Source organism: Leucobacter chromiireducens subsp. solipictus, from assembly GCF_016758195.1.
In the GTDB taxonomy this organism is placed as follows: Bacteria; Actinomycetota; Actinomycetes; order Actinomycetales; family Microbacteriaceae; genus Leucobacter; species Leucobacter solipictus.
This window is the reverse complement of sequence record NZ_QYAC01000005.1, coordinates 230,686-398,858: the sequence shown is the minus strand read 5'-3', so window position 1 is coordinate 398,858 and position 168,173 is coordinate 230,686. Positions and strand designations below refer to the sequence as shown.

129 protein-coding genes and 1 tRNA gene (1 of these 130 running past the window's edge) are annotated in these 168,173 nt (G+C 68.3%); 45 read left to right on the top strand and 85 right to left on the bottom strand.

The window, feature by feature from the left end:
* Positions 1 to 807: 807 nt before the first annotated feature.
* Positions 808 to 1,773 carry a cyclase family protein gene (locus D3230_RS11410; RefSeq protein ID WP_202345153.1) on the bottom strand — a complete coding sequence of 322 codons (966 nt, stop codon included), beginning with the start codon at positions 1,771 to 1,773 and terminating at the stop codon, positions 808 to 810.
* Positions 1,774 to 2,043: 270 nt separating this feature from the next.
* Positions 2,044 to 2,991, bottom strand: a complete 948-nt coding sequence (gene speB / locus D3230_RS11405; protein ID WP_202345152.1) for an agmatinase — start codon at positions 2,989 to 2,991, stop codon at positions 2,044 to 2,046.
* A 146-nt stretch (positions 2,992 to 3,137) separates the two neighbouring features.
* Between speB and D3230_RS11400 the strand changes: the two genes are divergently transcribed.
* Positions 3,138 to 3,719: a helix-turn-helix domain-containing protein gene (locus tag D3230_RS11400; RefSeq protein ID WP_202345151.1), complete on the top strand. Its 582-nt coding sequence runs from the start codon at positions 3,138 to 3,140 to the stop codon at positions 3,717 to 3,719.
* 106 nt (positions 3,720 to 3,825) lie between these two features.
* Here the strand turns inward: D3230_RS11400 and D3230_RS11395 are convergent, their stop codons facing one another.
* From D3230_RS11395 to D3230_RS11385, 3 genes are read right to left on the bottom strand one after another with little or no spacing between them, the layout of a single operon-like run.
* Entirely contained in the window at positions 3,826 to 4,953 is a 1,128-nt protein-coding gene (locus D3230_RS11395; RefSeq protein WP_202345150.1) for an alcohol dehydrogenase catalytic domain-containing protein, read from the bottom strand.
* Positions 4,954 to 4,958: 5 nt separating this feature from the next.
* Positions 4,959 to 6,431 carry a cytosine permease gene (locus tag D3230_RS11390; protein WP_202345149.1) on the bottom strand — a complete coding sequence of 491 codons (1,473 nt, stop codon included), beginning with the start codon at positions 6,429 to 6,431 and terminating at the stop codon, positions 4,959 to 4,961.
* Entirely contained in the window at positions 6,428 to 6,598 is a 171-nt protein-coding gene (locus D3230_RS11385; RefSeq protein WP_202345148.1) for a hypothetical protein, read from the bottom strand. Before D3230_RS11385 ends, D3230_RS11390 begins: the two co-directional genes overlap by 4 nt.
* A gap of 183 nt (positions 6,599 to 6,781) precedes the next feature.
* On the opposite strand from D3230_RS11385, the gene D3230_RS11380 reads away from it, so the two are divergent.
* Complete coding sequence (locus D3230_RS11380; protein ID WP_202345147.1) at positions 6,782 to 7,762, top strand: Lrp/AsnC family transcriptional regulator; 981 nt, start codon at positions 6,782 to 6,784, stop codon at positions 7,760 to 7,762.
* Here D3230_RS11380 and D3230_RS11375 read toward each other — a convergent pair.
* The 4 genes from D3230_RS11375 to tyrS all read right to left on the bottom strand — a co-directional run bounded on the left by D3230_RS11375 (position 7,713) and on the right by tyrS (position 11,781).
* The gene (locus D3230_RS11375; protein WP_202345146.1) at positions 7,713 to 8,027 is read right to left on the bottom strand and encodes a hypothetical protein; all 315 of its coding nucleotides are present in this window, start codon (positions 8,025 to 8,027) and stop codon (positions 7,713 to 7,715) included. The genes D3230_RS11380 and D3230_RS11375 overlap by 50 nt on opposite strands.
* A gap of 35 nt (positions 8,028 to 8,062) precedes the next feature.
* Positions 8,063 to 8,866, bottom strand: coding sequence for a nitrilase-related carbon-nitrogen hydrolase (locus tag D3230_RS11370; protein ID WP_202345145.1), 804 nt, complete (start codon positions 8,864 to 8,866; stop codon positions 8,063 to 8,065).
* Positions 8,867 to 9,086: 220 nt separating this feature from the next.
* Positions 9,087 to 10,280 carry a dipeptidase gene (locus D3230_RS11365; RefSeq protein ID WP_202345144.1) on the bottom strand — a complete coding sequence of 398 codons (1,194 nt, stop codon included), beginning with the start codon at positions 10,278 to 10,280 and terminating at the stop codon, positions 9,087 to 9,089.
* A gap of 178 nt (positions 10,281 to 10,458) precedes the next feature.
* Positions 10,459 to 11,781, bottom strand: coding sequence for a tyrosine--tRNA ligase (gene tyrS, locus D3230_RS11360; RefSeq protein WP_202345177.1), 1,323 nt, complete (start codon positions 11,779 to 11,781; stop codon positions 10,459 to 10,461).
* A 148-nt stretch (positions 11,782 to 11,929) separates the two neighbouring features.
* Between tyrS and D3230_RS11355 the strand changes: the two genes are divergently transcribed.
* Positions 11,930 to 12,640, top strand: a complete 711-nt coding sequence (locus tag D3230_RS11355) for an ABC transporter ATP-binding protein (protein WP_202345143.1) — start codon at positions 11,930 to 11,932, stop codon at positions 12,638 to 12,640.
* Entirely contained in the window at positions 12,637 to 13,992 is a 1,356-nt protein-coding gene (locus tag D3230_RS11350) for an FtsX-like permease family protein (RefSeq protein ID WP_202345142.1), read from the top strand. The genes D3230_RS11355 and D3230_RS11350 overlap by 4 nt, the downstream gene beginning before the upstream one ends.
* A 172-nt stretch (positions 13,993 to 14,164) precedes the next feature.
* Here D3230_RS11350 and argH read toward each other — a convergent pair whose 3' ends face one another.
* The 8 genes from argH to D3230_RS11310 all read right to left on the bottom strand — a co-directional run bounded on the left by argH (position 14,165) and on the right by D3230_RS11310 (position 24,113).
* A complete protein-coding gene (argH, locus tag D3230_RS11345) occupies positions 14,165 to 15,607 on the bottom strand; it encodes an argininosuccinate lyase (RefSeq protein WP_202345141.1) in 1,443 nt (480 codons plus the stop codon).
* Between the two features lie 59 nt (positions 15,608 to 15,666).
* Complete coding sequence (gene argF / locus D3230_RS11340) at positions 15,667 to 16,635, bottom strand: ornithine carbamoyltransferase (RefSeq protein ID WP_202345140.1); 969 nt, start codon at positions 16,633 to 16,635, stop codon at positions 15,667 to 15,669.
* 93 nt (positions 16,636 to 16,728) lie between these two features.
* Complete coding sequence (locus tag D3230_RS11335) at positions 16,729 to 18,048, bottom strand: type I glutamate--ammonia ligase (RefSeq protein WP_337249164.1); 1,320 nt, start codon at positions 18,046 to 18,048, stop codon at positions 16,729 to 16,731.
* Between the two features lie 56 nt (positions 18,049 to 18,104).
* Positions 18,105 to 18,944, bottom strand: a complete 840-nt coding sequence (locus D3230_RS11330; protein WP_202345138.1) for a MurR/RpiR family transcriptional regulator — start codon at positions 18,942 to 18,944, stop codon at positions 18,105 to 18,107.
* A 15-nt stretch (positions 18,945 to 18,959) separates the two neighbouring features.
* A complete protein-coding gene (locus D3230_RS11325) occupies positions 18,960 to 20,261 on the bottom strand; it encodes an aminotransferase class III-fold pyridoxal phosphate-dependent enzyme (RefSeq protein WP_202345137.1) in 1,302 nt (433 codons plus the stop codon).
* On the bottom strand, positions 20,258 to 21,454 hold the full coding sequence (locus D3230_RS11320; protein ID WP_202345136.1) for a M20 metallopeptidase family protein: 1,197 nt from the start codon (positions 21,452 to 21,454) through the stop codon (positions 20,258 to 20,260). The genes D3230_RS11325 and D3230_RS11320 overlap by 4 nt, the downstream gene beginning before the upstream one ends.
* Before the next feature lie 5 nt (positions 21,455 to 21,459).
* A complete protein-coding gene (locus D3230_RS11315) occupies positions 21,460 to 22,629 on the bottom strand; it encodes an amidohydrolase family protein (RefSeq protein ID WP_202345135.1) in 1,170 nt (389 codons plus the stop codon).
* A 38-nt stretch (positions 22,630 to 22,667) separates the two neighbouring features.
* On the bottom strand, positions 22,668 to 24,113 hold the full coding sequence (locus D3230_RS11310; RefSeq protein ID WP_202345134.1) for an APC family permease: 1,446 nt from the start codon (positions 24,111 to 24,113) through the stop codon (positions 22,668 to 22,670).
* A gap of 204 nt (positions 24,114 to 24,317) precedes the next feature.
* Here D3230_RS11310 and D3230_RS11305 point away from each other — a divergent pair, with 204 nt between their 5' ends.
* Positions 24,318 to 25,820, top strand: coding sequence for an aminotransferase class I/II-fold pyridoxal phosphate-dependent enzyme (locus D3230_RS11305; protein ID WP_202345133.1), 1,503 nt, complete (start codon positions 24,318 to 24,320; stop codon positions 25,818 to 25,820).
* 35 nt (positions 25,821 to 25,855) lie between these two features.
* Positions 25,856 to 26,626, top strand: coding sequence for an HAD-IIB family hydrolase (locus D3230_RS11300; RefSeq protein WP_202345132.1), 771 nt, complete (start codon positions 25,856 to 25,858; stop codon positions 26,624 to 26,626).
* A 263-nt stretch (positions 26,627 to 26,889) separates the two neighbouring features.
* On the opposite strand, the gene mqo is transcribed toward D3230_RS11300, so the two are convergent.
* The 3 genes from mqo to D3230_RS11285 form a co-directional block, all read right to left on the bottom strand.
* The gene (gene mqo, locus D3230_RS11295; protein ID WP_202345131.1) at positions 26,890 to 28,419 is read right to left on the bottom strand and encodes a malate dehydrogenase (quinone); all 1,530 of its coding nucleotides are present in this window, start codon (positions 28,417 to 28,419) and stop codon (positions 26,890 to 26,892) included.
* 30 nt (positions 28,420 to 28,449) lie between these two features.
* Positions 28,450 to 29,772 carry a DNA repair protein RadA gene (radA, locus tag D3230_RS11290; RefSeq protein ID WP_202345130.1) on the bottom strand — a complete coding sequence of 441 codons (1,323 nt, stop codon included), beginning with the start codon at positions 29,770 to 29,772 and terminating at the stop codon, positions 28,450 to 28,452.
* A 92-nt stretch (positions 29,773 to 29,864) separates the two neighbouring features.
* Positions 29,865 to 32,906 (bottom strand): cytochrome P450, encoded by a 3,042-nt coding sequence (locus D3230_RS11285; RefSeq protein ID WP_202345129.1) that lies wholly within the window; start codon positions 32,904 to 32,906, stop codon positions 29,865 to 29,867.
* 125 nt (positions 32,907 to 33,031) lie between these two features.
* Between D3230_RS11285 and D3230_RS11280 the strand changes: the two genes are divergently transcribed.
* Both D3230_RS11280 and D3230_RS11275 read left to right on the top strand, forming a co-directional pair.
* Entirely contained in the window at positions 33,032 to 33,601 is a 570-nt protein-coding gene (locus tag D3230_RS11280; protein ID WP_202345128.1) for an HtaA domain-containing protein, read from the top strand.
* Entirely contained in the window at positions 33,598 to 34,533 is a 936-nt protein-coding gene (locus D3230_RS11275) for a LysR substrate-binding domain-containing protein (protein ID WP_202345127.1), read from the top strand. Before D3230_RS11280 ends, D3230_RS11275 begins: the two co-directional genes overlap by 4 nt.
* A gap of 108 nt (positions 34,534 to 34,641) precedes the next feature.
* Here the strand turns inward: D3230_RS11275 and D3230_RS11270 are convergent, their stop codons facing one another.
* Positions 34,642 to 35,991 carry an MFS transporter gene (locus D3230_RS11270; RefSeq protein ID WP_202345126.1) on the bottom strand — a complete coding sequence of 450 codons (1,350 nt, stop codon included), beginning with the start codon at positions 35,989 to 35,991 and terminating at the stop codon, positions 34,642 to 34,644.
* Positions 35,992 to 36,255: 264 nt separating this feature from the next.
* Between D3230_RS11270 and D3230_RS11265 the strand changes: the two genes are divergently transcribed.
* Positions 36,256 to 36,346, top strand: a tRNA-Ser gene (locus D3230_RS11265).
* Positions 36,347 to 36,823: 477 nt separating this feature from the next.
* Here the strand turns inward: D3230_RS11265 and D3230_RS11260 are convergent.
* Entirely contained in the window at positions 36,824 to 37,381 is a 558-nt protein-coding gene (locus D3230_RS11260; RefSeq protein WP_202345125.1) for a phosphorylase family protein, read from the bottom strand.
* 346 nt (positions 37,382 to 37,727) lie between these two features.
* Here D3230_RS11260 and D3230_RS11255 point away from each other — a divergent pair, with 346 nt between their 5' ends.
* From D3230_RS11255 to D3230_RS11245, 3 genes are all read left to right on the top strand, one after another.
* Entirely contained in the window at positions 37,728 to 38,027 is a 300-nt protein-coding gene (locus D3230_RS11255; RefSeq protein ID WP_202345124.1) for a hypothetical protein, read from the top strand.
* 205 nt (positions 38,028 to 38,232) lie between these two features.
* Entirely contained in the window at positions 38,233 to 38,724 is a 492-nt protein-coding gene (locus tag D3230_RS11250) for an S-ribosylhomocysteine lyase (RefSeq protein ID WP_202345123.1), read from the top strand.
* Between the two features lie 24 nt (positions 38,725 to 38,748).
* Positions 38,749 to 39,045: a DUF1905 domain-containing protein gene (locus tag D3230_RS11245; RefSeq protein ID WP_202345122.1), complete on the top strand. Its 297-nt coding sequence runs from the start codon at positions 38,749 to 38,751 to the stop codon at positions 39,043 to 39,045.
* On the opposite strand, the gene D3230_RS11240 is transcribed toward D3230_RS11245, so the two are convergent.
* Together D3230_RS11240 and D3230_RS11235 are read right to left on the bottom strand one after the other, a co-directional pair.
* Entirely contained in the window at positions 39,042 to 40,364 is a 1,323-nt protein-coding gene (locus D3230_RS11240) for an amidohydrolase (protein WP_202345121.1), read from the bottom strand. The two genes, D3230_RS11245 and D3230_RS11240, sit on opposite strands and share 4 nt — an antisense overlap.
* An 89-nt stretch (positions 40,365 to 40,453) precedes the next feature.
* Complete coding sequence (locus D3230_RS11235) at positions 40,454 to 41,239, bottom strand: isoprenyl transferase (protein ID WP_337249163.1); 786 nt, start codon at positions 41,237 to 41,239, stop codon at positions 40,454 to 40,456.
* A gap of 460 nt (positions 41,240 to 41,699) precedes the next feature.
* Here D3230_RS11235 and trhA point away from each other — a divergent pair, with 460 nt between their 5' ends.
* Entirely contained in the window at positions 41,700 to 42,455 is a 756-nt protein-coding gene (gene trhA, locus D3230_RS11230) for a PAQR family membrane homeostasis protein TrhA (protein WP_420029035.1), read from the top strand.
* A 22-nt stretch (positions 42,456 to 42,477) separates the two neighbouring features.
* Here trhA and recQ read toward each other — a convergent pair whose 3' ends face one another.
* The 3 genes from recQ to mca are packed head-to-tail and all read right to left on the bottom strand — an operon-like array spanning position 42,478 to position 45,655.
* A complete protein-coding gene (recQ, locus tag D3230_RS11225) occupies positions 42,478 to 44,547 on the bottom strand; it encodes a DNA helicase RecQ (RefSeq protein ID WP_420029034.1) in 2,070 nt (689 codons plus the stop codon).
* Between the two features lie 5 nt (positions 44,548 to 44,552).
* A complete protein-coding gene (locus D3230_RS11220; protein ID WP_202345118.1) occupies positions 44,553 to 44,789 on the bottom strand; it encodes a hypothetical protein in 237 nt (78 codons plus the stop codon).
* Entirely contained in the window at positions 44,786 to 45,655 is an 870-nt protein-coding gene (gene mca / locus D3230_RS11215; protein WP_202345117.1) for a mycothiol conjugate amidase Mca, read from the bottom strand. Before mca ends, D3230_RS11220 begins: the two co-directional genes overlap by 4 nt.
* Positions 45,656 to 45,740: 85 nt before the next feature.
* Here mca and D3230_RS11210 point away from each other — a divergent pair, with 85 nt between their 5' ends.
* Both D3230_RS11210 and greA read left to right on the top strand, forming a co-directional pair.
* On the top strand, positions 45,741 to 46,178 hold the full coding sequence (locus tag D3230_RS11210) for a DUF4307 domain-containing protein (protein WP_337249162.1): 438 nt from the start codon (positions 45,741 to 45,743) through the stop codon (positions 46,176 to 46,178).
* A 135-nt stretch (positions 46,179 to 46,313) separates the two neighbouring features.
* Positions 46,314 to 46,799: a transcription elongation factor GreA gene (greA, locus tag D3230_RS11205; RefSeq protein ID WP_202345115.1), complete on the top strand. Its 486-nt coding sequence runs from the start codon at positions 46,314 to 46,316 to the stop codon at positions 46,797 to 46,799.
* 77 nt (positions 46,800 to 46,876) lie between these two features.
* On the opposite strand, the gene D3230_RS11200 is transcribed toward greA, so the two are convergent.
* Both D3230_RS11200 and D3230_RS11195 read right to left on the bottom strand, forming a co-directional pair.
* The gene (locus tag D3230_RS11200) at positions 46,877 to 48,328 is read right to left on the bottom strand and encodes an APC family permease (RefSeq protein WP_202345114.1); all 1,452 of its coding nucleotides are present in this window, start codon (positions 48,326 to 48,328) and stop codon (positions 46,877 to 46,879) included.
* A 32-nt stretch (positions 48,329 to 48,360) separates the two neighbouring features.
* Positions 48,361 to 50,073 carry an amidohydrolase gene (locus D3230_RS11195; protein WP_202345113.1) on the bottom strand — a complete coding sequence of 571 codons (1,713 nt, stop codon included), beginning with the start codon at positions 50,071 to 50,073 and terminating at the stop codon, positions 48,361 to 48,363.
* A 132-nt stretch (positions 50,074 to 50,205) separates the two neighbouring features.
* On the opposite strand from D3230_RS11195, the gene D3230_RS11190 reads away from it, so the two are divergent.
* Positions 50,206 to 50,811: a TetR/AcrR family transcriptional regulator gene (locus D3230_RS11190; RefSeq protein WP_202345112.1), complete on the top strand. Its 606-nt coding sequence runs from the start codon at positions 50,206 to 50,208 to the stop codon at positions 50,809 to 50,811.
* Between the two features lie 66 nt (positions 50,812 to 50,877).
* On the opposite strand, the gene D3230_RS11185 is transcribed toward D3230_RS11190, so the two are convergent.
* The 6 genes from D3230_RS11185 to D3230_RS11160 form a co-directional block, all read right to left on the bottom strand.
* Complete coding sequence (locus tag D3230_RS11185; protein ID WP_202345111.1) at positions 50,878 to 51,309, bottom strand: hypothetical protein; 432 nt, start codon at positions 51,307 to 51,309, stop codon at positions 50,878 to 50,880.
* Between the two features lie 39 nt (positions 51,310 to 51,348).
* Entirely contained in the window at positions 51,349 to 52,107 is a 759-nt protein-coding gene (locus D3230_RS11180) for an SDR family NAD(P)-dependent oxidoreductase (RefSeq protein ID WP_202345110.1), read from the bottom strand.
* 10 nt (positions 52,108 to 52,117) lie between these two features.
* Positions 52,118 to 52,909 carry an SDR family NAD(P)-dependent oxidoreductase gene (locus D3230_RS11175; protein ID WP_202345109.1) on the bottom strand — a complete coding sequence of 264 codons (792 nt, stop codon included), beginning with the start codon at positions 52,907 to 52,909 and terminating at the stop codon, positions 52,118 to 52,120.
* Positions 52,906 to 54,249, bottom strand: coding sequence for an MFS transporter (locus tag D3230_RS11170; protein WP_202345108.1), 1,344 nt, complete (start codon positions 54,247 to 54,249; stop codon positions 52,906 to 52,908). The genes D3230_RS11175 and D3230_RS11170 overlap by 4 nt, the downstream gene beginning before the upstream one ends.
* Before the next feature lie 51 nt (positions 54,250 to 54,300).
* Positions 54,301 to 55,182, bottom strand: coding sequence for a polysaccharide deacetylase family protein (locus D3230_RS11165; RefSeq protein ID WP_202345107.1), 882 nt, complete (start codon positions 55,180 to 55,182; stop codon positions 54,301 to 54,303).
* 85 nt (positions 55,183 to 55,267) lie between these two features.
* Positions 55,268 to 56,239 (bottom strand): asparaginase domain-containing protein, encoded by a 972-nt coding sequence (locus D3230_RS11160; RefSeq protein WP_202345106.1) that lies wholly within the window; start codon positions 56,237 to 56,239, stop codon positions 55,268 to 55,270.
* Positions 56,240 to 56,466: 227 nt separating this feature from the next.
* On the opposite strand from D3230_RS11160, the gene D3230_RS11155 reads away from it, so the two are divergent.
* Complete coding sequence (locus tag D3230_RS11155; protein ID WP_202345105.1) at positions 56,467 to 57,471, top strand: LacI family DNA-binding transcriptional regulator; 1,005 nt, start codon at positions 56,467 to 56,469, stop codon at positions 57,469 to 57,471.
* 77 nt (positions 57,472 to 57,548) lie between these two features.
* On the opposite strand, the gene ilvA is transcribed toward D3230_RS11155, so the two are convergent.
* From ilvA to D3230_RS11130, 5 genes are all read right to left on the bottom strand, one after another.
* Positions 57,549 to 58,793 (bottom strand): threonine ammonia-lyase, encoded by a 1,245-nt coding sequence (ilvA, locus tag D3230_RS11150; RefSeq protein ID WP_202345104.1) that lies wholly within the window; start codon positions 58,791 to 58,793, stop codon positions 57,549 to 57,551.
* Positions 58,790 to 59,989, bottom strand: coding sequence for an AI-2E family transporter (locus tag D3230_RS11145; protein ID WP_202345103.1), 1,200 nt, complete (start codon positions 59,987 to 59,989; stop codon positions 58,790 to 58,792). The genes ilvA and D3230_RS11145 overlap by 4 nt, the downstream gene beginning before the upstream one ends.
* A gap of 95 nt (positions 59,990 to 60,084) precedes the next feature.
* The gene (locus D3230_RS11140) at positions 60,085 to 61,488 is read right to left on the bottom strand and encodes an aldehyde dehydrogenase family protein (protein ID WP_202345102.1); all 1,404 of its coding nucleotides are present in this window, start codon (positions 61,486 to 61,488) and stop codon (positions 60,085 to 60,087) included.
* A gap of 117 nt (positions 61,489 to 61,605) precedes the next feature.
* Entirely contained in the window at positions 61,606 to 61,887 is a 282-nt protein-coding gene (locus D3230_RS11135; RefSeq protein WP_420029033.1) for a hypothetical protein, read from the bottom strand.
* Positions 61,888 to 61,895: 8 nt separating this feature from the next.
* Complete coding sequence (locus tag D3230_RS11130; RefSeq protein WP_202345100.1) at positions 61,896 to 63,266, bottom strand: inorganic phosphate transporter; 1,371 nt, start codon at positions 63,264 to 63,266, stop codon at positions 61,896 to 61,898.
* A 339-nt stretch (positions 63,267 to 63,605) separates the two neighbouring features.
* Between D3230_RS11130 and D3230_RS11125 the strand changes: the two genes are divergently transcribed.
* Positions 63,606 to 63,830: a mycoredoxin gene (locus D3230_RS11125; protein WP_202345175.1), complete on the top strand. Its 225-nt coding sequence runs from the start codon at positions 63,606 to 63,608 to the stop codon at positions 63,828 to 63,830.
* Between the two features lie 27 nt (positions 63,831 to 63,857).
* Here D3230_RS11125 and D3230_RS11120 read toward each other — a convergent pair whose 3' ends face one another.
* From D3230_RS11120 to manA, 5 genes are all read right to left on the bottom strand, one after another.
* Positions 63,858 to 64,910 carry a 6-phosphofructokinase gene (locus D3230_RS11120; protein ID WP_202345099.1) on the bottom strand — a complete coding sequence of 351 codons (1,053 nt, stop codon included), beginning with the start codon at positions 64,908 to 64,910 and terminating at the stop codon, positions 63,858 to 63,860.
* A gap of 169 nt (positions 64,911 to 65,079) precedes the next feature.
* Positions 65,080 to 67,242 carry a DEAD/DEAH box helicase gene (locus D3230_RS11115; protein WP_202345098.1) on the bottom strand — a complete coding sequence of 721 codons (2,163 nt, stop codon included), beginning with the start codon at positions 67,240 to 67,242 and terminating at the stop codon, positions 65,080 to 65,082.
* Between the two features lie 187 nt (positions 67,243 to 67,429).
* Positions 67,430 to 68,374: a bifunctional riboflavin kinase/FAD synthetase gene (locus D3230_RS11110; protein WP_202345097.1), complete on the bottom strand. Its 945-nt coding sequence runs from the start codon at positions 68,372 to 68,374 to the stop codon at positions 67,430 to 67,432.
* Positions 68,374 to 68,832, bottom strand: a complete 459-nt coding sequence (locus D3230_RS11105; protein WP_202345174.1) for a hypothetical protein — start codon at positions 68,830 to 68,832, stop codon at positions 68,374 to 68,376. Before D3230_RS11105 ends, D3230_RS11110 begins: the two co-directional genes overlap by 1 nt.
* A gap of 86 nt (positions 68,833 to 68,918) precedes the next feature.
* On the bottom strand, positions 68,919 to 70,184 hold the full coding sequence (gene manA, locus D3230_RS11100; protein ID WP_202345096.1) for a mannose-6-phosphate isomerase, class I: 1,266 nt from the start codon (positions 70,182 to 70,184) through the stop codon (positions 68,919 to 68,921).
* A 125-nt stretch (positions 70,185 to 70,309) separates the two neighbouring features.
* Here manA and D3230_RS11095 point away from each other — a divergent pair, with 125 nt between their 5' ends.
* The 3 genes from D3230_RS11095 (at position 70,310) to D3230_RS11085 (ending at position 74,046) form a co-directional block, all read left to right on the top strand.
* Positions 70,310 to 71,674: an O-antigen ligase family protein gene (locus D3230_RS11095; RefSeq protein ID WP_337249160.1), complete on the top strand. Its 1,365-nt coding sequence runs from the start codon at positions 70,310 to 70,312 to the stop codon at positions 71,672 to 71,674.
* A gap of 5 nt (positions 71,675 to 71,679) precedes the next feature.
* Entirely contained in the window at positions 71,680 to 72,039 is a 360-nt protein-coding gene (locus tag D3230_RS11090; protein ID WP_202345173.1) for a hypothetical protein, read from the top strand.
* A gap of 102 nt (positions 72,040 to 72,141) precedes the next feature.
* Positions 72,142 to 74,046 carry a glycosyltransferase gene (locus D3230_RS11085; protein ID WP_202345094.1) on the top strand — a complete coding sequence of 635 codons (1,905 nt, stop codon included), beginning with the start codon at positions 72,142 to 72,144 and terminating at the stop codon, positions 74,044 to 74,046.
* A 67-nt stretch (positions 74,047 to 74,113) separates the two neighbouring features.
* On the opposite strand, the gene D3230_RS11080 is transcribed toward D3230_RS11085, so the two are convergent.
* Both D3230_RS11080 and D3230_RS11075 read right to left on the bottom strand, forming a co-directional pair.
* Positions 74,114 to 75,715, bottom strand: coding sequence for an amidohydrolase (locus tag D3230_RS11080; RefSeq protein ID WP_202345093.1), 1,602 nt, complete (start codon positions 75,713 to 75,715; stop codon positions 74,114 to 74,116).
* A 4-nt stretch (positions 75,716 to 75,719) separates the two neighbouring features.
* Positions 75,720 to 77,063 (bottom strand): MFS transporter, encoded by a 1,344-nt coding sequence (locus D3230_RS11075; protein ID WP_237467360.1) that lies wholly within the window; start codon positions 77,061 to 77,063, stop codon positions 75,720 to 75,722.
* Between the two features lie 108 nt (positions 77,064 to 77,171).
* Between D3230_RS11075 and D3230_RS11070 the strand changes: the two genes are divergently transcribed.
* On the top strand, positions 77,172 to 78,059 hold the full coding sequence (locus D3230_RS11070) for a LysR family transcriptional regulator (RefSeq protein WP_202345092.1): 888 nt from the start codon (positions 77,172 to 77,174) through the stop codon (positions 78,057 to 78,059).
* Positions 78,060 to 78,142: 83 nt separating this feature from the next.
* Here D3230_RS11070 and D3230_RS16440 read toward each other — a convergent pair whose 3' ends face one another.
* The 3 genes from D3230_RS16440 to glf all read right to left on the bottom strand — a co-directional run bounded on the left by D3230_RS16440 (position 78,143) and on the right by glf (position 84,590).
* Positions 78,143 to 80,581, bottom strand: a complete 2,439-nt coding sequence (locus tag D3230_RS16440; protein WP_202345091.1) for an S-layer homology domain-containing protein — start codon at positions 80,579 to 80,581, stop codon at positions 78,143 to 78,145.
* A 93-nt stretch (positions 80,582 to 80,674) separates the two neighbouring features.
* Positions 80,675 to 83,191: a hypothetical protein gene (locus D3230_RS11060; protein ID WP_202345090.1), complete on the bottom strand. Its 2,517-nt coding sequence runs from the start codon at positions 83,189 to 83,191 to the stop codon at positions 80,675 to 80,677.
* A 259-nt stretch (positions 83,192 to 83,450) separates the two neighbouring features.
* Positions 83,451 to 84,590, bottom strand: coding sequence for a UDP-galactopyranose mutase (gene glf / locus D3230_RS11055; protein ID WP_202345089.1), 1,140 nt, complete (start codon positions 84,588 to 84,590; stop codon positions 83,451 to 83,453).
* 52 nt (positions 84,591 to 84,642) lie between these two features.
* Here glf and D3230_RS11050 point away from each other — a divergent pair, with 52 nt between their 5' ends.
* The 3 genes from D3230_RS11050 to D3230_RS11040 are packed head-to-tail and all read left to right on the top strand — an operon-like array spanning position 84,643 to position 87,442.
* Positions 84,643 to 86,244, top strand: coding sequence for a class I SAM-dependent methyltransferase (locus D3230_RS11050; protein ID WP_202345088.1), 1,602 nt, complete (start codon positions 84,643 to 84,645; stop codon positions 86,242 to 86,244).
* Complete coding sequence (locus D3230_RS11045) at positions 86,241 to 86,447, top strand: DUF6752 domain-containing protein (RefSeq protein WP_202345087.1); 207 nt, start codon at positions 86,241 to 86,243, stop codon at positions 86,445 to 86,447. Before D3230_RS11050 ends, D3230_RS11045 begins: the two co-directional genes overlap by 4 nt.
* Positions 86,448 to 86,500: 53 nt before the next feature.
* Entirely contained in the window at positions 86,501 to 87,442 is a 942-nt protein-coding gene (locus D3230_RS11040) for an META domain-containing protein (RefSeq protein WP_202345086.1), read from the top strand.
* 21 nt (positions 87,443 to 87,463) lie between these two features.
* On the opposite strand, the gene D3230_RS11035 is transcribed toward D3230_RS11040, so the two are convergent.
* Complete coding sequence (locus D3230_RS11035) at positions 87,464 to 88,420, bottom strand: Gfo/Idh/MocA family protein (protein WP_202345085.1); 957 nt, start codon at positions 88,418 to 88,420, stop codon at positions 87,464 to 87,466.
* 110 nt (positions 88,421 to 88,530) lie between these two features.
* Between D3230_RS11035 and D3230_RS11030 the strand changes: the two genes are divergently transcribed.
* Entirely contained in the window at positions 88,531 to 89,433 is a 903-nt protein-coding gene (locus D3230_RS11030) for a transferase (RefSeq protein WP_202345084.1), read from the top strand.
* A 551-nt stretch (positions 89,434 to 89,984) separates the two neighbouring features.
* Here the strand turns inward: D3230_RS11030 and D3230_RS11025 are convergent.
* Positions 89,985 to 90,659 carry a GCN5 family acetyltransferase gene (locus D3230_RS11025; protein ID WP_202345083.1) on the bottom strand — a complete coding sequence of 225 codons (675 nt, stop codon included), beginning with the start codon at positions 90,657 to 90,659 and terminating at the stop codon, positions 89,985 to 89,987.
* Between the two features lie 175 nt (positions 90,660 to 90,834).
* Here D3230_RS11025 and D3230_RS11020 point away from each other — a divergent pair, with 175 nt between their 5' ends.
* From D3230_RS11020 to D3230_RS11005, 4 genes are read left to right on the top strand one after another with little or no spacing between them, the layout of a single operon-like run.
* The gene (locus tag D3230_RS11020; protein ID WP_202345082.1) at positions 90,835 to 92,082 is read left to right on the top strand and encodes a glycosyltransferase; all 1,248 of its coding nucleotides are present in this window, start codon (positions 90,835 to 90,837) and stop codon (positions 92,080 to 92,082) included.
* Positions 92,066 to 93,238 (top strand): glycosyltransferase, encoded by a 1,173-nt coding sequence (locus D3230_RS11015; protein WP_202345081.1) that lies wholly within the window; start codon positions 92,066 to 92,068, stop codon positions 93,236 to 93,238. Before D3230_RS11020 ends, D3230_RS11015 begins: the two co-directional genes overlap by 17 nt.
* A gap of 2 nt (positions 93,239 to 93,240) precedes the next feature.
* A complete protein-coding gene (locus D3230_RS11010; protein ID WP_202345080.1) occupies positions 93,241 to 94,452 on the top strand; it encodes a glycosyltransferase in 1,212 nt (403 codons plus the stop codon).
* Entirely contained in the window at positions 94,449 to 95,675 is a 1,227-nt protein-coding gene (locus tag D3230_RS11005; protein WP_202345079.1) for a glycosyltransferase, read from the top strand. The genes D3230_RS11010 and D3230_RS11005 overlap by 4 nt, the downstream gene beginning before the upstream one ends.
* A gap of 21 nt (positions 95,676 to 95,696) precedes the next feature.
* Here the strand turns inward: D3230_RS11005 and D3230_RS11000 are convergent, their stop codons facing one another.
* A complete protein-coding gene (locus D3230_RS11000; protein WP_202345078.1) occupies positions 95,697 to 96,854 on the bottom strand; it encodes an acyltransferase family protein in 1,158 nt (385 codons plus the stop codon).
* Positions 96,855 to 96,945: 91 nt separating this feature from the next.
* On the opposite strand from D3230_RS11000, the gene D3230_RS10995 reads away from it, so the two are divergent.
* Positions 96,946 to 98,031 carry a glycosyltransferase family A protein gene (locus D3230_RS10995; protein WP_202345077.1) on the top strand — a complete coding sequence of 362 codons (1,086 nt, stop codon included), beginning with the start codon at positions 96,946 to 96,948 and terminating at the stop codon, positions 98,029 to 98,031.
* A gap of 35 nt (positions 98,032 to 98,066) precedes the next feature.
* Here D3230_RS10995 and D3230_RS10990 read toward each other — a convergent pair whose 3' ends face one another.
* Both D3230_RS10990 and D3230_RS10985 read right to left on the bottom strand, forming a co-directional pair.
* Positions 98,067 to 99,905, bottom strand: a complete 1,839-nt coding sequence (locus tag D3230_RS10990) for an ABC transporter ATP-binding protein (protein ID WP_202345076.1) — start codon at positions 99,903 to 99,905, stop codon at positions 98,067 to 98,069.
* Between the two features lie 39 nt (positions 99,906 to 99,944).
* Positions 99,945 to 101,057, bottom strand: coding sequence for a DegT/DnrJ/EryC1/StrS family aminotransferase (locus tag D3230_RS10985; RefSeq protein WP_202345075.1), 1,113 nt, complete (start codon positions 101,055 to 101,057; stop codon positions 99,945 to 99,947).
* A 58-nt stretch (positions 101,058 to 101,115) separates the two neighbouring features.
* On the opposite strand from D3230_RS10985, the gene D3230_RS10980 reads away from it, so the two are divergent.
* The 8 genes from D3230_RS10980 to D3230_RS10945 all read left to right on the top strand — a co-directional run bounded on the left by D3230_RS10980 (position 101,116) and on the right by D3230_RS10945 (position 113,256).
* On the top strand, positions 101,116 to 101,811 hold the full coding sequence (locus tag D3230_RS10980; RefSeq protein ID WP_202345074.1) for a glycosyltransferase family 2 protein: 696 nt from the start codon (positions 101,116 to 101,118) through the stop codon (positions 101,809 to 101,811).
* Between the two features lie 13 nt (positions 101,812 to 101,824).
* Positions 101,825 to 102,208 (top strand): DUF2304 domain-containing protein, encoded by a 384-nt coding sequence (locus D3230_RS10975; protein WP_202345073.1) that lies wholly within the window; start codon positions 101,825 to 101,827, stop codon positions 102,206 to 102,208.
* On the top strand, positions 102,208 to 104,196 hold the full coding sequence (locus D3230_RS10970) for a DUF6541 family protein (protein WP_202345072.1): 1,989 nt from the start codon (positions 102,208 to 102,210) through the stop codon (positions 104,194 to 104,196). The genes D3230_RS10975 and D3230_RS10970 overlap by 1 nt, the downstream gene beginning before the upstream one ends.
* Before the next feature lie 66 nt (positions 104,197 to 104,262).
* Positions 104,263 to 105,000 (top strand): acyl-ACP--UDP-N-acetylglucosamine O-acyltransferase family protein, encoded by a 738-nt coding sequence (locus D3230_RS10965; RefSeq protein WP_202345071.1) that lies wholly within the window; start codon positions 104,263 to 104,265, stop codon positions 104,998 to 105,000.
* Positions 105,001 to 105,139: 139 nt separating this feature from the next.
* Entirely contained in the window at positions 105,140 to 107,314 is a 2,175-nt protein-coding gene (locus tag D3230_RS10960) for a CDP-glycerol glycerophosphotransferase family protein (RefSeq protein WP_202345070.1), read from the top strand.
* Between the two features lie 197 nt (positions 107,315 to 107,511).
* On the top strand, positions 107,512 to 108,378 hold the full coding sequence (locus tag D3230_RS10955) for an ABC transporter permease (RefSeq protein ID WP_202345069.1): 867 nt from the start codon (positions 107,512 to 107,514) through the stop codon (positions 108,376 to 108,378).
* Positions 108,362 to 109,489, top strand: coding sequence for an ATP-binding cassette domain-containing protein (locus D3230_RS16040; protein ID WP_337249159.1), 1,128 nt, complete (start codon positions 108,362 to 108,364; stop codon positions 109,487 to 109,489). The genes D3230_RS10955 and D3230_RS16040 overlap by 17 nt, the downstream gene beginning before the upstream one ends.
* A gap of 47 nt (positions 109,490 to 109,536) precedes the next feature.
* Positions 109,537 to 113,256 (top strand): CDP-glycerol glycerophosphotransferase family protein, encoded by a 3,720-nt coding sequence (locus D3230_RS10945; RefSeq protein ID WP_237467433.1) that lies wholly within the window; start codon positions 109,537 to 109,539, stop codon positions 113,254 to 113,256.
* Between the two features lie 38 nt (positions 113,257 to 113,294).
* Here the strand turns inward: D3230_RS10945 and D3230_RS10940 are convergent, their stop codons facing one another.
* Positions 113,295 to 116,441, bottom strand: a complete 3,147-nt coding sequence (locus D3230_RS10940) for a polysaccharide pyruvyl transferase family protein (RefSeq protein ID WP_202345066.1) — start codon at positions 116,439 to 116,441, stop codon at positions 113,295 to 113,297.
* A gap of 259 nt (positions 116,442 to 116,700) precedes the next feature.
* On the opposite strand from D3230_RS10940, the gene D3230_RS10935 reads away from it, so the two are divergent.
* Positions 116,701 to 119,289, top strand: a complete 2,589-nt coding sequence (locus D3230_RS10935) for a bifunctional glycosyltransferase/CDP-glycerol:glycerophosphate glycerophosphotransferase (RefSeq protein WP_237467359.1) — start codon at positions 116,701 to 116,703, stop codon at positions 119,287 to 119,289.
* A gap of 58 nt (positions 119,290 to 119,347) precedes the next feature.
* On the opposite strand, the gene D3230_RS10930 is transcribed toward D3230_RS10935, so the two are convergent.
* From D3230_RS10930 to galE, 9 genes are all read right to left on the bottom strand, one after another.
* Positions 119,348 to 121,189 (bottom strand): S-layer homology domain-containing protein, encoded by a 1,842-nt coding sequence (locus D3230_RS10930; RefSeq protein WP_202345064.1) that lies wholly within the window; start codon positions 121,187 to 121,189, stop codon positions 119,348 to 119,350.
* Between the two features lie 157 nt (positions 121,190 to 121,346).
* A complete protein-coding gene (locus D3230_RS10925) occupies positions 121,347 to 124,817 on the bottom strand; it encodes an FG-GAP-like repeat-containing protein (protein ID WP_202345063.1) in 3,471 nt (1,156 codons plus the stop codon).
* A 63-nt stretch (positions 124,818 to 124,880) separates the two neighbouring features.
* Positions 124,881 to 125,756, bottom strand: coding sequence for a glycosyltransferase (locus tag D3230_RS10920; RefSeq protein ID WP_202345062.1), 876 nt, complete (start codon positions 125,754 to 125,756; stop codon positions 124,881 to 124,883).
* A 33-nt stretch (positions 125,757 to 125,789) separates the two neighbouring features.
* Entirely contained in the window at positions 125,790 to 127,529 is a 1,740-nt protein-coding gene (locus tag D3230_RS10915; protein WP_202345061.1) for a sunset domain-containing protein, read from the bottom strand.
* Between the two features lie 103 nt (positions 127,530 to 127,632).
* Positions 127,633 to 129,144 carry a hypothetical protein gene (locus D3230_RS10910; protein ID WP_202345060.1) on the bottom strand — a complete coding sequence of 504 codons (1,512 nt, stop codon included), beginning with the start codon at positions 129,142 to 129,144 and terminating at the stop codon, positions 127,633 to 127,635.
* A 32-nt stretch (positions 129,145 to 129,176) separates the two neighbouring features.
* Entirely contained in the window at positions 129,177 to 130,154 is a 978-nt protein-coding gene (locus D3230_RS10905; RefSeq protein ID WP_202345059.1) for a glycosyltransferase, read from the bottom strand.
* Positions 130,155 to 130,225: 71 nt separating this feature from the next.
* A complete protein-coding gene (locus D3230_RS10900) occupies positions 130,226 to 131,800 on the bottom strand; it encodes a sulfatase-like hydrolase/transferase (protein WP_202345058.1) in 1,575 nt (524 codons plus the stop codon).
* 6 nt (positions 131,801 to 131,806) lie between these two features.
* On the bottom strand, positions 131,807 to 133,198 hold the full coding sequence (locus tag D3230_RS10895) for an LCP family protein (RefSeq protein WP_202345057.1): 1,392 nt from the start codon (positions 133,196 to 133,198) through the stop codon (positions 131,807 to 131,809).
* Positions 133,195 to 134,208 carry a UDP-glucose 4-epimerase GalE gene (gene galE / locus D3230_RS10890; RefSeq protein ID WP_202345056.1) on the bottom strand — a complete coding sequence of 338 codons (1,014 nt, stop codon included), beginning with the start codon at positions 134,206 to 134,208 and terminating at the stop codon, positions 133,195 to 133,197. The genes D3230_RS10895 and galE overlap by 4 nt, the downstream gene beginning before the upstream one ends.
* 263 nt (positions 134,209 to 134,471) lie before the next feature.
* On the opposite strand from galE, the gene D3230_RS10885 reads away from it, so the two are divergent.
* A complete protein-coding gene (locus D3230_RS10885; RefSeq protein ID WP_202345055.1) occupies positions 134,472 to 135,590 on the top strand; it encodes a glycosyltransferase family protein in 1,119 nt (372 codons plus the stop codon).
* A 43-nt stretch (positions 135,591 to 135,633) separates the two neighbouring features.
* Here the strand turns inward: D3230_RS10885 and purE are convergent, their stop codons facing one another.
* Both purE and D3230_RS10875 read right to left on the bottom strand, forming a co-directional pair.
* Positions 135,634 to 136,155 (bottom strand): 5-(carboxyamino)imidazole ribonucleotide mutase, encoded by a 522-nt coding sequence (gene purE / locus D3230_RS10880; RefSeq protein ID WP_202345054.1) that lies wholly within the window; start codon positions 136,153 to 136,155, stop codon positions 135,634 to 135,636.
* A gap of 50 nt (positions 136,156 to 136,205) precedes the next feature.
* Positions 136,206 to 137,357 (bottom strand): 5-(carboxyamino)imidazole ribonucleotide synthase, encoded by a 1,152-nt coding sequence (locus tag D3230_RS10875; RefSeq protein ID WP_202345053.1) that lies wholly within the window; start codon positions 137,355 to 137,357, stop codon positions 136,206 to 136,208.
* A gap of 152 nt (positions 137,358 to 137,509) precedes the next feature.
* Between D3230_RS10875 and D3230_RS10870 the strand changes: the two genes are divergently transcribed.
* Complete coding sequence (locus tag D3230_RS10870; RefSeq protein WP_202345052.1) at positions 137,510 to 139,207, top strand: DHA2 family efflux MFS transporter permease subunit; 1,698 nt, start codon at positions 137,510 to 137,512, stop codon at positions 139,205 to 139,207.
* Positions 139,208 to 139,217: 10 nt separating this feature from the next.
* A complete protein-coding gene (locus tag D3230_RS10865) occupies positions 139,218 to 139,781 on the top strand; it encodes a MarR family winged helix-turn-helix transcriptional regulator (protein WP_202345051.1) in 564 nt (187 codons plus the stop codon).
* Between the two features lie 37 nt (positions 139,782 to 139,818).
* Here the strand turns inward: D3230_RS10865 and phnE are convergent, their stop codons facing one another.
* The 4 genes from phnE to D3230_RS10845 all read right to left on the bottom strand — a co-directional run bounded on the left by phnE (position 139,819) and on the right by D3230_RS10845 (position 143,619).
* Entirely contained in the window at positions 139,819 to 140,655 is an 837-nt protein-coding gene (gene phnE / locus D3230_RS10860) for a phosphonate ABC transporter, permease protein PhnE (protein ID WP_202345050.1), read from the bottom strand.
* 40 nt (positions 140,656 to 140,695) lie between these two features.
* Positions 140,696 to 141,499: a phosphonate ABC transporter ATP-binding protein gene (locus tag D3230_RS10855; RefSeq protein WP_202345049.1), complete on the bottom strand. Its 804-nt coding sequence runs from the start codon at positions 141,497 to 141,499 to the stop codon at positions 140,696 to 140,698.
* Complete coding sequence (locus D3230_RS10850) at positions 141,499 to 142,413, bottom strand: phosphate/phosphite/phosphonate ABC transporter substrate-binding protein (RefSeq protein ID WP_202345048.1); 915 nt, start codon at positions 142,411 to 142,413, stop codon at positions 141,499 to 141,501. The genes D3230_RS10855 and D3230_RS10850 overlap by 1 nt, the downstream gene beginning before the upstream one ends.
* Positions 142,414 to 142,485: 72 nt before the next feature.
* Positions 142,486 to 143,619 (bottom strand): TIGR03364 family FAD-dependent oxidoreductase, encoded by a 1,134-nt coding sequence (locus D3230_RS10845; protein WP_202345047.1) that lies wholly within the window; start codon positions 143,617 to 143,619, stop codon positions 142,486 to 142,488.
* Positions 143,620 to 143,783: 164 nt separating this feature from the next.
* Here D3230_RS10845 and D3230_RS10840 point away from each other — a divergent pair, with 164 nt between their 5' ends.
* Positions 143,784 to 144,572 (top strand): GntR family transcriptional regulator, encoded by a 789-nt coding sequence (locus D3230_RS10840; protein ID WP_202345046.1) that lies wholly within the window; start codon positions 143,784 to 143,786, stop codon positions 144,570 to 144,572.
* Position 144,573: 1 nt separating this feature from the next.
* Here the strand turns inward: D3230_RS10840 and D3230_RS10835 are convergent, their stop codons facing one another.
* The 9 genes from D3230_RS10835 to D3230_RS10795 all read right to left on the bottom strand — a co-directional run bounded on the left by D3230_RS10835 (position 144,574) and on the right by D3230_RS10795 (position 157,269).
* Complete coding sequence (locus D3230_RS10835) at positions 144,574 to 145,335, bottom strand: hypothetical protein (protein WP_337249158.1); 762 nt, start codon at positions 145,333 to 145,335, stop codon at positions 144,574 to 144,576.
* Between the two features lie 17 nt (positions 145,336 to 145,352).
* Positions 145,353 to 147,101: an Ig-like domain-containing protein gene (locus D3230_RS16435; protein WP_202345045.1), complete on the bottom strand. Its 1,749-nt coding sequence runs from the start codon at positions 147,099 to 147,101 to the stop codon at positions 145,353 to 145,355.
* Positions 147,098 to 147,796 carry a biliverdin-producing heme oxygenase gene (locus D3230_RS10825; protein ID WP_202345044.1) on the bottom strand — a complete coding sequence of 233 codons (699 nt, stop codon included), beginning with the start codon at positions 147,794 to 147,796 and terminating at the stop codon, positions 147,098 to 147,100. The genes D3230_RS16435 and D3230_RS10825 overlap by 4 nt, the downstream gene beginning before the upstream one ends.
* A gap of 79 nt (positions 147,797 to 147,875) precedes the next feature.
* Complete coding sequence (locus D3230_RS10820) at positions 147,876 to 150,800, bottom strand: Ig-like domain repeat protein (RefSeq protein ID WP_202345043.1); 2,925 nt, start codon at positions 150,798 to 150,800, stop codon at positions 147,876 to 147,878.
* Between the two features lie 88 nt (positions 150,801 to 150,888).
* The gene (locus D3230_RS10815; RefSeq protein ID WP_202345170.1) at positions 150,889 to 152,886 is read right to left on the bottom strand and encodes an HtaA domain-containing protein; all 1,998 of its coding nucleotides are present in this window, start codon (positions 152,884 to 152,886) and stop codon (positions 150,889 to 150,891) included.
* 120 nt (positions 152,887 to 153,006) lie between these two features.
* The gene (locus D3230_RS10810) at positions 153,007 to 154,101 is read right to left on the bottom strand and encodes a hypothetical protein (RefSeq protein ID WP_202345042.1); all 1,095 of its coding nucleotides are present in this window, start codon (positions 154,099 to 154,101) and stop codon (positions 153,007 to 153,009) included.
* Positions 154,098 to 154,991, bottom strand: coding sequence for a heme ABC transporter ATP-binding protein (locus D3230_RS10805; RefSeq protein ID WP_237467358.1), 894 nt, complete (start codon positions 154,989 to 154,991; stop codon positions 154,098 to 154,100). The genes D3230_RS10810 and D3230_RS10805 overlap by 4 nt, the downstream gene beginning before the upstream one ends.
* On the bottom strand, positions 154,991 to 156,151 hold the full coding sequence (locus D3230_RS10800) for a FecCD family ABC transporter permease (RefSeq protein ID WP_202345041.1): 1,161 nt from the start codon (positions 156,149 to 156,151) through the stop codon (positions 154,991 to 154,993). Before D3230_RS10800 ends, D3230_RS10805 begins: the two co-directional genes overlap by 1 nt.
* Positions 156,148 to 157,269 carry an ABC transporter substrate-binding protein gene (locus D3230_RS10795; protein ID WP_202345040.1) on the bottom strand — a complete coding sequence of 374 codons (1,122 nt, stop codon included), beginning with the start codon at positions 157,267 to 157,269 and terminating at the stop codon, positions 156,148 to 156,150. The genes D3230_RS10800 and D3230_RS10795 overlap by 4 nt, the downstream gene beginning before the upstream one ends.
* Positions 157,270 to 157,432: 163 nt before the next feature.
* Here D3230_RS10795 and D3230_RS10790 point away from each other — a divergent pair, with 163 nt between their 5' ends.
* Positions 157,433 to 160,780 carry a S8 family serine peptidase gene (locus D3230_RS10790; protein ID WP_202345039.1) on the top strand — a complete coding sequence of 1,116 codons (3,348 nt, stop codon included), beginning with the start codon at positions 157,433 to 157,435 and terminating at the stop codon, positions 160,778 to 160,780.
* A 1,211-nt stretch (positions 160,781 to 161,991) separates the two neighbouring features.
* Here D3230_RS10790 and D3230_RS10785 read toward each other — a convergent pair.
* The 5 genes from D3230_RS10785 to D3230_RS16430 form a co-directional block, all read right to left on the bottom strand.
* Positions 161,992 to 162,684 carry an endonuclease/exonuclease/phosphatase family protein gene (locus D3230_RS10785; RefSeq protein ID WP_202345038.1) on the bottom strand — a complete coding sequence of 231 codons (693 nt, stop codon included), beginning with the start codon at positions 162,682 to 162,684 and terminating at the stop codon, positions 161,992 to 161,994.
* Between the two features lie 145 nt (positions 162,685 to 162,829).
* The gene (locus tag D3230_RS10780; RefSeq protein ID WP_202345037.1) at positions 162,830 to 164,515 is read right to left on the bottom strand and encodes a DUF5684 domain-containing protein; all 1,686 of its coding nucleotides are present in this window, start codon (positions 164,513 to 164,515) and stop codon (positions 162,830 to 162,832) included.
* A gap of 105 nt (positions 164,516 to 164,620) precedes the next feature.
* Positions 164,621 to 165,049, bottom strand: coding sequence for a hypothetical protein (locus D3230_RS10775; RefSeq protein WP_202345036.1), 429 nt, complete (start codon positions 165,047 to 165,049; stop codon positions 164,621 to 164,623).
* Entirely contained in the window at positions 165,046 to 167,463 is a 2,418-nt protein-coding gene (locus D3230_RS10770; RefSeq protein ID WP_202345035.1) for a transglutaminase domain-containing protein, read from the bottom strand. The genes D3230_RS10775 and D3230_RS10770 overlap by 4 nt, the downstream gene beginning before the upstream one ends.
* Positions 167,460 to 168,173, bottom strand: partial view of a DUF58 domain-containing protein gene (locus D3230_RS16430; protein ID WP_202345034.1) — the 3' portion only. 624 nt of this gene lie beyond the right edge of the window; the window shows 714 of its 1,338 coding nt (coding positions 625-1,338); the start codon falls outside the window, past its right edge; it ends in the stop codon at positions 167,460 to 167,462. The genes D3230_RS10770 and D3230_RS16430 overlap by 4 nt, the downstream gene beginning before the upstream one ends.

Here is a 168,173-nt window from a genome sequence, read left to right as displayed (position 1 = left end):
GGCGACGGGATTAAATAATTGGCATTTGACAATTAAAGTGCACACTATTGAGTTCTCAAAGACCAGACACCACCCGTAGAACCCGAAAAGGCCCTTCCGAACGGCAACCTGTCTAGCTTAGCACAGATCCTGTGCTCGCTGCGCATTCCAACTGGCCGGACCGCTTGGCTTCTGCCTCGCTGCCCGGCTGCGTTGCGCTGACAAGGGAATACATTACGCACAATCCCACCCACCCGCAACACCGGCCCGTATCTCGGGCGCGCCCCCGCATGATTCCGCCAAATCCCCCCACACCCCACCCACACCCCCACACCACCCCACCCACCACAACCCGCCCCAAACCCGGCCCCACACCCCACAACCCGGGCGCGCCACCACCCCAAACACCCACCCCACCAAGCCAAACTCGCGGGCACGACCCAAATACGCCCGAAAACCACTCACTCCAGATAAAAAGCCTCGGGTACGGCGCACACCGTGACGGCGGAGCGGATGCAGGTGGTGCGTGCAAGCCCGTAGGCCACCGACACTGCCTCGGCACTACCCGTCGAGCACACCGCCCCGGGAAGTGCCCCGCACACGCGACGACACACACCAAAACCGAGGACATTTCGCCAACACGAGCCAAATACGTTCGAAAACGACTCGCTCTAGATAAAAAGCCTCGGGTACGAGGAGCGCTCGTCGCCGGCCGCGGCGACAGCGGGCCGGCCGAGTTCGGCAGGGGCGGGCAGCGGGCCGGTAGCGGGAAGGACCGCACACGCGGGGCGCGGGCTCCTGCTCGGCGGCGGCCGCTCGGAGCAGGAGCTACGGGTGGGGATCAGGCTCCGGCGAGGGCAGGAACGCGACAGCACGGATCGGTGCACCGTCGCCTTCGGCAATGGGGAGGGGCAACAAGGAGAGCTCCACTTGATTGGGGACGCGGTCCAGACCCACCAGGTTCTCCACGATCACTCCCCCGCGGCCCAGCCAGAACTGGTGCACCGCGATTGCCGCCTGAGTTTCGGAAGCCGCCAGGACGGCATTGTCACTGCCTGCCTCGACGTCAACAGCCGCGACATCCGCAACAGGCGCATCGACGCCCGCCGGGTCGGCGTTAGCGGCCTCGGCATCGGCGGCACCAGCGGCACCGACGTCGGCGGCGTCGGCCGCATCGGCGGCGGCAGCAGCGGCGGCGGCAGCAGCGGCGGCGGCAGCAGCGGCGGCGGCAGCAGCGGCGGCGGCGTCGGCGGCAGCCACGTCGGCGGCAAACACGGTGTCGGCGGCAGCCGCACCGGCACCCGGCATCGGGGGTACCTCGCCTGGGGGCAGGGTCTGGTCCGGGCTGAGCGTGTCGACGCACAGGACGCGGGCCCCGCGATCCCAGAGTTCGGCGGCGAGCTCACCGGAGAGATAGGGGTGGCGGAACATCCGTTCGTCGCCGGCCAGCGCGTCCCACCCGGTAGCGATGCACACGATCATGGGGAGCGTGGGCGGCAGCCCACCCTCGATGTCCGCCGCTCCCAGGCGCACATCGTCCCGGGGATCGCGAACCCGCAAGACCACGGCGGGGCCGACCAGCCACTCGAGCGGGATCTCGGAGAGCGTCGGTCCGCCCGGGATGAGATGCGCGGGCGCATCGAGGTGGGTCCCGCTGTGCGAGCCCAGGGACAGCGCCGAGACGGCGACCCCTTCCCCCTCGATCGAGAGGGCGGGATCAATGCACACGTTCGGGTCTCCGGGATAGACCGACATGCCGCTCCGCAGCGGCATGCTCAGGTCTACGACGTACATGCCCCCACGCTACGGTACGACCGCAGCCCGCGCAGCAGTCATTCCCGCGAGCGTGCCCCACACATTCACCAGAGCCCGCCTGGCTCAACCCCCACAGGGGCGCACCGCGCGAACACCGCGCGAAAACCGAGCGAAAACCGAGCGAAAACCGCGCGAACGCCGCACGGGTGCACCGCTCATACGCCCACAGCGGGCGCACCGCTCATACGCCGCAGGGGACGCACCCCGGTGTCCCGGAGTGCGCCCCCTGCTCGATGTGTGCAGCGAGGATTAGTCGCGCGCGGCCATCGCACTGACGAGCTCGTACACAACGTGGCTCGCGGCGATCGCGGTGATCTGCGCGTGGTCGTAGGCGGGTGCCACCTCGACCACGTCGGCACCCACGATGTGCAGGTCCGCGAGGCCGCGGATCAGGCGGAGCATCTCGCGGCTCGTGAGGCCACCGGCCTCCGGCGTGCCGGTGCCGGGGGCGTGCGAGGGATCCAGCACGTCGATGTCGATGGAGATGTAGAGGGGCTTGTCGCCCACGCGTGCGCGGATCTTCTCGAGCGCCGCGGGGATCCCGTTCTCCTCGATGAACTCCGAGGTGACGATCTGGAAGCCGAGCTTCTGGTCGTCCTCGAGGTCTTCCTTGCCGTAGAGCGGGCCGCGGGTGCCGCCGTGCATGCTGGCGGTGAGGTCGATCAGTCCTTCCTCGGAGGCGCGGCGGAACGGGGTGCCGTGCGTGGTGGGCGCACCGAAGTAGGTGTCCCAGGTGTCGAGGTGCGCGTCGAAGTGGAGCACGGCGACCGGGCCGTGCTTCTTGTTGATGGCGCGCAGCAGCGGGAGGGCGATCGTGTGGTCGCCACCGACGGTGACGATCTTGTCGACCTTTTCGCCGAGCTCGGTCGCGGCGTCCTCGACCTGCTTGACGGCCTCGTCGAGGTTGAAGGGGTTCGCCACGATGTCACCGGCGTCGACGACCTGCTTCACGTTGAACGGGGAGACGTCCTGCGCCGGGTTGTAGGGGCGCAGCAGGCGCGACGCCTCGCGCACGTGCGACGGGCCGAAGCGCGCGCCGGGGCGGAAGCTCACGCCCGTGTCGAAGGGAACACCGACGACCGCGATGTCCGCGGCCGGGACGTCCTCGATGCGCGGCAGCTTGGCGAACGTCGCGATGCCGGCGTAGCGCGGGGTCAGGCTGGCGTCGACCGGCCCCTGGGGAGTGTGATCCGTCACGTTTCCACGTTCCTTTCGGGTCAATTCTCGGGTAAAGTTTCCTGAGAGTAAACAAGTGAGTTCTAACGGTGAACTTGACTTCACTATAGGCTGATGCCGCCGCGCGGTCAATGTCGCGCAGCGGACACACCCCAGAAAGGCACGCCGTGCGCGCAATCCACCTGAGCTCTGACACCGACACCGTCCGGATCGGCGCGAAGCTGCGCTCCTCGCGCGTGGCCCAGGGGCTGACGCTCGAGCAGCTCGCGCAGGCGTCGGGCCTCACCAAGGGCTTCCTCAGCCGGATCGAGCGCGACGACACGATGCCCAGCGTGCCCACGCTGGTGCAGATCTGCCACGCGCTCTCGCTGCCGGTGGGCGCGCTCTTCGAGGAACCGGACGTGCAGCACGTCACCCTCGACACGGCACCCCGTATCAACATGGGTGGCGTCGGTGCCGACGAGCGCCTGGTCACGCCGCGGGCGGAGGAGCGCGTGCAAGTGCTCCGCTCGACCGTGGAGCCCCACGGCAGCGGCGGCGAGGAGCTCTACACCGTCAGTTGCGCCGTCGAATCCCTGCACGTGATTTCCGGGGAGGTCACCGTCAGCTTCGCGGACCGGCAGGCCCGGCTCGAGGCGGGAGACACGGTGACCTTCCCCGGGATTACCCCGCACACGTGGAGCGCGGGGGCGGCGGGCGCCGAGATGGTGTGGATTCTCGTGCCCGCCGCGTGGAGCGGCTCGAGCTAGTCGGCCTGCCCCGCTGCCGCGGCCGCGCCGACCCGGGCGTGATCGGCGGATGCAGCCGCCGGATCCGCCGCCAGACGCGCTGCCGCGGGGTCTTCGTGGCGGCCGGCTAGGCCGCCGGATCCTCGTCGAACACGATCACGGTGCGGGTGCGTTCCCCGCGACGCATCGCGTCGAACGCCTCGTTCACCTCGGCGAGCGGGACGCGCGAGCTGATCATCTCGTCGAGCGGGAGCTTCCCCGCGAGGTACGCGTCGGCCACGCGCGGGAAATCGCGCGCCGGGACAAGCCCGCCGTAGTTCGAGCCGATGATCGTCTTGCCGTCGTAGGCGAGCTGCAGCCCGTCGATGCGGAGCTCCTGCCCCTCGGGCGGCAGCCCCACGAACACGGCGCGGCCGCCGGGCCGGATCAGGCCGGGCAGCTGCTCCATGGTCGCCACCCGCCCGATCGCTTCGAAGGCGGCGTCCGCCCCGCCGCCGGTGAGCTCCGACACCTGCGCGGCCAGATCCGGCCCACCCAGCAGGCCGTGGGAGGCACCCGCGCGCATCGCCTCCTCAAGTTTCGCCTCGGTGACATCGACCGCGATGATCGGGGAGGCTCCCGCCAGCCGCAGCGCGGCGATGATCGACATCCCCACGCCCCCGGCACCGACGACCACCGCGGACTCGCCGGCCACCACGCGGGCGTTGTTCACCACGGCCCCGTACCCCGTACCGACCGAGCAGCCGATGAGGCTCGCGACGTCGAACGGGACGCGCTCATCCACACGGATCGCCGCGAAGTCGGGCACCACGATGCGCTCGCTCATCGCCCCGACGGCGAGATACGGCCACGCCTCGACGCCGTCCGCCGTGCTCCATCGCGTCGTCCCGTCGGGAAGCAGCGAATCGTTCGACAGGACCCGGGTGCAGGCCCACGGCTTTCCGCCCGTGCACTCCGCGCAGCGCTGGCACGCCTGATGCCAGGCGATGATCACGTGGTCGCCGACCTCGAGCTCACGCACGCCCGCACCGATCGCCTCGACCACGCCGGCCGCCTCGTGCCCCATGACGGCGGGGAGGGGAACCTGCCACTCGCCATCAATCACGTGCCGGTCAGAGCCGCACACGCCGGCGGCGCGGACGCGCACGCGCACCTCGCCGTGCTGCGGTGCCTGCAACTGCAGCTGCTCGACGGCGAGCCGGTCGCCGTTGTCGCCGCGGTAGACGGCCGCCCGCACTTCGATGGGTCCTGTCATGGGTCTTACTTCCTTCCGGCGGCCGCGAACAGATCAGGCTGGCCGTACGCGCCGCGGCCGCGGCGCACGTAGAGCAGGTGGCTGAGGATCACGTGGCACACCATCGCGATCAGCACGGCGGGGACCGTCGCGGTCGCGAAGCTGAAGAGGGTCTGCGTCTCGAGCGTGATCGGGTTGTACACCCAGAGGTAGAACGCGGACGCGATCGCCACCGAGGCGAGGGCCGCGATGTTCACGCCGCCGGTGAAGCGCAGCGGATCCTCCGCCCCGCTCGCGTAGAGCGCGCGCAGCGGAACCACCTGGCGGCGCAGGATGAAGTAGTCCGCGATGATCACGCCGCACAGGGCCGCGATGAACGCGCCGCTGATCACCACGAAGGTCATGAACTGCTCGTACATGAACGCGGGGAAGAAGCTGAGCACCGCCGGCAGCGCGAGGAACGCGGCCGCGAGCACCGGCCAGCGCAGGCGCGACAGCGCCCGACCGCTCGACTGCTTCACGGCCAGCACCGTCGAGTACGCGATCGACGCCATGCTCGTCACGTTCGCAAAGCCGACAAAGAGCAGGGTGAGGACGCCGAGGATCGGTCCGCCCAGAGGGACCATCCAGGACGTCGGATCGGCCTCACCGAACATCAGGCCAGCCGCCATGCCAACCAGCTGGGCGACGACCGTGCCGATGAAGATGCCGCCGTAGGCGGGCCAGAGCGCGGCGCGCGGGCCGCGCGTCAGCCGGGAGAGCGTCCCCATGACGGGCCACCAGGACAGCCCGGCACCGAGGTTGAACTCGACAGCCATCATGAAGTTCAGCTGCTCGTCCGGGAACGGCGCGATCGGCTCGGCGGCGAGCAGGTCCCCCCACGAGTAGTTCGACATCAGGAGCACCATCATCAGCGCGACCACCACGAGGAGGCCGGGTGCCACGAAGCGGTTGAGCTTGCTGATCGTGATCGGGCCGCGGGACAGGATGATCCAGCCGACGAAGATCGCGAGCAGGGCGAACACCGTGACGAGCGGACCGAACTGATCAAACGAGGTGCCGAAGGCCTGGTTCGAGATCTCACTGAACGCGCGCCCGAACATCACACCGAGGAGCGAGGACCAGCCCATCTCGGTGAGCAGCACCACCACGAACACCACGATCCCGACGCCGACGATCCCGAACACCGACTTCAGCGCGCGGTACTGCTCGACGCCAAGGCGCTGGCTCAGCACGACGCTGCCGAGGGCCATGATGGCGAGGCCGATGCTGTTGCCGATCAGCATCGCGGCGATCCCGTCGGTGAAGCCGACGAGCAGCACGGTGGAGCCGCCGGTGAGGAACGCCCAGGTGGCGATCGCGAGGCTCAGGGTGACCCAGCTGAAATCGCCGGCGCTCCACGTGCGCTCGCTCTTGAGCAGCGGGAGGGAGCCGTAGGTCGCCTCCTTCGTGACCTCGGCGTCGACCGCACCGCCCGCGCGCTCCGACCGCGCGCTCACAGTGCGACTCCGATCACGGCTGCGACAACGATGCCCGCCGCGACGGCGAGGAACAGCGCGAGGCTGCGCCCGCTCAGCGCGGCGTGCACGGGATCATCGAGTTCTTCGGCCTCGATGATGGCGAGTCGCCGATCGAGCTCCTGTTCAAGCAAAGTGTCTTCAGACATCTGGGTCCGACCTCCTGTTGTTCCCGCGTCTCTACGGGCAATTCGGAGCAAGCCTAAGCAGACATCTCGCGGGATACAAACGACTGAGCAGCCGCCGTGACCACATTCTGCACATTCGCACACCACATCGCCCATCCGGGACCGTTTTCCACGAAATCACCGATTCTCGTGCACAATTGCACTATGACTCCCGAGCAGTTTGGTGCCGACCGCCCGCATCCGGCAACGCCGGAGGAGCTGCGGGCCCGCGTCCTCGCCGAGCTCCGCGACGATGGGCGCGCGAGCTACGCACGGATCGCCGAGCGGCACGGCACGACCCGGCGTCAGGTGACACAGATCGTGCACACGGCGCTCGAGCAGGGGCTTCTGCGGATCACCGTGTCGATCAGTCCGGACCTGCTCGGCCACGAACGCTTCGCCTACCTCCAGATCGCCGTGGACGGGCCCATCGCCGCCGCGCGCGCGGCGCTCATCGCGCTCCCCGAGACCACCTTCGTCGCGGAGATCAGCGGGAACTACGCCATCGACGCCGAGATCCGGGTCGGCGCGGACCCGCATCTGCAAGCCACCGTCGACGGCATCCGCTCGCTCCCCCACGTCCGGGAGATCCGCATGCACCTGTATGAGAGCATCGAGGTCAACCTCTACTCCCCGATCCGCACCGGCGGGGTCGGGCTCGAGGTCGACGACGCGGATCGCGCGATCGTGCAGCATCTGCAACAGGACGGGCGCGCGTCGTTCCGCGAGCTCGGGGATGCGGCGGGCGTCTCCCCCAGCGGGGCCCGCCTCCGGCTGAAACGGCTGATGGATCGCGGCGCGGTGAAGGTCGTGGGCATCCCGGTGCGCGGCAACCTGCCCGAGGCCCCGACGCTCGGGGTCGGCATCCAGGTCACCGGCCCCGTCGCCGAAGCCCTCGCGCGGGTGCGGGAGCTCGACCCCGAGTTCCTCGCGGTCGCCGTCGGCGGGTACGACCTGATCGCCACGCTCTCCGGGGAACGCAACGACGACGTGCTCGCGCTCGCCGACCGCCTCCGTTCATTTCCGGAGATCGCCCGGATCGAGTCGTGGGCGAATCTCCGGATCCTCAAGGAACAGTACGGCGAGGGCGACCGGATTATCGCGGGTCCACGCGATAGCGCCCGCTCCGCCGCACCTCGATCGTGATGCGATTCGCCGGGAACGGTGGTTCCCCGGGAACCGAGGCCTCCGCGGGCAGCTCCCGCTGCACCTCGCGGATCTCCGCCGCCCGGGCGGCCTCCGGACGAAACGCGTCATCGAAGGCGCCAAGCACCCCGCCCATCGCGGAGCGGGCCCTGGATCGGTGACGACCTGACCGGTGACGGCGGCGACGATCCGCGATCCCCACCGTGCACAGCAGGAGTCCGACCGCGAGCAGCCCCGCGACGGTGATCATCTCGTGTGCACTCATCGGGGCTCCCCTCGGTCGACATGGCCAGCGGCGGCTCAGGCCCAGCTCGCGTAGACGTCCGGACGCCGGTCGCGCAGGTAGTTCGCCTCGCCCGCGGCGACCGGCGTGACGTCCGGAAGCTCAGCAAGCAGCAGCTCTGCGGTGCGGCCCGCAACGGCGAGCACCCGGCCCTCGCGGCCCGCGACCGTGCTCAGCCCGGTGAAATCGGCCGCCGGATCGGCGCTCGGCTCGGCCTGGCCGGCGTGATCCGCGTAGGCCACCACGAGGGCGTTCTCTGCGGCGCGGGCCCGGATCAGCAACTCCGGCACGTACGCGGAGTGTCCGTCGATCGCGGTCGGCACGAGCAGCAGGTCGACGCCGCGGGCCGCGAGCGCGCGGGCGGGCTCCGGGAACTCGATGTCGTAGCAGATCTGGAACCCGACACTGCGCCCATTCCACGCCGCGACAGCGGGCGCCGCGGTGCTCGGCGTGAACGCGAGCGGCTCAAGCTCGCCCCACAGATGCACCTTCTCGTAGCGCAGCACCGACGCACCGCTGGCGTCCCACAGCTCCGCGGCGATGGCGAACGTTCCGTCGGCGCGGGCGAGCGGGAAACTCGCGGCGATCGCGATCCCCGCGTCCCGCGCGATGGCGGCGGTCGCATCGGGGATGCCGGCGACCCGCTCCGGCGTGAGCCACTCGGCGAGCTCGCGCGGCGCGTAGCCGCTGAGGAACAGCTCCGGGGTGAGGATCAGCTCGGCCCCTGCCGCCCGGGCCGTCGCCGCAGCCTCGCGCAGCGCGGCGAGGTTCGCCGCCGGAGCGAGCGGGGTGGCGGCGGCTTGCAGCAGGGCGATCTTCATGACGCGCTCCTCCGGGATGCGTGGCGAACACGGGCGCGAATGCGCCGCGTTGCCCCGATCCTAGCCCGGGATCCCGGGCAGCCCCGGACCCGGGACCCGGGCCTCGGCCCGGCCGCACGCGTTCCGTTCCGCCGCGCTCCGGCTGCGCAGCTTTCGGCGGGTGCCGGCGGCCCGGAACTGCGCGCGCGTCCCGATCCCGGACGTTTATGCAGTTGGGCGTCTAGGCCGCGGGGAGCGTTTCGGCGAGCACCCGGAGGGTGTTTCCGCCCATGATCGCCCGGATCTCGTCCGGCGTGCGGCCGCGATCCAGCAGCTCCTGGGTGAGGATCGCGAGCTCGCTGGTATCCCAGGCGACCTCGGTCGAACCGTCGTAGTCACTGCCGAGCGCGGCGGTCTCGATCCCGCCCACCTCGATGACGTGCTCGATCGCGTCCGCGACCGCGGCCGGGGTCAGCTCGCACACCGCCGCGTCCCAGTAGCCAATGCCCACCACGCCGCCGGTGGCGGCAATGCCGCGGATCTCGGCGTCGGTGAGGTTCCGGTTCACGTCACACGTGGCCTGCACGCCCCCGTGGCTCGACACCACCGGCTTCGTCGCCATGTCCAGGATCTCCGCGACCGTGTCATGGCTCGCGTGCGCCAGGTCGACCACGATGCCGAGATCCTCCATCTTCGCGATGGCGTCGCGCCCCAGCGGGGTCAGCCCGCCCTGCTCGACGCCGTGCATCGATCCGGCAAGATCGTTGTCGAAGAAGTGCGTCAGTCCCGCCATCCGCATGCCGTCGGCGAACAGCACATTCAGGTTGTCGAGATCTCCCTCGAGGTTCTGCAGCCCCTCCGCGGAGAACAGGCCGCCGACGACCGGATCGCCGGCCTGCCGATCCGCGAGCAGCTGCGCGAGATCGTCGCGCGTCTCGACCACCCGCAACGCCCCGTCCGATGCGGCGGCGTCGGCGTGCAGCTTGTGCGCGTGGAAGCGGGACCGTTCGAGCAGCGAGGTCCACGTCTTCGGCGGCTGCAGCTGGGCGAAGGTGAGGAGCGTGATGTTGTCCGTCTCGTCCGTGTTGGATTCGTAGTTCTGTCCCTTCGGGGACTTCGAGACGGAGGAGAACACCTGCAGGGCGACGTTGCCGTCCTGCAATCGCGGCAGATCCACGTGCCCGCGATCCGCCCGCGTGTTCAGCGAGCGATCCCACATCAGCGTGTCGGAGTGCAGATCCGCCACCGCGAGTTCCCCATGCAGCTCCCGCGCCTCCGCGGACACCTCAGGAATGGGATCCCCCGTGACCTCGTTCATGCTGCGTTCCACGATGCCGGGGGCAAAGACGAAGAAGGCCACTGCGGCGAGGACCAGGACAATCACGAGGCCGAGGATGCTGCGTCGCAGCCACCGGCGCTGGGGGCGTGTGCTCATAGCTGCCGAAGCTATCAGGCCGGGCACCGCCGACCGCGGCGATTGTGAACTCCCGCTCAGCACACCGTTCGATCCGGGCGTGGGGCTGGAGGATCTCACCATGCAGGGTGCCGCACACGACGCAGGGCCGGGCCCCGTCTCCGGGATCCGGCCCTGCGTGTGGTGCGTGCGGCGCGAGTTACGCGGTGATGCCCGCGAGCGTCTTCTTGCCGCGGCGAAGCACCGCGAACTTTCCGTGCAGCAGATCGTCGGCGGTGAGCGCCTGATCCTCCGAGGTGACCGCAACGTTGTTCACGTAGACGCCGCCCTGCGCGATGGCCCGGCGGGCCTCGCCGAGGCTCTTCACGAGCTCCGTGTCGACCATGAGCTGCGCGATGGCGGCACCCGCGGCACCCGGGGCCTGCGGCAGCGCCTCGATCGCGCCCGCGAGCGTCAGCTCGTCGAGCGCCGTAAGGTCGCCGCGGCCGAAGAGGGCCTCGGAGGCATCGATCGCGCCCTGCGTCGCCTCGGCACCGTGCACCAGCGTCGTCACCTCGAGCGCGAGCCGCTTCTGCGCCGCGCGCTTGAACGGCTCCTCGGCGACCTGACGTTCGTAGTCCGCGATCTCCTCGCGGGACAGGAACGTGAACACGCGCAGGCGATCCGCCACGTCCGCGTCCGCCTGGTTGAGCCAGAACTGGTAGAAGGTGTACGGGGAGCACATCTCCGGGTTCAGCCAGATCGCGTTGCCCTCGCTCTTGCCGAACTTGGTGCCGTCCGAGTTCGTGATCAGCGGGGTGCCGATCGCGTGGGCGGTGCCGCCCTCGGCCTTGCGGATCAGCTCCGTGCCGCTCGTGAGGTTGCCCCACTGGTCGCTGCCGCCCGACTGCAGCTTGCAGTCGTACTGGCGGTAGAGCTCGAGGAAGTCGAGTCCCTGCAGGATCTGGTAGCTGAACTCCGTGTAGCTGATGCCCTCGTCCGAGTTCAGGCGCTTCGCGACGATGTCCTTCTTGATCATTGTGCCGACGCGGAAGTGCTTGCCGATTTCGCGCAGGAAGTCGATCGCGCTGAGCGGTGCCGTCCAGTCGAGGTTGTTCACGAAGCGGGCCGCGTTGTCGCCCTCGAAGCTGAGGTAGCGGGAGATCTGCTCGCGCAGCGAATCCACCCACTGCGCCACGGTCTCACGGGAGTTCAGGGTGCGCTCCGAGGTGGGGCGCGGATCGCCGATCAGGCCCGTCGACCCCCCGACGAGGCCGAGCGGTTTGTGCCCCTTCAGCTGCAGCCGGCGCATGAGCAGGAGCTGCACCAGGTGGCCGAGGTGCAGGCTGGGGGCCGTCGGATCGAAGCCGCAGTAATACGCAAACGGCTCGCCCTCGATCAGTTCAGACAGCGCCGTAGCGTCCGTCGAGACGTGGATCAGCCCACGCCACTCGAGCTCTTCCCACAGAGTGGAGAAGCTGTCGTCGTTGCGCTGGGTTGCCAGGATCTGGGTGCGAGCATTCGTTTCAGACACGCCTGCCATCGTACTCGGGTTCGGCGGCGCGCGGTGCGCCGCGGCCGGACCGACCTCCCCCTCGTACCCGAGCACCATCCGCGGAGGGGACTCAGGTACCAGCTGCCCAGCACCGCGGGCCGATCCGTCGCGGCCCTGCGCGGCAGACACTTGAAGCATGTCCGAATTACTGCTTCGCGCCACCGCTCTCAGTCAGCACTACGGGCCCACGCGCGCCCTCGACGGGGTCTCCCTCGATCTGTTCACCGGCTCATCGACCGCGATCATGGGTGCGTCGGGATCCGGCAAGACCACGCTGCTGCACACCCTCGCCGGCATCACGGTGCCGCAGGCCGGCACCGTCGGGTACGCCGGTGCCGTGATCTCGCAGCTGTCCGACGCGGAACGCAGTCGCCTCCGCCGCGAACACTTTGGCTTCGTCTTCCAGCAGGGGCTCCTCATCCCGGAGCTCACCGCCGTCGAAAACGTGGCACTCGCGCTGATGCTCACCGGCGTCTCGAAGCGCGACGCCCTCGCGCCCGCCGCGCAGTGGCTCGCGGCGCTCGGCCTGGGCGGCATGGAGGAGCGCCGGATCGGCCAGCTCTCGGGCGGGCAGGCGCAGCGGGTGGCGATCGCGCGCTCCCAGATCACTGGCGCGCGCCTCACCTTCGCCGACGAACCGACCGGCGCGCTCGACTCCACAACCTCCCGTGAGGTCATGGACGCGCTCCTCGGGTCGACGGTCGGCCAGGGGCGCAGCCTCGTGGTCGTGACCCACGACGCCGAGGTTGCCGCGCGCTGCGCCCGCGTCGTCACGATGAGCGACGGCCGGATCGTGGCCGATTCCTGGGCCACCGGCGCCGCGGGGGCCGCGGGGACCGAGCGATGATCGGCCGCGTCCTCCCCCTCCTCTCGCGGCCAAGCCGCCAAGGCTCGGCCGCGCTGCTCCTCCCGATCATCGCCTTCGCGAGCGTGACCCTCCTCCTCGCGACCGTGCTCGGCGGCGCGCAGACGTTCTGGTCGTACACCGACGAGCTCGCGCCCCTCTATTGGGTCTGCGCGGTGATCGCCCTCGTGCTCCTCATCATTCCGCTGCTCTCGCTCGGCCACGCGGCCGCCCGGCTCTCCGCGCGGCGGCGCGACGACCGACTCGCGGTGCTCCGCTTGCTCGGCATGCCGGCACGATCGACGGCGTTGCTCGCCGTGATCGAGGCATCGGCCCTCGCGTTCGGCGGCGCGGTCGTCGGGGCCGCCCTCGCCTACGCTGCCGCGCCGCTCGTCGGGCTGATCCAGTTCCGGGGCGAGGCGCTCGGTGCCGCCGGGGTCGCCCTGCCGCCGCTGCACGCCCTCGTGGTGGTGCTCGGAGTGACGGCGATCGCGGCCGTGAGCGCGGTGCTCAGCCTGCGACGCGTCATCATCTCCCCGCTCGGCGTCGCCCTGAAGCAGCAAGCCCCGAAGCTGCCGTGGGTGCAGGCGATCTTCGCGGTGCTCGCGATCGCGGTGGCGGCCGGGATCGTCAGCGTGCTGAACGGCTTCGGTTCCATCGGCGGGATCGTCGCGATGATCGGGGCCATGGGCTTCGCGTTTGGTATCGCACTGCTGGCGCTCGACCTCATCGGAGCGTGGCTGCTCGGCGTCTTCGGCCGGGCGAAGGCGCGACGCGCTCAGCGGCCCGCCGACCTCCTCGCCGCACGCCAGATCCTTGAGGGCCCGCGGGCCGCCTGGCGGCAGGTGTCTGGCGTCGCGATGTCGAGTTTTGTCGCGGTGTTTGCCGGATCCGGCGTCGCGCTCCTCGCCGCGGTGGACCCGGGCGACACCGGCGGGGCCGAGGCCGGTGAGGCCTTCCCCGTCGCCGATATCGCCACGGGCATCATCATCACCGTGATCGGCTCGTTCATCATGGTGGCCTGCTCGGTGGGCGTGAACCAGGCCGCGCAGATCCTCGACCGCGCCGAGGTCATCCGCTCCATCGACGTGATGGGGGCACCGCTCGCGATGCAGGACGCAGCGCGGCGCAAGGCCACACTGCTGCCCCTCCTCCTTGCGTCTCTCGGCGCCGCGATCCTCGCCGGTGTGCTCGTGTTCCCGCTGCTCGGCATGGCGATCGTGCTCGCCCCGCTCTCGCTGGCCGTGATCCTGGGGTCCGTCGCCGCCGGGATCGGGATCGTGCTCCTCACCCTGCTCGCCACCCGCCCGCTGCTCCACACGGTCGCCGCGAGCGCGCCCCGCGCCGCGGAATAGCGGCGGGCCCGCGCCGCAGACGCACCGAAGGGTGAGTTGTGGGGGCTTCCTCTCGAGGAAGGCCCCACAACTCACCCTTCGGTGTCGGTGCAGGCGTAGCCCTGGGTTACGGGCCCGGGGCAACGGGGCCCCGGCGGCCGGCGGCCGGCGGCCGGAGGCCGGAGGCCGGAGGCTAGGCGCGGAACTCGGCCGTGCGCTCCACGAGGCGTGCGAGCTGCTCGTCGACGCGGACGCGAGCGGTGCCGCCGACGCCCACGCGGGATTTGACGGATCCCTCGATGGTGAGGACCTCGCGCACGCCCGGGGTGAGGTGCTCGGACACGCTCGCGAGTTCGGCATCGCTCGGCTCGTGCAGCTCGATCCCGCGCTCCTCGCAGTACCGCACCAGTTCGCCGGAGATCTCGTGCGCGTCGCGGAAGATCACACCCTGCTTCACCAGCCACTCGGCGACGTCCGTCGCGAGCGAGAAGCCCTGCGGGGCGAGCTCGGCCATGCGCTCCGTGTTCAGCGTCATCGTCGCGATCATGCCGGCGAACGCGGGCAGCAGGACCTCGAGCTGCGCCACCGAGTCGAAGATCGGCTCCTTGTCCTCCTGCAGGTCGCGATTGTACGCGAGCGGCATCGCCTTGAGCGTGGCGAGCAGGCCCGTCAGGTTGCCGATCAGGCGGCCCGACTTGCCGCGCGCAAGCTCCGCGATGTCCGGGTTCTTCTTCTGCGGCATGATCGACGATCCCGTGGAGTAGCCGTCGTGCAGACGCACGAAGCCAAACTCCTTGGTGTTCCAGATGATGATCTCTTCGCTCAGGCGGGACAGGTCGATCCCGATCTGCGCGCAGATGAACGCGAACTCGGCGACCACGTCGCGCGCCGCGGTGCCGTCGATCGAGTTCTCCAGCGGATCGCCGAGGCCCAGCTCGGCGGCGACCAGACGCGGATCGAGCCCGAGCGAGGAACCGGCAAGCGCGCCCCCACCGTAGGGCGAGGCGCTTGCGCGCGCCGACCAGTCACGCAGGCGCTCGAGATCCCGCACGATCGGCCAAGCGTGCGCCGCGAGCTGGTGCGCGAGCAACACCGGCTGCGCGTGCTGCAGGTGCGTGCGGCCCGGGAGGATCGCGTCCGGGTGGCGCAGCGCCTGCTCGGTGATCGCGTCGAGCAGATCCAGCAGCATGCCCCGGATCACGGCGGTGTGGTCGAGCAGGTAGAGACGCACGAGCGTCGCGATCTGGTCGTTGCGGCTGCGGCCCGCGCGGAGCTTGCCACCCAGCTGCACGCCCACGATCTCGATCAGCAGGCGCTCGAGCGCCGAGTGCACGTCCTCGTCCTCCTCGGCGGCCACCGCGCGGCCGTCCGCGACGCGCGCGGCAAGCTCGTCGAGGCCTGCGCGCATGTCCGCGAGTTCCTGCTCAGTGAGGTACCCCGCTGCGGCGAGCGCGGTCGCGTGCGCCTTCGAGCCGAGGATGTCGTAGGGGGCAAGCACCCAGTCGAACTGCGTCGACTTCGAGAGCGCGGCAAGCGCCGGTGACGGGCCACTGGCGAATCGGCCACCCCACAGCGATCCGGCCTCGGCTGCGCGGTTGCCCGCCTCTGCGGCGGGGGTCGTGTTCTCGGTGCTCATGTCGTCCTTACTCGCTCTTCGCTCAGTCGTCGTGTGTGTTCGTGGGTGCGCGGTGCGCGTTACAGCCCCGAGCCGTGCGGGCTCACCTCTGCCGCGCGCCCAATGTCGGTGCGTGCCAGCAGCCAGGCCATCAGCGCCTTCTGCGCGTGCACGCGGTTCTCGGCCTCGTCCCATACGACGCTCTGCGGCCCGTCGATGACCTCGGGAGCCACCTCGAACTCGCGGTACGCGGGGAGGCAGTGCAAAAAGATCGCGTCGCGTGCCGCGTGCGCCATCAGCTCCGGGGTCACCCGGTACGCGCCGAAGGTGGCGACGCGCTCCGCCTTCTCGTCTTCCTGCCCCATCGACACCCAGGTATCGGTGATCACGGCGTCCGCGCCGGTCACGGCGGCGACGGGATCCGTGAGCACGGTGACGCTGCCCCCGGTCTGTGCCGCGATCCGTTCCGCGTCGGCAACAATGTCCGCGCGCGGGTGGAAGCCCTCGGGGCCGGCCACCCGGATGTGCATGCCCGCCGTGGCGAAGCCGAGCAGGTAGGAGTGGCCCATGTTGTTCGCGGCGTCGCCCACATACGTGGCCGTCAGCCCCGCAAGCTCGCCCTTCTGCTCCCGGATCGTCTGCAGGTCCGCGAGGATCTGGCACGGGTGGAAGTCGTCGGAGAGCGAGTTGATGACGGGCACCGTCGCGTGCGCCGCCATCTCCTCGATTCCCGCGTGCGCGAAGGTGCGCCACACGATCAGCGACACCATGCGGGACAGCACCTGCGCGGTGTCGGAGATCGACTCCTTCGCGCCGAGCTGCGCCTCGCCCGGGTTCACGATGATCGGGGTGCCGCCGAGCTCCGAGATTCCCGCGGCGAAGCTGAAGCGGGTGCGCGTCGACGTCTTGTCGAAGAACACGGCGGCCGAGCGCGGGCCCGCGAGCGGTCGCTCCGCGAAGGGCGCTCGCTTCAGTCGATCCGCAAGGTCGAGGACCTCGCGCTGCTCGGCCGGGCTCAGATCGTCATCACGCAGGAAGTGTCGGGTCACTCATTCAGCTTACCTGTGCGGGCGGGTGGCGAGATCGGTCGCGGGCGGGCCGTCCGCCCGCGGCGCGGGTCCGGCCCGCGCCGCGCGGCTCTCCTAGTACGTTTCCGCGTACGCGTCGTACCGCGCCTGCGGTTCCAGTTCCGCGGTCTTCGCGATCTCCGCGCGCTTCACCGCGAGGAAGGTGGCCGCCAGATCCGGGGCGAACCAGTCGCGAGCAACGTCCGAGTCTTCGAAGCGGTCGAGCGCTTCCGCGAGCGTGCTCGGGATCGGACGGATGCCGAGTTCATTCCGCTCCGCGTCCGTCAGGGCGTCCGAGTCGCCGCTCACGATCGTCGGCGTCGGAAGCTGCTCGCGGATCCCGGCGAGGCCCGCGCGGATCAGGCACCCGAGGATCAGCCAGGGGTTGCTCGTTGCATCGGCGGCCCGGTATTCCAGGTTGTACTGCGTCTGGTGATTTGCCCCAGGGGTGTTGAACAACGGACAAATCCGGAGCAGCGCTTCGCGGTTGTTCTCCCCCAGGAAGATCCCGCCGGCGCTCCACCGCTGCGGGGCCAGGCGCTCGTACGACAGCGGGGCCGAGGCCGCGATGGCCTGGAACGCCTCCGCGTACTTCAGAATGCCCGCGGCAAACGATCCAGCCACGTCGGACAGCATGCTGGGGCGTTCGGCGTCGTACGTCACGAACCGCCCGTCGCGGTCTTTCAGGCTGAGGTGCACGTGCACGCCGTTGCCGCCGCCGTTCTCCTCGATGATCGGCGAGAACGTGATCCGTTTCCCCAGGCTGCTCGCCACGTGCCGGGTGATCTCGCGCAGATAGACCGCGCGGTCGGCGGCGACGAGGGCGCTCGCCGGGCTCAGGGTGATCTCGAACTGGTTCCGCCCGAACTCGGGCAGCCACATCTCGGGTTCCAGACCGGCATCGTCGAGCGCGGCGACGAGGCGGCCCCCCAGTTCTTCCTCCTCCAGGAACGACTCCAGCGAGAAGGGGGTGTTGACCGGACTGCCGGCGTCGTCGCGCAACATGAACTCGTGTTCGAACGACGAGACGACGTTGAGCCCCGTCTCCGCGTCGAGATCGGCCACCGCACGCTTCAGGAACGTCCGCGGATCGCACTCCCAGGGCGCACCGTCGGGGGTGTGGACATCGGCGAGCACCAGGGTGGTAAGCTCGCCCGTGTCGTTCAGGGCGACGCTCGCGATGCTCGACGCATCCGGCATGAGCCGGAGATCGCCGACCGCGCCGAACGGATTCGGGGTCACGATCGAGCCGAACGCGTCGATCGCCAGGTTCGCGGGCACCCAGCCGCACCCGCTGTTCAGGTACTTCTGAAACTCCTGCTGCCGGAAGGCGCGTCCGCGAGCCTTCGCGGCGAGGTCGGCCGTCAGGATGATGGCGAGGGGTTCTTTACGCACGGTGTGTCCTTCAGTGTCGCGCGGGGCCGCGGCTATGCGGGCCCGCTGGGGTGGGATCATTCCCAGGCGTCGAACGCCTGGATCCGTCCGAGCGGCTCATCACCGAGCCGCTCGACGACGCCCGCAACGATGGTCTCGATGAGGGCAAGTGAGGGGACGAGGGAGTCGAACGGGCTCGGAGCCTCGACACCGCTCGAGATCAGATAGTCCGCGTGCTTCGCCGCGGGTGACAACCAGGGGTCGGTCAGGAGCACGGTCGTGGCTCGTCGCTCCTTCGCCCGGGCGACGAACGTCACGGTCGCCTCCTGGTATCTCCGGTAGTCCAGCGCGATGAGCACGTCGCGCTGGCCCATGTCCAGCAGCGCCAGTGACTTGTCCGACTCGGCGCGGCCCACGAAGTGCACGTCGGCGCGCAGGAGCCGCAGGTGCTGCGTGAGGTACTCGGCGAGGAGGCCGGAGTACCGCCCGCCGACGGCCCAGATCCGCCGTTTCGGGTCCGCGAGCAGCTCGATAATGCGGTCGAACTCGGACACCGGCATCGCCCCGAAGCTGCTGCTCAACCCCCGGACGAATACCTCCCGCGCGGTCGCGGTCGTGTGCACATCCGTGTGCTCGGAGCGTAGCTCGTACTGATCGATCGGAGAGGTGGTGCGCTCCGAGATCTCCTCGCGCAGCATCTCCTGCATCTGCGGGTACGACTGGATGCCGACCCGGGCCAGCATGCGGAGCACCGTCGGGGCGCTCACGCTGGCGCGGTCCGCAAGCTTTGCGACCGGCTCGAGTCCCGCCACCGGATAGTCCGCGATGAGTGCGCGGGCCACCTTCTTTTCCGACGGGCTCATGACATCGAGCGAGAGCTTCAGGGCCTCGGCCAGGCTACTTTTCTTCGCGTTCATGTGTGCTCTCCCCATTCACCATCCGAGATAGGGGGCGATGTCCGCGTCGCTGACCGCCCCGTGACGTACCTCAACGATGGCAGTCCGCAGGGTATCCACGGCGCGTTCGGCCTCGTGTTCGGTCAGAATCAGCGGCGGCGTCCACTCGATCACGTTGCCGCGCACGAGATAGTTCACGACACCGAGCTGCCACATCCGATAGATCACTCGATGGGTGAAGCGGTCATCAGCCTGTCGGTCGCTGTGCGCCGGGTCCTGCTGCAGCTCGATTCCCAGGCTGAGGCCGAGGCCACGCACGTCCGCGATCTCGCCGGTATCGCGCTGCGCAGTGGCCAGGAGTCCGCGCAGGTGATTTCCCCGGTCCCGAGCCACGGACGCCAGGTCGTCTGACAGGATCGTCTCCAGGACGGCGTGCCCGGCTGCGGTGCTCACCCCGTTGCCGGCAGTCGTGAGGAGCGCACTCGCCGGCGAGCGGTCCAGGAGATCCGCGGAGCCGACAACGGCCGACAACGGGGTCCCCCCGCCGAGCGCTTTCCCGAGTGTCACGAGATCCGGCGCGATCCCGCTCCGTTGGAAGGCGTGGAGCTGCCCGGTCCGGGCGAGGCCCACCTTCACCTCGTCGACGATCAGCACGGCCCCGGCGCGGCGTGTGCGCGTGCTCAGGCCGGCGAGGAACCCGTCCGGGGGCACGATCACTCCGCCGTCGGATTGCACCGGTTCCACGATGACGGCGGCCACGTCAAGCGTGCGGAGCACGTCCTCGAGCGTGCGCCAGAGTTCCGGGAGGTCCGACTCCTGCGCGGGGTAGGGCAGGAGCACGCTCGCCGGATCGCCGGGGACGCCGGCCTCGACGAAGACCCCGCTCACGGCCTGGGCCGCGCCGAAGCCACCGTGATACCCGCCGCGAAAAGCCACCACGGCGTCGCGCCCGGTCGCGGCACGCGCTGCGGCGAGCGCGGCGCTGTTCGCGTCCGTCCCGGAATGGCCGAACAGGACCCGTCGATCACCGCGCCCCGCCCCGGGAAATGTCCCGATCAACAGCTCGGCGAGCTCCACCGCTGCGGGTTGCACGGCGGAGAGCACGCTGGCCCCCGCACCGTTGGCGGCCGCCTGCTGGATCGCGGCGACCACCCGCGGATGCGCGTGCCCGAGGCTGTTGGCCCCCCACGCCGCGGACAGATCCAGGAGCGTCCGGCCGGTCTCGTCTCGGACCTCACTCCCCTGCCCCGAAACGACGCTCAGCGGGAAGAACCGAAGTTTCTGGTTGCCCGCGATCGCTCCCGCGTCGCGCGCCGCCAGCGTGTGTGGAGCGGTCACGATGCCTCCCCCGCCGGTCCGCGATCGAGCTGCTCGCAGGCACCGAGGTACCCGGCGGCGAGGGTGAGGGCGAGCCTGCGCACCGCATCCGTGTCCGGGAGGAACTCGGCGTGGTGCAGGCTCGGCTGCGGTTCGACCCCGGTGGTCTCGACGCCCACGAACGCCATCACCCCGGGGAGGAGCTCGGAATAGAAGGAGAAATCGTCGGCACCGCAGGATCGCATCGGTTCGCTCACGGACAATCCCGCGTGGTGCAGCTCGGCGTCGACGTGCCCCACCAGGTCCGGATCGTTCTCGAGTACCGGCTCACCCTCGATGATCTGGATCTCCCCGGTCATACCGTGTGCTGCGAGCTGGCCGTCCACGAACGTCGTGAGCGCGGCGTGCACGCGCTCACGATCGTCGCGGTACATCGTGCGCAGGGTCCCGGCGAGGTGCCCCTCCGCGGGGATGACGTTCGCGGCGTGACCGGCCTGGATGCTGCCGACCGTCAGGACGGCGGGGTGCATCGGCGACACGGTGCGGCGCACGAGTTCCGGCATGGCGACCGCGATCTGGGCGAGCGCACCGATCGGATTCGCGGCCTCGTGCGGGTACGCGCCGTGCCCCTCCCGACCCCGGACCGTGACCCGGATCTCGTCCGCCGCGGCGTTCGTCGGTCCGGTCCCCGTCGCGACGGAGCCGACTGGAATCCGCGGGTGGACGTGCGCGGCGAGGACCGCTCGGACCTGCTGCGCTGCGAGCGCGCCCGAGCGCACGATGTCGAGGGCACCGGACGGGTACGCCTCCTCCCGCGGCTGGAGGAACGGGACCACGGCGTAGGGCAGCTCGCACTCCGCGGCGGCCCGCGCAAACGCGATCAGCGCGGCCTGGTGCACATCATGTCCACACGCGTGCATGGCACCGTTCGAGGACGCGAAGGATGCTCCGGTCCGTTCACGAATGGGCAGGGCGTCGAGCTCGGCGCGAACCGCGATCGCGGCCCCCGCCGTCGGCCCGATCCGCCCGATCCGGCCCGTCTCGGCGATCACGTCCATGGGGATCGGCATTTGCTCGACGATCCACTCGGCAGCCGCCTGTTCTTCGCCGGACAGGGTCGGGTGTTCGTGCAAGTATTCCCGGAGCGAAATGGCGGCCGCTGCGTGACGGGTCGTCGCCGCGAGGAGCGCCGTTCGCAAGGATTCTCGTGTCATGCCGCTCACCGCCCTGCGCCGAACACTGCGTCGGGTTCGAGCTGGTAGGCCCGCATCGCGTTTTCGCCGCAGATCTTCCGCACGAGGGATTCCCCGGTCGCGGCGTCCCACTCGTCCGCGTCGATCCAACCGTTGATCACCTGGGTGAGGCCGCGCCGGAACAGGTGTGCTCCGAGGAAGTACAGTTCGGGAAGCCCGAACGCGTCGGATGAGAACAGGGCCTTATCGAACGGCGTCAGTTCCAGCGACTCAGCGATCACCTGCGGCGAAGCCGCGCCGACATAGTTGATCGCGAGCCCGACGTCGCAGTAGACGTGCGGGAACACGTGCGCGAGGTATCCCGCATTCCGGTGGAACGGATAGCAGTGGAGCAGCAGGACCCGCGCCCCCGAGGTCCGCGTGAGCCGCAGCCACTCCGTGAGGAGGAGCGGGTCGCAGCGGTGCAGATCCACGTCCGGGTCCCCGAACCCGATGTGAAACTGAATGGCTTGTTGCGCGTCCACCGCGCACCAGATCCCGAACCGGATCAGCACCGCGTCCTCGAGCCGCGGTTCGGCACCGGCGCTGAGCTCGCGCATCCAGGCCTCCGCGGCCGCGGCAACCTCGGCGTCGGTGGGTCGCGCCGGATCAAAGTCCAGGCCGAGCCGGTACGCCGCGATCGTCTTCACCCCGACCGCGGTCGTCACCTCTGCGGCGAGCCGAGCCCGGAAGGCCTCGGCGTACGCCGATCCGTGTTCGAGGGAACCCACGAGCTGTTCTGCGAGCCGTTCGAGTCGCACGACCGTGTCCGCGGACGCATCGGCGCGGGTGGCCATCTCCGATGCGTCGAGGATGTCGTCTCCGCGATACCCGGTCTCGATGAGATAGCGGTCGATCCCTGCTGCCCGCAGGAGACGCTCGTTCACGTCGCGGGCGCCGAGCTCCGCGCGTCGTTCCAGGTAGCGCTCCGCGTCGACGTGCGCGTCGAGATCCAGCAGGGGCGCGCACCAGCGCCGGATCGCGGTCCCGAGCTGAGAATCGAACACGCTCGTCCCCGCGGGGGCGTCCCAGTTTGACTCGGTGATCAGCGTCTCGAACTCGGGTCGCGCGAGCGCGTGTTCAACGACTCCATGGCAGTGGTGATCGACGAGGTCTGTCGCGGCGAACGCTGCGGGGGTGAGGAGTGTCTGAGGCACAGGGCGGTCCTTTCCGGAGGGGGAGCTGAGCAGCGGGGTTAGTCGAGGTCTTCGGTGGCGAGCTTGCCACCGATCCGCTGGGCGAGGCGGGGGCGCGCGATGATGATCACGGCGCCGAGGAGACACCACGCGCCGGCGATCCAGGGGAAGAAGGTGTACGGGGCTTCCTGGCCGATCACCTGGACCGCGTAGACGAAGGCGAGGTAGATGAGGCCGAGTACCGGCAACACCGATTCCCACTTCGGGATGCGTGATGTGCCGCGGAACACGTAGACGATGACGCCGACCGAGGTCATGCCATACGCCACGACCATGCACAGGGTCGCGATGGTGGCGTACCAGTAGTAGGCGTCGAAGGCCGTCCCGCCGAACGCCGCGATCCCGCCCGCGAGCACCACGGCGATGATCACCGTGGTCACCACGGCGGGGACGGGTACCCGGGTCTTCGGGTTCGCAACGCCCAGCCACTTCGGGCCGAAACCGTCACGCGCGAGCGCATAGATCAGCCGCGCGGCGGCGGCGGTCGAGCTCAGGACGGAGGCGAATGCGACGATGAACGCCATGAATGCCACCAGCATCGCGTACTCGCGGCTGATGTAGATCGTGCTCAGGCTCGTGAGCGTGGAGTTGGCCCCCGCGAACGCGGCGACCCCGTCGTCGTCGGTTCCATAGCCGATCGTCTGCGCGAACATCATGATCGTGTACAGCACCCCGGCGACGACGATCGCGCCCAGCAAGGCTCGGGGAATCACGCGTTTCGGGTTCTCGGTTTCTTCGCCGAGGGAGCTCCCCGATTCAAACCCTGCCCACGATAGGAAGGCGAACACCGACGCCGTCATCACGCCGACGGCGGTGGCGTCGCCCGGCAGGAAGGTGCTGAGATCGATCGTGGCCCCGGGCACTGGGCCGTTCCCGCTGCCCACGCGGACAAAGATGACGACCGCGAGCACCAGCATGGCGAGCACCCCTAGCACGCCGATCACGAAGAGCACGCGGGTCACAATCTTCGATTCCCGGACGTTCAGGATCACGACGAGCACCGCGACAACCAGGGCCACGATGATCCACGGAATCTGCGCCCAGAACCCGCCAAATTCCTCGGCCCACGCGGCGAAGAACACCCCCGTCGCACCCAGAATGCACGCGGCGAAGAACAGGTAGGTGCCGAGCAGCGCGAAGCCCCCGAAGAATCCGGCGCGCGGGCCGATGGTGGCACCGGCCAGCGCATACACCGATCCGGCGTGGCTGAAGTAGCCGGTCAGCCGAATGAATCCGTAGCCCACGAGGAGCGTGCCGAGAAAGGCGAGGAGGAAGGTGAACGGCACGGATTTGCCAACGAGGCCGGCCACGCCGATGCCGTTCAGGGCCATGGCCATCACCGGCCCCATGAAGCCTACGGAGAGCGCGGTGACCTCCCACACTCGGAGCTTGCGGCTCGATTTCTGAGCGCCGGCGGTGTCTCGCGCGGTGTGCACATCAGACATGAATTCAGACTCCCTTGTCTTACGAATGTCTTACGAATAGAGCCGGGATCTCCGGCGGCCACGCCCCGACTCCGTGCGGGGGTGACCTGTGGGTCCGAGAGTAACGTGCATTACATTTTTACGCAAACACTAGTTTTCGTTCAATTTGGAACAGCATGTGTCATACTCGGTGCAGCATCGCCGGTCACTTGCAAAGGAGCACCCATGTCCCGATCCTCCGTCCATCCGCAGGGCGCACAGGGCAGCACTCCCTACGCGACGGCACTCACCCAGCACGCGGAACGCGACACCGTGAGCCTCATGGTCCCGGGGCACGGCGCGACCCCGGATGGGCTCGCGCACGAACTCGCCACGTTCATCGGCCCGCAGGCGCTCGCCCTCGACATTCCGCCCCTGATCCCCGGGATCGATGCGGGTGCAGACTCTCCGCTGGTCGAGGCGACGCGGCTCGCGGCCGACGCGTGGGGCGCGCGGCGGACCTGGTTTCTCGCGAACGGCGCCTCACAAGCGAACCGGATGGCGGCGCTCGCCATCGCGGGACTCGGGGCCGGCGACACGATCATCGCGCAGCGCAGCGCCCACTCGAGCTTTACGGACGGAGTCCTCCTCGGCGACCTGCTGCCGCACTTCGTGTTCCCCAGCATCGACACGGATCGCGGGATCAACCACGGGGTCACCCCGGCCGCGCTCGAGTCGGCGCTGCAGGACGCCGTCGCGGTGGGGGCGGAGCTCGGGGCCGTGTACGTGATCAGCCCCAGCTATTTTGGTGCCGTGGCGGATGTGGCCGGCCTCGCCGCGGTCGCCCACGCGCACGGGGTCCCGCTCGTGGTCGACGGCGCGTGGGGCTCGCATTTTGGCTTCCACCCGGCGCTTCCGGAGTCTCCGACGCGGCTCGGCGCGGACCTCACCGTGTCCAGCACGCACAAACTCGGCGGCAGTCTCACCCAGTCCGCGATGCTGCACCTGAGCGACGGCCCGTTTGCCGACGCGCTCGAGCCGATGGTGGAGCGCGCCTACATGATGACGCAGACGACAAGCGCGAGCGCGCTCTTGCTCGGCTCACTCGACGTGGCGCGCCACGCGCTCGTGCACGGTTCCGCCCAGATCGGGGAGACCATCACCACGGTCGAATCGTTCCGTGAGCGGCTCCGCGCGGACGGCCGGCTGCCGATCATCTCGGACGGCTTCGACGCGTACCCCGATATTGTCGACGCCGATCCCCTGCGCGTGTCCATCGACGTGACCGCAACGGGGCTCAGCGGTCACGCGGTGCGTGACCGCCTCAGCGCGGAGCACGGGATCTTCCTCGAGATTTCAACCGCGAGCGCGATCGTCGCCTTTATCGGCCCGGGAAAGCACCCGGATCTGCACCGCTTCGGTGATGCGCTCCTGGAGCTGCTCGACGCGGCGACGCCCGCGGATCCGCCGCTGACGTTCCCCGAGCTTCCGCGCGCCGGCCGGATGGTGACCCGACCGCGGCTCGCCTACTTTGGCCGCCACGAGATTGTGCCGGCCGCGGAGGCCGCGGGTCGCGTCTCCGCGGATTCCCTCGCCGCATACCCGCCGGGAATTCCCAACGTGGTGCCGGGCGAGGAGATTACCGCCGCAACCGTCACGTTTCTGCAGACCGTCGCGGCGTCTCCCATCGGCTACGTTCGAGGCGCGCTCGATCCGGCGGTCGCGTCGTTCCGGGTCCTTGCCGACTGACCGATCTCCCCGACCCCGCATGGGAGAATCGAGGCATGACTGCCCTGCCGCGCCTCGTCGCATTCGACCTCGATGACACCCTTGCCCCGTCGAAGTCCGCGATCGAACCGCGGATGCTCGCCGCGTTCGCCGGGCTCCTGCAGCGCACGAGCGTTGCGGTGATCTCGGGCGGCAACTTCGCGCAGTTTGAGGCGCAGCTCCTGGCTCGACTCGACACGTCTGCGGGAGTCGATGAGACGACGCTCGCGCGGCTGCACCTGCTCCCCACCTGCGGCACGCGCTATGAACGCCGTGAGAACGGCGCCTGGACCACGGTGTACCGGGAGTCGCTGACCGCCGAACAGCGGGACGGCGCACTCGCCGCGCTGCGCGAGGAGGCCGAGCGGCTCAGCCTCTGGGAGGCAGCGCCCTGGGGCGAGATCCTCGAGGATCGCGGCTCGCAGGTGACGTTCTCCGCGCTGGGTCAGCGTGCGCCGATCGACGCGAAGCACGCGTGGGATCCGAGCGGCGCGAAGAAGAATGCGCTGCGGGCCGCCGTCGCGGATCGCCTCCCTGATCTGGAGGTGCGCAGTGGCGGCTCGACCTCGGTCGACATCACGCGGCGCGGGATCGACAAGGCCTACGGGATGCGCAAGCTCGTGGAGCACACCGGGATCCAGCTCGACGAGATGCTCTTCGTCGGCGACCGGCTCGACCCCGACGGCAACGACTACCCGGTGCTCGCGCTCGGCGTCGCCTGCCACGCGGTTACCGGCTGGGAAGACACCGCAGACTACGTCGAGGGCCTGCTCGCGGCCCGCGCATAGCTCTCCCCCACTCGTGCGAGGCCCCTCCGGGGTCCTCCTGAACCATCCGCGGCGCCTCGCGTCCCAGCGTCCGCCTGCCGAACCCGCAATCTCGCACCTTTCTGAGGAGTTTTGGGGGCGAAACTGGCGTCCCGCCGCAGGTTCGCGGGCATGGGCATGGGCTTGGGCATGGGGGCATGGGGCACTCCGGACGCGGGGCGCGGAAACGCCGCTGGGCGGGACCCCGGAGACGGGATCCCGCCCAGCGGCGGTGTGAGGAAGGGTTAGGCGTCGGCCTGCGCGGACTCCGCGGCGACCGCTGCGGGCGCCCCCTCGGGGATGAGTCCCAGCACGCGCCCGGTCTCCGCGAGGGACGCCGCGGCGGCATCGGCGTCGTTGTTCAGGCCGCCCGAGGCGAGCGCGGGGATCTGGGCCGTGAAGACCTGCTCCCACTCGTTCGCGTACTGCTCGGGGAAGCAGGAGCGCAGCACGCCGAGCATCGCGTGGACCGCGGTCGAGGCCCCGGGGGACGCGCCGAGCAACCCAGCGATCGAGCCCTCGCCGCCGGTGATGACCTCGGTGCCGAACTGCAGGATGCCACCCTTTTCGGGGTCCTTCTTCATGACCTGCACGCGCTGACCGGCGGTGATCATCTCCCAGTCCTGGGTGCGCGCGGCGGGCATGTACTCGCGGAGCGTGTCCATCTGCTTCTCGCGGCTCGCCATGAGCTCGCCGAGGAGGTACTTCTCAAGGCCCCACTGGGTCAGGCCGACCTTGATCATGGGGCCCAGGTTGTGCATCCGGATCGAGCCGGGCAGATCCCACCAGGAGCCCTTCTTCAGGAAGTTCGGGCTGAACCCGGCGTAGGGGCCGAAGAGCAGGCTTTCCTTGCCGTCGACGATCCGGGTGTCGAGGTGTGGGACCGACATCGGGGGTGCCCCGACGGCGGCCTTGCCGTAGACCTTGGCGCGGTGGTGCGCCACGATCTCCGGGTTGTCCGTCTTCAGGAACTTGCCGCTGATCGGGAAGCCGCCGAAGCCGCGGATCTCGGGAATCTTGGAGGACTGCAGCAGCTGCAGGGCGCCGCCGCCCGCGCCGACGAACACGAACTTCGCGTTCACGACGCTGGGGCCGTGGCCGGCGCGGTTGCGCACGTGGACGTTCCAGGTGCCGTCCTTGACGCGCTTCACCTTGCGGATGCGGTGTCCGAGGTGCAGCTTGGCACCGTTCGCGACGAGGTGGTCGAAGAGCTGGTGGCTGACCGCGCCGAAGTCCACGTCGGTGCCGCTCTCGGAGCGGGTTGCGGCGAAGACCTCGTCCTTGCCGCGGCGGTCGACGAGGACCGGCGCCCACTCGGCGATCTGCGCGGGATCGTCGCTGAACTCCATGTCGGAGAACAGGGGCTCCTGCTTGAGGATCTCGTAGCGGCGGCGGAGGTAGTCCACGTTCTCCTCGCCGCGCACGAACGTCATGTGCCGGGTCGCGTTGATGAACGACGACGGGGTGCCGAGGATGCCCTGCTGCACGAGGTGAGACCACCACTCGCGCGACAGCTGGAACTGCTCGTTGATGTCGATCGCCTTCGCGGGCGACAGGCTACCGTCGGCCGCCTCGGGCATGTAGTTCAGCTCGCACAGTGCGGCGTGACCGGTACCCGCGTTGTTCCACGCGTTCGTACTCTCCGTGGCCACTTCCGACTGAGATTCGAAGATCTCGATCGACCAGTCCGGCTGCACCTGCTTGATCAGGGTACCGAGCGTGGCGCTCATGATGCCCCCACCAACGAGGACGACGTCTACCGTGTTCTTACTCACGAGGTGCAAGTCTACTCCGGTTCCGCGGGACTAGAGACCGGCCCCCTTTCGGGCCTGGTCCAGGGTCTCCGCGGCCGCGTCGATGATGCGGGTGTAGCCGAGCCGCCGGGCCTCCTGCGCGCGCTGCGGCCCCCCGGTCACGGGGCGCACCTCCCCCGCCAGGCTGATCTCCCCGAATGCCGCGAGGTCGTGCGGCAGCGGGCGGTCCGAGACGGCGGAGATGACCGCGAGCGCGATCGCGAGATCCGCCGCGGGTTCCCCGAGTTTCACCCCGCCCACGGTGGAGACGTACACGTCCTGGTCGTGGAGGCGCACGCCGACCCGGCGTTCGAGCACCGCGAGAATCATCGCGACGCGCGCCGGATCGACCCCGCTCGTGACGCGCCGCGGGTTCGGCGTCGCGCTCTTCGCTACGAGCGCCTGCACCTCGACGGGCAGGGCCCGCCGTCCCTCGAGTGCGACGGTGGCGCAGGTGCCGCTCACCGGAGCGGCCGCGCGGCTGAGAAACAGCCCGCTCGGATCCGGCACCTCCTGGATGCCCTCCCCCGTCATCTCGAAGCACCCCACCTCGTCGGTGGGGCCGAAGCGATTCTTCAGGGTCCGCAGGAAGCGCAGTGAGGTCTGCCGGTCGCCCTCGAAGTGGCAGACGACGTCGACCAGGTGCTCCAGCAGCCGCGGCCCCGCAACCGAGCCGTCCTTGGTGACGTGCCCCACGAGGATCACCGGGGTGCCGCGCCCTTTCGCCACGCGGATCAGCGCGGCCGCGACCTCCCGAACCTGGGCCGGGCCGCCGGGGCTGCCCTCGATCTGGTCGCTCGCCATGGTTTGTACGGAGTCGACGATCACGAGCGCCGGATCGACCGACTCGATGTGCCCGAGCACCGTGGCGAGATCGGTTTCGCTCGCGAGGTACAGCGTGTCGTGCATCGCCCCCGTGCGCTCCGCGCGCATCCGGATCTGGCCGGTCGATTCCTCACCGCTCGCGTAGAGGATGCGGGCCCCGGTCGCGGCGAGGCGCGCGGCGGTGTCCAGCAACAGCGTGGACTTCCCCACTCCGGGTTCGCCGGAAAACAGGATCGCCGCCCCCGGCACCACGCCGCCGCCGAGCACCCGGTCGAGCTCCCCGATTCCGGTCGGCTGGTGGGCCACGGTGTCGCCGGAGTACTCCGTGATGGGGCGCGCTTCGCGCCCGGCACCGGGCTGCACCGCTCGGGTGGTGCGTGCGAGCGTGGCTCCCTCGCGAGCGCGTTCGACGACGGTACCCCACTGCTGGCACTCCCCGCACCGGCCGACCCATTTGGAGGTCTGCCAGCCGCACTCGGTGCAGGTGTACGCGCTCGTCGTTTTCGCCATGTGAGTGAGACTACCGAGGACCGCAGACAATCCGCGGCGGCGATCCACAGGCGGGGGCCGGGCGCGCGGCGCCCCCGCCACAGCGGAACCCGCTACCCCCGATGCGCCGCCACCGCGCCGGCAGTTTCGGCGAGCTCCGCGAGCACCCCCTGCGCCCATGCCTCGGCGACCTCGGAGGCGGGGATCGGCCCGGCCGCGTCGTGCCGCCCGTACTCGCCCACTCGCACCGCTCCGCAGCCCGCGAGCGCCTCGTCCACGAGTTCACTGCCTCGCGAGTACGTGCGGTCGTAGCTGCGGTCGCCCATGCCGAACACCGCGTATCGGAGTCCGTCGAGTCGGGTCCCACCTGCGGCGAGCGCGGCGTGGAACGGGCGCGCGGAGGTCGGCACCTCACCGTCCCCGTAGGTGGCGCAGATCAGGAGCGCGAGCCGATCCGGGTCGAGCTGCTCGGGGCGGGTGTCTGCGAGGTCGCGGACCTCCGCGTTGGGGATGAGCCGGGCGAGTTCTTCCGCCACGAGCTCGGCACCGCCGGATTCGGTGGCGAACAGGATCGTCACGGGAAGATCCGGCGTCCTGGCCTCCGAGTCTCCCCCGTCACCCGCACGCCCGGACGCGGGATCGCGCAGCGGATCGAAGCCGGGGTCGGCGGCGGTGTCGAGCATCGCCGCACGCGTGGCGAGCTTGGCTCGGGTGCGCCCGGGTGCCGCGTCGAGCCGCTCGCGTTGATCGATGCGCTGCCAGTCGCGGAAGCTCACCTCACCGGGGATCGGCGGGAGCCCGCCACCGCGGACCGCGATCGCCCCGGCGCGGAGATCCTCGGCGAGCTGCTGCGCGAGCCCGCGGGCGTCGGCGCGCTGATCGGGGATCGTGCCGCGCGGCCCACGCCGGAGCCAGCCCGCGGCGTAGAGCCCGGCATCGACCCGGCCGTCCCCGTGCTCGCCCGGGGTCAGCGGCGTGTCGGCGGTCGGCGCGAAGCCGATCGCCGAGATCACGTCATCCACCGCGAGACGCACGGTCTCCCCCTCGTACGCGATGTCAAGCGCCCCGACCGCGGCCGGATCGTCGGCGGCAGCATCGACGTCGCTGGCGGCGAGGATTCGCTCGGGCACGGCCCCGAACCACCACTCGATGCGCACGCGCGGAGCCCCGCTCGGTTCCGCCCCGGTCAGCGCGCGCACCGCGTCGATGCGGGCATCGCGTCCGTCATCCGGCAGCGGTCCCGCCCCGTGGACCACGTGCGCGACCCCGGGGAGCGTGGCCAGCTCGCGCACCATGACGGGATCGAACTTGGCAGCGCTCGGCTCGCTCCGCCCGATCAGGTGCACGGTCGTGACCCGGCCCGCGAGACGGCGGTGCGCGGCATCGTCGATGTCCGAGCCGTCGAGACCCGCGGTGTCTCGAGTGAGGAGCCGAGCGATATCGAGCGCGACATTCCCGTGGCCGATCACCGCGACCGCGGCCCCGAGGGGGCGGGGCGCCGCCTCGTCCGGGTGGGCGTTCAGGTGTCGCGTGAGTGATCCGGCACCCCGCGCCCGCTCGGCACCGGGGATCGCGAGCCGCGCGTCCGCCCGCAGCCCGGTCGCCAGCACCACCGCGTCGTAGTGTGCCCGCAGGTGCTCGAGCGTGAGGTCGCGTCCCAGCCGCACGTTGCCGCGAAACGCGACCCCGGGGTCCGCGAACAGACGGTCGAATTGGCGCGCCACCGCTTTCGTGCCGGGGTGATCCGCGGCGACGCCGTAGCGCACCAGGCCGTAGGGGGTCGGGAGGTCGTCGAACACGTCGATCGGGCTGCCCGGAAAGACTCGCCGCGCGGCCTGCGCGGTGAAGCAGCCGGCCGGGCCGGATCCCACGATCGCGATGCGCGGCTGCGGTGCCGGATCGGCGGGGCGTGCGGCGGCCTCGGTGGGCGCGTGCTCCCCCGGGCCGCCCGCGTCGGGTGCCGCGACACGATCCCACTCCACGGGCAACTGGGTCATGCCGCGGAACACCCAGCCGCCGACTTCGGCGGGGCGGGACGCGCTGAGCCGCAGCCCGTCGAGCCGTTCGAACAGCGCCGGGAGGGCCACGTCCGCGACCTCCGCCCGCGCCACCCACGCGCCCAGGCAGACGTGCACGCCCTTGCCGAAGGCGAGGTGTGGCTTCACCTCGCGCCGCAGATCGAATCGCTCCGGGTCGTCCCAGACGGCGGCGTCACGGTTCGCTGAGAGGATGCAGATGCCGAGCCGCGCGCCGGCCGGGAGGGTCACCCCGGCGAGCTCCACCTCGCGGGTGGTCTGCCGCGAGTACATGCCGATCGGCGCGATCCAGCGAATCGACTCGTCGAACGCGGCGTGCCAGAGCGCGGGATCGGCGCGCACCGCGGCCAGCTGCTCGGGATCCCGCAGGAGCGCCCAGGCCGTCACGCCGAGTGCGTCGCGGGGCTCGTTCAGGCCACCCCCGATCGTCATCTTGAGATTGGCGCGGATCCGTTCGAGCGGCATCTCGTAGTCCGGGATGCGCAACAACTGCGAGATCAGGGAGTGATCCGGGTTCGCGGCGTGCCAGCGGAGCATGTCGTCCAGGGCCTCGTCGACCTCCGTGAACGACTGCTCGCCGAGCCGCCAGACCTCGGGGTCGTCCGCGTAGTTCCCGGTGGCGTCGATCATGGTCTGCGACCAGCGCTGCAGGTCCTCCTGGGAGGAGTTGTACAGGCCGACGATCTGACGCAGATTCTCGGCCGCATACGGCGCGGCGAAGTCCCAGACGAGATCGGCCCCAGGCCCCTTGGCGATGAACGCATCCAGGTAGCGGTTCGTGTTCGCGCGAAACACATCCGTCCAGACGCGCTTCACCACGCCGGGACGCAGCGCGGGCTGCCAGGCTTTGCGCTCGATGTAGTGCTCCGGATCGTCGCGGCGCAGCATGGAGTGGCCCATCGCCCGGATCTGCAGGGAGCCCTCCTCGTTCGCCGAGAAGATCTCCTGGTCCAGCTCGGTCGCGTGCACGGCGTCGTAGCTCGTCACGAGGTAGCGCCCCACGGCGGGCACCCAGTGGACGCCGCCCTCAGCGCGGAGGCGCTCGTAGATCGGAAACGGATCGCGGTAGAGCTCAGGGATGGTCACCCAGTCGGCGACGGGAGCGTTCGTGCCAGTCATGTCACTTCCTTGTGATGATCGCGTGCGGGGGCCCGCACGCCTTCTTCTGAGTATGTGCGGTGCTATTGAAAGGGAAAAGCGGAATTACTTGCTCAATCAATTCGGTTTCATGTGAGAATGGGCGCATGTGCCGCACCGACGCAGCTTTCGGCCCCCTCGCCTGGGGCATCAAGGATTCCCTCATCTCCTACGTCCTCGGGATGTCCGACGGTTCCGTTCGGCTCACGCCGCCCGCCGCCCAGACCCCGACGGGCTTTCGATTCGCGCCGGATCCCGCAGCCGTGCCGGATCCCGCAGCCGTGCCGGATCCCGCAGCGGTGCCGGATCCCGCAGCGGTGCCGGATCCCGCAGCTCGCACGCTGCGCTTCGTGGGCAGCGTGACGCTCCAGGGCCACAATGGCATGATGCGGATCGAGATCGCAGACCCCTGGCTCGTCGCCCCGCCCGGTGCCCGCGCCGTCGCCTCGGCCACCCCGGAGCCGTGGCAGCTCACGATCCGCGATCCCTTCGAGCCCGGCGTGCGCCTCGTGTTCGCGGAGATCGACCGCGTCGATGAGGCGGCCGACGGCACGCTCACCTGCGTCGGGACACGACTCGCCGCGGACGGGGCCGACCTCTTCTTCGCGGGCCCCTACTCCCGCGGCACCCTCCTCGACGACCCCGTCGTCACGCCGCCCACCGGGACTGCCGGATGACGCAGGATCCCGCGCCGCATCCGCTCCCCGCGTTCACGCTGCGTCAGCTCGCCTACCTTGCGGCGGCGGCCGATGACGGGACGATCGCGGGCGCGGCTGCAACCCTCAGGATCTCGCCGTCCGCGATGTCGGACGCGATCACCGAGCTCGAGTCCGTCATGGGCGAGCGGCTGTGCATCCGGCGCCGCGCGCACGGCCTCACCCTGACCCCGTCGGGCGAGCAGTTGCTCGTGCACGCGCGCCGCATCCTCGCCGAAGCCGAGGAGTTGGGCCGTGTGGTCGGGGGTGCGGGGCGGCTCTCCGGCCCGATCGTCGTCGGCTGTTATCCGACGCTCGCCCCCACGATCCTGCCTCCGCTACTGCAGGACTTCGGGGAGCTGCACCCCGAGATCGAGCTCTCGATCCGGGAGGCCACCCAGGACCAGCTCGTCGACGACCTCGCCTCCGGCCGGGTCGACGTGGCCGTGGTCTACGACATGCTCGTGCCCGCGCACACCCACCGCGCGCGGCTCTACGAACTCAGCGCACACGCGCTGCTCGCCGCGGGCCACCCGCTGGCCGGTGCACCCGAGGTGCGCCTCGAAGAGCTCGTCACCGACGACCTGATCCTCCTCGACGCGCCGCCCTCGAGCGATCACACGATGTCGCTGTTCACGGCCCGGGGGCTCCAGCCGCGGATCCGGCACCGCACCACGAGCTATGAGGTGGTCCGCACGCTCGTGGCGCGCGGGCTGGGCTACGGGATCCTGGTCACCCGCGTCGCGACCCCGCACAGCAACGAGGGGAACCCGCTCGTCACCAAGCGCATCGCGCCGGCGGTGCGGCCCGTGGCGATCGATATGATCTGGTCCCCGGACCGCCCGCTGCCGGCGCGAACGAGCGCGTTGATCGAGTTTGCGCAGGGCATCGCCTGGCCCACCGCGGAACTGTGATCCAAACCTCGACCCTCAGATAGCAGTGCGGGATCGGCCGCTCCGGTATCTCGGAGCGGCCGATCCCGCGCAGTGTCCGCCCGCCGCGACACGCGGCTCGGCGGTGCCTTACCGCGCCGAGACTGCCTCGGCCTTCGCGGCCGGTTCCGGCTCCTCGCGCTCGATCAGCGGCCGACCCCAGCGATCCTTGATGATCAGCAGCGCCACGATCGAGATCGCCGCCATCACCGCGAGGTAGATCGACACGGATCCGATCCAGCCGGTGCTCTGCTGGAGCCATGTCGCGATCGTCGGGGCGAACGCGCCACCGAGGATCGCGCCCAGCGCGTAGGAGAGCGAGACGCCGGAGTAGCGCAGGTGTGACGGGAAAATCTCCGCGAAGTAGGCCGCCTGCGGCCCGTAGGTGAGGCCGGTCGAGAGCATCCACGCGCACAGCGAGATGAGCACCATCGCCACGATCTGCGTATCCACGAGGAGGAACAGGGGGAAGGCCCAGAGGATCTGCAGTCCGTACCCCACGAGGTAGACGTTCCGTCGGCTCTTCCACCGGTCCGACAGCCAGCCGCCGAACAGCGTCGTCACGGCCCACACCGCGGACGCGGCCGTCACACACCACAGCACCGCGGTGCGATCCATCTCATGCACGTTCGTCGCGTAGGAGAGCACATACCCGCCGGTCGACATGTAGCCGGCCGCGTTGTTTCCGGCGAAGGTGAGCGCGGCGAGCAGCACCAGCCACCAGTGCTTCCGAAGCAGCTCCAGCAGCGGCATCTTCGCGCGCGCCTTGTTCTCGCGGAGCTCCAGGAACACGGGGCTTTCTTCCACCGAGCGGCGGATGATGAAGCCGACCACGAGCAGGACCACGCCGATCAGGAACGGGATCCGCCAGCCGATCTCGAGGAAGCCGTCGACCCCGAACGCGGCGGTCGTGATCGCGAGCACCCCGGATGCGAGGAGCATGCCGATCGGCACCCCGAGTTGCGGCGCGGAGCCGTAGAGACCGCGTTTGCCGTCCGGGGCGTGCTCCACCGCCATGAGCGCGGCACCGCCCCACTCGCCGCCCGCGGAGAAGCCCTGCAGGACGCGGAGCAGCACGAGCAGGATCGGGGCCAGGATCCCGGCCTGCTCGTAGGTGGGCAGCAGCCCGATCAGCGTGGTCGCCGCCCCCATCATCACCAGGGTGGCGACCAGCATCGCCCGCCGCCCGACGCGGTCGCCCAGGTGCCCGGCGACGATCGCGCCGAGCGGCCGGAACAGGAAGCTGATTCCGACGGTGGCAAAGGACAGCAGCAGCGCGGCCTGCGCGCCGAGCGGTTCGAAGAACAGTTGGGCGAACACGAGCGCTGCCGTGTTCGCGTAGATAAAGAAGTCGTACCACTCGATCGTGGTGCCGACCATGGTCGCGATTGCGACGCGTCGCCCCTCGCGGCGCGGGCGTACTCCCGTCGTCACTGACATATCCAAGACTCCTTCGTCTCCCCGGTCCCGTCGCGATTGCGCGGGGCTGGACACATCATCGGGCGGGCCGCTTCCACGCGTCAAACGGATTTACTTGCGGTTCATCATCGACTCCATCGTGGTTGGCGTCGCTGCTTGCGTCACCGCGCGTTCACCCGCGCGGCACCGGCGCGGCACCCGCGCATTCCCTTCGCGACACGCCCAACACGCAGACGCGGCGGCCTCGATTCGCGCTGGCACCCCGAATCCCGTATTCTTTTTCGCGGTGACGTGTCCGAGCGGCCGAAGGTGCAACACTCGAAATGTTGTGTAGGGTAACCCCCTACCGTGGGTTCAAATCCCACCGTCACCGCCACAGAAAACCCCCGCAGATCGTTGAGAAATCAACAGATCGCGGGGGTTTTCGCATGTGCGAGAGGCCCTGCCCGAGTGCACCTGCCCCAGGCCCCTGGGGTCCTGGGTTCCCGAGTCTCCAGGCCCTGGGTACCTGGGCTTCTGAGCCCCACCCCTAAGCCCCGAAGCCCAAATCCGACCCCGGGAACGAGATTTCGTGCGTTTCTCGCGTGCGCAACGCGCAGTTTCGCGTTCTCGCGCGCTCAACGCCTCGATCCCGGGCGCACGGGGCACTCATGAACGCGCAGGAGATCCACGAAGGCGCAGGAGATTTTTCCGCACTTTAGGGCGCGGGATCGAGGATCTCCTGCGCGTTCGGAGACGCAGGCACGGCAGACCGGCAGGCCAGGCCGACAGGCCGACAGGCACGGCAGGCTCAGCCAGCAGGCAGGCAGGCCAGGCAGGCCGGGCTCAGGCCCTCAGGCCCAGCGGGCCCGACTCAGCTCAGCTGGGCATCCCAGAAGGCGCGGAGCTGCTCGCTCTTGCGGAACACGATGGTGTCCCATTCCTCGGCCGTGGTCGAGCTGTCGGCGAAGTCCGAGGGCACCTTGAACAGCTGCAGCGGCACGTCGAACGTGGCGCACACCGCGGCGAGCGCGTAGCTCTCCATATCGCAGAGCTCGGCACCCAGCTCGGCGATATGGGCGCGCTGCGCGTCGTCCTGCACGAACACGTCGCCCGTGGCGATGGTCGCCGTGCGATCCGCCAGGAGCACCTCGCCGGCCGGCCGCAGCTCGGGCGACGGCAGCGAGAAGTCGTGCTGAACCACGCCCGTGATCTGGTAAATCTCCTCGAGGCTCGGGCGGTCGGGGCCGTCGCCGACGACACCCGCCGTGCCGAGCACCACCACTCGATCGATCCCGCCTGCGGCGAGCGCGGCCGCCACCGAGACGGCCGCGTTGACCTTCCCCACCCCGGTGACCAGGTGCGGGACATCCGCAAAGGCGGACGCCTCGTCGCGGTGTGCGAACACCAAAAGCGTGCTGGTTTCGGACATGGTGTTCTCCCTCGCGCACGGCGCGTCAGGGCACGCCAGCAAACATTTCCGGATCAACACTAGCGTTTTTCGAAGACTTGTTCTAAGATGATCAATTGAGTTCGCGAAACGAGCGTGTTCTCCGCCGGAGGCTGGCGGGTTCACTCACACGCGTCGTCCATTCCACGCAACTCCTCGGTACAGACGAGTGCTTCCACTCGATCCGCACCATCGCCCCGCCGACTCGCGGATCCGCACACACGCGCATCCACTCGGCCCGGCACCCAGGCTCGATCCCGAGCCCCGCACCCGCGAGACAGACTCGGCGGGTTCCGCACCACGACGGTGCGGTTCGAAAGGAACCATCATGACTCACACACTTCGCATCGCACCCGATGCCGCGCAGCGCTCCGACGCCCTGCGGACCCCCTACCACGCTCTGGGCGACGCCGCCGAGATGCGGGTGCCCGAGTGGGCACAGCACCGTTCGGTGTACCGCACTTCCGGCCGCACGCTCTACCTTGTCGAGACGGACAGTCTTGGCGAGGCGCGCCAGGACCTCGAGCGGCTCGACCGTTCGGGGTGGGACGTGCGCGTTGATCGTGCTCCGGCCGGCAAGCTGAGCCGGATCGCGCTCACGCGTCGTGACCTCGCCCAGGCGGCGTAGTCGGCGCGCGTCTCGCCCGGCCCCGCCGGCAGGAGGCGCACCCTGTTCTGAGGCCCGCACCCCACCCGGGGAGCGGGCCTCAGTCGTATACGGAGTGGGAGATCCGCGGCCCGGACAGCGCACGTGTTCGCGGCCTGGACGCCGCACGTGACCCCGTATGACGCGCACCCCGGCCGGTGTCGGAGGCCACAACTACACTGGCCCCATGAGCGACGTCGAACTTGCCGAGGTTGAGAGCTTCTCCCTGGATCACACGAAGGTGTTGGCCCCGTACGTACGCCTGATCGGCGTCGAGCACGGCCCGAAGGGGGACGCGATCTCCAACTTCGACATTCGGCTCGTGCAGCCCAACGAACAGGAGATTCCGACGGCCGGGCTGCACACCATTGAGCACACGCTCGCCGCCCTGCTGCGCACCCGTTTCGACGGGCTCATCGACATCTCCCCGTTCGGCTGCCGCACGGGATTCCACCTCATTGCGTGGGGCGAGCCCACGCCCGAGACGGTCGCCGCCGCGATCAAGTCGGCTCTCGAGGACCTCGCGTGGCGGGTCACCTGGGACGATGTGCCGGGAACGGCAGCGGTGAGCTGCGGCAACTACCGCGACCACAGTCTCCACTCGGCGCAGGAGTGGGCCAAGGTCGTGCTCGAACGCGGCATCAGCCTGGACCCCTTCGACCGGTCACGGATCGCGTAGCGCCGCACGCCCGGAATCCCGCACGTGTTCGTTGAGTTCACCGCCACCCCATACCGGTGGGAGGCGCGAACGGAACAGTGGGTGTTCGTGGATCTCCCCGCCCCGCTGTCCGCGGACATCTCCGAAATCCCGCGCCCCCGTCGCGGCTTCGGTTCGCTCCGCGTGGAGGTCCGCGTGGGCACCTCAGTGTGGCGCACCTCGATCTTCCCGGCCGGGCCGAACGCCGGCTTTGTGCTGCCGCTCAAGCGCGCGGTGCGCAAGGCGGAGGGCATCGAGGTGGGGCGGGACGTTTCGATCCTGCTCGACGTCCTCGACCTCTAACCCGCCGCGGCCCGGAGTCTCGCGCGGGCCGCGGCGGCCCGGGATCGGATCGCCGCGGCGTCGAGGGTGAGGTGCGTGCCGTCCGCATACAGGTGCCGCCCGCCGACGAAGACGTGGCGCACGTCACCCCCGCGTGCCGCAAAGCCCAGGTGTGACACGAGCGCGGCCGGATCGAACGGGGTCGCCGCCGAGCCCGTCACATCGAGCGCGATCACGTCCGCGAGTCGGCCGGCCTCGAGCGCACCGGCGTCGGGGAAGCCGATCGCCTCGGCCCCGCGCCGCGTGGCGATGTCGAGCACGTCCGCGGCGCGCACCGCCGCCGCGTCCTCGCGCACCCCGCGGTGCAGGATCGATGCGAGCTTGATCTCCTCGAAGAGATCGAGTGTGTTGTTGCTCGCCACCGAGTCCGTGCCGAGCGTGAGCCGGATCCCCGCGGCGAGCAGCTCGGGCAGTGGGGCGACCCCGGTGCCCAGCTTGAGGTTCGAGACCGGGTTGTGACTTACCGCGACTCCGGCCGCCGCGAAGCGCTCGATCTCCGCGGCAGTGAGGTGCACGCAGTGCGCGGCGAGCAGCTCCGCTTCGCACAGGCCCAGCCCGTCCAGGTGCTCGCCCGGGGTGGTGCCGTAGCGTGCGGTGATGTCCGCGACTTCGGCCGCCGATTCTGACACGTGCGTGTGGATCGGGATGCCACGCGCCACCGCGCGCCGCGCGATGTCCCGCAGGAAGTCCGGCGGGGAGGTGTACGGCGCGTGCGGCCCGAAGGCGATCCGGATCTGCGGATCCCCCGCGAACTGCGCCGCGAGCTCCTCCGTCAGATCCGTCACCGCCGCGCCGTCCGCAGCGGAGACGCCGGGGAACCCCACCGAGTCGGCGGCAAAGGAGGCCGGGGCGACGAGCGCGCGCATCCCGGCCGCGCGCACCAGCTCGATCAAGCCAGCGTCCCAGGTGTACATGTCGGCAAACGCGGTGGTGCCGGTCTCGATCATCTCGACGAGCGCCAGTTGCAGCCCCGCCGCCACGTCCTCGCGGGTGAGGTGCTGCTCGAGCCCCTGGACCGCCGCGAGCCAGGGCATGAAGCCGTCGTCGTCTGAGACGCCCCGCAGCACGGTCATCGCGGAGTGGGTGTGCCCATTGACGAGTCCCGGCATCAGGACCTGGTCGGGCAGCTCGAGGATCGTGGGGGCGTCCGCCGCCGGGTCTCGGGGCACCCCGGCGTAGTCGATCCGGCCCGCCGCGTCGATGCCGAGCTCCGCGGGCGCGATCACCCCTGCCGGGGTGAGCATTGCGGCCGCTCGCAGTATCGTCACGCTCTCGCGCATCGCCTCTCCTCCCGCGCGGCACGAACTCCTCGCCGATCGCGGCAGGGGCCGGGCCTCCTCATGCCGCCCACTGTACCGGGCGGGGCGCGCTATCCGCCGAGGCGGCGCTGCCGCGTGGAGTAGTCGCGCAGCGCGCGCAGGAAGTCGACCTCGCGCAGGTCCGGGTAGAGCGCCTCGACGAAGTAGAACTCCGAGTGCGCCGACTGCCAGATCATGAAGTCCGAGAGCCGCTGTTCCCCCGAGGTGCGGATCACGAGATCCGGGTCGGCCTGCCCACGAGTCCACAGGTGCTCCCCGATCGTCTCGGGGGTGAGGTGCTCGTCGAGGGTGTCGATCGTGCCGCCCGCGGCCTGATGTTCCGCGATCACGCTGCGCACGGCCGCGGTGATCTCGCTGCGACCGCCATAGCCCACGGCGAGATTGACGTGCAGGCCCGTGTGATCCGCGGTCGCGGCCTCCGCGGCGGCGAGCGCCGAGCTGAGTTCCTCGGGCAGCCCCTCGCAGGAGCCCACGTGTTTGACGCGCCAGCGCGGGTTCTCGGCGAGCTGCGTGGCGAGCTCGGCGATGATCCCGGTGAGGTCGTCGAGTTCCTGCCGATCCCGCGCTTTCAGGTTGTCCGCGGACAGCAGGTACAGCGTGACCGTGTGAATTCCGGCTTCCTCGCACCAGCCGAGCAGCTCGGGGATCTTCTGCGCGCCCGCGCGGTGCCCGTACGCGGCGCGTTCCTGGAGGCGCTGCTTGGCCCACCGCCGGTTCCCGTCCACGATCATCGCGATGTGCTGCGGTACGCGGGCGGGGTCGATCTCCCGCCGCAGGCGACGCTGATAGAGCCGGTACAGAAACCCGGTGCGCGGCGTCGACGGTTGGTCACTCACCCTCAGAGTGTAGCGCCCGGAGCTGGGGTCCAGCCCGCGCGCGGGCCGGGGGAACGCCGCCCGCGCGCGCAGCCATGGGTGAGTTTCCGGGGCTTGGTGAACGTGAAGCCCCGGAAACTCACCCATGGACGGTGGCGGCGCGCGGGAGGGAGGGGCGGGGCCTGCGGTTGGGCGGGCGGGCGGGGCCTGCGGTCGCGCGGTCGGGCGGGCGGGCGGCACGTTTCTTGCGGGTGTCCACACATATGCACCCCCGGATCTGTCGGGAACATACACTTGGGGTATGAGCAGGCCCGACGGACGCGATCACCCGGCACGCAACGCATCGGACGCGCGCGCGGACGCCGGATCAGGATCAGGACCCGGATCAGGATCAGGATCAGGATCAGGATCAGGATCAGGAGTAGGACCCGGACCAGGATCAGGACCCGGAGCCGCACCCGACAGCGGCGCTCCGGCCGCAGTGCAGGGCCACCCCCGTCGCCCGCTCCCCGAGCCCGACCGGCTCTCGCTGCCGCTCCTGGCCGCCGCGGATTCGGACGCGGCGGCGGAACCCGCCGGCCAGGCCCCGGTCGCCGAGTCCAAACCGCTGTGGCGGGGCTGGATCCACGCGGGCACGTTCCCCGTCGCGGTGGCTGCCGGAATCGTGCTCATCAGTGTGGCCCACGGCCCGGTCGCGAAGTGGGCCTCGGCCGTGTTCATGCTGACGAGCATGCTGCTTTTCGGCATCTCCGCGCTGTATCACCGCATCAACTGGAGTCCCCGCACGAAGCAGCTGTTCCGCAGGCTCGATCACGCGAACATCTTCCTGCTCATCGCGGGCACGTACACCCCGCTCGCGTTGCTCGCCCTCCCGCACGACCAGGGCATCCTGCTCTTGATCCTCGTGTGGAGCGGCGCGCTGCTCGGGATCGGGTTTCGCGTGTTCTGGATCGGCGCACCGCGCTGGCTGTACGTGCCGCTCTATGTGCTGCTCGGATGGGCGGCGATCATGTACATCGTCGACATCGCGCACGCGAACCTGGCCTCGATGGTGCTCGTGGTAGTGGGCGGGCTGCTCTACACCCTCGGCTCGGTGGTGTACGGGATGAAGCGCCCGAACCCCGTGCCCGGGGTGTTCGGATTCCACGAGATCTTCCACGCGCTCACCACGATCGCGTTCCTCTGCCACTGGACCGCGGCGCTGCTCGTGGCGCTGGATCCCGTGTATCTGCGGTAGGGCGGGCGGTCGCCCCTATGCGCTACGCGGCGAGCACCCCGAGCACGGCAGCGCCGTAGCGCTCGAGCTTGACCTCGCCGATTCCGGAGATCGCGAGCAGCTCGTCGTCCGTGCCGGGCCGGTGCACCGCGAGCGCGGCGAGGGTGGCGTCGCCGAACACCACGTAGCCGGGCACCCCCTGGCGTTTGGCTTCGTCCGCGCGCCAGGCCCGGAGCCGCTCGAAGATCTCGTCTTGCTCGGGGGAAAGATCGGCCGCGGCGGCGGACCGTTTCGTCCCGCCGCTTGCGGCCACGCGGGTGCCGCGGCCCGAACGCGCGGCACGGGCGACGACCTCCTCACGCATCATCACCTGGGCCTCGCCCCGGAGCACGGGCTTCGCCGCCTCGGCGGGCGCGAGCACGCCCCACTCGCCGCGGGCCTCCAGCAGCCCGGTTGCGAGCAGGTGTCGCACCACGCCCCGCCACTGCGCTACCGTCCACTCGGCCCCGATCCCCCAGGTCGTCAGTTCGTCGAGCCGCAGCTGCGTGACGCGTTCGGAGCCGGTGCCGCGGAGCACGTCGATGTGTTGCCCGGCGGCGAAGGTGCGACCGCGCTCGCGCTGGGTGCGGATCACGGTGGAGAGCAGCATCTGCGCCGGGATCGTGGCGTCCCAGAGCTTCGGCGGGTTCAGGCAGACGTCGCAGTTGCCGCAGGCGGGGCTGCCGGGCTCGCCGAAGTAGTTCAGGAGGAACTGGCGCCGACAGCTCGCCCCCTCGCACAGCGCGAGCATCTGGTTCAGGTGTCGGGTCTGGTTCGCGCGGGTCGCCGCGTCGCCGTCCCCGGACTCAATCATCTGGCGCTGCTGCACCACGTCGGCCAGGCCATAGGCGAGCCACGCTTCCGAGGGCAGGCCGTCGCGGCCTGCGCGGCCGGTCTCCTGGTAGTACCCCTCGATCGATTTCGGCAGGTCGATGTGCGCCACGAAACGCACGTCGGGCTTGTCGATCCCCATGCCGAAGGCCACGGTCGCCACGACGACGACCCCGTCTTCGCGCAGGAACCGGGTCTGGGCATCGAGCCGGACGTCGGCGGGCAGTCCGGCGTGGTAGGCGACCGCGTCGACCCCCGCGTCGCGGAGCGCCGCGGCGGTCTGTTCGACGCGCTTGCGACTCAGGGCGTAGACGATGCCGGCCTCGCCGCCGTGCTCGCCGCGCACGAACGAGATGAGCTGGGCGCGACCCGGCTGCTTGGCCTCGATCCGGTACCGGATGTTGGGTCGGTCGAAGCTCGATACGAAGTGCTCGGCGTTGCCGAGGTGGAGCCGCTCGGTGATCTCGCGATGCGTCTCGGGCGTGGCCGTCGCGGTGAGCGCGATCCGGGGCACGTCGGGCCAGTGCTCGGCGAGCGCCCCCAGACGGAGATAGTCGGGGCGGAAGTCGTGGCCCCACTGCGACACGCAGTGCGCCTCGTCGATCGCGAACAGGGCGATGCGGCCCTGCCGGAGAAACTCGACGGTGCCCGCCGCGGCAAGCCGCTCCGGGGCCAGGTAGAGCACATCGAGCTCGCCCGCGCGGTACGCCCGCTCGACCTCGCGGCGCTCGTCGAGCCCCATCGCCGAGTTCAGCGCCGCGGCGCGCACACCGGCCAGCTGCAACGCGGCAACCTGGTCGTGCATGAGCGCGACGAGCGGCGAGAGCACGATGCCCGTGCCCTCGCGCACGAGCGCGGGGATCTGGTAGCAGATCGACTTCCCGCCCCCGGTGGGCATGAGCACGACGGCGTCGCCGCCGCCGATCACCTGCCGGATGATCGCTTCCTGCTCGCCACGGAATGCGTCGTACCCGAACACGGTCGACAGGACGTGCAGCGGGTCTTCACCCTCGTGCCGGACTGGCGCTCCCGCGGCGGCGGGCCCGACGGCGCCGGATCCCGCGGTGCCGGATCCCGCGATCCCCGGAACAACGCGTCCGGATCGATCGCCGCCGGATCCCGCACCACTCCCCGCGGGCACCCCGGCGTCGGGGGGCGGCGCTCCCCAGGCCTCACCCGGCCAACGCTCCGCGTTGCCCGAGTCGTCCGGAAACCCCCAGGGGTCCGTCGGATCGCCGCCCACGCGCACTAGCTCCGCGGCTCGGAATCCGCCCCGGCCTCGCCGAGTTCGGCCGCGATCTCCTCGCGCACCTCGTGGCGATACATGTTGCGCCGCAGCCGGGTGACGAGCAGGAACCCCAGCGCAATAATGCCGGCGGCCATCAGGCCGGTAAACAGGAACCCTTCCACGCCGGGCGTGACCTGGTTCGGATCGAACTCCGTCGATTCCTCGGCCAGTCGCTGCACGACACCCATCACACTCATGTGTTTTCCTCCTTGATGCCCTGGAACAGGTCACCCTCGAACTCGGTTGTGTCGACCCGCGAGGACGCGAGTCGGTAGTCTTCGAACGGCCACGCCTGGCGCTGCAGTTCGTTGGGCCAGAAGAAGAACGGGCTGTCCGGCGGCACCTGGCTCGCGTGGGCACGCAGAGCCTCGTCGCGCTGCTCGAAGAACTTGCCGACCTCGATGCGGGCGGTGCTCCGGTTGCCGCGCTTGCCCATGCGCTCCTGAATCTCTGCGAACTGCGCCACGAGCGGCGAGGTGGGTTCGTGATCCAGCAGCCACTGGTACACCGTGGTGATCCGCTCGCCGTTGAAGATCTCTTCGTAGTACAGCTTCTGGACTTCCCAGGGTTGTCCCGCCTCGGGATACGCCTCGGGGTCGCCGGCGAGATCCCACGCGATCTTGCTGATCTCGTGGCACCGGATGTGGTCCGGGTGCGGGTACCCGCCCTGCTCGTTGTACGTGATCATGACGTGCGGCTTGAACTCGCGCACCGTCCTGATCAGCACCTCCGCGGACACCTCGGCCGGGATGTGCGCGAAGGAGCCCTCGGGAATGGGCTCGCCCTCGTCGGGGAGCCCCGAGTCCTGGTAGCCGAGCCAGCGGTGTTCAAAGCCGATGATGTCGCGGGCGCGCGCCATCTCGTCGCGACGAAGCCCCGCCAGGTCCCGCCGGCTCTTCGGATCCCGCGCAACGAGCTCGTTGAGCACGTCGCCGCGTTCGCCTCCCGTGCAACTCACGATGAGCACCTCGACGCCCTGATCCAGGTAGTGTGCGTAGGTGGCAGCACCCTTGCTGGATTCGTCGTCGGGATGCGCGTGCACCGCGATGAGTCTGAGCGCCATCCGCTTCCTCTCACGTGCTTCTCGGGAGCTTCCCGGTACTCTGGCACCAAGCACACAGTTTACCCAGTCTCACTCGGAGGTTCCCGTGCCACATGCGGCCGCCGCCGTCGACGCAGAATCTCCGTCGACGCAGCGTCTCGAGGATCGCTACGGCACCGGCCGTCGGCGCCGGCTCGATCGTCGGTTCGGGTGGGGCGTGGCGATCGTCGCGCTCCTCGCCGGCCTCCTGTTTCTCCTCTTCTCCGGCTGGCAAAACGAGAACCTTGTCGAGGTGCAGGACATCGGCCACACGAAGCAGAGCGATCTGGTGCTCGACGTGAAGTTTGAGGTCTCCGCCCCGCCGAACACCCCCGTGGCGTGCGCGGTCGAGGCGTTGAACAAGGCGAAGGCGACGGTCGGCTGGAAGATCGTGGAACTCCCCGTCACCGAGGCGCGCACGCACACGGTCACCACGCGCCTCATCACGACCAACCCGGCGACGGCGACCACGACCCGCGAGTGCTGGGTCGTCGAGGGCTCGTAGCGGCGGCGGATCACCGCGCCGCCTCTGGGATTTCGCCAGCTCGCACTGATACGCTGGCCGGAAACGCCCTGCCCTGTCAGGGCGTTGCGTGTCCCACAGCGCTTCGGCGCTCTCATGTTGAAACGAGGATCACCCATGGCCGAGCCCACGCAGACCTGGCTGACTCAGGATGCTTTTGACCGGCTCAGTGGCGAGCTGGCTGAGCTGACCGGTCCCGGCCGCAAGGACATCGCCGCCCGCATTGAGGCCGCCCGCGAAGAAGGCGATCTGAAGGAGAACGGCGGCTACCACGCCGCGAAGGACGAGCAGGGAAAGATGGAGGCGCGGATCCGCGACCTCGAATCGCTGCTGAAGCACGCCGTCGTCGGCGAGGTGCCGCAGGCCAGCGGCGTCGTCGAGATCGGCACGGTCATCACCGCGGATATCTTTGGCGATGAAGAGCGCTTCCTGCTGGGCAACCGCGAACTCGCCGACGGTTCCGACCTCGACGTGTTCAGCGCGGAGAGCCCGCTCGGCGCGGCGATCCTGGGCCGCAAGGTCGGCGAAGAGGTCCGGTATGCGGCCCCGAACGGGAACGAGATCCCGGTGAAGATCCTCGCGGTCGACACCTACGTGTCCTAGTCGCGCATCGCACACGCCAGGGGCGGTGCCGGATCACTGATCCGGCACCGCCCCTGGCGTTTCTGGCGTACGCCCGCCTACTCGTACATCCCGATGTTGATGGGCCCCGTAAGATCCGGCGCAGGGGCCCGGAAGCCGCGAGTCTTCACGAGCAGGTAGGCCGTCCCGAGCGCGATCCAGATCCCGCCGATGATCATCGAGACCGTGTCGAGGCTGAGCCACAGCCACACGTTGATGAGCACGCCGACCGCGGGGATCAGGACGAAGCTGAGCCAGGCACCGGGCCCGCGCCGCTTCAGGAAGCGGAAGAACACGAAGATGACGGAGAGGTTCACAAAGGTGAAGGCGATAAACGCGCCGAAGTTGATCATCGAGGCGGCCTGGTCGAGGTCGACGAACAGCGCGGTGAGCGCGATCGCGGCCACGATCAGCACGTTCACCACGGGCACTCCCGTGCGCGGGTTGATCCGGCTGAACAGGCGCTTCGGAAGCGCCCCGTCACGGCCCATCGCGTAGAGCAGACGCGCGGCGCTCATCTGCTGCGTGATCCCGCACCCGAGCACGGCCATCATGTAGCCGCCCACGAAGATCGCTTGGAATGCGGCGCCGCCGATGTACTTCGCGATCTCCGGGGACGCCCCCACGATGTCGCCGAGCAGCGTGACGTCGGGGAACAGCACCTGCATCAGGTAGGTCACCGTGATGAAGAACGCGCCCGCGACGCCGATGATGATGAAGATCGCGCGCGGAATGTCGCGCTCCGGCTTCTCCGCCTCCTCTGCGAGCGTGGACACGGCGTCGAATCCGAGGAAGGACAGCGCCAGGATCGCGGCGCCCGCGCTGATCGCGGCGAGCTGGACGTCGCTCGAGATGAAGGGCCGGATCGTGAACTCCGCGCCGTTCGCACCGTTCACGATGTTGATGATCGTGAGCGTTACGAACACCACGGCGACGACGAGCTGAATCCCGACGAGCAGCATGTTCATGCTGGCCGCGAGCTTCACCCCGATCAGGTTCATGACCGTGCAGATCGCGACGGTCAGCAGCACCCACACCCAGAACGGCACCTCCGGGAACACCGCGCCCATGTAGATCGCCGACAGGATCGCGTTGATCATGGGGAGCAGGAGGTAATCGAGCGTTGCCGCCCAGCCCACGAGGAAGCCGACGTGCGCGTTGATCGCTTCCTTCGCGTAGGTGTAGGCGGATCCCGCAATCGGGAACAACCGCACCATGCGCGAGTAGCTGAACGCCGTGAACAGCACCGCGACGATCACCACCAGGTAGGCGAGCGGAACGTGCCCGCCGGTCTCCGCGGCGACGATCCCGAACATATCGAAGACCGCGAGCGGGGCCATGTATGCGAGGCCGATGAACACCAGGTGCCGGAGCTTCAGGGTGCGACGGAGGGTGGCCGGAGCGGCCGCGGGGACCGGCGCGGGGGCGGACCCCTGGCCCGGGAGCTCAGGCGAGCTTCCCGAGCCGGGGCGGTCCGGCCCCACCTTGGTGGGTGATGGCGACGATGACATCGTGATGCTGCTTTCTGTGGGTGGTGCGGTGACTAGTGGGCGTGGTCGTGGTCGCCGTGCGGTTCCCCGCAGCTCTGGCCGGCCCCGCCGGGGTCGGCCATCTGCCCGGCCGCGACGAGCCCGCCGAGTTCCCCGCGCTCGTCGTGGATCGGCGCGCCGCCCACCACGGTGAGGTCCGCGCGCTGCGCCAGCAGTTCCGCGGGTTCCATGGCGTACAAGTCCCCGGACCAGACGACGAGGTCGGCGAGCATTCCGGGCCGGAGCATGCCGACCTGGTCCTCGCGGTGGAAGGCCTCAGCCCCACCGAGCGTGTAGGCGCGCAGCGCGCGGTCGAGGTCAAGCCGCTCGTCGGGCGTCCACACGTCCTGGCCGTCGAGGCGGGCCCGCGTCATGGCGCTGTAGAGCCCGATCAGGGGGTCCATCTCGCCCACCTGCCAGTCGCTCGAGAAGGTGACGCGCGCGCCCGAGTCGATCATGGACTTGAAGCGCCAGGCGCGATCCCAGCGTTCCTCCCCCACGTTCTCCATCCAGGTGCCCGCCACCAGGTCCGGCGACGCGTGCCTGGGCTGCATCGCCGCCACCATGCCGAGCTGCTGGAATCGCGGCAGATCCTGCGGCGCGAGCACCTCGGCGTGCACGATCCCGTGCCGCGCGTCACGGGCACCGTTCACGCGGATCGCCTCCTCGAGCGAGTCGAGGGTGAGGCGCACACCCCAGTCGCCAATGGCGTGGGTGTGAACCTGGTAGCCGAGGCGGTCGAGTTCGACGTAGAGCTTGGTGAACTCGGTGGGTTCGAGGCTCGGGTGGCCGCGATGCCCCGGCCGGTTCGCGTAGTCCTCGAGCATCGCCGCGGTGTGCGGCTCGATCACGTCGTCGGCGTACAGCTTCACCGGGCCGAGCGAGAACCGCTCGTGCTGCGGCGTCTCCCGGATCGCCTCGGTGATGCGGGCGCGGAAGTCACCGTCGGCACCGACCGCGTGGTAGATCGCCGCGATCGTGCGAGAGGTGAGCTTGCCCTCGCGCTCGGCGCGGGCAAAGAGGTCGAGCTCCGCGAGCGGCACCTGCGGCTCTACGACGGTGGTGATGCCGACCTTCGCCGCCATCTCCAGGCTGTTCGTGATCTTGCGGTAGCGCCGATCCGGCGAGTACATGGGGATGTCGCGCTGCAGCTCCGCGAGGCCCGCGATGGTCATCGCACTGGTGTAGAAGTCGGTGACCCAGCCGGTGGGCTCGCCCGTGGTGGGGTCCTTCTCGGGGTTGCCCCAGGCGATATCCGCGCCGTTCAGGATGCCGAGCTTCGCGAGTGCCGGCCGGTTGAGCCACACCGAGTGCTGGTCGTACGTGGTGATGAACACCGGACGGTCGGTGACGCCGACGAGGTCGTCTGCGTGGGGACGCCGGCCCTCGACGACCGAGTAGAGGGCGTTCTCCGCGCAGATCCAGTCGAGCTCGGGGTGCGCCTCGGCGAACTCGCCGATGCGCGCACGCACCACGTCGAGGCTCTGGACCTGGTCGAGGCTCACGGCGAGGTCGTCGAAGCCGAGCAGCAGGTGGTTGTGCGTATCCGCGACGCCCGGGGTCACCAGGCGCCCTTCGAGCTGCACCGTGTGGCGCGCGGCGGGGGCGTCCGCGGCGGAACCGGCGTAGCTGATCCGGTCGCCCGTCACCCCGAGGGCTTCCACCCAGGGCTGCGCGGGATCGAAGGTGCGGATGCGCCCTCCGGTGTACAGGGTGTCAACGGCCATGTCTGCTCCTGCAGGTTGGGTCCGCGGGATCGCGAACGAGTTATTTCACTCCAGAGTAAATTAATTTACTCAATTGTCAAATAACGCGCTGGTGGACCGACTCCCGCCCCGGTTTGCTGGCATACTGGGGCTATGGCCCGCCCGAGCACCCAGAAGCAGCGCCGCATCGAGGTCGTCGACGCGGCCCTTGCCGCTGCCGCCGCGCACGGGCTGCGCAACCTTTCGCTCACCGACGTCGCCAACCAGGCCGGCGTCACCCGGGGTGCCCTGCTGTACTACTACGACGATCTCGACGCGATCCTCGTCGAGGCGCACGCCGCGGGCATGGCTCGCGTCGGGACGGAGCGCGCCGCCCTCGTCGCGCGGCACTCGAGCCCCGCAGCCAAACTGGCGGCCGCGGTCGAGGCGGGCCTGCCGAACGGCCCCGACGACGCCCTCATGCGCCTGCTCTACGAGTTCGACGTGCTCGCCGGCAAGTCGCCGCTGCACGACGAGCTGGTGCAGCGGCTCTACCGGGAGCAACTGGATCTCTACACCGAGATCCTCGCCGAGGGCGTACTGACCGGGGATTTCTCGCTCACCGGCCCGCTCGAGGACACCGCGAAGAACTTCGTCGCGCTCGAGGACGCATACGGGCTCCACATTGTGGCGGGCGGCAGCATCACGGTCGCCGAGGCCCGCCGCGCGATCGCGGTGTATGCCGGCCAGGCCGGGGCCGCCCTCCCCGACGCGGCGTAGCCGAGCCGCCCGCCCAGGCGTGTGGGCGGACGGCAGGCGGCCGGGTCAGGTGCGTGGGCGGACGGGTCAGGCGGCAGGGTCAGGCGGGCACCGGTCAGGACTCGGCCCGTTTTCCCCCGCGTGAGGCGTGGCAGGCGGCCGGAGCTCAGCGCGAAGCTCCGCGATGAGCGCCCGAAAGCCCGGATCCTCGGGCGCGCTCTCGCGCACCCCGGTGCGCACCCGTTCGAGCACCCCCGGCACCCCCGGCACCGCAGGCTCTCCCGGCTCTCCCACCGGGAGCGGGCCGAGCGCACTCCTCACGAGGTCTTCGACGGAACTGACGACCGCGCTCCCACCGGTCGGCCCCGCGACGGTCCACCCGTCACCGAACCGCGTGACCCGCGCTCGGGGCGCGGCGGCCTCGGCGACCGCGCGCGTGAACGCGGGCAGCTCGCCCCGCACCCCCAGGTACTGGGTGACGGGGCTGAGCCGCGCTCCGCCCGGGCATGCACCACACACGTGATTTCCCTCCGATATCTTTCGCGCTGTGCGCGGCCGCTACGGCATCACATCGCCGCTGTTCGGGCCCAGCGTCTGGCCCGTGTAGAGATCGCCTGACGGGGAAGCCGCCAGCAGCAGCGCGGTCGGGGCCACCTCTTCGGGTCGGCCGAATCGTCCCACCGGCAGCTCGGCCTGCTTGGCCTGCTTCCACTCCTCGGAGAGCCCGTCGATGAGCGGCGTCACGATCGGGCCCGGCGCGATGGTGTTCACGAGGATTCGATGCTCCGCGAGCTCGAGCGCGAGTGCCTTCCCGAGGCCGATCACCCCCGCCTTCGCGGCGGTGTAGTGCGCGAGGTTGACGCCCCCCTTGATCCCCAACTGCGATGCGACGTTGATGATCCGCCCACCGCCCCGGGCGACCAGGTGCGGCGCGACCGCGCGCGCGGCGAGGAACACCCCGGTCAGATCCACGGAGACCGTTTCGTTCCACGTGGCGAGGTCCATGTCGAGGAACGGCGTTTCGTCGAGGATACCGGCGCTCGACACCAGGATGTCGAGACCCTCGTGAGCCGCCGCCGCGGCGGCCACGGCGTCACGCATGCCGCCCTCATCGGTCACGTCCGCACGGTGCACGGTGACCTGATCCGCGGCCCCGAGGGTTCCGCGGCACTCCGCCGCGACCGTCTCGATGCGCGCCGGATCGCGATCCAGGAGCGCGAGCCGCGCGCCCTCCGCGGCGAAGAGGCGCGCCACGGCGGCGCCGATCCCGCTTGCCGCGCCGGTGATCACCGCGGTCTTTCCCGTGAGCTGTCCCATATCGTCCTCCCTAGCTTGGCCAGCGGACCGTCAGCCCGCCGTCCACGATCAGTTGCTGTCCCGTGATGTAGTTCGCGTCGGCGGAGCTGAGGAAGCGGATCGCCCGCGCGCACTCGTCGACGGTGCCCACGCGGCCCCAGGGGATGATGTCCCCGGCGGCCTCCAGCCCGGCCTTCCCGAGCGAGTTCACGCTGTCCAGCGACTGCGGGCTCTCGATGAGTCCGGGGATCACGGTGTTGACCCGGATCCCGCGGGGTGCGAGCTCGACCGCGAGGGACCGGCACAGTCCGAGCAAGCCCGACTTCGCCGCGGCGTAGTGGGCGTGTTCTTCCCAGCCGTACACCCCGCCCGCGATCGAGGAGGTCGCGACCATCGCCCCGCCCGCCGTCATCCGCGAGGCTGCGGAGCGGAACACCCGCATGACGCCAGAAAGGTCCACCGCCATCATGTCGTCCCACGCCTCATCGGTCATCTGTTCGATGGGGTTGCGCCGCAGGATGCCGGCGGCGGCGATCGCGATGTCCAGGCGGCCGAACTCGTCGATCGCGGCCTGTGCGAGGGCCTCGGTGCCCGCGTCTCCGTCGAAGCGGCGAACGTCCATCGGCACGGCGATGCACCGACCGCCCGCCGCTTCGACGAGTCGCACGGTTTCGGTCGCGGAGTGCGGATCCCCGGGAAACACCCCGGTCACCGAGTGCGCGCCGGCGCGCGCGTACGCGACGGCGAGCGCCTGCCCGATCCCGCTCGCGCCGCCCGAGATGATCGCGACCTTGCCGCTGAGTTCGTCGTCGCGCGTGATCATGCTGCGGCCTCCGTGTTCGGGGCATCCGTGTTGCGGGTGCCCATCATGCACAGCGCGGAAATGATCATGAACAGCGATCCCGTGAGGATCGCCGAGGTCCCCATCGAGACCCCCATGCTGAGGAGCACGGCGAGGAGCGCGGACCCGACGATGCCTCCGACCGGGGCCATCACGTGCGCGACGTTGGTCCCCATGCCGCGCACGTGCGCGGGGAAGGATTCGCCCATGTAGTAGAGCAGCGCCGCGTAGGGTCCGGTGAGGAAGAACAGTGTCAGGGCGTAGAGCGGGATCACGAACCAGGCCTCGCCGGGACCGAGCAGCATGATGAGACTGATGATGCCGCCGGCGAGCCACCCGAGGACCACGGTGCGCTTGCGCCCGATCTTGTCGCCGATCCAGCCGTGGAAGACATACCCCGCGAAGCCCACCGCGTTGGCGAGCACGAGGATCAGCAGCGCGTTGTCGAAGGACACGCCCTTCGCCTCCACGAGCACGGTGGTCCCGAGCACGGAGAAGATCTGGATCCCCACCCAGTTCGCGAACCAGGCGAGCGCGAGGAGCGTCGTGTGCCGGCGCAGCTCCGGGGTGAACACGTCCTTCAGGCCGGTCTTGTGTGCGCTGCCCGCCTCCAGATCGTGCTCCTTCGCGAGGGCCTCCGCGCCGGCGACGTCGCCGGCCGCCTGCCGGCGACGGACCTCCTGGATTGCCGCGAACGTGGGCGACTCGGGAAGTCGAGACGCCATCCAGACCACAATGAGGGAGAGCACGCCCGCGACGACGAAGCTCCAGCGCCACCCGATCACGGGGAGCAGCAGCGCCGACATGCCCGCGGAAATGAGCGCGCCGACGGGCCAGCCGCCCTGCACGAGCGCGTACATCAGGCCGCGGCTCTTGACGTTCTTGTAGATCTCGTTGAGGTAGACCGCGTTCACGACCTCCTCCGACATGGAGAACCCGGAGAACGCACGGATAATGATGAGCGACGCCGCGCCCGCGGCGAGGCCGGTGAAGCCCGACGCCACCGCGCCGCCGATCATCAGCAGGATCAGCGCCCGTTTCCGGCCGAGCCGGTCGAGGATGGTTCCCACGATCAGGGAGACGATGAATACGCCGATGGTCGCGTAGGTGTTGATCGCCGCCATTTCGGCGGTGCTCCACCCGAAGTCCTCCGCGATGACCGGGAGCAGCGTGCCGAACAGCGTGTAATCGTAGACGCTCGCGACCCAGGCGATGAAGCAGACGATCGATACCTTGGTGACCGTGGCCTTGGTGATGGGAACGTTCCAGGGTTCCACGGTCCCCGGTTGCGCGCTCTTCGCTGAGCTTGTGGATGTTGACATGTGAATGGTCCTGTCTGTCGGGACGGTGTGCCGGATCGGAAGTGACGCGCGCTATGCGCGGGGGAAGCGGGCGGCGAAGTCGCGCGCGACGTCTTCCATGAACATGAATTCGACGCCGTCGTGCCCGGCGATGTGATCGAGCAGGCGCTCGAGCATGAGGAGGTTCTGGGGGCGTCCGCTGACATCGGGGTGGATCGTGAGCGGGAACACGGCGTAGTCCATCTCCCGGTACACCCAGTCGAACTGGTCCTTCCACAGCTGCTCGACGTCGCGCGGGCTCACGAAGCCGTGGCTGTTCGGGCTGCCCTTGATGAACATCATCGGGGGCAGGTCATCGAGGTACCAGCTCGCGGGGATCTCGATCAGATCCGTCTCCTCGCCGCGCACGAGCGGGTGCATCCATTCCTTCGCGCTCGCGGCGTCGTAGTTGATCTTGGTCCACGTGTCCCCCACGCGCACGTAGTACGGCGTGTGGTCGTTGTGCATGAGCGAGTGGTCGTAGAGGAAGCCGCGCTCGAGCAGGATCTCGTTCGTGACCTTCGAGAACTCCCACCAGGGCGCGACGTAGCCCACGGGGCGTTTGCCGGTGCGGGTCTCGAAGAGCTCCAGGCAGTGGTCCAGCACCTCGGTCTCCTGCTCGCGCGTCATCGCGATCGGGTTCTCGTGGCTGTAGCCGTGCACCCCCACTTCGTGGCCCGCCGCCACCGTGGCGTCGAACTGCTCGGGGAAGGTCTCGATCGAGTGGCCGGGCCAGAACCAGGTGACCGGGATTCCGCGATCCTGCGCCAGCTTCAGGAGCCGCGGCACCCCGACCTCGCCGGCGAACAAGCCGCGAGAGATGTCGCCGGGGGAATCCTGGCCGCCGTAGGAGCCGAGCCAGCCGCCGACCGCGTCGACGTCGATTCCGATGGACACCATGATCTTCTTGGACATGTGCACTCCTTTGTGGGTGTTCGTGTTCGTATGGGTTGGATGTGAGGGGATGAGGCGGACGGGGTGAACGGCCCCCGATCCGTGGCTAGAGCAGCGCGGCGAACGATGCGGGGAACGATGGCGCGGTCGCGTCGGGCTGGCTCACCAGCACCGCCGCGAGAATGCGGGCCTGGAAGGGGTTCAGGTCAGCGGTCGGGATCGCGCCGGCGGCGACGAGGTCGATCCCCCCGCCGTTCCCGTAGGTCGGGACGACCGGCCCCCAGGGCACCCGCGTGCTGAGCAGGATCGGGCACCCGGCCGCCGTCGCGGCAGCGACACGGTCAACGAAGCCACGCCCGGCATTGCCGACGCCGGTGCCCGCGAGCACGATGGCGGACGCGCCCCGAGCCCTGGCATCATCGATCGCCGCGGGATCCGCCCCGGGATAGGCGGTCACGATCTCCACGCGGGCGTCGTCGAAGGCGGCGTTCAGCGCGAGCGGGGCGGGCGTGTGTGCGGGGTGCGCTTCGACGCGGACCGCGTCGCCCCGCATCGTTGCCACGACGGTGCCCCCGCCGAACGGGCTGGGGGCCGTGGTGTGCGACTTTCGCGTGCCGCGCGCGCTGCGGGCCTCCCCGCCGAACGAGATCACCGCGCCCGCGGAGGCCAGCTCCGGGGTCGCGGCGAAGGCCAGCGCGGTGACGAGGTTCTCCGGTCCGTCCGGGGATACGGCATCCGCGGTGCGCTGGGCCCCGGTAAAGATCACGGGAACTCGGCGGGGCGCGCACAGCGCCGCGAGGAACGCGGTCTCTTCCATCGTGTCGGTGCCGTGGGTCACGACCACCCCGTCGCTTGCCGGATCCGACACCGCGGCCGACACCGCGGCCACGATCGTGCGGAGCTCCGCCAGGTTCAGCAGGTAGCTTCCGGTCGTCAGGATCTCGCTCGTGCGGAGCGTGTGCGGGCCGCGCAATTCCGCAACCAGGGTGGCCGCGCTCGTCTCCGCGGTCGCCGCGTCCCCGCCGTTGCGGATCGAGGCGATGGTTCCGCCGGTGCCGAGAATACTGATGTTGGCCACGTCACACGTCCCTGGGTTTCGTTCACGATGTCCCCTCATTATGTTCTACACAAACGATTGCCGCAACCGATTGCCACAATCGTTTGTGGCAATCGGTTGTCTGCAGCCCCATGGCGGGAGGAGCCGCCGGTCACCGCACCCCGAGTTCGGCCAGGTGAAACCCACTAGACTGGCGACGGACCGAGGCCGCACCGCGCCCACGCCGCTGATGCCAGAGGGGATTGCAGATGAGCGCCGCACGACCCATCACCCTGAAGGCGCTTGCGCAGCAGCTCGGCCTCAGCCCGTCGACGGTGTCGCGGGTGCTCAGCGATCCGGCGGGACGCGACAGCAAATGGGCCGCGCCCGAGACGACGGCGCGCATCCTGGCGCTCGCCGAGTCCTCGGGATATCGCCCCAACCCCTACGCGGCCTCACTGCGCACCAACCGCAGCAACCTCGTCGGCGTCATCGTCCCCCGACTACAGGACTATGTGCTGGCGACGATCTACGAAGGCATCGACGAGGCGGCGCTCGCCCAGGATTACCTGACGATGGTGTCGAACTCCCTCGATGTCCCCGAGCGGCAGCGAGACAAGGCCGAACGACTGCTTTCCCACCGGGTGGACGGACTGATCTTCGGCGACGCGAGCGCCGCAAACCTGCCGTACCTCGACGAGTTGTCGGGCCGCGGCGTGCCGCACACGCTCGTCAGCCGCCGCGTCCCCGGGCATGTATCGGTGACCTGCGACGACCACGAGGGCGGCCGCCTGATCGCTCGGCACCTCGTCGCGTCGGGCCGCTCATGCTTCGGGGTCATCGCCGGCCGCCCCGGGACGTCGACCTCGATCGATCGCACCGCCGGGTTCCTCGACGAACTCGAGCAGCTCGGCGTCCCCCGTGACGACGTCTCGCTGATTTCCGGCGGCTTCGACACCCCCGCCGGGCGCGAGGCCGCCTTGCGGCTGCTCGCGGAACGCCCGAGCACCGACGCGATCTTCGCGGTGAACGACTTCGCCGCGATCGGCGCGCTCGGGGTTCTGCACGCACGCGGCATTCGGGTACCCGACGACATCGCGCTCGCCGGATTCAACGACACGGCCCTCGCGGCGGGGGTCGAGCTCACCACGGTGCGCTCCCCCATGCACGAGATGGGCAAGCGTGGCTACGCGCTCCTCGTGGAGATCCTCGGCGGCGGGACGCCAGAGAGCGAGCTCCTGACCCCGGAGCTGGTGATCCGCGCGACGGCCTAGCCCCGCGGGCGCGCCCGGCCGGGCCCAGGCGCAGGCGCAGGCGCAGGCCCAGGCCCAGGCCCAGGCCCAGGCCCAGGCTAGTAGCGCTCCCCGACCCGGACCGAGTAGCCGGCGTCGCGGAGCGCCTGCGCGACCGCCTCGCCGTGCTCGATGCCGCGCGTCTCGACGTGCAACTCCAGCTCCACCTCACTGACGGGCAGCTCCGTCGCGTGACGCGTGTGGATGACCTCGATCACGTTCGCGTTCTGCTCGGCCACAATCGTCGCCGTGCGGACCAGCTGGCCGGGCACATCCGGGAGCAGGATCCGCAGCTTCGTGTACCGCGCTGCGGCGGCGAGACCGTGGCCGATCACGCGCTGCAGCAGCAGCGGGTCGATGTTGCCGCCCGAGAGGATCGTGGCGGTCGGGCCCGTCACCTTCAGCTGCCCGGTGAGCATCGCGGCGACCCCCGCGGCCCCGGCCGGCTCCACGACCAGTTTCGCGCGCTCCAAGAGCATCACAATGGCGCGCGCGATGTCGTCGTCGCTGACCGTGACGACCTCGTCCACATAGTCCTGCACGAGGTCGAAGTTCAGCACCCCGGGTCGCGCGACCGCGATGCCGTCGGCGATCGTCGACTTTGTCTGGATCGTGACGGGCTCACCGGCAGCGAGCGAGGAGGGATAGGGGGCGGCGTTCTCGGCCTGCACGCCGATCACGCGGATCTCGCGGCCCTGCGCCGCCGCCCACTGCTTCGCTGCCGACGCGACGCCGGCGATCAGCCCGCCGCCGCCGATCGGCACGATGAGGTTCTCGATGTCCGGCGCGATGTCGAGCATCTCCAGCGCGATCGTGCCCTGCCCCTCGATGACCGCGGCGTCGTCAAACGGCGGGATGAACAGCGCGCCGGTCTCCTGCACGAAGGCCTGCGCCGCGCGGTTCGTCTCGTCGAAGGTGTCCCCGACCAGCTGCACGTTCGCCCCGTAGTTGCGGGTCGCCTGCAGCTTCGGCAGGGCGACGCCCAGCGGCATGAAGATCGTCGCGGCGATGCCGAGCTCGCGCGCCGCGAAGGCCACACCCTGCGCGTGGTTCCCGGCGGAGGCCGCCACCACGCCGCGTGCGCGCTCCTCGGGGGACAGCTGCGAGAGCCGGTTGTAGGCACCGCGGAGCTTGTAGGCGCCGGTGCGCTGCAGGTTCTCGCACTTCAGATACACCCGCGGCACGTCGAGAATCTCGGCGAGAAAACGGGAAGACTCCAGCGGCGTCCGCCGCGTGACCCGGTGGACAATCTCGAGCGCACGTCCGAACTCTTCGAGGGTGGGAGCGGTCGTGGTGTGAGTCATGAGAGTCCTTTCTTGCGGGTCAGTTTGGCGACGTTTCGGGCGCGATGCTTCGCCTCGTTCGTGGTCCGATTCCGCCGGTGATACTCGGCGACCGGATCGGTCCCCGCCTGCCACTGGCGCTTCACGAGCGTGTTCACGATCGAGTTTGCGGCCGCGGCGAGCGGCACGGCGAAGAGCGCGCCGGGGATGCCCGCGAGCAGCGCACCCGTGGACACGGCAAGCACGACGCCGAGGGGATGGACCTTCACGGCGTTCCCCATGACGAGCGGCTGCAGCACGTGGCCCTCGATCTGGTTCACGAGGATCACGACGCCGAGCATCAGGAGTGCGTTGATGGGACCGTTGTACACGAGCGCGATAAATGCGGCGAGCAGGCCCGTGGTGATCGCGCCGAGGAACGGGATGAAGGATCCGAGGAAGACGAGCACGGCGATGGGGATCGGAAGCGGCACCCCGAGCAGAGCCGCACCGGCGCCGATGCCGACGGCGTCGACGAAGGCGACGAAGATCTGGACCCGCACGTACTGCCCCACGGACACCCAGCCGGCATGCCCGGCGGCGTCGAACGGCGCGTGCGCGCGTGCCGGGAGGAAGCCCAGCACCCAGAACCAGATCCGCTTGCCGTCGATGAGCATGAAGATCAACGAGAAGATCGTGAGGAGCAACCCCGTCACAAATTGCCCGGCGGAGGTCGCGACGCCGAGCGCGCCGTTCCAGATCGCGCCCTGATTCTCCTCGACGGCTTTCATCAGCTGCGACACGAAGCCCGCGATCTGGTCCGCGCTGATCCCGAGCTTGTTGTCCTCGATCCAGTGCAGCACCTCCCACCAGACCTCTTCCGAGCGGGTGGAGAGATCCTGCAGGCCGTTCTTGAGCTGGCTCACGATCAGGCTGATCAGGATCCAGACGGCCCCCACGAACATCACGAGCGCGCTGAGCACCCCCATCCAGCGTGGGGCGCCGCGACGCACAAACCACTCCACGACGGGCGCGAGCAGCGCGGTGAGCAGGATCGCTACGAGGAGCGGGATCACAATGATCCGCACCTGCACGATGAGCCAGAGGAAGCCCGCGAGCGCGAGGCCGATAATGATCAGCCGCCAGGACCAGGCTGCCGCGACGCGGAAGCCGAGTGGTAGCTCACTGGCTGCGCTGCCGCCCTCGGGTGCCCCGCTCGGGGTTACTTGCTCGTCCACGGCACAATCCTAGCGAGGCGCACATGCGCGAGCCGTGAACCCGGCGGTGCCGGATCCTCGTGGGCCCGACGATCGCCGCGCGAACGGGCCGCGCATCAGAGCAACCGGCGCAGCCCGCCGCGCGCCAGGGCGGCCTTGTGTCGGGTGAAGGGCGGCATGATCGTCGCGGCGAGCGTTTCCGGCAGGAGCGGCTTCGAGAGGACGGCCTTCTCGTGGCTGAAGGTCAGGAAGGAGCGCTCCCCGTGGTACGCGCCGGTGCCGCTCTCCCCGACCCCGCCGAAGGGGAGTTCGTGCGCCACGAGGTGCAGCACCGGGATGCCGAAGTTCAATGCCCCCGAGCTGGTTTCCGCCTCCCAGCGGTCGCGCACCTCCCGATTCGCGCTGAACACGTACGCGGCCAGCGGCTTGTCGCGCGCGGTCACGAAGGCGAGTGCGGCGTCGAGATCCGGGACCTCCACGAGCGGCAGGATCGGCCCGAAGATCTCGTCCTGCATCACCCCGCTCTCCGGCGAGACCTTGCCCAATACGGTGGGTGCGATCCAGCGCGCCGCGGCGTCGTGCGCTCCGCCGGCGAGCAGTTCCCCGTCCCCGAGGTAGCCGACGAGACGCGCGAACTGCGCGTCGGTCACGATGCGGCCGTAGTCCGGGTTCGCGGCGCTCGCAGAGCCGTAGAGTTCATGGATCGCGTCGCGCAACGCCGGCGCGAGCCGGGCCAGCACGGCGGGGCTGGCCAGCACGTAGTCGGGGGCCACGCAGGTCTGCCCGGCGTTCATGAATTTCCCCCAGACGATCCGGCGCGCGGTTTCTGCGATTGGCACCGAATCGTCGACGTACACGGGCGACTTTCCGCCGAGTTCGAGGGTGATGGGGGTCAGATGCTCGGCGGCGGCGCGCGCCACGATCCGGCCGACGCGGCCGTTCCCGGTGTAGAAGATGTGGTCGAAGCGCTCTGCGAGGAGCGCGGTGGTCTCCGGGACGGCGCCCGTCACGACCGCGACCGCCCGCCGGTCGAGTGCGTCCGGCAGCAGTCGGGCGATCAGCTCGGCGGTGGCCGGCGCGAGCTCGCTCGGCTTCACCACCACGGCGTTCCCCGCGGCCAGCGCCCCGATCACTGGCGACAGGGCGAGCATGAGCGGGTAGTTCCACGGGGCGATCACAAGCACGACCCCGAGCGGCTCCGGGACGATGCGCGCGCTCGCGGGCTGCACCGCGAGCGGCACGCCCACCCGGCGCGGCCGCATCCAGCGTCCGAGCCGCGCGAGCGCGTGATCGAGCTCGGCGATGAGGAATCCGATCTCGGTGAGCTGCGCCTCAACGCCAGACTTCCCGAGGTCTGCGTGCAGGGCCGCTTCGAACTCCGGACCGCGCTCGAGCAGCAGCGTCCGCAGCCGTTCCAGCTGATCCCGCCGCCAGCCCTCCGACCGCGTCACCCCGCGCCCAAAGGTGTGCCGCAGTCCGGCGACGATCCCGGGAATCCGTTCCACTGAGGTGTGCTCCATGCGGCCCACCTTACTCCCGCAAGCGGAGTGCCGGATCAGGGAAAAGCGTCCGGGAAACGCCGCGAGCCCGGGCACGCACCCAGAGGTGCGGGCCCGGGCCCGGAACGCGGCCGCGGCTTACCAGAAGTGCAGCGCGGGAATGATGAGGAAGATCCCGACCAACACCGCCAACCCGGAGAGACCGAAGCAGGCGCGCGCCGCCCAGGTCGCCCAGACCGGCCGCTCGAGGTCGACGTCGTCGTCCTCGTCGTCGCGGGAGGGGCCGTTCGGTTCGAAGGTGCCGTCGGCGCGCGGCGCGGGCGGCGGGGGCGTCGCAAGGAAGCGGATTCCCAGCGAGTAGAGCGCAACCACGAACACCGCGGACACGAGTGCTGCGGCAAACACAATGAGGAATGACATCCAGTCGATCATCGGGCGTCTCCCGTCTTCGGTGCCTCGCTGGGCGTCGTGTCCTTCGACTTGGCCGCAGCGCGCTCCACCGTGTCCGCTTCGTTCTCCGCGCGCTCGGCCGCGCGGGCCGCCTTCTCCGCTTCGCGGGCCGCGACGTCATCACGCACCGCGGACTGCGCCACGGGTGTGAGCTGCGGCATCGTGCCGGTCTTGGTGCGGACAGGCTTGACCTTGCCCTTGCGGATCCGCACGGCGTAGCCGGACTCGGCCACGTCGGGAACGGGGATCGCGTTCGAGTGGTCCACCTTGTTCCGACGCGAGCGCCAGAAGATGAAGAGGATGAACCCGAGCCCGAGCACCGCGTCGATGATGATACCGACCATGCCCATATGCGCGATCAGTGCGGCGATCGCGCCGACCGCGCCGGCGGCGGGCAGCGTGAAGAGCCAGCCCGAGGCGATGCGGCCGACCGTGCGCCAGCGGACCGTGGACCCCTTCCGGCCGAGCCCCGAGCCAATGACCGAGCCGGAGGCGACCTGCGTCGTCGAGAGCGCAAAGCCGAGGTGGCTCGACGCGAGGATCGTGGCTGCCGTGCTCGCCTCGGCGGCGAAGCCCTGCGCCGGCTTGACCTGCGTAAGGCCCGCCCCGAGGGTGCGGATGATGCGCCAGCCGCCGGAGTAGGTGCCGATCGCGATCGCCAGCGCACAGCTGATGATCACCCAGAGGTGGGGGCCCGTGTCCGGGTCCTGCATGTTCGCCGCGACGAGGGTGAGGGTGATCACGCCCATCGTCTTCTGCGCGTCGTTCGTGCCGTGGGCCAGCGCGATCAGCGAGGAGGAAGCGATCTGCGCATAGCGGAAGCGGCCACGGCCGTCCTTCTTGCCGTCGTTGCGCTTCGTGATCGCGTAGGCCACCTTCGTGGCGGTGAACGCCACGAGGCCGGCGGTCAGGGGGGCGGCGAGCGCGGGAATGATGATCTTGGAGAGGAACACCCCGCCGTTGATCGCCGAGAACCCGGCCCCCACGATCGCGGCGCCGATGAGGCCACCGAACAGGGCGTGCGAGGAACTGGACGGCAGGCCGTAGAGCCAGGTCAGCAGGTTCCACACGATCGCCCCGATGAGGCCCGCGAAGATCATCGCGGGACTGATCAGCACGCCGCCGTCGCCCTCGTTGATCAGGCCGCCGGAAATGGTCTTGGCAACCTCGGTCGACAAGAACGCGCCGACCAGGTTGAGGATCGCGGCGAGCAGCACCGCGGTCTTCGGCTTCAGGGCACCCGTGGCGATGGGCGTGGCCATCGCGTTCGCAGTGTCGTGAAATCCGTTGGTGAAGTCAAAGAAAAGGGCCAGTACGATGACCAGCAGCACGACGAGTGTGAGTTCCACCGGCGTCTTTCGTTCGGGAGCAGGGGCCGTGGATCACTCGCAGTGTCACCAGAACTTCACCGAACGTTCAGCTGGGAGGAGTTGACACGCGAGCGCCACACTCATGGTTCCACCTTGCCGGGGTCAGGTCAAGCTCAGGCAGCCCCGTTTACCTCCCGTTCACCCGAAGACTTTTCGCCGGGGAATGACCCGGCGTGTCCGGCCGTTCCACTGGGGTGGACGCCCCCAGCCCCCGCGCCCGCGGCGGCGTTAGACTGACGTCCAGATCACACCACTGAAGGAGCATCCGTGAGCACTGCGCAGCTGACCGATTTCGTGCCCGAGACCGGCACCATCACCATGTTCTCCACCGAGTGGTGCGGGTACTGCAAGCGCCTCAAGCTGATGCTCGACAAGACCGGCATCGGCTACACCGAGATCGACATCGAGAACACCCCGGGGACACCGGAGCTCGTCATGGCGGCAAACGGCGGGAACCAGACCGTCCCCACCGTCGTATTCCCCGACGGCAGCACCGCGACGAACCCGTCGCTGAACGACGTCAAGGAGAAGCTCGGCCTGTAGCCGAACGCATCGCCCCGTGCGGGCGCGCTAGCCGAAGTTGCGACGCGCCTCGGCATAGCGCGCGGCCGGGACGGTTTTGAGTCGGCCGACGGCCTCGACGAACGGCACCAGCTCGATCCGGTCCCCCCGTAGCCCGGCCATCATGCCCCACTGGCCGCGCGCGACCGCGTCCGCGGCGGCGATCCCGGTGCGCGTCGCAAGCACCCGGTCGAACGCGGTCGGCGGGCCACCACGCTGCACGTGCCCGAGCACCGTGGCCCGCGTCTCCACGCCCGCGTGTTCCTCGATGAGCGGCGCCAGCACCTCGGCCACGCCGCCCAGCCGCGGCCGCCCGAAGCCGTCGTGTCCCTCGCGCGTGACCTGCGTTCCCACGGCCCCGGCCTCGCTCCCCGCGAGCCGGAAGCCCTCGGCGACCACCACCAACGAGGAGCGTCCGCGGTCGCGCACGCTGAGCACCCACTCCGAGATCTGTTCGATCGTCTCGGGGAACTCGGGCACGAGCGTGAGCTGTGCGCCGCCCGCCATGCCGGCGTGGAGCGCGATCCACCCCGCGTCGCGGCCCATCACCTCGAGCACCATGCAGCGCCGATGCGACTCCCCCGTGGTGCGGAGCCGGTCGATGGCCTCGGCCGCGATCGAGACGGCGGTGTCAAACCCGAAGGTATAGTCGGTGCCGTCAAGATCGTTGTCGATGGTTTTCGGAAGCCCGATCACCGGCATCCCGGCATCGGAGAGCATGCGGGCCACCGTCTGCGTGCCGTTGCCGCCGATGAGCAGCAGCCCGTCGAGTCCGAGCGCGCGGAAGCGCTCGGCCACCGAGCGCAGCGCCTCCGGGGTGCCCCGGCCCCCCGGGAACGGTGGCACGCGACTCGTGCCCAGAATCACTCCGCCGCGCGGGGAAAGCCCGCGCACCGCGAGGCGATCGAGCGGGAGGTATTCTCCGTCGTGAAACCCTCGCCAGCCGTCCATGAAGCCGAGCATCTCGAAGCCGTGCACGTCGACACCGCGGAGCACGGCACCGCGAATCGCCGCGTTCATCCCCGGGCTGTCGCCCCCTGAACAGAGCACACCAATGCGCATGACTCCCCTTCGTCGCCGGGCGCCGCGCCGGTCACTCCGGCGGGACTCGTCCCATGCTAGCGGTGGCGAGAAGTGCGCGAACAGTGGCGTTCCTGCCATTTGCGTGCCGAAAACGGCCAGCGGCCCCCGCTCCCGGGTGGGAGCGGGGGCCGCGGTGCGCGATGCGCGACTAGGCTGCGCCGAGCGCGCGCTGCAGGACACCCATGAGCGCGAGCAGCTGCACCGAATCTTCGTTCTCGTCCTTCGCCTCGGCCCCGTCGAGTGCGCGGGCGGCGAGGCCGGCCTTGCCGTCGATGAGCTCGGCGATCTTGGCGTCGATCGTCTGCGCGGCGACGATGCGCCACGCGGTCACCGGCTCGTCCTGGCCGATGCGGTGCACCCGGTCGATCGCCTGCGTCTGCTCGGCGTCGGTCCAGCTGAGCTCCGCGAGCACCACGTTCGACGAGGCCTGCAGGTTGACGCCCACGCCGGCGGCGGTCAGCGAGCACACCGCGACCGACACCTCGGGATCCTTGTTGAACGCGTCGATCTGTTCCTGCCGGAAGGTTGCGCTCTGATCGCCGCGGATCGACACGGTCTTCAGACCGGCCTCCGCCAGCTGCGCCTCGACACGATCCATGACGTCGATGTGCTTCGCGAAGAACACCACCTTGCCCACCGACCGCGCGAGCTGCGCCGTGTAGTCCGCGGCAAGTGCGGCCTTCGCCTGGCCAATCTGCCGCACCATCGTGAAGACGTTGAGCCCGTCCGCCGAGGCGTGGGATTCTTCGAGCTCCTGCGCGCACACCATGCGAATGATCGCTTCGTCGCTGAGCTTCTCGCCCAGCTTGCCCTTCTTGACGACCATGAAGCGGTCCACGAGCTTGCGCGCCAGCTTCGCCTCGGCGTCCCGGATGCCGCGACCGAATTCGTCGTCCAGCTCCACGGGAAGGTCCACCACACGCTTGGCGGGCAGATCCGCCGCGACGTCGATCTTGCGGCGGCGCACGATCCCCATCTCGACGACGCTCTGCCGCGCCTCCGGGTAGAAGGCGGCGTCCGCGGGCGTCCAGCCGTTGTTCTCCAGCTTGGCCATCAGCTCCGGGCCGGGCTTCTCCGCGTCCGTCCAGCCCAGGAAGCGCCAGATCGCGCGGAAGTCGTCGATGTCGTTGATGAGCGGCGTACCGGTCAGGGCGATGAGCAGCGGGGAGGTCCCCGGAGTCCGCTCGCGGATGCTCTCGGCGATCGCGAGCACGTTTCGCGAACGCTGGGACTGCACGTTCTTGATCATGTGCGCCTCGTCGACGACCATGCCCTTGAACCCGAAGCGTGAGATCCAGCTCAGGTGGCGATCGAGGATCTCGTAGTTCACCACGAAGACGTCGGCGAACGCGTCGATGTCGCGGCCATCGCCGTGGATGACGGTGACGCGGCGCTGCGGCGTCCACCGTTCCACCTCGCGCGCCCAGTTCATCTTCACGACGTTCGGGACCACCACGAGCAGCGGGTAGGCGTCGGCCACCGAGGCGGCGATGACGGACTGCGCCGTCTTCCCGAGGCCCGGCTCGTCGGCAAGCAGGAAGCTGCGGTGACCGTCGCGGACGCTTGCGAGGAAGCGCGCCTGGTGATCCATCAGCTCGCGCCCGGCGGGGGCGAGACGATCCGGCACCGGGGGCTCGGGCAGTGGCATGCACGCCGATCCGGCACCGCCCTGTTCGAACGCCTTGAGCAGCGGTCCGAGGAGCTCCCAGTTCGCGAGGCGCACCACCGGGGTGGGCTGCTGCGGCGGCGTCAGGTTCGGCGCGAGGAAGGGGTTCGACAGCATCCGGGCATCGATGCCCGTCGGCTCGACCTGGCGCTCGGCGAGCTCCGGCGGCACGTACGCCTTCACCGGCTCGGGCGCGGCCTTCTCCTCCTCGGGCAGCTCGAAGCCCGCCTGCGTGAGCATCTTGCGCTTCAGCTGGCGCGTGGCCTCGCTGATCGTGGCGGTCGGCTCGAGCAGCGTGATGAGGCTCGTGTCGCGGGCCGCGGTCTTCGCGAGGATCGCGGCGACGCCGTCGAGGCGCTTCAGGGTCTCCGCACGCTCCGCATCACTGACCGTCTCGTCGGTCTTGATCCGAGCGCGCTCCTCGCGCATCAGCAGCGCGATGACGTGGAACTTGGTGCGGTTCGCCGGGGTCGCCTTGCCCCGCTGCGCGGAGGCTTCGACCTCGCGCACGGCGCGCGCCAGCAGCGGGATGATGCCCTCGTTGTGAGTGTGCTTGCGACGGCCATTCGACCGCGAGGACGCATTCGAGTTGCGCGAAGAAGTGTTCTTCCCAGCGGACTGACGCGTGGCAGTGTTGGATGCCAATGGATCTCCTGATCAGCGTGGACGGTCTCGGAACGCGTACCGAGCGGGGCCGGACACCAGTGAACGAGCCTGACCTCATGCGCGGCATGGGGCTCGCAGAACACTCGCGGATACGACCGTGCTCCACATGGTACCACCCGGAACCGGGTGCCCGGGATCCCCGGGCGGGTCGGGCGGGTCGCGGTCGCTACCGTTCGAGCAGGCGGCGGGTCTCCGCGACGTCGGCGTGCATCTGCACGAGCAGCTCGTCGAGCGAGTCGAACCGGACCGTGCCGCGCAGCCGGTGCGCGAACCGGACCTCGATCGGCTGCCCGTAGAGGTCGCCCGCGAAGTCGAGCACAAACGCTTCCACGCGCGACTGCTCGTCCGGGGTGAACGTCGGGTTGTTGCCCACGGAGATCGCCGCGACGCGCGGCTCGCGTTCCCCGCCGAGCAGCACCCAGCCCGCATACACCCCGTCCGCCGGGACGAGCCCCTCAACGATGCCGCCCAGATTCGCGGTGGGGAAACCGAGCTCGCGACCGCGGGCGTCGCCGTGCACCACCTCGCCGCGCACCGCGGGCGGGCGGCCCAGCATGCGCGACGCGGTCTCCACATCCCCCGCCAGCACCGCATCGCGGGTGCGGGAGGACGACATCGACCCCACCTCCGGGTCCTCGACCCAGGCCACGGACTCGGCCGTGAAGCCGTGGTGCGCTCCGAGCTCGTGCAACAGCGCACCGTCGCCCGCACCGCGATGCCCGAAGCGGAAGTCCGCCCCCATGATCACGTGGCGGGCGTGGAGCTGGGACACGAGCACCTCGGTGACGAACTCGGGTGCCGGAATCGCCGCGAACTCCGCGTCGAACTCGACCATGACACACACATCAACCCCGGCGGCCTCGAAGGCTTCGAGGCGCTGTGCGCGGCTCATCAGGGGCTGCGGGCAGCGCTCCGGGTTCAGGAAGCTCAGCGGGTTGTTCGCGAAGGTGAACACCACCGCGAGCTGACCGTCGGCGCGCGCGTCCGCGACCAGGCGGCGCAGGATCGACTGATGGCCGAGGTGCAGACCGTCGAACTTCCCGATGGCGACACAGCTTCCCGCTGCGAACTCGGCGGGGACGATCTCGGCGAGGGACGCAACGAGCCGCATCAGGCTGCGGCCTCCGCGGTGCCCACCGCACCGCTCGCGCGAGCCGTGCGCCGCAACCAGACCAGGCCGAGCACGGGCAGCACGAGCGGAATGAACCCGTATCCGATCCCGAAGGTCGACCAGACGGAGGGGTGCGCGAACAGTTCCGGGGAGACCAGGCTCAGGGTGCCGACGATCAGCACGCCGCTGAGCTCGAAGGCGAGCGCCACCCACGCGACCGCACGCCACAGTCGCCCCGTGGACGTGTGCGCGCCCTTGATCCCCATGATCAACGCCACGGTCGCCACGATGTACACGACCCCGGCCACGGCCGACAGGGAGTACGCGAGCGGAGCTTCGTCGAACTTCTTCATGATCTGGAAGACCGAGCGGAAGGTCGCCGCGATCGCGAGCACGACATAGACCGCGATCAGCACGCGTCCCAGCCCGCTCAGCCGTTCGCTGCGGGACTGTGGCACGCTGCCGGGGACGGATGCTGCTGGATTCGACACGGCCCCAAGTGTACTCTCCCTCGGCGGGTTCGCGCCTGCCGCTCGCCCGGCCCCTATCCGACGGTCGCGAGGAATACTTCGCCCGAGCCCGTGAGCCGGATCGGGTCACCCGCGGAGACGTACAGCGACTGGCCCCGACGCGCGGTGGCGACCTCGGCGAACTCGGTCGCGAGCCGCTCGACGCGCACCCGGCCCGCGGTGACCACGAGCACGATCGGGTGTGCGGCCGCCACCTCGATCTCCGCGGCGGCACCGTGATCCGGCACCCCGAGGCCCGCGTCGCGGTCGTCCGGGTCGCAGACGCGCGCGCGGAGCAGCTGGAAATCCGGGACCCCGGGCTGCCAGGCGACCAGCCCTGCGGCGAGCGCCCGCTCCGGGAATCGCGGCTCGGCGATCTCCCCGGCGTCGAGGACCCGGCACAGTTCGTCGACGTCGACGTGTTTCTCCGTGAGACCGGCGCGCAGCACGTTGTCCGACGCGGCCATCACCTCGACCGCGATCCCGCCAAGGTAGGCGTGCAGTTGACGGGCGGGGAGGAACAGCGCCTCACCCGGGGCGAGCCGCACGTGGTGGAGCAGGAGGGAGACGAGCGCCCCCGGATCCCCGGGGTGGGTCTCGAGGATGCGCTGCAGAGCGGCGATCCGGTCCTGGTCGGCGTCGGTAGCCTCGGCACGGGTCGCGACGGCTGCCGGCAGCGCCGCCAGCGCGGCGACCACCTCGGCATCGCCGCGGAACGCCCAGGCGATGAAGTCGCGCCGGGCGGCCTCCGCGTCTCGCTCCCCGAGCCGCGCCGCGGCAGCCTCGAGCGCGCCGGCACCCGCCGTCGCCCCGCGCTCCCGCGCACACGTCGCGAGCGCGCGCAGATCCCGCCGCGCCGAATCCAGCGAGCGAAACCCGCTCAGCGCGGTGACGTCGCTGAGCGCGACGAGGAGCTCGGGCTTGTGGTGTGCGTCGCCGTAGTTGCGCTCCCGGGCCTCACGCGGGATCCCGGCGGCCTCCTCGGCCGCGAAACCTGCCGCGGCCTGCGCCGCGTCGGGGTGCACCTGAAGCGAGAGCGGCGCACCGATCGCGAGCACCTTCAGGAGGAACGGCAACGGACCGCCGTCGACGCCGTAGCGCTCGGGGTCTCCCTGCACGAGGTCGATCAGCGTGTGTTCGACGGGCGTCGCCTTCGCCACATGGGCCGGGCTTCCCGGGTGGGTCCCCAACCAGAGCTCGGCCTGCGGTTCCCCCGTGGGCGAGGTGCCCAGCATCTCAGCGAGTGCGTTCGTCGAGCCCCACGCGTACGCGCGCGGCGTGTTCTCGATAAAAACCAGCACGTCACTCCTCGGGAGACTGGGGCTCAGGCTTCCGGTGACGCCCCAGCGACACCGGGGCATACGGGGTCCCGTGCACGCCATGCTCTACCATACCGACTATGGCGGAAAGCAGGACCAGACTGGGCGTGAGCGCATACGCGATCTGCGTCTTCATCCTCACGCTCGGCAGCAACGGCGTCCGGAACCTCGTGGGCTGGTGGGGGTTCCTCGGTATCGCTGCGGTCCTCACCGTGGTCGGGGTCGTGATCTTTCTCCGCGAAAAGCCTGAACGCTTCCGCTGGTATCGTCTCCCCGCCCCCCTGTACTGGTTCCTCGCGCTCGCGCTCGCCTCGATCGCCTGGTCCCAATACCGCTTCGAAAGCGTGCTCGGCGTCACCGCGCAGCTCGCGACCACCCTGCTCGCGGTGGTCCTCGCGTTCGTCCTGACCTGGCACGAGGTGCTGCGCACCCTGGGCACCGCGCTGCGCTGGATCATTGGCGTGTCCTTCGCGTTCGAGCTCTGGGTCTCGCTGTTCGTGCACGAACCCCTGTTCCAGAACTTCATCGAGCGCCCCGCGGAGGGCGAAAAGGTGTCGAAGCTCCTCTACTGGAGCCGCGATCTCCTGTTCGCGGGAGGTCCGATTCAGGGCATCGTGGCGAGCTCCGTACTGTTCGGCTTCATTGGCCTGCTCGCCCTGATCGTGTTCGGGATCCAGCTGCGCGCTGGCCTCGTCAGCCCGTTCGCCGGCTGGTTCTGGGTCGTCGCCGCGACCGCCGTGATCCTGCTCACCCGCGGGGCGACCGTGTGGGTCGCGCTCCTCGCCGTGCTCGTGGTGCTCGCGCTCGCCCTGTGGGCGCGCCGCCTCGGCCCCGAGGGTCGCGTACCCCTGTACGTGGTCGCGACCGCCCTGATTGCGATCGCGATCGGCCTCGTGCTCTTCGCCCGCGAATTCGTCTTTGGGCTGCTCGGCAAGAGCGGCGACATGACCGGGCGCCTGGAGACCTGGCAGGCCGTGATTGATCTCGCCGAACAGCGGCCGTGGTTCGGCTGGGGCTGGGTGAGCTATTGGGCCCCGTGGGCGGAACCCTTCGCCTCGCTCGATGTCAAGGCCGGCATCCCGGTGATGAGTGCCCACAACGCTTGGCTGGACGTGTGGTTCCAGCTCGGCATCGTCGGCGTGCTCGTGTTCGCGCCGCTCGTACTCCTCGCAACCTGGCGGGTCTGGTTCCGCGCGGTCGATGCCCCGCGTCGCGGCTTCGGCCCGCCGCTGCCCTACGCGACGAGTGCGCTGTGGCCGCTCCTCGTCATCGTGGCGCTCATCGTGCAGTCACTCACCGAAAGCCGCCTCCTCATCGAGGGCAACTGGGTGCTGCTCGTGCTGATCGCGGTGAAATCCCGCTTCGACTACCAGCTCCCCTCCCTCGACGCGGAGCCGACGCGGGTGCCGTGGCGTCGCGTCCCGATCCCGGTCCACACGAAAACCGGCGTCATTCAGACGGTTCCCCGGTGACCGGCATGCTCCCCATCACCGCAGAACGGCTCGAACAGCTTCGCGGCTTCGCGCGGATCGAGCGCGACACGATCCTCGAGCGACGTGCGCGGGAGGGGGTCGATCCGGCGGTCGCCGTCGAGGAGATCCCCGACGTCGACGACTTCGTGGTCTCCGAGCTGCGCACCGAACTGCTCGAGGAGAGCGGACGCCTCGCGGAGTTTGGGCTGGCACGGCTCGCCGCGCGCGCCGGAGGCCCGGACGCGGATGAGCACCGCCGCAACGCGGACCGGGTCGAATTCGAGCTGCTGCGGGAGATCGCGGCGGCCAGCCCCGAGCTCACGGTCGCGGTCTGGCGCGCGGGTGAACACCTCTCCCCCGAGTAGCCACGACCGTGCTGGTGCCGGGCCAGGCCAGATCCACATCATCCGACGCTAGACTGAGCGCTGATCATGTGCCGTCCACCCGGAAAGAGAGGCGTGTCCTCGATGCCGACAACGCTCCAGTCGATCGTCTTCCCCCTCGATCAGGATCCCGATGTGCTGCCGCTGTACGCGGACGCCGAAACCTGGTCCAAGATCGGCGGCCGGCACGTCCGGCTGAGCGAAAACGCCCACATCGATAACGTGCTCTCCCGTTCGAGCAGCCGCGTGCGCTCCGGCCAGCGCGTCTCGTTCGCAAGCTACTTCAACGCGTTCCCGGCGGCCTACTGGCAGCGCTGGACCGTGGTGGACGCGGTGCGGCTGACGCTCCGCACGAGCGGCCCCGGCACCGTGATCGTGTACCGCTCGAACGCGGGCGGGGTGCAGCAGCGTGTGGACTCGCGGAAGGTCAGCGGCACCGTGGAGTCGGTGTTCGAGCTCCCCCTCACCTCGTTCAGCGACGGCGGCTGGTACTGGTTCGACCTGATCGCGAGCACCGAAGACCTCGTGCTCGAGGAGGGCAGCTGGAGCACCGACGCGACCCCCGTCGCCACCGGCAAGCTGAGCCTCGGCATGACCACCTACAACAAGCCGGATTACTGCGTGGCGACCCTCGCGAACATCGCGGAGAACCCCGCGCTGCTCGACGAAATCGACCGGATCTTCCTGGTGGATCAGGGCACGCAGAAGGTCCGCGATCAGGACGGCTACGACGCCGTCGCCGCACGCCTCGGCGAGAAACTGCAGATCATCGAGCAGGGCAACCTCGGCGGCTCCGGCGGCTTCTCGCGGTCGATGGCGGAAACGCTGGAACGCGAGGACAGCGACTTCCTGCTGCTGCTTGACGACGACGTGGAATTCGAGACCGAGAGCGCGCTGCGCGCACTCCAGTTCGGCCGGTTCAGCCGGGAACCGGTGATTGTCGGCGGCCACATGTTCGACCTCCTCGACAAGCCCGTGATTCACGCGTGGGCTGAGGTCGTGCGCCCGGATCCCTTCATGTGGGGCCCCTCGTTCGAAGAGCAGCACCGGCACGACTTCCGCAAGCGCAACCTGCGCCAGACCAAGTGGATGCACGCGCGTCTCGACTCGGACTACAACGGCTGGTGGATGTGCATGATCCCGAAGAAGATCATCGCCGAGATCGGGCTCTCGCTTCCCGTGTTCATCAAGTGGGACGACGCCGAGTACGGCCTTCGCGCCCGCAATGCCGGGTATCGCACCGTGTCCCTGCCGGGCGTCGCCCTGTGGCACGTGTCCTGGCTGGACAAGGACGATTCCCAGGACTGGCAGGCGTTTTTCCACACCCGCAACCGGATCATCGCCGGGCTGCTGCACTCGGATCGGCCGCGCAGCGGCAAGCTGATGCAGAACAGCAGCCGCCAGGACATCAAGAAGCTGCTCAACATGCAGTACTACGCGGTGCAGCTCGCGGTTGACGGCATGCGCTCCGTGCTGCGCGGCCCGAACGGACTCCACGACGACATTTCCCGGGACATGCCGGAAGCCCGCGCCCGCGCCAAGGACTTCCCCGAGACCCGGGTGTACCGTCCGGGCGACACGGATACCCCCGTCGCGGTCGGCGGGCGCGCCCTTCCGCTGCTCACAAAGCCGACGGACTACCCCACCGGCCTGGGACTCGGCCTGTTCACGGCACGGATGCTGCCCCGCCACTGGCGCCGCGACAGCGCCGAGGCCGATCAGCGCGCACCCGAGCTGGAGTACGCCAAGCGCGACGCGCTGTGGTGGCGGATCCCACACCACACGAGCGTGATCGTGGGTGCCGCCGACGGCAGCGGCAAGATGTGGTACCGGCACGATCGCGACAAGTTCCGGCGGCTGCTGCGCGAGGCCCAGGGTCTGCGCCGCCAGATCGAGAAGGACTGGGACCGGCTCGCCGCCGAGTACCGGGCCGCGCTGCCGCACATGACCTCCGTCGAGGAGTGGCGCAAGACCTTCGACGGCCGCTAGGCCCGCACGAACCGCACACGCCCTCGGGGATCCAGCGGATCCCCGAGGGCGTGTGTCGTGCGTGGCGCTATCCCACCGTGGCGTCCGCTGAGACCCGTACCCCACCCACATAGGTGCGTGAAACTCGGAGCGAGTGCAGTTCGTCCACCGGAACGTCCAGCGGGTTCCGATCCAGAACCACGAAGTCTGCGAGGTGCCCCGGGGTGATTCGACCCTTCAGGTGCGCCTCGCCCGTTGCCGCAGCCGAGCCGACCGTGTAGACCGACAACGCTTCCGCGACGGAAATCCGCTGGCTCGGCCCCACGGCCACCCCGTCATCACCCTTCCGCGTCACCATTGACTGCAGTGCGGCGAACGGCGAGAGCGGGCTTGCCGGGTGATCCGTCGACGCCGCGACCGTCACCCCCGCATCGAGGAGCGCTCGGTGAGCGAACATTCGCTCCGTGCGCTCACGCCCGTACCACTGTTCCAAACGGCTCCCGTAGAAATTCGCGTACCGGGCAAAGGGTGTGACGATCACGCCGAGTTCGGCAATCCTCGCGATGATCTCGGGGTCCACGATGGAGCAGTGTTCAATGCGGTGTCGCACCGCGGATGGATATGCGCGCTGCGCCTCTTCGTACGCGTCCAGGAGCCGCCGAATGGCGATATCGCCATTCGCGTGAATCGCGAGCCGATTGCCGTCACGGTGCACGGTGTGCACCAGATCCCGCAGCGCCCCCGGGGAGGAAAACTCCATGCCGTGATCATGGGTACCGCAGAAGGGTTCGGACACCAGGCAGGTACGGCCCCCGACCGCCCCATCCACGAAAGCCTTCACGCCGACCACCCGAAGCCACTCGTCGCCAAATCCCGTCCCAAGCCCCAGCGCGCGAAAGTCGTGGTACCGCTCGGCGGCGATGAGCGTCCCCACGCGGAGCCGCCGTTCCCCTCGCTGGTGCGCGGCGGTGTGCATGCCGAGCTGTTGCGGCCCGACGAACGCGTCACAGGTTGAGGTGATCCCCAGGGAGTTCCACTGTGTCAGCGTTTCATCGTACGCCTGTGCCAAGACGTCAGGAGTAGCCGCGGGGATGGGGCGCATCCGCTCCCCTGCTGTGGCGACATAGCGACCCAGCAACGCACGCTCATACACATGCCCGGTCAACCGCCCCGTGTCATCGCGACCGTAGCTCCCCCCGGCCGGATCGGGTTCGTCCTCGGCAATGTCGAGTGCGCGCAACGCCGCCGTGTTCATCACGGCCCAGTGAGCGGACACGTGGCGAATCAGTACAGGGCTGCCCGCACATGTCGCGTCAAGTTCATCTCGAGAAATCGGGCCAGTGAGGGAATCATCGTAGCCAGCGGCGATCACCCACCCGGAACCCCGTGCAGCGCGTGCCCTGACTGCACGCAACAGCGCGTCCCGATCAGGGGCGTTCGGGGGCGAGACATCGAGCTCGGTACGCCCCTGGACCGTGTCGGCAAAGTGGGCGTGGGCGTCGTTCAAACCGGGAATGACCGTGCCGTTCCCGAGATCCACCACCCGGGCCTGTGCGTACCGCTCTCGAAGCTCTGAGAGCTCCCCGGTCGCGAGGAACCGCCCGCCCGCAACCGCGAACGCAGTGTCTCGCGCTGGTCCCGGAGTGAGAACTGTTGACGCCCGATAGAGCGTGGGTTCGTCGTGCTGCATACTGCTACCTCTCGCTGGGTACGGCCGGATCTCCCGGCACGGGAATGGTGTTCGTGAGCGTGGCTTCGTGATGGGTGACATACCGAGCAAGCGCCACCACGGACACGAGGGTGACCGCGATGAGCATGCCGTGATAGGCCGCCACGCCCCAGACCGCCCCGTCGAACGCGGTGAGCAGAGACTGGGCCACCAGCGGTGTCGCTCCGCCCACGATGGTGGCCGAGGTCTGGTAGGCGATCGAGAGGCCCGAGTAGCGGACTCGCGGAGGGAAGGCGCTCGCGAGGAACCCCGCGAGCAGAGCGAAATAGGAGGCGGAGAAGATCGTCGACATCGCCAAGCCGAGGGTGATCAACGTGGGATCCCCCGTGGCGATCAACAGATACGTCGGGATCGTCAGGAGCAGGCTGGCCGAGAGCGACACGACCATGACGCGTGCCATGCCGATGCGATGGGCCACGACGGCCGCAAGGGGCTGTACGAGGAACTGGAGCACCGCAATGATGAGCAACACGTTCAGCATGACCGGACGCGAAACACCGAGCTCATTCGTGGTCCAGGCGAGCGCAAATGTGTTGTTGAAGTACGCGATGGCGATTCCGATCGCGCTCGCGCCAATACCAAGCACAATCGCCCAAGGAGCGGTTGTGAAGGCCTCGAGGATGGGGGCCTTCGAGACGAGTTCCGCCTCCTGCATCCGAGTAAACGCCGGCGTCTCCTCAAGAGTGAGCCGGATGACGAGTGCCACGACAACCAGCACGGCGGACACGAGGAACGGGATCCGCCATCCCCAGGCCAAGAACTGATCGTCCGGAAGCTTACTCACGGCGAGAAACACGAGCGTGGCCAGAATCGACCCGGCCGGAGATCCCTGTTGCACCCAGCTACCGGCGATTCCGCGCCGCTGTTTCGGCGCGTTCTCTGTTGCCATGGTGACCGCGCCACCCCATTCGCCCCCGAGGCCCAAGCCCTGGATCGCACGCAACACGACCAGCAGGATTGGGGCCCATATCCCGATCTGAGCGTAGCCAGGCAGGAGCCCGATCAGTGTGGTCGCGACGCCCATGATGAGGAGTGTGGCGACGAGCGTGCCTTTCCGTCCCAACCGGTCCCCCAGGTGCCCAAAGAGCAGGCCGCCGATCGGGCGCGCGATGAAGCCGACCCAGAAGGTTGCGAACGAAGCGAGCAGCCCCGCCGCGGGCGTTACCTCTGGGAAGAACACCGGGCCGAAGGCGAGCGCTGCGGCGGTGCCAAAGATGAAAAAGTCGTACCACTCGATGGCGGTTCCCACGAAGGTTGCGATCGCGGTGCGCATTTCGATGGATCGGGCAGTCGGCGTCGACTGGGGCATTGAGGTCTCCTCCGGGATACGCGCAACCTCGTCATTGCGCTGCAGCTATCCCAGCAGCACGCTCCACATGCGGTCAAATGATACTTTTTGAGTATTATTATGTGATTTATGCATAGTGACCTCGATCTCCGGCTGCTGCGGGCGTTCATTTGCGTGGTCGACGACGGCTCCGTCACCGCTGCTGCCGAACGGCTCCGGCTCAGCCAACCGGCGCTGTCACGCCAGGTGAAGGAACTCGAACGCAGGCTGCAGGTTCGCCTCTTTGATCGCTCCCCCACAAGCCTGCGTCTGACGGCAGCGGGGACGGCCTTCGTTCCCCTCGCCCGAGACCTCCTCGAGCGCGCTCACGGCCTTGCCACCGCGGCCCGAAACCTGGCCACCGGCGAAGCCCACCGCTTTCGTGTTGTCTGCCCCGAGGCGACAGTGCGTGGGGTCGTCGCACCGTTTGTCGCCAGTACCGGCGCGCCCATCTGGAGCACGACCATAAGCATCGCGTCTGACGCCTACGAGCGCCTCCTCCGGCGCGACGTCGACCTCGCGATCAATACGCTGCCCCCGCCCGCGACGCTCGCCTCCGAGCTCACGGACACCGCTCCGCTGTGGGTGTACTTCGCTGCGGGGCACCGGTTCGGCGAGCACTCGGTGATCACCGCGGAAGATCTCCGTGAGGAGCGACTGATCGTGCTCGCTCCGGGAACCGGCCTCCGACAGGTCATCGACGCAGAGCTGTGGCCGATCCGGGAGCAGCTCACGATCGTTGCCGAGCCGGAGTCCTCCGACCTCGCGATCGCGCTCGCCGCCTCCGGCCAAGGTGTGTGCATCGACCTCATGCCACCGGCGTACGCCATTGAACGACGACCCTTTGTCCGCCAGGACGGAAGCCGCGCGCGCATGCCGGTGTACGCGGCGTGGGAAGCAGACCACTTCGCAGCCGATGAGATCACGGCTCTCGTGGCATCCCTCACCCACTGGAACGAGACCAGGACCGACTACTAGCATCCACGTGTCGCCCACGTGCCGGGCATGAACCAGAGATGCCCCGAGGATCGAAAGATCCCCGGGGCGTCCCTGGTCGCACGCTAGTGCTTCAAGCGGTAGATGAAGGCCGCCATCGCTTCGCGCGTCACCTTCCCCTTGGGGCTGTAAATTCGCTTGCCGTTCTTGTTGATGCCGGTGGAGAGTCCCGAGGAGTACATCCAGGTGATCTCCTTGTAGAACTTCTGGCCGGGCTTCATATCTGCGAACGGCGACTTCTTGGCACCCGAGTATTTCGCTCCCTCGAGCCGGTAGATAAACGCGGCCATTGCTTCACGCGTCACACTGGCCTTCGGTGCGTAGGTTCGTCCGCCCGGAGTCTTAATTCCGGTGGAGAGCCCAGAGGTGTACACCCATGCGATCTCTTTGTAGAACTTGTGGTTCGTCGGGACATCCTTGAATGGCGACTTCTTCGGAGCCTTGTAGTTCTTTGGGGCCTCGAGGCGGTACAGGAACGCGGCCATCGCCTCACGCGTCACATTGCTCTTCGGGGCATACTTCCGCAACGAACCGCCGGCATTAATCCCTGTGGAGAGCTTCGCCGAGCTCATCCAGTTGATCTCCTTGCCGAACTTGTGCGCGTAGGGCACATCAATGAACGGCGTGAAGTCGATACGCACCTTCGCGGTGCTGCCGAGCGACACCACGGTCACGCGGGCGGTGCTGTTCCATGGCGTCGATTTCTTGCCCGCGCGCATGGTCTGGAAGCGGCCGTTGGTCGTGCCAACCGTGTCCCAGACGGGGATGACCGTGCTTTCCTTCCAACCGACCCCGTCCTTGGGCTTCGTGAACCCCTTGAGTACCCGGACGCCGCGGTTCTCGAAGGCGTTGCGGTAGCTCGACTCGTTGATCCAGGCCCCGCTCTGCGTGTAGTAGAAGCCGGAGTCCTGCCCGGTGCGGTTCCGGTACTCGACGTAGAAGTTGCCACCCGTGGGGCTCTCTACGCGGAGCCCCCGCAGGCCCGAGGAACTGCCGCCGGGTTGCAGCGTGAACGTCTGGGAACGGCCACCCGAGGCCTTCACCGTCTTGAGTGCCCCCGCGGGGACCACGCCCAGCTGGTGCTTCTGCGAGATCGGCAGGCCGATGGGCTTGGCACCGGCGGCCCAGGATCCCTGGCCCATCACGTTGAACACATCGCCGTATTCGTTGTCCCAACAGGGTGATGCGGCGTAGCCGTTCGTCGTCTTCGAGTCGGTCACGGTTCCCGAGCACACACGCGTGTCGCCGTGCCCCAGACCGAGGTTGTGTCCAATTTCGTGCGCCAACAGGCCCGTGGCACCCTTCACGCTCTTGTCGTAGGGACTGTTCTGGCGTGCGCCGATGTCCACCCAGACGAGACCGCCCGAGTGGATCTTCCCAAAGGTGCCCCACCCGGCAACATTCTTCGAGAGGCTCCCGCAGTTGTCGTCCACGACGACCACGAGGTGACGGCCCGACGTCAGGTACGAGTTCGGGTTCTTCCCAAATGCGCGGGCTCCGAGGGTCCAGAGCGTTTCCCGTGATCCTACGGAACACCGGAACGTCTTGGTGTTCCCGGCCGGGTTGATACGCTTCGGTCCGCTCGGATTCAAACTCGCGACGGCCCCATTCGTCTGGCTCTTCCAGTAGGCTCCGGCATCGGTGACGAGCTTGGACAGTCCCGCATCCGACCCGGACACGTACACCACATCGACGCCGTGGGACTTCGTGGCAGGTGCCGCTGCGGTCACCGCCGTGCCGGGCGCCGCGCTGCCCGAGACTCCCGCGAGCGGTCCGGTCTCGCCGTCCGCCGCGCTCGCGACGGTCAGCGCGTCCTCGACCGCGACCGGCCCGTTCTCGGCGATCTCGGTGGTGACGGCCGCCTGAGCGGTCGCGTCGAGCGTCAGGGCACCTTCAAAGCGGTCGCCCGTCTCAACGTCTGCTCCCACAAGCGCCGGATCGATGCTCACGAGCGGTCCGGCGTCCGTGGCCACGAGCACGCTGCCCGGAACCGCCTCGCCCGGCTGCTCCTCGTGGGCACCTTCGGCTACGGAAACCGGGAAGCCAAGGTGCGCCACCTCGTCCGAGACGACCGCGATCGTGCCGGACACTGACAGCGTGTCGGGTGCTTCGGTGAGCAACTCGGGATCCACGGCGGCCTCGTCGAGCAGATCGGACGCGTCCGCGGCGGATGCCGCCTCCGGGTCGACCTCCGAGGGGTCGTCCCCTTCGCTGGGCGCCTCAGGCTCGGCCACACCCGTGTCTGGCGACGCGGGCTCGGTCGGCGCTTCCGGCTCCGCGGGCTCGGTCCCGGGTTCCGCTCCGGGCTCGGTGACACCGCCGTCGGTCGCACTCGGGTCGGAGCTTCCGGGATCCGTGGTGGCCGGGTCGGTGCCCGGTTCTTGCACCGTGGTCTCGGGAGACGGAATGACGGGCGGCGGAGCGATCGCCACGGCGGGGCTTGCGCTGAGCGCAACGCCGATCGCCAGAGCCGCTCCGAGGAGGGGTTTCAGGGGTGAACGCACAGGGTTCCTTTCACCGGGGACGGGTTTCCCAGGAATCACCCTACGTGTTCACACCTCTCATTCAGAATTCGCGTGCGTCATTTGTGTCGCTTTTCATCTCTGCAACCGCTGCAGGAACGCCGCCATCGCCTCACGCGACACCCCGGTCTTGGGCAGATACTTCGGCTTCCCGCTCGGCTGCGCGGTCCCCGTCGAGAGCTTCGCCTGCGACATCCAAGCGATCTCCCGATAAAACTTTTGCCCCGGCCGGACATCGCGAAACGGGGACACCTTCGGCGCGCTCACGCGCGGCTGCTCCAAGCGGTAGAGGAACGCCGCCATCGCCTCCCGCGACACATGAGCCTTCGGGTGATATTTCGGCTTGCCGGAAGCCTGCCGGGTGCCTGTCGAGAGTCCGGTCGCGTACATCCAACTGATCTCGCGATAGAACTTGTGCCCCACGGGAACATCCGCGAACGGGGACACCGCCGGGGCGCGGAAGTTCTTCGGTGCCTCCATCCGGTACAGGAACGCCGCCATCGCCTCCCGAGTGACCCGGTCGCTCGGCCGGTACTCTCGCAGGCCGCCACCCACGGCGCTTCCCGTGGAGAGCGCACTCGTGCCCATCCAGGCGATCTCGTCGGCGAACTTGTGGGAGTATGGCACATCGACGAAGGGCATGAAGTCCACCCGCACCTTCGCGGACGTCGCCCCAACGTCGAGGACCACGACGCGCACGGTGCCGTTCCAGGGGATCAGCTGCTTCCCTTTCCGCGCGGTCTGGAACAGCCCGGACACGCCCAACTGCGAGTCACGCACGGACACCACGGTGCTGCCGTAGCGATGCGTGCCATTCAGGTTCCGAACCGGGTCGCCTTTCACGAGCCGCACCCCAGACGCGGTGAAATACTCGCCCCGGGTCTGCCCACTCTCGTAGACGCTGCCCGCTTTCAGCCCCATTCCGGAGTCCTGGCCGCTCATGGCACGGAACTCCACATAGAACTCGCCTCCGGTCGAGCCCGCGATGTTGAGGCCCCGCAGCCCGCCCGAGTTCCCCGTGGGGGCGAGCGTAAACGTTTGTGAGGCTCCGCCCCCGGGTCGCACCGTGCGGACGGCCCCCGATCCCGCAACGCCCAATGCGTCCTGTTGGGCAATGCTCAGCGCTGGCGGCTTCCGGTCGCCACGCCAGGCACCAATGCCCATGACATTGAACGGGTCGCCGTATTCAACGTCAGCGCAGGGTGCTTGGACCACCCCGCCCTGCGTGGGGGAATCCGTCGCGGTTCCCGAACACACCCGAGACTTCCCATGCCCCAGCCCGAGGTTATGCCCGAGCTCGTGCGTCACCATGCCCGTGACCCCCGTGATCGGCAGTCCACCCGCCCGGCGCGCGCCGAGATCGACCCAGATCATGCCGCCGCTGTGCATCACGCCGTAGCTCCCCCACCCGGCGGAGTTCTGGGCGAGCGCGCCGCAGGCGTCATCGACGAACACCACGAGGTGCCTGCCGGAGCCGATATAGCTGTTCGCAGTGCGCCCAAACTGGCGCGCCGCATCATCCCACAGCGCGTCTAGGTGACGGGAGTCACAGCGCATACCGCGGTTCTTCGCAAACTTCTCGCTCCGCTTGACCGCGCCGACCGAGAGACTCGAGACGACCCCCCGGGTCTGTCCGACCCAGTAGTTCCCCGCGTCGCGCACGAGCTGAGACAGCTGCCCGTCCGTGGGATTTCCGCCGCCGGCGTAGAACAGGACGTCCGCCGCATGCGCCTGTGGCTGCAATTCAGTTCCCACTCCGGTGCCGGGGATGATCAGCCCGGCAACGGGCAGTCGTTCCCCACCGGCGCGGGCCTCGCCGAGGGCGGCTTCCAGAATGTCTTCCGCGACGAGCGGCGCGGTGGCCGGGATCGCTGCCGGAGCCGGGGCCGCTGGCGGAGCCGGAGCCGGTGCCGGAGGCTCAACCGGTGTCGGCGCATCGCCGTCCGCGGCACTGAGCGCCTCGGCGACGTCGACGCGCAGCTCCGGCCCGAGTTCGGCCTCGCCCAAGAACCGCTGACCCGTTTCGGCACCGGCGACCTGGCCGGGGGCGAGCGGCAGCACGCTGCCCGCATCCGTAGCGAGAAGGACCTGCGGGGCACTGAGCGCGGTGTCCAGGGGGACCGCGTCTGCGGAGCTCGCTGACCCGGACCATTCCGTGAACGCCGGGGAACTCGGCGTGGGTGCCTCTTCCGCGATCACGATCAGCGTGCCCTCGACCGCGATCCGCTCGGGGATCTGAGACACGTCGATCTCCGCGTCGGTGGGAACCTCCGGAGCCGGCTCCGCTGGCGCGGGGGCGGGCGTGGGCCCGGGGTCCGTGTCCTCGATCGCGCGCCCCGGTTCTTCCGGAGTTTCGGGCACTGCACCGTCGGGGGGAGTGCCGTCGGGAGTGGTGCCGTCGGGCACGACCTCATCGTCGGGCTGGGGCGCGAGCTCGGCACCGGGGTCGAGCTCTCCTGGTTCGCCGAGTTCCGGGGCCACCACGTCGGGAGCATCGACCACGGCCTCGGGCGATAGCTCCGAGCCGAGCTCGTGATCCACCACCGTCTGCTCCCCGGCGGGATATCCGCCGCGGGCCTGTACAGCGAGCACTGGGTTGACCCCTCCGAACACCAGAATCACTCCGAGCGCACTGCCAGTCGCAGTTCTGAGAACGAGGTGCATCGGATACCCCCTGACCAGCGCTGGCACGATATGCGGCCAGCATAATTCCTGATCAGGGGGTTGTGTAGTCTCCCAAACCGGTCGAGAACCGGCTACACTTCGCCCGGTGTTTCCGACGCCGGATACCCGGACGCCCGCCGGTCACCTCAGGTGACCGGCGGGCGTGTGCGAGCAGAGCGGCGCGCGGTTAGAGCAGCTCCTGCAGCTTGTTGGTGTACATCGACAGCGCCGAGCCAATGGCCATGTGCATGTCCAGGTACTGGTAGGTCCCGAGGCGGCCACCGAAGAGGACGCGGTCTTCACCGTTCGTGAGCTCGCGGTATTTCAGCAGTCGCTCGCGATCCTCCGGCGTATTCACCGGGTAGTACGGCTCATCGTCACGCGACGCGAAGCGGGAGAACTCGCGCATGATCACGGTCTTGTCGTTCGGGTAGTCGCGCTCCGGGTGGAAGTGGCGGAACTCGTGGATGCGCGTGTACGGCACGTCGGATCCGGCGTAGTTCATCACGCTGGTGCCCTGGAAATCGCCCGTCGGCAGCACTTCCTGCTCGAAGTCGAGCGTGCGCCAGCCGAGCTCCCCCTCGGCGTAGTCGAAGTAGCGGTCCACCGGCCCGGTGTAGACGACGGGAACGGTGCCCACCATGGCGCGCTTGTTCAGCGGCTGCGACTCGTCGAAGAAGTCCGTGTCGAGGCGCACCTCGATGTTCGGGTGATCCGCCATCTTCTCGAGCCACGCGGTGTAGCCCTCGGTCGGCAGCCCCTCGTGGGTGTCGTTGAAGTAGCGGTTGTCGTAGGTGTAGCGCACGGGGAGCCGGCTGATCACCTCGGCGGGCAGCTCCGTCGTCGGCGTCTGCCACTGCTTCGAGGTGTAGTCGCGGATGAACGCCTCGTAGAGCGGGCGGCCGATCAGCGAGATCCCCTTCTCCTCGAGGTTCTGCGCGGACTTCGTGTCGAACTCGGCAGCCTGCTCCGCGATCAGGGCACGCGCCGCGTCCGGGCCGTGCGCGGAACGGAAGAACTGGTTGATCGTGCCGAGGTTGATCGGCAGCGGGTAGACCTCGCCCTCGAAGTTCGAGTACACCTTGTGAACGTAGTTCGTGAAGCTCGTGAAGCGGTTCACGTACTCCCACACCGTCTCGTTCGAGGTGTGGAACAGGTGCGCGCCATAGCGGTGCACCTCGATCCCGGTCTCCGGGTCCGCCTCGGAGTAGGCGTTGCCGCCGATGTGCGAGCGGCGGTCGATCACGACCACCTTCTTGCCGGCGCTCGCGGCGCGCTCGGCAATCGTGAGCCCGAAGAAACCTGATCCAACAACGAGAAGATCCATGAGGATAAGCATAGGCCGTTAGACTGTCTCCATCCGTACGGACCCCTTCACCATGCAGCCATTCGTCACGCCGAGCGCACTCGCGCTCCCTTCCTTGCCGCCGGGCACGGTATCAATCGACCTCCGATTCGACGGCCAGCGCGTGTGGTCGATCGACGTGCGGTCCCGCCCCAGCGATGCCCTGCGTTTTCCGTGGCCGGCGGCACTGCTGCCGTATCTCGTCGGCAGCACGCGGCTCAGCGTTCACGATTCCGCGACGGGCTCTGAGCTCGGCTCAGTGGAGGTCGAGTTTAGCGATGCACCGACGCGTGTGAGCGTGGTCGACGCTTCAGGCACCCCGCTGGTCGTCAATAAGTGGGGACGGCTCGGCACCGCCCTCGAAACCATGGGTGCCGCCGCCCAACGGAGGATCATCGACCGTGCCGCGAGCATCGTGTCGGAGCTCACCACCCTCGGCCTCCGCCCGTTCATTGTCGGTGGCACGCTCCTCGGAGCGGTCCGCAGCGGGGCGCTGCTCCCCCACGACGACGACGCGGATATCGCGTACTTGTCCGAATATACAAGCCCGGTCGACGTGGCCCGCGAGGGATTTCGCGTGGGGGCACAACTCACGGCAGCCGGGCACGAAATCCGCCGTCACAGCGCCACGCACCTCCAGCTCCTCTTCCGCGATGCGTCCGGCGAGATCGTGCACTACATCGATGTCTTTTCCGCATTTTTCACCGCGGACGGCAAGATCAACCAGCCATTCCACGTGCGTGGGAACATGCGCGAGAACCAGATTCTCCCGTTTCGGGCCGTGGACATCGACGGCACGATGTTTCCCGCCCCTGCGGACCCGGCGCACTGGCTCACCATCAACTACGACGCGAACTGGCGCACCCCCATTCCCGGCTACGTCCTCGAGACGCCGCCGGAGACCCGCCGCCGTTTCGATAACTGGTTCGGGGCGTTCAACCTGCACCGCGAGTATTGGGACGAGCACTTCGCAGATCCAGAGCGACCCGAGCCCGCGGGCCGCGCCTGGGACCTCGGCGCAGCATGGATCCTCGACCAGCAACACGAGCTGCACGCTCGCCAAGTGATCGATCTCGGGTGCGGCGATGGCGCGCTGTCACACGCGCTCGCAGCCCGCGAGCCCACGCGTCGAGTCCTTGGACTCGACTACTGCGATCGCGCGCTCGCCCGGGCGGAATCGCGAGGAACCGCTTTCCCTGATTCAGCGGACCGCGTCTCGTTCCGGCACGCGAACCTGTACCGACTCACCTCGCTCAGTGTGCCTCAGGAGGCGGGCTTCGCCGGGGCATTCGACGTGGTCGCAAACCACGTGCTTGAGCAGATCGGCGATCACGGGCGCGAGCACGCCTGGCGCCTCATCCGAATGGCTGTGCGCAGCGGAGGTAGCGCACGCTTCACCTTCCACGCGCATCACGCCGCGGACGTTCGGTTCGAGGATCCAAGCGGCTGGCACCTCGAGCAACACGCACTGGAGCGCGAGGCGGCACGGTTCGGGCTCTCGCTCGCTTTCACCACGCTCGCGCGCGCCACCGGCACGGTCCCGGGCCGCCGTCCCACCGGAGTTACCGTCACCCTCGCCGATTCCCCGGCCACGCGGGGTCTTGCACCCGACTTCTCCCAAAGGAGCGCACCATGACCGAGCACGTCAGCACCCCCGGCCGCATCGCCGGCGCACTCCGACGCCGTCTGCCCGGCGGCCGGGTCCGTCGTCTCACGGCAGAGCTGCAGCACGAACGGCAGCGCATTTCGCAGCTGGAGGCGGAACTCGATGAGCTCCGCCGAGACAACCTCCGCGTCGCGGAGCTGCTGGACCTGGTCGAAGAACGACTCACGCCCTAGGCTGAGACCCCAAGCAGGTCCACATGGACCAGCGCTCATCGGGGAGGCCACTCATGTCCACGATGCGTCACGTCGTCGGGATGCTCGGTGCCGGCCTGCTCGCGTTTGCCGGTGTGCTCACCGCATATGCGTACTCGCTCCCGCTCACGGGTCCCGGCGCTGCACACACAACGCAGATGTCACCGGCGAAATCTGGGCCAGTCGTCCCAGCGCCACCATCGACCGCACCAGAACGCGAGGACGAGGGCGAGCGGGTTCCGGGGCGCGAGCTCGTCGGCCGCTGGGTCTCGGAAAGCCCGACGAACCCCTCGGCATTCCTGGAGTTCTCGGAGCACGGACTGTGGTTCGCCTCCGACGGCTGCAATCAGGGTGATGGCTGGTGGCGGATCGGGCCGGACGGCGAGTTCGACGCCTCCGGCGGCGCGATGACCGAAATCGGGTGCAGCAACGACGTCACGATCACGGCGCTCGTGACGGTGCGGGATGCGGAGGCCGCCGAGGACCTCCTGGTGCTCACCGACGCCGCCGGCGACGCAGCCCGGTTCACGCGGGTCGACGATCAGGCGATCACGCTCACCGGTCGCTGGATCGGACCGGGCGGGCCCGACGCCTCCACGTTCGTCACGTTCGCCGCGGACGGCACCTGGACGGCGACCACGGACTGCACGGAATCCCGCGGCACCTGGGAGCTCGGCCCGATGCCGGTCGACCGAGTGCCGCAGCCGGTCGGCACGGCTCCGGCCATCCCTGCGGCGTCCGCCCCGGGACTGCTCCGCGTGGGATCTGTCGCCACGAATGCGACGGCGGGCTGCGCCGAAGCTGCGCCGGAGTCGATGGGGCCGTTCAGCCCCGACGCCGACTACGCCTTCGGCTTCCGCCTCGGCGGTGCGGACGCGCTCGAATCGTTCCTCGTGACGGAGCTGGGCACCGAAGCTGCGCCGGATCTGCCACCCGCCACCCGCGAGTTCACCCGCTACGCGGTGGCCGCGGGCTGATCCGGCGTTCGCTCCGGCGGGTTACGCCTTTGCGGCGAGGGCGGCGGCGATGATGCGGTGCGCGGGGAGGATGCTGCGGCGTTCCTCATCCTGGTCGACCCGACCCCCCACGAGGTCGACGAAGTGCTCGAACTGCGCGGCGAGCGGCTCGAGGCCGGAGACCTCGGGCACCTCCATCTCGGTCATCTGCTTGAACCCTGCGCGACCGTCGGTGCTCTCGATGTTCGCGTGCCGGTACTTCGTCACGCTGCGCAGCAGCAGGTCCACCTCGACCATGGAGTTCAGCGACTGGATGGTGAGCTTGCGCACCTTGCGCTGCCCGACCCTGCTGGCCGAGGCCGAGGCGATCCCGTTCCCGGGGAAACGCAGCGTCATGTCGATCACGTCTTCCGCGCCCTCCACGGACTCGGGATGGAAGAAGCCCAGCTCGGCGCTCACCGAGGTCGGCGAGGCCGAACCGAAAAGCCGCGACACGAGGTCGGCGTCGTGCACGAGCATGTCCCACGCCACACCGGTCTTGATACGGGCCCAGTACGGCGAGTGCCGCTCGGCGCGCACGTAGACGGGCTCCTCGATCAGCGACTGCGCGGCGATCACGCCAGCGTTATAGCGTTCCAGGAAACCGCACTGCACGGGAACACCGCGCTGCTCGGCCGTCGCGAGGATCTCCTCGGTCTGCTCCAGCGACGGGCAGATCGGCTTCTCGATCAGTACAGGCAGGCCCGCGTCGAGCACCTGGCGCGCGATGTCGTAGTGGTACTCGGTGGAAGCGGCAACCACCACGGCGTCGGCGTGCTTCAGCGCGGCCTCGGCCTCGGGGTACCATTCGCCCCCGTAGAGGTCCGTGGCGGCGCGGCCGTTCTGCTCGAACGGGTCAACGATGCCGACCAGATTGGCGCGTGAGGAGGACGAAATGATCCGGGCGTGGTTGCGCCCCATCGTTCCGGCACCGAAGAGCACGATATTCGGATTGGCCATGATTCTCCTCCAACGTCGCGAGCGATTTGGTCCCGGGGCTTCGAGACAAACCTGTCCCAGTGTACGGGGTGCTTGCTTATCCCCCACTGCGCGAGGCTAGGGTGGTGGGCATGACGGACCTCACCGCACGCACCCTGGCCGACGAGTTCACCGCGGAACTGCTCGGCGCAGACCTCCGCATCTCGGTTCCCGCCCCCCTGCTCGACGCGAATGCCGACACGCTCACCTTCGTGGGCGACGTCGAGCGCTACGCCGCCGGGCTGACCGCGGCACTTGAGGTCGGCGCGGTCGTGTTCGCGCCGACCGGCGTGGAGCTGCCGGCCCCGGGGCGCGGGGCGATCATCCCCGTGGAGAACCCCCGCGCCGCATTTGGCCAGACCGTGGCCCGGCACTTCGCCCCCCGCGTTGCCCCCGGCATCGCCGCAACCGCGATCGTGCACGAGACCGCGATCGTGCACGAGACCGCGCACATCGGCGAGTTCACCGTGATCCGGGAAGGGGCGATGGTCGAGGCGCACGCGGAGATCCGCGATCACGTCGTGATCGGCCGCAACGTCGTCGTCGGCCCGCACGCGCTCGTGAAGAGCCAGGCCGTGGTGGGCGAAGAGGGTTTCGGGATCGAGAAGGACGCCAACGGGAACAACTTCCACGTGCCCCACATCGGTTCGGTGCGGCTCGGCGCGCACAGCGAGGTCGGCAACTTCACCACGGTCTGCTCGGGCACGATCGCGCCGACCGTGGTCGGCGACTACACGAAGATCGACGACCACGTCCACGTGGCGCACAACTGCCGGATCGGGCGCAACGTGATCATCACGGCGTGCGCCGAAATCTCCGGCAGTGTGGTGATCGAAGACGACGTCTGGATCGGGCCGAACGCTTCCGTGATCCAGGGCCTCACGCTCGGCAAGGACTCTCTGCTCGGGATCGGGGCCGTGGCGCTGAAGTCGATCCCCGAGAACGAGGTGCGCGTCGGCAACCCGGCGAAGCGCCTGGGCGACAACAAGAAGTAGCGAACGCCCGCCCCGGGCGTCTCGTGAGCGCCCTCGGGCGTCTCGCACCGTTCCGGGTGCCTCGCACGATGCGGGTGTCTCACGCGCGGATGGGCTGCGCCATCGGGCGGCGTCCGAGGTCCGCGAATGGGTGTCGGGGGTGAATCGGGTGAGGGGTGTTTCGCGAGCGTTTCCCGCACCCAGGCTCCGCGGATCCGGCGAGTACCCGTGCCACGGGGTGAGGTCGGGCGCACCCATTCACCAACGACTCGGAGATTCACGAACGCGCAGGAGATTTCGAGCCGGATCCGGCACCCGGCCCGTGAATCTCCGCGGTATGCGTGTCCACCCGGCACAGGGGTCGCCGCGCGACGCCGCAGTACGGTGCCCCCGCGCAATGCTGCAGTACGCTGCCCCTGCGCAACGCCGCAGCGCTGAGGACGCGGCACGATCCAAGCCTCGGACCCAACGCCCTGTACCCCGGGCACCAGCTTCACGGCCGTTCTGCGCGAACCAAGCAGACTGAGTGCGCGCGGGTGGACGCCTCGGCCCTCAGCTCGGGAAGACCGTGACTAGTAGTTTTCGGCCGGGACCTTCTCGAACCACCAGAACGGGTGCGTGAGCACCTGCATCAGGGGCTCCTTGCCGACCCACATGCCGAAGTGGCCCTCGCGCCAGCGGCCGCTCGAGTCGCTCAGGTACTTCATGTGCGGCATCATGAAGCGTTCCTCGTAGGCGTGGTACGCAACGGTGTCGCTCCACTTCTCGCGCAGCGCATTCGCAAATTCCATGCCGCCCATGCGCGCGGGCTCGTGCGAGCTGAAGCCGCCGAGGGGCCGACCGACCGCGGCCTCGAATACTGCGCGCTGGCGCTCGGCCCACTCCCAGTTGTCGCCGCCGAGCCAGTCCGAGAGCCCGCCTTCCAGGTGCAACTGGACCTCGTGTCCGAGCCCCTCCATCTCCTGGATGAACTGCAGCGACTGCAGGCTCATGAGGTTGTAGCCGCGGGCGTGCACCCGGAGGAAGAACGTCGAGGTGCAGCCAGCTTCGGCGTCGACGCGCGCCACCCGCATTGCCTGCTCGATGGTGTTATCGATGTCGTGGCGCAGCACCAGGTGCTGCGTCTGCGGTGCTGCGAGATACTCCTGGAATCCCGTCACCGCGTACCCGGCGTCGCGATAGGCGCGCAGCGTGTCCGAGTAGGACTTCAGCGAGTAGTCGTACGTTTCAGTAGCGGAAGAGGTCATGCTGGTCTGCCGTTCAAGTCGCGGCCAGCGCGTGCCGGCAATGGGTCTGACAAGAGAACACAATGTGCCCCATGCTACGGGAGACGTCACCCCACGCGCACACCCGGGCCGCGCAGGCACCCCGCGCTAAGATTGCACGCATGGCAGCACCGAACCGCGCGGGAACCCGCACCCTGTGAACCGCAATCGCCTGCCCGCGTGGGTGAACCGCGGGATCGACCGGCTCGCCGACGCCCCGATGAGCCCGCTCGGCCGGATCGCCGCGCGGCGGCTCGGGGCGCCTGCCCCGCACGGCACGATCCCCGCGACCGAGTTCGGGGCCGCTGCCACCCGCGTCCTCATCGCCCCCGTGAACTATTCGGGTCAGGGCACCGCCTGGGCTCGCGCGCTTGAATCGGCGGATCCTCAGATCTCCGCCCGGAACATGGCGATCGAGGTGCCGGGAGGCTTTGCCTTCGACGCGGACCTCGTCGTTCCGGTCGGCACGTACCACAACGACCCGGACTGGCAGCAGCGGCAGTTCGCCGCTGCGGCGAGCGCGACTCACGTCCTCATCGAGGCCGAGGAACCCCCGTTCGGGAGGCTCATGGGCCGCTCGGTGACGGCGCAGGCCGCAGCCCTCGAGGATCAGGGGGTGAGTGTCGCGTACCTCGCGCACGGCACCGACGCGCGCCTCCCGTCCCGGCACATCGCGGGAAATCCGCTCTCGTACTACTCCGACGAGGCCGTCTACCTTCCCCGGGCCGAACAACTCGCAGCGCGCAACATCGCGCTCGTCACTGACAGCGGTCGACCCGCGTTCGTCTCGACGCCTGACCTTTTGGTCGACCTGCCGCACGCGCGCTGGTGCCCGGTCGTGGTGGACCCCGAACGCTGGGCGGCCCCGGCTCGCGGCCAACGCGCGGCCGGCTCGCCGTTGCGGGTGGTCCATGCCCCCTCGGTGGCAGCCTACAAGGGCACCGCGATGGTGATGCCGGTGCTCGAGCGATTGCAGGCTGAAGGGCTGATCGAGTTCACGCTGATCCAGGGTGTCCCCTCCGCGGACATGCCCGGAGTGTTCGCCGCAGCGGACGTCATGCTGGATCAGTTCCGTGCCGGGTCGTACGGGGTCGCTGCGTGCGAGGCCATGGCCGCCGGATGCCTCGCGATCGGGCAGGTATCTGCACAGGTTCGAGACGCGGTGCTCGCGGCAAGCGGCCTCGAACTTCCCGTGCTCGAGGCCACCCCCGACACCCTCGAACAGGTGCTCCGCGATCTCGCAGCGCTGCCGTCCATGACCGCGCACTCCGCGCGCGGTGTCGACTTTGTCCGAGCAGTCCACGACGGCCGCATGTCAGCCCGCGCACTCCGCGAGCATTGGCTCCAGGCACCCGACACGTCTTCCGACGACCGAAAGGACCCCGTCAGTGCACCCAGCAGCTGAACGACTCTGGAATCTCGCTCCGAAGCCAGCGCAGGATGCCATTGCCTCCGGTGTCGATCGACTCCGGGGTGTTGTTCCTCCGGCGCCCCCGCTCCCCGATCCGTCACGCCCCATCCGCCTCCTCGTGGGGCCCGTGAACTATGCCGGGCAGGGGTTTCGCTGGTCGCGTGCCGTCGAGGAGACCGGCCGGGTATCCGCCCGGAACTATGTCCACGAGGCAAACAATCCGCTCGGCTACGCGGCGGACTACACCGTGACCTGGCGCACCGCCGAGCACTCCCGCGCCTGGCAGAAATCGATGCTCACCACGCTCTCCGAGCACTACACGCATGTCCTCATTGAGGCGTGCTTCCCGATCCTCGGCGGCCGGTACTCGGGCGATATGTACCGGCAGGCCGCCGAGCTCCAGGATGCGGGGCTCAAGCTCGCAATCGTGGGGCATGGGACCGACGTGCGTCTCCCGTCGCGGCATGCTGACCTGCACGAGTGGTCGTACTTTCACAACGACGAATGGGTGGCTCCCGAACTCGTGGAAAAGGTCGTCGAGAAGAACCTCAAGCTCATCGCTGATCTCGACGTCCCCACGTTTGTCTCGACTGCCGGGCTGCTCCTCGATCTCCCGAACTCCCATTTCCTCGGGGTGATCATCGATCCCGAGAAGTGGCGCAACTCCGAGCCGCTGCTCGTGCGTGATCGCCTCAAGGTCGTGCACGCCCCCACGAATCCGATTCCCAAGGGAACCACGCTGATCGCGCCCACCGTGCAGCGGCTGCACGACGAAGAACTCATCGACTACGTTGAGCTCCGCGGCGTCCCGAATGATCAGATGCCGGCGGTGTTTGCGGACGCCGACGTTGTTCTGGATCAGTTCCGCGCCGCAGACTACGGCGTCGCCGCCTGCGAGACGATGGCGTCGGGCCGGATCGTGCTCGCACATGTGAGTCAGCAGGTGCGGGATGCGGTCGAGAAGGAGGCGGGGATGCCGCTTCCGATCCCGGAAACCACCCCGGACACCGTTGAGGCTCGCCTGCGCGATATCGCCGAGCGGCGTGACCACTACCGGGAGATCGCCGCGCAGGGGCCGGAGTTTGTGCGTCGCCTCCACAGCGGTGCCTTCTCCCGGGATGTCTTGATGCGGCACTTCCTGGACGCGTAACCATGCGTATTGTCATCGCCACTCGCATCTACCGGCCCGAACCGTCCGCGGCATCGTTTTTTCTCGGGTCGGTCTCGGACGCCCTCACGGCGGCCGGGCACGAGGTCGAGGTTCTCACCGCGAAGCCGCTGCCCGGGCAGGGTGAGGCCTCGCGCGGGGAGCGCGTCGCGACCTTCCCGGTGCTGCGGGACGCGAACGGGTATGTCCGCGGCTACGTGCAGTACATGAGCTTCGATATTCCGCTCGCGGTTCGCCTCCTGTTCGCCCGCCGCCCCGCAGCCGTGTTTGTCGAGCCGCCGCCCACCACGGGTGCCGTGGTCCGCGTCATCTGCGCGCTGCGCCGGATCCCCTATGTCTATGACGCGGCCGATATCTGGTCGGATGCCGCGGGTCAGGCAACCGACTCCGGTCTCGTGGTGCGCGTGCTGCGGTGGATCGAACGCTTCGCGATGCGCGGGGCCGCGGAACTCGTCACGATCTCGCAGGGCGTGGTCGATCGCGTCCGCGATCTGGGGGTCACCACGCCGGTGGACGTCACCGGGTTCGGGGCCGACACCTCAGTGTTCGGGTATCGCGAGGTTCCCACGGAGCGGCTGTTCATTTACGCGGGCACCTACACCGGGCTGCACGGTGCCGACATCCTCATCGACGCCTTCGCCCAGTTTTCCGACACGCACCCCGGCTATCGGCTGCGGTTCATCGGGAACGGCACGGAGCAGGAGGCGATGCGGGCCCGCGCCGAGTCGCTCGGGGTCGGCGCGCGCGTGGAGTTCGCCGATCCGGTGCCCGCGGCGGAGCTCAGCCCGCAGTTGTCGCGCGCCGTCGCGAGCCTCGCGACCCTGAAGCCCGGAGGTGGCTACGAGTACGCCTTCACGTCGAAGGCCTACTCGTCCCTCGCCGCGGGATGCCCGGTGATCTTCGCAGGGCCCGGCCCCACGGCACCGTTTCTCACCGAGGCCGCGCAGACGGTGCCCGTGGGCCACGTCGCGGAGTACTCCGCCGAGGCCATCGCGCACGCGCTGCGGCATGCCGCGGACGCGCCGCTCTCCCCCGCCGAGCGGCAGCGGGTCGCCGAATGGACGGCGACGCACCACTCGATGCGCGCCGTTGCCGAGCGGGTCGCCGCGCGCATCACCGCGGTCGGCTCCGCGGGCCGGCGCCGAGGAGGATCCGGCCGGTCTGGGCGGTCTCCCCAGAAAGGCACCACCGTATGACTGAGTTCTTCTCTCGCCTCGCCGGGTGGGCGGTGGCGCACCGGTCGAAGCTCCCCCAGTGGGCGCAGCGCCTCATGGAGTCCGCCGCCCGAAACCCGGACGGCCTGGTGGGTCGGCTCAGTGCACGGCTCATGGGCTCGGGCGGTGAGGCACCGCACACCGCCGTCCCGGACACGGATATCCGCGTGTATATCGCCCCCACCAACTACGCCGGGCAGGGCTACCTCTGGGCGCGGGCGCTGGAACGCTCGGACCCGAGCATCGGTGCCCGCAATATGGCGATCGATCTCCCCGGTGGCTACGCCTTCCCAGCCGATACGCTCGTGCCCATTGCGGCCGTGAACGCCTCGGCGGACTGGGCGGAGGCCGAGTGGACGTCCGTCAGCAAGTTCACGCACGTGCTGGTCGAGGCCGAACGCCCCATGTTCGGAAAGCGGTGGGGACGCGACCTCGAAGCGGAAGTCGCCGCGCTCGAGGCCGCGGGAATCTCCGTGGCGTTCCTCGGTCACGGCACCGACGTGCGCGACCCGGACCGGCACATGAGCCTCACCGAATGGTCTCCCTTCGCGGAAGACCCCCGGACGCCGGTGCTCCGCCGCGATGCCCAGGCGAACCTGGCGCTCCTCGAGCGGCTTCGTCGCCCCACCTTTATTTCCACACCCGATCTTGCCGCGGATCTCCCCTGGGCGATCTGGTGCCCGGTCGTCGTGGACACCGCGCGCTTCGCCCCCACGAGGCCCGCGTTCGAGGGCGATCGGGTCCGCGTGATTCATGCCTCGAGCAACCCACTCCAGAAGGGCAGCGACCGGATCGAGCCGGCGCTCGCACCGCTGATCGCCGCGGGTGCGCTCGACTACGAGCTCATCACGGCCACCCCGGCCTCGGAGATGCCCACGGTGTTTGCCGGCGCGGATATCGTGCTTGACCAGTTCCGGGTCGGCTCCTACGGGGTTGCCGCGGCTGAAGCAATGGCGTCTGGGCGGGTCGTCGTGGGGCATGTGCTCCCCAGCGTGCGGGAGCGCATTCTTCGAGATACCGGACGTGAACTCCCCATCGTTGAGGCCACCCCGGACACGCTCCACGATGTGGTGGCTGGCCTCATCGCAGATCCGGCAGCCGCTCGGCGTGCCGCAGCCGCGGGGCCCGGCTACGTGGCAGCCGTGCACTCGGGTGCGATGAGCGCCGCCGCGCTACGAGATCACTGGATCACGCGACAGGCCTAGCTCGCCGCGGGAAACACCGCGTCAGCCGACGATCCGCTGGCGGTCCTGAGGGGCAGGCACCCGGTGCCGCCGCTGATCCTTCGCGTCCTTCCAGCGGCGCATCCGCCGTTCCAGCGGGCGTTCGACCCCGGCGTGCAGCGCCCAGGCCAGCACGAGGTCGACCACCAGGACTGCCGCGAACCACGCCAGGTTGCGCCAGCTCGCCTCCTGATAACCGAAGATCCGCAGCGCAAGATAGATCACGGTTGCGTGCACGAGATAGAACGCAAACGACCACTCGCCCAGCTTGACCTGCCAGCGCGTCTCAAAGAGGAAGCGGCGGCCGCTCAGGGAATACGACGTCAACGCGACGATCGCGAGGCCCACGGCAACCGTGAAGAACTCGTTTCCGAACACGGCGAAGCGCGCCAGCCACGGGGAGAGCGGGGCGAGCACAATCCCCGCAACGACCACTCCAAGCGCCGCGACGCCCAGCACAGGGTGCAGCGCGGGCCGCCATCCCAAGCGCATCGCCCAGGCGAGGGCCATCCCGAGCAGGAACTCGGGCACGCGTGTGATCGGCATAGGTACCTGCACCAACCAGGATTCGGGCCAGATCACCACGCCGAGGCGGTAGGCGAACGCCCAGGCAATCGCTCCGAACGCGAGCCACAGGGCCCCGCGGCGTGCGAGCGGCGTCAGGATTCGAGAGATCCACGGGTGCAGCGCGTAGAAGAGCGCTTCCACGGTCAGCGTCCACGCGGCGGGGTTCCCCGAGAACAGGATGCCCGGATTTGCCCACCAGCCTTGCAGGAGCACCACGGACAGCATGAGGATCCCGAAGTCGAACGGCTTGAGGAAGCTCCCCTCGGGAATCGTACTGAGGGTGTAGAAGACGGGAATCGCGAAGAGCAGCGCCACGATGTGGGCCGGCCAGATGCGAGCGAAGCGGCGCCAATAGAAGGTGGACGTCGACACCCCCGGTCGCATCGACCAGGTCAGCACGAAGCCAGACAGCACAAAGAAGAACGTGACGCCGAGGTACCCCTCATCGAAGAGCTTCGTGATCGGCCCCGGGAGCGGCGCAAACACCCGCATGTGGAACAGGAACACGAGGAACGCCGCCCACCACCGGAGTCCGGTCAGCGAGTCGAGTCGTGGTGTGGGCTCGGCAAGTGTCGCTGAGACGGAGCGTGTCACGTGGGTCCAATCTGGGATCTTCGGCAGCAACTAGGATACCTGAGCCTTCGGGCCCCGCCGCTCATGATGCGCTGCACGGTATCATCGACCCATGCTCGTACCCCGCGTAGATGTCACGATCGCAGTCCATTCCGCTTCCCGCCCCATCGCACGCGCCGCGGCCTCTGTCCTCGATCACACCGCCGCTCCGGTACGCGTGAACGTGGTCGCTCACAATATTGATCCTGAGATCATCCGCGCAAATCTGGGTAGCTACGCCGCCGACCCGCGACTTCGGGTGCTGGATCTGCAGGACGGAATCCCCTCCCCCGCCGGACCGATGAACTACGGCTTTGCCCAGTCCACAGCCCCATTCATTTCGGTAATGGGTTCGGACGATGAGCTGGCACCGGGAGCCATCGACTCTTGGCTTGCGCTCCAGGAAGAGACCGGGGCCGAGGCGATCATCGCGAAGATTCGACTCGCGGATGGCCGCACCGACCCCTACCCGCCCGTCCGAAATGGTCGCCGCACGCGCCAGTTGGACGGCCGCCGCGACCGACTCGCCTATCGGAGCGCACCACTCGGCCTGATTGACCGCGAGCGTTTCGGCGACCTCCGACTCACCGAGGGCTTGCCGTCCGGCGAAGATCTGGCGTATTCGCTGACCCTGTGGTTTACCGGGCGAAATATCGCATACGACCTGGACGGCCCGGCCTACATCATCAACGCGGATGCGAGTGACCGAGTCACCTCAGCACCTCGACCGCTGGCGCAAGACTTCGCGTTCCTCGACGAGATCTCGGAGTTTCCCTGGTTTCAGAATGCCCGTCGGCGAGACCGCGTCGCCATCGTGGTGAAGCTGATCCGGATTCACGTCTTCGACGCCATTCTGGCGCGTATCCGGACGCCCGAAGATCTGGCGACGAATCGCTCCGACATCCTGGCGCTGCTTGACCGCTTTGAGCAGCTGGCACCCGGCGCACTGGCGCTCCTGTCCCTCGCCGACCGCCGCGTCCTCGATCACCTTCGCGCGGCCGACAGCACTCCGGACAGCATCATGAGTGGGCTCGAAGCGCGGCACGCGTACTTGTCGGTCCCGACGCTGCTCACGCGCAACCCGTTCCGGGTGCTCGCCGCGCAAGCGCCCTTCCGCACCCTGTTCGCCGGCTTCCGGATCATGAACGGAAACCGCTGATCCTATCCGGTGAGGACCGGACCAGCGGTTTCTCGCTAGCGGCTCGCTGAGCTCGCGTCGTTCGGCGGGGCCTGGTCGGCGGGCCCCAGCACCGAAGCCAGGCCCGCGAGGGCCACCTGCTCGCCAAACGCGGGATGCGCGCGCGCCACCTCAGCGAACGTTCCCTGCGCCACAATGACGCCGTCATCGAGGTAGCACACCCGGTCGTAGTCCTTGATGGTGGAGAGCCGGTGCGCGACGGAGATCAGCGTCACCTCGCCCTGCAGGCTCCGGATCGACTTGGTCACCTCGTCTTCGGTCTTCGTGTCGAGTGACGACGTCGACTCGTCGAGGACCAATACCAGCGGGTCGGTGTAGAGCGCCCGGGCAATGCCGAGCCGCTGCTGCTGTCCACCGGAGAGTGACACCCCGCGCTCGCCGATCCGCTCGTGGATTCCGCCGGCACGGGAGTCAATCAGCGTTCCCAGCTGCGCGCGGCGCAGCGCGTGCTCAACGCGCGCCGGATCCAGATCGTCGCCCCAGGTCAGGGCCACATTCTGCGCGATTGTCCCGTCGAAGAGCGCAACGCGCTGCGGCACGTACCCCACGCGCCCCCGCCACTGCCGCAGGACCGAGCGGAGCGGCTCGCCGTCGATCTCGATCACGCCCGCGGACGGCTGGCTCAAGCCGAGCAGCAGGTCAATGAGCGTCGACTTCCCCGCACCCGACGGGCCCACGATTCCCACGGAACTCCCGAAGGGGATCTCCAGCGACATCCCCCGAATCACGTCGTCTTCGGCAGTGGGGTAGCGGAAGCGGACGTCCCGCAGACTGAGTTGGACAGGCTGCTCGGCCAGCTCCGCGGTATCCGCCGGTGCCTGCGAGGTCTTCATGTCGCGCTCTGCCGCGATCATGTCGCCGACGACGTCCTGTGCGCCAGGCGTGCTCGCTGTGGCTTGCACGATCCCACCCTGCAATCCCGTGAGCGCGGGGATCAAACGGATTCCCGTCATGGCAAACAGGGCTACCGAGCTGAGCCCCGCCGCCATTCCGCCCTGCCAGACCGCGACGCCACCAATGAGGATCACTCCCCCGAACAGTGCCGCTTCGTAGGCGAAGCCAGGCAGGATCCCCAGGAACGCCCCGTTGGCGCGGGCGCGCACGCTGTGCCGTCGGTTCGCGGTCACCAGTTCGGCCACCTCACCGAGCCGATTCCGCAGGCTCAGCTCCTTGAGCGCATCGATCATTTCCGTCATGAGGTTCGCAACCCGGTACCCGTAGTACAGATTGACCTGGCCCGCCTCGAGCGCCCGTTTCGTCACGACAAAGTGCACGAGCAGCATGACCAGGGACAGGTACACGAACGCAATCGCCGAGGTCAGTGGATCAGCGACGACCAGCACTCCGAGCACGAGCACAAAGGTGAAGAAGGAGCTCGGAAGCCGCATAATCGGCAGCACGAAGCCCGCCATCGTGTTCGCGATCCCGGCATCGGCGATTCGCGTAATCTCGGCGACCGAGCGCTTCGCGCGTTCTTCCCAGCTGGAGTTGATGTAGGCCCTGAACAGCCGATCACCGATCTCCAGCTCGTACTTCGCAAAGCGCCGCGTAGCAAACCACTGCAGCATCACGTTGAGCACGGACTTCAGGATCATGAGCAGCAACGCGATGAGCACAAACAAGGGTGCCGATTCCGGCGGCACCGTACCGATCACGGGCAACGTGATCGAGCTGCCGGTGAGCGCGGGGCCGATCACGATTGCGAGCAGCGCCATCCCGATCGCATCCAGCGAGGTGATGAGGCTGGTCGCGACCATGTATCCCACGAAGTAGCGCTGCGCCCCCTTCGGGAGGAGCGGCAGGAGCTGTCGGAGAACTGACCAGATTTCTTTCATAGTGCCGTGAGGCCCCGCGCTCTCGGGCGGTGCCCGAGCCTACGCTCCCGCCCGCAGCACGGCGGTGACGCCGGCGATAATGCGGTCCAGATCCCCCGCGCTCAGCGACGGGTGCACGGGAAGCGAGAGCACCTCGGACGCGGCCTTCTCGGTCTCGGGCAGCTCGAGGCCCGGAGCAAAGGGCGCGAGCGAGGGCAGCCGGTGGTTCGGGATCGGGTAGTAGACGCCGGATCCCACATTGTGCTCGGCCTTCAGCGCGTCGCGCAGGCGATCGCGTTCCGCCGCGTCCACGCGGATCGTGTACTGGTGGTACACGTGAACGGCCTCCGGTGCGACAAACGGGGTGGTGACGCCGGCGACACCCGCGAGCCCCGCCGTCAGCGCTGCCGCGTTGGCCTGGCGCTGCGCGGTCCACGCGTCAACCTTGGTGAGCTGCACGCGACCGATCGCGGCGTGCACGTCCGTCATGCGCGCGTTGTAGCCGATGACCTCGTTCGCGTACTGGGTCTCCATGCCCTGGTTGCGGAGCAGGCGCACGTTGCGCGCGATGTCCTCCGTGGCGCAGGTCACCATGCCACCCTCGCCCGAGGTCATGTTCTTCGTCGGGTAGAGGCTGAACATCGCGAAGTCGCCCAGGGTACCCACGGGGCGGCCGTTCCAGGAGGCCCCGTGTGCCTGCGCGGCGTCCTCGTAGATCGCGAGGCCGTGTTCCTCGGCGATGGCGTTGATCTGGTCGACCAGGTACGGGTGCCCGTACAGGTGCACCGGCATGATGCCCTTGGTCTTCGAGGTGATCGCCGCGCGGACCGAGGCCGGGTCGAGCGTGAACGTCTGCGGATCGATATCCGCGAACACCGGCGTCGCCCCGGTCAGCGCGACCGAGTTCCCCGTCGCGGCGAAGGTGAAGGACGGGACGATGACCTCGTCGCCCGCCCCGACGCCGGCGGCCAGCAGCCCGAGGTGCTGGCCGCTCGTCCCCGAGTTCACTGCGACCGTGGCGCGCCCGTTCACGAAGTGTTCAGCGAACTCGGACTCGAACGCGGCGACCTCGGGGCCCTGCGCGATCATGCCGGAGCGCAGCACGCGGTCGACCGCCGCGCGCTCGTCGTCGCCGATGATCGGCTTGGCCGGGGGAATGAACTCTGCTGACATACGGGAACACCTTCCGTGGGCACGGGTATGCCCAACATTCATCTGTCAGAATACCTGTATGACCTCCGAATCCGCGGCAGCAGCCGTCTCCGCTGCCGACACCTGGGTCGTGATCCCGCTCTATAACGAGGCGACCGTGATCGCCGGAGTGATCCGCGACCTCCTGGCTCAGTTCCCCCACATCGTCTGTATCGACGACGGTTCGCGGGACGGTTCCGGGGAGATCGCACGCCAGGCGGGTGCCCGCGTCGTCACGCACCCCATCAACTTGGGGCAGGGTGCGGCACTCCAGACCGGCTTCGAATACGCGCTCGAGCGCGGTGCCGAGTTCGTGGTCACCTTCGACGCAGACGGCCAGCACCGGGTCGAGGACGCCGCGGCCATGCTGCGCCGGGCCCGCGCGGAGGACCTCGCGATCGTGTTCGGCTCCCGCTTTCTCGACGACCGAACCAACCCGGGTTTCCTGAAGAAGGTCGTGCTCAAGACCGCGGTGGCGGTGACCAACGTCACGACCCGGACCAAGCTCACCGATGCGCACAACGGCCTGCGGGTCATCCGTGCGGATGCGCTCCGGCAGATCAAGCTCCGCCAGGACCGCATGGCCCACGGAACGGAGATCGTGGTGCAGCTGGGCCGCACCGGCCTGCCGTACGCGGAACACCCCGTAGAGGTGATCTACTCGGAGTACTCGAAGGCAAAGGGCCAGTCCCTGCTGAACTCCGTGAACATCCTCGTGGACCTGATCATCCGGTAGGGATCCCCAAAATATGACGCTCTTTCAGTTCCTGCTCATCGCCGCGGTGATCGTGGCCGCGACACTCGCGGTCCGGTTCCTGCCCGGCGAACGCTCGCTCGCTCTGAAGCGGATCTTCGCGATCCTGTTTGTGATCGCCGCGGTCGTGGCGATCCTCTTCCCTGGCGCGCTCACCACAGTGGCGAACTTTTTTGGGATCGGGCGCGGCACCGACCTCCTGCTGTATCTGTTCATCGTGGCTATGCTGATCTTCGCGACGGCGACGGTGCGCGCGAAGGCGCGCAGTGACGCCCGCGTCTCGGAGCTCGCGCGTGCGGTCGCCCTCATGGAGGCCCGGATCACCGAGGCGCACGACGACCCGCACCGCCCGAGCGCCGAGGAGACCCCCGCACCGTGATGGCCTGGATCGCCTTTGCCGCCCCCGTGCTCGCGGGGCTCCTGATCATCGTGGCGCTGGGCGTACCTTCCGCCTGGGCACTTCGCCTCCGCGGCATGGCGGTCCCGCTTGTCGCCGTGCCCGCGGCGTTCGCCGTGATCGCCGTCAGCAGCGTGGTCGCCTCGATCGCGGGGGTGCGCTGGTCGCTGCTCCCGGCGCTCGCGCTCGCGCTGCTCCTTGCCGTGGTGCTCCGGCTGCTCCGGCGCTGGATCGGCGCACCAGCCGGCCCCCGGGCAGGCCGGACTCAGCGCGGCGAACTCTGGCTCGGCCTGGCCGCGGCCGCAATCGGTGGCGCCGTCATCGCGATCTCGCTCGCCGCGGGGCTCCGCACGCCCGGGGCGATCTCGCAAACGTTCGACGCGAACTTCCACCTCAACACGGTGCGCTACATCCTCGATTCCGGATCCGCGTCGCCGTTCACGATGGAACTCACCACCCCCGGAACACCCGGGTTCTACCCGGCGCTGTGGCACGGTTTCGTTGCGCTGATTGTGCAGTTGAGTGGCGCGTCGGTGCCGCTCGCCACCAACGCCGCGCTGTTTGTCACCTCTGCGGTGATCTGGCCGGTTGGCGCGGTGGCGCTGGGCCGCGCGATCGCCGGCCCGAGCACCCGGGTGATGGTGATCTCCGGCGCACTCGCGGCCGCGTTCCCTAACTTCCCGCTGTTCCTCGCCGGCTACGGCGTGATCTACCCGAACCTCTTCGCGCTCGCGCTGCTGCCCTACCTGCTCGTCGCGGGCCTGCAACTGTTGAACCTTGGGCCCGCACGTCGCGCGATCCCGCTCGCTCGCGGGACCCGGTGGCTGCTCTTCGTCGGCGCGCTCGGCGCTGCGGCGCTCGCGCACCCCAACATCATCCACGCGGTGCTGGCCTGGGGCGCGATCCCCGTGCTGTTCGTTGTGTGGCGGGGCCTCCGGGGCGGCACGGTTCCCGGGCCCGACGGTGCCCGGGCGCTGCCGCCGACGCCCCTCGCACTGCGGCGGGTCGGCGCGGTGCTCGGTCTCCTCGTTCTCGCGGCCGCGATCCCGGCCGCATGGATCCTGGGACAGACCTACGACAACGCCTGGCAGGGGTTCTACGGGCCGCGCAGCGCCGCGCTCCAACTGATCGGCGGGACGCCGCACCTCGCCGGGCACGCCTGGACCGTGGCACTCATCGTCCTGCTCGGCGCGCTGCTCGCGTGGCGCTCACGCACTGTGCGCTGGCTCCTGGGCTCCGCGGCGGCGCTCGCCTTCCTCTACTGGGTGTCTGACGGCTTCCCCTCCAACGACTGGCGCACCGCGATCGTTGGCCCCTGGTACAACGACCCCCGGCGCCTCGCCTCCCTCGTGCCGTTCGGTGCGCTCCCGCTCGCCGTGCTCGGCGCGTCTGCCGCGTGGGCGATGCTCCGCCCGGGACTGCGCCGCTTCGCGAGCATGGGCTCCGCCCGTCCGCGGCTCGCGCATCGCATGCTCACGACCTTCGCAGTGCTGTTCCTCCTCGCCGCTGGACAGGCCGGAACGTTCTCGGCCATGCAGTCGCTGCGCGATGGCTACGACACGCACGACGCGATCCTGCTCGACGATGACGAGCGAACGCTCCTCGAGCGACTCGGGGAGGACGTACCGGAGGGCGAGACCATCGCGAACAGTCCGCTGAACGGCGGCTCGCTGGGCTACGCCATCGCGGATCGCCCCGTCCTGTTCCCGCATACCAACGGCACGTATGACCCCCGGGCCTACACACTCGTGACGAAGCTGACCTCGGATCCGGCGGCCGCGTGCGCCGCCTCCGCGGAACTCGGCGTCGAATACGTGCTCGACTTTGGCACGGACTACGTGTTCGAGAACGCGGCGAAGGTGTGGCCGCAGTTCGATCAGCTCAAGCATCTCGACCGCTCGCCACTCCTCACCGAAGTGGACCGCGAGGGCGACGCCGCGCTCTACCGGATCACGGGGTGCGCGGAGTAACTCCGCTCCCCGGCATTTCCGCGTGAGCGCGCTAGCATCGAGTCAGACCCCGTACAGAGGAGCAGCATGCCCGCATCGATCAGTTCGCACGCGTTTATCGGCGAAGGCGTCACACTTGGCGCGGATGTGACGATCGGCCCCGGCGCGGTGATTCTGGGTCCCTGCGTGATCGAGGCCGGGGCGTGGATCGGACCGGGTGCCCAGATCGGCGCGCCACCGGAAATGTCGAGCCTGCGCCAGAACGCGGCCTGGGCCGGCGATCTGGACCACGCGGGCGTCCGCATTGGGGCCGGTGCCGTGATCCGGGAAGGAGCCGTGATCCACCAGGGCACCTACCGAGAGACCACCGTCGGCCCGCGCAGCTGGGTCCTGAACCGCGCGTACCTGGCACACGATGTCCTGCTCGGGGCAGACACCACGGTTTCCGCGGGCGTGTCGATCGGCGGCCACTGCGTGATCGGTGATCGCGTCAACATCGGAATGAACGCTGTGGTGCACCAGCGCCGCGTGATCGCGCACGGCGCGATGGTGGGCATGGGCACTCCCGTGACCCGCGACGTGCCGCCGTTCGCGAAGGTCTATGGGACGCCCCCACGCCTGGCCGGGGTGAACGCCGTGGGGATCGAGCGCGCCGGGCATGATCCCGCCCTTGCTGAGGTGCTCGCCGCACACTACGCAGAGGGTGAGTTGTTCACCGGTACAGACTGGGTACCGGATAACCTCGGAACGCTGGCGGAAGCGGTGAGCTGGTGGCGAGCGCAGGGTGATCTGCGGCCGATCGAACGCCACTTCTCTGAGAGCTAGGTCAGGTTCGTGGGACCACGACAATCAGGTACCCTGGTAAAAGCCGAGCGAACCCTGTGAAAGCTGGAATACTGCTGTAGCTCGGCACCAAGGTCATTGCTCACTTCAACATTTTCGAGGGTTCCCTTTGCACTCCCTTGTGTCTATAATCATCCCGGTTTACAACGCGAAGCAGTATTTACAACGTTGTTTGAATTCTGTCTATGCCCAAAGTCACGAGAATCTCGAGATCATTGCGATCGATGACGGATCAACTGACGGGAGTTCGCGAATTCTCGAGCGCAATGCGGCGCAAGATCCGCGACTGCGCGTCATCTCGCAGGAAAACCGGGGTCAAGGAGTTGCGCGCAACCGCGCACTCGCAGAGGCTGCCGGAGAGTTTGTCTTGTTTGTGGACGCAGACGATTTCATCGAACCGCGAACTGTTGAACTCACGCTAGCACGAGCCATCAAAGACGAATCAGACTTCGTGCATTTCGACTGGAAGCTTGCGAGCCGCCTTCGCCACCGCCCCAAGGCATACAATTACTTCAATATTCGCAATATCTGGACCCGGAGCATTCTCCAGGGAGCGGAGTGCGATGAGCTCATGGACACAGTGAGCTTCTTTTCGGTCATCAGCTTGTACCGCCGGGCGTTCCTGGACGAGCACAATATACGATTCGGAGAGGGATACGTCTACGAAGACAATCCGTTCTACGTCCTGTGCGCGAATCGCGCGACACGAGTCTCATTGCTCCATTCACCACTCTATGTCGTCCAACCGAGCGCAAACTCCACGACCCAGTCCAACGTCAACACTGACCGGCATGCCTTAGGACATCTCAAGGCAATTCGTGCATCCCTTGCGCGGATAGAAAGCCGCAGCCCAGCAACTCTGACGTACTTCGCGAAGTACCATCTCCAAAAGTTCATGGAGTACTACGGAACGAGAGTTCCGGCAGAGCACCGCGCCGCCTACGCCAGAGGATTCGTGCAAGCGTTCTCCGACACAGAGATCGTGCTCGATCCCAGCATTCCGGTGAACCGATATCTCAAGTATTTTGTTCGTTCCGGTACGTTTACAAAGATGCGAGTTGGGACCTTCCAACGAGTCATTGATGGGCGCCACCGGCTTGTGCCCGGCACAAAGAAGCGGATCGCACAGCTCCGCAGGCAGAAACACTCCATTCTCGATAGGAAGCGACCAGTCGCCCCAGAAGCACTACTGCCGGCCCAGGCCCAGAAACTACAGGGCGCTTTCCTATTCCTCGGCTTCGATCATCGCTTCTCGGGAAACTCTCGGTATCTCTGGGAGGAAATCTCGAAAGACCCGCGCTTCCGAGAGCAGCCACGGTTCTTCGTCACCGATGATCCTCGGGTTGAGGAAAGTGAACGTATTTCCCCCAGCGATCACGGCCTCTTGTGGGCAGCGCTGAGAAGCGCAGCCGTCGTGCTTGCGGAGTCCTGGGTGCCATTGAGCTACCCGAAGTCGCCGGAATCAGTCTGGATACAGCTGTGGCATGGAACCCCACTGAAGAAGGTACTGTTCGACAGCGCAGAGCGCGAGATCATTTCTCACCGCATCGATCACAAAGTACTGAAGCATCGGGACATCCAGAAATGGGACTTCCTGGTATCCGATAGTGATTTTGCTACACAGACGCTCTCTTCCGCATTCTTGTTCCCCTCGGAGCGAATCCTACAAACTGGATATCCCAGGGTTCGATACTTGCGAAACGCCAGGATCGATCGGTCGGTCCGTCACTCGATCCGCGAACGTCTCGGAATTGCTCCGGAGACACGGGTCATCGTCTACGCCCCTACTTGGCGTGATTACAACTACGGTCTTGAGGACGATCAGATGGACTGGTCCTTCAGCATGGACCTTGGCCAGCTCTCAGCGGCTCTGCCCGCAGACAGCGTGATACTCTTCCATGCCCATAACTACATGCCGCACGACGAGACTGTTTCAACGGCTCAGATCATTGACGCGAGCGAAGAAGACATTCAAGATCTCCTGACCATTGCTGACGGCGTTATCTCAGACTATTCATCACTCATTTTTGACTGCTTTGCTGCGGCAATTCCCGTCGCGCTGTATTGCACGGATGAGGAGCGTTTCCTTGCAGGGCGTGGAATCTACCCAGAGGCCTGGGAGGCGCTTGAACCGATTAAGAGCCGTTCAACGACAGAAGCAGTTTCCATGCTGATTTCTCCCCCATCAATGCAAACAGAGAAGGCTTTTTTGGATCACTACGCGTTCAAGGAGCGGCTCAATCTCATCGATTTCCTCGACACACTCGACCTCACCAATCTGGGGCGGGACTGGTAAGGAATGTGCGATCGCAGCTTCGGCGACGCCCAGACCCCCGGTCTCCACGGATTGGAATCTCAGCTCTTCAACGAAGGAATAGTGCTTTTAGGGCATAAAGCAGCATCCGCACTCAGCAGTCAATCTCGCGTGAGTTCCCTTCAGTTCCAGGTCCGGTTCGAAATGTCGCACAGGCTGACCCGCTAGACTCCTCTGTCGTGGCATATGTAGCAGCACTTTCCGACCCGGAGTTTGACACCCCGGGAAAGAGTAGAGGTCTGGTTGACGTGTTCCGACACCGATACCTTCTCTCACTTCTGCTCAAGAAAGGCATTACGACCCGGTACTACGGCTCCGTGCTGGGATGGGTATGGTCTTACGTCCGGCCCGCAGCACAGTTCCTCATGTACTACCTCGTTATCGGGGTGGTCTTAGGGGCAAACCGTGGCATGGATTTTTTCCCGGTGTATCTCTTCGCCGGTATCATCACGGTAAATCTTTTCAGCGAAGCTCTCCGTAATACAACCAATGCGATCACCGACAATGCTTCTTTGGTAAAGAAAATTTATCTGCCCAGGGAGCTCTTCCCGGTGGCAGCTGTTGGGGTCGCATTTGTACATTTCCTTCCGCAGGCTGCGGTGCTGTTAGCGGTATGCCTGTTCTTCGGCTGGACTATCACCTGGATACAAGTCCTGGCGTTCGTCATCGGCTTGTTCGTAGTGCTCGTTTTCGCACTCGGTCTGGGCCTTTTTTTCGGGGCTATCAACGTCGCCTACCGCGATGCCCGCAACATCGTCGATCTCATTCTCATGTTCGCAACGTGGGCGTCTCCGGTCCTTTATTCCTGGGAGATGGTGCACAGACTTATGCCGGACTGGCTATTCAATCTTTTTATGGTGAATCCTGTCACCACCGCCGTCGAGCTTTTCCACAACGTCTTTTGGTTGCCCTTGGCTCCGGACACGCCAAGGCCCGAGCATCTTCTGATCAATGCCGGGATCGGGCTCGCACTTGCGATCATCACACTACTTATCGGGCAGTTCACATTCAGAAAGTTGGAGGGAAACTTTGCCCAGCACCTCTAATTCCGCAGATGAGACGCCAAAGCCCGCGATTGTGCTTCACGACGTTAAGAAGACGTTTAGAATCAAGCACACTCAGTCGTTCAAGGAAACATTTGTTTCAACCCTGCAGCGCAAGGAGCTCAGTTCCTCTTTCAACGCGATCGACGGGTTAAGTCTCGAGGTCCCTGAAGGCCAGTCCATTGCTTTACTTGGCCGAAATGGATCCGGTAAATCTACGACCTTGAAACTCGTTTCCGGTGTTATGCGTCCCGACGACGGTTGGATCCGGACCCGTGGCCGTATTGCTGGTCTTCTTGAGGTCGGTGCCGGTTTCAATCCAAACCTCACGGGACGCGACAATGTCTACCTCAATGCGGCAATCCTTGGCATGAGCCAAGCGGAGACCGAAGAGCGCTTCGAGGATATCCTCGAGTTCTCTGAGATAGGCGACTTCATAGACACCGAAGTCAAACATTATTCCTCGGGCATGTATTCGCGGCTCGGCTTCTCCGTAGCCGTCCATACCGAACTCGATGTGCTTCTCGTCGATGAGATTCTGTCTGTCGGCGATGCGGCCTTTAGGGCTAAGTGTGCAGAACGCATGCAAATGTTGCGAGCGGCAGGCAAGACGATGTTCGTAGTCAGCCACTCCGCGAGTCAAGTCAAGCAGCTCTGCGAGCGGGGCGTCGTCCTTCAACGAGGGAAGATCGTATTCGACGGCCCTATCGACGAAGCGGTCGCATTCGTTGATCCGAAGTCGGGAAAGCTGAGTTCTGGCCCCGTGAGTCACACGGTTCGGGGTGGAATCCGAACGATCTATGAGCGGAACAGGAGCGGTTACGGCCGTCCTCTTCATAACGAGGTCATGGTCACCGAGAACGGTGGAGGGTGGTTTCAACAGTTCGAACACGGACTCATTACCTACTCCAAGGCCCTCAAGAAAGGGCACGGTCTCCTGCATGGCTCCTTCCTCGAGGAGTATCTCGAGCAGGGAGGCGCAATGGGCGAGTGGGGTTTTATCGCTGGACAACCAAAGGGACGCGCCGCTGACGGTAACCGGGAATTGGAGTTCCAAAACGGCACCGCAAGGTATGACGCCTCCACTGGTGTCACGTTTACCGAGACAACTTAGAAGGCGCTTTCACCGAACGATCCGCTAGACTTTCACGAGTGTCATCCATGCGCGCGATCGTAAAGTCATTCGGGCAGGGACTCGATCTCATTCTCGATCGTGAACGCCCTTGGCGACGCAGTTTCTTCATTCTCCGCAGGTTGGAAAACACGCGGGGCTTCCGAAGTCCTGCCGTGGTGCAACAGCGCGAACGATTTGAAGCCAAACTCCCGCGCTACCCCGAAGCATTGGTTCCATATCTGCAGTGGGTCTCTGAACAGGAGAGCTACGATTCAGCGAAAGAAGTCTGTCGTACACTCGCTCTCCGTGAAGACACCACCGCTGCCCTTCTCGTGGAGATCGCGAAATTCCACTATCTCACGAACAGCACCGCTCTCGGGGATGGCTACCTTGAGCACGCGAAAGTCGTGGACCCTAGGCTGCTCCGTATCTACGACGAGGAAGCCTGGAATCAACGTGCCCGAGGAAATCTACACCGCGAGCTCCAAGCAGTACATCACGCGATTAGCCTTGCGCCTGACGATCAGACGCGCCTATATTGGCGCGTCTGGCTCGGGGAGGCGTTGATCCGGCAGGGCCGATTTTCTGAGGCCTGGGAGCAGTTGCGTGACTTTTCGGAGGTCGACGCAGGCGATGTCCGTCTCTTGAGCGCCGCTTACTGTGCGCACAAGCTAGGACTTGCTAACGAATCAGCTCGCGCATACCGTCGGTTTGCGCCAGTGGGTACCGAGGGTGTCGATACCGTCACTGTAGCTCGTTTGCAGTTTGAAGTGTTCCAACGCGCAGAGGAATCCGCCCGACTCCTTGGCGAGGTAGACGCGACCTCTTCCAGTGAGGTCCTCGAATTGAGCGCGGACCTCCAACTCCGACTCGGCAATCCGTCAGCGTCAGCAGAGCAGCTGCGGATTGTGGCTGCGCGTGTAGATAGAAGTGGGTCAGCTCGCCCAAAGCTCGCGCAGTTGCTTGAGCTCCTTGAACGGCGAGATGAAGCCCTCGAAGTGTACTTGTCATTAACGAGAATAGAGCTCACCCCGTTTCTGCTCTTCAGAGCGGGGGAACTGCTCGCTGCTGCGGGCCAACATGAGCGGGCGGTGACGAGATTCCTCACGGAGTTCCCTGCGTCAAGCTTTCCCCAGCTCGCTTCGACAGATGTGGATCCCACTCTTCCACGTCTCCTCACCCAGCTTGAAACGACTGAGAGTCAGGGCCTTGAGAAGATCCTTGGGGAGATACTTTACCGCGCAAGTTCGGCGGAGCTAATCCTTGCAGCTTCTTTGGCTTTAGCGACCCATCTCGCACAGCGTGAAGCATGGGGCGCCGCCTGGGACTCAATCCGAATGGGTCAATCTGATCGCCTGCCGAGTGTTCCTCTCACTGATGGGAGTTGGGAGACGCCAGGGGCGCAACGAGCGCTGCACTACGCAGAGCGGGTTGAGACCGAACCTCTAGCATTCGAGGTAACTCTGTACGAGTCTTCTCTCGGAGCGAACACGTCGTGCAATCCTTTGGCCATCTGCTTGGAACTCCTAGATGACCCAGCGCACGCTTCACGCATCCATGTCTGGAGCATTGAACCTGGTGCCGCCATTCACCCGGATCTTCTGAATCGCGCGAACGTCAGGTTCGTTGCGAAAGGGTCCCCCGGCTATTTCCACACACTCGCCGTGGCAGGCACCATCGTCAATAACGCCACTATCGACCATGAGTTCATCAAGCGCCCAGGGCAGCGATATCTCAATACATGGCACGGGATTCCGTGGAAGTTCATGGGTCGAGATAACCGGTCTGAACCCTTTGCCTACGGCAATATCGCCCGGAACTTCCTGCATGCGGATGTCGTGTTGGGCCCCGATCCACACACTCTAGACGTCCTTTCCCGCCGCCACGACGTAAACGAACTTGTGCCTGACGTATTCGTCCGTGCCGGCTATCCGCGGAACGACCTTACCTTGAATCTCTCAGCAACCCGGCGCGAACGCATGCGCGCTGACCTCGGGGTGAGCCAGACTGACAAACTTGTCGTACTGATGCCCACGTGGAAGGGCACGTTTGCAGATCGCAGCAGCGAAGTCGACCACGTGCTCGCGGTAGCACATGGGCTCCTCGACTCGGGTGCCAAGGTCGCTCTCCGCGCCCACCACTATGTAAGCGCGGCGTTCTATACGTCGCCTGTTTCTGGAATCAAACTGGTACCTGCCGAGTTCGATACGAATGAGCTCCTTGGTGCCGCGGATGCCATCGTCACGGACTTTTCGAGCGTTCTGTTCGACGCAGCTGCCACAGGCGTTCCTGTTGTCAAGCTCATTGAGCATATTGATCAATATGCTGCAGATCGCGGTCTCTACTTTTCAGCCGACGAGGTTCCCGGAGCCAACGCAGCAACAACATTGGAAGCTGCACAACTTGTTGCCGCTGCATGCGCGGACCCCGCCACATTCATCGCCCAGTATGCCGACCAGACAGCACGATTCAGTGCTGCCGAGAACGGCTCCTCAGCTCGACGCGCGATCTCGCTGCTCTTCAACCACGCGTCTCACAGCAGTGCACCCACCCCGGCGTCACCGAAAAGCATCCTCCTCTCCACGGGTGGGCTCCCTCCGAATGGCATTACCCGTTCAACTCGGAGCCTCATCGCTTCCTTGCCGCACACCGGATACACGCCCTACCTCATTCCCGGTAAGAACACGCTGGATGGGGCAGAAGCAGAAACGCTGAGCGACGTGCGACGGTACGCGAAAGTTCTCCCGCGAGTGGGAGTTGCCGCCGGTACGCGTATGGAGCGAGAGGCATTGTACTTCGGCACCGGACGAAACTACGTCCCGAATCCCCTGGTGCAACGGTACCTGGAGTCCGGAGCCCGGCGGGAGGCGCACCGACTCTTCGGCAACACCGTGTTCCACTCAGCCGTGGAATTCAGCGCCTACGACGCCAAAAACATCGTGTTGCTGAATTTCGGGGTCCAGGTTGGCGATGGCCGCCGAGGAATCGTGTTCCACAATGAGATGTGGCAAGAGGTGCAGAATCGTTTTCCCCGACTCCGATCCGGTTTCTTCTCCTTAGGTCGGATGGACTTCCTCGCCTCAGTAAGCGATGGGGTGCGAGACTATAACGCGAGCACGATGCACGAACACTTCGGCATCGCCGTCGACCGTCACATCACAATCGAGAATACGATCAACGTCGCTGAAATCGGAGAACTCGCACGTACACCGCTCGATCCTGAGGACCTCGAGTGGTACGCGGCGGACGCCGCTCACGCATGCATCGTCGCACGTCTTTCCCCGGAGAAAAACCACGCACAGCTCTTCGACGCACTACACTCATGCCGGCATGAACTGAGACGGCAGATCCGAATCACCTGTCTCGGTGATGGCCCTCTCCGGATGGAACTCGAACATCAGCTCCACGAGCTGAACCTCACGGATATCGTGCGACTTCGTGGTCTCGTGCCCAACCCACAGGCCCACCTCAAAGCAGCTGGAGCGCTGATCCTTCCATCTCTCCACGAAGGCCAACCGTTGGTGATTCTGGAGGCACTGACCGTTGGTGCGGCGGTCGTCGCGACCGATACTCACGGGTCACGCTCAGTGCTCCAGAACGGGGCATTTGGTCCACTCGTCCCCATTTCAGAATCCGGGCTTGTGTCCGCGCTGCATCGAGTTGCCGATAACAATTTGGACGGCACGGCCTCCTTTGACGCAATGGAGTTCACCGCGCACTCGCGCGAGATGTTCCTCAAAGCTATAGACCCTGAGCGCGCAAGATAGACGACTGGGTGGCGGATACAACTCCGGCACCCAGTTGCTCACCGACGACGCAACCGTTGCAGTGCCAGCCGAATCCGGTCGCGAGTACGCGCTCCAGGAGGTCGCGCCCGATCCGCCAGATCGGCGAACTCAGCGCGCAGATGATCGAGTTCCCGGCGGAGCTGGTCAGCCTCACGGCGAGAAGATTTCTCCGACAACTGGTGCGCGCGTTCCATTTGCGTGATGCGGGCAGCGTGATCCTCGACATTGACGAGATTGTTCATGCGATACATGTTCGTCGCCTCGTGTGCGACCCGAGACATTGCAAGCAATTGTTTGTCGTGCGTACCGCCCCAAGTCCACGAGTCCACCTCCGGTGCGTCCACTACCGACACAGGCTCGTGGGTGCGAATACTCTGCACAATCGCGTCCCACCACCGAGACTGAAATGCCCGCTGCTCTGCACCGGCCCCACTGACATGGGCGGCAAGTTGATCGCGGTGCAGGCTCAGCGCTTCGAGAAGCGGAGCGCCAAGTACCGAAGTCCAGTACTCGAATGGCAGCGCGAGCGATTCGACGCCAAACGCAGCCAGAGCCCCTCGCATACGAAGCGCGGAATAATAGCTGGTCACCAGCCCGATTGCCGGGACACCTACTGCGGCACCGAACACCAACGGATGATAACGAGTCGACACGGTGTATTCGGCCCCCATGGTGACTGCAAGTACCTCTCGCGCGGAGATCATCGGCAGTGAGCGTACCCGGCCGCTCTGTGCGTAATGCACCACACGGTCGTGCCCATACACATCATTGTCCCGCCCCATCTGTTCCGGCATCCCCAGCACACCCATGTGCGGAAGCAATATCACATGGACATCATGGGCCTTGACGATATCGTCGACGATGCGCGCGAGGTCACGGTAGTACTCCTCCCGGCTCAGACCGGTCGAGTATGCGTGGAAGGTGAAGCTCCCAACCACATAGCGTTCGGGAAGCCCCAGCGCTTCACGTTGTTCTCCGGAGAGCTCAACGGGTTGCAGAAGCAAGGCGTCATCGAGGGTCCGCACGACATTTCCGATTCCTGCACCGATCTCCCGCATGAGCGCCGCGCTCGCGCGTTCACGTGCCCCGAACGCTGTGGCGTAGGCGAGGAGTTCACGCACCAGCGGACGGTCTTCAGACACAAGGAGGGGTCCCACGGTCTGACTCGACACGAAGAGTGGGACGCCCACCGACTCTGCGATGCGCTTGAGTGCCACACGCTCGAAAATGTGCTGCGAGCCACTGGAGTTTAGGTTCCCTCCCCCTGCCACGATGACGGCGTCAGCATTCTTGATCGCTGCTACGGTCAGTGCGTCATGTGAGCTAAGCTCGGCACGTCCGCGCGCACCGGCCACCAGCGTTTCGAGACGTCGTTCCCGGGCCGCACGGGTTTTCTCCCGGACAAAACCAAAACTCGGGACGGCGTCCACACTGTATTGCTCTTGCGTCACCGCGGGTTCGCCAGCGACCACGGTGATCTCGCAGCCGCGCTCCCTCAGCTGAGAGATCGCGGCCTCAGTCATGGCCTCGTCGCCCAGATGATAACGGCCGTTCCAGCTCACATCGCCGATTACAACTACCCGTGGTGCAGTTGGCTTCGATCCGGCTTGCGCGCGAGCTACGAGCATCGCCGGCCCGTGGAAGGTGGCCCGCAGATCCCAGCGCGAACACTCCTGGGACGCCTTCCCCTCAGTTCCTTTCCACTCTTCCTGTCCCAGTGCCTGAACAGGTGAATGGTTGAGTTCTCCCCGGGCGCTCGTCGCGAGCGCGGTGAGTTCGAGCACGTTTGATACGTGCGTGCCGCATACGGCTTGCGGAATGGCGACTTCGGCGACCCAACTCACGCCCTCGTCCGTCGTAGCGTGCGCGGTTGCCATCTGTTGGCGAATGCCCGCGTGAGTCACGAATAGGGAAAGCCGGGAACCAGGCTCACGCAATACGCCGATCGGGTCTGTGCTCCATCCGGTCAACCGGATCGTTCGGTCGTCTGTTTCGACCCGCTGGATCGCGTGCAGGTACATGAGGTCCGAGTGGGACCTCGGCACTCGGGGCACGCCATCCATTGAACTCAGCTTGCGAGCGAGAGAAGTCGAGGAGGGACGGCTCTCGGGATCCCGAGGTGCCCAGAAGCTCGCACTCGTCTGCGCAAAGAACCTGCCCGCGAGCGCGCCGCCCAGCTTGCCTCGGAGCACCGAACGAACTCCGCGCACGTCGCCTTCAAGTGCAGCAGCGTACAGCAGACGATCTCCCAGGAAACGGCGTTCATACGCCGCGAACGAAGTACGTTCCAATCGCGGGCGAATCATCTTGAGAACGTCCCCGCACCATTCATCATCAGCTTCGAGGAAGTCGTTCAAGTAGAAGCGCAGATGATGCGCAAGTACCTTATCGTCAAACTCCACACGTACATCCTCGCCGGATTCCACGAACGCTGCTTCTGCGAGATCGAGCGCCCGAAGGCGGTCCTCAAGATTCTTTCGTGTGCGCCGTTGATTCGTGATCGACTGCCGTTCTTCAGGCGGGTACACGTTCCAGTGGTATACCTCGTCGGGGATCTGGACGATGCCTTGCGCCTCGGCGAGTGTGTGCGCGGAAAACACCACGTCCTCGTACAGCATGCCCTCCGGGAAACGAGCACCAATACGTTCCAGGAACTCCCGCCGATACATCTTATTGGTCGTGAGCGTGTCCTGAGATTCAGCCGGGAGATCGGCAATGGTCGCGCCATAGCGTCGCTCAGTATGGAGATCGGGGAACCAGGGCACCCGTCGATCGCCTTCGTTCCTGAGGACTCGAACCAGCAGTCCCGAGACGATGTCTGCGCCGCTGCGATCTGCTTCTGCAATGTGCGCTGCGACCGCGTGAGGGGGGAGATCATCATCGGAGCCGAGGAACATCACGTACCGCCCCGTGGCCAGCTCGAGTCCGTCGTTCAATGGCCCGCCCGGTGCGCCGGAGTTCTCGACCCGCCGGTGGGAGCGGACCCGGTGATCTTGGGTGACAAACGCGGCGACAACCTCCGGCGTTGCGTCAGTCGAGTGATCATCACTGATGATGACCTCGATGTTGCGGTGCGTCTGGGCCAGAACCGAGTTCACCGCGGCCGGGAGGTGCGCCGCATCGTTGTACCCAATAATGATGACGGAAACGTCGGGCACAGTCATACTGCTGGTCCTCCAGGTTCTCAAGCTTTGCACCAGCGAAGTCCTCGCAGCGCGTCCCCTCTAGGGTAGCCGCACCCCGTTCCTTGGCAGACGAACCGCTAGCCCTGCAACTGTCCCTCCCCTCGGATGTTTCACTCACGTTCACGGTACGATTACCTTGGTACATTGGCTTGCGTCTCCGGGAGAACCGAACGAAATGACCCACGATTCCTCGGCCCCGGTCCGGGTCACCACGAACGAGCACCCCTCGCCAAACAAATTGAGCCCGCAGCTCAGCCTCGTCGTGCCCTGTTACAACGTTGATACGTATCTGCCAGTCCTGCTCCGCAGCCTCGACAGACAGGACTGTGACGCTTCACAAATCGAACTGATCTTCGTCATCGACGGATCTCCGGACGACTCAGAGCGCACTATCGCAGACTGGATGCCTCGTTCCCAGTTCTCAGTCTCGCTCATCGTCCAGGAGAACCGGGGCGTCTCAGGAGCTCTCAACACCGGCCTTGAACGGGCTCGAGGAGAATGGGTGTCATTCTCAGGCCCTGACGACGAGCTCTCCCCTAATTACTTCTCCGAGATCCTCGCAGGAGCTAAAGATCCGGCCGTGTCGATGCTCGTCACTAGACTGGTCCGGATATCTGCATCTGGCGGGCTCAGTTCACACCCACTGGACTACAAGTTCACCGGCGTCAGCAAGAACACCACTGTGCAACTTGATGAGCAACCTGAGATGATCCAGCTTCATGCAGGAATGACCGCGTTTCGTCGAAGCATCATTCTGGAGTCGGGACTCCGCTTTGACGAGCGTCTCCGTCAAGGGTTCGAAGATGCTCATTTCATCGCACGGTATCTCTTGCGTCTGGATCGTCCGAGCTACACGATCCTTCCGCAGGCGTACTACTACTACCTCGCACGAGAGAGCTCCATCACTGCTCAGACGGACTACTCAAAGTACATAACTCTATGTGACGTGGCGTACACCGGCCTGCTCAATGAAGCAGGTGATTCATGTCCTGCTTGGCTCGGCAGTCTTATCCTTTACGATCTCTGGTGGCTCTTCCGTCAATACGCAAACATGAAGTCCAGCGTGTTCGGACTCTCACCGGAGCAGCAGCAGCAACTGAATACTGCTACCCGAAGCGTGCTTCAACGGGTCGGTGTGGACAATATCCGTTCATTCCGTGTCGTCAATACTCCGTTGGACACGAGAGCGGCGTGGGAAGCTGCGGCCCAGCCCAATGGCGAGTCCCATGTTGCAATTCGGCGTGACTACGATTCGAATCGCCAGCTTCTCAAGATCGTGTTCCATAGCACCGATCCCAACGCCCAGGCATCTATAGGTGCCGGCAAGAAGCAGTTCCCAATTGCTTTCCGTCATGCTCGGGCCGTGCTCTACTTTGAGCGGACCTGGATCTACGAGCACATCTACTGGGTTCACATCAATGACGCGATTACTGATCTCGACTCGCTCCGAATCTCGGGCGAGTCCCCTGAACTGGATTTCATGTTCGCCGGTCAAGTACTGGAGCCGCGGCCTGCCGGTCGCCTACTCAAGAAGGTTCCGCCTGGGCTCCCCAAGGTAATACCTCCCGCGCCGGAGTCAGCTTCCACCGCTCCGCAGCTTTCCTCAACTCGCCAAACAATTGCCCGCGAACGGCGGCTCCGACTGTCCTATTCGCTCGCCTACCGGGTCGGAGGATTGATTGGCTGGCGGAAGCAGTTTGCAGATGCCTGGGTCCTTATTGACCGGAACACTCAGGCTAACGACAACGCCGAGGCACTGTACCGGTATCTCAGGAACGCACGACCCGACATCAACGCTTGGTTTGTGATTGATAAGGGAACCAGCGATTGGACTCGCCTGAAGGCAGACGGGTTTCGGCTTGTTGCGCACGGCAGCAAGAAACACTTCGCACTCATGAAAGAAGCGAAGGTGCTCTCGTCGTCGATGATCGACCAGTACATTGTGCAACCGTTCCCCAAGCGGTTCCTACCCAAGACCTGGAGCTACTCATTCCTCCAGCACGGCGTCACGAAGGATCTGCTGCACCGGTGGTGGAACTCCAAGACCATCGACCATTTTGTCACCTCGACTCTCCCTGAGCATCACTCGATCGCTGGCAGCCCGTCGCCGTATAAGCTCTCCGAACGCGAAGTTACGCTCACCGGTATGCCGCGCCACGACCGCCTATTCCGGCTCATGCAGGATGCGCCAACACGTCCACCGGGAACCCACCGCATCGTCCTGATGCCGACGTGGCGAAACTATCTTCTCGGCGCAAACACGGGTGCCGAGCGGGATCAACTCGATAGTTTTGCAGAATCGCAGTTCGTGTCCGAGTGGTCCGGGTTCCTCAACGGACCGTATCTCTCCGAACTGTCGCAGCGGCCCGGGGTCGAAGTTATTCTCCTCCCGCACCCGGGAATCGATGCACATTGGAAAGACCTCCTCGTTCCTCCAAGTATCCGTCGTGTTTCCTACGTCGGGGATGACGTACAGGAGATACTGGCAGGCGCGACCCTCGTCGTTACGGACTATTCATCCCAAGCATTCGAGGGCGCATTCTGCGAGGCCCCCTCGGTGTATTTCCAGTTCGATAGGGCCGAGTTCTTTTCCGGCGGTCACATCGGTTCAGCGGGGTACTTCGACTACTTCCGGGACGGGTTCGGCCCGGTTTGTGAGGACCGCGCAACGCTCGAGCAGAACCTTGAGGAAATGATCTTGGGTACGCACCCCGAGCTTTCCGAGTACAGCCGCCGCATCGAGCGACTTTACCCGCTCCGAGACGGCAAGTCTTCTGAGCGCATCGTCGGCGAGATTGAGTCTCGGCTCCGCCCCTACAGCGGTTAGGTATCTGCTGGGGCGGAGCACCAACGTGGTCCTCCGCCCCAGCCCATGCCGCGAAATCTCAGTGCTTGAGCCGGTAGATGAACGCCGCCATCGCCTCCCGCGAAACCCGATCCTTCGGGGTGTATTTCGGCTTCCCCGAAGGCTGCTTCATCCCGGTTGAGTACCCCATCTTGTGCATCCAAGTGATCTCGTTGTAGAACTTGTCACCCTTGCGCATGTCTGCGAACGGAGAAGTCGCCGGGCCCGAATACTTCGCGCCCTCCAACCTGTAAATGAACGCGGCCATCGCCTCACGTGAGACCCGGTCCTTTGGCGCATACTTCGGCTTGCCTGAGGCTTGCTTAATGCCGGTCGAGTACCCCATCTTATGCATCCAGGCGATCTCGTTGTAGAAGGGATCACCGCGCTTCACATCGGCGAATGGCGAAGCAGCCGGACCCTTGTACGTGGACCCTTCCATTCGATAGAGGAATGCTGCCATCGCCTCTCGCGAGACACGCGTTTTCGGCTGATAGACCGAGGCACGGCCATCGGCGGTTTTGATGCCAGTGCTCAGCCCGCTCGTGCCCATCCACTCGATCTCTGTGAAGAACTTGTGGTTTTGGGGAACGTCCGGGAAGAACGTGTTCGGGGTGCCGAACCAAGACTTGTAGAACTGGTAGAAGTTGCGGTTCCCGTAGCTGGAGCACGCGTTCCCTTCACCCCACCCGGCGTCGAGCGCTGCCTGGTTCGGGCGGTACGGGGTGTAGATGTAGAGCGCGGCCGTCGCCCAGTTTTCGATATACACCGAGGACGTGCCGCAGCTGAGGTTCGGGTGCCACTGGACCAGGTTGTTCTGGAACGGACGGTAGCGGTAGTTGTTCGGGTGGGCGCGGTACACCTTCAGCTGCCAGGCGCTGCGATATACCTGCTGCATGAAGCCCGTGTCTTTCGGGTTACAGTTCGCCGAGTTGTTGGGCCCGGAGTCCGGGCAGTTGTACCCCATCGCTCGGTCGAACTGGCGTGCGGTCGGCCAGCTGTCCGTCACAAGGCTCTGTTCCTTCTCGAGCATCACAAGCAGGACTTTCGGGCTGATCCCGCAGGCCCGTGCCACCTTCGAGATGACGGTCGCGGAGGATTCAGAAGCTGCGCCGGTGTAGGCATTGCAGTAGGCGTTTGCAGGCCGGGTGAGGGAGGTCGTGTTCCATTTCGCGTTCTTCAAACATGCCCACGCGAGCGTGGTCGTTCCCCAGGGCTTCCCCATCTCGCGATTTGGGTCCCCGAGTGTGCATCGCGGAACGCGCTGGTTGAGGAAGGTCTGGATCTGGGCAGCGCTCATCGCGCTGCCGTTGTAGAAGTTCGAATCCGAGATGATGTACCCCGCTTTGAATCCGCTCGCGAGGTTCGCGCGAGACGTGATCGCGCCGTGCTGGGCTGCAAGCTGCGCCGCACGCTTCTCCGCCTCTTGCGCGCGCTGCTCCTCCGTGAGTGGCGTCAGCAGTTCCTCTTCCGAGTCATCCGAATTTGGCGCAGGCTTCGAGTCATCCAGCTCCGTTGGTACAGCAGGGTCCTCCGCTGGGACGGGAGATTCCGAGTCTTCGGACGGGCTCGGATCACTCGGGTCCTCCGGAGATCCGGGGTCCTGCGGGCTCGTCCCCTCCCCGTAATTGGGATCATCCGAGTCAGGATCACCCTCCGGGTTCGGCAGGGGTTCCGTACCCGGGTTCGACGTGGTTGGCGGTGCCGGCTCGTCCAGCTCCCCCGGCGCATCGAGCTCGGCCCAGAGCGCGGCAGCGGGGGCTGTCGGGCCAGGCGCGGCGACCGGTGCGTCCGCGGCCGAACTCGTCGCAGGTGCAAGCAGTCCCGCGAACATCGCGAGTGCAATGGCACGCGGGAACAGTCCTCGGGTGCGTCGGATCATACGTTCCACCTTAGAGTCGGCACTTCATACTCCGCAGCAGGAACTTCCCACTGAGTAACTCCTGAATCCAAATGAGCGTGGCTAGGCATGCGACAAACATGGGATTGGGCAGTCACTCGGCGAAGCCATCCGGAATCTGCGGGCCAGCGGTTGTTCGTCACCCTTGGGTCTCCATTCGGTACAGGAACGCCGCCATCGCTTCACGCGAAACTGCGCCGGCCGGGGAATACTTAGGTTTCCCCGAGGGTTGTCGGATGCCTGTCGAGAGCCCCGAGTCATACATCCAGGAGACCTCACGGTAGAACCGATCTCCCGGTCGGAGGTCAGCGAAGTGAGAACTTCCAGGGGCCCGGTACGTGGGGCGCTCAAGGCGGTACAGGAACGCGGCCATCGCTTCACGCGAGACCGGAGCTTTCGGGTCATACACCAATCCGCGAGACGTCTTGATCCCGGTGCTCAGGCCGACCGCGTGCATCCAGGCAATTTCACGATAGAACTGATGGTTGGTCGGGACGTCCACGAACGGCGATTTGGGCGGTGCCGCGAACGATTTGTCTGCCGCCAAGCGGAACAGGAAGGCGGCCATGGCTTCACGGGTGACGTTTGCCTTCGGTTGGTACTTGGGCTTCCCCGACGGTTGCTTTACCCCGGTGGACATCCCCGAGCTGAACATCCACCCGATCTCTCGGGAGAACTGGTGGCCGGCCGACACGTCAGCAAATGGGGGCTTCGTTGGCGGCACCGGGGTTCCAGGTATCTTGACCGTTTCCGAACCGGCAAACGCGTTCGCGTACCCGTTCTTTGCACCGGTCACGGAGACCGACAGCCTTCGCGCGACGTCCTCCTGCGTCACACGGTAGCTTGCCCGAGTCGCCCCGGAGATTGCGGAGCCGTTCCGATACCACTGATAGCTCAGTGCGACCGGCGGGGGACCCCACGCACCGGGCTCCGCAGTGAGGGTCGCTCCCTTCGTGGGCGTCCCTGTGATCCGGGGCGATGCGGGCGTCAAGCTCCCCGGTGCGACCGAGTAGCTGTGCGATACCCGCGTCACACTGGCAAATGCGGGTTTGGTCCCGACCGTCCGGAATGCGATCTGCGCGCCCCGATCTGCGGGGGTCAATGTGTAGCTCGTGCCCGTCGCGCCGGAGATCGGTTTCCCGTCACGCAGCCACTGGGAGGAGAGCTTCACCGGTGAGGGCTGCCACTGCCCGGTGGTCGCCGTCACCCGCTCACCCACGCGTACCTGCCCGGAGATCTGCGGAGTGGGACGTTGCGCAAGGGTGAGGATCCCGACCGCGCGCGGGTGCGCGGTGACGCTCCAGCCTCCCGCGGTGGACCCCATCCCGGCGTGCTCAATCCGGGATGCCCCAAACGCCTTGCCGGAGCTTTTCGCGATCCTGACTCCGTCGGCGCTGAAGCCCACGATATCGGCGCGGCCGTCTCCGTCGACGTCGGTCACTTGGCGCGGCTGCGTATTGTTGCGCCACGCTTTGCCTCCGAACTCTCCGGACCACCGCGTCGGTGCAGCAAATCCCGTTCCGGTGCTCAGCGCAACCGTCACGCCGTCATTGTCGAAGCCCACGATATCGGCACGCCCGTCGCCGTTCACGTCTGCGAGGACCCGTGGGTGCGCGCCCACCAGCCACCCCGCGGCGGTACCGAACCCGCCACGCCATCGCATCATGGCGCGGAGTCCGCTCCCGGTGTTGAGTGCAACGTAGACGCCATCAGAAGCGAACGCAACAAGGTCCGGCCGCCCGTCCCCATCGACGTCCGCGAGGACTCGGGGATGTGCGGCCATGCTCCAGCCGTCCTTCCCGGCAAACTGGGTACTCCACTGTTTCGCCCCCGCGAAACCCTTCCCGGTATTGAGCGCAACGTACACCCCGGCGTTCGAGATCCCGACGACGTCCGGTCGGCCGTCCCCGTTCATGTCTTGCAGGAAGCGCGGCGTCTTATCGACAGTCCACCCCTTGATCGTCCCGAAGCCGTCGTACCACTTCTGCATTCCGCCGAAGCTCGATCCCGTGTTCAGCGCGACATAGACGCCGTCGGATGCGAACGCCACGATATCCGCGCGACCGTCGCCGTTCACGTCGACCAGGGTGCGCGGGTGGTGTTCCACCGCCCACCCGTCGGCCGCCCCGAACTGCGCGGTCCACCGCTGCATCGCGGAGAAGCCGCTCCCGGTGCTGAGCGCCACGTAGACGCCGTCCTCCGCAAAGCCCACCACGTCAGACTTGCCGTCCCCGTTGACGTCAATGAGCGTACGCGGGTGCCGCAGCGGCGACCACCCGGCCTTCGTGCCAAACCCCGACACCCAGGTCTTCACCGCGCCGAAACCCGTCTTGGTCCGCAGCGCGACCTGCACGCCGCTGCTGCCGAAGCCGACCGCGTCCGGTAGGCCGTCCCCGTTCACGTCCGAGTTCCACGGAAACAACTCCTGGGTGTCGTCGAGTCCGTTGCCGTCGCCGTCCGCCATCTGCACCGCGCCGGTCGCGGCAGACACCGTGGAGGCAGGCCGGTACCGCTGCAGGTCACCCGTCGTCTCGACGGTGATGCGCTTCCCCAGGTCCGCAAGCGTGGGCTGGTAACTCGACTTCGTGGCCCCGGCGATCACGGCACCGTCACGCAGCCACCGGTAGCGGTAGCTCGTGGGCTTCGGCACCCACCCGGACACGGCAGCGGTGAGCGTACCGCCCACCATGGGCGCGCCGGCGATGGTCGGCTTCGTGGTCTTCGTAAACGGGGAGGTGAGGTCGGCGATGTGAATGTAGCCCTGGAACTCGTTCGCGCGGATCGTGCGGCTGTAGTACGCCCCGGCCCAGCCGTAGTTGTATTCCTCGATCACGACGCGGCCGTCGCTGAGCACATCGGCGACCCAGGCGACGTGACCGAATTCAGAGGCACCACCGTAATACGGCCCGCTCCACGCGATCGCTCCCACCTCGGGCGTCGTGTCCACGCGGATACCGAGGCTGCGCGCCGAGGCGCCCCACTCCGCGGCGTTGCCCCAGCGGACAAGCCCGCCGTACTGGTTGCTGAACGGGATCTTGTTCGCCGTGTTGAGTCGCCACGCGACAAACGAGGTGCACTGCCGGTGCGCAAAGTTCCATTCATCCCAGCGCACCGGGTAGAGCGGATACTGCTTGTACTTCTGCGGGTAGTTGTCGCCGATCAGCGGCCGTGCCGCGGCGTTGGTGAGCGGCGGGATAGCGCGGCCGTCCCAGGGCTTTGCGCTCGCCGGCCCGGGCGAATCCGAGGCGATGCCCCCGTTGGCACCGCGCGGTTCCTGCTCGGCAGGGTCGGCATCGTCGGGGGTCGGTGCCGGATCGGGAACGGGCATCGGGTCGGGCGTCGGTGCCGGATCGGGATCAGGAGTCGGCTCTGCCGGGGTCGGTTCCGGGACCACGGGCGGCGTCGTCACGGGAGGTGTCGGGTCGCCGGGCTCCGTGGGCTGCGCTGGATCGCCGCCCGGGACGGGCGCATCCGTGGGGGCGTCCACGACCGCATGCAACGGCTCGGCTGCCGCCGGCGGGCCCGCAACCACGCCCCCCAGCAGGGCGATTCCCAGGGTGATCCCGAGAGTTCTGGCGGCGTGCCGGTGTGCGCGTCCTCCCGAATGCATGTACTCAGTCTAGGCGCGCCACGGCACGCTCCCCGGAATCTCCCGCGCGTCGGGTGCCCCGCGCTAGGAAACCGCGCGGTCCCCGGGCAGCCCGCCGCTGACGAGCCCGCGGAACAAGACGCGTTTCACCCACGCCGGCATGAGCCGGTAGGCCCCCTTCATCACCACGTTGCGGAGGTACTGGCCGCGGGTGATAAATCCCATCCTGCGCAGCTCACCCTGCAACCGCCACTCGGTGCGCGCCTCGGTCCAGCCGCCGCGGCGGCCAAACGCCCCGGCCCCCACGCGATAGTGCACAAGCGGTTCGGCGATGTTCTCCACGCGCGCGCCGGATTCGATGAGCCGGATCCCGAGCCAGTAATCCTCCATCTTGCCGAAGGGCTCGTACCGGCCCACGCGGTCGAGCGCGGCGATCCGGTACATCATTGTCGGGTGATTGAAGGGGTTGTGCGTGCGAGCGTGGTCGCGGATCCGGGCGGCACCGATCGGGGGCGTGCGCACCGAGACCGTCACGGCGGGATCCGTCTCAAACTCCGCCATGCCGGTGCCGACCAGGTCGTGCCCCTGTTCCATCAGCGCCCACTGCCGCGCAAACCGTTCGGGCACCGACACGTCGTCCGCGTCCATGCGGGCCACGACGTCCGAAGTGCAGGCATCGAGGCCTCGGTTGAGGGCCTCCGTCAGCCCCCGGTTCTGCGGCAGCGTCACCCGGATCACCGGGACCGGGCTGTCCCGTTCGATGCGGTCGAGTTCCGCGGCGAGCTCCGGCGGGACCGGGCCGTCCTGCACGATGACGGCCTCGGCCGGGCGCAGCGTCTGCGCGTCCACCGAACTCTCGAACGCCAGCCGCAGAAACTCTGGCTGATCCCCTGCGTAGACGGGGAGCAGGAGCGAGAACGCCGCGGTGGGAACGGCGACGGGTTCAGCAGAATTCGGCATAGTTGTCCCAGCCTATCCTGGCGCAATCACTCGTTACCGGAGAGGTGCTCGGTAGCCTGCTGCCTCGGCAGCTCGCGTGGTCGAGAAGCACTCCTCTGGGATTGTGCGGCTGTAATACGTACTGCCCGGAACATGGTAGATCCAGTCATACCGCCCTTGGTTCCCTTTAATGGGGGCCCAAGCCGGACAGTTCCCACCAGAGCTTGGCTTCGTCCGGCTGGGAGTCTTCACCGTGGCGGTGGCCGCGGACACCCGTGACGCCGTGGAATAGCCGCTCTGTGAGCCGGTCACTCGGACCGAGATCTTCGTGCCGATATCAGCGCTTCGCAGCGTGTAGCTCGCGTCCGTGGCACCGCGGATCGCAGTACCGTTGCGTAGCCACTGCGTGCTGAGCTTCGTGCCGGCTGTCCACTTCCCGCGGCCCACGGTCAGCTTTGAGCCCACCAGCGCCGAGCCGGAGATCTTCGGCTGCGCTCCGCTCAATACCTTCGGGATACTCCGCGAACTCGCGACCTTGGTGACGCTTGCATATCCCGGTTTCTTGCCGGTCACCCGAACTGTAATCTGAGCGCCGCCGTCTGCCTTCGCAAGCGTGTAGCTGGGCTTTATCGCCCCCGAGATCGCTTTGCCATTGCGCAGCCACTGGTAGGACAGCGTCACGGGGGCGGGCTTCCAGGTTCCCGCCGACACGGTGAGTTTCGCGCCGACCTTCGCGGTACCCGAAATTTTCGGCACCGGGGACGCGGAGAGCACACGAAGCACGGTTCCGGTGGGGGCGGAGGTAATGGTCCGACTCGTGTACCCGGCCAGCGAGCCGGTGACGCTCAGCGTGATCTTCTTGCCAGCGTCCGCCGTTGTGAGCTGGTAATTCGATCCCGTCGCCCTCGCGATGGCCACGCCATTGCGCTTCCACTGGTACTTCAGCGCGGTCCCGCTCGGCGTCCAGCTGCCCACCGAACTCTTGAGGGTGGTTCCGACCACTGCTCCGCCGGAAACCCTGGGCGTGACCGTCGTCAAAGCACCGGCGGAGATTGTCTTGCCCGCCCCGGCGGAGGCGACGGCTGGCGCAAAGCCCGTCACAGTCGACGTTACTGTCACCGTGATCTGTTTGCCGAGGTCCTGCGCGGTGAGTGTATAGCTCGCCTGGGTCGCGCCGGGGATCGTCGCGCCCGCGCGCTTCCACTGGTAGCTCAGCGTGGCACCGCTCGGCTGAGAACTCTGCGCCGTCACGCTCAGCTTTTGGCCCACACTTGTGGAACCCGAAACTTTCAGCGCACCAGCCACAAGCAGGCCAGCGGTAATCTGCACAGACTCGGAGAAGACTGTCATCGGTTCGACCCCAGGCCGCGACGCGGTGACCGCGAGCCTGACGTTCTTGTTTGCGTAGTCGCGAAGCAGCAGGAATGTCTCACCGGCCGCACCGGGAACGTCCACCTCATCGACCTGCCATTGCAGCGCGAAAGCAAGGTCTTCGCCGTTCCACTCCCCCACCGCGCCGCGGAGCGTCTGCTCAACCTGCGCAGTTCCGCTGACGCTGGGAAGCACCGTGGGTGCCGCGATGGGCTCAGCTGTCGTAGGGCCAGGTTCGGTGGGTTCGACGGCCTCCGACTCGGTTTCATCCGCTTCTGCGGCGGACACCACTGGAGGCTCTCCGGTCAAATCGACACCGACAAGAGTTTCCGTGGGCGGCGCGACGTCATTGGCGTAGCTTGGGGCCGTGGGGACGCCGAGCATCAGACCCACCGTGAGCAGGACGCCAAGTAGCTTACGCATGAAGTCTCCCAATGTTTTTACACAGACTATTAAGTGTATACACATGGAGCATGATGCAGATTCTATGCGTGAATGCGTTTGCTAGTCGCAGAACTTTCAGGGGCTACTCGGCATGGTCACTCAGCCTATCCGGTGCGGGTGTGCGCGCGATCCAGACCGGTGCGGTGATCCGGGCGTCAGAGGTGTGCCCCGCACGCTCGCCCCGCACCAGCACACGCAGCGGGAAACCGGCATCTCGCGGTCCCGGGACGTAGTGCGCTGCGGTTGCCCCCGGGATCGGTGACGCGCCGCGGAACCATTGGAATCGCGGCACCGTGGCGGCTGGCCAGGCACCCCGCTCGACGGTCAGGACCCCACCGACGCCGGCGCCGCCGCGAATCCACGGCTGCGGCACGCGCAGCTCGCTCAGCACGGGTGCCCCGGCCGAGGTTTTGGTGACCGGTGCGTAGCCGGGCTTCGTCCCCGTCACGGTCACGGTGAGTACCGACCCGGCGTCCGCGCCGCTCGGCGCGTAGCTGTGATCGGTCGCCCCGGGGATCGGGGCCCCGTTGCGGCACCACTGCAGCGCGAGGTCGACGCCGCCAGGCGTCCAATCGCCCGTGCGCACGCGCACCGCGGTGCCGATCTGCGGGCTGCCCGAGATGCGCGGCACCGGCGCACCGGCGAGGGTACGCAGCACCGGCGTCGTCGCGGCGGAGGTTTCCGCCGCAATGGTGTATCCGGTGAGTTCACCCGTCACGGTGACAGAAATTGCGGCACCGGCGTCCGCTGCGGTCAGGCGATAGTGTTCGGCCGTGGCGTGCGGGATCGCGACCCCGTCGCGGAGCCACTGGGTGCTGAGCCGGGTCGTGGCGGGTGCCCACGCCGGGGTCGACGCCGTGAGCGTTGCCCCGACCGTAGGGGTGCCCGCGATGCTCGGGCGGCGGGCCACCAGCTGCCCCGCGGTCACCGTCTCCGTCACGGGGGACGCGACGGTGCGGGTGGGGACGCCGTCGCGTCGCACCGTCACCGTGACGCTGAGCCGCTCGCCGCGATCGGCCGCGACCGGCGTGTAGTGGTCCGCCGTGGCCCCGCGCAGCGCGGCTCCGCCACGCTGCCACTGGTAGCTGAAGCGCGCGCCCGCAGCCCCCCAGCCGTCGAGTCGTGCGTGCAGCCGCTCCCCCACGCGCGGGGTGCCTGCGACCGCGACCGTGCCCGGCCGCACCGTCTCGTTCGGCGGCGTGGGAACGGTCTCGGGGTGCGCACCGCCCGCCTCTCCGAGCTCAGATTCCCCCGGCGGCACAGCCGAGGTCGGTGGGTGTGGCGGTTCGAGCTCGCCCTCACCTGACTCCGGGGTCCCCGTGCCGGGTTCGCCGGGATCCGGGCGTTCCGGATCGGGATCGGCGGGGTCGGGTTTCGTGGGTGCCGGATCGATCGCGCCGCCGGTTCCGGCGTCGGGCGCGGTCGGCGTTTCGGGTGTCGGAATCACCGGTCCGGCGTCGGGGGAATCCGGGGAGGTCGCGGGGGATGCAGCTTCGAGCGCCAGCCCCGGCGTCGCGACGCCGCCACCACAGAGTGCCGCGGCGAGCAGCGCCGCGGGGAGCACGCGCCGAATCCACCTCGCGTCCCCGTGCACCGCGCGCTCCGTTTTCCCCCCGTGCCCCAGCGTTACCGCTCCTCGAGCTTCGAGGCGCGGTCCACTGCCACCATCACGTCGACGGGCACCCCGGCACCACGCAACACCTCCCGCGTCGATCGCGGGTTCGTGCGCCAGCCGTCGCGCCAGCCGCGCTTCAGGCAGTCGCGCAGCTGCGCGCGGTCCGAGGAAGCGCGGAAGGTGCGGAACCAGCGCCGCGCGGTCGCGGCGGAGTACAGCAGCTTCTCCCACCCGAAGAGCGCCGGGCTGGCCCGGAACACCCAGAGCTTATTGCGCACCTCGTAGAAGAAGCGGGGGCCAGGATCCTGATCGCTCGAGCCGCGCTTCACCGTCTTGTGGGTCACCACCGAGCCGGGAACGTACAGGCCGCGCGCCCCGCGCAGCAGCCGCGCGGAGTACTCGAAATCGTCGTTCCACAGGAAGTAGTCCGCGATGGGGAGGCCGAGATCCCGTACCCGGTCGGCCCGGAGAAACGCGGACACGAAGGAGATCGAGCGGATCTCCATGCCGCCAGCGGCGGCGGCGCGGGATCGTTCCGCGGCGCTCGCCCGGATCTTCGCCTTCGGCGTGTTCATCGGGTGATCGGCGCCGTCGGTCCAGACGACGCGCGATCCCATGACGGCGAGGTCGTCCTGGCCGCTCTCGAGGTATCGCGCGTGGGCGTCAAGTGCCCCCGCGAGCGCGTCCGGGCCGGGAACGGTGTCGTCGTCCATCACCCACACCCAGTCGATGCATTCCTCGGCCACGGCCGCGGCGATGCCCGTCGCAAAGCCGCCGGCACCCCCGGTGTTCTCGGTGAGCCGGATCAAGCGGCCGCGCTCCCCCCAGTGCTCCAGCATCTCGGCGGCCACCGTCGCCGAATCGTCGTCGGAGGCGTTATCGACCACCACGAGCCGGTCGACGGGTCGGCTCTGCGCGGCGAGCGCCTCCAACGACTCTCGCAGCAGCTCTCGCCGGTTGTATGCCACCAGCACCGCGGTCACACGCATGGGTGCACGCTTCCTTTCCGGGTCGCGATGGACCTCGCCTATTCTAGGCGGATTCGATGGGCGTCCCGCACTCATTCCGCCGCCCACAGTTCGCGATAGAACTCCACGGCACGGGACTGCACGAGCGCGGCATAGTCGGCGTCGTCGAGATCACGGATCGTGCCCGCCGGGACCGTCGCGGGATCGGCGAGCGCCGAGACCCCCACCCCGGCACGATGATCCTCCGGGGCAAAGTCCAGCAGCTCGAGCAGTGTGGGGTACACGCTGAACTGGTCGATCTCGGGCTCGCGCACCGTCACCCCGTCGGGGCTCCAGATCCGGTTGAAGATGGTGCGCCCCTCCACGCCGTTGAGCTCGTCCCAGAAACTACCGCCCTGCGCGAGCATCTTCTGGTGGTCGCCCATGAGCACGACCACCGTGTCCTTGAGCACCCCCTCATCCTCGAGGTAAGCGACGAAACTAGCGACCTGCTGCATCGAACAGAAGGTGATTGAGGTCATCGCGACGTCGGTATCCCAGTCGCAGTACTCGTAGACGCGGGGGCCTTCGTGCGTATCGAGCGTGAGCATCGTCAGCGCGTAGGGGTCTTCGCCGGCTCGCAGCTCCTGCACCGCGTCGCGGGCGCGCTCGAACAGGCGGCGATCTGACAGGCCCCAGTCGTCGCGGACCTCGGTTTCATCGAGGTCCAGCCAATACGGCAGGTCGCGGATGGTGTCGGTGCCGTGGCTCTCCAGGAACGCCCCCTTGCCGGCGAACCGCGCGTCCGCACCGCCCAGGAACACGTTGCGGTAGCCGGCATCCGCGAGGACATCGCCGAGGCACGTCGCACCGGGCAGGTATGCGGAGACCGGCGATCCGAGGCCGAGCTCGTTGAGTTCCGCGGAGCCGCCGACCGCCGTCGCGGTGCGCAGCGGGATCCCGCACTGCGTACTCACGAGCCCCGACATCGTCCAGCCGCCCCCGTCATACTGCCGCAGGCGCGGGATCGAGTCCCACCCGGCCGTCGCCTCCTGCACCGGGGCGAGCATGTTTTTCTCGAACATCTCGTCGTCGGCGAAGGCGTCCTCGACGGACTCCAAGTAGATCATGATCAGGTTCTTGGGCTCTGCGCCCGGTGCTCGCGCGACCGGGAGTTCGGGTGCCGCGTAGTAGTCCGCGATCGTTTCCCCGCTGCCCGCTTCGCGGGCGAGCGCCGCGACGTAGTCTTTGACCCCGATCGTGGCGCCCAACAGACCGAGACCCGCGACCGGCACGGCGACGGCGAGCAGCACCGCGCCGACGCGCACCCACCGTTCGCGCGACGCGCGCAGGGTCCCGTGCTCGCGCAGCGCGCGAAGCGACCGTGCGCTGAGCAGGGCCACCAGGAGCACCGCGGCGATGGGAATCAGGATGCCCGTGACGACGGCGCTCACGACGATCTCCGAACCGCCGGCGCCTTCGCCGCCCCCGCCCGGCAGGTTCGAGAGCAGCTGATCGATGGTAATCACGCCGAAGGTGCGCCGCACCCACAGGCTCACGCCCACCGCCACCGCGCCGACCCCGACCAGCAGCCAGCCGAGCAGCGCCAGGGTACGCCTGCGCCACGTTGCAGCCGCGCCGGAGGGCGGGCGCTCCGCCTCGGTCGGAGTCCCGGAAACATCATGCATTGCGAACTACTCCTGCGACCCCGCCTCGGACGCCGCCGTCACACCGTCAGCCACCAACTGCCAGATCGTGGCAAAGTCCGGATCCTCCGGGTCCACCGCGGGCGGCACCAGTTCCACGTTCAACGGCGTGTGCTCCCGGGCCTTGGCCGCGAGGTCGACGAAGCGGCCCAGCATCGACTCCGGAATGTCAGTCTCGACGAGCTCGGTGCCCGCGGCCGCGACGTCCTGGAACCGCAGCAGCACGTTGCTCGGGTTCATCTGCGCGAGGATCGCGGCCTGCAGTTCGCGCTGCCGCTCCATCCGCGAGTAGTCGCCCGCGGCGGAACCGTAGCGAGATCGGGCATACCACTGCGCGGCGTACCCGTCCATGCCCTGGAGTCCCGGTTCGATCCAGCCCTCGACGTTGTTGCCGTACTCGTCGCCGCCGATGGGGAGGCGCTCCTTCACGTCGATCGTGATGCCACCCAGCGCGTTGATCAGGCTCTCGAAGGCGTCCATGTTCACGAGCACGTAGAACTGCACCTCGAGGCCGGTGGCGCCGGTGACCGCGTCCTTCGTGGCCTCGATCCCGGGCGAGGACCCCTGCGAGACCGCGTTCGGGTACAGCTCCGGATAGTAGTACTCGGTCTCGGCGAACAGGCCGTTCAGGATGCAGCGGCCGACTTCACAGCCGCCCCACTCCCCGTAGGTGTTCGGGGCGACACCGAAGCCGTTCGGGTGCAGCTCGTACATGGGCGAGTCCTCGGGGAACGGCGCGTTCGCGAGCTCGCGCGGGATTCCGACGATCACGGACTGCCCGGTCTTCGCGTCCACGCTCACGAGCGAGATGCTGTCCGGGCGCATGCCTTCGCGGTCCGCGCCGGCGTCCGTGCCGAGCAGCAGAATGTTGTAGCGACCGTCCACGGGCTCCACCGCGGGTGCCCCGCTGAAGAGGCCGCTCAGCAGCACTCGGCCCGCGTTAATCGTCGAGGCGGCCCACGCGGCCCCCGTGACGGGCACCAGCGTCAGGATGATCGCGAGCATCGCGATCGGCAGCTTCCAGCCGCGATGCACGCGGGACAGGCGGGTGAGCTTCAGCGTGTTCAGCCCGAGGACGAGCCACAGCACCGCGTAGGCGATGAGCAGGATCTGGAGCGCGAGCAGCACGAAGCTGTTCGTGAAGAACGACAGCGTCGCCACGCGCGCGAAGAGGAGCCCGCCGAGCGCGGCCAGCAGCGCGACGATCAGGATGATCGTCGCGCTCAGCCCGACGCGGCCCAACTTGCGATTCCCCGCGAGCAGCTGCGCGCTGCCCGGCAGCAGGAATCCCAGAACCACGAGCCACCGCGCGCGTTTGGTCATGAGCGGCGGCGAATCGAGGTCCGGGTTCCTGAGCGGACGCTCCAGGTCCAGACTCATCCGGCGTATCCACCCGGATTCGACGACTGCCAGTTCCACGAGTCGCGGCACGCCTCGTCGAGGCTGCGCGTGGTGCGCCAGCCCAGCTCCGCATTCGCGAGCCGCGGATCGGCGACCATCGCGGCCACATCCCCGGCGCGCGCCGGTGCGACCGTGTACGGCACCGGGCGTCCGGCGGCGGACTCGAAGGCGCGCACCACCTCGAGCACGCTCGATCCCGTGCCCGAGCCCAGGTTGAAGGTCCGGACGCCGGGCGCCGGCTGCTCCAGCGCGGCGACATGCCCCTCCGCGAGGTCCATGACGTGGATGTAGTCGCGCACCCCCGTGCCGTCCGGGGTGTCGTAGGTGTCGCCGAACACGCTGAGGCGCTCGCGTGTGCCCACCGCGACCTGCGCGATGAACGGCATCAGGTTGTTCGGGATCCCGCTCGGATCCTCCCCGATGCGGCCCGACGGGTGCGCGCCGACCGGGTTGAAGTAGCGCAGCAGCACCGCGTTCAGCTCGGGCCACGCGGCCTGCGCGTCCCGGATGATCTGCTCGTTCATGAACTTCGTCCAGCCGTACGGGTTGGTGACCCCCACTCCGACTCGGTGCTGCTCGTCGATCGGGGAGGTCTGCGGGTCCCCGTAGACCGTGGCGGAGGAGCTGAACACGAGGTTCGTGACGCCACGCTCCCGCATGAGCCCGAGGAGCACCAGGGTGGAATCGATGTTGACCCGGTAGTACCGCACCGGTTCGGCCACGGACTCCCCGACCGCTTTCAGCCCGGCGAGATGGATCACGGCGTCAAACTCCACGCCGTTCAGTGCCGCGGCAGCGGCCGCGGGATCGGCGAGATCCGCCTCGATGACCGGGATCGACGCGCCGCAGAGTGCCTCGACGCGCCGCACCGCTTCGACACTGCTGTTCGAAAAGTCGTCGAGCACGATCACGTCGTGCCCGCGCTCCACCAGGACGAGTGCGGTGTGCGAGCCGATGTACCCGGCGCCACCTGTCAGCAAAACACGCATGCTCACCAGGGTACTTGCCCCAGCCGGAAGAACCCCGCGCCACCCGAAGAAAGCCACAGAATGCCCGAAAACACTGGAAACAGGGGAATTGTCACGGCGCGGCACGCCCACCCCCGGGCGCACCACACTTTCACGAAGGTCACAATTGCCTCTCACTCGGCCGCGGCGCTCCGCAATGTGTGTCAGTTCACACCAATGCACTCCATAGAATAGGGAGATCGCCACTGACCGATGTGGCATTCGACCAGAAGGGGGAGCGTGGCGTGGCAACTCTGACCCTGATCGCAGATCCCTTCCCCGATTGGGAGGCCGCAGCGCAGGCCGCGGCGGCACGCGATCTGGCCATCGCCATCGCCGAGACCGCCCCGCGCAGCTGCAGCGCGCGGTATCTTGCGTCGCGCGGGCTCGAGGCACCCGAATTCACGTCGCCGCTGATCCGCACCGAGCACCTGCCGCTCCGGGCCGGGGTGCTCCCCTTCGCGTGGCAGACGAGCGCCACCGCCCGGCCGCTCGACGGCGAGTTTGTGCACTCCCTGACGCCGCTCGTCCCGCTGCGCTCGCGCGGCGACGACGACGGGTCGCAGACCTCGGTCACGATCACGCACGGCGTCCCCTGGGAGGCACCCGCACTCGTGGGCAACAGCCAGGCTCGGCTCTACCGCGCCTTCGTGCGTCGCGCCGTCAAGCTCGCGGACGTGATCCTCACGCCCACGCACGCCACCGCGCGGATCCTGCAGGAGCACTACGGGGAAGACCTCCCCGTGCAGGTGATCCAGCTGGCACCGCCCCGCGAATACCTGGCGGGCGGCGACGCCGCGGAGCGCCGCGCGGCCCTCGGCGTGCCCGCGGAGTACATGCTCACCACCGCGGCACCCGGCGAGCACGGCCGCCTGGAGTGGATCTTCGACGCCATGCGGGCGGATGCGGGCCTCCCGCCACTCGTCGTCCTCGAGGGCATCGACCCGACGGCGCCCAGCCGCGACAAGGCCGGTGCCGAGCTGCGTGCGATCACCATCCCGGAGGATCTCGCGGGCCGCGTCCACGTGGTGCGCGCGGCGGAGCTCAGTGACGTGGGAGCCGTCGTCTCCGGGGCCTCCGTGCTGGCACAGCCGCAGACCTTCGCCGGCACCGGCTACCTGACGCTGGCGGCGCTGCGAGCTTCGGTGCCGCTCCTGCACTCGGGGCATGCCGCGACCGAGGAGCTGGTCCTCGACGCCGGCACCATCGCCCAGGATGCGGCCGACTTCGGCGACCGCATGCGCAGCCTGTTCTCCGACTCGGGGACGTTGAGCCGCCTGTCGGTGCTCGCTGGCGACCGGAGCCGCGGCTTCACCTGGAACGGTGCCGCGTGGCAGCTGTGGGAGACCCACGCGAACCTGTAGCTCGCGTGGGCCGCACGCCGTGGCCGGGTCGCTGGCCTGAGCGTTACTGCGCGGCTTCGCCCGCGACGCGCTCCTGCAGTGCGGCGTTCTTGACCGCGACCATGTCGGTCAGTTCCTGCGCGTAGTCCGCGAGCTGCGCGGCGACCGCGGGATCCGCAGCGCCGAGGATGCGCGCCGCGAGGAGCCCCGCGTTCTTCGCCCCGCCGATGGAGACCGTGGCGACGGGGATCCCGCCGGGCATCTGCACGATCGAGAGCAGCGAGTCCATCCCGTCGAGCTTCGCGAGCGGTACGGGCACGCCCACCACGGGCAGGGTGGTCATGGACGCGACCATGCCGGGCAGGTGCGCGGCACCGCCGGCACCGGCGATGATGACGCGGAGCCCGCGTTCGGCGGCGGCGCGCGCGTAGTCGACCATCTTGTCGGGCGTGCGGTGCGCGCTCACGACCTCCACCTCGTGCGGGATCCCGAAGTCGCGGAGCACCTGCACGGCCTCAGCCATGACGGTGTAGTCGGAGTCGGATCCCATGATGACGCCGACGAGGGGCGTTGCGCTCTGTGCCATACCTCAATCGTAGACCGGCGGCACGGGCTCGGCGCCCGGGCGCGCTGGGCCTAGTTATCGAACGCGGCGGCCGCAGCCTGCGCGGCCGCGCGCACCGCCGCCGGATCCTCACCCGTGACGGTGACGTGGCCCACCTTGCGGCCCGGGCGAGGCAGCTTGTCGTAGCTGTGGAACTTTGCGTGCGGGTGGGCGGCGAGCGCGGCCGCGTAGCGCACGGGCATCGGCCCCTCGGCGGGTCCGCCGAGCACGTTCACCATCACCGCGGCGGGCGCGGTCATCGCGGTGTCGCCGAGCGGGAGGTCGGCGACGGCGCGGAGGTGCTGCTCGAACTGGCTGGTCACCGAACCCTCGATGGAGAAGTGACCGGAGTTGTGCGGCCGCATCGCGAGCTCGTTCACCAGCACCCGGCCGTCACGCGTCTCGAACATCTCCACCGCGAGCACGCCGGTCACGGCCACCCCCTCGGCGACGACCGCGCCGATGCGGGCGGCCTCGTCGAGCGTCGCCGGATCCGCCACGGGCGCGGGGGCGATGACCTCTGCGCACACCCCATCGCGCTGTACGGTCTCCACGACGGGCCAGGTACGGGTTTCTCCGCTCGGACGCCGCGCGACGAGCTGCGAGAGCTCGCGCGTGAAGTCGACGAGTTCTTCGGCGAGCAGCTGCCCGCCGTGACCGTCCTCGGCGAGCGTGGTGAACCAGTCGCGCACCTCGGTGGCGTCACTCACGACGCGCACGCCCTTGCCGTCGTAGCCGCCGCGCGCGGTCTTCACCACGACTCGGCCGCCGTTCGCCGCAATGAACTCCTGCAGCTCGGCCTCATCAGCGACGGCCGCCCAGGCGGGGACGGGCACGCCGAGCTCTCCGAGCTTCTGCCGCATCAGGATCTTGTCTTGGGCGAACTGGAGGGCACCGGGCCGCGGGTGCACGGCAACACCGCGACGCTCGAGCTCGAGCAGGATCTCCTGGGGCACGTGTTCGTGATCGAAGGTGACCACGTCGACGGTCTCGGCGAAGGCGTACACGGTCTCCGGGTCGCGGTAGTCCCCCACCACATCGGCCGCGCGCTCCGCGCTCGACCCCTCGGTTTCGGCGAGCACGCTGATGCGCAATCCCAGGTTGATGGCGGGCGGCACCATCATCCGCGCGAGCTGCCCCCCGCCGATGACGCCGATGCGAACAGTGCCACTCTCAATTCCCATGCCTCTATTCTGCCGCATTCCCTCGGCCGGGAGTGCACCGGCGAGCGTTAGTTGACATTTATCAACCATCGTCCTATAGTTGACACTTGTCAACAATTTGGGGTCACCTCACCGACCCCACCGTCACCCGTCGCGAAGGATCTCCACCCCGAATGACCGCAGCACCACAGTCCGCCCCCGCAGCGGGGCTTCTCACCGGCCGCGCGAAGCGCCTCGCGCTCGCCGGGCTCTTCCTCAGCATGTTTGTGTCGATGCTCGCCATGAACGTGGTGGGTACCTCGATGCCGATCATCATCGCGGATATCGGCGGCACGCAGGCCGCGTTCACCTGGGTGGTCACGGCCACCATGCTGGCGAGCGCGATCTCGACCCCGATCTGGGGCAAGCTCGCCGACCTCACGAGCAAGAAGGTCCTGCTCCAGGTCTCTCTCGTGGTCTTCACCCTGGGATCGGCGCTCGCGGGCACCGCACAGGAGCCGTCATGGCTCATCGCCTTCCGCGTGCTGCAGGGTCTCGGGGCCGGCGGCCTCGGCGTGCTCGGCCAGATCGTGCTCGCGGAAGTGGTGAGCCCGCTCGAACGCGGCAAGTACATGGGCATCATGGGCGCCATCATGGCGGTTGCCACGGTCGGCGGCCCGCTGCTCGGCGGCCTGATCACGGACACGATCGGCTGGCGCTGGAACTTCTACGTCGCGGCACCCATCGCCATCATCGCGATCATCATGCTGCAGCGCACGCTGCACCTGCAGACCATCAAGCGCAAGATCAAGATCGACTACCTCGGGGCGATCCTCATCTCGCTCGGCTTCTCGAGCCTGCTCATCTGGGTCACCCTCGGCGGCTCGAACTTCGACTGGTGGTCCTGGCAGACCGCCGCGATGGTCGGCGGCGGCGTCCTCGTGCTCATCCTCGCGGTGATCGTCGAGATCCGCGCCGAGGAGCCCCTGATTCCGCTCACGCTCTTCAAGAACCGCACCTTCACGCTCTCGGTGATCGCCAGCATCGCGGTGGGACTCGCGATGTTCGGCACCGCGGTGTTCCTCGGGCAGTACATGCAGCTGGCCCGCGGGCGCACCGTGATCGAGGCCAGCCTCCTCACGCTCCCCATGATGGGCGGCGTGCTGATCTCCTCGACCATCGTGGGCCAGATCATCACCCGCACCGGAAAGTGGAAGCGGTACATGGTCACCGGCGCGATCGCGCTGCTCGCCGGCCTCTTCATGATGGGCCAGCTGCGCTACGACACCTCGTACTGGTACGTCGGCGTCTCCATGTTCATCATGGGCGCGGGCGTCGGCATGACCATGCAGAACCTCGTGCTCATCGTGCAGAACACCGTCGCCCCCACGCAGATGGGCGCGGCGAGCTCCGGCGTCACGTTCTTCCGCACGATCGGCGGGACGGCGGGCATGTCCGTGATGGGCGCGATGCTCGCAACCCAGGTTGCCGAGTACATCAAGGACGGCCTGGCCAAGCTTCCCCCGGCCGACCTCGCGGGGGCCGAGTCGCTCGCGAGCGGCGTGCTGCCGAAGATCGCGGATCTCCCGCTTCCCATTCGCGTGGTCGTCGAGGCCGCGTACGGTCACGGGATCGGCAACGTGTTCCTCGCGGCGTCCCCGATCGCGCTGATCGCGCTCATCGCGATCATCCTGCTGCCCAACATCCCGCTGAGCACGCAGAGCAACGCCGAGAAGATCGCGGCGCTGCGGGCGGCCGAGGCGCAGGAGCCAGAATCGCTGACCCACCGTTCCGGATCGGTCACGGTGCTCACCGACACCACCGGCCCCGTTGTGCTGCCGACGCGCCACGGGCGCAGCTCCAGCTCGGTCTCTCCGGGCACGGAACACTAAGGTCGTCACCATGCACGATCAGCCGGTTCCGACCCCCGACTCCCCCGAGTCGGGGGTCCCGCGCGACGACATCATCGCCGACATCATCTCCGAGTTCTCCGAGGTCATCGCCTTCGCGCGCAGTCGCTGGGCGCGCTACGCCGAGGATGTGCACGAGGATCTCCGCGGGGTCGGGTTGATCATGCTGCAGGTGATCATGCGCAAGGGGCCGCTGACCGCCACGGGCATCGCGCAGATGCTCGACATGGACAAGGCCGTCGTGAGCCGCCAGCTCGCGAAGCTGCGTGAACTCGGGCTTGTCGACGCGGAACCCGCCGCCGAGGACCGCCGGGTCACGCTCCTCACCGCGAGCGCCCGCGCGCACGAGCTGCTCGACGGGATCCGCGTCAAGTGGGCGGGGGCCTACCACGAGCGCTTTGCCGGCTGGAGCGCGTCGGAGCTCGATCATCTCCGCGGCGGACTGCACCGCTTCAACGCCTCCGCCGAATTGCAACTGCCCGACTCCCCCTCGGGCCGGTGCTCACGCGAGCAGTCGGGGGCCGGCGGAAACGGCGAGGCGGCAGCGGCGGAGTAGTTCCCGCGGCTGCCGCCTCGCGCCCCTCAGACGAGGGTTATTGCAGGCGCTTCCGGATCCAGGCCGAGGCAAGATCCACGAGCACGATGACGATCAAGATGATGATCAGGTAGGTCATCATCTCGTCGAACTGGAATGTCTTGATCGACTTGTTGATGAGCAGGCCGATGCCGCCCGCCCCCACGAGGCCCAGCACCAGCGACGACCGCACGTTGACGTCGAAGCGGTAGAGCAACAGGCCGGTCAGCTGCGGGAGCACGCCCGGGATCGTCGCGTTTGCGACCACCTGCCAGCGGCTCGCCCCGGCGGTGCGGAGCGCCTGCTCGGGGCCCGGATCAACATCCTCCATCGCCTCCGACCAGAGCTTGCCCATGACGCCGGTGTTGTGGCAGATCAGGGCGAGCACCCCCGCGAACGGGCCGAGCCCGACGGCGGTCACAAAAATCAGCGCGAACACGATGTCCGGCACCGCGCGGAAGAACGACAGGATCCCGCGGGCCACCTGGTAGACGACCGCATTGGGCGCGGTCGTGCGCGCGGCGAAGACCGCCAGGAGCAGTGCGAACGGCACCGACACCGTGGTGCCGAGCAGGCCCACCCAGAGCGTCGTGAGCGCGCCCTCCAGGCCGGCTCGCACCACGTCACCGCTGAGATCCGGCGGGATCGCCTCGGACAGGAAGTTCCACATGCCCGTCGCTCCCGAGACCAGCTTCTCTGGCCGGAAATCGGTGGCCTGGAACGCGAGCAGGTGGAGCACCACGAGCACGCCCAGGATCACGGCCCAGGATCCGGCGCGGTACGGAGTGCGGGGGTCGCGCGGCACGGGCAGCGATCGCGGGGCGCGCTCGGTGGCGCGCTCAAGAGTGTCAGTCACGGGATCCTCACGGGGTTCTACGGGGCGAATGGGTGCGCGCTCAGAGATAGAGCGTTGCGAGCAGGGCGTCGTCGATGTCCCCGACGGCGGCGTCGAACACGAGCTGGCCGCCGCGCAGACCGATGATCCGGTCGGCGTAGGCACGGGCGAGCTGCGGCTGGTGCAGCACCGCGGCCACCCCCAGCCCCTCGTTCGACGCGAGATCGTGGAGCAGCTGCATGACGTCGTCCGCGGCCTTCGGGTCGAGGGCCGACACGGGTTCGTCGGCGAGAATCATGCGGGGGCGCTGGCACAGCGCCCGGGCGATCGCGACCCGCTGCTGCTGACCGCCCGACAGGCTGCCGGCGCGATCGTGCGCGCGATCCGCGAGACCCACCCGGTCCAGGCAGGCCATCGCCTCGGCCTGCAGCTCCCGCCCAAACAGCGGCGGAATCGAGCGCCAGCCGGGGAGCCGGGCGAAGCCACCCGCGCACACGTTCTGGAGCACCGTGCGGCGGGGCACGAGATGAATCTTCTGGAACACGGTGGCGGCCGTGCGCCGGGCCTCAGCCCGGCGCTGCGCACTCGCCTGGTTGAGACGGACCCCGGCGATGGTGATGTCGCCGGAGTCCGCCTCGATCAGCCCGTTCACCGCGCGCAGCGTGGTCGACTTCCCGGAGCCGTTGGCACCGAGGAAGGCCACCACTTCGCCGGCGTGCACGCGCATGCTCATGTCCTGCAGCACGACGCGGTCGCCAAAGCTCTTGGAGATGGCGCGGACGTCGAGGAGCACGTCGCCCGGGGTGTTCAGCGGGGCCGCGTGGGCGGCCGTCCCGGGTGCCGGGAGCGCGGTGACGGGGTGCATTACACGTCTTTCTCGGTGAGGCCCATGGTCTCGGCCAGGTCGAACAGGGGCTGGTACGTGTCGACCGTGACCGGGATCAGCGGCCCGGCCGGGTCGACGCCGAGGAAGGCGCTGACCTGCTCCACGTCTTCGGTCTTCAGGGTGAGCAGGGCCTCCGCGACGGCGTCCTGGAATTCCTGCGGCAGGTTGCCGCGCACCGTGATCGGATCGTTCGGGACTTCTTCCGACTTCCAGATCTGGCGGAACTGCGACTCGTCGAAGGTGCCCTCCGCCGTCGCGGTGGCGAGGGTCTGCGAGTTGATCTGTGCCGCGTCAACCGTGCCGTTCACGAGCGCAAGCAGCGCTTCCGGGTGTCCCCCGGCGTAGTCGGCCGTGACCTGGTCCGCGATCCCCGCGTCGGCGAGGGCCGACATGGGCAGGGCGTCGCCCGAGGTCGAGCCGGGGCTGCCCAGCGCGAGGGTGTGGCCCACGAGATCCTCCACCGTCTGGATCTTCGAATCCTTGGGCACCCAGATGCCGCCCGTGTACGTGGTGGGGTTCCCGTCGGCGTCGCCGAACGAGGCGAGCGGCGTGGCGTCGGCGCGCTGGTTCGCGAACACGAAGCCGAGGGGGCCGAACTGTGCGATCTCGAGCGAGTCGTTCTCCATCGCGAGCACCTCGGCGGCGTAGTCCTCGGTGATGATCACCTCGACCGGGCAGTCGAGCTGCTCCGAGAGTGCGGCACCGAGGGCCTGGTAGGCGGGTTCCAGCCGCTCCGGGTCCTCGTAGGGCAGGATCCCGAAGCGGATCTTGCCGTCCGGGCAGGTCGCGGACGCGGTGCCCTCGGCTGAGTCAGTGCCGGGCGCGCAGGCGGTGAGGCCGAGGGACAGCGCGGCCAGCGTGGTGGCGGCGAGTACGGCGTGCTTCTTCTTCACGATTCTCCTTGGTGTGGGGTCGGTCGGTGAGTGTCGATGGTGCAAGTCAGTGCGGTGCAATACCGGTTCGGGTCACAGCGCCGCGATCGTGCGCGCGCCGAGCGCGAGGCCGACGGTCATCCCAATGCCGGTGGTCAGGGTGACCACGTTCACCCCGGGGGCCGGGGTGGCACGGAGCAGGTCGCCCTGCTCGCTGGTCGCGTAGAGCCCCTGCCAGCGCTCGAGCACCTCGAGCCGCTCGGCGCCGAGCACGTCTGCGACCTCGTCGAGCAGGATCTGGGACCAGCCCTCATCGAGGAACGGCGGTGCCGAGGGGTGGGCCGCGTGGGAGTCACCGACGAGCAGCGTGCCGTCAGCCTGTTGGGTGAACATCACGTTCGCGTCGATCTCGGCAAACTCGGGGCGCGCGCTCAAGAGCTCCGCCCGGAGCGCCTCCGCTGCGGGGCCGGCGAAGCGGCCGTAGCGCAGCATCGACGTGCCCGTCAGGACTGCCGGGCCGAGGCCCATGGCATGTGGCGGGCGCACCCGCGCCATCTGCAGCGCGCACTCGCGCACGCCGCCATCCGCCGCGAGCTCCGGGAAGAGCCGACCCACGAGGTGTCCCGCGGCGACAACCACGTGATCCGCCTCGATCCGGCCGCGACTGGTCTCGACAACTCCCGTATCCACGGCGTGCACCGCGGTCGAGAATCGCACCTCGCCGCGCTCGTGCCCGGCCACCCACGCGGCGATCCGCGCAACGGCGGTCCGGGGGTCCGCGGTCACATCCGCGGGGAAGAGCAGCGCGCCCTCCACCCGCTCGGCGGCGGCGGAACCCGGGGCCAGGTGGAGGGCCTCAGCGGCGGCCTGGGCGGTGAGCATGCGCGCCCCGGCGGGCGCGCGCTCCGCGGCGACCTCTTCGATCACCGCAAGCTCGGCCGCCGAGCGCGCGAGCGCCAGAGTCCCGGAACGGCGGGCTTCGACCCCGGCCCGCTGCGCGAGATCCAGCCAGATCGGGAGGCTTTCCTGGGCGAGTTCACCCAGCTCCCCCGACTGCACCGAGGTGCCGACGTGACCGAAGTTGCGGATGCTCGCGGTGATGGCCGCGGCGTCCTGTTCCAGAACGGTCACGCGGTAGCCGGCGTCGAGGGCGGCCACCGCGTGAGCGAGGCCGATAATGCCCGCGCCGACAATCACGATGCGGGGGGCGGAGGTCTGGGTCGTCATGCTTCGATCCTGCGGCCCGAAAAGTAGTCAACACAACTCAGCGCGGCGGTGTTCGCTGACCGTTCACGCTCGTCCCCGGCGGGCCCCTGAGCCGTCATTCATCGTTCATGATCCGGTCACCGGCGAGCCCGATCACCGGTCTTGACAACTTGTAGTCTGACGGCATGACGAGCTCCGCCCCCCTCCACGTCCAGCTGTACGAGGAGATGATCCGACGCATCCGCTCCGGCGCCTGGCAGCAGGGCGACAAGGTGCCCAGCGAGAAATCGCTCATCGCCGAGTTCGGGACCTCCCGTGGCCCGGTGCGGCAGGCGCTCGCCGCGCTCCGAGCCGAGGGGATGATTGTCGGCGGCCGGGGCACCCCGCCCCGCGTGCAGCGCACCGCCCCCGTGCAGTCGTTCGACACCTTCATGTCATTCACCGAGTGGGCGCGGGATCTCGGCTTTGTCCCGGGCCAGCGGGTCATCGAAGCGAGCCGTCGACCCGCCACGGAGCGGATCGCCACGGAGCTCCGCCTCGCCCCGGATTCCCCGATCGTCGAGATCATCCGGGTGCGCCTCCTCGACGGCAAACCGGCGATGCTCGAGCGCTCGCTCTACCCCTACGAGATCGGCCGACATCTCCTCTCCGCGGACCTTGACGGGGGCAGCATCTACCAGGCGCTCGCGGGGGCGGGCGTCGTGCCCGTGCGCGCACGCCACGTCATCGATGCCATTGCGGCGCACCCGCTCGAAGTGGAACAGCTCGGCGTGGCTCCGGGGGCGCCGCTGCTCCGGGTCCGCCGCCTCGCGACGAACGAGTTCGGCACGGTGATCGAGACCGCCGACGACCGGTACCTGCCGTCGATGACCAACTTTGCCGTGGAAAACAGCGCCGAGCACCGGATCCCGCTCACCCGGCAGGCAGTCTCCGCGAGTCAGCTTGCGTTCTCCTCCGAGGAGATCGGACGCTGAGTTATTCCGCGGCTCCCACCGCCGCGGCGTAGGCGTCCGCGGCATCCGCGACGTCGTTGTTGAAGGCGATATTGGGGTTGTAGGAGTCGACCGCGCGGATCCAGTTCTCGGGCTGCGTCAGGTCCCCGCCGATGTCGCACAGCATCGTCGCGGCGCCCCACGCCGCGTCGTCGATCTGGTGCGGGTCCGGGGTGCCGGTCCCGGTCGCGTCACGTCCGTAGCTCTGCCAGGTGGCCGGCAGGAACTGCATCGGGCCCACGGCACGATCCCACGTCGCGTCGCCGTCCAGCGCTCCACCGTCGGTGTCCGGGATCGCGTCGTAGACCGTCCCGTCGAGTGCCGGCCCGGTGATCGCCGGGCGTGCCCGGCCGTCGGCCCCCAGCGTGGCCCCGTTGATGCTGCCGTGCGCCGACTCAACCAGCCCGATCGCGGCGAGCGTATTCCAGCCGATCCCGCACCCCGGGGTGGCTGCTTCGGCGCGGATTGCGGCCTGCGCGTACGCGGTCATGGCGCGCTCGGGGATCCCGGTGGCACTGGCGATCTGCGCCACCCAGCCCGGATCCGCGCGGCGCTCCGCGGGAGCAGCGGGGTTCGTGACCGGGGCCGCGCGTTCGACGGGGGCGTCAGTGACCGTGGTGGGCGCGGGGGCGGGCTCGGAGCGAGCCACGGGCGGTTCGCCTGGCACGCCCGTGACGAGGCCAAACGCCAGCGCGGCCCCGACGACCCCGCACCCGAGTCCCAACGCTCCCACGCTGATGATCACTGCCCGCCCCCAGCGCACTAGCGCGACTCCCGGTGCTGGGAGCGGTAGAGAAACGCCGCCATCGCCTCACGCGACGTCGCACCCTTCGGCAGGTACTTCGGCTTCCCCGACGCCTGCCTCGTCCCCGTCGACAGCCCCGACGCGTGCATCCACGTGATCTCCCGGTAGAACCTGTCGCCCGGCTGCACATCCGCAAACGGCGACACCTTCGGAGGCGTGAACGATGCGCCCTCCAGCCGGTACATGAACGCCGCCATCGCCTCACGCGTGATCTGGCTCTTCGGCAGGTACTTCGGCTTTCCCGACGGCTGCTTCGTGCCCGTCGACAGTCTGTTCGCGTGCATCCACGCGATCTCGGTGGCGAACTTGTCGCCCGGCTGCACGTCCGCAAACGGCGACACCTTCGGGCCCTGAACCTTCGCGCCCTCCAGTCGGTACAGGAACGCCGCCATCGCCTCACGCGACACGTTCTGCTTCGGCAGGTACGTCACCGTGCCATCCGCCTGCTTCGTGCCCGTCGAGAGCTTCGCCTGCCACATCCAGGCGATCTCCTGAGAGAACTTGTCGCCCGGCCGCACATCCGTGAACGGCACCTTGCCCACCGGCGGTTTCACCGCCTCCGGAGTTTCGGTGAAGCGAAGCCGGATCGGATGCGGGATCTTGGAGTCGTCGGTGGCCACGCTGCTCCGCGCAAAGAACAGGGTGATCGCGGGGTGCAGGAGCGACACGAACTCGGTGGGGAACGAGTCCGCATAGTCGTGCGCCCAGGTTCCGGGAGCTCCCGCTTGGCCCACCCAGTTCAACTCGATCGTGGTGTCCACGATCCCCTCACGGGTGGGGGCGATGTCCGCCCCGGAGAACGTCGCGACGGTGACGCGCACGGGATCGATGGGGAAGGCCTCGGTTCCCAGGGCGTAGCTGCCGCTGACCACTGCCGTGACATATCCATCGCCCGAGGGTCCGATGTGCACCTGGGGATCTCGGAAGTCCCAGTGGTTCGCGCTGCCCGAGGTGAGCCGGACCTCGCCCGTGTACGAGATGATGCGATTCCCCGCCGCGTCGCGCATGCCCGATCCCTCGGAGAACGTGAACGGCCGGAAATAGTAGGCCTGTTTCTGCGCGATCGTATCGCCGGGGGTCGCCTCCGGAAGCGTGACCGAGCCAGAGCGTACCTCGCGTTCAAAGCCGACCTCGAAGTTACTGAACCAGATGTTCGCCACGGTCCATTCGAGGCTGGCGCTCCCGATCGTCGCCACCGATTCCCCCGTCAGGGCGATGTCCGGGACCATGCGGGACGTGTCGACGATCCGGTAGTCGCGAGCCGGGCTTTCCGCGGCGGTGAACGCCTCCGGATCGCGGGGTGTGAATCGCCCCGTGATCCGGCGCAGCCCCGCCGCCGGCCACGCGTCGGTCTCGATCGTCGCCGTCGCGGTGCCGCCGCTCCCGGTCACGGGGACCGTTCCCAGCGCCGTTGCACCATCCCAGAACTCCATCTCGCCGGTCAGCACCTCGGTATCGGTGCTCGGCGCCCAGGTTACCGTGGCGGAGATCGGAGCGGCCTGTCCGAGGAGATACAGGGTCCGCGATCCCACGAGCGGCGGGGCCACCCGCACCGCCGTGGCGAGCGGGGCGCTGGTCACGGCACCGGTCGCGGTCGTCACCTCGCGTGCGGTGCCGGGGTCGGGCACCTGGGCGAGCGCGACGCCGGGCGTCGCCACGAGTGCGCACACGAGCGCGGCCGCGCCCCAGACGCGTGCCGTCTTCACGCGCGGTACTCCAGGAAGCGCTCTTCGAGGTCCGCCCCCGCGGCATTATTGAGGTCGTAGGCCAACTGCACCTCCGCGGCGATCACCGCGCGTTCGGCATCGCTGAAGGGCTGAGCATCGAGCAGCGCACGATACCGCTCTTTGAATGCGCGCGGGTCGGGGATGCCGGGGAACGCGTAGAATCGGACACCGTCGTCGCCGGTGATGTCGTAGCTGTCGCGGAACATCTTGACGATCATGAGGCCCCCGGACAGATCAGCCAGGTACCGCGTGTAATGGTGCGCGACAAAGTGGGGCAGCGAACTCGGCGCGACCTCGCGGAGGCGCGCGGCGTACGCCACGATTCCCGGCGTCGCGTACCGTCCACGCACCTCGGCTTCCCACTCGGGGCCGAGCCAGTGCGCCAGGTCCGCGCGGAGCGCGGGAAGGCGGCGCAGTTCGGGCATCGCGAAGGCGAAGTCCGTCCCCTGCCGCTCGATCTGCGCGCTGGTCGCGGCCTCCAGGGCCTCGTACATCAGGAAGTGGTGGGCGGCCTGCGCCGCGATCCCGGCGCGGTTCAGCCCGCCCCGAAGGTAAGCCGTCGCGTAGCGCGGCTCCGGGGCATCGTGCTCGCTGTCGCTGCGACGGTGCCCACCGAGGGACACCTGCCGGAGCAGCGTCGAGAGTGATTCGGTCTGTGTCTGCTGCGCGTTCATGGTGACGCGCCTCCTTCCAGGTCACTGAGCGGTGGTGCTGGCGCGAGGTCACCGCGCCAGCACCACCGCTCAGGTCGAGCTAGTGCTGTGAGCGGTAGATGAACGCCGCCATCGCCTCACGCGACGTCGCACCCTTCGGCAGGTACTTCGGCTTCCCCGACGGCTGCTTCGTTCCGGTCGACAACCCCGAATGCTGCATCCACGCGATCTCCCGGTAGAACTTGTCCCCCGGCCGCATATCCGCAAACGGCGACACCTTCGGGGCGGAGAACTTCGCCCCCTCCACGCGGTACATGAACGCCGCCATCGCCTCACGCGTGATCTGGCTCTTCGGCATAAACTTCGGCTTGCCCGACGCCTGCTTCGTGCCCGTCGAGATCTTCTCCGCGTACATCCACGTGATCTCGTTGTAGAACTTGTCACCCGGCTGCACGTCCGCAAACGGCGACACCTTCGGGCCCTGATACTTCGCGCCCTCCAGTCGGTATAGGAACGCCGCCATCGCCTCACGCGACACGTTCTGCTTCGGCAGGTACTTCACCGTGCCATCCGCCTGCTTCGTGCCCGTCGAGAGCTTCGTCTTCCACATCCAGGCGATCTCCTGATAGAACTTGTCGCCCGGCTGCATATCCGTGAACGGCACCTTGCCCACCGGCGGTTTGACGGTCTCCGGAGCGAACTTCAGGTCGACCGACAGTTCGTTCATCGCCTGCCGCACGCCGCCCGCACCGATCGCGTACACGGCGAGACGGTAGTCGCCCGCGGGCTTCTTGGCCATGACGTCGGTGTACGTGATGCCGGGCAGCGTGAAGCTGAAGCTTGCGCGGTCGTTCGCGCCGCGCGTCCACTGCACGGAGTCGCCCTCGGTGGCCTGCGTCTCCTGCACCCAGCGCGTCGCGACCGCGACCCGGGTGTTCGAGGGTGCGTTCTCGGAGGGCTTCCACCCGCCGTTCGCGATCCAGCCGAGCGACACGTAGACGCCCGCCGGCTGCGGGGTGCCCCACGCGGTCATCGCCGACGCGTCGATCCCGGTCCCCGCGATCGTCACATCGGTGCTCGTGCGCGGCAGCTCGCCGGCCGGGGACACCGTCAGTGCCGGTGCCGCGACCTCCGCGGACGCGAAGGTCAGGCTGACCGGAAGGGCCGGCTTCGTCAGGTTCGAACCGGTGGTTCCCGTCTGGAGCAGGAAGGAGCGCACTCCCCCATTGACGTACTGCAGGAACTCATTGGTGAACGTCGCCCCGGTGAACTCGCCCGCCCAGGTGCCCGCGGCGACCTGGCCCTCGAAGAGGGGCGTCGCGTCGAACCGCGTGGACTCCCCGTCAGCGGTGGTCGTGCCCCCGCGGAACGTCGACACCACGATCCGGCCGGGAGTGAAGGTCTCGTCCTCGCCGCCCACCTCACTGCCGAAGTAGGTGACGCCAACCTCCGCCGTAATGTACCCGTCGCCGGCGGCGTTCGTGTGCACACGCGGGTTGCTGAAGTCCCACCGCGGCATCAGGCCGGAGGTCAGCCGCACGGTGCCGTCAAACGACACGACGCGGTTGCCCGCGGCATCCTCGGCTCCGGTGCCGCCCGAGAACACGAACTCCTGGTTCGCGCGGTCCGTCGCGGTGGCGTCCTCGGGGAGCGGCGACAGCGCGACCTGGTCCCCGCTGAGCACCTGCTTGGCGGGGCCGCTGCCGAAGCTCATCCAGTTGGCGACCGACCACCGGAACTGGGCGTTCGCGATGCTCCGGGTCGTCGCGCCCTGCGAGATCGCCTGCACAGCGGGTGCCAGGTCGACGATCCGATAGCTGCGCTCTGCCGATTCGGAGAGCTCGAACACCGTGGCGTCAGCCGGGGTGAAGACGGCCGTCACCTGCTGCGCGCCGCCCACGAGTGCCTGCGTGGTCAGGGTGGCGGTACCCGCGGCCACCTCGGCGCTGCCGAGGCTCACCCCGTTCGCAAAGAACTCCACCGTACCCGCCGCCTCCGCGGGCGCGACGGTCGCCGATACGGCAACGTCCTTGCCGGCGAAGTCGGTGGGGTAGCTTCCCACGGCCTGCGGCGCGACGGTGGTGGTGGTCGCGGTAGCGGGTGCGTTCACCGTGAGCGTTGCGGGATTCGACGTCGCGCTCCCCGCGTCGTTCGTCGCGACCAGGCGAACCTGGGTGCCGCTCGCCGAGGTCTCGACCGCGGGCAGCGTGAGCGTCGGTGCCGTCGCGCCCTCGACGTTCGTGAACTCCTCGGACTCCGAGGCCCGGGACTGCCACTGCACACTCGGGGCGGGAGCCCCGGATGCCTCGGCGGTGAACACCGCGTCGGTCCCCGCGGTGACGGTCTGATCCGCCGGCTGCGCCACGATCGTGGCGGCCTGCGCGAAGGTGACCGGGGTGAACACCTCGACGCCGGCCTGTGCCTGGCCGTGGGCACCGATGGTGATGATCCCGCACTCCTGCACAAAGCAGTCGATCGCGTTGCCCGCCTGCGAGGTGAACTGCGGGCCGGGAATCGTGAACTCCGCCGCCCAATTCCCCTGCTCGTCCATGTATGGCGACCCGGGTTCGGTGTCGTTGCCGGGGTAGTTCACCATGATCTGGTTCGTGCCGGCGCCGCCGGCGTAATCGTAGTGCTTGCCGCTCACCCCTCGTTTCGAGGGGGCCCAGCTGCCCGAGTCCTCGGCAGTCTGCGGGTTGACCACACCGAACAGGATGTAGGCCCCGCCGAAGGTCGCACCCCACGCGTTCGAGGTGGCGTAGCCGGTGCCCGTCAGGCTGAGCGTGTTGGGGCTCGCCGGGTCGAGTTCGAGGCCCGGTGCCACGGAGAGCGCGGGCGACCAGTCCGTCGAGTTCGTGCCCGTGCCGGTGCCGGTGCTCTCACCGTGAGGTGCCGCGAGCGCCGGGCTCGTGATCATGCCCGAGAACACCAGGGCTGACGCCGTGCCCAGCGCGGTCGCAACGGCGAGGCGCCGCCGCCGACTCGGGGTGACGCCGCTTCCCAGCGGCGGTCGTGATAGTTTCATGATTCCCTTTCTTGCATTGGGGAGTCGGCGCCTGTGGCGCCGGGTCGGTGGGCCGGGGGCGTGGCTGCGCTCCCGGCCCACATTTCGGTTACAACTCTGTTGCGGCGGTGGCCGTCGGGCGGCGCAGCCGGAGCATCGCGAAGGCGAAGGCCGCGGCGCTGAGCATCAGCACGCCCCCGAAGAGGAGCCCGCGCAGTGCCTCGTCGCCGGTCTTCGCGAGCGGTCCGCTCGCGCCGGCCGCGGCCGCGTTCGGGGTGTTCCCCGCGGGCTGCTGGCCACCACCGGTCGGGGTGTTCGCGTTCGGGTTGGCGGTGGGCGTCGTTCCGCCGCCGTCCGGCTTCTCGGTTCCCGTGTCCTTCTCGTCCGCGGTGAAGTACACGGGGGTGAACACCTCGCCACCCTGCAGCGGCAGGCCGTGCGCGCCGATCGTGATGATCCCGCAGGTCATCTTGATGCAGTCCACCTCTTTCGCCTGAGCGCTGGTGAACTGGGACTTCTCGATCGGGAACTCCATTTCCCAGTTGCCCTTGTCGTCCATCGTCGGCATGCCCGGACCCGTGGTATTTCCCGGGAAATTCACCATCTGCTGGAAGGTTCCGGCGGGCTTCCCGTCGTTTGCGTAGGTGAACGTCCTGCCACTCGCCCCGCCCTGGGTCGGTGCCCAGTTGGGCTCGCTCGGATCGACCCAGCCGAAGAGCACGTACAGGCCGCCAAATGTGGCCCCGTCGCGGGACGTCGGGTAGCCAGACCCCTTCACGGTGACGTTCTGGTTGGCGTCACCCAGGCACTTCGCCGGGGTGACCTCGAGAACGGCGCCCTCGGCATTGCGCCCGGTCGAGCTCCCGTTCGGCGCGCAGTCCTTCTCCGCCGGAGGCGTGACCACGGGCGGCTTCACGACCGGCGGCACCACCACGGGCGGCGTCGTGTTGTCGTCGTCATCGCCGTCGCGATCGGGCCAGCCCGTCGAGTCCTGTCCGTCGAAGAACACGGGGGTGAAGGCCTCGTTCGCCGCCTTCACGTTGCCGTGGGCGCCGAAGGAGAAAATGCCGCACTGCTGCGCGACGCAGTCGATCGTGTCCCCGAAGAACCCGGGGATCGACTTCCCCGGCACCTCCAGGGTGAATGACCAGTTTCCCTCCGCATCGATCGTCGCGTCCGCGACGTCGCCATCAGCGGAGTAGTGGCTGACGGCGAGGCGGGTCAGGCCGTAGGTGTAGTCGCCGAAGCCGAGGGGACCGCTGGTCCCGCCCTGGCTGCGACGCCACGCCTCAGGCCGCGCCGGATCGCTCATCGTCCCGAGGCCGACATAGATGTTCGCGGGGGCCGCCGCCGTTCCCGGGTCGAAGCCAGACCCGCTCACGGTCAGCGTCGTGCCCCCGTCCGCGGCGACGGCGTAGCCGGGCGTGACGCGGATCTGGGCGGCGCTGTCGGAGTATGCCCGCCCCGTGCTGGTCCCGTACGGGCCAGTTTCGGGGACGCCGGGATCGGTGCCCGGGCCGGTGCCGGGATCCGTCCCCGGGTCCACGCCGCCGTCAGCACCGAAGCCCAGTCGCACGGTCAGCGGATCCGTGTGATCGTTCGGCGCGGCGTAGGTGGGCCCGCCGTATGACGGGAGGTGCGTCACTCCGATGTCGCTGCCGAAACGGCCCGCCTGCGTCGTGAAGCTCAGCTGATCACCCGTGATCTTCAGATCGCCCGCCTTCACGGGGAAGGTGGACAGCACGATGTCGTCCGTGCGGGTCTTGACGTTGTAGCTCTCAATGAGGTCGACCGTGAGGACCGCCTGATCCTGCGCAACGTCGAGGCGCAGGTTCGTGAAGTACAGCCAGGACTCCCCGAATCCGATCATTTCGAGGGCCCCACCGAACTGGAGCGCCGCGGTCCCGGCCGCAGGATCGACGGTGCCCGATTTCAGCGGGAACTTCGCCGCGGCGTCGCCCCTCGCGTACGTCGCCCCGCCTTCCGCGGCGATCCGGCCTTCGGTGTGCCCGAACTGTTCGAGGTAGGTGCGGATGGACTGCCGGACCCCCCCACTCGAGCGTGCCTCCCGTCGGGGCCTGAGCGGTGGCTGCGGCCTGTGGCGCAGCGTCGGCCGGGGCCGCGAAAGCCGGCGCCCCCGCCCCCAGAATCACCGCGGGCGCGAGGAGCGCCACGGTGGCACTCACCGCCGCCCAACGGCGACTCAGCCGTGGTTTCGTGTGCGCGTTCACAGCGCTCCTTCCCGGTGCCGGATCGCTTCCGCCGCCGCATTGATCTGTGTTTCCTGGGTCTGAGGATGGGGCGTTGTGCCCGAGTCGCCGCGCGCGTCGGTCGAGAGCGCGTCGAGGCGCGGCTCCCCCGCCGCCGGGGGCTGCGCGGCGGCCGCGGCACGCACCACTCGTGCCGCGCGCGCCCGCCGCACGAGTGCAAAGACCACGGCCCCGAGCAGCGCGGCGACGGCGAATGCGAGCACGCCGACCACCAACGCGCTGCTCGAAAGCCCGGATGCTTCGGGTGCGGGCTGCGCGGTCTGCGGGGCGGCAGCGGCGACCGGTGCGTCCGCGGGCTTCGGTTCGGACGACGGAGTCGATCCGCTCGGCGCCGCGCCCCCGGCGCCGGGGACCTCCACCGAGGTTGCCGCGTCGTCCGTGACCGTCGAAGCCCCCGGGGCGACTCCGCCGTCCTCGAAGCTCTGCCCCGCCGTACCGGAGGCGAGCGTGCCCTCGGCGGTCATGAAGCTCACGGGGGTGAACGATTCGTTGTGTGCGTTCACCATCCCGTGCGCTCCAAACGTGATCACGCCGCACTGGACCTGGAGGCAATCGATCGTGGCCCCCTCGGCCGCCTCCCCCGCGTGCGGGTTGCCGGAGATCGAGGGGAAGGAACTCCCGGGGATCCGCATCTGAGCCGTCCAGGTTCCGTCCGCCTCGATCAGCGCGTTCGCGGCGTCCGCCGACGAACCTCCGGCGAAGCTCACGAGGATCGTCGCACCGCTGGTCGCGGCGTAGCCGAACGTCTCGCCGGATTTCCCGCCCTGACTCGGGGCCCACGAATTCGTCTGGGGATCCTGCACGACGCCGAACGACACATAGATGCCGCCCGGCGCGTTCGGCAGATACTGGAAGCCGCTCCCCGACAGCGTCACGGTCGTTTCACCGTCAGCGCTCGGAGCGGGCGAGACGTCGACGCGCCCGGCCGCGTGGGCCGGCGCCGGGGTCAGCGCAAGGCCGAACAGCGCGAGCAGCGCGGTGAGGATGGCGGCCGCGACGCCGAATCTGACGGGGTGCGGCGTGTGCGGTGGGGTCATCAGCCGCGTGTTCATCGAGGAACCTCCTGAGGTGTTGGGGATCCGGGCGCGGGATCCGTCGCCGGTGGGTCGTCTGCGAAGCGTGTCGGGACCACGAGCGGTGATCCGTCGGTGTCGGTGAGCACGCGAACCGGGTGCCGGTAGACGGCGCTGAGCAGCTCGGGCTGCATGACCTCGCGGGGCGTTCCGCACACCCGTGCCCGCCCGTCTTCGAGGAGCAGGATCCGGTCGGCGTACACCGCCGCGGCGGCGAGATCGTGCAACACCACCACCACGCCGTTGCCCTGACGCGCCGTGCGCCGCGCGACCGCGAGCACCTGCTCCTGATAGTTGATGTCCAGTGCCGCGGTCGGCTCGTCGAGGAACAGCAGCGGGGTGCGCTGCGCCATCGCGCGCGCGAGCGCGACCCGCGCGCGTTCACCGCCGGAGAGCGAGGGGAAGGCGCGCTCCGCGAAGCGATAGGTGTCGCTGCGCAGCAGCTCCTGGGCAATCACACGGTCGTCCTCCTCGACGGTGCTGATCCTGCGCCAGGGTGCCCGCCCCATCTTCACGACGTCGACCACGGAGAACGGGAAGCTGATGGCGTTGCTCTGGCGGAGCACCGCGCGGCGCAGCGCGAGGTCTCGCGGCGCCGTCGCGGTGAGTTCGGTCCCGAGAATCTCGATCGATCCGGTGTACCCGTAGTCGCCCGCGAGCGCACCCAACAGGGTCGATTTGCCGGCACCGTTGGGGCCGATGATCGCCACGATCTCCCCGGCGTGCACGTCCAGGTCGATCGCCTCGACGATCGGCTTCCCACCGAGCGTGACGGCGACCCCGCGGGCTCGCAGGAGAGGGGTTCCCGGTGCCGCCGGCTCGGGCGGGACCGCCGGGGTGCGTGGCCATCGGAACGACATCGCGGACATTACCACCCTCCGTTTCGTGATGCGCTGCTGCTCTTGATGAGGTAGAAGAAGAAGGGGCCACCGACGAGGGCGGTGATCATGCCGAGCGGAAGCTCCGCGTACGGGAGCGCCGTGCGGGCAAAGGTGTCGGCGACGACCAGGAGCAGCGCCCCACCCAGTGCGCTCGCGGGCACCAGCACCCGGTGGCCCGGCCCCATCACCATGCGGATGATGTGGGGCACCACGAGCCCGACGAACCCGATGATCCCGGCGAACGCCACCGCGGTGGCGGTGAGCACGGCCACGATGATGATCGCGAAGACGCGGAGCCGTTCGATGTTCAGGCCGAGGTGCCGCGCGGCATCATCCCCCAGGCTCAGCAGGTCGAGTTTTCCGGCGACCGTGAACGCGAGCACGAGGCCGACGGCGAGCAGGGGCAGGACCGTGGCGACCGAGTCCCACAGCGCTCCGGCGAGGCTTCCCATCTGCCAGAACACGATCTGCTCGCGCTGGTTTGTTGTGGCGGAGAAGGTCATCAGCGCCAGTGCGGCACCGGCGAACGCGTTCACCGCGACGCCGACCAAGATCAAGGTAATGACCTGGGTCTTCCCGCGGGATCGCGAGATGGAGTACACGACGAGCGCGGTGGTCACGCCGGTGACGAAGGCGCCCAGCGGGATCGCGAAGGTGCTCCCCGCGGCAAGCCCGGTCACGATCATGAGGCTCGCGCCGATCGCGGCACCGGAGGACACCCCGACGACGCCGGGGTCCGCGAGCGGGTTCCCGAAGACCCCCTGCATGATCGCCCCGGCGGACGCCAGCGCGGCACCGACGAGCACCGCCAAAACGACTCGGGGGAACCGGACCTCCCACAGCACCGCGTCGGTGTTGACGTGGCTGGCCGCCGCACCGCAGCTGAGCCCGGCGCGGCGACAGAGCGACCCGATCACCTCGACGACCGGGATCTGCATCTGCCCCAGGGCCGCCGCGACCAGGGTGGCCACCACGAGCCCCGCGCCGAGCACGATGAACAGCACGGTGGCGCGACGCGCGTTGGAGGTGGGGAGCTTCGCGCGCTCCGCCTCGTAGTCGAGGACGCGGGGCAGGGCGAGCGGCTCGGCCGCGACCTCCGGCAGCGCGACGGTCTTGAGCTCCTCGCGCGCATCGGTGCGTTCGGTCATGGCAGTTCCACCTCGTCGAGATCCACGCGGTACACGGACTCCGCGAGGGCGGTCAGCACCTCGGGGGTGCGCGGTCCCCAGGTGAACATCTCGTAGTCGCTCATATCGACCACGCGCTGTCGTTCTCCGGCGGGCGTCAGGTCCACGCCCGGCACGGTCATCAACCCGTCGATGCCGCCGACGGACTCCAGTCCCAGGGTGAGCATGAGATAGAGATCGGGTTCAAGCTTGAGCAGGCCCTCCGCGGTCAGCGCCCCGCTTTCCCAGTCGTTCTCGCCCGCGGCATCGATCCCGCCCAGCGTCTCGATGATGACGCCGGCGGCGCCGGTGGTGCCATCCGGGTTGTTGCCGAACAGGTGGTACACGCCCGCGCGGCCCCGCATGTACAGGAACACCATCCGCACCTTGTCTTCCTCAGCCACCGGGACCACGGCGTCGATCCGCGCGAGGGTGTCCGCGAGCCGTCGCTCATAGTCGGCGACGTAGTCGTCGCCGAGCTCGGGGACTCCGAGCGAGGTCGCGACGTCGCCGATCAGCCGCGGGATCGAATCGAAATCCGCTGCGGGATCGAAGAACACCACCGGGATGCCGGCGTTTCGGATCTGCATCTGGACGTCGTACGGGCCCACGCTGTAGTCGGTCAGGACGAGCGTGGGGTTCAGCGCGAGGATCGACTCGGCGTTGAGCGTGTGATTATTCATGACGAGCGGCAGATCCTTCGCGGATGCGAAGCCCGTCGTCAGGTCGCGCCCGACCACGTTCGGGCCGAAGCCGAGACCGAACACGATCGACGCGAGGCTCCCGGTGCCGTCGAGGGCCAGGATGCGACTCGTGTCGTCGATCGTGACCGCGACATCGTCCAGGCCGGTGAACGTGACCGGAAGCTGTGGCTGGGGGTCAGTGGCGATCGGGGTGATGTCGTTGGACGTGAGCACCGCGGTGTCGGGGCCGGTGAACGTGCGGGGGCTCGCCTCCGATGCGTGGGCCACGTCGGCGATGTTCGCCCCGTCCCCCACGATGAGCCCACACCCGCTGAGCGTGAGAATCAGGACTGATGCGATGCAGGCGGCCCAGCGTCGCGTGTGCGCCGACCGTTCGAAAGGGAGTGAATAAGGCACGGCTTACTTTCATCTGATCTAAGAGTGAACTTTGGTTAGACTAGCCTAAACTTCATCAGATGTTCCACCATTCGCCCTCATCAACCGTTTCCGAGGACTCATGTCAGACCTGCCCACACGCTCCCCGGCACCCCCGCGACACCGCGCCACAAGGTGGCGAGCCGTGGCGCTCGCCCCAGTGGTGTGCGCCGCGCTCGCGCTGAGTGTCGCGACGCCAGCGGTGCACGCAACGACGGGGAATCTTCACCAGACCCACCCCCTCAACCGTGCCGCGAGCATCGAACCCGCGCGCACCACCGCTGAGGTCAGCCCCGAACTGACCGACGCCCTCGGCACCGCGGCGTCGAGCCCGTTCCGCACCGCGCTCGACACCCCCATCGGCGTCCCAGCCGCGGAGGTCCCCGGCCAGACGCCGGCCGGGCCGCCCGCCGGCCCGGGTGACGCCGAAACCCCCGCAGACGACGAAGACACGGGCGAACCGCCCACCGAGGACTGGATCGACGACCGCACCGGCCGGGTGGAAGTCCTGGTCTACTTCACCGACCCCGGCGTGGCCCCGTCGGCCCAGGGCGATCCCGAGCTCGCCGCGGCGGCGCTCCAGCAGGACGCGGACACGCACTGGAACAGCATCGACCGGGAGCTCGCCACCCTCACCGCACCCGGAGACATCGAGGTCCTCAACCGCTTCTGGGTCACCAACGCGGTCCTGGTGTCGGCGGCCCCGAGCGCACGCGTGCTGACGCAGCTTGCCGCGCTCCCCGGCGCCATCGAGGTGACGCCCAACTTCACCGTGGAACCCCTCGACGACATCGCCCCATCCGAGGGGACGCTACCCACCGAGACCACGCCGGACCCCGCCGTCGCCGGCGAAGCTGAAACCGCGGCCGCGGCCGCCGAGGCAGAAACCGCAGCGATCGCCGCCGCGGAGGTCCCGGTCACCTACGGCATCGAGAAGATCGCCGCGGACGACGTGTGGCGCGACTTCGGCGCCCGCGGGCAGGGGGTGCGCGTCGCGGTCCTCGACACCGGAGTCGACGCGACCCACCCGGACATCGGCGCGCGGCTCGTCGGCCGCGGCACCGGCGATCCCACCTACCCCGGCGGGTGGATCAACTTCGACCGAACCGGGAAGCCCCTGGTCACGAAGCCCACCGATCCTGGGTCGCACGGCACGCACGTGGCAGGAACCGTGCTCGGCGGCAGCGCCTCGGGCACGAGCATCGGGGTCGCCCCGGACGCGGAGCTCATGGCCGCGAACGTCCTGAGCGGCGGCGGCAGCGCCGCGAAGATCCTCGCCGCCCTCGAGTGGGTCATGGCCCCCACCGACGGCACCGGCGCACCCGCCGGGCGCCCCGCGGATGTCATCAACATGTCCCTGGGGTCGAGCGGCTTCGAGCCGGATCTGGCGCGCGCGATCCGCAACGTCCGCGACGCCGGCATCTTCCCCGCGGTCGCCATCGGCAACAAGGCCGGCACCACCTCCTCCCCGGGCAACTACTTCGACGCGGTCGCCGTGGGCATGACCAATGCCGAGGATCTCGTCGATCCGCAGTCGAGCGGCGGCGTTGTCGCCTGGGACCGCGAGATCACCCGCGAGTTCGGCTGGCCCGACAGCTATGTGAAGCCCGACATCTCCGCGCCGGGCGTCAAGGTGTTCTCCGCGATGCCGGGCGGGAAATTCGGGGAGTCGAGCGGCACCTCCATGGCCACCCCGCACGTGGCCGGCGCGGTCGCACTCATCCGCTCCGCGCAGGCCGGACTCTCAGTCACCGAGATCGAGGACGCACTCAAGCGCACGGCGTGGCACCCAGATCCCGCGGCCGGCGCCGACATCGGCTACGGCAGCGGGCGCATCGACGTCCACGCCGCACTCAGCGAGCTTCGCGGGGAATCGGGCGTGACGGGCACCGTCGTCAACGCGAGCACCGGCGCCCCCATCGCGAGCGCGACCGTGAGCTACGGTGACCGCGGCGAGACCTGGACCACCGATGCCCAGGGCCGCTTCACCGCCCGCCTCGGACCCGGGAGCTACACGCTGACCGCTGAGCGTTTTGGCTTCGAGACGGCGCAGAGCGCCACCGTCACCGTCGCCGCGACCGGCTTCACGAAGCTCTCGCTCCCCCTGACGCCGATCACCGTCGGCACGCTCAGCGGAACCGTGGTCGATCACGCGAGCTCCGCCCCCGTGGCGGGTGCCGCGGTGTCGATCGCCGGCATCGAACTCACCACCACGACGGACGCGCGCGGCGCGTTCCGCTTCGACGCGATGCCCGTCGGCGAATACCGGGTGCGGGTCGCGGCCGAGGGCAAAGCCGAGGCGATCTCGGCCGCCGCACCCGTGCGCGCGGCGCTCACCACCACGGTGTCGTTCCGTCTCGCGAACCTCAGCCGCGTGCTGGTGCTCGGGGACTCCGGCGGGAGCACCGCCGCCCTTCTCGCCGACAACGGCTTCGTTGCGGAGTCCCGCGCGAGCGTTCCCGAAGACCTCACCGAGCTCGGCACGTACGACGCGGTGCTGTGGGATGCTCCCGCCGGCACGGTGTCGCGGGCGCAGATCGATGCTTCGATCGCGGCGACCGACGCGTCAGGATCCGGCATCATCTGGCTCGACCTCGGGGATTCGGAATCCAGCGGCATCGCCGCGCTGCAGCGCACCCTCGGCAATCCCGCCAGCCGCGACGCGGCCGGCGACCGCTCCGCGAGTGCCGTAGGTTACCGGGTCACGGCCGATCACGAGATCCTCGCCGGCGGGCTGCTCAGCCCCGAGGCGTTTGGCGTCGGATCCGTCATCGTCCAGAACTCGGCGACCGCGGGCACCAAGTGGGCGGCCTGGTTCGACGGGCTCCGCGGCACCGCGCCGACCGTGATCGCCGAGACCGTCATGCAGGCCACCGACGCCTCGGTCGACCCACAGGTCACCACGACCACGGCGCTCGGCACCGGGCTCGCCGTAGACCAGCGCGCGACGAATCGGCACGCGTACCTCGCGCTCCACGGCACGTCCTCGGCCATCGACGCGCGCAACTGGTCGCCCGGCGGCGTGCAGCTTCTGCTGAACACCGTGCGCTGGACGGCGCCGGCGGCGTCGCAAGCGCCCGAGCCAGTGATCGGCTTCCCCGTGCCGCCCGTGGTCACGCCCCCGGTCGTGAAGCCGCCGGTAGTGACGCCGCCGGTCGATCCACCGGTGACGCGTCCGGTGACCACCCCCCCAACCGACACCGTCGGTGCCCGTGCTGCAGCCCGCCGGCACACCGGAGGCATCGCAGACCGCGTCTTCCGGGACGGGCGCCGCCCGGGCCCCGGGCAGTCAGGCCGCGCCCAAGCCCGAGACGAAGCCGGAACCACCCGTCGCATCCGCGCGGGACCTCACGCGGGCGAACGCCGGGGGCGTGACCGTGCGGGTGTCCGAGGGGATCGCGTACATCTCGATCCCGCAGGCGAAGCCGGGCGACTGGTACTTCCTCCACGTCTACCCGCAGGCCACCGCGATCGACTGGATCCGCGCGAATAGCGACAGTGAGCTCCGCGTCGACATTTCTCGCCTGACGGGCGGGAAGTATCAGTTCGCGTTCACCGCAGCCGACAATTCCTTCGCCGGCTGGGTGGAGGTCGTGATCCCCGCAACCGCGAAGTCGGCGGCCCCCGCCGGCCTCGTCGACGAGGACCCCACGCAGCTCAGCGGCCTCATTCCCGGGCCGGTCGACGCCGGCGGGTTCCAGCTCAGCGTCGCGGAACAGCTCATGCTGCTGGGCTCGGCGCTCCTCATCCTTGCCGCAGCGGGCGTCGTGCTGTTTGGCCCGCGGAAGCGCGTCGAGGCGGCCGCGCCCCCGGTGCTCGCGCCGACCGCCTGACGGGCGCACACGCCCCGCGAAGGGTGAGCTGTGGGTGTCGCGGTGACGCAGCCACAGCTCACCCCGTTCGCCCCCGCGCGTGCGCCCCAGTCCGCGCGCCTGCCTACCGCTCAACCCGCAGGAGATTCACGAAAACCTCGGAGATTTTTTCCCGAAACCGGACTTGGGCGCAGGATCTCCGAGGTTTTGGGTGACGCGGCCGGGCGACTGCAGGGCGAACCGGGCCGGGCGATTGGCGCGGGGCGTGAGAAGGGGTGCGGGCGCGCGCAGCGCGCTCGCCCACCGCTCAACCCGCAGGAGATTCACGAAAACCTCGGAGATTTTTTCCCGAAATCGGACTTGGACGCAGGATCTCCGGGGTTTTGAGTGACGCGGCCGGGTGACTGCAGGGAAGGATCCCGACCAAACCTCTGACGCGGCCGGGCGATTGGCGCGGGGCGTGAGAAGGGGTGCTCGGACGCGGGCGTGAGGGTCGATCACCGAGGGCGGGGTGCCCGGCACGGCGTGCTCGCGTGGTTCGCCCCGTTCGCCCGGCGCCCGGCGTGTTCGCCCGGCGCACTCGCCCACCGTTCAATGCGCAGGAGATTCACGAAAACCTCGGAGATTCTTTCCCGAAATCGGACTTGGGCGCAGGATCTCCGGGGTTTTGGGTGACGCGGTCGGGTGGCTGCAGGGGGAACCGGGCCCAAACGATTGGCGCGGGGCGTGCGCAGGGGTGCGGGCGCGCGCGGGGCGCTCGCACCCCGTCCATTGCGCAGGAGATTCACGAAAACCTCGGAGATTTCCTCCCGAAATCGGACTTGGGCGCAGGATCTCCGAGGTTTTGGGTGACGCGGTCGGGCGACCGCGGGGGGAACCGTGGCGCGGGGTGTTAGGCGGCGACCGGGAGGCGTTCGGCGCTGAGGCCGGCCGAGATCAGGATCGGGAGGTGGTCCGAGAGCCCTCGACCCAGCGTGGACACGCTTGCAATGTCCATCCCCATCGACGTGGCGAAGTCGAAGTGTCCGCGGAACATCTTGTACCGCGTGTAGGTGCGCTTGTCGCTCAGGCTGAGCTCGTAGCCGTGATCGCGCATCTCGGTGTCGAGCCGCCCCTTGAATACCGGATAGTTGTAGTCGCCCACCATGAGCGCGGGCAGCCCCGGCCCGAGGGCGCGCAGTTCGCCGAGCGCCGCGTGGATCTGGTGCCGTCGCAGCGAGTTCAGGGCGGTGAGCGGCGCCGCGTGGAAGGAGGCCACGACGAGATCCCGACTCGTGTGCCGATCGTGCAGCCGGGCACCCAGCAGCCGCTCGTGGGCGGGGGCAAGCAGGCGGTCGTGCAGCGACTTCTTGAGCTGGAACGTGTGCGCCGACCGGGTCACGAAGCGATCGGCGCGGACGTACATCGCGAGTCCAAGCCGGTTCCGTTCCGTCGCGTGCACCAGGCTCAGCTCGCCGAGCTCGGCGGGGAGCGCCACGGCCTCAGCCTCCTGCAGACACAACACGTCGATCTCGTGATCCTCGGCGAGCGCGGCGATCTCGGTGACCGCGCGGTTCTTCCGCAGGTTGTAGCTGATGACCTTCACTCGAACGCCCCTCCCCGACGCGGAACGGTACCACGCCAACAGGCCTCACCCTACGCGCTCGAAGCTGAGTGTGGGCAGCCGATTTGCCGGGTGTGCACTCAGCTTCGCTCCGAGCGATATCGCGAAGCCCGGCTGCGCGGCACCGCTAGAGCAGTTCGCCGCGCTCGAGCGGCCGCACCCGGACCTCCAGGGTGCCGAGCACCATGCGCTCAGGAATCGGGTGGATGTGTCCCGGTGCGAGCGGGGTGAGACTGTCGGCCGCGTCCACCGCGGACAGCCCGTTCGTGGAGTGCAGGTCTTCCACGGTCCACGCCTCGCCGTCGAAGCGCAACCGCGCGTGCGACTTGGAGACGGTGCGCGTGGGATCGGGCAGGGCGAGCACATCCGCTCCCGCCATTCGTTCTGGCTTTCGTCCCACGATCAGGTCATCACCGAGCAGTTCAAGGATGTCGCCGCCCGGGAGTTCAAGGCCCCACCGGATCGGAGCGGATACCACGACGGTGCGATCGTCGAGTGCGTCCCCGTCGAGTTCGAGCGCGCGGGTGTGCGCGTCGTCGGGTCGGGATGGGACGGATGCGCGAGCCGATGCCGCGGGGACCGGCGGCGCGGCGGCCGCGACAGGAGCCGGGGCGGAATCCGGTGCCGGGACGTCCGTGTGAGCCGGACCCGAGGCCGGACCCGAGGCCGGACCCGAGGCCGGATCCTGCGGCACCGGATCCTGCGATACCTGATCCCGACGTGCGGCGGTATCCGGGGCCACCGGATCGAGGTCGAAGATCGAGGGGGTCTCCGCCTCGGGCACCGACGGGGTCGCGCGCTCTGGCGGTTCGGGGGCGGACGGCGGGGCAGCGGATACTTCACTCTGCGGCTCCGCGACCTCGACGCGCGCCGGCTCCGAGACACGCCCGCCCGGCGCTTCGCTCGGGCCCGCGCTCGGGAGCGCGGCGTACGCCGCGGCCGAGTCCGCGGCGGAGTCCCGTCGCGGGTCGCCCGTGTCGCCGGGCCATGCAAACGGCTCAGCCGGGCGAGGGGCACCGAGCGGCTGAGCGTGCCGCTCGCCGATTTCCTCGGCCGCGAGACGCTCGAAGTTTCCCTCGGTCGTTCGGCTGAAGCCCCAGTCGTTGAGCTCGTGCGGGTCTCGCGGTGCCGGGGCATCGGCCGGCACCGACGGCTGTTCTCCTCCCTGCGCCGGGGCGTGGGCTGGCGCAGGCGGTGCCGCTGGCGTCGGGGGTGCCACTGGCGCGGCTGGCGCGGACGGCGCACCCGAGAGCGCTCCGGGCGGCACCGGCGGCAAGCCCCGCCAGGCCGGATTCTCGGGAGGTGCGGCCGGCGTTGCGGGCGCAGCCTGCCGCGGTTCGCCCGGCGCCACGGGTTCGGGCCAGGCCGACGCGGAGCGCTGGGGTGACAACGGCGGGAACGCCGTTTCTCCCGTGTAGACGCTCGCCCCCGCGTACATCCCGTCGGAGATGTGGCTCGCGAGCAACATCGCCCAGATCGGCGGCAGGAACGCGCCCAGCACGGTGTACGAGACGTCCTTCCCGAACTCCTTGTTGAGCCGGTGCACCGCCATGATGCTGAACACGATCCCGACGACGACGAGCCCGGGTACCACCGCCAGGAGCACGACCCATCCCGGGAGCCCCGCCCGGTTGATGAGTTGCCACTGGTTCCACACCGGGATCCAGCCGTGGCTGCTTGGCAGCCCCAGGTACGGGAACAGCTTGGACAACGCCCACAGGTACCACAGGTAGAACACGAACGCGACGAGCCCCCAGATGCCAAGGATCGCCCCGACGATGGCGAATCCTCCACTGCTGAGATCGAGGTTCACGGGTGTACCACCATTCCATGTTGTTCGGCTGCCCGAAGCTCCACCTGTGGCGAATAACTCCGGTTTCGCCTCCTCATATTCTACGCGGCCCCGGGCATGCTGCCACTAGAGCCAGGCCGCTGCGAGCCGCCCCAGCATCCAGAAACCACCCGCGACGGTCACGAGCACCGCAGCACCGCCGCCGAGGGCCAGCCACCGGAAGCGGCGGTTCTGTCGCGCCATCGAGCGCTGGGCTGTGCGCTCGGGCCCGGCGGCCAGGGGCGGTCCGGCGCTCGCGACCGGCGCGGCATCGGGCACCGGCAGGGGCCGCGCGCCGTAAACATGCGGCAATTGCGGCGCGAGCCCGGGGCGCGGCCGGGCGAGGGTCGGTCCCGGGGCGCGCGGGATCCGCCGCACCGGGTCGAGCGGCGGCTTGAACATGAGGGCCGCGAGATCCTGGGCGGAGCGCTCGTCGCTCGGTTCCGGCACCGGCGGGGCGGGCGAGGAACTCGCGGCAGAGTCCGTGCGGTGCGGTGCGGGATCGTGACTCGTCATCGCCGTCCTCCTCGTGACCCGCCCACCCCGAACGAGGCGAGCGTGAACCGCGCCCGCAGCCGCTCCCAGCGGGACTGCTCCGAGCGAATCCGCGCCGTTTCCGCGCCTACCGCACCCCAGACGTCCTCGGCCTCCGCCGCGCTCGGGGCCGTCGGGGCGAAGACGGCGCGATCGACCGCGTCCGCGATCGGCGGGCCCCCGGGGAGCGCCCGGGCCAGATCGCGACGGCTGCGCGCGCCCGGTGCCCGCGCGGCCTCGCGCAGCGCCGGGGTCCCCGCGTCAACGTGCGCATCGAGGAACTCCTCCCACGCACCGAGCACGCGTGTCTCGGGCGTCGGCGCGCGCCGTCGGGACCGTCGCCGCGCCCACTTCACCGCGGGGACAAAGAGCACCGCGAGGGCGGTGAGCAGGAGCGCCGCGGCTCCCCAGCTGACCCAACGCAGCACGGGCGCTGCGGCCGCGTCGCGGCGATCGCTTCCGGGCTGCTGCGGCGCCACGTCCCCGAGCCCCGCACCAAACTCGGGGTCTCGTTCTGGTGCGTCGCGTTCCTCCGGCACGGTCGGGAATTCGGGCAGCCGTTCGCCCGTGTCCAGGGATCGGGGCGGTACCACCACCTGCGGCGTGACATCCAGGGGCGCCCACACCCCGTCGGCACCGCGCGCCTCGATCCAGGCGGCAAGGTGCTCCCCCGCGCAGGTGTCGGTGCACGCCGGCACCCCGGGCACGCCCTCGCCCCCGATCCGCACCCCCAGGACGACGCGCGCGTCGAACCCCATCGCTTGGGCGAGCAGCATCGCCGCCGCCGCGAACTGCTCGTCGTCGCCCACGCCGGCCACGAGGGCCTCCGCGTTCGCCGTTGCGCCCGCCGTTTCTTCTTGCTCGTTGAGCTGCGCGAAGAGCTCCTCGACGCGCGCGGTGGAGTGGCCGCCCGCGCTCGCCACGAAGCGCGTGCCGGATTCCGCGGCGAGGCGGTCCAGCCACTCCCGGTTCGTGTCGTCGCTGAGCGCGTGGCTGAGATACCCGCGATCCCGCAGCCGTTCGATGCCGTCTCGAAGCCCCTGCCCGCTCGCCGGAAGCTGCTGGGCGCGGAGCCACCGGTCGAGTTGCGGGTGGCTCGCGAGGTCGATGCGGGGGGCGTCGGCAGCCGGGCGCTCCCCGAGCGACGGATCCGCTGCGGCGCTCAGCTCCGCCACGTAGGTGTCCCCCGCGCGCAGTCCCGCCGCGGTCGGCACGGCGATCCCTGCCCCGGTGTCACGGTCGAGGTAGAACGCGTCGCTCAGTTCGGCGGCGCGCGGTCCCCCGAACTCGGGGGGCGCACCGAGCCCCGAGCCGAGCGGCACCCAGATTCCGCGGTACCCGGAATCGATTGCCACCTCGACCTGACTCGGCTCCGGCGCCGGGACCCCGCTCGGGAATCGCGTGAAACTCCCCGCCCCGGCCGTGGGGGTGAGATCGACCCCGTCGAAGTGGTCGAGCACGGCGAGCCGCAGTCGGCTCGGGAGCGGTCCCTCGCTCGCGACGCGGAACAGCGGCGCGGTCAGCGCGGCATCCCGTTTCGAGAGCCGATAGCTCGCGAGCGGGCTCGTCTGCTCGCGCACGACGATCACGGGGTCAATCCGATCGCGCGGCACCACCCGGGGGGACGTCGCGAGCGCGGGTGCGACGGCCGCGCCCGCGGCGAGCGCGACGAGCACGATCCCGGCCCCCACAGCCCCGCGGCGCAGCCCGCGCGAGCGGGATCCGGGACCACGACCGAGCCGCAGCGCGGCGCGGCGCGCGGCCCCGGAGGTCCAGCCGATCCAGAGCGCGATGAGCAGTCCGGCGGCACCCCACAGCGCGAGCTCCCGCGGGGCCGCGATGGTCGCCGGGCCGAACGTGAGCGGCTCGCTGAGTTCCGCGGGGCCGAGGAGCGTCCCGAAGGCGACGCCCCCGAGCGCCGGAAAGGCGGCCCACACCGCACTCCGCGCGGAGCGGAGCGCGAGCCACACGGCCGCGGCGGCCGCGAGATACACGGTGACGAGCAGTGGGACCAGGACCGCCTGGTACTCGCCGAGCGGGAGGGTGAGGGTGAGGATCTGTTTCCAGCCGAGTGCGACCGCGCCGAGCCCGTCCCCGAGTCCGCGGAGCAGGCGCTGCGGGTCAGCGCCCAACGCGTCCGGCACCGCGAGCGGCACGAGCAGCGCCACGAAACCAAGCAGCAGCGCGGCAGCGGCGGTCGCGCCCCAGCGCCACCGCAGCCCGGCCCAGACAATCCCGCCCGCCGTCGCCGCGGCGATACCCACGAGCACCCACACCCGAGGGGTCTGATAGATGGGCCACGCGGCCGCACCGGTGAGCGCCGCCAGGGCGACCACAAGGCCCCACACCGCGGCCGCGTGCGGGGTGCCCGGCGCCGGGGTCCGCCGCCCGCTCACGCGGCACCTCGACGCAGCAGCAGCTGCGGCAGGTCCCCGAGCGCGCCAACCGTCAGCACGGCACCAGCCTCACCGCGATGCGCCACGGGATCCGCCAGGGGCTCGCAGCGCACGATCAACACGGCGACGTCCGGTGGGAACACGGCCGCGATCCGGCGCAGTCGCCCGGCGTCCACGCGCGAACCGGTCACGACCGCCACGAGGGAGAGCGGCCGCCGCGATTCGGCGAGCCCGCGCGCGATCCGTTCCACCGGGGCGGCCTGGTCCGTCGGGGTGAGGCGCGCCCAGGCGTCGAGCAGCTGGGTCGGGGTGCGGGAGGGGAGTTCCTCGAGCCCGTCAATCGCCGAGCGCTCCCGCCCGGGGACCCACTGGGCGGCGACAAAGCGTTCCCGGCCCTCGCGCACGGCCTGCAGCCCGATCGAGGCCGCGACGCTGACCCCGAGCTCAAACGCGTCGGCGCTCAGATACTCGGCACGATTGGCGTCGAACAGCACGGCGGTGCGCGCGGTCTGGGATTCCTCGTATTGGCGCACCATGAGTGTCCCGGTCTTTGCCGTCGACCGCCAGTGGATGTGCCGGCGCGCGTCGCCGTGAGCGTACTCCCGCACCGCGTGGAAGGACAGGTCGGCGTCGGTGAGCCGGCGGCTCGGATCGCCCTCCAGATCGCGGACGAGCCCCGCCGTGCTCGGGGGCAGTGCGGTGGTCACCGG

Coding starts and splice junctions, on each gene's coding strand:
- D3230_RS11410 (WP_202345153.1), bottom strand. CDS start 1,773: ATGTACGTCGTAGACCTGAGCATGCCGCTGCGGAGCGGCATGTCGGTC.
- D3230_RS11395 (WP_202345150.1), bottom strand. CDS start 4,953: ATGACAGGACCCATCGAAGTGCGGGCGGCCGTCTACCGCGGCGACAAC.
- D3230_RS11385 (WP_202345148.1), bottom strand. CDS start 6,598: ATGTCTGAAGACACTTTGCTTGAACAGGAGCTCGATCGGCGACTCGCC.
- D3230_RS11380 (WP_202345147.1), top strand. CDS start 6,782: ATGACTCCCGAGCAGTTTGGTGCCGACCGCCCGCATCCGGCAACGCCG.
- D3230_RS11375 (WP_202345146.1), bottom strand. CDS start 8,027: ATGAGTGCACACGAGATGATCACCGTCGCGGGGCTGCTCGCGGTCGGA.
- D3230_RS11370 (WP_202345145.1), bottom strand. CDS start 8,866: ATGAAGATCGCCCTGCTGCAAGCCGCCGCCACCCCGCTCGCTCCGGCG.
- D3230_RS11365 (WP_202345144.1), bottom strand. CDS start 10,280: ATGAGCACACGCCCCCAGCGCCGGTGGCTGCGACGCAGCATCCTCGGC.
- tyrS (WP_202345177.1), bottom strand. CDS start 11,781: ATGGCAGGCGTGTCTGAAACGAATGCTCGCACCCAGATCCTGGCAACC.
- D3230_RS11355 (WP_202345143.1), top strand. CDS start 11,930: ATGTCCGAATTACTGCTTCGCGCCACCGCTCTCAGTCAGCACTACGGG.
- D3230_RS11350 (WP_202345142.1), top strand. CDS start 12,637: ATGATCGGCCGCGTCCTCCCCCTCCTCTCGCGGCCAAGCCGCCAAGGC.
- argH (WP_202345141.1), bottom strand. CDS start 15,607: ATGAGCACCGAGAACACGACCCCCGCCGCAGAGGCGGGCAACCGCGCA.
- D3230_RS11330 (WP_202345138.1), bottom strand. CDS start 18,944: ATGAACGCGAAGAAAAGTAGCCTGGCCGAGGCCCTGAAGCTCTCGCTC.
- D3230_RS11320 (WP_202345136.1), bottom strand. CDS start 21,454: ATGACACGAGAATCCTTGCGAACGGCGCTCCTCGCGGCGACGACCCGT.
- D3230_RS11310 (WP_202345134.1), bottom strand. CDS start 24,113: ATGTCTGATGTGCACACCGCGCGAGACACCGCCGGCGCTCAGAAATCG.
- D3230_RS11305 (WP_202345133.1), top strand. CDS start 24,318: ATGTCCCGATCCTCCGTCCATCCGCAGGGCGCACAGGGCAGCACTCCC.
- D3230_RS11300 (WP_202345132.1), top strand. CDS start 25,856: ATGACTGCCCTGCCGCGCCTCGTCGCATTCGACCTCGATGACACCCTT.
- radA (WP_202345130.1), bottom strand. CDS start 29,772: ATGGCGAAAACGACGAGCGCGTACACCTGCACCGAGTGCGGCTGGCAG.
- D3230_RS11285 (WP_202345129.1), bottom strand. CDS start 32,906: ATGACTGGCACGAACGCTCCCGTCGCCGACTGGGTGACCATCCCTGAG.
- D3230_RS11280 (WP_202345128.1), top strand. CDS start 33,032: ATGTGCCGCACCGACGCAGCTTTCGGCCCCCTCGCCTGGGGCATCAAG.
- D3230_RS11275 (WP_202345127.1), top strand. CDS start 33,598: ATGACGCAGGATCCCGCGCCGCATCCGCTCCCCGCGTTCACGCTGCGT.
- D3230_RS11270 (WP_202345126.1), bottom strand. CDS start 35,991: ATGTCAGTGACGACGGGAGTACGCCCGCGCCGCGAGGGGCGACGCGTC.
- D3230_RS11260 (WP_202345125.1), bottom strand. CDS start 37,381: ATGTCCGAAACCAGCACGCTTTTGGTGTTCGCACACCGCGACGAGGCG.
- D3230_RS11255 (WP_202345124.1), top strand. CDS start 37,728: ATGACTCACACACTTCGCATCGCACCCGATGCCGCGCAGCGCTCCGAC.
- D3230_RS11250 (WP_202345123.1), top strand. CDS start 38,233: ATGAGCGACGTCGAACTTGCCGAGGTTGAGAGCTTCTCCCTGGATCAC.
- D3230_RS11240 (WP_202345121.1), bottom strand. CDS start 40,364: ATGCGCGAGAGCGTGACGATACTGCGAGCGGCCGCAATGCTCACCCCG.
- D3230_RS11220 (WP_202345118.1), bottom strand. CDS start 44,789: ATGAGTGTGATGGGTGTCGTGCAGCGACTGGCCGAGGAATCGACGGAG.
- mca (WP_202345117.1), bottom strand. CDS start 45,655: ATGGCGCTCAGACTCATCGCGGTGCACGCGCATCCCGACGACGAATCC.
- greA (WP_202345115.1), top strand. CDS start 46,314: ATGGCCGAGCCCACGCAGACCTGGCTGACTCAGGATGCTTTTGACCGG.
- D3230_RS11200 (WP_202345114.1), bottom strand. CDS start 48,328: ATGTCATCGTCGCCATCACCCACCAAGGTGGGGCCGGACCGCCCCGGC.
- D3230_RS11195 (WP_202345113.1), bottom strand. CDS start 50,073: ATGGCCGTTGACACCCTGTACACCGGAGGGCGCATCCGCACCTTCGAT.
- D3230_RS11190 (WP_202345112.1), top strand. CDS start 50,206: ATGGCCCGCCCGAGCACCCAGAAGCAGCGCCGCATCGAGGTCGTCGAC.
- D3230_RS11180 (WP_202345110.1), bottom strand. CDS start 52,107: ATGGGACAGCTCACGGGAAAGACCGCGGTGATCACCGGCGCGGCAAGC.
- D3230_RS11175 (WP_202345109.1), bottom strand. CDS start 52,909: ATGATCACGCGCGACGACGAACTCAGCGGCAAGGTCGCGATCATCTCG.
- D3230_RS11170 (WP_202345108.1), bottom strand. CDS start 54,249: ATGTCAACATCCACAAGCTCAGCGAAGAGCGCGCAACCGGGGACCGTG.
- D3230_RS11165 (WP_202345107.1), bottom strand. CDS start 55,182: ATGTCCAAGAAGATCATGGTGTCCATCGGAATCGACGTCGACGCGGTC.
- D3230_RS11155 (WP_202345105.1), top strand. CDS start 56,467: ATGAGCGCCGCACGACCCATCACCCTGAAGGCGCTTGCGCAGCAGCTC.
- ilvA (WP_202345104.1), bottom strand. CDS start 58,793: ATGACTCACACCACGACCGCTCCCACCCTCGAAGAGTTCGGACGTGCG.
- D3230_RS11140 (WP_202345102.1), bottom strand. CDS start 61,488: ATGGAGCACACCTCAGTGGAACGGATTCCCGGGATCGTCGCCGGACTG.
- D3230_RS11135 (WP_420029033.1), bottom strand. CDS start 61,887: ATGTCATTCCTCATTGTGTTTGCCGCAGCACTCGTGTCCGCGGTGTTC.
- D3230_RS11125 (WP_202345175.1), top strand. CDS start 63,606: ATGTTCTCCACCGAGTGGTGCGGGTACTGCAAGCGCCTCAAGCTGATG.
- D3230_RS11120 (WP_202345099.1), bottom strand. CDS start 64,910: ATGCGCATTGGTGTGCTCTGTTCAGGGGGCGACAGCCCGGGGATGAAC.
- D3230_RS11110 (WP_202345097.1), bottom strand. CDS start 68,374: ATGCGGCTCGTTGCGTCCCTCGCCGAGATCGTCCCCGCCGAGTTCGCA.
- D3230_RS11090 (WP_202345173.1), top strand. CDS start 71,680: ATGCTCCCCATCACCGCAGAACGGCTCGAACAGCTTCGCGGCTTCGCG.
- D3230_RS11085 (WP_202345094.1), top strand. CDS start 72,142: ATGCCGACAACGCTCCAGTCGATCGTCTTCCCCCTCGATCAGGATCCC.
- D3230_RS11080 (WP_202345093.1), bottom strand. CDS start 75,715: ATGCAGCACGACGAACCCACGCTCTATCGGGCGTCAACAGTTCTCACT.
- D3230_RS11075 (WP_237467360.1), bottom strand. CDS start 77,063: ATGCCCCAGTCGACGCCGACTGCCCGATCCATCGAAATGCGCACCGCG.
- D3230_RS11070 (WP_202345092.1), top strand. CDS start 77,172: ATGCATAGTGACCTCGATCTCCGGCTGCTGCGGGCGTTCATTTGCGTG.
- glf (WP_202345089.1), bottom strand. CDS start 84,590: ATGGATCTTCTCGTTGTTGGATCAGGTTTCTTCGGGCTCACGATTGCC.
- D3230_RS11050 (WP_202345088.1), top strand. CDS start 84,643: ATGCAGCCATTCGTCACGCCGAGCGCACTCGCGCTCCCTTCCTTGCCG.
- D3230_RS11045 (WP_202345087.1), top strand. CDS start 86,241: ATGACCGAGCACGTCAGCACCCCCGGCCGCATCGCCGGCGCACTCCGA.
- D3230_RS11040 (WP_202345086.1), top strand. CDS start 86,501: ATGTCCACGATGCGTCACGTCGTCGGGATGCTCGGTGCCGGCCTGCTC.
- D3230_RS11035 (WP_202345085.1), bottom strand. CDS start 88,420: ATGGCCAATCCGAATATCGTGCTCTTCGGTGCCGGAACGATGGGGCGC.
- D3230_RS11030 (WP_202345084.1), top strand. CDS start 88,531: ATGACGGACCTCACCGCACGCACCCTGGCCGACGAGTTCACCGCGGAA.
- D3230_RS11025 (WP_202345083.1), bottom strand. CDS start 90,659: ATGACCTCTTCCGCTACTGAAACGTACGACTACTCGCTGAAGTCCTAC.
- D3230_RS11010 (WP_202345080.1), top strand. CDS start 93,241: ATGCGTATTGTCATCGCCACTCGCATCTACCGGCCCGAACCGTCCGCG.
- D3230_RS11005 (WP_202345079.1), top strand. CDS start 94,449: ATGACTGAGTTCTTCTCTCGCCTCGCCGGGTGGGCGGTGGCGCACCGG.
- D3230_RS10995 (WP_202345077.1), top strand. CDS start 96,946: ATGCTCGTACCCCGCGTAGATGTCACGATCGCAGTCCATTCCGCTTCC.
- D3230_RS10990 (WP_202345076.1), bottom strand. CDS start 99,905: ATGAAAGAAATCTGGTCAGTTCTCCGACAGCTCCTGCCGCTCCTCCCG.
- D3230_RS10985 (WP_202345075.1), bottom strand. CDS start 101,057: ATGTCAGCAGAGTTCATTCCCCCGGCCAAGCCGATCATCGGCGACGAC.
- D3230_RS10980 (WP_202345074.1), top strand. CDS start 101,116: ATGACCTCCGAATCCGCGGCAGCAGCCGTCTCCGCTGCCGACACCTGG.
- D3230_RS10975 (WP_202345073.1), top strand. CDS start 101,825: ATGACGCTCTTTCAGTTCCTGCTCATCGCCGCGGTGATCGTGGCCGCG.
- D3230_RS10970 (WP_202345072.1), top strand. CDS start 102,208: ATGGCCTGGATCGCCTTTGCCGCCCCCGTGCTCGCGGGGCTCCTGATC.
- D3230_RS10965 (WP_202345071.1), top strand. CDS start 104,263: ATGCCCGCATCGATCAGTTCGCACGCGTTTATCGGCGAAGGCGTCACA.
- D3230_RS10945 (WP_237467433.1), top strand. CDS start 109,537: ATGCGCGCGATCGTAAAGTCATTCGGGCAGGGACTCGATCTCATTCTC.
- D3230_RS10940 (WP_202345066.1), bottom strand. CDS start 116,441: ATGACTGTGCCCGACGTTTCCGTCATCATTATTGGGTACAACGATGCG.
- D3230_RS10930 (WP_202345064.1), bottom strand. CDS start 121,189: ATGATCCGACGCACCCGAGGACTGTTCCCGCGTGCCATTGCACTCGCG.
- D3230_RS10925 (WP_202345063.1), bottom strand. CDS start 124,817: ATGCATTCGGGAGGACGCGCACACCGGCACGCCGCCAGAACTCTCGGG.
- D3230_RS10920 (WP_202345062.1), bottom strand. CDS start 125,756: ATGCCGAATTCTGCTGAACCCGTCGCCGTTCCCACCGCGGCGTTCTCG.
- D3230_RS10915 (WP_202345061.1), bottom strand. CDS start 127,529: ATGCGTAAGCTACTTGGCGTCCTGCTCACGGTGGGTCTGATGCTCGGC.
- D3230_RS10905 (WP_202345059.1), bottom strand. CDS start 130,154: ATGCGTGTGACCGCGGTGCTGGTGGCATACAACCGGCGAGAGCTGCTG.
- D3230_RS10900 (WP_202345058.1), bottom strand. CDS start 131,800: ATGCATGATGTTTCCGGGACTCCGACCGAGGCGGAGCGCCCGCCCTCC.
- D3230_RS10895 (WP_202345057.1), bottom strand. CDS start 133,198: ATGAGTCTGGACCTGGAGCGTCCGCTCAGGAACCCGGACCTCGATTCG.
- galE (WP_202345056.1), bottom strand. CDS start 134,208: ATGCGTGTTTTGCTGACAGGTGGCGCCGGGTACATCGGCTCGCACACC.
- purE (WP_202345054.1), bottom strand. CDS start 136,155: ATGGCACAGAGCGCAACGCCCCTCGTCGGCGTCATCATGGGATCCGAC.
- D3230_RS10875 (WP_202345053.1), bottom strand. CDS start 137,357: ATGGGAATTGAGAGTGGCACTGTTCGCATCGGCGTCATCGGCGGGGGG.
- D3230_RS10870 (WP_202345052.1), top strand. CDS start 137,510: ATGACCGCAGCACCACAGTCCGCCCCCGCAGCGGGGCTTCTCACCGGC.
- D3230_RS10865 (WP_202345051.1), top strand. CDS start 139,218: ATGCACGATCAGCCGGTTCCGACCCCCGACTCCCCCGAGTCGGGGGTC.
- D3230_RS10855 (WP_202345049.1), bottom strand. CDS start 141,499: ATGCACCCCGTCACCGCGCTCCCGGCACCCGGGACGGCCGCCCACGCG.
- D3230_RS10845 (WP_202345047.1), bottom strand. CDS start 143,619: ATGACGACCCAGACCTCCGCCCCCCGCATCGTGATTGTCGGCGCGGGC.
- D3230_RS10840 (WP_202345046.1), top strand. CDS start 143,784: ATGACGAGCTCCGCCCCCCTCCACGTCCAGCTGTACGAGGAGATGATC.
- D3230_RS10825 (WP_202345044.1), bottom strand. CDS start 147,796: ATGAACGCGCAGCAGACACAGACCGAATCACTCTCGACGCTGCTCCGG.
- D3230_RS10820 (WP_202345043.1), bottom strand. CDS start 150,800: ATGAAACTATCACGACCGCCGCTGGGAAGCGGCGTCACCCCGAGTCGG.
- D3230_RS10810 (WP_202345042.1), bottom strand. CDS start 154,101: ATGAACACGCGGCTGATGACCCCACCGCACACGCCGCACCCCGTCAGA.
- D3230_RS10805 (WP_237467358.1), bottom strand. CDS start 154,991: ATGTCCGCGATGTCGTTCCGATGGCCACGCACCCCGGCGGTCCCGCCC.
- D3230_RS10800 (WP_202345041.1), bottom strand. CDS start 156,151: ATGACCGAACGCACCGATGCGCGCGAGGAGCTCAAGACCGTCGCGCTG.
- D3230_RS10775 (WP_202345036.1), bottom strand. CDS start 165,049: ATGACGAGTCACGATCCCGCACCGCACCGCACGGACTCTGCCGCGAGT.